The 229574-nt window shown below is 55.8% G+C and carries 221 protein-coding genes, 7 tRNA genes and 2 pseudogenes (2 of these 230 only partly in view); 115 read left to right on the top strand and 115 right to left on the bottom strand.

What is annotated here, in order from left to right; genetic code table 11:
- From O2N63_RS10420 to O2N63_RS10410, 3 genes are all read left to right on the top strand, one after another.
- Window positions 1-1637: the 3' portion of an ASKHA domain-containing protein gene (locus O2N63_RS10420; protein ID WP_271054198.1), read on the top strand. 433 nt of this gene lie to the left of the window's left edge; the window shows 1637 of its 2070 coding nt (coding positions 434-2070); the start codon falls outside the window, past its left edge; it ends in the stop codon at window positions 1635-1637.
- Window positions 1638-1721: 84 nt separating this feature from the next.
- A tRNA-Gly gene (locus tag O2N63_RS10415) sits at window positions 1722-1795 on the top strand.
- Between the two features lie 64 nt (window positions 1796-1859).
- Window positions 1860-2354: an acyl-CoA thioesterase gene (locus O2N63_RS10410; protein WP_271054197.1), complete on the top strand. Its 495-nt coding sequence runs from the start codon at window positions 1860-1862 to the stop codon at window positions 2352-2354.
- Between the two features lie 92 nt (window positions 2355-2446).
- Here O2N63_RS10410 and O2N63_RS10405 read toward each other — a convergent pair whose 3' ends face one another.
- The 3 genes from O2N63_RS10405 to dusA are packed head-to-tail and all read right to left on the bottom strand — an operon-like array spanning window position 2447 to window position 5073.
- Window positions 2447-3181 carry a hypothetical protein gene (locus tag O2N63_RS10405; RefSeq protein WP_271054196.1) on the bottom strand — a complete coding sequence of 245 codons (735 nt, stop codon included), beginning with the start codon at window positions 3179-3181 and terminating at the stop codon, window positions 2447-2449.
- A gap of 50 nt (window positions 3182-3231) precedes the next feature.
- On the bottom strand, window positions 3232-4050 hold the full coding sequence (locus O2N63_RS10400) for a sulfite exporter TauE/SafE family protein (RefSeq protein WP_271054195.1): 819 nt from the start codon (window positions 4048-4050) through the stop codon (window positions 3232-3234).
- 9 nt (window positions 4051-4059) lie between these two features.
- Window positions 4060-5073, bottom strand: a complete 1014-nt coding sequence (gene dusA / locus O2N63_RS10395) for a tRNA dihydrouridine(20/20a) synthase DusA (RefSeq protein WP_271054194.1) — start codon at window positions 5071-5073, stop codon at window positions 4060-4062.
- Between the two features lie 212 nt (window positions 5074-5285).
- Here dusA and O2N63_RS10390 point away from each other — a divergent pair, with 212 nt between their 5' ends.
- Window positions 5286-5432, top strand: a complete 147-nt coding sequence (locus O2N63_RS10390) for a hypothetical protein (protein WP_271054193.1) — start codon at window positions 5286-5288, stop codon at window positions 5430-5432.
- A 36-nt stretch (window positions 5433-5468) separates the two neighbouring features.
- Window positions 5469-5816 carry a TfoX/Sxy family DNA transformation protein gene (locus O2N63_RS10385; protein ID WP_271054192.1) on the top strand — a complete coding sequence of 116 codons (348 nt, stop codon included), beginning with the start codon at window positions 5469-5471 and terminating at the stop codon, window positions 5814-5816.
- 68 nt (window positions 5817-5884) lie between these two features.
- Here O2N63_RS10385 and ndk read toward each other — a convergent pair whose 3' ends face one another.
- Window positions 5885-6307, bottom strand: a complete 423-nt coding sequence (gene ndk / locus O2N63_RS10380) for a nucleoside-diphosphate kinase (RefSeq protein ID WP_271054191.1) — start codon at window positions 6305-6307, stop codon at window positions 5885-5887.
- 188 nt (window positions 6308-6495) lie between these two features.
- Here ndk and O2N63_RS10375 point away from each other — a divergent pair, with 188 nt between their 5' ends.
- The 4 genes from O2N63_RS10375 to O2N63_RS10360 all read left to right on the top strand — a co-directional run bounded on the left by O2N63_RS10375 (window position 6496) and on the right by O2N63_RS10360 (window position 10010).
- Window positions 6496-6789: a hypothetical protein gene (locus tag O2N63_RS10375; RefSeq protein ID WP_271054190.1), complete on the top strand. Its 294-nt coding sequence runs from the start codon at window positions 6496-6498 to the stop codon at window positions 6787-6789.
- Window positions 6790-6855: 66 nt separating this feature from the next.
- On the top strand, window positions 6856-8703 hold the full coding sequence (locus tag O2N63_RS10370) for an ABC-F family ATP-binding cassette domain-containing protein (protein ID WP_271054189.1): 1848 nt from the start codon (window positions 6856-6858) through the stop codon (window positions 8701-8703).
- Window positions 8704-8705: 2 nt separating this feature from the next.
- Window positions 8706-9335: a MarC family protein gene (locus tag O2N63_RS10365; protein WP_271054188.1), complete on the top strand. Its 630-nt coding sequence runs from the start codon at window positions 8706-8708 to the stop codon at window positions 9333-9335.
- A 93-nt stretch (window positions 9336-9428) separates the two neighbouring features.
- Window positions 9429-10010, top strand: a complete 582-nt coding sequence (locus O2N63_RS10360; protein WP_271054187.1) for a retropepsin-like aspartic protease family protein — start codon at window positions 9429-9431, stop codon at window positions 10008-10010.
- Between the two features lie 10 nt (window positions 10011-10020).
- On the opposite strand, the gene O2N63_RS10355 is transcribed toward O2N63_RS10360, so the two are convergent.
- Window positions 10021-10518 carry a DNA polymerase III subunit chi gene (locus tag O2N63_RS10355; protein ID WP_271054186.1) on the bottom strand — a complete coding sequence of 166 codons (498 nt, stop codon included), beginning with the start codon at window positions 10516-10518 and terminating at the stop codon, window positions 10021-10023.
- Window positions 10519-10520: 2 nt separating this feature from the next.
- Entirely contained in the window at window positions 10521-11990 is a 1470-nt protein-coding gene (locus O2N63_RS10350; protein ID WP_271054185.1) for a leucyl aminopeptidase, read from the bottom strand.
- A 142-nt stretch (window positions 11991-12132) separates the two neighbouring features.
- Between O2N63_RS10350 and O2N63_RS10345 the strand changes: the two genes are divergently transcribed.
- The 6 genes from O2N63_RS10345 to rsmA all read left to right on the top strand — a co-directional run bounded on the left by O2N63_RS10345 (window position 12133) and on the right by rsmA (window position 19814).
- Window positions 12133-13293 (top strand): LptF/LptG family permease, encoded by a 1161-nt coding sequence (locus tag O2N63_RS10345; protein WP_271054184.1) that lies wholly within the window; start codon window positions 12133-12135, stop codon window positions 13291-13293.
- A complete protein-coding gene (gene lptG, locus O2N63_RS10340) occupies window positions 13290-14387 on the top strand; it encodes an LPS export ABC transporter permease LptG (RefSeq protein ID WP_271054183.1) in 1098 nt (365 codons plus the stop codon). Before O2N63_RS10345 ends, lptG begins: the two co-directional genes overlap by 4 nt.
- Window positions 14387-16552 carry an LPS-assembly protein LptD gene (locus O2N63_RS10335; RefSeq protein WP_271054182.1) on the top strand — a complete coding sequence of 722 codons (2166 nt, stop codon included), beginning with the start codon at window positions 14387-14389 and terminating at the stop codon, window positions 16550-16552. Before lptG ends, O2N63_RS10335 begins: the two co-directional genes overlap by 1 nt.
- A 102-nt stretch (window positions 16553-16654) precedes the next feature.
- Window positions 16655-17968 (top strand): peptidylprolyl isomerase, encoded by a 1314-nt coding sequence (locus tag O2N63_RS10330; RefSeq protein ID WP_271054181.1) that lies wholly within the window; start codon window positions 16655-16657, stop codon window positions 17966-17968.
- A complete protein-coding gene (gene pdxA / locus O2N63_RS10325) occupies window positions 17968-18978 on the top strand; it encodes a 4-hydroxythreonine-4-phosphate dehydrogenase PdxA (RefSeq protein WP_271054180.1) in 1011 nt (336 codons plus the stop codon). The genes O2N63_RS10330 and pdxA overlap by 1 nt, the downstream gene beginning before the upstream one ends.
- The gene (gene rsmA, locus O2N63_RS10320; protein ID WP_271054179.1) at window positions 18975-19814 is read left to right on the top strand and encodes a 16S rRNA (adenine(1518)-N(6)/adenine(1519)-N(6))-dimethyltransferase RsmA; all 840 of its coding nucleotides are present in this window, start codon (window positions 18975-18977) and stop codon (window positions 19812-19814) included. The genes pdxA and rsmA overlap by 4 nt, the downstream gene beginning before the upstream one ends.
- Before the next feature lie 117 nt (window positions 19815-19931).
- On the opposite strand, the gene O2N63_RS10315 is transcribed toward rsmA, so the two are convergent.
- A complete protein-coding gene (locus O2N63_RS10315; protein WP_271054178.1) occupies window positions 19932-21563 on the bottom strand; it encodes a chloride channel protein in 1632 nt (543 codons plus the stop codon).
- A gap of 135 nt (window positions 21564-21698) precedes the next feature.
- Between O2N63_RS10315 and O2N63_RS10310 the strand changes: the two genes are divergently transcribed.
- The gene (locus O2N63_RS10310) at window positions 21699-23072 is read left to right on the top strand and encodes an FAD-binding oxidoreductase (RefSeq protein WP_271054177.1); all 1374 of its coding nucleotides are present in this window, start codon (window positions 21699-21701) and stop codon (window positions 23070-23072) included.
- 71 nt (window positions 23073-23143) lie between these two features.
- On the opposite strand, the gene recN is transcribed toward O2N63_RS10310, so the two are convergent.
- From recN to O2N63_RS10215, 19 genes are all read right to left on the bottom strand, one after another.
- Complete coding sequence (gene recN, locus O2N63_RS10305; RefSeq protein WP_271054176.1) at window positions 23144-24796, bottom strand: DNA repair protein RecN; 1653 nt, start codon at window positions 24794-24796, stop codon at window positions 23144-23146.
- A 42-nt stretch (window positions 24797-24838) separates the two neighbouring features.
- A complete protein-coding gene (locus O2N63_RS10300; RefSeq protein WP_271054175.1) occupies window positions 24839-25711 on the bottom strand; it encodes an outer membrane protein assembly factor BamD in 873 nt (290 codons plus the stop codon).
- A 159-nt stretch (window positions 25712-25870) separates the two neighbouring features.
- Window positions 25871-26791: a UDP-3-O-acyl-N-acetylglucosamine deacetylase gene (gene lpxC / locus O2N63_RS10295; RefSeq protein WP_271054174.1), complete on the bottom strand. Its 921-nt coding sequence runs from the start codon at window positions 26789-26791 to the stop codon at window positions 25871-25873.
- Window positions 26792-27044: 253 nt separating this feature from the next.
- Window positions 27045-28679, bottom strand: a complete 1635-nt coding sequence (ftsZ, locus tag O2N63_RS10290; protein WP_271054173.1) for a cell division protein FtsZ — start codon at window positions 28677-28679, stop codon at window positions 27045-27047.
- Window positions 28680-29011: 332 nt separating this feature from the next.
- On the bottom strand, window positions 29012-30346 hold the full coding sequence (ftsA, locus tag O2N63_RS10285; protein ID WP_271054172.1) for a cell division protein FtsA: 1335 nt from the start codon (window positions 30344-30346) through the stop codon (window positions 29012-29014).
- Window positions 30339-31256, bottom strand: a complete 918-nt coding sequence (locus tag O2N63_RS10280) for a cell division protein FtsQ/DivIB (RefSeq protein ID WP_271054171.1) — start codon at window positions 31254-31256, stop codon at window positions 30339-30341. Before O2N63_RS10280 ends, ftsA begins: the two co-directional genes overlap by 8 nt.
- On the bottom strand, window positions 31244-32179 hold the full coding sequence (locus O2N63_RS10275; protein WP_271054170.1) for a D-alanine--D-alanine ligase: 936 nt from the start codon (window positions 32177-32179) through the stop codon (window positions 31244-31246). Before O2N63_RS10275 ends, O2N63_RS10280 begins: the two co-directional genes overlap by 13 nt.
- Before the next feature lie 154 nt (window positions 32180-32333).
- Window positions 32334-33266, bottom strand: a complete 933-nt coding sequence (gene murB, locus O2N63_RS10270) for a UDP-N-acetylmuramate dehydrogenase (protein ID WP_271054169.1) — start codon at window positions 33264-33266, stop codon at window positions 32334-32336.
- Window positions 33253-33519 carry a DUF2484 family protein gene (locus O2N63_RS10265; RefSeq protein WP_271054168.1) on the bottom strand — a complete coding sequence of 89 codons (267 nt, stop codon included), beginning with the start codon at window positions 33517-33519 and terminating at the stop codon, window positions 33253-33255. Before O2N63_RS10265 ends, murB begins: the two co-directional genes overlap by 14 nt.
- 4 nt (window positions 33520-33523) lie before the next feature.
- Entirely contained in the window at window positions 33524-33763 is a 240-nt protein-coding gene (locus tag O2N63_RS10260) for a DUF2484 family protein (protein ID WP_271054167.1), read from the bottom strand.
- Window positions 33760-34956: an APC family permease gene (locus tag O2N63_RS10255; RefSeq protein ID WP_271054166.1), complete on the bottom strand. Its 1197-nt coding sequence runs from the start codon at window positions 34954-34956 to the stop codon at window positions 33760-33762. The genes O2N63_RS10260 and O2N63_RS10255 overlap by 4 nt, the downstream gene beginning before the upstream one ends.
- A gap of 81 nt (window positions 34957-35037) precedes the next feature.
- Window positions 35038-36435, bottom strand: coding sequence for a UDP-N-acetylmuramate--L-alanine ligase (murC, locus tag O2N63_RS10250; RefSeq protein WP_271054165.1), 1398 nt, complete (start codon window positions 36433-36435; stop codon window positions 35038-35040).
- Window positions 36432-37532, bottom strand: coding sequence for a UDP-N-acetylglucosamine--N-acetylmuramyl-(pentapeptide) pyrophosphoryl-undecaprenol N-acetylglucosamine transferase (locus tag O2N63_RS10245; protein ID WP_271054164.1), 1101 nt, complete (start codon window positions 37530-37532; stop codon window positions 36432-36434). Before O2N63_RS10245 ends, murC begins: the two co-directional genes overlap by 4 nt.
- Before the next feature lie 48 nt (window positions 37533-37580).
- Window positions 37581-38744 carry a putative lipid II flippase FtsW gene (gene ftsW / locus O2N63_RS10240; protein WP_271054163.1) on the bottom strand — a complete coding sequence of 388 codons (1164 nt, stop codon included), beginning with the start codon at window positions 38742-38744 and terminating at the stop codon, window positions 37581-37583.
- A 199-nt stretch (window positions 38745-38943) separates the two neighbouring features.
- Window positions 38944-39873, bottom strand: a complete 930-nt coding sequence (locus O2N63_RS10235; RefSeq protein WP_271054162.1) for a DMT family transporter — start codon at window positions 39871-39873, stop codon at window positions 38944-38946.
- Window positions 39874-39968: 95 nt separating this feature from the next.
- On the bottom strand, window positions 39969-41402 hold the full coding sequence (locus tag O2N63_RS10230; protein WP_271054161.1) for an NAD(P)(+) transhydrogenase (Re/Si-specific) subunit beta: 1434 nt from the start codon (window positions 41400-41402) through the stop codon (window positions 39969-39971).
- A gap of 13 nt (window positions 41403-41415) precedes the next feature.
- Complete coding sequence (locus O2N63_RS10225) at window positions 41416-42987, bottom strand: Re/Si-specific NAD(P)(+) transhydrogenase subunit alpha (protein WP_271054160.1); 1572 nt, start codon at window positions 42985-42987, stop codon at window positions 41416-41418.
- Between the two features lie 150 nt (window positions 42988-43137).
- The gene (locus tag O2N63_RS10220; RefSeq protein WP_271054159.1) at window positions 43138-43584 is read right to left on the bottom strand and encodes a methyltransferase family protein; all 447 of its coding nucleotides are present in this window, start codon (window positions 43582-43584) and stop codon (window positions 43138-43140) included.
- A gap of 141 nt (window positions 43585-43725) precedes the next feature.
- Window positions 43726-44637, bottom strand: coding sequence for a pirin family protein (locus O2N63_RS10215; protein WP_271054158.1), 912 nt, complete (start codon window positions 44635-44637; stop codon window positions 43726-43728).
- Between the two features lie 473 nt (window positions 44638-45110).
- Here O2N63_RS10215 and O2N63_RS10210 point away from each other — a divergent pair, with 473 nt between their 5' ends.
- A complete protein-coding gene (locus O2N63_RS10210) occupies window positions 45111-46541 on the top strand; it encodes a Glu/Leu/Phe/Val family dehydrogenase (protein ID WP_271054157.1) in 1431 nt (476 codons plus the stop codon).
- 83 nt (window positions 46542-46624) lie between these two features.
- On the opposite strand, the gene O2N63_RS10205 is transcribed toward O2N63_RS10210, so the two are convergent.
- Window positions 46625-47860 (bottom strand): N-acetylmuramoyl-L-alanine amidase, encoded by a 1236-nt coding sequence (locus tag O2N63_RS10205; RefSeq protein WP_271054156.1) that lies wholly within the window; start codon window positions 47858-47860, stop codon window positions 46625-46627.
- 79 nt (window positions 47861-47939) lie between these two features.
- Window positions 47940-48695: a DsbA family protein gene (locus tag O2N63_RS10200; protein ID WP_271054155.1), complete on the bottom strand. Its 756-nt coding sequence runs from the start codon at window positions 48693-48695 to the stop codon at window positions 47940-47942.
- A gap of 229 nt (window positions 48696-48924) precedes the next feature.
- Here O2N63_RS10200 and O2N63_RS10195 point away from each other — a divergent pair, with 229 nt between their 5' ends.
- Entirely contained in the window at window positions 48925-50070 is a 1146-nt protein-coding gene (locus O2N63_RS10195) for a pyridoxal phosphate-dependent aminotransferase (protein ID WP_271054154.1), read from the top strand.
- A gap of 14 nt (window positions 50071-50084) precedes the next feature.
- On the opposite strand, the gene O2N63_RS10190 is transcribed toward O2N63_RS10195, so the two are convergent.
- Window positions 50085-50639, bottom strand: coding sequence for a TetR/AcrR family transcriptional regulator (locus tag O2N63_RS10190; RefSeq protein WP_271054153.1), 555 nt, complete (start codon window positions 50637-50639; stop codon window positions 50085-50087).
- A gap of 176 nt (window positions 50640-50815) precedes the next feature.
- Here O2N63_RS10190 and O2N63_RS10185 point away from each other — a divergent pair, with 176 nt between their 5' ends.
- The 4 genes from O2N63_RS10185 (at window position 50816) to O2N63_RS10170 (ending at window position 54500) form a co-directional block, all read left to right on the top strand.
- Complete coding sequence (locus O2N63_RS10185) at window positions 50816-51280, top strand: (2Fe-2S)-binding protein (protein WP_271054151.1); 465 nt, start codon at window positions 50816-50818, stop codon at window positions 51278-51280.
- The gene (locus tag O2N63_RS10180) at window positions 51280-53514 is read left to right on the top strand and encodes a xanthine dehydrogenase family protein molybdopterin-binding subunit (protein ID WP_271054150.1); all 2235 of its coding nucleotides are present in this window, start codon (window positions 51280-51282) and stop codon (window positions 53512-53514) included. The genes O2N63_RS10185 and O2N63_RS10180 overlap by 1 nt, the downstream gene beginning before the upstream one ends.
- Window positions 53515-53736: 222 nt before the next feature.
- On the top strand, window positions 53737-54210 hold the full coding sequence (locus tag O2N63_RS10175) for a hypothetical protein (RefSeq protein WP_271054149.1): 474 nt from the start codon (window positions 53737-53739) through the stop codon (window positions 54208-54210).
- On the top strand, window positions 54210-54500 hold the full coding sequence (locus O2N63_RS10170; protein ID WP_271054147.1) for a Hint domain-containing protein: 291 nt from the start codon (window positions 54210-54212) through the stop codon (window positions 54498-54500). The genes O2N63_RS10175 and O2N63_RS10170 overlap by 1 nt, the downstream gene beginning before the upstream one ends.
- A gap of 98 nt (window positions 54501-54598) precedes the next feature.
- Here the strand turns inward: O2N63_RS10170 and O2N63_RS10165 are convergent, their stop codons facing one another.
- Both O2N63_RS10165 and O2N63_RS10160 read right to left on the bottom strand, forming a co-directional pair.
- Window positions 54599-55354 carry a gamma-glutamyl-gamma-aminobutyrate hydrolase family protein gene (locus O2N63_RS10165; protein ID WP_271054146.1) on the bottom strand — a complete coding sequence of 252 codons (756 nt, stop codon included), beginning with the start codon at window positions 55352-55354 and terminating at the stop codon, window positions 54599-54601.
- Window positions 55355-55474: 120 nt separating this feature from the next.
- Window positions 55475-56071: a helix-turn-helix domain-containing protein gene (locus tag O2N63_RS10160; RefSeq protein WP_271054145.1), complete on the bottom strand. Its 597-nt coding sequence runs from the start codon at window positions 56069-56071 to the stop codon at window positions 55475-55477.
- Window positions 56072-56233: 162 nt separating this feature from the next.
- Between O2N63_RS10160 and O2N63_RS10155 the strand changes: the two genes are divergently transcribed.
- Together O2N63_RS10155 and O2N63_RS10150 are read left to right on the top strand one after the other, a co-directional pair.
- Complete coding sequence (locus O2N63_RS10155) at window positions 56234-56743, top strand: fasciclin domain-containing protein (protein ID WP_271054144.1); 510 nt, start codon at window positions 56234-56236, stop codon at window positions 56741-56743.
- Window positions 56744-56819: 76 nt separating this feature from the next.
- On the top strand, window positions 56820-57023 hold the full coding sequence (locus O2N63_RS10150) for a DUF378 domain-containing protein (protein ID WP_271054143.1): 204 nt from the start codon (window positions 56820-56822) through the stop codon (window positions 57021-57023).
- Between the two features lie 21 nt (window positions 57024-57044).
- On the opposite strand, the gene O2N63_RS10145 is transcribed toward O2N63_RS10150, so the two are convergent.
- Both O2N63_RS10145 and O2N63_RS10140 read right to left on the bottom strand, forming a co-directional pair.
- Window positions 57045-57470, bottom strand: a complete 426-nt coding sequence (locus O2N63_RS10145) for a GlcG/HbpS family heme-binding protein (protein WP_271054142.1) — start codon at window positions 57468-57470, stop codon at window positions 57045-57047.
- Between the two features lie 13 nt (window positions 57471-57483).
- The gene (locus O2N63_RS10140; protein ID WP_271054141.1) at window positions 57484-59631 is read right to left on the bottom strand and encodes a malate synthase G; all 2148 of its coding nucleotides are present in this window, start codon (window positions 59629-59631) and stop codon (window positions 57484-57486) included.
- Window positions 59632-59908: 277 nt separating this feature from the next.
- On the opposite strand from O2N63_RS10140, the gene pepN reads away from it, so the two are divergent.
- Window positions 59909-62461, top strand: coding sequence for an aminopeptidase N (pepN, locus tag O2N63_RS10135; protein WP_271054140.1), 2553 nt, complete (start codon window positions 59909-59911; stop codon window positions 62459-62461).
- A gap of 178 nt (window positions 62462-62639) precedes the next feature.
- Here pepN and O2N63_RS10130 read toward each other — a convergent pair whose 3' ends face one another.
- On the bottom strand, window positions 62640-63236 hold the full coding sequence (locus tag O2N63_RS10130) for a lytic transglycosylase domain-containing protein (protein WP_271054139.1): 597 nt from the start codon (window positions 63234-63236) through the stop codon (window positions 62640-62642).
- Window positions 63237-63490: 254 nt separating this feature from the next.
- Between O2N63_RS10130 and gatB the strand changes: the two genes are divergently transcribed.
- From gatB to O2N63_RS10115, 3 genes are all read left to right on the top strand, one after another.
- Window positions 63491-65005, top strand: a complete 1515-nt coding sequence (gene gatB / locus O2N63_RS10125) for an Asp-tRNA(Asn)/Glu-tRNA(Gln) amidotransferase subunit GatB (protein ID WP_271054138.1) — start codon at window positions 63491-63493, stop codon at window positions 65003-65005.
- A 101-nt stretch (window positions 65006-65106) separates the two neighbouring features.
- On the top strand, window positions 65107-66822 hold the full coding sequence (locus tag O2N63_RS10120; protein WP_271054137.1) for a U32 family peptidase: 1716 nt from the start codon (window positions 65107-65109) through the stop codon (window positions 66820-66822).
- Window positions 66823-66935: 113 nt separating this feature from the next.
- Window positions 66936-67322 (top strand): DUF4177 domain-containing protein, encoded by a 387-nt coding sequence (locus tag O2N63_RS10115; RefSeq protein WP_271054136.1) that lies wholly within the window; start codon window positions 66936-66938, stop codon window positions 67320-67322.
- On the opposite strand, the gene O2N63_RS10110 is transcribed toward O2N63_RS10115, so the two are convergent.
- The gene (locus O2N63_RS10110) at window positions 67323-67580 is read right to left on the bottom strand and encodes a BolA family protein (RefSeq protein WP_271054135.1); all 258 of its coding nucleotides are present in this window, start codon (window positions 67578-67580) and stop codon (window positions 67323-67325) included.
- Between the two features lie 74 nt (window positions 67581-67654).
- Between O2N63_RS10110 and O2N63_RS10105 the strand changes: the two genes are divergently transcribed.
- The 4 genes from O2N63_RS10105 to cobT all read left to right on the top strand — a co-directional run bounded on the left by O2N63_RS10105 (window position 67655) and on the right by cobT (window position 72053).
- Window positions 67655-68287 carry a J domain-containing protein gene (locus O2N63_RS10105; protein ID WP_271054134.1) on the top strand — a complete coding sequence of 211 codons (633 nt, stop codon included), beginning with the start codon at window positions 67655-67657 and terminating at the stop codon, window positions 68285-68287.
- Between the two features lie 267 nt (window positions 68288-68554).
- On the top strand, window positions 68555-69526 hold the full coding sequence (gene cobS, locus O2N63_RS10100; protein WP_271054133.1) for a cobaltochelatase subunit CobS: 972 nt from the start codon (window positions 68555-68557) through the stop codon (window positions 69524-69526).
- Between the two features lie 112 nt (window positions 69527-69638).
- Entirely contained in the window at window positions 69639-70094 is a 456-nt protein-coding gene (locus O2N63_RS10095) for a thermonuclease family protein (RefSeq protein ID WP_271054132.1), read from the top strand.
- Between the two features lie 87 nt (window positions 70095-70181).
- A complete protein-coding gene (gene cobT / locus O2N63_RS10090; RefSeq protein WP_271054131.1) occupies window positions 70182-72053 on the top strand; it encodes a cobaltochelatase subunit CobT in 1872 nt (623 codons plus the stop codon).
- Here cobT and O2N63_RS10085 read toward each other — a convergent pair.
- Window positions 72050-73213 carry an amidohydrolase gene (locus O2N63_RS10085; RefSeq protein ID WP_271054130.1) on the bottom strand — a complete coding sequence of 388 codons (1164 nt, stop codon included), beginning with the start codon at window positions 73211-73213 and terminating at the stop codon, window positions 72050-72052. The two genes, cobT and O2N63_RS10085, sit on opposite strands and share 4 nt — an antisense overlap.
- 123 nt (window positions 73214-73336) lie before the next feature.
- Here O2N63_RS10085 and O2N63_RS10080 point away from each other — a divergent pair, with 123 nt between their 5' ends.
- Together O2N63_RS10080 and O2N63_RS10075 are read left to right on the top strand one after the other, a co-directional pair.
- Complete coding sequence (locus O2N63_RS10080) at window positions 73337-75130, top strand: aminopeptidase P family protein (protein ID WP_271054129.1); 1794 nt, start codon at window positions 73337-73339, stop codon at window positions 75128-75130.
- A gap of 77 nt (window positions 75131-75207) precedes the next feature.
- Entirely contained in the window at window positions 75208-75549 is a 342-nt protein-coding gene (locus tag O2N63_RS10075; protein ID WP_271054128.1) for a DUF427 domain-containing protein, read from the top strand.
- A 15-nt stretch (window positions 75550-75564) separates the two neighbouring features.
- Here the strand turns inward: O2N63_RS10075 and O2N63_RS10070 are convergent, their stop codons facing one another.
- Window positions 75565-76701: an anhydro-N-acetylmuramic acid kinase gene (locus tag O2N63_RS10070; protein WP_271054127.1), complete on the bottom strand. Its 1137-nt coding sequence runs from the start codon at window positions 76699-76701 to the stop codon at window positions 75565-75567.
- An 81-nt stretch (window positions 76702-76782) separates the two neighbouring features.
- On the opposite strand from O2N63_RS10070, the gene tyrS reads away from it, so the two are divergent.
- From tyrS to trpE, 4 genes are all read left to right on the top strand, one after another.
- Window positions 76783-78039 carry a tyrosine--tRNA ligase gene (tyrS, locus tag O2N63_RS10065; protein ID WP_271054126.1) on the top strand — a complete coding sequence of 419 codons (1257 nt, stop codon included), beginning with the start codon at window positions 76783-76785 and terminating at the stop codon, window positions 78037-78039.
- A 143-nt stretch (window positions 78040-78182) separates the two neighbouring features.
- A complete protein-coding gene (locus O2N63_RS10060; RefSeq protein ID WP_271054217.1) occupies window positions 78183-79367 on the top strand; it encodes an aminotransferase in 1185 nt (394 codons plus the stop codon).
- A gap of 85 nt (window positions 79368-79452) precedes the next feature.
- Entirely contained in the window at window positions 79453-81294 is a 1842-nt protein-coding gene (locus tag O2N63_RS10055; protein ID WP_271054125.1) for a SurA N-terminal domain-containing protein, read from the top strand.
- Between the two features lie 9 nt (window positions 81295-81303).
- Window positions 81304-82815, top strand: a complete 1512-nt coding sequence (trpE, locus tag O2N63_RS10050) for an anthranilate synthase component I (protein WP_271054124.1) — start codon at window positions 81304-81306, stop codon at window positions 82813-82815.
- Between the two features lie 113 nt (window positions 82816-82928).
- Here trpE and O2N63_RS10045 read toward each other — a convergent pair whose 3' ends face one another.
- The 3 genes from O2N63_RS10045 to O2N63_RS10035 form a co-directional block, all read right to left on the bottom strand.
- Entirely contained in the window at window positions 82929-83939 is a 1011-nt protein-coding gene (locus tag O2N63_RS10045) for a DUF3179 domain-containing protein (protein ID WP_271054123.1), read from the bottom strand.
- A 100-nt stretch (window positions 83940-84039) separates the two neighbouring features.
- Window positions 84040-84678, bottom strand: coding sequence for a peptidylprolyl isomerase (locus O2N63_RS10040; protein WP_271054122.1), 639 nt, complete (start codon window positions 84676-84678; stop codon window positions 84040-84042).
- A complete protein-coding gene (locus O2N63_RS10035) occupies window positions 84671-85171 on the bottom strand; it encodes a peptidylprolyl isomerase (protein WP_271054121.1) in 501 nt (166 codons plus the stop codon). Before O2N63_RS10035 ends, O2N63_RS10040 begins: the two co-directional genes overlap by 8 nt.
- A gap of 144 nt (window positions 85172-85315) precedes the next feature.
- On the opposite strand from O2N63_RS10035, the gene O2N63_RS10030 reads away from it, so the two are divergent.
- From O2N63_RS10030 to O2N63_RS10000, 7 genes are all read left to right on the top strand, one after another.
- Window positions 85316-86506, top strand: coding sequence for a phosphoglycerate kinase (locus tag O2N63_RS10030; protein WP_271054120.1), 1191 nt, complete (start codon window positions 85316-85318; stop codon window positions 86504-86506).
- 354 nt (window positions 86507-86860) lie between these two features.
- Window positions 86861-87754: a fructose bisphosphate aldolase gene (locus O2N63_RS10025; RefSeq protein ID WP_271054119.1), complete on the top strand. Its 894-nt coding sequence runs from the start codon at window positions 86861-86863 to the stop codon at window positions 87752-87754.
- A gap of 236 nt (window positions 87755-87990) precedes the next feature.
- Complete coding sequence (locus O2N63_RS10020; RefSeq protein ID WP_271054118.1) at window positions 87991-88293, top strand: FtsB family cell division protein; 303 nt, start codon at window positions 87991-87993, stop codon at window positions 88291-88293.
- A 155-nt stretch (window positions 88294-88448) separates the two neighbouring features.
- The gene (pdhA, locus tag O2N63_RS10015; RefSeq protein ID WP_271054117.1) at window positions 88449-89450 is read left to right on the top strand and encodes a pyruvate dehydrogenase (acetyl-transferring) E1 component subunit alpha; all 1002 of its coding nucleotides are present in this window, start codon (window positions 88449-88451) and stop codon (window positions 89448-89450) included.
- A gap of 23 nt (window positions 89451-89473) precedes the next feature.
- Complete coding sequence (locus O2N63_RS10010; protein WP_271054116.1) at window positions 89474-90841, top strand: pyruvate dehydrogenase complex E1 component subunit beta; 1368 nt, start codon at window positions 89474-89476, stop codon at window positions 90839-90841.
- A 12-nt stretch (window positions 90842-90853) separates the two neighbouring features.
- Window positions 90854-92143 (top strand): pyruvate dehydrogenase complex dihydrolipoamide acetyltransferase, encoded by a 1290-nt coding sequence (locus O2N63_RS10005; protein WP_271054115.1) that lies wholly within the window; start codon window positions 90854-90856, stop codon window positions 92141-92143.
- 105 nt (window positions 92144-92248) lie between these two features.
- Window positions 92249-92602, top strand: coding sequence for a carboxymuconolactone decarboxylase family protein (locus O2N63_RS10000; protein ID WP_271054114.1), 354 nt, complete (start codon window positions 92249-92251; stop codon window positions 92600-92602).
- A gap of 227 nt (window positions 92603-92829) precedes the next feature.
- On the opposite strand, the gene cysE is transcribed toward O2N63_RS10000, so the two are convergent.
- Window positions 92830-93645: a serine O-acetyltransferase gene (cysE, locus tag O2N63_RS09995; protein WP_271054113.1), complete on the bottom strand. Its 816-nt coding sequence runs from the start codon at window positions 93643-93645 to the stop codon at window positions 92830-92832.
- A gap of 85 nt (window positions 93646-93730) precedes the next feature.
- Between cysE and O2N63_RS09990 the strand changes: the two genes are divergently transcribed.
- Window positions 93731-94072, top strand: a complete 342-nt coding sequence (locus O2N63_RS09990) for a TraR/DksA family transcriptional regulator (RefSeq protein ID WP_271054112.1) — start codon at window positions 93731-93733, stop codon at window positions 94070-94072.
- Between the two features lie 45 nt (window positions 94073-94117).
- Here O2N63_RS09990 and O2N63_RS09985 read toward each other — a convergent pair whose 3' ends face one another.
- The 23 genes from O2N63_RS09985 to O2N63_RS09875 all read right to left on the bottom strand — a co-directional run bounded on the left by O2N63_RS09985 (window position 94118) and on the right by O2N63_RS09875 (window position 114101).
- Window positions 94118-94399 (bottom strand): DUF7742 family protein, encoded by a 282-nt coding sequence (locus O2N63_RS09985; protein ID WP_271054111.1) that lies wholly within the window; start codon window positions 94397-94399, stop codon window positions 94118-94120.
- Window positions 94400-94401: 2 nt separating this feature from the next.
- Complete coding sequence (locus tag O2N63_RS09980) at window positions 94402-98313, bottom strand: baseplate multidomain protein megatron (RefSeq protein ID WP_271054110.1); 3912 nt, start codon at window positions 98311-98313, stop codon at window positions 94402-94404.
- Entirely contained in the window at window positions 98313-98765 is a 453-nt protein-coding gene (locus O2N63_RS09975; RefSeq protein WP_271054109.1) for an NlpC/P60 family protein, read from the bottom strand. The genes O2N63_RS09980 and O2N63_RS09975 overlap by 1 nt, the downstream gene beginning before the upstream one ends.
- 45 nt (window positions 98766-98810) lie before the next feature.
- Complete coding sequence (locus O2N63_RS09970; RefSeq protein ID WP_271054108.1) at window positions 98811-99698, bottom strand: DUF2163 domain-containing protein; 888 nt, start codon at window positions 99696-99698, stop codon at window positions 98811-98813.
- Window positions 99698-100330 carry a DUF2460 domain-containing protein gene (locus O2N63_RS09965; RefSeq protein WP_271054107.1) on the bottom strand — a complete coding sequence of 211 codons (633 nt, stop codon included), beginning with the start codon at window positions 100328-100330 and terminating at the stop codon, window positions 99698-99700. Before O2N63_RS09965 ends, O2N63_RS09970 begins: the two co-directional genes overlap by 1 nt.
- 12 nt (window positions 100331-100342) lie before the next feature.
- Complete coding sequence (locus O2N63_RS09960) at window positions 100343-101005, bottom strand: phage tail tape measure protein (protein WP_271054106.1); 663 nt, start codon at window positions 101003-101005, stop codon at window positions 100343-100345.
- Window positions 101005-101220 carry a rcc01693 family protein gene (locus tag O2N63_RS09955; protein WP_271054105.1) on the bottom strand — a complete coding sequence of 72 codons (216 nt, stop codon included), beginning with the start codon at window positions 101218-101220 and terminating at the stop codon, window positions 101005-101007. Before O2N63_RS09955 ends, O2N63_RS09960 begins: the two co-directional genes overlap by 1 nt.
- Window positions 101217-101549, bottom strand: a complete 333-nt coding sequence (locus tag O2N63_RS09950; RefSeq protein ID WP_271054104.1) for a gene transfer agent family protein — start codon at window positions 101547-101549, stop codon at window positions 101217-101219. The genes O2N63_RS09955 and O2N63_RS09950 overlap by 4 nt, the downstream gene beginning before the upstream one ends.
- A 2-nt stretch (window positions 101550-101551) precedes the next feature.
- On the bottom strand, window positions 101552-101965 hold the full coding sequence (locus O2N63_RS09945; RefSeq protein ID WP_271054103.1) for a phage major tail protein, TP901-1 family: 414 nt from the start codon (window positions 101963-101965) through the stop codon (window positions 101552-101554).
- Window positions 101966-101989: 24 nt separating this feature from the next.
- The gene (locus O2N63_RS09940) at window positions 101990-102400 is read right to left on the bottom strand and encodes a DUF3168 domain-containing protein (RefSeq protein ID WP_271054102.1); all 411 of its coding nucleotides are present in this window, start codon (window positions 102398-102400) and stop codon (window positions 101990-101992) included.
- Window positions 102397-102735: a head-tail adaptor protein gene (locus tag O2N63_RS09935; RefSeq protein WP_271054101.1), complete on the bottom strand. Its 339-nt coding sequence runs from the start codon at window positions 102733-102735 to the stop codon at window positions 102397-102399. Before O2N63_RS09935 ends, O2N63_RS09940 begins: the two co-directional genes overlap by 4 nt.
- The gene (locus O2N63_RS09930; protein ID WP_271054100.1) at window positions 102732-103328 is read right to left on the bottom strand and encodes a head-tail connector protein; all 597 of its coding nucleotides are present in this window, start codon (window positions 103326-103328) and stop codon (window positions 102732-102734) included. Before O2N63_RS09930 ends, O2N63_RS09935 begins: the two co-directional genes overlap by 4 nt.
- Before the next feature lie 167 nt (window positions 103329-103495).
- On the bottom strand, window positions 103496-104725 hold the full coding sequence (locus O2N63_RS09925; protein ID WP_408629802.1) for a phage major capsid protein: 1230 nt from the start codon (window positions 104723-104725) through the stop codon (window positions 103496-103498).
- Window positions 104726-104763: 38 nt separating this feature from the next.
- Entirely contained in the window at window positions 104764-105330 is a 567-nt protein-coding gene (locus O2N63_RS09920; protein ID WP_271054099.1) for an HK97 family phage prohead protease, read from the bottom strand.
- Between the two features lie 12 nt (window positions 105331-105342).
- Window positions 105343-106536 carry a phage portal protein gene (locus O2N63_RS09915; protein ID WP_271054098.1) on the bottom strand — a complete coding sequence of 398 codons (1194 nt, stop codon included), beginning with the start codon at window positions 106534-106536 and terminating at the stop codon, window positions 105343-105345.
- Between the two features lie 182 nt (window positions 106537-106718).
- Window positions 106719-108137 (bottom strand): DNA-packaging protein, encoded by a 1419-nt coding sequence (locus tag O2N63_RS09910; protein WP_408629801.1) that lies wholly within the window; start codon window positions 108135-108137, stop codon window positions 106719-106721.
- The gene (locus O2N63_RS09905; protein ID WP_271054097.1) at window positions 108028-108345 is read right to left on the bottom strand and encodes a hypothetical protein; all 318 of its coding nucleotides are present in this window, start codon (window positions 108343-108345) and stop codon (window positions 108028-108030) included. Before O2N63_RS09905 ends, O2N63_RS09910 begins: the two co-directional genes overlap by 110 nt.
- 175 nt (window positions 108346-108520) lie before the next feature.
- Window positions 108521-109681: an endolytic transglycosylase MltG gene (gene mltG / locus O2N63_RS09900; RefSeq protein WP_271054096.1), complete on the bottom strand. Its 1161-nt coding sequence runs from the start codon at window positions 109679-109681 to the stop codon at window positions 108521-108523.
- On the bottom strand, window positions 109681-110943 hold the full coding sequence (gene fabF / locus O2N63_RS09895; protein ID WP_271054095.1) for a beta-ketoacyl-ACP synthase II: 1263 nt from the start codon (window positions 110941-110943) through the stop codon (window positions 109681-109683). Before fabF ends, mltG begins: the two co-directional genes overlap by 1 nt.
- Window positions 110944-111133: 190 nt before the next feature.
- The gene (locus tag O2N63_RS09890) at window positions 111134-111367 is read right to left on the bottom strand and encodes an acyl carrier protein (protein ID WP_108788894.1); all 234 of its coding nucleotides are present in this window, start codon (window positions 111365-111367) and stop codon (window positions 111134-111136) included.
- A 220-nt stretch (window positions 111368-111587) separates the two neighbouring features.
- Entirely contained in the window at window positions 111588-112325 is a 738-nt protein-coding gene (gene fabG, locus O2N63_RS09885) for a 3-oxoacyl-[acyl-carrier-protein] reductase (RefSeq protein ID WP_271054094.1), read from the bottom strand.
- 81 nt (window positions 112326-112406) lie between these two features.
- Window positions 112407-113348 (bottom strand): ACP S-malonyltransferase, encoded by a 942-nt coding sequence (gene fabD, locus O2N63_RS09880; protein ID WP_271054093.1) that lies wholly within the window; start codon window positions 113346-113348, stop codon window positions 112407-112409.
- A 168-nt stretch (window positions 113349-113516) separates the two neighbouring features.
- Window positions 113517-114101, bottom strand: a complete 585-nt coding sequence (locus O2N63_RS09875; RefSeq protein ID WP_271054092.1) for a hypothetical protein — start codon at window positions 114099-114101, stop codon at window positions 113517-113519.
- A gap of 269 nt (window positions 114102-114370) precedes the next feature.
- On the opposite strand from O2N63_RS09875, the gene rpsF reads away from it, so the two are divergent.
- The 4 genes from rpsF (at window position 114371) to O2N63_RS09855 (ending at window position 116245) form a co-directional block, all read left to right on the top strand.
- Window positions 114371-114727, top strand: coding sequence for a 30S ribosomal protein S6 (gene rpsF / locus O2N63_RS09870; protein WP_271054091.1), 357 nt, complete (start codon window positions 114371-114373; stop codon window positions 114725-114727).
- Between the two features lie 19 nt (window positions 114728-114746).
- A complete protein-coding gene (gene rpsR, locus O2N63_RS09865) occupies window positions 114747-114974 on the top strand; it encodes a 30S ribosomal protein S18 (protein WP_173487268.1) in 228 nt (75 codons plus the stop codon).
- Window positions 114975-114984: 10 nt separating this feature from the next.
- On the top strand, window positions 114985-115596 hold the full coding sequence (rplI, locus tag O2N63_RS09860) for a 50S ribosomal protein L9 (RefSeq protein ID WP_271054090.1): 612 nt from the start codon (window positions 114985-114987) through the stop codon (window positions 115594-115596).
- A gap of 157 nt (window positions 115597-115753) precedes the next feature.
- Window positions 115754-116245, top strand: a complete 492-nt coding sequence (locus tag O2N63_RS09855) for a transglycosylase SLT domain-containing protein (RefSeq protein ID WP_271054089.1) — start codon at window positions 115754-115756, stop codon at window positions 116243-116245.
- 170 nt (window positions 116246-116415) lie between these two features.
- Here the strand turns inward: O2N63_RS09855 and tig are convergent, their stop codons facing one another.
- On the bottom strand, window positions 116416-117747 hold the full coding sequence (tig, locus tag O2N63_RS09850; RefSeq protein WP_271054088.1) for a trigger factor: 1332 nt from the start codon (window positions 117745-117747) through the stop codon (window positions 116416-116418).
- 22 nt (window positions 117748-117769) lie between these two features.
- Window positions 117770-117854 (bottom strand) — tRNA-Leu (locus O2N63_RS09845).
- Between the two features lie 232 nt (window positions 117855-118086).
- Between O2N63_RS09845 and O2N63_RS09840 the strand changes: the two genes are divergently transcribed.
- Both O2N63_RS09840 and O2N63_RS09835 read left to right on the top strand, forming a co-directional pair.
- Entirely contained in the window at window positions 118087-118629 is a 543-nt protein-coding gene (locus tag O2N63_RS09840; RefSeq protein WP_271054087.1) for a Hint domain-containing protein, read from the top strand.
- A 96-nt stretch (window positions 118630-118725) separates the two neighbouring features.
- Entirely contained in the window at window positions 118726-119133 is a 408-nt protein-coding gene (locus tag O2N63_RS09835) for a Hint domain-containing protein (RefSeq protein WP_271054086.1), read from the top strand.
- Here the strand turns inward: O2N63_RS09835 and O2N63_RS09830 are convergent.
- Complete coding sequence (locus O2N63_RS09830; RefSeq protein WP_271054085.1) at window positions 119130-120839, bottom strand: NAD(P)H-hydrate dehydratase; 1710 nt, start codon at window positions 120837-120839, stop codon at window positions 119130-119132. The two genes, O2N63_RS09835 and O2N63_RS09830, sit on opposite strands and share 4 nt — an antisense overlap.
- Window positions 120840-121009: 170 nt before the next feature.
- Here O2N63_RS09830 and O2N63_RS09825 point away from each other — a divergent pair, with 170 nt between their 5' ends.
- Both O2N63_RS09825 and glnA read left to right on the top strand, forming a co-directional pair.
- A complete protein-coding gene (locus O2N63_RS09825; protein ID WP_248363468.1) occupies window positions 121010-121348 on the top strand; it encodes a P-II family nitrogen regulator in 339 nt (112 codons plus the stop codon).
- Between the two features lie 48 nt (window positions 121349-121396).
- Complete coding sequence (gene glnA / locus O2N63_RS09820) at window positions 121397-122803, top strand: type I glutamate--ammonia ligase (RefSeq protein ID WP_271054084.1); 1407 nt, start codon at window positions 121397-121399, stop codon at window positions 122801-122803.
- Window positions 122804-122984: 181 nt separating this feature from the next.
- On the opposite strand, the gene O2N63_RS09815 is transcribed toward glnA, so the two are convergent.
- The 3 genes from O2N63_RS09815 to O2N63_RS17515 form a co-directional block, all read right to left on the bottom strand.
- The gene (locus O2N63_RS09815; RefSeq protein WP_271054083.1) at window positions 122985-123260 is read right to left on the bottom strand and encodes a hypothetical protein; all 276 of its coding nucleotides are present in this window, start codon (window positions 123258-123260) and stop codon (window positions 122985-122987) included.
- A 137-nt stretch (window positions 123261-123397) separates the two neighbouring features.
- Window positions 123398-123709 carry a heme-dependent oxidative N-demethylase subunit alpha family protein gene (locus O2N63_RS17520; RefSeq protein ID WP_333780733.1) on the bottom strand — a complete coding sequence of 104 codons (312 nt, stop codon included), beginning with the start codon at window positions 123707-123709 and terminating at the stop codon, window positions 123398-123400.
- Entirely contained in the window at window positions 123669-123866 is a 198-nt protein-coding gene (locus O2N63_RS17515) for a heme-dependent oxidative N-demethylase subunit alpha family protein (RefSeq protein WP_333780732.1), read from the bottom strand. Before O2N63_RS17515 ends, O2N63_RS17520 begins: the two co-directional genes overlap by 41 nt.
- Window positions 123867-124161: 295 nt before the next feature.
- On the opposite strand from O2N63_RS17515, the gene O2N63_RS09805 reads away from it, so the two are divergent.
- The 14 genes from O2N63_RS09805 to O2N63_RS09740 all read left to right on the top strand — a co-directional run bounded on the left by O2N63_RS09805 (window position 124162) and on the right by O2N63_RS09740 (window position 137404).
- Window positions 124162-125379: a bifunctional alpha/beta hydrolase/OsmC family protein gene (locus tag O2N63_RS09805; protein WP_271054082.1), complete on the top strand. Its 1218-nt coding sequence runs from the start codon at window positions 124162-124164 to the stop codon at window positions 125377-125379.
- Between the two features lie 112 nt (window positions 125380-125491).
- Window positions 125492-126541 (top strand): alanine racemase, encoded by a 1050-nt coding sequence (gene alr / locus O2N63_RS09800; protein ID WP_271054081.1) that lies wholly within the window; start codon window positions 125492-125494, stop codon window positions 126539-126541.
- Window positions 126538-127323, top strand: a complete 786-nt coding sequence (locus O2N63_RS09795; RefSeq protein ID WP_271054080.1) for an MlaE family ABC transporter permease — start codon at window positions 126538-126540, stop codon at window positions 127321-127323. Before alr ends, O2N63_RS09795 begins: the two co-directional genes overlap by 4 nt.
- The gene (locus tag O2N63_RS09790) at window positions 127320-128066 is read left to right on the top strand and encodes an ABC transporter ATP-binding protein (RefSeq protein WP_271054079.1); all 747 of its coding nucleotides are present in this window, start codon (window positions 127320-127322) and stop codon (window positions 128064-128066) included. Before O2N63_RS09795 ends, O2N63_RS09790 begins: the two co-directional genes overlap by 4 nt.
- Window positions 128067-128314: 248 nt before the next feature.
- On the top strand, window positions 128315-129163 hold the full coding sequence (locus O2N63_RS09785; RefSeq protein WP_271054078.1) for a DNA repair protein: 849 nt from the start codon (window positions 128315-128317) through the stop codon (window positions 129161-129163).
- A 30-nt stretch (window positions 129164-129193) separates the two neighbouring features.
- A complete protein-coding gene (locus O2N63_RS09780; RefSeq protein ID WP_271054077.1) occupies window positions 129194-129655 on the top strand; it encodes a paraquat-inducible protein A in 462 nt (153 codons plus the stop codon).
- Between the two features lie 51 nt (window positions 129656-129706).
- The gene (gene radA, locus O2N63_RS09775) at window positions 129707-131074 is read left to right on the top strand and encodes a DNA repair protein RadA (protein WP_271054076.1); all 1368 of its coding nucleotides are present in this window, start codon (window positions 129707-129709) and stop codon (window positions 131072-131074) included.
- 37 nt (window positions 131075-131111) lie between these two features.
- Entirely contained in the window at window positions 131112-131678 is a 567-nt protein-coding gene (locus tag O2N63_RS09770; RefSeq protein WP_271054075.1) for a CvpA family protein, read from the top strand.
- A 146-nt stretch (window positions 131679-131824) separates the two neighbouring features.
- Entirely contained in the window at window positions 131825-133321 is a 1497-nt protein-coding gene (purF, locus tag O2N63_RS09765) for an amidophosphoribosyltransferase (protein ID WP_271054074.1), read from the top strand.
- A gap of 45 nt (window positions 133322-133366) precedes the next feature.
- Complete coding sequence (locus O2N63_RS09760; protein ID WP_271054073.1) at window positions 133367-133840, top strand: DUF1284 domain-containing protein; 474 nt, start codon at window positions 133367-133369, stop codon at window positions 133838-133840.
- Between the two features lie 56 nt (window positions 133841-133896).
- A complete protein-coding gene (locus O2N63_RS09755) occupies window positions 133897-134550 on the top strand; it encodes an SDR family NAD(P)-dependent oxidoreductase (protein ID WP_271054214.1) in 654 nt (217 codons plus the stop codon).
- Between the two features lie 113 nt (window positions 134551-134663).
- Window positions 134664-135449: a 5'/3'-nucleotidase SurE gene (gene surE / locus O2N63_RS09750; protein WP_271054072.1), complete on the top strand. Its 786-nt coding sequence runs from the start codon at window positions 134664-134666 to the stop codon at window positions 135447-135449.
- Window positions 135446-136102: a protein-L-isoaspartate(D-aspartate) O-methyltransferase gene (locus O2N63_RS09745; protein ID WP_271054071.1), complete on the top strand. Its 657-nt coding sequence runs from the start codon at window positions 135446-135448 to the stop codon at window positions 136100-136102. The genes surE and O2N63_RS09745 overlap by 4 nt, the downstream gene beginning before the upstream one ends.
- A 144-nt stretch (window positions 136103-136246) precedes the next feature.
- Window positions 136247-137404, top strand: coding sequence for a LysM peptidoglycan-binding domain-containing protein (locus tag O2N63_RS09740; protein WP_271054070.1), 1158 nt, complete (start codon window positions 136247-136249; stop codon window positions 137402-137404).
- Window positions 137405-137550: 146 nt separating this feature from the next.
- Here the strand turns inward: O2N63_RS09740 and der are convergent, their stop codons facing one another.
- The 3 genes from der to O2N63_RS09725 all read right to left on the bottom strand — a co-directional run bounded on the left by der (window position 137551) and on the right by O2N63_RS09725 (window position 141111).
- Entirely contained in the window at window positions 137551-139011 is a 1461-nt protein-coding gene (gene der / locus O2N63_RS09735; protein ID WP_271054069.1) for a ribosome biogenesis GTPase Der, read from the bottom strand.
- Window positions 139012-139058: 47 nt separating this feature from the next.
- Complete coding sequence (locus tag O2N63_RS09730; protein ID WP_271054068.1) at window positions 139059-140405, bottom strand: outer membrane protein assembly factor BamB family protein; 1347 nt, start codon at window positions 140403-140405, stop codon at window positions 139059-139061.
- 73 nt (window positions 140406-140478) lie between these two features.
- Entirely contained in the window at window positions 140479-141111 is a 633-nt protein-coding gene (locus O2N63_RS09725; protein ID WP_271054067.1) for a hypothetical protein, read from the bottom strand.
- 232 nt (window positions 141112-141343) lie between these two features.
- On the opposite strand from O2N63_RS09725, the gene O2N63_RS09720 reads away from it, so the two are divergent.
- Together O2N63_RS09720 and O2N63_RS09715 are read left to right on the top strand one after the other, a co-directional pair.
- Window positions 141344-142576, top strand: coding sequence for an efflux RND transporter periplasmic adaptor subunit (locus O2N63_RS09720; protein WP_271054066.1), 1233 nt, complete (start codon window positions 141344-141346; stop codon window positions 142574-142576).
- Complete coding sequence (locus O2N63_RS09715) at window positions 142573-146466, top strand: efflux RND transporter permease subunit (protein ID WP_271054065.1); 3894 nt, start codon at window positions 142573-142575, stop codon at window positions 146464-146466. Before O2N63_RS09720 ends, O2N63_RS09715 begins: the two co-directional genes overlap by 4 nt.
- A 77-nt stretch (window positions 146467-146543) precedes the next feature.
- On the opposite strand, the gene O2N63_RS09710 is transcribed toward O2N63_RS09715, so the two are convergent.
- From O2N63_RS09710 to O2N63_RS09700, 3 genes are all read right to left on the bottom strand, one after another.
- Window positions 146544-146984 (bottom strand): GNAT family N-acetyltransferase, encoded by a 441-nt coding sequence (locus O2N63_RS09710; RefSeq protein WP_271054064.1) that lies wholly within the window; start codon window positions 146982-146984, stop codon window positions 146544-146546.
- Window positions 146981-148831, bottom strand: a complete 1851-nt coding sequence (locus O2N63_RS09705) for an ABCB family ABC transporter ATP-binding protein/permease (RefSeq protein WP_271054063.1) — start codon at window positions 148829-148831, stop codon at window positions 146981-146983. Before O2N63_RS09705 ends, O2N63_RS09710 begins: the two co-directional genes overlap by 4 nt.
- A gap of 98 nt (window positions 148832-148929) precedes the next feature.
- Complete coding sequence (locus O2N63_RS09700; protein ID WP_271054062.1) at window positions 148930-150396, bottom strand: LysM peptidoglycan-binding domain-containing protein; 1467 nt, start codon at window positions 150394-150396, stop codon at window positions 148930-148932.
- Between the two features lie 210 nt (window positions 150397-150606).
- Between O2N63_RS09700 and O2N63_RS09695 the strand changes: the two genes are divergently transcribed.
- Window positions 150607-151182 (top strand): LOG family protein, encoded by a 576-nt coding sequence (locus O2N63_RS09695; protein ID WP_271054061.1) that lies wholly within the window; start codon window positions 150607-150609, stop codon window positions 151180-151182.
- Here O2N63_RS09695 and rarD read toward each other — a convergent pair.
- The 8 genes and pseudogenes from rarD to O2N63_RS09655 form a co-directional block, all read right to left on the bottom strand.
- A complete protein-coding gene (rarD, locus tag O2N63_RS09690) occupies window positions 151137-152063 on the bottom strand; it encodes an EamA family transporter RarD (protein ID WP_271054060.1) in 927 nt (308 codons plus the stop codon). The two genes, O2N63_RS09695 and rarD, sit on opposite strands and share 46 nt — an antisense overlap.
- Before the next feature lie 128 nt (window positions 152064-152191).
- Window positions 152192-152600 (bottom strand): annotated as a pseudogene (locus O2N63_RS09685) (GFA family protein).
- A gap of 76 nt (window positions 152601-152676) precedes the next feature.
- Window positions 152677-153276: a superoxide dismutase gene (locus O2N63_RS09680; RefSeq protein WP_271054059.1), complete on the bottom strand. Its 600-nt coding sequence runs from the start codon at window positions 153274-153276 to the stop codon at window positions 152677-152679.
- Window positions 153277-153408: 132 nt separating this feature from the next.
- On the bottom strand, window positions 153409-153831 hold the full coding sequence (locus O2N63_RS09675; RefSeq protein ID WP_271054058.1) for a hypothetical protein: 423 nt from the start codon (window positions 153829-153831) through the stop codon (window positions 153409-153411).
- Window positions 153832-153910: 79 nt separating this feature from the next.
- Window positions 153911-154468, bottom strand: coding sequence for a sarcosine oxidase subunit gamma (locus O2N63_RS09670; RefSeq protein ID WP_271054057.1), 558 nt, complete (start codon window positions 154466-154468; stop codon window positions 153911-153913).
- Entirely contained in the window at window positions 154461-157484 is a 3024-nt protein-coding gene (locus O2N63_RS09665) for a sarcosine oxidase subunit alpha family protein (protein ID WP_271054056.1), read from the bottom strand. Before O2N63_RS09665 ends, O2N63_RS09670 begins: the two co-directional genes overlap by 8 nt.
- Entirely contained in the window at window positions 157481-157804 is a 324-nt protein-coding gene (locus O2N63_RS09660) for a sarcosine oxidase subunit delta (RefSeq protein ID WP_271054055.1), read from the bottom strand. The genes O2N63_RS09665 and O2N63_RS09660 overlap by 4 nt, the downstream gene beginning before the upstream one ends.
- Window positions 157805-157815: 11 nt before the next feature.
- On the bottom strand, window positions 157816-159063 hold the full coding sequence (locus O2N63_RS09655) for a sarcosine oxidase subunit beta family protein (RefSeq protein ID WP_271054054.1): 1248 nt from the start codon (window positions 159061-159063) through the stop codon (window positions 157816-157818).
- Between the two features lie 285 nt (window positions 159064-159348).
- Here O2N63_RS09655 and ccmI point away from each other — a divergent pair, with 285 nt between their 5' ends.
- The 4 genes from ccmI to O2N63_RS09635 all read left to right on the top strand — a co-directional run bounded on the left by ccmI (window position 159349) and on the right by O2N63_RS09635 (window position 161765).
- Window positions 159349-160620: a c-type cytochrome biogenesis protein CcmI gene (gene ccmI, locus O2N63_RS09650; protein WP_271054053.1), complete on the top strand. Its 1272-nt coding sequence runs from the start codon at window positions 159349-159351 to the stop codon at window positions 160618-160620.
- A 41-nt stretch (window positions 160621-160661) separates the two neighbouring features.
- Complete coding sequence (ruvX, locus tag O2N63_RS09645; RefSeq protein ID WP_408629810.1) at window positions 160662-161081, top strand: Holliday junction resolvase RuvX; 420 nt, start codon at window positions 160662-160664, stop codon at window positions 161079-161081.
- Window positions 161081-161335: a DUF1289 domain-containing protein gene (locus O2N63_RS09640; protein ID WP_271054051.1), complete on the top strand. Its 255-nt coding sequence runs from the start codon at window positions 161081-161083 to the stop codon at window positions 161333-161335. The genes ruvX and O2N63_RS09640 overlap by 1 nt, the downstream gene beginning before the upstream one ends.
- A gap of 61 nt (window positions 161336-161396) precedes the next feature.
- Complete coding sequence (locus O2N63_RS09635) at window positions 161397-161765, top strand: hypothetical protein (protein ID WP_271054050.1); 369 nt, start codon at window positions 161397-161399, stop codon at window positions 161763-161765.
- A gap of 78 nt (window positions 161766-161843) precedes the next feature.
- On the opposite strand, the gene ispG is transcribed toward O2N63_RS09635, so the two are convergent.
- From ispG to hemA, 4 genes and pseudogenes are all read right to left on the bottom strand, one after another.
- On the bottom strand, window positions 161844-162965 hold the full coding sequence (ispG, locus tag O2N63_RS09630) for a flavodoxin-dependent (E)-4-hydroxy-3-methylbut-2-enyl-diphosphate synthase (RefSeq protein WP_271054049.1): 1122 nt from the start codon (window positions 162963-162965) through the stop codon (window positions 161844-161846).
- Window positions 162966-163084: 119 nt separating this feature from the next.
- Complete coding sequence (locus tag O2N63_RS09625; RefSeq protein WP_408629809.1) at window positions 163085-163948, bottom strand: DUF4115 domain-containing protein; 864 nt, start codon at window positions 163946-163948, stop codon at window positions 163085-163087.
- A gap of 114 nt (window positions 163949-164062) precedes the next feature.
- Window positions 164063-164227: pseudogene (locus O2N63_RS17570) on the bottom strand (helix-turn-helix domain-containing protein); the annotation flags it as partial.
- A gap of 202 nt (window positions 164228-164429) precedes the next feature.
- A complete protein-coding gene (gene hemA, locus O2N63_RS09620) occupies window positions 164430-165653 on the bottom strand; it encodes a 5-aminolevulinate synthase (RefSeq protein WP_271054047.1) in 1224 nt (407 codons plus the stop codon).
- 377 nt (window positions 165654-166030) lie between these two features.
- On the opposite strand from hemA, the gene O2N63_RS09615 reads away from it, so the two are divergent.
- Window positions 166031-167407, top strand: a complete 1377-nt coding sequence (locus O2N63_RS09615) for a M20/M25/M40 family metallo-hydrolase (protein WP_271054046.1) — start codon at window positions 166031-166033, stop codon at window positions 167405-167407.
- 74 nt (window positions 167408-167481) lie between these two features.
- Here O2N63_RS09615 and O2N63_RS09610 read toward each other — a convergent pair whose 3' ends face one another.
- The 8 genes from O2N63_RS09610 to O2N63_RS09580 all read right to left on the bottom strand — a co-directional run bounded on the left by O2N63_RS09610 (window position 167482) and on the right by O2N63_RS09580 (window position 173992).
- Window positions 167482-168357 (bottom strand): glycosyltransferase family 2 protein, encoded by an 876-nt coding sequence (locus O2N63_RS09610; RefSeq protein WP_271054045.1) that lies wholly within the window; start codon window positions 168355-168357, stop codon window positions 167482-167484.
- Window positions 168358-168571: 214 nt separating this feature from the next.
- Window positions 168572-168648, bottom strand: a tRNA-Asp gene (locus O2N63_RS09605).
- Window positions 168649-168819: 171 nt separating this feature from the next.
- Window positions 168820-168896 (bottom strand) — tRNA-Asp (locus tag O2N63_RS09600).
- 455 nt (window positions 168897-169351) lie between these two features.
- Entirely contained in the window at window positions 169352-169567 is a 216-nt protein-coding gene (locus tag O2N63_RS17565; protein WP_408629808.1) for a histidine phosphatase family protein, read from the bottom strand.
- An 85-nt stretch (window positions 169568-169652) separates the two neighbouring features.
- Window positions 169653-169728: transfer RNA gene (locus tag O2N63_RS09595), tRNA-Val, on the bottom strand.
- 419 nt (window positions 169729-170147) lie between these two features.
- Window positions 170148-171464: an HlyD family type I secretion periplasmic adaptor subunit gene (locus O2N63_RS09590; RefSeq protein ID WP_271054044.1), complete on the bottom strand. Its 1317-nt coding sequence runs from the start codon at window positions 171462-171464 to the stop codon at window positions 170148-170150.
- On the bottom strand, window positions 171461-173227 hold the full coding sequence (locus tag O2N63_RS09585) for a type I secretion system permease/ATPase (protein WP_271054043.1): 1767 nt from the start codon (window positions 173225-173227) through the stop codon (window positions 171461-171463). Before O2N63_RS09585 ends, O2N63_RS09590 begins: the two co-directional genes overlap by 4 nt.
- Before the next feature lie 120 nt (window positions 173228-173347).
- Window positions 173348-173992, bottom strand: coding sequence for a TIGR02466 family protein (locus O2N63_RS09580; protein ID WP_271054042.1), 645 nt, complete (start codon window positions 173990-173992; stop codon window positions 173348-173350).
- Between the two features lie 584 nt (window positions 173993-174576).
- Between O2N63_RS09580 and O2N63_RS09575 the strand changes: the two genes are divergently transcribed.
- Together O2N63_RS09575 and O2N63_RS09570 are read left to right on the top strand one after the other, a co-directional pair.
- Complete coding sequence (locus O2N63_RS09575; protein ID WP_271054041.1) at window positions 174577-175320, top strand: hypothetical protein; 744 nt, start codon at window positions 174577-174579, stop codon at window positions 175318-175320.
- A gap of 363 nt (window positions 175321-175683) precedes the next feature.
- Window positions 175684-177897, top strand: a complete 2214-nt coding sequence (locus O2N63_RS09570) for a putative sodium/potassium/calcium exchanger (protein WP_271054040.1) — start codon at window positions 175684-175686, stop codon at window positions 177895-177897.
- Window positions 177898-178534: 637 nt separating this feature from the next.
- Here O2N63_RS09570 and O2N63_RS09565 read toward each other — a convergent pair.
- The 3 genes from O2N63_RS09565 to lon form a co-directional block, all read right to left on the bottom strand.
- Window positions 178535-178609 (bottom strand) — tRNA-Val (locus tag O2N63_RS09565).
- 19 nt (window positions 178610-178628) lie between these two features.
- Window positions 178629-179132, bottom strand: coding sequence for an HU family DNA-binding protein (locus O2N63_RS09560; RefSeq protein ID WP_271054039.1), 504 nt, complete (start codon window positions 179130-179132; stop codon window positions 178629-178631).
- Window positions 179133-179290: 158 nt separating this feature from the next.
- Window positions 179291-181696 (bottom strand): endopeptidase La, encoded by a 2406-nt coding sequence (lon, locus tag O2N63_RS09555; RefSeq protein ID WP_271054038.1) that lies wholly within the window; start codon window positions 181694-181696, stop codon window positions 179291-179293.
- A 357-nt stretch (window positions 181697-182053) separates the two neighbouring features.
- On the opposite strand from lon, the gene O2N63_RS09550 reads away from it, so the two are divergent.
- A complete protein-coding gene (locus tag O2N63_RS09550; RefSeq protein ID WP_271054037.1) occupies window positions 182054-182908 on the top strand; it encodes a hypothetical protein in 855 nt (284 codons plus the stop codon).
- A gap of 9 nt (window positions 182909-182917) precedes the next feature.
- Here the strand turns inward: O2N63_RS09550 and tgt are convergent, their stop codons facing one another.
- Window positions 182918-184057 (bottom strand): tRNA guanosine(34) transglycosylase Tgt, encoded by a 1140-nt coding sequence (gene tgt / locus O2N63_RS09545; protein ID WP_271054036.1) that lies wholly within the window; start codon window positions 184055-184057, stop codon window positions 182918-182920.
- A 182-nt stretch (window positions 184058-184239) separates the two neighbouring features.
- Between tgt and O2N63_RS09540 the strand changes: the two genes are divergently transcribed.
- From O2N63_RS09540 to O2N63_RS09525, 4 genes are all read left to right on the top strand, one after another.
- Window positions 184240-184614, top strand: coding sequence for an SUF system Fe-S cluster assembly protein (locus O2N63_RS09540; RefSeq protein ID WP_271054035.1), 375 nt, complete (start codon window positions 184240-184242; stop codon window positions 184612-184614).
- 147 nt (window positions 184615-184761) lie between these two features.
- Entirely contained in the window at window positions 184762-185409 is a 648-nt protein-coding gene (locus tag O2N63_RS09535) for a MarR family transcriptional regulator (RefSeq protein ID WP_271054034.1), read from the top strand.
- Window positions 185402-186109: a DUF3307 domain-containing protein gene (locus tag O2N63_RS09530; RefSeq protein ID WP_271054033.1), complete on the top strand. Its 708-nt coding sequence runs from the start codon at window positions 185402-185404 to the stop codon at window positions 186107-186109. The genes O2N63_RS09535 and O2N63_RS09530 overlap by 8 nt, the downstream gene beginning before the upstream one ends.
- Before the next feature lie 63 nt (window positions 186110-186172).
- Window positions 186173-186568 (top strand): HesB/IscA family protein, encoded by a 396-nt coding sequence (locus O2N63_RS09525; protein WP_271054032.1) that lies wholly within the window; start codon window positions 186173-186175, stop codon window positions 186566-186568.
- A gap of 36 nt (window positions 186569-186604) precedes the next feature.
- Here O2N63_RS09525 and O2N63_RS09520 read toward each other — a convergent pair whose 3' ends face one another.
- Window positions 186605-187528, bottom strand: a complete 924-nt coding sequence (locus tag O2N63_RS09520) for a ketopantoate reductase family protein (RefSeq protein WP_271054031.1) — start codon at window positions 187526-187528, stop codon at window positions 186605-186607.
- 138 nt (window positions 187529-187666) lie between these two features.
- Between O2N63_RS09520 and tpiA the strand changes: the two genes are divergently transcribed.
- The 3 genes from tpiA to O2N63_RS09505 all read left to right on the top strand — a co-directional run bounded on the left by tpiA (window position 187667) and on the right by O2N63_RS09505 (window position 191447).
- Window positions 187667-188413 carry a triose-phosphate isomerase gene (gene tpiA / locus O2N63_RS09515; RefSeq protein ID WP_271054030.1) on the top strand — a complete coding sequence of 249 codons (747 nt, stop codon included), beginning with the start codon at window positions 187667-187669 and terminating at the stop codon, window positions 188411-188413.
- A gap of 610 nt (window positions 188414-189023) precedes the next feature.
- Complete coding sequence (gene trhA, locus O2N63_RS09510) at window positions 189024-189665, top strand: PAQR family membrane homeostasis protein TrhA (RefSeq protein ID WP_271054029.1); 642 nt, start codon at window positions 189024-189026, stop codon at window positions 189663-189665.
- Window positions 189666-189908: 243 nt separating this feature from the next.
- On the top strand, window positions 189909-191447 hold the full coding sequence (locus O2N63_RS09505; RefSeq protein ID WP_271054028.1) for a trimethylamine methyltransferase family protein: 1539 nt from the start codon (window positions 189909-189911) through the stop codon (window positions 191445-191447).
- Between the two features lie 120 nt (window positions 191448-191567).
- Here O2N63_RS09505 and O2N63_RS09500 read toward each other — a convergent pair whose 3' ends face one another.
- Both O2N63_RS09500 and O2N63_RS09495 read right to left on the bottom strand, forming a co-directional pair.
- Window positions 191568-193403: an ABC-F family ATP-binding cassette domain-containing protein gene (locus O2N63_RS09500; protein WP_271054027.1), complete on the bottom strand. Its 1836-nt coding sequence runs from the start codon at window positions 193401-193403 to the stop codon at window positions 191568-191570.
- A 156-nt stretch (window positions 193404-193559) separates the two neighbouring features.
- Window positions 193560-194294 carry a GNAT family N-acetyltransferase gene (locus tag O2N63_RS09495; RefSeq protein WP_271054026.1) on the bottom strand — a complete coding sequence of 245 codons (735 nt, stop codon included), beginning with the start codon at window positions 194292-194294 and terminating at the stop codon, window positions 193560-193562.
- A 127-nt stretch (window positions 194295-194421) separates the two neighbouring features.
- On the opposite strand from O2N63_RS09495, the gene msrB reads away from it, so the two are divergent.
- Entirely contained in the window at window positions 194422-194820 is a 399-nt protein-coding gene (gene msrB / locus O2N63_RS09490) for a peptide-methionine (R)-S-oxide reductase MsrB (RefSeq protein WP_271054025.1), read from the top strand.
- Window positions 194821-195144: 324 nt separating this feature from the next.
- A complete protein-coding gene (locus tag O2N63_RS09485; protein ID WP_271054024.1) occupies window positions 195145-195897 on the top strand; it encodes a glycosyltransferase in 753 nt (250 codons plus the stop codon).
- Window positions 195898-195965: 68 nt separating this feature from the next.
- Here the strand turns inward: O2N63_RS09485 and O2N63_RS09480 are convergent, their stop codons facing one another.
- A complete protein-coding gene (locus tag O2N63_RS09480) occupies window positions 195966-196415 on the bottom strand; it encodes an outer membrane protein assembly factor BamE (RefSeq protein ID WP_271054023.1) in 450 nt (149 codons plus the stop codon).
- 90 nt (window positions 196416-196505) lie between these two features.
- Between O2N63_RS09480 and O2N63_RS09475 the strand changes: the two genes are divergently transcribed.
- The 8 genes from O2N63_RS09475 (at window position 196506) to O2N63_RS09440 (ending at window position 202902) form a co-directional block, all read left to right on the top strand.
- A complete protein-coding gene (locus O2N63_RS09475) occupies window positions 196506-197087 on the top strand; it encodes a YceD family protein (RefSeq protein WP_271054022.1) in 582 nt (193 codons plus the stop codon).
- A 275-nt stretch (window positions 197088-197362) separates the two neighbouring features.
- Window positions 197363-197572, top strand: a complete 210-nt coding sequence (rpmF, locus tag O2N63_RS09470; protein WP_271054021.1) for a 50S ribosomal protein L32 — start codon at window positions 197363-197365, stop codon at window positions 197570-197572.
- Window positions 197573-197658: 86 nt separating this feature from the next.
- Window positions 197659-198741: a phosphate acyltransferase PlsX gene (gene plsX, locus O2N63_RS09465; protein ID WP_271054020.1), complete on the top strand. Its 1083-nt coding sequence runs from the start codon at window positions 197659-197661 to the stop codon at window positions 198739-198741.
- Window positions 198738-199712, top strand: a complete 975-nt coding sequence (locus tag O2N63_RS09460; protein WP_271054019.1) for a beta-ketoacyl-ACP synthase III — start codon at window positions 198738-198740, stop codon at window positions 199710-199712. Before plsX ends, O2N63_RS09460 begins: the two co-directional genes overlap by 4 nt.
- Window positions 199713-199839: 127 nt before the next feature.
- A complete protein-coding gene (gene ihfA, locus O2N63_RS09455; RefSeq protein WP_271054018.1) occupies window positions 199840-200142 on the top strand; it encodes an integration host factor subunit alpha in 303 nt (100 codons plus the stop codon).
- Between the two features lie 65 nt (window positions 200143-200207).
- Complete coding sequence (locus tag O2N63_RS09450; RefSeq protein WP_271054017.1) at window positions 200208-201536, top strand: MerR family transcriptional regulator; 1329 nt, start codon at window positions 200208-200210, stop codon at window positions 201534-201536.
- A gap of 83 nt (window positions 201537-201619) precedes the next feature.
- A tRNA-Pro gene (locus O2N63_RS09445) sits at window positions 201620-201696 on the top strand.
- A 117-nt stretch (window positions 201697-201813) separates the two neighbouring features.
- Window positions 201814-202902 carry a 2'-deoxycytidine 5'-triphosphate deaminase gene (locus tag O2N63_RS09440; RefSeq protein WP_271054016.1) on the top strand — a complete coding sequence of 363 codons (1089 nt, stop codon included), beginning with the start codon at window positions 201814-201816 and terminating at the stop codon, window positions 202900-202902.
- Window positions 202903-203025: 123 nt separating this feature from the next.
- Here O2N63_RS09440 and O2N63_RS09435 read toward each other — a convergent pair whose 3' ends face one another.
- The 7 genes from O2N63_RS09435 to O2N63_RS09405 all read right to left on the bottom strand — a co-directional run bounded on the left by O2N63_RS09435 (window position 203026) and on the right by O2N63_RS09405 (window position 210212).
- Window positions 203026-203244: a hypothetical protein gene (locus tag O2N63_RS09435; RefSeq protein WP_271054015.1), complete on the bottom strand. Its 219-nt coding sequence runs from the start codon at window positions 203242-203244 to the stop codon at window positions 203026-203028.
- Window positions 203245-203346: 102 nt separating this feature from the next.
- A complete protein-coding gene (gene scpB, locus O2N63_RS09430) occupies window positions 203347-204003 on the bottom strand; it encodes an SMC-Scp complex subunit ScpB (protein ID WP_271054014.1) in 657 nt (218 codons plus the stop codon).
- Window positions 204003-204788: a segregation and condensation protein A gene (locus tag O2N63_RS09425; protein ID WP_271054013.1), complete on the bottom strand. Its 786-nt coding sequence runs from the start codon at window positions 204786-204788 to the stop codon at window positions 204003-204005. The genes scpB and O2N63_RS09425 overlap by 1 nt, the downstream gene beginning before the upstream one ends.
- An 8-nt stretch (window positions 204789-204796) precedes the next feature.
- On the bottom strand, window positions 204797-205810 hold the full coding sequence (locus O2N63_RS09420; protein ID WP_271054012.1) for a glycoside hydrolase family 3 N-terminal domain-containing protein: 1014 nt from the start codon (window positions 205808-205810) through the stop codon (window positions 204797-204799).
- A gap of 31 nt (window positions 205811-205841) precedes the next feature.
- Window positions 205842-207107 (bottom strand): SPOR domain-containing protein, encoded by a 1266-nt coding sequence (locus tag O2N63_RS09415; RefSeq protein WP_271054011.1) that lies wholly within the window; start codon window positions 207105-207107, stop codon window positions 205842-205844.
- A gap of 110 nt (window positions 207108-207217) precedes the next feature.
- On the bottom strand, window positions 207218-208939 hold the full coding sequence (gene argS / locus O2N63_RS09410) for an arginine--tRNA ligase (protein ID WP_271054010.1): 1722 nt from the start codon (window positions 208937-208939) through the stop codon (window positions 207218-207220).
- Between the two features lie 133 nt (window positions 208940-209072).
- A complete protein-coding gene (locus tag O2N63_RS09405) occupies window positions 209073-210212 on the bottom strand; it encodes a deoxyguanosinetriphosphate triphosphohydrolase (protein WP_271054009.1) in 1140 nt (379 codons plus the stop codon).
- Between the two features lie 142 nt (window positions 210213-210354).
- Here O2N63_RS09405 and O2N63_RS09400 point away from each other — a divergent pair, with 142 nt between their 5' ends.
- The 8 genes from O2N63_RS09400 (at window position 210355) to O2N63_RS09365 (ending at window position 216999) form a co-directional block, all read left to right on the top strand.
- The gene (locus tag O2N63_RS09400) at window positions 210355-210696 is read left to right on the top strand and encodes a HesB/IscA family protein (RefSeq protein ID WP_271054008.1); all 342 of its coding nucleotides are present in this window, start codon (window positions 210355-210357) and stop codon (window positions 210694-210696) included.
- Between the two features lie 57 nt (window positions 210697-210753).
- Complete coding sequence (locus O2N63_RS09395) at window positions 210754-211284, top strand: cytochrome b (RefSeq protein WP_271054007.1); 531 nt, start codon at window positions 210754-210756, stop codon at window positions 211282-211284.
- Between the two features lie 36 nt (window positions 211285-211320).
- Window positions 211321-212496 (top strand): BaiN/RdsA family NAD(P)/FAD-dependent oxidoreductase, encoded by a 1176-nt coding sequence (locus O2N63_RS09390; protein ID WP_271054006.1) that lies wholly within the window; start codon window positions 211321-211323, stop codon window positions 212494-212496.
- A gap of 98 nt (window positions 212497-212594) precedes the next feature.
- A complete protein-coding gene (xth, locus tag O2N63_RS09385; RefSeq protein ID WP_271054005.1) occupies window positions 212595-213401 on the top strand; it encodes an exodeoxyribonuclease III in 807 nt (268 codons plus the stop codon).
- A 22-nt stretch (window positions 213402-213423) separates the two neighbouring features.
- A complete protein-coding gene (locus O2N63_RS09380; RefSeq protein ID WP_271054004.1) occupies window positions 213424-214362 on the top strand; it encodes a nucleoside hydrolase in 939 nt (312 codons plus the stop codon).
- Complete coding sequence (locus O2N63_RS09375; RefSeq protein WP_271054003.1) at window positions 214359-214805, top strand: GNAT family N-acetyltransferase; 447 nt, start codon at window positions 214359-214361, stop codon at window positions 214803-214805. Before O2N63_RS09380 ends, O2N63_RS09375 begins: the two co-directional genes overlap by 4 nt.
- Before the next feature lie 9 nt (window positions 214806-214814).
- Complete coding sequence (locus tag O2N63_RS09370; protein WP_271054002.1) at window positions 214815-216218, top strand: protein adenylyltransferase SelO; 1404 nt, start codon at window positions 214815-214817, stop codon at window positions 216216-216218.
- A gap of 100 nt (window positions 216219-216318) precedes the next feature.
- The gene (locus tag O2N63_RS09365; protein WP_271054001.1) at window positions 216319-216999 is read left to right on the top strand and encodes an endonuclease/exonuclease/phosphatase family protein; all 681 of its coding nucleotides are present in this window, start codon (window positions 216319-216321) and stop codon (window positions 216997-216999) included.
- On the opposite strand, the gene O2N63_RS09360 is transcribed toward O2N63_RS09365, so the two are convergent.
- Entirely contained in the window at window positions 216986-217951 is a 966-nt protein-coding gene (locus tag O2N63_RS09360; protein WP_333780731.1) for a DMT family transporter, read from the bottom strand. The genes O2N63_RS09365 and O2N63_RS09360 overlap by 14 nt on opposite strands.
- Window positions 217952-217974: 23 nt before the next feature.
- Here O2N63_RS09360 and O2N63_RS09355 point away from each other — a divergent pair, with 23 nt between their 5' ends.
- The 6 genes from O2N63_RS09355 (at window position 217975) to O2N63_RS09330 (ending at window position 223502) form a co-directional block, all read left to right on the top strand.
- Window positions 217975-219225: a cation:proton antiporter gene (locus tag O2N63_RS09355; protein WP_271054000.1), complete on the top strand. Its 1251-nt coding sequence runs from the start codon at window positions 217975-217977 to the stop codon at window positions 219223-219225.
- Window positions 219225-220055, top strand: a complete 831-nt coding sequence (locus O2N63_RS09350) for a PhzF family phenazine biosynthesis protein (protein WP_271053999.1) — start codon at window positions 219225-219227, stop codon at window positions 220053-220055. The genes O2N63_RS09355 and O2N63_RS09350 overlap by 1 nt, the downstream gene beginning before the upstream one ends.
- 114 nt (window positions 220056-220169) lie before the next feature.
- Window positions 220170-220589: a Fur family transcriptional regulator gene (locus O2N63_RS09345; protein ID WP_271053998.1), complete on the top strand. Its 420-nt coding sequence runs from the start codon at window positions 220170-220172 to the stop codon at window positions 220587-220589.
- 148 nt (window positions 220590-220737) lie between these two features.
- Window positions 220738-221634 (top strand): DMT family transporter, encoded by an 897-nt coding sequence (locus O2N63_RS09340; RefSeq protein ID WP_271053997.1) that lies wholly within the window; start codon window positions 220738-220740, stop codon window positions 221632-221634.
- Window positions 221635-221683: 49 nt separating this feature from the next.
- Window positions 221684-222958 carry a phosphopyruvate hydratase gene (eno, locus tag O2N63_RS09335; RefSeq protein ID WP_271053996.1) on the top strand — a complete coding sequence of 425 codons (1275 nt, stop codon included), beginning with the start codon at window positions 221684-221686 and terminating at the stop codon, window positions 222956-222958.
- 37 nt (window positions 222959-222995) lie between these two features.
- Window positions 222996-223502 carry a GNAT family N-acetyltransferase gene (locus O2N63_RS09330; RefSeq protein ID WP_271053995.1) on the top strand — a complete coding sequence of 169 codons (507 nt, stop codon included), beginning with the start codon at window positions 222996-222998 and terminating at the stop codon, window positions 223500-223502.
- Between the two features lie 60 nt (window positions 223503-223562).
- Here the strand turns inward: O2N63_RS09330 and O2N63_RS09325 are convergent, their stop codons facing one another.
- Together O2N63_RS09325 and O2N63_RS09320 are read right to left on the bottom strand one after the other, a co-directional pair.
- Complete coding sequence (locus tag O2N63_RS09325; RefSeq protein ID WP_271053994.1) at window positions 223563-223850, bottom strand: DUF1330 domain-containing protein; 288 nt, start codon at window positions 223848-223850, stop codon at window positions 223563-223565.
- Between the two features lie 30 nt (window positions 223851-223880).
- Window positions 223881-224213 (bottom strand): GYD domain-containing protein, encoded by a 333-nt coding sequence (locus O2N63_RS09320; protein ID WP_271053993.1) that lies wholly within the window; start codon window positions 224211-224213, stop codon window positions 223881-223883.
- A 186-nt stretch (window positions 224214-224399) separates the two neighbouring features.
- Between O2N63_RS09320 and O2N63_RS09315 the strand changes: the two genes are divergently transcribed.
- Window positions 224400-225179 carry a hypothetical protein gene (locus O2N63_RS09315; RefSeq protein WP_271053992.1) on the top strand — a complete coding sequence of 260 codons (780 nt, stop codon included), beginning with the start codon at window positions 224400-224402 and terminating at the stop codon, window positions 225177-225179.
- Between the two features lie 30 nt (window positions 225180-225209).
- Complete coding sequence (locus O2N63_RS17560; protein WP_408629800.1) at window positions 225210-225527, top strand: cupin domain-containing protein; 318 nt, start codon at window positions 225210-225212, stop codon at window positions 225525-225527.
- On the opposite strand, the gene O2N63_RS09310 is transcribed toward O2N63_RS17560, so the two are convergent.
- Window positions 225487-227091: a divergent polysaccharide deacetylase family protein gene (locus O2N63_RS09310; protein WP_271053991.1), complete on the bottom strand. Its 1605-nt coding sequence runs from the start codon at window positions 227089-227091 to the stop codon at window positions 225487-225489. The genes O2N63_RS17560 and O2N63_RS09310 overlap by 41 nt on opposite strands.
- Before the next feature lie 177 nt (window positions 227092-227268).
- Between O2N63_RS09310 and O2N63_RS09305 the strand changes: the two genes are divergently transcribed.
- The 3 genes from O2N63_RS09305 to O2N63_RS09295 form a co-directional block, all read left to right on the top strand.
- Window positions 227269-227877 carry an anthranilate synthase component II gene (locus O2N63_RS09305; protein WP_271054212.1) on the top strand — a complete coding sequence of 203 codons (609 nt, stop codon included), beginning with the start codon at window positions 227269-227271 and terminating at the stop codon, window positions 227875-227877.
- Complete coding sequence (gene trpD, locus O2N63_RS09300) at window positions 227874-228893, top strand: anthranilate phosphoribosyltransferase (RefSeq protein WP_271053990.1); 1020 nt, start codon at window positions 227874-227876, stop codon at window positions 228891-228893. The genes O2N63_RS09305 and trpD overlap by 4 nt, the downstream gene beginning before the upstream one ends.
- A gap of 155 nt (window positions 228894-229048) precedes the next feature.
- Window positions 229049-229574: the 5' portion of a uracil-DNA glycosylase gene (locus tag O2N63_RS09295; protein ID WP_271053989.1), read on the top strand. Its footprint extends 113 nt past the window's final position; the window shows 526 of its 639 coding nt (coding positions 1-526); its start codon is at window positions 229049-229051; its stop codon lies off the right edge, out of view.

Here is a 229574-nt window from a genome sequence, read left to right as displayed (position 1 = left end):
AGGTCGAAGAACCCGATATGCACAAGCCTTCTGGCGATCTGGAACGGCTGATTGCAGCGCTCAAACTTGCAACTGGTCATGACGCGCTGGAGATTGACACCCATCTTCTGCGTCCGCTGCAACCCCTATTGCGCAAGGGGGAATGGAAAGTCACGGCCGCTATCCACACCGCGCACTCCGGTGGCACGCCGCGGATTGTGGCGCTTTGGCCGGGCTATTTCGAGGGTCCGATCTTTGGCCTCGCCGTGGATCTTGGCTCCACCACCATTGCTGGGCACCTCTGCAACCTGTCGACAGGGGAAGTGGTGGCCTCTTCCGGCCTCATGAACCCGCAAATCCGTTTTGGCGAGGACCTGATGAGCCGGGTCAGCTATGCGATGATGAACGCGGGCGGTGATCTGGAAATGACCGAGGCGGTACGGGCTGGGTTGAACGATCTGGTGGACGACATCGCCAAGGACGCCGAGATCGACAAGAGCCAGATCCTGGATGCGGTCTTTGTGATGAACCCGGTCATGCACCACCTGTTCCTTGGCATTGACCCGTTTGAATTGGGTCAGGCGCCTTTTGCGCTGGCCACCTCGGACGCATTGGAACTCGCTGCCTCGGATCTTGGCCTTGATATCGCGCCGGGTACGCGCGCCTATATCCTGCCCTGCATTGCGGGCCATGTGGGGGCTGACGCGGCGGGCGTAGCCCTTTCCGAGGCACCGAACAAATCCGACGACCTTGCACTGATCGTCGACGTGGGCACCAATGCTGAGATCTTGCTGGGCGACAAGAACGGCGTATTGGCCTGTTCCTCCCCCACCGGACCGGCCTTTGAAGGCGCTCAGATCAGCTCTGGTCAACGCGCCGCCCCCGGAGCGATTGAACGGGTGGAAATTGACCCCATCACCAAGGAACCGCGTTTCCGTGTGATCGGGTCAGAGCTGTGGTCCGATGACGAGGGGTTTGACGCCACAATCGCCACCACCGGTATCACCGGCATTTGTGGCTCGGGCATCATCGAAGTGATTGCCGAGATGCGTATGGCTGGTCTGGTGGACGCAAGCGGGCTGATCGGATCTTCGGAACAGACCGGTACGGATCGTTGCTTTGCCGATGGGCGCACCAACTCTTATCGTCTTTGGGACGGCAATGAAGACCAGAAAGCGATTACCGTGACCAATGGCGACATTCGCGCAATCCAGATGGCCAAGGCGGCGCTTTATTCCGGCGCGCGGCTGTTGATGGACAAGCGCGGGGTGGAAGATGTCGACCGCGTGGTGCTGGCAGGCGCGTTTGGTGCGCATATCTCATCGAAACACGCGATGGTGCTGGGCATGATCCCGGATGCGCCTTTGGACAAGGTGACCAGCGCGGGCAACGCCGCCGGTACCGGTGCACGCATCGCGCTGCTCAATCGTGACGCGCGTGGTGAGATCGAAGCACTTGTGCGTCAGATCGAGAAGATCGAAACCGCCGTCGAACCGCGCTTTCAGGAGCATTTCGTGAACGCCTCTGCCATGCCCAATTCCTCCGACCCCTTCCCCACGCTGCGATCGGTCGTGGACCTGCCGGACCCCAGTTTCAACACTGGTGGCGGAGAAGATGGCACCGAAGGCGGACGTCGTCGTCGCCGTCGTCGCGGATAGGTCGTCGCGGATAAGAAAAACCTTTGGGTGTCAGGGTTTCCACCTTGACGCCCGCCGCCCCTTGGCATACCTCAGAGCGCGAGCGCGGGTATGGTGAAATGGTATCATGCGAGCTTCCCAAGCTTAAGGTGCGGGTTCGATTCCCGCTACCCGCTCCAACCTTCCCGCAAAGTTGAAGAAGACGCCCGGCGACCGGGTAGTTCAATATTTGTTGAGAAAATCATGTCTGAGGCCACCGACCCCTTCGCCCACATCCCACTGGTCACCCCCCTGACGGCAGAGCAGATGCATTCCCTCGGCGTGCCAGAAGGTTGGCATTTCGGCATGGCTGACCGCGTTAGGTTTCATGAACTTGACCCGTTGAACCATGTCAACAACGTCGCCTATTTCCGTTGGTTTGAATCCCTGCGCATTCCGTTTTTCGGCCACTACCATGTCTCGACCTATTCGGAGGGGGATCCTCAGGTGGTGCTGGCGACGAATTACGCCCGCTATTTCAAGCCGATGCATCAGGGTGACAATTATGTGACCGTGACCCGCTGCAACTCCTTCCGCCGGTCCTCATTTATGATGGAATACGGCGTCTATGTTGAGGGTGAGTTGATGTGTGGGTCCGAGAGTTTGATTGTGACCCTGGAACAGGATGGCGTCACGAAACGCGCCCTCCGGGATGAGACGGTCACGGCCTTCCTGCGTGATGGTGCCAAACAGGAATGAGGGCGCTTTAAAAGTTTAAGGTTTGGCTGATTTGACCTTTGGAAGTTTAAAGAATCGCAGTTCAGGTGTTTAAAAACTTACAAGTTTTTCCCTCATGGCAGGCGCAGCCATTCCGCGACGCCGCCGGGCAATTCTGGCCGGAAATAGGCAATCATCCGTCCCTCTTCCAAAGCCTCAGCCCCCTCTGCCCAAGGGGCAACCCCATGCAGGGCAAACCGGTGCAGAAGATAGGCTTCGCCGGGTTGGGCATAGACCTCTACGCGAGGGCAGGTTTCAAAGACCTCACGACGCGCATTGCGATAGGCATCCGTGATGTCATGGCGCTGCAACTCATTGGGCGACACCCCGTCAAATGCGGCGGTCAGAACACGGCGCATGATATGATGTGATTCCTCCCAAACCACCAGAGGGCTTGCCCCTTTCCCACTAGAATTTAACGGTATTCCAATGACATAGGCATGGGCTTCGCCCACACAGCGCTGCCCTCCCGGCAGTTCTGGTTTGATCCCATCCAGATGGGCCGCGTCACGGTTTTTGCGAAAACTGTGGGCGGCATCACTTTCGTTGGGATCCTGTTTTGGATAGCCCGGATAAGTGATTGAAACCTGTCCTTGATCCAGCGGATACCATCCATAATGCGCCTCGATGAACGTACGAATTGCGCCGGTAAGCGGCCCACCTCCTTTAAGCACTCCCTCACCATCATTGGGCAGTGCATTCACCCCGACGAACCACGTGCCACCGCAACGTTTCCACTGACGTGTCTGCACCGGATCTCGCGCTGCATCACGCGCAAAGGGAAGCGCTTTTTGAACCCAATTTTTCACTGATTGCTCAACTGGAAACCGCACCCAGCCTTTTTCAGAAAACAGGCGTTTCACCCGAAAATCGCTTTTCTAAGCATGTTTAATGCTACCAGAATGAGGAATACGGAAAACACACGCTTCAAGGGTTTTGGATCCATTGCATGGGCGAGCTTCACCCCGTAAGGCGTTGTAATCATGGTCATTGCTATGATCAGGAGAAACGCAGGAATATTTACGGCGCCAATCGTTCCGGGCGGTGAAACCGTCACGGGGACAAAGAGAAACCCGATCACCGAGGGCACAGCGATAATCACGCCAAACCCTGCGGCCGTGGCCACAGCCTTGTGGATCGGACGACCATGCAGGGTCATGGTCGGGACACCAAAGCTCCCTCCACCAATGCCCATCAAGACGGACAGAAAACCAAGCAGAGGAGACAGGATCACCCGTTTGATACCTTTGGGCATCTCCTCAGCCAAGCGCCATTCAGAACGGCCAAGCCCCAGATATAACCCGATGATCAACGCCAATATACCAAAGACGGCCTGCAAGATGATCGACCGAAGTTCGGCAGCCACCAACACGCCAATAACGGCTCCGACCACAATGCCGGGCAGCCAGGTTTTCAATATATCCCATTCCACCGCCCCCTTTTTGTGATGCGACAAGACCGACCGAATAGAGGTTACGATGATCGTCGCCAAAGAGGTCGCCAGACAGATCTGCATGAGCTGATCTGACGCGTACCCCAATGAAAAGAAAGCATAATAAAAAGCCGGAACCAGAACGATCCCACCGCCCACACCCAACAATCCGGCCAGCACACCGGCAAATCCACCAATGATCACAAGCATCAGCGCCATGGGGACAAGCAAGGTCAGGTCAGGCATTAAGGGCTCCTATTCGGGCACATAGGACAGGGCCTTTTCAACCACGTCAATCCCCGCACCGGGTTTGTGGCCTTCTTCTGATAGGGTCCGACGCCATAGGCGCGCACCGGGGCGTCCTGCAAACAGGCCCAGCATGTGGCGCGTGATGGCGTTCAAACGCCCGCCCTGCGCAATATGCTGCTCGATATAGGAATACATCTCTTCCACAACCTGATGGCCGGTTTTCGGGTCTGAGGTGGCGCCGTAAATATCACGATCTGCGGTCAACAGGATATCACCCGGATTGTGATAGGCCGCTCGCCCGATCATCACGCCATCCATATGCTCAAGGTGCTCCACCGCTTCTGCAAGCGTCGCAATCCCGCCATTGATGGACAGGTGCAGATCCGGAAATTCCTGTTTCATTCGGTACACAAGCGGATAGTCCAGCGGCGGAATATCCCGGTTCTCTTTGGGGCTGAGACCTTGCAGCCATGCCTTACGAGCGTGAATGGAGATCCTGTTCACGCCGGTTGCAGATATCTTTTCAAGAAAATCCGGAAGAACTTCTTCGGGGATTTGGTCATCCACTCCAATACGACATTTTACTGTAATTTCAATATCCTGTGAGGCTTCCTTCATTGCAGAGACACAGTCCGCGACCAATGCTGCGTCACGCATCAGCACCGCCCCAAACGTACCAGATTGCACCCTGTCTGATGGGCAACCCACGTTGAGGTTCACCTCATCATATCCGCGCTCGACACAAAGCCGTGTTGCCGCAGCAAGCTCTTGCGGGTCCGACCCTCCAAGCTGCAAGGCCACCGGGTGTTCGGCGTCATGATACTCCAACAAATGCAGCGCCCCACCGCGCACAAGCGCCGGAGACGTGACCATTTCCGTATAAAGCAATACCTCACGGCTCATCAGCCGATGGAAATACCGGCAATGGCGATCCGTCCAGTCCATCATCGGGGCCACGGACAAGCGCGCTGCCATTTCAAGGCGCGACTTCAATGGGTTATCCGTTTTCTGAACCAGCATGAAGAGACAGCCTCCAGAGAGCAATTACAGGATATGACGCTATTTGACAGGCGCCGATTCGAGCGTGACACCGTTTAGCACAGTTGCGCCGATGCTACAGCCACATTGATCTCAGCCGGCACTGCCCAAATTGTGCCCTGATTTATCAATAACCTGTTAACTATTGGGATATCTTCCATACCCCTGGGGGGGGAAAGAAGAGGCGACACGATATGACTGACGCAAAAAACAACCCGCAGAGCGCTCCGAAAGAGCGCCGCCTGCACAGATCTGACCCCAAACCCCCAGAGAAACGCGACACCCGCAAGGATAAGCCTGAAGAACAGCCGTTTCTCTTCACAGACTGGGCCAGCATCTGACTTTCATCCCCGATCCGCACGCGATACTGTGATTGCATGGCAGATCCTGTTTCCAGCATACGCAATCTTGGTCCCGCATCGGATGAAGCCTTTGCCCGCGCGGGCATAGACAGCGCAGATGAGTTGCGCAATCTGGGACCGGATGAAGCCTATTTTCGCCTGCTCGATGCAGGCCATTCCCCACATTTCATTGGATATTACGCGATGGTCATGGGGCTGCAGGGGCGCCCTTGGAACGACTGTCAGGGCAAGGAAAAAGCGGCGTTGCGCAAGCGGTTTGACAAGATCAAGACACGCGTGGCCGCCGGAGTGATGAGCGACCTTGCCCATGACGCAGCATTTGAGAAAATCATGGATGAAATTGGCGTTCGACCCACACGTTAATTAGTGTCTGCGCATAAAAAAACCCGACCCAAAAGGGCCGGGTTGGATCTTAGAAATCTGAAAGTGGGTTAGCCCACCAGTTCCAGACCCGAGAAGAAGTAAGCAATCTCTTCAGCGGCGGTTTCCGGAGCGTCCGAACCGTGTACCGAGTTTTCGCCAACCGACTGGGCGAACTCTTTACGGATGGTGCCTTCGTCAGCGTCGGCCGGGTTCGTGGCGCCCATTACGGTGCGGTAGGCAACGATGGCGTCTTCGCCTTCCAGAACCTGAACAACAACCGGCTCGGAAATCATGAACTCAACCAGCTCACCGAAGAAGGGGCGCTCTTTGTGCACACCGTAGAAGGTTTCGGCTTGCTTTTGCGTCATCTGAATACGCTTCTGAGCAACAATACGCAGGCCAGCGGCTTCGATCTTGGCGTTGATCGCACCGGTCAGGTTGCGCTTGGTGGCATCGGGTTTGATGATCGAGAAAGTGCGTTGAATGGCCATGAAAGGCTCCTGTCTAACTGGATTCGATTTGGCAGCCCCACTAACACGCGCATGTCTTTTTGAAAAGCCGTGAATCGTGCCCGGAAGTGCCGCTCAATATAGTTTAGTATTTTAGTAAGGTTAATATTGACTCATTCCTGAGTATTTTACTAAAGATAATCTAAGTCAAACCGGATTGGAGACCTTCGATGAACGAATCTTTCTCACGCACCATCCCAATGGTCTGCGCCCTTTTGTTCGTGCCAATCGCCGCACATGCAGACCCCAAACCCATGCCCTTCACATATGAACAATTCGAAGCCTCGGTCTCTCATCTGGATCTGGAGCAATGCCCCTCTGCCCTGCCGCAGGAAAACACCTTCTGTCGGGCGTCGATCCACCACGAAGAGTTTCACGTCTTCGCATTTTCATATGATGGGGACAGCCCACTGGTTGGCTTCAAGACATATGAAGCGGAAGGGCTTGAAGCGATACTAAACTGAATGTTCAGGCGGCGTCATGCATGATGCGTCTGGCGCCGCACGTTCGGCTCTGCTATCTGCCGACGCATGTTGAAGATTTCCGATATCTCTTACGCCGTCGAAGGCCGTCCACTGATCGAACATGCCTCTGCGGTGATCCCGGATGGGCACAAGGTTGGATTGGTTGGTCGCAATGGGACCGGCAAAACCACGCTGTTTCGTCTAATCCGCAGTGAATTGACGCTTGAGACCGGTGAGATCTCCGTGCCCAGAGGGTCGCGTATTGGCGGGGTTGCCCAAGAAGTACCTGCATCGCAAACGTCGCTTCTGGATACGGTTCTTGCTGCGGATACGGAACGTGCCGCTCTGATGATCGAGGCTGAAACCGCTTCTGATCCCTCGCGAATTGCCGAGATCCAGACCCGACTGGCAGACATCGATGCCTGGAGTGCGGAAGCGCGTGCATCATCCATCCTAAAAGGGCTTGGATTTGACGATAACCAACACGCCCTGCCCTGTGCGGACTTTTCAGGTGGCTGGCGGATGCGCGTGGCCCTGGCGGCGGTACTATTTTCCCAACCCGATCTGTTGTTGCTTGACGAACCCACCAACTATCTCGACCTGGAAGGTGCCCTGTGGTTGGAACAATATCTGGCGAAATACCCCCACACAGTGATCATTGTCAGCCACGATCGTGGGCTTTTGAACCGGGCTGTTGGCGGGATCCTGCATCTCGAAGATCGTAAGCTCACCTATTACTCTGGTCCCTACGACACGTTCGCCGAAACCCGTTCCGCACGGATTGCGGCCGCAGAAAGCGAAAACAAGAAGATCGCGGCGCGCAAGGCGCATTTGCAATCCTATGTGGATCGCTTCCGTTACAAAGCGTCCAAGGCGGTACAGGCCCAGTCCCGCCTGAAGATGATCGAGAAACTGAAGCCGATCACCACCCCGCAAGAGGCTGCGCTAAAGGCGTTCAGCTTCCCTGAGCCTGAAGAGCTTTCGCCGCCAATCATCAACATGGAAGGTGCCGCCACAGGCTATGGTGAAACGACGGTTCTATCCCGGATGAGCCTGCGCATTGATCAGGATGACCGGATCGCGCTTCTTGGCAAGAACGGTCAGGGCAAATCCACACTATCAAAACTTCTGTCAGACCGGTTAGAGCTGCAAACGGGGCGGATGGTGAAATCCTCGAAACTGCGGATCGGATATTTTGCCCAGCACCAGATGGACGAGCTTTATCCGGATGAAACCCCACTGGATCACCTGCGCCGTTTGCGCCCGGATGAGATGCCAGGCAAGCATCGCTCTCGTCTATCAGGCTTTGGCCTCGGGGCAGAGCAGGCAGAAACCGTGGTGGCGCGACTGTCCGGGGGGCAAAAGGCGCGACTGACCTTGCTTCTCGCCACATTGGACGCACCACATCTGCTGATCCTCGACGAACCGACCAACCACCTTGATATCGAAAGCCGCGAGGCGCTGGTCGAGGCGCTGACGGCCTATTCCGGCGCCGTGGTTCTGGTCAGCCACGATATGCACCTTTTGTCTCTGGTGGCAGATCGGTTGTGGCTGGTCAGCAAAGGGCGCGTTACCCCGTTTGACGGCGACCTTGAAAGTTATCGCAAACTTCTGCTCTCCTCTGATACGCCCAAAAAGGACAAACCTAACAAAAAGCCGCAAAAGAAAGCCTCACGCGATGACATCCTGGCCATGCGGTCCGAGGTACGTAGGTGCGAAGCCCGGCTGGAAAAACTGAATGACATGCGTGACAAACTGGCGCAGAAACTTGCCGATCCCGCACTTTATGAAGACGATCGTCTGGATGAAATGGAAGTTTGGCAAAGGAAGTATGCAGAGGTGATGGAGGGGCTTGATCGCGCCGAAACCCTATGGCTAAACGCTCAGGAAAAGCTTGAAATAGCAGAGGCTTGAACATGGAGTTTGAACATTTCATTCCGGCGTTTGTGACGCTGTTTGTGGTGATGGACCCGATCGGCCTGACACCACTTTTTCTGGCGCTAACCCAAGGGATGAATACGCATCAGCGACGTGTGGTTGCTCTGCGTGCCTGTGCAGTCGCAGGGGGGCTGCTGACGCTTTTTGCGTTCCTTGGTGACAATGTGCTCGGTTTTCTCGGGATTTCCATGGCGGCTTTCCGGATCTCCGGTGGTATCCTACTGCTCCTGACCGCACTCGACATGTTGTTTGAGCGGAGAACCAAGCGGCGTAAGGATCAATCGGAAAAAACAATTGCGACTGAAGACGACCCATCTGTATTCCCGCTTGCGATGCCGCTAATGGCTGGACCGGGGGCCATTGCCACGATTATCTTGCTGGCAGGCCAGGACGACGGTTATAGCGGTGCGCTTCTGGCCATGGTTGCAATGAGCATGGTTCTGGTGCTCATGATCATCTTTTTCTTTGCGGCAAATCTTCTGGAACGGGTCTTGCGCGAAACGGGGATCAACGTTTTAACCCGTGTTTTGGGTATGTTGCTTGCAGCTCTTGCCGTGCAATTCATTCTTGATGGTCTCAAGGATTTCGGAATGTTTGGCCTGTCATAGCCACCTGCTATACCCATTTGATATCAATCGCCCAATCTCTCGGTTGATGACATTCAATCTCATCGCACCTATATTCCTTGGACGGAGGGCATGATGAGTGCAGACGATCTTGGGCGGTTAACCTATCTGGTGTTGTTGCTTGCAGCAATTGCCGGTTATTTCATCAGTGAAAACAGATTTAACCTGGGTCAGACCCTGCGCCATGCCCTGATTTGGGTGTTCATTTTCATCGCTGGTCTTGCGGGGGTTGGGCTGTGGAATGACATCAAAAATGACCTTGCCCCCAGACAGTCCTATATCGAAAACTCTGGTCAGGTCGTTCTCCCCCGGGCCTTCGATGGTCATTTTTACCTGCGCCTAAAGATGAATAGGCAACCCGTTGATTTTGTGGTTGATACCGGGGCCAGTAATATTGTTCTCACCAAAGAAGATGCGCAAAAAATCGGGATCGATCTGTCAGCCCTGCGGTTTTTCGGTCGGGCTATGACCGCCAATGGCACAACCCGTACGGCCCCAGCCAATGTCGCCCGTGTCGAGCTTGAGGGGATCACCGATTATGGGGTCGAGGTTTGGGTGAATGAGGGTGAGATGCCAGAGTCGCTTCTGGGCAATGCCTACCTGCAACTCTTTGAAAAAATTGAAATTAGCCGGGATGAACTGGTGCTGACCCGCTGACCGGAAAAAGTCATGAACTGGCTTTCTCTTCCCAGCGACCACTTTCCTGAGACCAGTATTTTGCGGTGCAGCCTGCCGCGACAACCGATTTCCATTGGGTGCGTGCATGAGCCACGGCGTCAGGGTCATTTCCATCAAACAGGATCGAGACACGCTCCATCGTGGTCATTTCTTCAAAAGTCACCTCGGCACCATCAATGGAAATGAGTGTATTTGCGCCGTTCAGGATCTGCATCTCATCCGTCAAAAGCACCGGTTGGTCTGCATCATGGCTACCACCGACGCGCCCATGTGGCAGGAACCCGTCTTCGGGTTCCAACCAAAGCTTTTCATCCAACCAGTTCAGTCGGTTGACATCCGTTCCTCGTACCAGCACCCGCCAACCATTTTGCAACGAGCGCGTGAGCAGAACAGGAAGCGTTGCCTCAAGCGGCGTGAGGGTCATGTGATAGAAGAAGACCTCTCCGGTCTTCTTCTCCTTATCCTCAGTTTTCGCCGCCTCAGACATGATCAGCCCTCAAACAGGTCGGACACCAGACGGTTCAGCGCCAGAACCCCCCAACCGGTCGCCCCTTTCGGCGCATAGGTGGTGTCGCTTGAGGTCTGCGCGGTGCCAGCAATGTCGAGGTGAATCCAAGGCATGTCATCTTTGACAAAACGCTGCAGGAATTGGGCGGCTGTGATAGAACCAGCACCACGACCACCCACGTTTTTCATGTCGGCCTTATTGGATTTGATCAGCTTGTCATAAGCCTCACCCAGCGGCATCCGCCACGCCCCTTCGCCTTCGGTCTGCGCGGCCTTCAACATCGCATTGCAGAGCTGATCATCGTTTGAAAACACACCGGTGTTTTCATTGCCCAACCCGATGATGATCGCGCCGGTCAGGGTGGCGAGGTCAATCATGCCCATTGGTTTGAACTCTTCCTGCGCGTACCACATGATGTCACACAGCACGAGGCGACCTTCGGCATCGGTGTTGATCACCTCAATCGTGTCACCTTTCATTGAGGTCACGATGTCACCGGGGCGTTGTGCCTTACCGTCGGGCATGTTTTCCACCAGACCGACAACGCCCACCACATTGGCCTTGGCCTTGCGCCCGGCAATGGCTTTCATCGCGCCCGCCACGGTGCCGGCACCGCCCATATCCATGGTCATGTCTTCCATGCCACCCGCTGGTTTCAGGCTGATCCCACCGGTGTCAAACACCACACCTTTGCCGATCAGCGCAAGCGGAGCCGCATCTTTCTCGCCGCCATTCCATTTCATGACGACCACTTTGGACGGGCTTTCCGACCCCTGCCCCACGCCCAGCAATGCGCGCATACCAAGCTTTTCCAACTCGGGCTCATCAAGTACGGAAACGTCGACACCCAGCTTTTTCAACGCCACCAGACGATCAGCAAATTCAGTGGTGGTCAGCACATTTGAAGGTTCATTAACCAGATCACGGGAGAAGAACACACCTTCGGTCAGGGCTGCCGTCAGATCTCCTTTGCCTACATACATTTCGGGTTTGGACGCCATGAGGGTCAGCGCTCCACCCTCTTGGGCGTCCTTCGACATGTGGTCAACGAATTCATAGGCGCGAAGTGCAGCGCCCAGTGCCAGCTCATCAGCAAACCTGCGGTTACCTGCCAATACGAGCACATCCTTACCCAGCAGAGCCTTACCAATCGTGGCACCGGCCTTGCGCATCGCATCGCCTTTGGCTTGCTTGCTCAGGCGCAGCACTTGCACCGCTTCTGCAGCCAGTCCGGTCGGATAAGCCAGATCAATGGCCTCGCCCTCTTTCATCTTTTCAAATGCGTCACTGTCGGCAAAGCGAGCAAGCGCTCCGCGCATCAATTTATTGACGCGCCGCGCACCGGGATCAAGTTTTCCCGGCTCAGCCAACAACACAACAATGCGGCCCGTATGGGTGGCAATCGCATCCAGATCTATAGCGATGAAACGAGGGGTAATCGAAGTGGCCATGGGAACTCCTTCCATGCGGCAATGACGGCAATCTTTTGCCATACCTACCGTTCACAAACCACAAAGGCCAGATAGCAGTTTTCCCGCCCGGATCAATCAGGTAGAACCACCACATTGGTGTTGTGGCGTATCCGGGGGGACCTTGGCCAAGATCGATCGCTATATTCTGGCGCAGCTATTGGTGCAGTTCGGCTTTGCCGGGCTGGTTCTGGTGTTGCTTTTCTGGATCAACCGGGCGGTTCGACTGTTCGACCAGATCATCGCGTCTGGGGAAACAGCGTTGGTGTTTCTGGAATTTTCGGCGATGATTCTCCCGGGGGTGATCGTGTTCGTCCTGCCGATTGCTGCCTTTACTGCCTCTGTGACCGTGATCAACCGCCTGAATGTGGAAAGCGAGCTTGTGGTCGCACAGGTGACCGGGTTCGGACCATTTCGTCTTGCCCGTCCCGTCTGGGCATTTGGCGTGCTCGCCGCTCTGTTCATGCTGGTGCTGACCCATGTGCTGGTGCCAATGAGCCAGCTGCGCTTTGCCGAACGTCAGGCCGAGATTTCGGAAAATGTCACGGCGCGGTTCCTGACCGAAGGCAGTTTTGTACATCCTGCTGAAGGGATCACACTTTACATCCGTGAGATCACGACTGAGGGCGAGCTGCTTGATCTGTTCCTGTCAGACGAGCGTGAGATCGAAACAGGTGGTGTGCAAGCCACTTATACTGCGCAGAAGGCCCTGATCCTGAACACCGAAGACGGGCCGCGGCTTTTGATGTTCGAAGGGCTTGCGCAAATCCTCAGCCCAGATGGTCGATTGACCACCACGGGGTTTGACGAATTCACCTATGATGTTTCTGAATTGCTTACTGGTCCGGTGATTGGCAACCGAACTCTGCGCCAACTGTACACGCCCGAGATGTTAACTCCGACCCCGGCCCTATTGAAGGAAACCGGAGAAACCGCGCTGGCTCTGCGGGCAGAAGCACATTTCCGAAATGCACAGGCGTTTTATGTGATTGTGGCGGCCCTAACCGGCTATTCAATGCTGATTGTCAGCGGCTTCAGCCGGTTTGGCATGTGGCGACAGGTGGTGATTTCGATCGGTGTGGTCGCGAGTTTTCAGACCCTCGACAACACCATGCTCGACATGGCCCGCCGGTCTGAATTTGGGGTAATGCTGGTGTATCTCGCCTCTGCCATCGGTTTGCTTTTCAATGTCGTCGTCATGTGGATGGCCACCCGCGCCTCTCCGTTGGCTCTGCGAAAACGCCGGCGCGAAGCACGGCTTTTGGCCCGCGAGGTGGCATCATGAAATTACACCTATATTTCGCACGCCGGTTTCTGTTTTCCTTCTTTGCCATGCTGTTTGTTCTCGGGCTGGTCTTTGTGCTGCTCGACATGGTTGAAGGCATGCGCAAATTCGATGCAAGTGTTGTTGGGTTCTCCGAAATTCTGGGCCTCACCCTGTTGAACATGCCCATGTGGATGTATCGGCTGGTGCCGCTTATCGTGATCCTGGCGACGATCTGGATGTTCCTGTCACTCGCACGCAGTTCGGAAATGGTTGTCACACGGGCATCAGGCCGATCAGCAATGATAACGCTGGTCTCTCCGGTCCTGACCGTATTTCTGCTTGGGGTGCTTATCCTCGTGGTTGGCAATCCAATTGCAGCTGCAACCGCCAAGAAATATCAGCGCCTATCTGCTCAGTATGAGGGGGTTGCCTCTTCGGTCTCATCGATTTCTGATCAGGGCGTGTGGCTGCGACAGGGCAACGAAGCTGGGCAAACAGTGATCCACGCCATGCAATCCGATCTCGAGGGCACACGCCTCAGGGATGTGACCTTCTATTCGTTTTCACCAGAGGGCCACCCGGTCAAACGCGTCAAGGCGGATCTTGCCACATTGCAACCCGGACGCTGGGCGCTGCGCGCTGCCAAAGTCTGGGATTTAGACCGACCGGAAAATCCGGAAGGGGATGCGCTTGTTCTACCTGCCTACTGGATCGGATCAAACCTGACCGAAGAACAGATCCGAGACAGTTTTGGCAAACCCAGCAATATTTCGATCTGGGATCTTCCCACCTTCATTGCTCAGTTGGAAGAAGCCGGGTTCTCCCCGCGTGCGCATAAGGTCTGGCTGCATATTGAGCTTGCGACGCCCCTGTTTCTGGCGGCCATGGTTCTGGTTGGGGCCGGGTTTACCATGCGACACACCCGATTTGGGCGCACGGGTGTCATTATCATGTTTGCCCTGATGCTGGGTTTTGGCGCATATTTCATTCGTAATTTCGCTCAGATTTTGGGCGAAAACGGGCAGATCCCGGTGATCATTGCTGCCTGGACACCCCCCATCGCCGTCATATTGCTGTCGCTCGGGATCTTGTTACATCTGGAGGATGGGTAATGGGTGAGCTCTTGCGTCAAATCAGCAGGCTCGCCCTGGCAGGCGTTCTGGCCGCCGGTCTGGGATCTGTGCCCAATACCCCTGCCCACGCGCAATCCAGCGAGGCGACCAGCGCGGCCACGGCCACCTTGATTGCTGATCGGGTGCAGGTTTTGGGAAATTCAGCAATTCTGGCAGAGGGGAATGTGTTGATCCACTACAAGGGGATCACGCTGACCGCTGCCCAATTGCGCTATGACAAACAGGCAGATCACCTGACCATTTCCGGACCGATTATTCTGAAACAAGGCGAAGACCAGATCATCTTTGCAAATGAGGCAGAGTTGTCGGGAGATCTGCGCAATGGCATCCTGCGCTCTGCCCGCTTGGTTCTGGATCAGCAACTGCAGATCGCAGCGGTTGAGATCAATCGTATTCAAGGCCGTTATACCCAGCTCAACAAAATTGTTGCTTCATCCTGTCAGGTATGTGCCAACAACCCTGTCCCTCTGTGGCAGATCCGCGCTGAAAAACTGGTGCATGACGAGATGGAGAAACAGCTCTACTTCCACAATGCGCAGCTGCGCGTCGCGGGCGTGCCGATCGTCTATCTTCCGCGCTTACGGATACCTGATCCCACATTGAAACGGGCCACCGGATTTCTTGCCCCCAAGATCCGCACACGATCAACCTTTGGCACCGGTATTCTGGCTCCCTACTTCATAAGCCTGGGTGACCACGCAGACCTGACCTTCAGCCCGTTTCTTGCGACAAAAACAAGAACCCTGGAGTGGCGGTATCGTCAGGCTTTCCGCGCTGGGAATTTGCGGTTCACAGGCGCGGTCAGTGATGATGACATCCGACCAGGCACCACACGATACTATGTCTTCGGAGAGGGCGAATTTGATCTGCCCTATGAATTCAAACTGGCTTTCCAATTGCAGGACGTGTCAGACCCCGGTTATCTGCTGGACTACGGCTATTCCGAAGAAGATCGCCTGCGCTCAGCTGTGGCATTGACGCGCGCCAGACGGGATGAGTTGATATTTGCCGGAGTCACTCGGTATGAAACCCTGCGTGCGTCTGAAATTCCAATATCGGACAATCTGCCATTTGCCCAGATAGACGCCCTTTATGAACGGCGTTGGGTGCCAGCTCTGGTTGGTGGACAAGCAAGCTTTCAGCTGTCGGCGCAGGCCTATTTTCGCGAAAGTGGTGAGGACAAAATCGGGCGGGATGTCACCCGATTGGGCGCATCGCTGAACTGGCGCCGTGACTGGCTGCTGTTTGCAGGTCTTCAGGCAAGTGTTGAAACTGGACTGAACGCAAACGTTTACTGGGTCAATCAAGACAGTGACTATGATACCGAGCAAAGCTTTGCGACCCCTTCCGCCGCCGTGACCCTGCGGTGGCCGTGGTCCAGAATTTCGGCAAGTGGAGCGGTGGATGTCATCGAACCAATTGCGCAGATTTCCTGGAGTGATCAGGTTGGCGCGCGTGTCCCCAACGAAGACAGCCAATTCGTCGAATTCGACGAAAACAACCTGTTTGATATGTCACGCTACCCTGGGTTTGACCGACAGGAAGAAGGAGCCCGCGCCAATCTCGGGATGAGATGGTCGCGATTTACGCCAACAGGCTGGTCAATGACATTTGCCGCCGGACGTGTATTCCGTTTCAGTGGCGAAAACAGTTTTTCCAACAGTTCCGGTCTGGATGGAGACAGTTCCGATTGGTTTATTGCTGCACAATTGCAGATGGGCGGCCAGTTTGCCTTTCAGGGGCGCGCGCTTTTGGATGACGCCTTTGATGTCGCCAAGACTGAAAGCCGGCTCGCCTATTTTCAGGATGACTGGAATATCAGCGCCGCGCACCTTTGGGTGGCCTCGGATTTAAGCGAAAACCGTACAGATCCTCTTCATGAAATACGTCTTGATGGGGCCTATCAGATCAACGATTTTTGGCGCATCAGCGCTGAAGGTGACTTCGATATCGCCGCCAGCCAGGTGACCAAGGGACGGCTTGAACTGGAGTACCGGAATGAATGTCTTCTGGTCGGCATATCCCTTTCCCGCCGGTTCACCGCCTCGGATAATATCAACCCGACGACGGATGCCAGCGTGCAAGTGGAACTTTTGGGGTTTGGTGGTGCAAAAGGTGGGCGCGCCCACAGGTGCATGCAATGATTTCCATTTCGTGGAAGCCCCCTGAAATATGGCTGGCATCACAGCGTCCCTTCGGTGCAATATACGCAAAAGTAACGCAATTTGAACGCGACGGATAATCAGATGAGCAGACCCAAGATGACACAGGTATTTGATACAGCCCTGCATCGTGCACCAAAGGCTTTCAAGCACAGCCTGACACGGTTTGCCTTCTCCGCTGGCCTTGCCGTATTGGCAACAGCCCTGCCCGTTCTGACACATGGCGGTTCACCTGCCATGGCGCAGGGTCTGTTTGAACCTGTTGTCAAAGTGAATGATCGGGCCATCACCGCCTACGAGTTGTCTCAGCGGGTCGCCTATCTGACCCTGCTTCGTGCCCCTGGGGATCCAAACAAACTCGCGAAAGAGCAGCTGATAACCGAGGCTCTTCAACGTGATGAAGCCAAGCGCGTCGAGATTGCACTGTCGCCGGAAGAGCTGAAGGAAGGGATGGAGGAATTCACCCAACGCTTCCAGCTGACGCTCGAAAAGTTTGAACAGGCCCTTGCACAGGGCGGCGTGGAGATTGGGACATTCCGCGACTTTGTCGAAGCTGGCTTGCTGTGGCGCAAGATCGTCCGTGAAAAGTTCCGCCGTCAGGTTCGCATCACCGAAGCAGATATCGACCGCCAGCTTGAACTGAGCCAACCCGGAGCCGGGGTTCGCGTGTTGCTATCCGAAATCATCTTGCCTGCCCATACGCCAGAGGCACAGAGAGCTTCCTCTGCCCGCTCGATCGAGCTGGCCGAGATCACAACCTTGCCTGCATTTGCAGCGGCTGCCCGCAGCTATTCGGTGGCCCCCTCCAAGGGGCGGTCAGGACGTCTGGATTGGGTTGAACTTTCTAACCTCCCCCCTGCCCTCGCCGCACAGGTTTTGCCACTGGCACCCGGTGCCGTCACAGATCCCCTTCCCGTTCAAAACGGCATTGCTCTCTTCCAGATGCGCGCAATCGAAGAAACAGATGCGCCCGCCCCGACCGACGTGAATGTGGATTATGCAACTTATCTAATCCCCGGCGGCAACACCGAAACAGCCCATGCCAGTGCTGCTGCCATTCGAAGCCGGGTTGATAGCTGCGACGACCTTTACCCATTTGCAGACGGTCAACCCGAAGAACAGCTGGTGCGCGAAACCAAGCTGGTCACGGATATTTCACAAAGTTACGCCATCGAACTGGCCAAACTTGATCCCGGTGAAAGCTCTATTGCGCTGACGTCAGCCTCAGGTCAGAACCTCGTTTTCCTGATGTTGTGCGGACGCAGCCGTATTCTACCAGAAGAGGTCAACCGCGAAGATGTTCGCCTGCAATTGCAAAACCAGCGCCTTGCTTCGTTCTCAAAGGGTTTTCTGGAAGAATTGCATGCAGAAGCCTTTATTAAGGAACTTGCACAGTAATGACCCAAAGCGCAGCCCGTCTGGCCCCCATCGCCCTGACCACGGGCGAACCTGCGGGTATTGGAGCGGAAATCGCAGCACCCGCCTTTGAGGCATTGCAAGGGGACGTGCCGTTCTTTCTCATAGGTGATCCCGCTCATCTTCCACATGGGACCAGCTTTGTCGAAATCACCTCTCCGAATGATGCGCTGGACGCAGAGCATCTCCCTGTGTTGCGACATGACTTTGGCCCAGCCCGCCAGCCCGGCGTTCCTGTTGCGGATCATGCACGGCATGTGATTGACGTGATTGCGCGCGCCGTGGCGCTTACCAAATCCGGAGAAGCCTCCGCCATCTGCACCAACCCGATCCACAAGAAGGCTTTGAAAGATGGTGCCGGGTTTGCCTTTCCGGGCCATACCGAATTTCTGGCCGATCTGGCTGGGGGGGCGGATGTGGTGATGATGCTCGCCTGCGAAGAGTTGCGTGTTGTGCCTGTCACAATCCATATCCCCCTGTCCGAAGTTCCCGCAGCCCTCAGCCAAAAGAAGCTCGAACAGGTAATCCGGACCACACATGAGGCAATGATCCGTGATTTTGGCATTTCTGTGCCGCGGATCGCCGTTGCTGGTCTTAACCCGCACGCAGGAGAAGGCGGCGCGATGGGGAGCGATGAGATTGAGATGATTTCCCCCCTTCTCGACACGCTGCGCGCCGAGGGGATGGACCTGTCCGGCCCTCGTTCTGCCGACACAATGTTCCACGCAGCGGCCCGGGCGGGCTATGATGCCGCGATCTGCATGTATCACGACCAGGCACTCATCCCGATCAAAACCATCGATTTTGCGGGGGGTGTGAATGTTACTCTTGGCCTTCCATTTGTCCGCACCTCTCCGGATCATGGCACAGCATTTGATATTGCGGGACAGGGCATTGCGAACCCCAGCTCGCTGATTGCCGCATTGCGTTTGGCCTGGACCATGGCGCAGGCGCGCGGGATGACAGCGGACTCGAATGGAACCGAACCATGAGCCAGATCGATGGCCTTCCTCCGCTGCGCGAGGTGATTGCCACCCATGGGATGGTGGCGAAGAAGTCTCTGGGGCAGAACTTCCTGCTGGACCTGAACCTGACCTCAAAAATTGCCCGTCAGGCGGGGGATCTGACCCAATGTGACGTGCTCGAAGTGGGCCCCGGCCCGGGTGGATTGACCCGTGGCCTGCTGGCAGAAGGCGCGCGCAAGGTGCTGGCCGTTGAAAAGGACAGTCGCGCCATGGGGCCGCTTGGAGAAATTCAGGCAGCCTATCCCGGGCGGCTTGACGTGATCAATGCCGACGCGCTTGAACTGGACCCGCTTCAACATCTCACCCCGCCGATCCGGGTCGTGGCCAACCTGCCCTATAATGTGGGAACAGAACTTTTGGTGCGATGGCTGACGCCTAAAATCTGGCCCCCTGCCTGGTCCAGCCTGACCTTGATGTTCCAGAAAGAAGTGGCGCAACGGATTGTTGCCCAGCCCGGGTCCAAAGCCTATGGACGCCTGGCGGTTCTGGCCCAGTGGCGCTGTGACGCGCAGATCGTGATGGAGCTGCCACCGGAAGCCTTCACCCCACCTCCAAAAATCCGCTCAGCGGTGGTCCATCTGGACGCCCTACCCGAACCACGTTTCGAGGCAAACGCAGACAAGTTGCAAAAGGTGGTCGCGACCGCTTTTAATCAGCGCCGGAAAATGCTGCGCGCATCTCTCAAAGGGCTTAGCCCTGAGATCGAGGATATCCTGACCTCTGTTGGGATCAAACCCACATCGAGAGCGGAAGAGATTGGTCTTGAGGAGTTCTGCGCCTTGACCCGGGCCTTGACCAAATAATCACTCAATCATTACCAGTGGCGAAAACTAGAAAACTAGAAAACTAGAAAACTAGAAAACTAGAAAACTAGAATCCAGACCAGTAGTTGACTCAAGCTGATTTCGATTGTTTTGAGGTCAGGAATGCTCTTCCTTCGCAGTTTCCGCCAGTGCTTTATTATACGCCTTAAGCGCGTCCACATGAAAAATAACACCCCACAGGTCAGGCGCATCTGCTTCCCCGCCCAACGTGACAACCGGAATGAACGTGGCCCCTGTGCTTTCAAAGATCGGCATAACCGCTTCAAGCGTGGCATTGCCATCCACATACACACCCTGTTCGATCAGCTCCCAGCAGTCTCCGTCATCCGGCGCTCGATCTTCGATTTGTTCGTGCATCACCGATGCCACGCGAACCGTGGAGAGAAGATAGGCCTGTGGGCCCGCAGCAAGATGGATATTGCGCCGCTCCAACTGGGTCAGGAAGAAAGATCGATCCACCAACCGGCTGGCCAATGCGGTCGAGAGGGAGACGGCGCACATCACCGCAATTCCTGTCTGCCAATCACCGGTTAGCTCAAAAACGATCATTGTCGTGGAAATAGGAGCACCAAGCACCGCCGCCGCCACCGCTCCCATGCCGGCCAATGCATAGAGTGTCTCGGAACCGGATACATCCGGGAAAATCGCGGTGGCGATTATGCCAAACGCAAGACCCGTCAGTGCTCCGGTCATTAATGCGGGCGAGAAAACACCGCCCCCCATACGCCCGGCCATGGTAATTGCCACCGCAAATACTTTGATCACAGTGAAGATGATCGCTTCATGCAATAAAAGTTCGCCAGTTAATGCCAGCGACGTGGTCTCATAACCAACACCGATAATATGAGGATAGGCAATGGCAATGGCACCAAGCATAAGCCCAGCGAGCGCAGGGCGCAGCACTTTGGGCAATCGCAGTTTTTCCTGCACATTATTTCCTACGTCATCGGCAAAAAATATTGCTTTCATAAGAGCGACGGCCACAAAACCAGACAGGATTCCCAGGATCAGAAATGCAGGCAGCTCGACATAGAAGGCAAGCGAGCCTTCCTGGGGCAGGATGAACTCTGTCATACCGCCATATTCCAGCCGATTGATAACCGTGCCCGCAACGGCAGCGATGGCAATCGGCGCGAACGCGTGAACGGCAAAATGGCGCAGAACCACTTCTAAGGCAAACAAAGCCCCTGCAATCGGAGCGTTGAAACTGGCTGATACCGCTGCCGCCACGGCACATCCCAAAAGATCACGCCCAGTGATCCCGTCAGCCTTGATCTTGGTCGCAATCCAGCTTGATACCACCCCCGCCATGTGCACCACAGGGCCTTCACGTCCGGATGATCCCCCGGTTGACAGCGTGATGAACGATGCGATCGCCGAGCCGATGCCCGCCCGCTTTTCTACCCGGCCATCCCAAAGCGCCGCCCCTTCAATCACATCAGCAACTGAGCGAACGCGCCCGTCAGGCGTAAACCAGTTCAAGATAATCCCGACAACCAGACCACCAATCGCGGGAAGGATCAGGATCCAGTACCAGGGCAAGGTCGACGCAAAACTGTGTAGATGGGCAATGTCATCGGTTCCATAAAGGGTGGCTTGCAACCATTCGATGCCTTTGCGAAATCCAAGTGCGGCGGCGCCCGAAATGATCCCGATAATCAAGGCAATCAGCCAGAATTGCACCTGCGAAGGGCCTTTTTCGCGCAACAGTTTCCAACCCAAGGACAAACCCTCGAGTCTTCTATGTAATGTTTTGAGAATTAACCCTTTTAATTGATTAGAAATTGTCAAAACTATACCCGACCCTTTTCCCGATAGCCCATTCGGGCTAGTCTATCTCGGCTGCTGTTTGGGAGATGATGGATGTCCATCGACGCCGTTTTTGCCGAGCTTACTTCGTTTTTAGGCGATCGGGTAAGCCGCTCCAAGTCCGATCTGGAACAACATGGGGGATCAGAGACCCATTTTCCAACAATCCTCCCGGATCTGGTGGTCTGGCCGGAGAGCACGGATGAGGTCTCTCGCATCCTTCGGATTTGCCACAAGAGCCGTATTCCGGTCATTGCATTTGGAGCTGGTACCTCTCTTGAGGGGCACACGACCCCACTTAATGGTGGTGTATCACTGGACTTGAGCCGAATGAACCGTCTGAAAATGGCCGATCCCGGGGATATGCTGGCCGTTGTGGAAGCCGGGCTTACCCGAGAAGACCTCAATAGCGAATTGCGCGCCACGGGTCTGTTTTTCCCGGTTGATCCCGGAGCCAATGCGACGATCGGGGGGATGGCCTCAACCCGGGCGTCCGGAACGACAACCGTTCGATATGGCTCGATGCGCGACAACGTATTGGGCTTGACCGTTGTGCTGGCTGACGGGCGGGTGATCAAAACTGGATCACGCGCTGCAAAATCCGCTTCTGGCTATGATCTGACCGCCTTATTTATCGGAGCAGAAGGCACGCTTGGGATCATCACCGAATTGACGCTGCGCCTTCACGGCACACCCGAAGCGATCAGTGCAGGTGTCTGCGCTTTCCCCGATCTGGCCTCTGCGGTGGCAACCGTTCAACAGGTCATCCAGATGGGTGTTCCGATGGCACGTATTGAGTTTTTGGATGCAGACAGCACGCGTGCGGTGAACGACTATGCGGGGATTTCCCTGCCGCTCTGCCCGCATCTTCTGGTGGAGTTTCATGGCAGTGACAGCGCTGTTGAGGAAGCCGCTGAATGTTTTGGTGAAATCGCGCGCGATTTTGGTGCCTCAGGTTACGAAAGCGCCACCCGAACCGAAGACCGCAATCGATTGTGGAAGATCCGGCACAACGCATTCTACGCAGTCACCGCTTTGCGCCCCGGCGCCAATGCTCTTGTGACCGATATCTGTGTCCCGATATCGAAATTGGCACAAGCGGTCGAGGAAACCCGTGCCGAAATTGCTGAATCGGGGCTGCCCGGTCCCATTCTCGGTCATGTCGGAGATGGAAACTTCCATGCGATCTTGTTGATCGAAAAAGATAATGACGCGGAGATGGCGACAGCCAAAGCCCTTGCGGAGAGGATGAGCCAGCGCGCGCTGGCGCTGGGAGGGACCATAACCGGGGAGCATGGCATTGGCATCGGAAAGCTCGGGCTCATGCAAGAAGAACATGGTGACGGTTGGACCGTGATGGGAGAGATCAAGCGGGCACTGGATCCAACGGGTATCCTCAACCCTGGGAAACTGGTGCGCCAGAACTGAGAATAAAGAAGTGGCTTTGCCCCTCGGCCTAGCGGCCTCACCCCAGGATATTTTCAGCAAGAGGAAAGGAATTACCCGTTCAGAAGTTCCTGTGCCGCAGCGCGCGCCGCTTCGGTAATGGTATCGCCCGAGATCATGCGTGCCAGTTCATCCACGCGATCACCAGAAGACAGGGGAACGACAGTCGAGCGGGTCATCCCATCGTTCACGGATTTCTGCACACGCCAATGGTGCCCACCGAGCGCCGCCACTTGCGGTGAATGCGTGACAACAAGCACTTGTCCGTCCTTGGCCAAAGCCTGCAGCCGTCGACCAACTGCATCTGCGGTTGCACCTCCGACGCCGCGATCGATCTCGTCAAAGATCATGGTCAGCCCCTCCGCATCGCGTGTCAGGCATACTTTGAGGGCCAACAGGAACCGGCTGAGTTCGCCGCCAGAGGCGATTTTGTTCAGGGGACCCGAGGGAGCGCCAGGATTGGTCGCCACAGTGAAGGTCACACGATCAAAGCCATCCGGGCCGGGAGCGCCTTCGTCGATTTGCGTGGTAAAGACAGCGCGATCCATCTTGAGCGGAGCAAGTTCCTTTCCCATTGCCGTGTCCAGCATCTTGGAGGCTTTCATCCGTGCATCATGCAGGCTCTGGGCGGCCTGTTCATACGCAGTTTCGGCCTCACGCAAACCCGCTTCCAACTCAGCAATCTGTTCAGCCCCGGCATCGAGCGCTTGAAGGCGGTTGCGAAGGCTGTCCGCAAAAGCACCCAATTCTTCGGGTTGCACATTATGTTTTCGAGCAAGACCGCGAATGGCGAAGAGCCGCTCTTCGACCAGTTCCAACTCATGTGGGTTATATTGGAGCTGCTCCATCGCCGTTTCAACTCCGGCAATCGCATCACTCAATTCTGCCATGGCGCGCCCAACAAAACTGATCGGATCATCAAGGCTATCCCCGGCCTGATCAACCACCCCTTCAAGCCAGCGTAGCGCATCCCCAAGGCGGGCTTCGGCCCCTTCCCCGGATCCTAGCGCCTGATGGGCCCGCTGAATATCATCGCCAATTTTCTCAGCGGCCTGCATCATGCGGCGGCGCTTATCAAGCTCGGGTTCCTCCCCGGGCTGCGGGTCGAGTTGATCGAGTTCTTCGACGGCATGGCGCAGGAATTCTTCTTCGGCCTGAGCAGCGACCATTTTTTCATGGGCTTCGGAAAGTGATTTTTGAACGGACGACAACGTGCGCCAGGCCGCACGGGTGTTGGCCAGTTTATTCTCCAGACCACCAAATGCATCAAGCAATTGGCGATGTACGCGTGGGTTCAACAGGCCACGATCATCCTGTTGGCCATGCAGTTCGATGAGGGTCTCGGACAAAGCCCGCAAGACATCACCCGACGCACGACGATCATTGATCCAGGCGGTTTTCCGGCCATCTGCGCGATTGACACGACGCAGGATCAACTCATCTTCCGCTGAGATCCCCGCCTCTTCCAGCACCGCACGCGCAGGATGATCATCAGCGAGTTCGAAGACCGCGGTGACTTCGCCCTGCTCTGCCCCGCTGCGCACCAGATCGGCCCGGCCACGCCAGCCCAATACGAACCCAAGACTGTCCAGAAGAATCGACTTTCCCGCGCCGGTTTCCCCGGTAAGTACATTCAGACCGGGCTGAAAATCGAGTTCCAGCCGGTCGATGATCAGCAGATCACGAATGTCCAGATGTCGCAGCATACCGCCCCCAAATCCTGCGCCAGAACGCCCATGATACCGGGCCTACAGCCACTCACCCTTGATCAACTGGCGATAAACACCGGCCAGCCAGCTGTCGCCTTTGGCCTCAGGTTTAAGACCTGCATTTGTCAGCAGCCGATAGCTGTCTTCATACCATTCGGTTGATTGGAAATTGTGCCCGAGAATGGCCCCGGCCGTCTGGGCCTCTTCCGCCAACCCAAGCGAGAGATAACTTTCCACCAAACGATGCAACGCCTCGGCCACATGTGTTGTGGTCTGGAAGTTTTCGACAACCACGCGGAATCGATTGATCGACGCCGCATAATGCTTGCGTTTGAGGTAGTAGCGCCCGATTTCCATTTCCTTGCCAGCAAGGTGATCAAACGCGAGATCGAATTTCAAGATCGCCGACTTGGCATATTCGGTATCGGGGTACCCCTCGATCACCGCCCGAAGGGCCTGAAGTGCCTGGAAGGTCAGCCCCTGATCGCGGCCCACTTCGTCAATCTGGTCATAATAGCTGAGTGCCAGGAGATATTGTGCATAGGCGGCATCTTCATCTGCCGGATAGACATCGATATAGCGCTGTGCGGTGGCGCGGGATTGTTCGTATTCGCGATCTTTGTGATAGGCGAAAGCCTGCATGATCAAAGCGCGTTTGGCCCATGCGGAATAGGGATAGAGACGTTCAACCTCGCCAAACCACTTCGCGGCATCATCTGGTTGACCACGTTCAAGATCATATTCACCACGCTTGTAGATCTCTTCAGCAGTCCACTGTTCGATCGGCTTGGATTCGACGGCATCTCCTCCACCGAAAAGTCCGCCAATAATCCCGCCACCAGAACAGGCGGAAAGCAAGAAAGCGGATACAAGCGCCGTCGATATGGCCTTTGTCAGATTGGCTCTGATCATAGTGGATGCCTACCCTGTAACTCAAATCATAGAGGGGAAAAATCAGCCCTTCCGTTGGCAAGTCCTAACACAGATTCTTACGGTACAAAATGGTCTTGCGGGGGTTTTTCACGACTTGTCGCTGGTCAGACAACCCAACCTTAACAATCACATCGACAATCAGGCCGTCAGCGGAAGATCCGAACGGTTCACCCCAACGCCAGGAAGGCGGCGTGCCAGGTCGTCGCTGCAAGTGGTCAAACGCCAGCATTCAGGTTGATCAAACAAGGCACGCAGCAACTTGTTGGTCATTGCATGGCCCGATTTGTGCCCCACATAGCGCGCCTTAAGCGGGGCGCCTGCCAGAAAGAGGTCGCCAAGGGCATCTAGCATCTTGTGACGCACGGCTTCATCTGCCCGGCGCAATCCACCGGGAGACAGGACTTTGTCCCCATCCACCACAACGGCGTTTTCATAGGTCCCACCAAGAGCAAGACCCGCTTTGCGCATTGCGTCCACATCTGCCTGACGGCAGAAAGTCCGGCAATCCGACAGCTCACGCACAAAATTTCCGTTGGAAAGATCCAGTTTTTTATCCTGCGTGCCAATGGCACCGTCTGGAAATGAAATGTGGAAATCCATTTCGAACCCATCCGCGGGTTCAAGACGTGCCCAGGCATCTCCTTCGGAATATTCCACCGGCGCCAGCAATTCGATCACGCATACGGGATCACAAAGTTCGCGCACGCCAGCACGGATCAGACCATCGACGAACCGGGATGAACTGCCATCAAGAATAGGAACTTCGGGTCCATCAATCTCGACAAGAGCATTGTGCACACCACAACCAGCAAGTGCCGCCATGATGTGTTCGATTGTCGACACCTCGCAACCCGCATCATTTCGGATCAAGGTGCACAAGCGAGATGGCACAACGGACGCCCAATGCGCCGGTATCATATTGTCCCGATCAGCAACATCCGTGCGTTTGAACCAGATCCCATATTCTGCCGAAGCCGGATGGACTGTCATGCGCACGGGGCGTCCCGAATGCAGACCGGTTCCGGAGAAGGTGACAGAGGATGTGAGAGTGGTTTGCACGAAGGCCCTCATAGGTGGCTTCCGGACGTATCGCCGGTGCCTACTAGCTACCCCCAATGGCCCACCACAACAATTCAATCATTTGTAACGGATTGAAACATGGTGACTTAAACGTAAATCAGAGAAAATTCTCGCCTCAACTCTACCACTTATCATTCTGAAAACTAAAGAAAAACGGCCACCCAAAAAGAGTGGCCGCTTGGAAGTTGACTTGGCAAGAACAGGCGGGCTCTTGCCAATATTTCATATGAAATCAGTTGGCCTGTCGACGCAGGAAAGCCGGAATTTCAACCTTTTCCTGGTCCGCATCCATCTGTGGTTGCTCATTCGGTGTCTCGACCGGAGGCTGAGGACGCGCGACTGCGCCTTCCGCAGCACCTGCCCCCGTCATACGGTTGATCAACGAGTTGATTCCGAAGCGAGGTTTCTCAGCAGCATGAGACTGCTGGGTGGGATGTTGAGCCGCTTGCTGTGGCTGAGCCGGTTGTGCCTGCTGCGCACGCGGTTGGTTATGAACCGCGGCCTGCAGACGCGCCAGAGCTTCGGGCGAAGGCGTTCCGGGAGCCGGTTTCTGAGGGGCTACAAACTGAGCAACCTCCGGCTCTTGTTCAAACCGCTCTGCAAACTGCTCGTGCTGCGGTTCAGGTTGAGCCTCGTACACCGGAGCTTCGGTAGCCTGTGGTTGGTAAGCGGGCGGCGGCAGATCGCCACCAGCGCTCTCAGCCGGGAACACATTCTCAACCTGCTCTTCAGCGGCGGCTTCGGTCGGGTTCAATTCCTCATCGAACAGAGAAGGTTCGGTCGGAGTGTCTGCCGTAACTGTAGCGTCCTGTGGGTGTTCAAATTTTTCTTCGACCGCCAGCGGGGTCTGAAGAGGTTCAGCCAGACGACGACGTGGAACGGGGATTTCCTGCGAAGCTTCAGTTGCGTCAATGCCAGTGGCCACGACAGAAACGCGCATGCCGCCTTCCATATCGTTATCGAGGGTCGACCCCACGATGATATTGGCATCCTGATCCACTTCCTCACGAATGCGGTTTGCCGCCTCGTCCAGTTCAAACAGGGTCAGATCGTATCCGCCAGTGATGTTGATCAGAACACCTTTGGCGCCACGCAACGAAATCTCGTCCAGAAGCGGGTTGGCAATGGCCTTTTCAGCCGCCTGAACCGCGCGATCTTCGCCATCGGCCTCGCCGGTGCCCATCATCGCTTTGCCCATTTCGTCCATCACGGCGCGCACGTCGGCAAAGTCGAGGTTGATCAGGCCTGGGCGAACCATCAGGTCCGTCACACCCTTAACACCTTGATACAGAACGTCATCTGCCATCGAAAAGGCTTCGGTAAAGGTGGTTTTCTCATTGGCCAGACGGAACAGGTTCTGGTTCGGGATAATGATCAGCGTATCGACCATTTTCTGGAGCGCATCCACGCCGTCCTCGGCCTGTTTCATCCGCTTGGCACCTTCGAACTGGAAGGGCTTGGTCACAACGCCAACGGTCAGAACGCCAAGTTCACGCGCAGCCTGTGCGATGATCGGGGCCGCCCCTGTGCCGGTTCCGCCACCCATACCAGCGGTGATAAAGCACATATGAGCGCCCGCCAGGTGATCCACGATTTGTTCAATGCTTTCTTCTGCCGCAGCCGAACCCACAGAGGGGCGCGCACCGGCACCCAGACCTTCGGTGACTTTCACCCCCATCTGGATTCGGTCATTTGCACGCGAATGTTGCAATGCCTGTGCATCTGTGTTGGCGACGACAAATTCAACGCCTTCAAGTTCTTTCTCGATCATGTTGTTGACAGCGTTGCACCCGGCACCGCCCACGCCAAACACCGTGATACGAGGTTTCAATTCTTCCTGACCAGGCATGGTAAGGTTCAATGTCATGATCTGTCCGCCTGTTTATATGGTGCTGCGCGGCGTCTTTGGCCTGCGTCAGCGTGGTGTGTTCTTGTCGGCGTGAATCGCCGGTGACTGCCTCTTTTCAGCCATAATACCTTAAAAACCCCCTGCTCGTCACGCCCGAATTCAAGTAAAACACGCAAAATATGGGGAAACTCGCTGTAAAATCAGCAGGATTTCGCCCATCACACCTTATTTGGGGGTTGGCACAAACAAACCCTCTAGGTTTGAGCCAAGTGACTTATCGCTCAAAACTATTTGATGTGTAAGGCATTTCGAAACGTACCGCCTGGCGGCTTGATTTCGAAACACGTCTGTTACCAGTTGTCCTTGAACCACTTCATTGCCCGCTTGAGGCTGCGGGCCGGATAGCTTTCGGCGGGGATCTCAAAATCCCACCATTCGTCCTGTGGGTGCGCCGCAAAAAGACACAGCCCGACGGAGGAGGCGAACCCTGCCCCAGTTGCGGCCTGAGGCAGCCCCTGAACACGCAGCGGGCGTCCGATACGGACTTGTTGACCAAGGATCTTGGGGGCAAGCCCATCAAGCCCGGGGATTTGGCTCGCACCACCAGTCAACACAATCTGTTGGCTTGGAAGGTGATCAAACCCAGCAGCATCCAGACTGGTACGAACATCTTCCAAAATCTCTTCTACACGCGGACGCATGATGCCAATCAGTTCCGCTCGGCTTACCGTGCGGCGATCATGCTCCCAGTCGCCCGTGTCCCCTCCAATTTCAATCATTTCCCGGTCATCCATACCGGTTGCAACCACGCCTCCATAAAAAGTCTTTATTCTTTCGGCGGTTGCGAGCGGAACTTGAAGTCCTTTAGAGATGTCGGACGTCACATGATCGCCGCCCAGACGCACGCTGTCGGCAAAAATCATATGTTTCTTCATAAAGATCGACAGGCCGGTAGAACCGCCCCCCAGATCGATACAGGCCGCCCCCAATTCGCGTTCATCTTCAACAAGCGCGGAAATGCCGGACACATAGGCAGAGCTTGCCAATCCGGCCACCTCAAGATCGCAGCGTTTGATGCAATAAAGAAGTGTCTGGATCACGGTGCTGTCGACCGTCAACAAGTGCATATCTACGGCCAGCCGGTTGCCGATCTGTCCGCGCGGATCTGACAGGCCAGAACGGTGATCCAGCGCAAAATTCACCGGTTGCGCGTGCAGCACTTCGCGCCCCGCCCCGAAATCTGGAACGTCGCAAGAGGCGAGAACACGGGCCACATCATCTTCGGTCACAGCTCGGTTCTCAATATCCACCGCGCCTGCCAGACCGTAAGACCGCGGATTGGCGCCCGAGAAACAGGCGATCACATGATCGACGCGGACATTGGCCATTTTCTGCGCCGCCTGAACAGCAGTGCGAATTGCGCGCTCAGTTTCCTGCATTGCGTCAATTTCACCAAATCGCACGCCGCGTGAGCGCGTGGTTGCGGCGCCGATGACACGAAAGGCGCTTTGCCCTGCGAGACTGCCAACCCCATCCCCTTCACGGATATGGTCAGCCCCATCAAACCGCAGGACAAGGCAACCGATTTTTGAGGTGCCCACATCCAGAATGGCGATCACCCCGCGTTGCATCGCGGCTTCTCTCATCGACCGCATGGCGCGTTGTTGGGTATATAGATCACTCATCAGCTGTGTCTCCCATTTCCATCCCCTTGATTCTGCGCAATTCTTCCGTTGCTGGCTCTGCCAGACGCAAGGTCGGTCGCAGGGGGCTTCTCATGTCAATTGCGGTCAAGTCTCGGGCCAGAAGATCCTGAGCCTGATCGAGGGCTAAAACCTGTTCAAGTGCTTGAACTGGTTGATCTTCGGGCAGCATGATGCGTTGCTCACGGTCCAGGACCAGATCCCAGCGGCGTTCTCCCACGCGGACCAAGCCTCGCAGTTTTCCAGCCAGCGGACGCGCGGTCTTGATCAATGCAAGTGCTTCGTTCACCGCTTGGTCGGCCCCTTGTCCAACCACCATCGGCAGGTCGGCACGCGCGGACCGGGCAGTCAGGCTTGCCACGCGATGACCGGTGCCATCCAAAAGCTCCAATTGACCATCCGTACGCCAGATCACCACTGGATCGCGTTCGGTGATTGCTACTTCAAGCACACCTCCGGGGCGAACGCGAAGTTCGGCATTCTCAATCACATCAAGCTTCATGATTTCACCCCGCATCACCTCAAGATCGAGGTCAAAGGACGAAATTGGGAAACTGATCGGCAGGATCGCCCGCACGGCGTCGTCGACAATTGGGGTTGCCCCTTCGACGGCCATCAGCTTGACCATGAACTCGGGGCGTTCTTGTACGGACCGTTTGATTTCAGTGAATTTTTCGCCAATGGCATATCGATTGGTCGGGTTGGAAAAGAACCAGCCTATCGCAAACAGCACCAGAAAAACCGGCACCCCAACGCGCAGAAAGGCACGAAAGAGTGGCGTCAGCCAGAGCCTGTTGATCTTATAAGCAATGCGTGACGGGGCTGGGTCGCGGCGATGGGTATCCTGTTTCAGACCAGAAGCCGCGCGACGGGATGGAGTCAGCGATTGCATGACGCATCCTCCACCAGCCAAGCGCAGAACTGACCAAATGTCATTCCGCAATGGGCCGCTTGTTCAGGCACAAGTGAGGTTGGGGTCATGCCGGGTTGGGTGTTGGTTTCCAAGAGGATCAACCCGTCAAGGCCACGCGCCTCATCCCAGCGGAAATCGGTACGGCTTACCCCTTTGCAACCAAGCGCCTCGTGGGCGCGCAAAGCGTAATCCAAACAGGCAGCCTCGATTTCGGCAGGGATCTTGGCGGGGATTTCATGGCGAGATCCCCCTTCGGCATATTTTGCGTCGTAGTCATACCAGCCATCAGTGATGATGTCGGTTACCCCCAAGGCACGTGTCCCGGTTTCGGTGCTCATCACTGACGTGGTCAATTCGCGCCCGGGCACATAGGTTTCCACCATCACGGTGTCGGGCATGGTGTCGGCCAGTTGTGGCGGGGTATTGGCCCCATCGCTGACGATGTAAATCCCGACAGAGCTGCCTTCATTATAAGGCTTCACCACATAGGGCGGTTCCATCACATGACGGGATTTTACGTCTTCCCGCTCCGCCAGAACCGAGTTCACCACTGGCAGTCCGGCCGCACGAAACACCTCTTTGGCGCGCTCTTTGTCCATCGCCAGAGCCGACGCCAGCACGCCGGAATGCGTATAGGGAATGTTCAGCCATTCCAGGATGCCTTGCACACAGCCATCTTCACCCCAGCGACCATGCAGGGCATTGAAGACAACATCCGGTGCATTTTCTTTCAGACGTTCGACAAGGTCGGGTCCAGCATCCAGCTCGACCACTTCAAATCCTTCTGCCCGCAAAGCCTTGGCGCATTCGCGCCCGCTGGTCAGTGACACCTCGCGCTCGGCAGAGGGTCCACCCATCAGCATCACGACTTTCGGGGTTGCCTGCTCGGACTTGCCCGCCATATGCCTCGTATCCCGGACCGATTTGGTCCTTCTTATCAGACACATACCCCCTGCCCGGAAGCTGCGCCCAAATGAATTTTAAAGGAGGCTGCTCTGCCTCTTGAAACAAGGTCGAACCGAAAATCTTCCTGTTCAACCCAAGCTCGCGGTCCACTTATTTAGGTGCGGTTTCACCCACGCGCTTAATTTCCCATTCTAGCTGTATCCCGCTGTGGTCGTAAACCTTTTTTCGCACCTCTTCGCCCAATCCTTCCAGGTCAGCAGCGGTTGCGCCGCCTGTGTTGGTCAGGAAGTTGGAGTGCATTGGGTTCATCTGCGCACCACCCAAAGTGGCCCCCCGCATCCCCGCGTCTTCGATCACCTTCCATGCCTTGAGCTCATGGCTATCATCCGCTTTGCCGGTGGAACTGAAACCGGCGGGATTGCGAAACGTGGATCCCGCAGTGCGATCTTTGGTGGGTTGGGTCTCATCCCGCTTGGCAATCTGCGCTTCCATATGCGCGTGAAGGGCCTTTGCTTCGCCATACGGGGCTTCAAACACCGCTTTGGTGATCACCCAACCTTCGGGCAGTTCCGTCTGACGATACTGAAACCGGAGGTCCTCTGCCGAGAGCGTGACCCGCCCCCCTGCCCGTGTAATGGCCTGTGCTTCGATAAACACATCTGCGACGTAGGCCCCATAACAGCCCGCATTCATCCGCACGGCTCCACCAATGGCGCCGGGAATGGTGCGCAGGAAGGTCAGGTCAAGCCCGACATCGGCTGATTTCCGCGCCACATGGGCATCAAGTGCCGCCACACCGGCCGTCACTCGGTTCCCATCAAATTCGATCCCGTTGAAGCCACGCCCCATACGGATCACTACGCCACGAATACCGCCATCGCGCACGATCAGGTTGGAGCCCACGCCCATGGGAAAAACCGGTATGTCCGCATCAAGCTGTGACAGGAACTGCGCCAGATCGTCTTCATCTGCGGGCATGAACAGCCACTCGGCCGGCCCCCCCACACGAAGCCATGTCAGCCCGGCCAGCTCTTTATCTGCCAACAGCTGACCACGAATGTCGATTTGATCAGGCCGTGCCATCGCCTGCCCCTTTTACCAGTCTAAGAATCCGTCGACCCAGATAGATTACAGGCCAGCGCAGCACAACCATTCCAATCGCCAATACGAAAAATGCGACTCCGGCACCGTGCTCCCACCATGCCAAGAGCACGATCGGCACGCCTAGTGGCATCAGCGCATAGGCCAGTGGCCAATGCTTATGTTCAGACGGTCGCATGGACGCAATTTTTGCACCTATGATCCAGAGACAGGATAGAAGAAGTGTCCAGCTCATAACATCAAACCTTTCCTAAAAGACGGCGCAGGAGATACCACAGCGGTCGCCGGAAAAGTGAGATCACCGCAAGAGACGCGGCGACCATCCACATCCATCCATGCTCTATGCCGATCCACAGCACCAGCAATGGCGCCACAATCAGCAAAATAAGACCGGGAGCAAATTGCCGCCGCATGGGAAGAAACGCCACCGCCGAGGCAGCAAACACCCAAAAGCAGGCCAAAATCAGAGGGTAACTCACCAAAGTGCTCCTGTTATGAATGACGACGTTAGGGCCAGCACAGAGGCGATCAACCCAGCCCATGGGATCCATGTTGCGGTCCGGAAGGGCGCATTCGGCTCGCGACGTTTCAACGCAATCAATGCAAGATTTACCACCGCAAACACCATCAGGAGTACAATTGCGGTGAGCGTTGCCAGATCGGACACAGGCAAAAGCAACGCCGCAAGGATAACCGCAGCGCCCAACAGAAAGGTCGCAAGCGCTGGCGTACCAAATTTCGGATGTGCGCGGTAAAACACTCGAAGACGCTTTTCTCGTCGTCCGAGACCGTAGAGCACACGTGCCGCCATCACGATCTGTGCAAGCACGCCATTGAGCGCCGCAGCCACTGCAATAGCGCCCAAGATCACAGGAGAAGCAGTGAATTTTGCTTCCCACACCAAGACAAGCGGACGTTCTGAATTTGCCAACGCCTCAACAGGAACCGCGCGCACAGCGGCCAGTGAGACGAGAATATACAGCAAGGTTGTAATGGCGAGTGCAATCAAGATGGCCCGGGGGACGACACGCGTTGGATCGCGTGCTTCCTCCGCCATATTCACCAAATCTTCAAAACCAATGAACGCAAAAAAGGCCAATACCGCTGCCCCGGCCACACCGGGCCAATGGGGCATGGTCAATGTTGCGGCTTCGGGAACGGGTGCTGCGGTAAATCCGGCATAGATCACAATGGCCAGTCCCAAAACCTCGGTCACCGTGAATACGGCTGCCAGCGACAAGCTTTCCAGAACACCAATGATGGCCACCAGCGTCAAAGCTGCTCCAACCCCGATAATTGCCCACTCTGCGCGCACGTCGATGATCGCCGTGAGATATCCGACACCGCCCTTTAGCACCGCCGCGGCCGACACTGTACCTGCCAGCACGATGGCCAAACCGATCAGCACGGCCAGGAAATGACTGTTTAACCCTTTTTCGACATAGGCAGCTTCGCCAGATGCTTCAGGAATACGCGAAGACAGTTCAGCGTAGGAAAGTGCAGAAGGCGCCGCGATGAGCCCCGCCACGAGAAACGCCAACGGCGCCCATATCCCGGCCTGGGCGGCAACGCTTCCAACCAGAACGTAAATCCCTGCGCCCACCATCACGCCAACCCCGTACAGGGTCAAAAGCGTAAGGCCGAGATTGCGTTTTAGTGGTGCAGATTGCATGGCTTACCTTTGCATCAGGCAGCAATTAAATCATAGTCAAAACACATGGAAACTGGCGTAAAACAAGCGCCAGGGCAGCAATTAAGCCAGGCGCGATGGCAGGTTGTTGGCCCAGGTGCTGATCGTGCCCGCCCCGAGGCAGACCACCATGTCACCCGGTTTGGTCTCATCCTGAACCAGCTTCACCAGATCATCCTCAGAGGAAACGGCGCCTGCATGACGGTGACCATGGCGCACCAGACCGGCGACCAGATCATCGCGGCTTGCACCTTCAATCGGATCTTCGCCCGCAGCGAATACATCTGCAATTCCAACAACATCTGCTTCGTTGAAACAGGCACAGAACTCTTCGAACAGATCATGTAGGCGTGTGTAGCGGTGCGGTTGATGCACGGCGATCACCCGCCCTTCGCAGGCTTGACGCGCCGCTCTGAGCACGGCGGCAATCTCAACCGGATGGTGCCCGTAATCATCGATGATGGTCACACCGTTCACTTCGCCAACCTTGGTAAAGCGGCGATTGACCCCTCCGAAGCTCGCGAGAGCCGCGCGGATTTCATCGCGCTTCATGCCCAGATGGCGGGCGACGGCCACGGCAGAAAGCGCGTTGGAGACGTTGTGGTCCCCCGGCATCGGCAGGGTGCAGCCTTCGATTGTGCTGCCTTCATGGTGCAGCTCAATATCGAAATGTGCCACTCCGCCTTTGTAGTGCAGATTTACAGCCCGTACGTCAGCCTGAGCGTTGAAACCATAGGTGACAACACGCCGATCGGTAACTTTCCCGACAAGAGCTTGAACCTCAGGATGATCGGTGCAGCAGACTGCCAGCCCGTAGAATGGGATGTTGGACACGAAATCGAGGAAGCCCTGACGCAGCGTGTCAAAGTCGCCCCAGTGTTCCATATGCTCGGGGTCGATATTGGTGACGATGGCGACGGTGGCAGGCAGGCGGTTGAACGTGCCGTCCGACTCGTCGGCCTCAACCACCATCCATTCCCCCTGCCCCATCCGTGCGTTGGAGCCATAGGCATGGATGATCCCACCATTGATGACAGTCGGGTCGATCCCGCCATGCACCAAAAGCTCTGCCACCATCGTCGTGGTGGTCGTTTTGCCATGGGTTCCGGCTACTGCGATGTTCGACTTGAGACGCATCAGCTCCGCCAGCATCTCTGCACGACGCACGACCGGCAGGCCACTTGCCCGCGCGGCGTCCAGTTCGGGATTGCCGGGTTTGATGGCGGATGAGATCACCACCACTTCGGCATTTTCGAGGTTCTCTGCCTTCTGGCCAACGAAGATCTCGGCCCCCAGTTCCCCGAGGCGATTGGTGATCTTTGAGGCTTTCAGGTCAGATCCCTGAATGGTGTAACCGTGATTGAGGAGCACTTCGGCGATGCCCGACATGCCGATGCCGCCAATGCCGACAAAGTGGATGGCGCCCATTTCGGTGGGCAGTTTGGTGGCGGCTGCATTCATGAATTCTGTCCTGTCAGTTCTTCAACAAGCGCCACAAGGCGCTCGGTCGCGTCGGGGATACCTTGGGAAGTTGCCGCTTGCGACATCAGCAAGGCACCTTCTGGATGCTCCAATACATTGGCAATTTGCTCGGAAAGCATGGCGGGATCCAGTTGGCTTTCGGGTATCAGAATGGCGGCTTGCGCTTCAACCAAACCGCGGGCATTGGCCGTTTGATGATCTTCGGTCGCATGCGGATAGGGGATCAGGATCGACGGGCGTCCAATCACCGAAATATCAGCGACCGATGACGCGCCTGCCCGGCTGATCACAAGCTGAGCTTCCGACATGCGGCGAGGAATGTCGGTGAAGAAGGGCTGCACATCGGCGCGGATACCGTGTTCGTCGTAAAAGGCGACAACGCGGTCATGGTCTTCATCCCGCGCCTGATGGCTGACGGAAATATGCTGGAGCAAATGCCCGGGAAGTGCTGCAATCGCGGCAGGTACATTGTCGGACAAGGCACGTGCGCCCTGGCTGCCTCCCATTACAAGGATCGACATTGGGTAATCGCCGGGAGCAATATAGGCCGCACCAGCACGTTTCCGAACCTCTCCTCTGACCGGATTTCCGGTATGAATTGCATTTGAGTCCTGTGGGACTTCGGTAGGCCAGGTTCCGCAGGCAACAAAGTTCACCTTGGTGGCAAACCGTTTATTCACACGCCCCAGAACGCCATTTTGCTCATGGATCATACGCGGCAGTCCCAGCATCCAGGCTGCTCCCAATGCCGGGATCGAAGGATACCCCCCAAAACCGACAATTGCAGCAGGTCGATCACGTCTGAGCCGCCAAGCCATCGACAAGATGCCGCCAAGGATCTTGAAGGGCACCAGCATCTTGGCCAAGGGGCCACCACGAGAGAAGGTTGCAGAGCTCACCTCTTCCACGTCCACCACATGTGGGAAACCACCGGTGTAGCGCGCGCCACGCGCATCCGTTGAAAGCTTTACCCGCCAGCCTTTGCGCAGCATGGCTTCGGCCAAGGCCTGAGCGGGAAACATGTGACCGCCAGTGCCCCCGGCGGCGATCACGAGAAGAGGTTGGGTGTCAGCCATGGTCCGGCGTTGTCCGTATATTGAGGCCCGTCAGAGGACCGGATGAGATCAGTGTCGTTGGTTGAACACGTCCTGCATCCGGCCTTGCGGGCGGGTGCGGGTGAACGCCAGCAACATACCCAATGCGATGCCGCCTGCAATAAGCGAAGATCCGCCATAGCTGACAAACGGCAAAGTCATGCCTTTTGCAGGCAAAAGACGCACTGCGACCCCCATGTTGATCAGGGCCTGCACGCCAAAAATCGACGCGAGCCCCGCTCCGGCCAAGCGAATGAAGGTGTCGCGCTCCTGAATGAGTCGCATGAAACTGCGAATAACGATGGTTGCATAAAGGGCGATGATGAGCAGCACGAGCACCAGACCGTATTCTTCGGCAGCCACTGCAATGATGAAGTCGGTATGCGCATCCGGCAGTGACCACTTCACTTGCCCCTCGCCTACACCAACCCCAAAGAACCCACCTTCGCGGATCGCGTTTGTGGCATAGCCAAGCTGGGTGGTCGGGTCGACCTCGGGATTGAGGAACCCGTCAATGCGCCGGGCAACGTGTTCAGAGTTGTTATAGGCAAATGTCATTCCCAGCACGACCAACCCCACCAGCGACACAAGAATGGTGATCGGCGCGCCCGCGAGAAAATACATCACGCCCCATGCGAAAGCGATCAAAGCTGTCTGGCCGTAATCCGGTTGCATCACCAGAAAAGCCACGATGATGATCAGAAGGGCAAGCGAAATGGAACGGCCCGGAGGTCCGTTCAGCTCATGACTTGCGGCCATCAGCCAAGCCGCGACAATCACAAAACCGGGCTTGAGAAATTCCGACGGTTGTAATGAGGCAAAGCCCAGCGAATACCAGCGTACGGCCCCTTTACCGAAATCGGTGCCCAAAACCGGCAGCATGATCACAGCGACAAAGGCAAAGGCAAATCCGATCACCCCGAGACGGCGCACCATCGTGGGGCTCATCATTGTGGTGGCGAACAGGGTAACAAGGCCAACAGCCCCAAACAGCAATTGGCGCTCGACATAGTGGAAATGCTCCAACCCGTTGCGTTCGGCCAGTGGTGGCGACGCAGCGAGCCCGAGAAGAATGCCCAACCCAAACAGCGCAAGCACACATGAAATCGACCAACGATCCACCGTGCGCCACCACCGTGGAAGAATAGGATCGCCATCCCGTTGCGGGATTACGCCATACACCATTTCAGTCATGTTTGCCGCCTGTCACTGCTTTAAGTACCGCTCATTCTCATTTGTTTTCCCCGGTTTTTTTGTATTTTTTGGGATCTGCGCCCCAACCGGAGAACCCCGTCTAATTGCGGGGTATTGGAAATACGATAGCCCATATTTCCCTTTCCAGCCAGCACTTTATCGGTGACACAGCAGGGAATTGCACAGCTAGGCACTACAGTTAGCTCCCGGTAGGAGAGGCCCGCCGCGCTTTTGCCGTCTCCACCCCAAGTCGGGTTTCGCGCCACAGGATCACACCCCCTGCGGAGATCACGATAGCTGCCCCGATGAGCGTCTGGACTGTCGGCCATTCGGCAAAAAACACATATCCGAACAGGATGGCAAAAATCATCGAGGAATAGTCGAAGGGCGCAATGGTCGAGGCATCTGCGTATTTGTATGCGGTAGTCAGAAGCGCCTGACCGATCGCACCAAACATCCCTGCCCCGAGCAGCAGCACCCATTGCTCCGCCGTCGGCCATACCCAACCAAAAGGCGCTGAGACAAGCGTGACCACACTCGCGCAGATCGCAGCGTAAAGCACCACCGTCGAAGGGTGATCCTTCCCCACCAAACGACGCACGAGGATTTTTGCCACCGCCATGAAAATGGCGGCGCCCAAGGCCAGCATCGCACCGAAGGCCAAGATGGTATCTTCGGTCGCGCCGCTTTCAAACACACTCCCCAAGCGCGGCCACAAGATCACAAGCACGCCCAAAAGCCCCACCCCAACGGCTGCCAATCGGATCAGCCTTACTGGTTCTCTCAGGAAGATCGCGGCGAAGATCGTGGTCAGGATCGGTGCCACGTAAAAGATCGCGGTTGCCTCGGGCAGTGGAAGATATGAGATCGCGGCAAAGGTCAGCCCCATGGCACAAGCTCCCAAGACGCCACGCAGAATATTTCCCGGAAGGTTTTCGGTTTTCAGCACAACAAAAAGCCGCCCCTGCCACCCAATCCAAATCAGAAGAAACGGGATCGACAAAAGCGCCCGGAAAAATACCACCTCTCCCGGCGGCACCTCACCTTGCAGCGCCTTGATCAAGCTTTGCATCGACAAGATGAAGGCCACGGAGGCGAGTTTGATCAGGATACCGTAGCTTTGGGACATCTGCCCTGACTACCCATATGGTCCGCCCCGAGCAAGGCGCGTACAAAAGAAAAGGGCGCCCAAATGGACGCCCTTCCCTGAATTATTTGAGAAGATCAGTCGATCAGGCCCAGGAGCTTATCGAGGCTGTCACGGGCATCACCGTAGAACATGCGCGTATTCTCTTTGTAGAAGAGCGGGTTTTCGATGCCGGAATAACCGGTACCTTGGCCACGTTTCGACACGAACACCTGTTTGGCTTTCCAGCATTCCAGAACTGGCATGCCAGCGATCGGGCTGTTCGGATCTTCCTGGGCGGCCGGATTCACGATGTCGTTGGAGCCGATGACGATGGCCACATCCGTCGACGGGAAGTCATCATTGATCTCATCCATCTCCATCACAATATCATAAGGAACCTTGGCTTCCGCCAGCAGCACGTTCATGTGACCGGGCAGACGCCCCGCCACCGGGTGGATCGCAAAACGCACCTCTTTACCCGCGATCTTGAGCTTGCGCACCAGATCCGACACAGCGTTCTGAGCCTGTGCAACAGCCATGCCGTAACCCGGAATGATGATGACCGAGTCAGCATCTTCCAGTGCGGCAGCCACGCCTTCGGCGTCGATGGCGATCTGCTCACCTTCAACTTCCATCTGCGGGCCAGCAGTGCCACCGAAGCCACCAAGAATAACGCTGATGAACGAGCGGTTCATCGCCTTACACATGATGTAGGACAGGATCGCACCCGAGGAACCAACCAGCGCGCCGACGACGATCAAGAGGTCATTGCCAAGCGAGAAGCCGATCGCAGCTGCGGCCCAGCCCGAGTAGCTGTTCAGCATCGATACAACCACCGGCATGTCGGCTCCACCGATGCCCATGATCAGATGATAGCCGATAAAGAAGGCCGCCAGCGTCATGATGATCAGCGGCAGGATGCCACCGGAGTTGAAGTACCAGATCAGGCAGACCAGCGAAATAATGGCAGCACTGGCGTTCAGCGCATGACCGCCGGGCAGTTTTTCCGCCGCCGAGGTCACTTTTCCAGCCAGCTTGCCATAGGCAATCACCGAGCCGGTAAAGGTCACGGCACCGATGAAGACACCGAGGAACAGTTCAACCCGCAGGATGTTCTGCTCAACCACGTCTTTCTTGGCGATCAGCGCGCCAAAACCTTCCAGCGCTTTCTTCGCCGCTTCATCCATGCCCAGAACATTGACGAGTTCAAAATGCGCATTGAAGCCCACAAACACGGCGGCCAGACCAACAAGCGAGTGCATCGCAGCCACAAGCTGCGGCATCTCGGTCATCTGCACGCGTTGTGCGACCACGGTGCCGATCACACCACCAATGGCGATCAGGATGATCGACAGCCACCAGAAGCCCGCACCGGGACCGATCAGCGTTGCAAACACCGCCAGACCCATGCCGACAATGCCGTACCATACCGCGCGTTTCGCGCTTTCCTGCCCGCTCAGACCACCGAGGGAGAGGATGAAGAGAACTGCCGCAACAACGTAAGCGGCGGTTGTGAAACCGAATTCCATTGATCCCTACTCCTTACGATTTCTGGAACATGGCGAGCATGCGCCGGGTGACAAGGAAGCCACCGAAGATGTTGATCCCGGCCATGAAGACCGACAGAGCCGCCAGAATGACAACAATTGCGGAACTGGTTCCGATCTGCATCAGCGCACCAAGAATGATGATCGACGAGATTGCGTTGGTCACCGCCATCAGTGGCGTGTGGAGCGAATGCGCCACTCCCCAGATCACTTGGAAACCGACAAACACCGCCAGCACAAACACGATAAAGTGCTGCATGAAGCTGGCGGGCGCCACCAGACCAACACCAAGCAAGAGCGCAGCCCCAACGGCAAGCAGAGTGACTTGGTTCTTGGTTTGCTGTTTGAATTCAGCGGCTTCCAGGGCTTTCTTCTCTTCCAGCGTCAGTTCCGGCACCACCTCTTTCGGCTTGGCGGCAATCGCCTGCACTTTGGGCGGCGGCGGCGGGAAGGTGATCTCGCCTTCGAAGGTCACGGTCGCGCCGCGGATCACGTCATCTTCCATGTCATGATTGACCTGACCGTCTTTCTCGGGCGTCAGGTCCGACATCATGTGGCGGATGTTGTTGGAATAAAGCGATGAGGCTTGTGAGGCCATGCGCGAGGGGAAGTCAGTATAGCCGACGATGGTCACGCCATTATCGGTCACGATCTTCTCGTCCATCACAGTGCCTTCGGCGTTGCCACCTTTTTCGGCTGCCAGGTCGACAATAACCGATCCCGGCTTCATCGCCTTGATCATGTCCTCAAGCCACAGCTTGGGCGCCTCACGGTTCGGGATAAGCGCGGTGGTGATGACGATGTCCACCTCCGGCGCCAGTTCGCGGAACTTGGCCAGCTGCGCTTCGCGGAACTCAGGAGATGAGACCGAAGCATAACCGCCGGCGGCCGCGCCATCCTGCTGTTCTTCCTCGAAATCGAGATAGACAAACTCGGCGCCCATCGATTCCACCTGTTCAGCCACTTCCGGGCGCACGTCAAACGCATAGGTGATGGCACCCAGCGAGGCCGAGGTACCGATCGCGGCAAGACCGGCCACACCAGCGCCGACCACCAGAACCTTGGCAGGTGGCACTTTACCAGCAGCGGTCACCTGACCGGTGAAGAAACGGCCAAAGTTGTTGCCCGCTTCGATCACAGCGCGATAACCGGCGATATTGGCCATGGACGACAGGGCGTCCATCTTCTGGGCACGCGAAATACGTGGAACCATTTCCATCGCAATCACATTGGCGCCAGAGGCTTTGGCCTTTTCCATTCCTGCTTCGTTCCCACCGGGATTGAAGAAGGAAATCAAGGTCTTGTCCTTGTTCAGACGCTTCAGCTCTGTGTCATTCGGCTGACGCACCTTCGCAATGATGTCTGCCTCTTTCCACAGGCTGGCAGCTGTCTTGGCAATCTCAACACCTGCTTCTTTATAGAGCGCATCCGAAAATCCAGCCGCCAAACCGGCCTTGGTCTCGATTATACAGTCATATCCGAGTTTCTGCAGCAGCTTGGCGCTATCGGGTGTCATCGCGACCCGGTTCTCGCCCTCAAATATTTCCTTGGGAACACCAATCTTCACGTGTCTTTTCCTCTTCTCCCGACTTAGAACTGATCAAGTTAACCATCTCAGTTCCGTTGTTTCTTATCGCTGTCCCGGCAAACATAGTCAGGCGCAGCGCAATATCCTATCTCTTTTTGCCGCATTGCGACAATTTTATTTCAAAACCACTTAAAGCCAGCGTCGAACTTTCTTCGCCCAATCCTCATAATCCTCGCCATAAAGCTCTCGCAGCATCGCCTCTTCACCCAAGATAAATCGGTTATTTATCAACAAGATAAAGAGAGGGATCAGGATTAGCCCAGGCAAAACATCCAACCAGAGAATTGCTCCGGCAAGGACCAGAACATCACCCAGATAGATTGGATTTCGAGTATAGCGATAGATGCCGCGACGCAGAAATGTTGTCGGTTTCTGACGTGGAATAATGCTTGTGCGCGCTCGTATGAACTCCCAAATCGCAGCCAGCATGATCGCAAGGCCAACCCCCGCGAGCAGAACCCCAAGCCCCCGCATCCAGATCACTCCGAAGCCGAGACCGGGCACGACACTATGCAACACATAGGCCACAGCCAGCAATCCGAGCAACCAGATCGGAGGGAGGTCCAGTTTTTGCATTGGTGAGTTCACGACCTTTAGGGCAACATTTCCGACATTCGGCACACTTGTAACATTTGCGCAAGTATTGGCAATCGGTTCCGCGCATTTTTGCACGGTATAAGGCGATTATGTTGCCCCAGGTCGTGGTTCAGTCGTGGTTCAGTGGGCGGGTTGGATGAATGTCCCGTTGCGCAAGTCCTTCATCGCCTGATGCAACTCTTCCCGGGTGTTCATCACAATCGGCCCGTGCCAGGCCACGGGTTCGCGGATCGGGGCACCTGCCACGAGCAGAAACCGGATCCCATCCTGTCCCGCCTGCACATGTACCTCATCACCTGCACCGAACCTGACAACAGTCCGATTACCGGAGAGATCGCGAATATTTACCTCTTGCCCCATCACCTCTTTCTCAAGCAGCACACCCTGCGGAGCCGCTGCGTCGCTAAAGACGCCTGCCCCTTCAAAAACATAGGCGAACGCTTGACGCCGTGTATCAATCGGGAAGCTTTTGACGACACCCGCGGGCACATAAATATCGAGATAGAGTGGGTCTGCCGCAATGCCATCCACGGGGCCCGTACGGCCCCAAAAATTACCCGTGATCACACGAACCACCGTGCCGTCATCTTCTTCGATAACCGGAATTTCAACAGAAGGAACATCCTGATAATTCGGAGAGGTCATTTTCAGATCACGCGGCAGGTTGGCCCACAGCTGGAACCCGTGCATTTGGCCTCGCGTATTTGAGATGGGCATTTCCTGATGCATGATCCCTGACCCAGCAGTCATCCACTGGATATCTCCTGCCCCTAACCGACCTTTGTTTCCAAGACTGTCTTCGTGCTCCACCTCTCCGGCCAGCACATATGTAATGGTTTCAATGCCACGATGAGGATGCCATGGAAATCCCTTCGCCGACAGGGCGGGATCATCTGTGCGAAAGTCATCGAACAGGAGAAAGGGGTCATACGCTTCAGGGTCTTGGAAACCGAAGGCACGATGAAGATGCACACCAGCCCCTTCGATTGTCGGGTTGGCAAGAGATTGGTTAAGGATCGGTCGAATGGACATGGCATTTCTCCGCTAATGGGGTCTTGTACCATAGTTGAGCGATCATCTGCTCAATCCAATTCCGCATTGCCGAGCAAGAGCTTTGCAGAAATGCACAATCCCGGAATGATCACGCGAATGAACTTCCGGGTTCGAGCGCCAAACGGAAATCAATTAGCCTCCGCTCCCTTTCAAACACATAGTTGCGCACGGTCTGGAGCCCCTAAATCCATACTTCCCCGCCGAATAAATCAGATAAATTAACGCGTTTCTTTGGGCTGTGCTCAGGCGCTTTCATGATTAAAGTTGTCCATAAGTCGATACTTTAATTCGGTTTTTACATGCCTCTCCGGTCGCAAAACGATCATGCCTTCGCATCTAAAATCACCAATTTCTGGATGTCTTGTTAACCAATCGCGCCTAGTCTGTGTGTAAAAGTGTCGCAGTTGCTGATTCGTCTGTAGCGTAACCGGCCCGCAATCGGGAGCCCCACAATGAACCGTACCCAAGAACCTTCATTCCGTGAATCCGTGGACATCATGTTCGACCGCGCTGTCGAAATCATGGATCTGCCCCCCGGATTGAAAGAAAAGATCCGCGTCTGCAACGCCACATATACAGTTCGCTTTGGGGTGCGCCTGCGGGGCGAAATCAAGACATTCACCGGATATCGCTCAGTTCATTCAGAACATATGGAACCGGTAAAAGGTGGCATACGTTATGCAAGCGCTGTGAACCAGGATGAGGTCGAAGCACTTGCGGCCCTTATGACCTACAAATGCGCTCTGGTCGAAACACCATTTGGCGGATCAAAGGGCGGTCTTTGCATCGACCCTCGTGATTATGATGAATATGAAATGGAGCTGATCACGCGCCGCTTTGCTTATGAGCTCGCCAAACGTGATCTGATCCACCCTTCGCAAAATGTCCCTGCTCCTGATATGGGCACCGGAGAACGCGAGATGGCATGGATTGCCGACCAATACGCCCGCATGAACACCACCGACATCAATGCCAAGGCCTGTGTGACCGGTAAACCACCCCATGCAGGAGGTATCTCAGGTCGTGTCGAGGCCACGGGGCGTGGTGTGCAATATGCGCTCCGCGAGTTTTTCCGTCACCCCGAAGATATTGTCAAAGCTGGCCTTGAAGGCAGCTTGAAAGGTAAGCGCATCATTGTTCAGGGGCTTGGGAATGTGGGCTATCACGCATCCAAATTCCTCTCAGAAGAAGATCACGCCCTGATTACAACGATCATTGAGCGAGATGGTGCCATCTTTGATGATCACGGGCTGGACGTCGAAGCCGTGCGCAACTGGATTGCTGCAAATGATGGTGTCAAAGGCTTCCCGGATGCCACCTATCTGGAAAATGGTGCGGAAGGGCTGGAGCGGGAATGTGACATCCTGATCCCCGCCGCACTGGAAGGTGTCATTCATCTGGACAATGTAGATCGTATCAAGGCGCCTCTTATCATCGAGGCCGCCAACGGCCCTGTAACAGCTGGCGCCGATGATATCCTAAGGTCTAAAGGATGTGTCATCATTCCAGACATGTATGCCAATGCAGGCGGTGTCACCGTGTCCTATTTTGAATGGGTCAAGAACCTCAGCCACATTCGCTTTGGTCGGATGCAGCGCCGTCAGGAAGAGGCGCGGCACCAATTGGTGATTGACGAGCTGGACCGGCTGGATCGTCACTTGGGTGACGCATGGTCGATGACACCCGAGTTCAAAGATAAATACCTGCGCGGCGCAGATGAGTTGGAGCTGGTGCGGTCAGGTCTCGATGACACTATGCGCACGGCCTATCAGGCGATGCGCGAGGTTTGGCACTCCCGAGACGATGTACCTGACCTACGCATGGCGGCTTATCTCGTTGCCATTGATCGAATTGCAAAAAGTTACCGCGCTAAGGGTCTGTAAAGATAACGAGCCCCCTAAAAGACCGCGCGAATACGCGGTCTTTTATTTGTTGCGCCCACTACACGAAACTCGATTCACACTTCTTATTTGCGCAGCCGATCAACCATAGTTGCATCTTCAAGCGCCCAGTATTGCAGCGCATCCCGAATGCCTTCTGCCGCCTGGGCGCGCCACTTCGGAGAGGTCATTCGCTTCAGATCCTTGGGCGAAGACATGAAACCAAGTTCGATCAGAACCGATGGGATATCCGGCGCCTTCAACACGGAAAACCCGGCCTGCATGCGAGGTGATTTGTAGATCGAGCCGGTCGCGGAATGGATCCCCTCGACCAGCGCATCCGCCAAGGCATCGGATCGCGGCGCTGTTTCAGTGCGCGCCAAACCCATCAGGACCAGCGCAACCTCGTCATCCTGTTCGCTCAGGTCCACTCCTGCCAGAAGATCAGCTCGATCATGACGTTCTGCCAGTTTTTCAGATGCCAGATCAGACGCCTCTTTTGACAGTGTATAAACCGTTGCTCCGGTGGCTCGTCCATGTGCCAGCGCGTCTGCATGGAGAGACAGCAGCACATCTGCCCCGGCTTCACGCGCGATCGTCACGCGTTCTTCCAGAGAAACAAATCTGTTGTCATCGCGTGTCAGCACGACCTCAAAACCACCGGCACGCCTGAGAACATCCCGCAACTCGCGCGCGAAGGTGAGAATGAGCTCTGCCTCAACCACCCCATCACGTTCCGCCCCGGGGTCAATTCCGCCGTGCCCGGGATCCAGTACAACACGCAATGGTCCCTCTCCGCGCTGCCGGTGTTTCCCCGGATCCAAAAGCGAAGAGGGTTCTTTAAAGTGCGTTTCCGGCACCCCCGCCTTGGAGCTGAAAACCTCGTCAGATACGGGTGAGAGACGCAGTTTCAGTGCGGCACCCTCATCCGATGTCTTCATCTCGGAGGATGTCACCGCCATTGGTTCAGCAAGATCGAGAACCAGACGAGACCATCCGGGCCGATACAGACCTGCCCTTAAATCCGACAGCTTGGTGCTGTCATAAAGCACCGTCTCGCGGTCCAGCCCGGTCCAGTCAAGCTCGGAGAAATCGATCACCAGACGGCGGGGGGCATCCAGTGTGAATATCCTCCATGGCACCGGTCGGGTCATCGAGATCTGAAGATCCAGATCACGCCAACCTGCATTGACCGTCACCCCCGGATCTTTCAAATGCGCAAGTGCTGATAACCCGTTTGCGCCCTGTGCCATTGCCAGGCCAGAGGTCATCACAGACCCGGCACATAGTAGGGTTGCGAGGAATTGGCGGATCATCCGCATCGTGCTGCTCCGAAACTGCTCGGTTGATTTGAGGCGAACATAACAGACCGCCCCAAACTGAACAGCCACTCCGTTGCCTTTAGTTGGTCGAGCGCCCTTCCGCAACGAAACGTTCCATCTGCGCCAGCGGCATATAGCCCCGCGCCATGGTGTCCCCCATCACAAAGGCTGGTGTTCCGGTGACTTTAAGCCGGCGCGCGAGCGCGTGGTTTTCACCAAGGATCTCGTCAATCCGAGGATCAGTCATGCCTTTGGCAATTGCCTTGCCATCCAGCCCCAGATCGTCAGCGGCATCTATCAGGTTTTCGATGCTGGCTGCGCCCCGCAACGAGATCAGCGCATGGTGCAGCTTGCCATAAGCCTCGCCACCAAACAGCTGTTGGGCGGAAACCGCGAAACGGGCAGAGTTGAGGCTATCCTCGCCCAAAATCGGATATTCCTTCAAAATCAGGCGGATATTCTCATCTTTCTCAAGAAGCACTGTCAGTTCTTCATAGGACTTCCGGCAATAGCCACAACGATAATCGACAAACTCGACAATTGTGTAATCCCCATCCGGGTTGCCCATGACATGGGAATACCCGTCGTTGAAGATGTCATCGACGTTCGCCTTGACCAATTCGACGTCGTCCATCGCAGCCATTTCAGCCTGACGCTGCTCAAGAATATCCACCGCTTCCATGATCACTTCCGGATTGTCCAGAAGATAGGCCCGCACTTCGTCCCGAAAGGCCTGACGTTCATCTTCGCTCATATCTGAGAGGTCAAAAGCGGCTGCGGGCATCGCAGCCCCGATCATCGCGGCGGCACACAAGGCAAGGGAAAGGCGTTTCATTGATCTCTCTTCATGTTGAATCGAATGTTACTTCGACATAGGCCATTGCAGCGATTGGGCCAAGTCTTGTAAAGGATTTCCCCGATCAAACTCGCGCGAGCAAGCCGGGTCGCGAGTTGTTTTGCCTATGGAGTGTCTTTTGCTTCAATGCAGAAACGAAGGTTGACAGTTTCACCTCCTCGCGGCACCAACCGCTTGATTAGAAATTTTCCCGCGATTGGATGACATAATGCGCAAATCGACCCGTGGACAGGTGGACCCGTTCATCGTGATGGATGTGATGGAAGCGGCCCGTGCGGCAGAGGAAAGCGGTCGTCACATCATCCATATGGAAGTGGGGCAACCATCTACACCTGCACCGCGCGCGGCGCGAGAGGCGCTTGTGCAAGAGATGGGAAAAGACGCGCTGGGTTATACCGTGGCGCTGGGTCTCCCAGAACTTCGAAAAGGCATCGCAAGCCTTTATAAGGATTGGTATAATGTTGACCTAGATCCCGCTCGAGTGGTGGTAACACCGGGCAGTTCCGGGGCCTTCATTCTGGCCTTTTCGGCCCTGTTTGATGCGGGCGACAAGGTCGGTTTGGGTGAACCCGGTTATCCATCCTACCGACAGATCCTAAAGGCCATGAGCATCGAAGCCGTTGGTCTTCAGACCGCAGCGGAAAACCGCTATCAGCCTGTCCCTTCCGATATCCCGCCCGGTCTTGCCGGTATGATCACCGCCTCTCCTGCCAACCCATCAGGCACCATGCTGGGGCATGGCGAACTGGAGGCTCTCATAAGAAAATGCCACGCTCAGGGCACTGCTTTCATCGCGGACGAAATCTATCACGGACTGCAATATGATGGCCGGGCGGTGTCGGCCCTTGAGGTGTCTGATGACATTTATGTGATCAACAGCTTCTCAAAATATTTCTCAATGACTGGTTGGCGGGTCGGTTGGATGATTGTCCCTGACGATCACATCCGGCATGTGGAGCGGATTGCTCAGAACATGTTCATCTGTGCCCCTCATGCCAGTCAAGTTGCAGCAATTGCGGCGCTGAACTCACGTGAAGAGCTTGATGCAAACCTTCAAACTTACAGAGAAAACAGGCGCATTCTAACCGAGGAACTTCCGAAGATCGGATTTGAGAAATTCGCCCCGGCTGATGGTGCGTTTTACATCTATTGCGATGTGAGTGACTACACCACAGACAGCCGAGCCTTTGCCGCTGAAATCCTTGAAAAAGCGGGAGTTGCCGTCACGCCCGGTCTTGATTTTGACCCTCGACGTGGCGCCCAGACCCTGCGGTTTTCCTACGCCCGGTCAACCGATGACATTCGTGAAGGGGTTAAGCGGCTGGCCGGATTTATGGCAGATCGAGGTCACTGACCTAGCGGGACTGGTCAAACGGAAATGGATTTGCCGAAAACACGGCTCATGCGTGTGATCCCATCCCTGTAGCCCTGATAGGTCGTGGCGTTGATTTTTACGCCATCAAGACCGTGCAGAAGCGTCTTGGCCAAATCTGATGCGGATAATTCCAGCGTGACCCGCCCCGCATTCGCCTGCGCTTCAAACCAATTCGCCAGGACCTCGGAAACAAGCGCCATACCATCAGCCACTTCTGCTTGGGCGGCTGAATCCTTCACTTCCATAAGTTCGTGCCCATGAGGCGAGTTGAACAAAGCCTCCATCCCCGCCCCACCTTTGGCCAGCAAAGCAGCGGTCAATGTCTCTGCAACCGGTCGTTCGGGGTCACGGGTGAGTTCGGCGCTTAGATCCAGAACAGCCTGAGCAAAGAACATGGTGACCAGTCGACGGAACAGGTCCTGTTTGTTCTTGAAATGCAGATAAAGCGCCGCGCGCGACATGCCAGCGGCAGTTGCGATGTCCTCCATTGAAGATCTGCGAAACCCATAAAGCTGAAACACCTCAATCGCTGCCATGAAAATGGACATTTGTTTGTCATCGATGTTCATTCGTTGAATCTCGTCTTCTTGTGCTCGTGGTGTGTGCCGGACCTAGTGGATAAATTGACATATTTAGCAAATTTCGTCAATTGACTTGCTGACATAACAAGTCCATTTTGTCAGATTGTAAGTGGCCCCATTACCAGCCCGATTGGAAGAATGTGATGACCTATGAACTCACCATCAACGGCACCAAGCACAAGGTGGATCTGCCCGGCGACATGCCCCTTCTATGGGTGTTGCGTGACGCTCTTGAATTGACAGGAACCAAATTTGGTTGCGGCGTCGCGGCCTGTGGGGCCTGCACGGTCCACGTGAACGGAGAGGCCGTGCGGTCGTGTCAGGTCGCGCTGGAAGATGTCGAAGGTTCGGTCACCACCGTCGAAGGATTGGGATCTCCGGATGCATCAAATGCGTTGCAACAAGCATGGGTCAAACATCAGGTGGCTCAATGCGGATACTGCCAGTCGGGCCAGATCATGCAGGCTGCAAGCCTTCTGGCAGAAAATCCAGCCCCCTCTGACGCAGAAATCGACGAAGCCATGTCCGGCAACCTGTGTCGATGCGGCACCTATCCTCGAATTCGGGCTGCAATACATGACGCCTCAAAACAAATGGAGGTGTCGTGATGGGCAAGCTTCGTACGTTCAGCCGCCGCGCCTTTCTTGTCACCAGCGCCACCGTGGCTGGTGGCGTTGCGTTCGGCGCTTACAAGTTGCTGGAAACCCCGGACAACCCGATCCCAAATGAAGACGGCACACTGAACCCCTGGGTCATGATCAACGAGGATGGTGTGACGATCATCGCTCCGCGCGCAGAGATGGGTCAGGGTGTCATGACAACATTGGCAGCCCTTGTGGCCGAAGAACTGGATGTGGATCTGGACCAGGTAAACGTGATCCATGGACCTGCGGCGCAGGCCTACTTTAACAGCGCATTTACAGCAGACCGTCATTATGATGTCAGTCAAGAACAGCCATCCAATGGTTGGGGGGCAACTCTTGCTCAGGCATTTCCCAAATTGATATCGCTGCAAATGACCGGGGGGTCGACCAGCACACTTGATGCGTTTGACAGGATGCGGTTTGCAGGAGCTTCTGCTCGCACCACATTGCTGCAAGCCGCCGCAAACCAACTTGGTGTCGGGCTTGATCAGCTGCACACTGAGAACGGTGCAGTTGTGGCAAATGACGGAACAAAACTTCCGTACGCTCTTCTTGCAACTGCGGCTGCCAAACTAGAACCAGAGCAATCCCCTCGGCTGAAATCACCGTCCGAGTGGCGTTACCTCGGCAAGAGCCAGCCCCGCAAGGACCAGCCCGGCAAAGCCACGGGCACCGCCGACTTTGGGATCGATATTCGACTGCCAGGAATGAAATACGCCTCGGTGCGCATGTCACCCCGGTTGGGTGCGGCTATGTTGTCCTATGACGCAGGCCCCGCCGAAAACATGCCAGGTGTCGAAAAAATCGTGGATCTGGGGCAGGGTATCGCGGTTATTGCGTCCAACACCTGGCTGGCGATTCAAGCGGTGAACGCGATTGACGTGGAATGGGGAGAAGCTCCCTACCCCGCTGAAACAAAAGATGTTTTTGCAAAGATCGAACAGGCGTTCGACGTTGATCCGAACAGCACTGCGCGAGACGATGGCAACGTCGATGCTACTCTCACAGGTGACGTGTTTTCCGCTGAGTATCACGTGCCCTATCTGGCCCATGCGACGATGGAGCCGATGAACAGCACGGTTCTGATTGAGGATGGCAAAGTTCAGGTCTGGTCCCCGAACCAGGCGCCTGTGATGGTCCGGGATGCCTGTGCCAAAGTGGCAAATGTGGACAGCGAAAACGTGACGGTTCATACGCCCTATCTTGGCGGTGGATATGGCCGCCGCGCGATGGTCGACTATGCTGAAATCGCAACCAAAGTAGCGATGGCTTTACCCGGCGTACCCGTCCAGACCACATGGTCTCGTGAAGAAGACATGCGCCATGATTTCTACCGACCCGGTGCCATTGCCCGCATGCGTGCTGTGCTGGATGATGACAAGATCACCGCTCTGGACGGCCAGCTGGCCGCCCCGTCAATCATGAAGCAATTTCTCACCAACTATCTCGGGTTTGAATTAAACCCGGCAGATCCGACGATCACCGAGGGGGCTCATGATCAGCCGTATCAGATCGCCAATCAGCGAATTCGGGGCTATGCGGCTGATGTGGCCATACCGGTTGGGTTCTGGCGCTCTGTCGGAAACAGCCAAAACGCCTTTTTCCATGAAAGCTTTATTGACGAGCTTGCACACAAAGCTGGTACTGACCCGCTTGAGTTCCGGCTGCACCATATCCGCCCCGAACACGCGCCCTCTGCAACGGTCCTTGAAACCGTGCGCGATATGAGTGGTTGGACTGGCAAGACACCAGACGGCGTTGGCCGCGGTGTTGCCTTCACCTTCTCATTCGGCACGGCTGTCGCTGAGGTGATAGAGGTGCGGCGCAACGATGACGGGCTAATCCAGATCAGCGATATGTGGATTGCGGCTGATTTGGGGTTGGTTCTGGATCCGCTGAATGTCGAAGCTCAGCTGACCGGGGGGGCCGTCTTTGGTTTGTCTGCCGCATTACATGGCCAAATCACGTTCTCGGACGGCATGGTAGAACAAGAGAATTTCCCTGATTACGACGTGATGCGCATGCTGAATGTGCCGCGCTTTCATGTGAAGCTTTTGCAAAACATGGAACGTATCGGAGGCGTTGGCGAACCCGGCACACCTCCGGCAGCACCTGCTCTGGCAAATGCACTGTTTGACCTCACGGGAGACAGAGCACGTCACCTTCCGCTGATTGAGAAATTTAACTTCTTGATCTGACCGTGCAATAGAGGTTCTTTTCCATCAGGTTAGATCAACTCCATCAGGGCACTTCAGCGTAGCAGACTGTTTAATCTGACACGTTGAAGTGATTTTCCCGTGCCCAAACCATTTCAATCTTGGTTTGGGCAAAATTCTTTATGAAATAAGAAACATGTAACTGGTTCGGGTGTCGCAAACTCTTTTCGTCTGCACCCAAAGATAATTTGTAATGAGTGGTCCATGGCAACGTATGCGGTACAATTTTATGATCTCGATCCATGGGGAGTCATCCCAACATCTACTGGGAACTCATTCACCTGGTCCGGGCCGGCCACCGCGGATGGTTCTGCAGTCATTACCGACAACGAAGCCGGTGTCGAAGGACTGACCCTTGATGACGACAGTCTTGGCGGAGTAACTGCAACCGCAGACGTCACAATTGGCTCTGACACATCAACTGGATCAACTGTAGACGCAGCACGTGTTTGGACCCTGCGAGACACCGTCACAGGTGAAGAGTTTCAGGTCGTTGAATTCGATGTCGAACAGTGGGACGCATCTGGCGACTATACGCTATCTGAATCGGCATTAATCCCCGGCCGCACCTATGAAGTCGTTGACTACGACAGCAACCCAGACGCGTCTGCCGGTGATATTGCCTTTTCCTATTCTGATCATTTTCTCGGGGATGACCTATTGATCAGAACGAAGTGATGATACCTGCACGGCATCTCATCAACGGACACACCATCACACAGGAAGAGTGCGGCAGCGTGACGTATTATCACCTGCTGTTCGACAGGCATGAAGTCATCTATGGCGAAGGCGCGCCGAGCAAGAGCTTTCATCCGGGGCATCAGGGGCTTGCCGCAGTCAACGACGCATCACGCGAAGAGCTTTTCAATATGTTTCCTGAATTGCGGACCGCCCCGAATTCATATGGTACCACTGCACGGATGGTGTTGCGGGGCTTTGAAGCCCGTGCCTTGGGCGTGGCTATGTAAATGACCTGAAATAACCCCGCCCCAAACAAACACCCCGCGGGGACGACCCGTTGCGCATCCCATATCTTTGTCGGCAGCACACCAACAATATCCGGTTATCAGACGCGGCTGGTTTTCCAGTCGCGTGCTGCGTCCCCAAAGGCCGTGAACAAAACGCGCGAAACCGGGTCTTCTACCGCCTTGTATTCGGGATGCCACTGCACTGACAGGGTAAAACCGGGAGCATCCTGAATATGGATTGCTTCGGGTGTCCCGTCGTCAGCCTGCCCTTCTATCACCACACGCGATCCAGCTGTTTTGATCCCCTGCCCGTGCAGCGTATTTGTGCGCACGCAGGTGGAGCCAAGCAAGTGATGGAACACACCGCCCTCGTCAAAGTGAACATTGTGGCGGATTTCAAATTTTTCCTCGAGCGTGCCGTCCGGTGGCATTCTGTGGTTCATACGCCCCGGCAGCTCACGGATCTCAGGATAGAGCGTGCCCCCCATGGCCACATTCACCTCTTGAAACCCACGGCAGATGCCAAAAAACGGCTGACCCCGCTCAACACATGCCCGGATCAGGGGCAGAGTGATGGCATCACGGCACCGGTCAAATTCGCCATGAGCGTCTGTGGCGTCTTCGCCATATTCCTCAGGATGCACATTCGGGCGCCCACCTGTGAACAAGAAGCCATCACAGACTTCAAGCAACTCGTTCACGCAGACAAGATCCGGATGGCTCGGTACAATTAACGGCAGGCAATTTGAAACCTGACTGATCGCTTCGGAATTCATCGTCCCGCCTGCATGTGTTGGGTATTGATCATTCAGCAAGTAGGAATTGCCTATGATACCAATGACAGGACGTGACATGTGTTCTCCGAAAACTGTCTTTCTGTTTTAATGTGATAGCAGATAGCATTGGCGGGTTGGAACCCCAATGACTATACAAAACAGCAAATGGTTTGGCACAGAGATTTTACTGCTCAGGCGTCATCGTATATTCGGGACGACAGCGACAATTGCACGCGCCAATTGGTCCGGTGCTCCGGCGTTCTCATAGCTGTGCTCATAATCCGCATCGAAATAAAATGAATCCCCTGCGTCAAGCTGGTTCCGTTTGCCATGGATGGTGACAATGACCGTTCCTTCCAACACATAAACCAGCTCGGTCCCTGCATGAGCATGGGGCGAGGATGGTTTTGCCTTGGCCGGGAAATTCGCCAGATATGCCTCAAGCACGCGATCTGGGACGGGGAAGTCGAGGCTCTCAAACAGATAAGTGACCCCATTTACCCCCTCTATCGGAAGTTGGATACGATCTTTAGCCCGAATATGCACAGCTGTGGGCCGAGCATCTTCCGGGGTGAAAAAGTGATCCAGCCCCACTCCGAAGACAAGTGCGATACGCACCAACGTGGGTAGGGTCGGCACCACAACACCGCGTTCAATCTTTGACAACATACCTGCTGACAGGCCCGTGTGTTCCCCCAATTGGGCCAATCCCAGCCGTTTGTCACTGCGCAACTGGTGGATCTTTGGACCGATTCGATAGGCGTCGATTTGCTCGACCAATGTTTCAGACAACATGTAACTGTTCCATTTCTTGCATCACGGGAAAACTCACCGCTCTATTTTTCATCATATTACATTTTTATTCACATCACGAAAACGTGCTTTGTTTCCGCGCTACATTTCCTATCATTCAATTATTGTTCACATAATGCAAATCCTCTTGAAAGGAGATCCAAAATGGCCCTACCTATCCCCGGAATAAAAAGCTTGTCCGTCATTATTGCTCTTGGAGTGGCGCCGCTAGCTGCCTGTACGTCATATGCAGGAGGTGGTGGTGCGGACATTGTTGACACCGCCGTATCCGCAGGCAGTTTCAACACGCTTGCCGCCGCCCTGACAGAGGCCGACTTGGTTGGAACATTGAAGGGTGAAGGACCATTCACCGTCTTTGCTCCAACCGACGAAGCCTTTGCAGCCCTGCCTGATGGGACAGTCGAAAACCTCCTGAAACCCGAAAACAGAGATCAGCTGATTGCTATTCTCACCTATCATGTGGTGCCCGGAAAAGTGATGTCGGCCGACGTCGTAACGCTTTCATCTGCAACAACTGTGAATGGCAGCGACGTCGACATCAAAGTGATGAATGGCAGCGTCATGATTGATAATGCCACCGTCACCGCCGTTGATGTCGGAGCAAGCAATGGCGTGATCCACGTCATCGACAGCGTTCTCATTCCATCAGGTTGATGCTGGTCCGCAAACAGGTCGGACGCACCACGTTGGTGCGTCCGAGCACTCACATCAAATAAAAAAGGAACATCCCATGACACCCACACATATCATCACCCTGATCCTTCTGGCCGTAGGCGGATTGAACTGGGGGCTCGTCGGTCTTGCAAATTTCGATCTGGTTGCTGCGATCCTTGGTGACATGTCGCTTTTGTCGCGCATGGTCTATTTGCTGGTTGGCGCTTCAGCGATCTACCAACTGGTTGGGATCAGCCGATGCATTCGCACCACCGCCTGACCTATTGATAGCTTCGGGGGCTTATCCTTCAGCGATAAGCCCTACCGCCTGAATGCCCGCTTCGCCGGCTGCCAGATCATTTTCAGATGTGTCGCCGGTCACGCCCACTGCACCTATTACGGCACCTTTGGTGTCCCGCACCAAAATCCCGCCGGGGACCGGCACGAGGCGGCCTTGATACGCCCCATTGGCGGCCAGAACAAAATAGGCCTGAGCTTCGGCGCGATCCCGTTGCGCGGTGCCTCCGATCCCGAGCATGATAGAACCGTAGGCCTTGCCTTGTGCGATATCGAACCGGCCCGGTGGGGCACCTTCACCGCGTTCAAATGCAATCACATGCCCGCCCGCATCCACCACGACAACGGACAAAGGCTTCATGTTTTCAGCCGCACCCGCTTCCTTGGTTACGCGAATGATCTCGCGTGCATTCTCTACAGTAAGTGTCATAACCGCCCCCTCCTCAGCTCGCCAATTCCGCTTTCAATGCCAGACGTCGCGCGTGCAGCACAGGTTCTGTATACCCCGAAGGCTGCACCCGCCCTTTGAACACAAGATCACAGGCAGCCTGGAACTCTTGCCCATCGAACCCTGGCGCCATCGGACGATAGGCAGGATCATCTGCATTTTGCTCATCCACAATGGCCGCCATCTTTTTCATGGCGGTCATCACCTCACCTTCACTGACCACGCCATGATGTAACCAGTTGGCAAGCGCCTGCGAGCTGATCCGGCAGGTGGCGCGATCTTCCATCAGGCCAATGTCGTGAATGTCCGGCACTTTCGAGCATCCGACGCCCTGGCCAACCCAACGCACCACATAACCAAGAATGCCCTGCGCGTTGTTCTCAACCTCTTCGCGGATCTCGACTTCTGACCAGTTCTCGCCTTCGGCAACAGGGATCGTCAGAAGGTCTTCCAAAGTGCCACGCGGTCCACCCTGCAAAATCTCGTCCTGACGGGCCATCACATCCACCTGATGATAGTGGGTAGCGTGCAGCGTCGCGGCGGTGGGGCTGGGCACCCAGGCACAGGTGGCCCCGGATTTCGGATGACCGATTTTTTCGGAAAGCATCTGTTCCATACGGTCGGGAATGGCCCACATCCCCTTACCAATCTGCGCTTTTCCTTTCAAACCGCATGCCAGTCCAATATCCACATTGCGATCCTCGTAAGAGGCAATCCATTTCGCACCTTTCATGGCGCCTTTGCGGATCATCGGACCTGCTTCCATTGAGGAGTGGATCTCGTCCCCAGTACGATCAAGGAACCCGGTGTTGATGAAAGCCACCCGGTGCTTGGCGGCGCGAATGCATTCCTTGAGGTTCACCGACGTGCGCCGCTCCTCGTCCATAATGCCCAGTTTGACTGTAAATTGCGGCAGGCCCAGCACCTTTTCGACACGCGTGAAAATCTCATCTGAGAAAGCCACTTCTTCCGGCCCGTGCATCTTCGGTTTCACCACGTATACCGACCCTGTGAGCGAGTTACCGTCTTCGCGTTGCAGGTCATGCATGGAAATCAGCGTGGTGATCATCGCATCCATCAGACCTTCGCCGATTTCCTGTCCATCTTGTGTCAGGATCGCCGGGTTGGTCATCAGGTGCCCCACGTTGCGCACCAGCATCAAAGAGCGCCCTTTCAGGGAGAGCGGCTGTCCGTCCGCGCCCAAATATTCGCGATCCGGGTTCATCCGTCGGGTGATCGTCTTGCCAGCTTTCTCAAAGCTCTCTTCCAGATCACGACGCATCAATCCCAGCCAGTTGGAATAGGCCAGAACTTTGTCCTCAGCATCCACCGCGGCAACACTGTCTTCGCAATCCATAATGGTCGACATGGCGCTTTCAAGGACCACATCCGAGATGTTCGCCGGGTCGTCCTTGCCAATTGCATGAGCGGAATTCACGCAAACAATCACATGCAATCCATTGTGTTTGAAGATAAATTCAGATCCATCTGGTTTGGATCCGACAAAGTTGGAAGGATCAGCCAGAGCCACCTCACCAGCCGCGGTCGAGATAGACAGTTCCGCCATCGCCTGCAGACCGATCACGTCAGACCAGCTTGCACCCTCCAGCGGCAGGGCTTGATCAAGGAACGCCTTGGCCCAGGCGATGACCCGAGCACCACGCGCAGGGTCATAGGCCTTTCTTTCCGGCAGATCCCCCATTGCATCCGTGCCGTAAAGCGCATCGTAAAGGCTGCCCCAACGGGCATTGGCGGCATTCAGAGCAAACCGAGCATTCATGATGGGCACAACCAATTGCGCACCGGGCGTGGTCGCGATTTCGGCATCCACATTGGCCGTTTCAATCTGGAATTCAGGACCTTCCGGAACCAGATACCCAATCTCTTTCAGAAATTCTTGATAGGCACTTGCATCGTGGGGTTGACCCGCGCGGGCTGTGTGCCAGCCATCAAGCTGGCGCTGCATCTCTTCTCGCTTGGCAAGAAGCGCACGGTTCTTCGGGGCCAAATCGGCAACAAGAGAGGCAAAACCAGACCAGAAACCTTCCGCCTCAACTCCTGACCCCGGCAGCGCCTTCTGTTCGATGAACTCCGCCAACTCCTGCGCCACAGACAAGCCCGCACGATCAAGATATTCCGCCATGGGATCCACTTTCTCTCTATCGAATTTTACATCAAGTTTTTGGCAGGAAACTATAGTACGCCTCAGTATACAATCGAATTCCTCCACGGATTAGTTAAGCAAAACTAAACCGACACATCAAAATCGTCACCACTCACCGTCAAATTGCAGCAATAGCATCCGCCTGACCGACGTTATTACAGCAGGGTCATCTTAGCGTCTGTCGACCAATGCGTCGCCTTGAAGGTTGTTCACCCCCGGACTACGTTAGCGCAAAATATCGTCAAAGGTTGCCCACATGACCGAACAATCCCCACAAAAGATCTTTCTGGCGGACTACACGCCTCCTGCATATCTGATTGAAAGTGTCGAACTGACCTTCAAGCTCGCCCCGACAACAACGCGGGTGATGTCAAAGATCCGTTTCACACCGAATCCAAATGCCGCTTCCAAGGAATTTTTCCTGCATGGAGAGCAACTTAATCTGATTTCTGCCAGCATTGATGGCTCGACCGTCACCCCCGAACCGGTCGAAGGCGGATTGAAATGCGATGTGCCAAACGCCCCCTTCACATGGGAAGCTGAGGTCGAAATCAATCCCGAAGCCAACACCGCACTTGAAGGGCTTTACATGTCCGGCGGTATGTATTGCACCCAATGCGAGGCCGAAGGATTTCGGCGCATCACCTATTATCCCGACCGCCCTGACGTGATGGCACCTTTCAAGGTGCGCATCGAAGGCAACGACCCGGTGCTTCTGTCCAACGGCAACCCCGTGGCATCCGGTGAAGGCTGGGCTGAATGGCATGATCCCTGGCCCAAACCCGCTTACCTGTTCGCCCTTGTCGCCGGTGATCTGATCGCCCGTGACGACAGCTTTACCACAATGTCCGGCAAAGAGGTCGCGCTGAAACTCTGGGTACGCCCCGGCGATGAGGGCAAAACCGCCTTCGGGATGCAGGCGCTCAAGGACAGCATGAAATGGGATGAAGAGGTTTATGGCCGGGAATACGACCTCGATATTTTCCAGATTGTCGCGGTCAGCGATTTCAACATGGGTGCGATGGAGAACAAGGGGCTGAATATCTTCAATACCTCTGCTGTCCTGGCCAGCCCCGAAACCTCGACGGACGCGAATTTCGAACGGATCGAAGCGATTATCGCGCATGAGTATTTCCACAATTGGACCGGCAACCGGATCACCTGTCGCGACTGGTTCCAACTCAGTCTGAAAGAGGGGCTGACCGTGTTCCGTGATCAGCAATTCTCAGGCGACATACGGTCCGAAGCCGTCTGCCGGATCAACGACGTGATTGCACTGCGTGGCCGCCAATTCCGCGAAGACAATGGCCCGCTTGCGCATCAGGTCCAGCCCGACAGTTTTGTTGAGATCAACAATTTCTACACGGCGACCATTTACGAAAAGGGCGCCGAACTCATCCGTATGATGAAGACGCTGGTCGGGCATGACGCGTATTACAAAGCGCTCGACCTCTACTTCTCGCGCCACGATGGAGACGCGGCCACCATTGAAGACTGGGTGCGTGTTTTCGAAGAGAGCACCGGTCGGGACCTGACCCAGTTCCGCCGTTGGTACAAACAAGCTGGCACACCGCGACTAAAGGTGGATGACGACTTTAAGGACGGCACCTATACACTTCGTTTCAAACAAGAAACACCGCCAACACCTGAGCAGGATGAGAAGCTTCCTCAGCATATTCCGATTGCTGTTGGCCTGCTGAACCCAAATGGGGACGAAGTGCTGCCAACTCAGATCCTGGAAATGACTGATGCAGAGCAGAGCTTCGCGTTCGAGGGGCACTCTGCCAAACCGACCCCATCCATCCTGCGCCATTTCTCCGCACCAGTAATCCTCGAACGCGAAAGCAGCGCCGAAGAACGTGCCTTCCTTCTGGCGCATGACACCGACCCGTTCAACAAGTGGGAAGCGGGTCGCGCTTTGGCCAAAGATGTGCTGATTGCCATGATCACTGGCGAGGACGCGCCCACTGCGGCTTATCTTGACGCTGTCGCTGCCATGCTGCGCGATGACAACCTGGATCCCGCCTTCCGGGCGCTGGCGCTACACCTGCCTGCACAGGATGATATCGCCCAGACACTGGCCGATGGCAGCGTCACGCCAGATCCTTTGGCGATCTATAATGCCCATCAAACCCTTCGCCAGCAAATGGCGGAGCATCTGCAGGATTTGCTGCCTCGTCTGTCAGCCGAGATGGATGTGTCCGAACCATTTGAACCCAATGCAGAACAGGCTGGAAAACGGGCGCTGGGGCTGGAACTTCTCAAGGTCACCACCCGGCTGGATAGCGGTGCAGCGGCTCAAGCCCTTTATGATCGCGCCGACAATATGACCCTGCGCATGGGGGCTCTCGGCTGCCTGCTTGAAGCCCGGAAAGGAGATGCGGCCCTTGCGGATTTCCGTACGCGATTTGAGGGCGACGCGCTGGTGATGGACAAATGGTTCGCCATGCAAGTGGCCCATGCCGCCCCCGAACAGGCGGCCGATATGGCAGAGCGCCTCACCAATGACAGCGACTTTAACTGGAAAAACCCCAACCGCTTCCGTGCCGTATTCGGTGCGCTGATGATGAATCAGGCGGGGTTTCATGAGGCAACAGGTAAGGGCTATGCGCTCTTTGCTGACTGGCTGATCAAGCTCGATCCGGTCAACGCTCAGATCACCGCCCGCATGTCGACCGGGTTTGAAACTTGGAAACGTTGGGACGCAGATCGTCAGGCCATGATGAAAACCCAGCTCGAGCGGATCGCGGCGACCCGGGACCTCTCAAGCGACACGCAGGAAATGGTGGGCCGGATCCTGAACGGGTAATGCTGAATAGGGCGTGGCGAACCAACCTCTCCACGCCCTTTTTTCTTGCTATAAATACCTCGGGGTGAGCGAGCTTGCCTCGCGAGGGGCAGCGCCCCTTGCCGAGCAAAGCGAGGCCACCGACAGCGGCCCGAGGTAAAAGCCGGGGCCCCCTTGCCAACACTCCTCCTAAGCAAAATCAGGATGGCGCGCGGCAGTAAGGCTGCGCCTGCACCCAGGCGCGCATGTCTTCGCGTTTGCGTGCAGAATGAAACGGTCCCCAATCCGCCGCTATTCCGCGCATCCCGCGAGACACCACACCGTCACGAGGAACTGTCTGCGCGATGATCCGGACGGCACAGTTCAAATTGGCGACCCCGTTCTTCAGTGCCCCTCCTGACCGGGCTTCACAGCCGTATCCACGGGCGGTGCCCGGAAGGATCTGTACCAACCCATACCATTTTCCACCCCCTCCAACCGCATCAGGGCGCCAGGTGCTTTCATGTTTCGCCAGAGCCGACAGCATACCTGTCCAAAACGCATTGCGACCGGTTCTGGATTGATTGGGGTAATCTGGACACCATTCCTCGATGTCTGCGGGCACGAGATCAGCCAAAACAGTCCCGTGACTGTCCAGTGCCGACATGGTTGCGGTGGTCCAGGAGGGACCTTCGCTCAAATGATCCCAGCGCATCGTCAGCTCAGGCGCAGAACGTGTTGTCACAACTTCCTGTTCTTGCGCGACGCAGCCAGATAGAAAAACAACACCACAGATCAGCAACGATTTAGTATTCATTGCACAACCTCCCCCAAAGAACACGACGAAACGAGATTGTTGGTAACTATGGGCTTGGAAGGTGTCAAACAAGCAAAATACATGGAATTGGCTGAATAGGCAGCGCCTCGCCAAAATTGTTACATGTGCGTGGCTGGCGCTAAGTCGGTATTTTCGTTTTGGGGATCCTCCGAAGATCATATGCAGCATGGCTCTTGCCCCTTTGCGCCCCCTGCCCTAGAACGCGGGAGAAACGAATACACGGGAAAGCACACATGTTGGATCATCTCGCCTATGAAACCCCGAAACCCAAGGTTATCGCGGGCGCAAAGGAAGATTGGGAACTGGTTATCGGGATGGAAATCCACGCTCAGGTCAGTTCCAACGCCAAGCTGTTTTCCGGGGCATCCACCAAGTTCGGCGCTGAACCCAATTCAAACGTGTCCTTTGTGGATGCCGCCATGCCGGGCATGTTGCCAGTGATCAACGAATACTGTGTTGAACAGGCGGTGCGCACAGGGCTTGGACTGAAGGCCGACATCAATCTTTTCTCGGCATTTGATCGCAAGAACTATTTCTATCCGGATCTGCCGCAGGGCTATCAGATTTCGCAGCTTTACCACCCCATTGTGGGCGAAGGTGAAGTGATCGTCGACATGGCCCCGGGCGTCGCCCGCAAGGTGCGCATCGAGCGTATCCATCTGGAACAAGACGCGGGTAAATCTGTGCACGACATGGACCCGAACATGTCATTCGTCGACCTTAACCGCACTGGTGTGGCGTTGATGGAAATCGTCTCACGCCCGGACATTCGCGGGCCCGAAGAGGCCGCCGCCTATGTGACCAAGATGCGCCAGATCCTGCGCTATCTCGGCACTTGTGACGGCAACATGCAAAATGGCAACCTGCGTGCCGACGTAAACGTGTCGGTTTGCCGTCCTGGCCAATATGAGAAATACATGGAAACGCAGGATTTCTCACATCTCGGCACACGCTGTGAGATCAAGAACATGAACTCGATGCGCTTCATCCAGGCCGCCATTGATTATGAAGCCCGTCGCCAAATCGCCATTGTGGAAGACGGTGGTGAAGTGGTTCAGGAAACTCGCCTTTACGATCCGGACAAGAACGAAACCCGTTCGATGCGCTCGAAAGAGGAAGCACACGACTACCGCTATTTCCCCTGCCCCGACCTGCTGCCGCTCGAGATCGAACAAGACTGGGTAGATGACATCGCCAAAACCCTGCCGGAACTGCCCGATGAAAAGAAAGCACGTTTTGTCACGGACTTTGGTTTGTCGGAATATGACGCGGGAGTGCTGACTGCTGAGGCGGAAAACGCCAGCTTCTTCGAAAAGGTTGCCGAGGGTCGTGATGGCAAACTTGCTGCCAACTGGGTGATCAACGAGCTGTTTGGGCGCCTCAAGAAAGAAGATCACTCGATCAAGGAAAGCCCAGTCACGCCTGAGCAACTGGGAGGCATCATTGCGCTGATCACCAAAGGCGATATTTCAGGCAAGATCGCCAAAGATCTGTTTGAAATCGTCTACACCGAAGGCGGCGACCCTGCTGAGATCGTCGAAGCCCGTGGCATGAAACAGGTCACCGACACTGGCGCCATCGAAGCCGCCGTGGATGAGGTGATTGCAGCCAACCCGGCGCAGGTCGAGAAGGCGAAACAAAACCCGAAACTGGTTGGTTTCTTTGTTGGTCAGGTGATGAAATCCACCGGCGGCAAGGCCAACCCGAAAGCGGTGAATGAGATTGTGACGGCCAAGCTTGGCCTCTGATTTCTGACCAAAAAACTGGATAAAGGCCCCGCCCACTTTCCCGTGCGGGGCCTTTGCTATTTAATCAAGCACGCCGAATGCGCGAACAAAACGGTGAAGCCATGAATGAACAACCCCCTGCCCGCCTCCCGGTGCGACGCTCTGAACTTCTGATGCCTGCGGGCAACCTGCGAAAGCTAAAAATGGCGGTGCTTTACGGTGCCGATGCTGTCTATCTGGGCACGCCGGACATGTCCCTGCGCACCAAATCGCAGTTCTCATTGGAAGAGGTGATTGAGGGGGTAGAGTTCTGCCACGCCCATGGTCGTCGCGCTTATCTGACGCTCAACCTGTTCAGTCATAACAGCGATATTCCGAAGCTCGATGAATATATCGACACAGTGCGCAAGGTGAAACCGGATGGGTTGATCATCGCAGATCCCGGCGTATTCCAATATGTGCGCACCCGTGCACCGGAACTTCCCCTGCATATCTCGACCCAGGCCAATGTCTGTTCGTGGCTGTCGGTGAAATTCTGGGAAGAACAAGGCGCGGAACTGGTGGTTCTGGCCCGCGAAGTTTCTTACCCGGAGCTTGTAGAAATCCGCGAAGAATGCCCTGATGTGAAACTGGAAGCCTTTGTGCATGGCGCCATGTGCATGACCTATTCGGGGCGCTGCCTTCTGTCGAACTTCATGGCCGAGCGTGGGGCAAACCAAGGGAATTGCGCCAATTCCTGTCGCTGGAATTACGGCGTGCGAATGCGCCTGAAAGACGGCACGGTGCAAGAGCTCGACATCAATGACGATAATATCGACATGTTTGAGTTCCTTCTGGAAGAGGGCTGCCGCCCCGGGGAATTCATGCCGATCGAGGAAGATGGGCGTGGATCCTATATCCTTAACTCACGCGACCTCTGCATCATGCCGAAGCTGGATGAATACCTGAAAATCGGTGTCGATAGCCTCAAGGTTGAGGGGCGCGGCAAGTCGGAATATTACTGCGCCATCGTCGCGCGCGCCTATCGCATGGCGATTGATGACTATTATGCCGATCCGGAGAACTGGGATCCGAAACCCTATATGCGTGAATTGGAAGCCGTCGGAAACCGTGGCTATACGCTGGCCTTCCACAATGGCCGCCTGACCAACTACGCCCATGACTATGAACACACCGCCGCACTTGCGCAGTGGGAATATGCGGGTGTTGTGCGTGACGTGACCGAGGATGCGTTTCTGATTGAGGTGAAGAACAAGCTCGAGGCCGGTGAGGTGCTCGAATTTATTTCACCGATCGCGCGCGAAACCGTTCTTCTGCGCATGTATGATTTTGAGGTGGCGGACACCGGAGAACGCAAAGAAGTAATCCATGGCAGCACCAAAACCATCATTCGTGTGCCCTTCGCGCTGTTTGATCACGAGAACCTGGACGAGCTAAAGGCCCGTTTCCCGGCCTATACCGTGATGCGCAAGGAAAAGGCGCTGACCGATGAGCAGTGGAAGCGGATCCGGTTTGACAAGCTCACCCAGGGGCTTGAGATGACCGGCAAAGAGAACACAAAAGCCTATGAAAAGCGCCGCGATGCATTATCCGAGGCGATTTCGGAAGATGGGCGGGAAACACGTTTCAAGACCAACCGCGTCGGGACTGACGGTTGCTGTGGCAAAGGGTGTAACGGGTGCCTGATCTTCTGGCAGGATGATCAATATGCGAAAGCACGCGAGGTGCTGTTGAAGCGCAAGCAGGGCGAACAGCTGACCCGTGCCGAAGCCAACGAGCTAAAGCTGGTGGCGGCAACCGCCCTTACCGAAGCCCCACCTGTGCCCAACCTGCGCTGATGCGCTACCCGGAAAAATTGAGGCGTCTCATTGCCCAGCGTATTTTTGCTGACTGGTCAGCAGGCGACCAAGATGTTACTTCCTCTGAACCGAAACATAGCGAGACAGGTTCCATGTACGAATACCGCGTCATCCCCGCCCCCACCAAGGGCCAGAAGGCCAAAGGGGTGAAATCCGCCGAGGATCGCTTTGCCTATGCGATGTCGGAAATCCTGAACCAAATGGCTGCAGATGGCTGGGATTATCAACGTGCCGAAACCCTGCCCTCAGAAGAGCGCAAAGGGCTAACCGGCAAGACCACCACATTCCGGAACCTTTTGGTGTTTCGTCGCGAACGGGAATGGGATGAGGTTGAGGACATGCAACCGGTGAAGGTCGGTGCGGATGAACCGGACAGCACGGCTCCGGCCCTCCCATCGGCAAATGACGCGAATGAAGTACCGGAAGGCGTTAAGGAAGCGCCGCACGTGGGCGACGAAGACGGATCAAAACAGGCTTGATCAGGCGCGGATATCCAGCGCCAAAGCGTGAATCTTCTTCAACAGATTCTCTCCGATGGCCTGATGAACGGCACGGTGACGTGCAATTCGGGACATTTCGGCAAGCTTTTGCGCATGGATGACCACTCTGAAATGACTTTCACCACCCTCCTGATAACCGGCATGACCGCGATGTTTCTCGCTTTCATCAATGACCTCAAGATGTTGTGGGGCAAATGTGGCTTCCAATCTGGAAAAAATATCGTCTCTGCGTGTCATTTTCGGTCGGTTTCCTCTTCAAACATCTGCAAAAAGCACTAAACTCTCGGGTCCGAGTCGGGAAGAGTGAAGATATGGCAAACAACGATCCTTTTGATTTCGATATTTCGGTTTCAACCGCCAAGAAAAAGAACCCGCGCGGTAAGCGGGGGATGTCTGGTGCGTTCGAAACCTCTACGCGCGAATGCGAACACCCGACCTGCAAGGAATCGGGCAAATACCGTGCACCCCGCTCGCCCGATCATCTGGACGAGTTCAAGTGGTTCTGCAAAGACCATGTGCGTGAATATAACCTGAAATGGAATTTCTTCGACGGGGCAACCGAAGAGGAAATCGACGCACAGGCGGATAAGGACCGCGTTTGGGAACGCGAGACCAAGCCGTTTGGTAAGCAGACCGACGAACAGCGGGCTTGGGCCCGGCTTGGCGTTGATGATGCGCATCAGGTTCTGGGCGAAAATGCCACGCAGAACCCGGGCAAATCCGTCACAGGCACAACCCGCCGCCTACCCCCGACCGAACGTCGCGCCATCGAGATCCTTGAAGCCAAGGACCACTGGACCAAGGCTGAAGTGCGCAAGGCCTACAAGAAACTCATCAAGGTGCTGCACCCGGACATGAACGGCGGGGATCGCAGCCAGGAAGATCAGCTTCAGGAAGTGGTCTGGGCCTGGGATCAAATCAAGGACAGCCGCAGTTTCAAGTAATGCGTTTGGACAAATTCCGAAACGCCTCTTGGTTCTGTCCAAGGGGCGTTTTCCTTAGATACCTAGGCGCAAATTACGAAATTCTTAACCTTGGAAGCGTCAACAGACCGGTGGACCAACCATTGATCTGGATCTGGCCTTACCAGGGCAAGAAAAAACCGTCATGCTCCCCTTGCACGAGATCAAATAATCGGGCACCACGGCGGGATTAAAGACGGGATCGGCCCAATCTGCCGGGGTTTGGTCTGTTCAGGAAGGAATGCGCAAATGGACGTGAATGCAAAACCCACTGAAGATATCTCGGTCCGCGAGGTCTTTGGCATCGACACCGATATGACGGTGAAGGGATTTGCCGAACGCACCGAGCGCGTGCCGGAGGTGGACACGACCTATAAGTTTGACCCGGACACCACGCTGGCCATTCTCGCAGGCTTTGCCTTCAACCGTCGTGTGATGGTTCAGGGCTATCACGGCACCGGCAAATCGACCCATATCGAACAGGTCGCCGCGCGCCTGAACTGGCCCTGTGTGCGCGTCAACCTCGACAGCCACATCTCTCGGATCGACCTGATCGGAAAGGACGCGATCAAGCTGAAAGACGGGATGCAGGTGACAGAATTCCAAGAAGGCATCCTGCCCTGGGCGCTGCGCAATTCGACCGCCATTGTGTTTGATGAATACGACGCGGGTCGTGCTGACGTGATGTTCGTGATCCAGCGTGTTCTGGAGCATGACGGCAAGCTGACGCTTCTGGACCAGAATGAAGTGATCACACCGAACCCGAATTTCCGTCTGTTTGCCACCGCCAACACCGTTGGTCTTGGGGACACGACCGGGCTTTATCACGGGGTGCAGCAGATCAACCAGGCCCAGATGGACCGCTGGTCGCTTGTGGCCACATTGAACTACCTGTCGCACGACGCGGAAACCAATATCGTGCTGGCGAAAAACCCGATGCTGAACACTGAAACCGGTCGCAAGACCGTCGGACATATGGTGACAGTTGCGGACCTTACCCGGACCGCCTTCATGAATGGGGACCTGTCTACTGTCATGTCACCGCGTACGGTAATCAACTGGGCCGAAAACGCTCGGATCTTCCGCGACGTGGGATACGCCTTCCGACTGTCATTCCTGAACAAATGTGACGAACTGGAACGTCAGACCGTAGCCGAGTTCTATCAGCGCTGCTTTGACGAAGAGCTGCCTGAATCGGCGGCGAGCATGAGCCTCGGCTAACTCACTTTAACCATGAAAGCCCTGTTTTCTCAGGGCTTTTTCACATCCAGACATTGGCAACCACCCTCATCCGGGATAATCTTAACCTGGGTTAAATTTGGGTGAAGGTGTTATGCGTTATCTCATCGCATTGGCAATGCTGTCGCTTGCGGCATGTCTGGACGAACCGAATAAGGTGACGGCGGCGTCTGCTTCGCCCACATCCTGCGACATCATTCGCGTGGTGGATGGTGACACGGTCAAGGCAATCTGCCACGGGCAGGAACAGAACCTACGCCTCATGGGGTTTGACACGCCAGAGACCTTCCGATCGCGCTGTGCTGATGAAAAGGCGTTGGGAACCGTCGCCACCAACCATTTGCGCAAGCTGATCCGCGAGGCGAAGGACGTGCGCCCTGTGACGGGACGCCCAGATAAATACCGTCGTTTGCTCACGCATCTCTATATCGACGGGCGCGATGTGGCCGAGATTATGATCGAAGCGGGGCTTGCCGTGCCTTATCATGGCGAGCGTCGGATCAATTGGTGCGACCGGTTGGGGGTGCCGACCACGGCTTCTCTGGGCTGATCTTTGCCACGAAACTGGCGTCAAATTTCACTTGAGAATTGTCGGAAACCGCTTTCCAAAATCCCGGCAAAGCCGTAATTTGCCTTCATGAACAAGCCAACTGACAACCCCGCAGATCCGTTCAAGAAGGCGCTGGCCGAAGCGACCAAGACGCTGGCTGATGATGCCGAACTGTCTGTCACCTATTCCGTGGACCCTCCGGGAGCCACCGATGATGCTGTGCGCTTGCCGCAGGTGACGCGACGGATGACGCGTGACGAGGTGTTGTTGGCGCGTGGGACGGCGGACGCTTTTGCGATGAAGCACCGCTATCACGATCCGGCCATGCATCTGCGCTATGCACCTGCTGGACAGATGGCGCGTGATCTTTACGAGGCAATGGAAACCGCCCGTTGCGAAGCAATGGGTGCGCGGGACATGCCGGGGACCGCTGGCAATATTGACGTAAAAATTCAAACCGATGCCGCACGACGCGGATATGACCAGATCACAGCCGCCGCAGACGCGCCCTTGGCTGACGCCGCTGGATATCTGGTGCGTCACCTTGCGACTGGGCGCGATCTGCCTCCGGCGGCCGACAACGTGATGAACCTGTGGCGGGACTTTATCGAAGGTCAGGCGGGCGACCATTTGGACGATCTTCAGGACACCCTGTCGGACCAGCAAAACTTTGCACGATTTGCCCGTCAGGTGATCGAAGATCTCGGCTATGGCGACCAACTTGGTGAGGATCCGGATCAGGACGATCAATCTGATGATGACGCGGAGCAGGACGACCAGCAGCCAGAGGATGATCAACAGGAACAAGGTGACGATAGCGCGGACGAGCAGGACGCCCAGCCCGAACAGTCTCAGGATGAGACTATGGATCAGACCGAAGCTCAGGTCACCATCGACGATCTGGCCGAGGATGAGTTGGGCGATGAGGCCGAAATGCCCGAAGGCGAAGCCCCGTTGGAACCGCCTGCCCCCAATCCCGCCTCAGATGCTGACCCGAACTACGAGGTCTATCTGAACGAGCATGATGAAGAGATCCTGGCCGAGGAGCTGGCCGAACCGGCCGAGCTTGAACGTCTGCGGGCCTATCTCGATCAGCAACTTGAACCTCTCAAAGGGGCTGTGAGTCGTCTGGCAAACAAGTTGCAACGCCGCCTGCAGGCACAGCAAAACCGGTCGTGGCTGTTTGATCTGGAAGAGGGCATTCTGGATGCTGGCCGACTGGCGCGCGTTGTTGCCAACCCCACGACGCCACTCAGCTTCAAACAGGAAAAAGACACCGAGTTCCGCGACACTGTCGTGACCTTGCTTCTCGATAACTCGGGTTCGATGCGCGGTCGCCCGATTTCGATTGCCGCCATCTGTGCAGATGTCCTTTCAAAAACACTTGAGCGCTGCGGCGTGAAAGTTGAGGTGCTTGGGTTCACCACTCGAGCGTGGAAAGGTGGGCAGGCCCGCGAGAAATGGCTCGCTGATGGTCGTCCGCAACAGCCGGGGCGCCTGAATGACCTCCGCCACATCATCTATAAACAGGCCGACGCCCCGATGCGCCGCACGCGGGACAATCTGGGCCTGATGATGAAAGAAGGGCTGCTCAAGGAAAACATCGATGGTGAGGCGTTGGAATGGGCGCACCGGAGGATCACCGCCCGCCCCGAGGCGCGCAAGATCCTTATGGTGATCTCTGACGGGGCGCCAGTGGATGATTCAACCCTTTCGGTCAATCCCGCGAATTACCTGGAAAAACACCTGCGCGATGTGATTGCGATGGTTGAAAAACGGGCGCAGGTGGAACTCCTTGCCATTGGGATCGGCCATGACGTAACGCGCTATTATGATCGTGCTGTGACCATTACGGATGCGGAACAGCTGGCAGGTGCGATGACCGAACAGCTTGCCGCGCTATTTGACAGCGATCCGCGCGCGCGCGCCAGAGTCATGGGGATCAAGAAGGCGGGTTAACCCTCGCCTTCATTCAATCTGTTCAAGATTGCCATAAAAGCTTTTGCACCAATGCGGATCAGATCGTCCGGGAAATCGTAATCTGGATTGTGCAGCGCGGGTGTCTCCACACCACTTCCGGGAAACAACATCACGGATTGTGCAATCTCGCCATATCGACCAAAGTCCTCGGACCAGCGCATTGGCAAAATCCCTTTGGTCACAGTAAATCCTGCGTCCCGCAATGCGGTATCTGCCTGAGCCGTCAAGTCTGGATGGTTCACGCAGCCCGCAAATACGTCGTGATAGCTCCAATCAACGGTAAGATGGTGGGCAGCGGCGCGATCGGTCATAAGAGCCTCTGCTTCCGCAGCAAGCCCTTCCATCCCCTCATCCGTCAAGCTACGCAGTGTGACCCAAACCTCACCTGATCCGGGTGCGATACCAAAAGTTTTCTCCCCCAAATCCACATGTGTCACGGTCGCCATGCCGAAGTCAGGCGCATCAGGGGCACCTCTAGTCATGGAAGCCAATCGCGCAATCACTTCTGAAAGGGCGAGACCCGGAGAATATCCAGTTTCGGGTTGCGACGCATGAGCCGTGCGGCCGGTGAAAGTCACCTTCATTCCACGTGAGGCACAATTGACCGGCCCCGATGCAAGACCGATTTCCCCCAGTGGCTGCCCCGGCACATTGTGCAACGACAGGGCAATATCCGGTTCCATTGCCCGAAGGCGCCCGTCCTCCAGCACCGCTTGCGCCCCTGCCCCTGTTTCCTCAGCCGGTTGGAAAAGAAGGATAACATCCAGCCATTCCAGTCTCTGCCGCGACAGATTGCGCGCGATCCCCATGAGGATCGCCATATGCCCGTCATGCCCGCAAAGATGCCCTTTGCCCGGGGTTTGCGAATGGTGAGACACGCGGGACAGATCCTCAATTGGCAGAGCATCCAATTCGCACCGCAACAAGACCCGTTGGCGAGACGCATGTTGCGATCCAAACAGCGCCAGAACACCGTGCCCCCCAACACCTGTTTCAATCAGGTCAGGAACAAGCGGAGCAAGCGCTTCGACCACACGGCGCGCGGTTTGTTCTTCTTCACCCGACAGTTCAGGCCACCGATGCATTTCACGTCGCCAATCGGTCAGTTCAGAAAGGTCAGAATTATTCATCCTATACATATCGGCCCCCGGCTATTGGGTTTTGGTGGGACGGAAGCCGGTTGGAAGTCAACCAAATATTCCGCTTTCCCTCCCAAGGCGCGGACGCCAGAATGCGCGCATATTTGGCCCGGAGATTCTAAAATGTACCAGAGCTTTGACACCATCGCAGATCCCACCCGCGGCCCCGTTCGGCTTGAGCGGTTGCGGCGCGCGATGAAGATGAAGGGGCTCGACGGGTTCATCATCCCCCGGGCAGACGCGCATCAAGGGGAATATGTCGCGGAATGTGATCGACGTTTGGCCTGGCTTACCGGGTTCACCGGATCCGCGGGTTTTTGCATCGCCCTTGCCGATGCCGCAGGTGTGTTCATTGACGGGCGCTATCGCAATCAGGTGAACAGTCAGGTCGATCTGGATCATTTCTCTCCGGTGCACTGGCCGGAAATTCAACCGGGGAAATGGCTATTGGAAACCGCAGCGAAGGGACAAAAAATCGGATTTGATCCGTGGCTGCACAGCCGCGGGGAAATCGAACGGATCAGCAAAGATGTAGGGTCAGCCGGGATTACCTTGGTGCCAACGGACAATCTGGTGGATCAGATCTGGGCCGACCGCCCGGCCCCTCCAGCCAAACCGATCACCACTCAGCCCCTTGAATATGCGGGGCAAAGCCGGAAAGACAAAGCTGCGGAGATCGCCGATGAGTTGCTGACCCGTGGATTGAAAGCCCAGGTCCTGACACTGGCGGACAGCATTGCCTGGCTCATGAACATTCGCGGTACCGATGTTGAGCACACACCCATTGTTCAGGGTTTTGCAATCTTGCATGATGATGCGGAGATACAGTTCTTTACCCAGGAAGGTCGCGAAGGGCTTGAGGCTTTGACCGGTGTTTCAATCCATCCAACCCGTGCGTTTGGCGCCGCTCTTGAAGCGCTGAAAGGTTCGGTTGGCGTGGACAAAGGCTCCGCGCCTTATGCGGTCACGCAACATCTGGAATCCGGGAAAGTCGCGTTCGAATGGAATGATGACCCGGTTGTTCTGCCCAAAGCCCGAAAAAACCCGACCGAGCTGTCCGGCGCACGCGCCGCCCACCTGCGTGACGCCGCCGCTGTGGTCGAGTTCCTCGCCTGGTTCAACGGAGCGGACAAAACCGCACTGACCGAGATTGATCTGGTGGAAGCACTGGAAGCAAAACGGCGGGCAACAGGCAAGCTGGAAGACATCTCGTTTGAAACCATCTCCGGAACCGGCCCCAATGGGGCCATCATGCACTATCGCGTAACCCATGATACCAACCGACAACTGGCTGAAGGGGATCTTGTGGTGCTTGATAGCGGTGGACAATACCGCGATGGCACCACTGACATAACCCGTGTTCTCGCTGTGGGTGTCGTTGGACAGGAAGAGAAACGCTGTTTCACTCGTGTGCTGCAGGGGATGATCGCTCTAAGCCGCACCTATTTCCCCAAAGGGCGCAGCGGGCGCGATCTGGATCCGATTGCACGATATCCGCTTTGGGCGGCCCATCAGGATTTCAATCACGGAACCGGCCACGGGGTTGGCGCGTTCTTGTCGGTGCATGAAGGCCCACAACGGTTCTCATATGTATCCGAGGTGCCGCTGGAACCCGGGATGATCCTTTCCAACGAGCCGGGCTATTACCGTGATGGTGCTTTTGGCATTCGGATTGAAAACCTTGTGGTGGTTGAACAAGCGCGCAGCCCAGATGGGGGGGACGCAGACCGGCAGATGCTCGGGTTTGAAACACTGACATTTGTGCCAATTGATACCGGGCTGGTGATTGCCGACATGCTGTCAGGCGAGGAACGCGGCTGGCTGAATGACTATCACGCAGCTTGTCTTGAAAAACTCGGACCTGTGGTCAGTGACGTCGCGTATCAGTGGTTGAAAGGCGCATGCGCGCGGATTTGACACGCGACATGATCATATAATCTGGTATTGTCACGCTAAATCGAGAGTGGGCCCGCCGGGCCGGGAGTTGGGACGTCATGACCGAAAATATCAAAATTCGCAAAGCTGAAGGAAAATGGACTGTCCGCGCCGGAGGTGCTGTGCTGGGTGAAAGCCTGCAAGCTCTTGAGGTTCTGGAAGGAAAAAACTCTCCGGTGATCTATTTCCCTCAGGGTGACATTGCGATGGCGTTTCTGGATGAAAGCGAAACCGTCACCACCTGCCCTTACCGGGGTGAAGCAAAGCACTATTCGATCAACACCAAATCCACGGTGATCGAAGATGCAGGTTGGAGCTATGGTTCACCTGTCGAGGAACTGGATGCCCTGAAAGGCCATTTGGCGTTTTACGGCGATAAGGTCACCGTCGCCAGGACCTGAGCGGAATCACTCATTTTACAAAACGGGCCCATCGCGGCCCGTTTTGTATTTCGAGGTTGGTACGGACACCACCCCACCCCCAACAGCCGCCGCCACACCTGTGGTTCCGGGGCATGAGGTCGGCAGGCCCCGTGCCACGCGCACCGCAAGATAGGCAAACGCCTGCGCTTCAAGCATGTCACCATCCAGCCCAACTGCTTCAACAGGCAGCACTTCGACACCACAGCGCGATTGCAGCTCGAGCATCATCGCGGCGTTGTGTCGGCCTCCCCCTGTGACGAGGATTCGATCCGGTTGACTGGGGAAATGCTCCATCCCTCTTGCAACAGCCGCCGCGCTGCACGCCACCAAAGTGGCTGCGGCATCTGCGTCTGATAGATTGGTGACAGCTGCCGAGAGATCATCAAAAGCATCTCGATCCAGGGATTTCGGCGGAATTCGCAGGAAATACGGGTGTTCCAGAAATTCTTCTACGACCTTCAGGTCCACCTGTCCGGATCCAGCCAGATCACCGTTGTCATCATAGCTGCGCCCCAACCGCGCCTGCATCAAATCGTTAACGGGCGCATTCGCGGGTCCGGTGTCAAACGCCAGACACGCACCTTCCGAACTTGGATCTCCAATCGCCGGATCCACCCAAGTCACATTTCCAACGCCTCCCAGGTTCAAAAAGACCACAGGATTTACTGCCTCGATATGACGCGCACAGGCGTGGTGATAAAACGGTGCAAGAGGGGCGCCCTCGCCCCCCAATTCCACATCTGCCGAGCGAAAATCCCAGACCACCGGCCTGCCCGAAATTTCAGCCAAAACCTGCCCGTCTCCGGCTTGATGTGTGCCACGACCATGGGGATCATGAGCAAGAGTTTGCCCATGAAACCCTATAATATCAACACCTTGCCCAGAAAACATTGACAGCAACACTGCATGAGACGTCTCAATTTGCTCTGCTATTTGAGATACGCCCTCATCGTCCTGCCAAAGACCTAGCCCACGTCTAAGGAGCGCCTGCTCTTCGCTTGAATAAGGTAAGAACTCGGATGCCCCAAACGCTTCGATGGCCTGACCATCCGTGCAAAGCAATGCTCCGTCCACCCCATCAAGCGACGTACCTGACATACATCCCAGCGCCCAAACTGGTCGTCCTTCCATGAGGTTTTTCAACATGCTCTTCCCCTTTTGCGCCCCCCCGTCTATACGGAAAGCTCAAACAGAAACATGGACTGAAAAACGATGACCTACCACCCAAAATCCGACTTCATGCGTGTGATGATGGAGCGCGGCTTTGTTGCCGACTGCACCGATTATCAAGCGTTGGACGAAGCTTTGGTCAAAGGTGTCGTTCCGGCCTATATCGGCTTTGACGCCACGGCCAAATCGCTTCATGTGGGGTCGCTCATTCAAATCATGATGCTGCGCTGGCTGCAAAAAACCGGGCACAAGCCAATCACCCTGATGGGGGGCGGCACCACCAAAGTGGGTGATCCGTCTTTCCGAGCAGACGAACGACCGCTGCTGGGGCCAGAACAGATTGATGCAAACATCGCTGGTATCCGCAAGGTTTTTGCCAATTACATCGATTACGAGACCGAAAGCGACACTCAGGCTCTGATGCTGAACAATGCCGAATGGCTGGATGATCTGAATTACCTCGATTTCCTGCGCGATATTGGGCGCCATTTCTCGGTCAACCGGATGCTGGCCTTTGAAAGCGTAAAATCGCGGATTGACCGGGAACAATCGCTCAGCTTCCTCGAGTTCAACTACATGATTTTGCAGGCTTATGACTTCCTTGAGCTTAATCGTCGCTACGGTTGTGCGCTGCAAATGGGTGGCTCGGATCAATGGGGTAATATTGTAAACGGGATCGACCTGACGCGCCGCATTCTCGACAATCAGATCTTCGGCCTGACGTCCCCCCTGTTGACCACATCAGATGGCAAGAAAATGGGTAAATCGCAGTCCGGCGCGATCTGGCTGAATGCCGACATGCTGTCTCCCTATGAATTTTGGCAGTTCTGGCGCAACACGACTGATGCAGATGTGGGCCGGTTCCTGAAGCTCTATACCGAACTGCCGCTGGAAGAATGCGAACGTTTGGGCGCGCTGGAAGGCTCGGCCATCAATGACGCCAAGATCGTGCTGGCCAACGAAGTGACAACGCTGGCCCATGGGGCCGAAGCCGCCAAAGCCGCCGAAGCGACTGCTCGCGAAGTCTTCGAAAAAGGTGGTGTTGGTGACGATCTGCCCACCGTATCTCTGTCTGCTGATGACATTGGAGACGGGATCTCGATCGTGCAACTGATCGTGAAATCGGGTCTGGTGAAATCCGGCAAGGAAGCCAAACGCCTGATTGCCGAAAACGGCGCCAAGGTAAACGATGCACCACTGGGAAATCCCGGGTTGATGGTCAAAGCTGACGACCTGTCTGAGCCGATGAAACTTTCGGCTGGTAAGAAACGTCACGCACTGGTCACGCTGGAAGGCTGACCCACTCGGTTTTCATTTCAAAATATTCTGGGGGGCCAGTTCCCCCCAGCCCTCTTAATGTGCTGACTCGACTGAAGCACAATCTGGCGATTGCTCTCAAATCTGCCTCTTGATACCGTCCACCTGAGCATCAGCAGGAGGACATTATGCCCCCAATCAATCCAAACCTTTCCGCAGCTTTTCCACCCCCGGTGATGGAAGCGCGACGCTGGGTTGAAGGCAAGGTGTTTCCGTCCAACGCGCCATTGATCAATGTCAGTCAAGCCGCCCCGATTGATCCACCCCCCGAGGGTTTGAGACAGGCAATCGCCGATGCCGCGCTGACCCTGCCAGAAGCACATCTCTACGGTCCCGTTCTGGGCCTGCCCGCATTGCGTGACGAGGTGGCACTTCAGTTCTCCAACGCTTATGGCGGTAATATTTCGTCTGAGAATGTCGCCATCACTTCAGGGTGCAATCAGGCCTTCTGCGCGGCGATTGCGACTCTTGCAGCAACCGGGGATGAGGTCATCCTGCCAACCCCATGGTATTTCAATCATAAAATGTGGTTGGACATGAATGGGATCACGGCTGTTCCGCTGCGACCTGCATCTGGCCTACTTCCAGACCCCGAAAAAGCCGCCACATTGATCACTCCACGCACACGCGCCATTGTGCTGGTGACGCCAAACAATCCGGCGGGGGTGGAATATCCCGCAGAGCTGATCGCCCGTTTCCGGGATCTCGCTCGCAAACACGGGATTGCGCTCATCATAGATGAGACCTATCGCGATTTTCACAGTCAGGATGGCGCCCCGCATGGTCTGCTCACTGATCCCAGTTGGGATGATACGGTGATCCAGCTTTACTCATTCTCCAAAGCTTACCGCCTGACGGGTCATCGGGTTGGGGCATTGGTCACCTCCCCCGAACGCTTGGCGCAGATCGAAAAATTCCTCGATACTGTCACAATTTGTCCAGCCCAACTGGGGCAACATGCTGCCCTTTGGGGGATGCGCAACCTGGGCAATTGGCTGGCCGGTGAACGACGGGAAATCCTGAAGCGGGCGCAGGCCGTACGCGATGGATTTGAGCCACCTGCAAATCAAGGCTGGCGCCTGTTGGGGTGCGGAGCTTATTTCGCATATCTTGAACACCCGTTTTCGATCCCATCAAACCAATTGGCACAACGGCTTGTAGACGATGTCGCGATACTCGCGCTCCCCGGTACAATGTTCACGCCCGAAGGGGACCCCGACGGCAAGCAGCAGTTTCGTGTGGCATTCGCCAATATTGACTGCGATCAGATTGCGAGTTTTCTCCAACGTCTTGCAAAATTTCAGCTCTGACGGCTGACAAATGGGATCACTGCTTGGCAATCCCGACCCCGTGACCTAAAACCCCTTAACGCTGTACGTAATAAGGATGCAAAGCATGGCAACCGGAAAGATCTCGCGCACCTTCGGATGGGGCCTTATGGGCCTTGTTATGATTGGTCTTGTTGGTTTTGGCGCGACGAATTTCGGCGGCGGTGGTGGATCCATTGGTGCAGTTGGCGACACCGAGATTGACGCCCGACGCTATGCCCGCGAATTGGAAAGCGAGCTGCGTGCTTTTCAGGCTCAGACCGGTCAGCGCATGACATTGGCGCAGGCGCAGGCCTTTGGTCTTGATCAACAGGTGCTCGGACGTCTTCTGGCATTGACCGCATTGGAAAACGAAACAGCTCGTCTGGGAATATCCATTGGCGATGAACAGCTGCGCGATCGCATCGTTGAAATCTCATCCTTTCAGGGTGTCGATGGCAAATTTGATCGCGAAGCCTACACTTTTGCACTTGAACAGTCCGGCCTGACTGCCGCCCAATTCGAAGCTTCTCTGCGCGCTGAAGTGGCTCGTCAGGTTCTTCAAGCGGCGGTGGCCGGTGGCACCAAAGCCTCGGATCTCTATATCAACACGCTTTTCGGCTACGCCTATGAAACCCGCGATTTCACCTGGGCCAGCCTGCCCATGTCGGCGCTGACCTCTGCCCTACCCCCGGCCAGCGCGGAAGACTTGACTGCCTATTACGAAGCCAACGCGGTGACATTCACCTTGCCTGAGATCAAAAACGTGACCTACGCATGGCTCAATCCCGAAGATCTGATCCCGGGAATTGACGTCAGCGAAGATGACCTGAAAGCACTGTATCAGGAACGGATCGCCGAATTTGTCATGCCCGAACGCCGCATGGTCGAGCGTCTGGTGTTTGGTTCTGAAACCGATGCTCAGGCAGCGTCCGATGCCATTGCCGCTGGTGAAAAGAGCTTTGAAGATCTGGTGGCCGAACGTGACCTGTCGCTCGCCGACATTGATCTTGGCGACCTGTCGCTGGCCGAACTTGGCACCGCAGGAGAAGCCGTCTTTGCCCTGAACGCGTCCGGTGTAACCGGCCCGGTTGAAAGCGACCTCGGCCCCGCGTTGTATCGTATGAACGCCATCCTTGCCGCACAGGAAACCACGTTCGAGGCAGCGCGTGAGCAGATTCAGGGCGAACTTGCCGCTGACACCGCCCGCCGTCAGGTTGGCGACCTGATCACCGAACTGGACGACCTCCTGGCAGGAGGAGCAACGCTCGAAGAGATCGCAGAGAGCCACAAGATGCGCCTGGAAACGATCGATTGGGCTGATGGCGATAGCGATGGGATTGCCGCATATGATGCCTTCCGCGAAGCCGTGAGCGCAGCAAATGTGGGCGATTTCCCAGAAATCACACTAATGGCTGACGGCGGAGCCTTTGGACTGCGCGTAAACAAGGTCGATGAACCGCGCCTGCAAACACAGGATGAGGTCAAGGACCAGGTGCTCGTTGGCTGGGGGCTGCAAAAACGTCTCGAACTTCTTGAAGAGCAAGCAAACGGCCTGATCCCGCAACTGAAAGACAGCGAGAGCCTGTCTTCGCTTGGCCTGACCGAAATCGTTGAAAGCGAACAGGGCCGCAGTGCGTTCATAAACGGGGCACCCGCTGGTTTTGTTCCACAAGTCTTTGAGATGGAGACCGGGGAATGGCGGGTGATCAAGGGGGACGAGGATGTTGTTCTGGTTCGTCTGGACGCCGTCAATGCCGCCGACCAATCGGGCGATGAAGCCAAAGCGATCAAAGAGCAATTTGCAGAACGCAGCGCACAAGAAGTTGGCATCGACATCGAAGCCGCCTTTTCCCGTGTGTTGGAAACTCAGGCAGGCGTGACGCTTGATCGTGCAGTGATCAACGCCATCCACTCGCAATTCCCGTAAGGATATCCCATGGCGCTGACCCCGTCTTTTGACGCCTTCGAGGCTGGCTGGAACGCAGGCAAAAACCAGGTGGTTTATACGCGGCTGGCCGCTGATCTCGACACGCCTGTCAGTCTGATGCTGAAGCTGACAGAGGCACGGCGCGACTCGTTCATGTTGGAAAGTGTGACCGGAGGCGAAGTGCGCGGACGGTATTCGATGGTCGGCATGAAACCGGATCTGATCTGGCGCGCGCGCGGTGAGCAGTCCGAAATCAACCGTCAGGCACGTTTTGACGGGGACAACTTTGAGCCGATGGAGGGCAATCCGCTGGATGCCTTCCGTAAAGTGCTTGCTGAAAGCCAGATTGACCTTCCTGACGACCTGCCTGCGGCCTCAGCCGGGCTTTTCGGATATCTCGGTTACGACATGATCCGTTTGGTAGAGCATCTGCCGGATCAGAACCCAGACCCGTTGGGCCTGCCGGATGCGGTGATGATGCGCCCGTCTGTGGTGGCGGTTCTGGACGGTGTGAAAGGTGAAGTTACGCTGGTGGCCCCTGCTTTTGTCTCATCCGGCCTGTCGGCAAAAGCCGCCTACGCACAGGCCGCCGAACGCGTAATGGATGCGTTGCGCGATCTCGAACGCGCTGCCATTGGTGAAAGCCGCGATCTGGGAGACGCGGCAGAGCTTGGACCGCTTACGTCAAACTTTGCCAAGGGCGATTATCTGGCTGCGGTTGATCGCGCCAGGGAATACATCAAGGCAGGTGACATCTTTCAGGTGGTGCCTAGCCAGCGCTGGGTGCAGGATTTCCCCCTGCCCCCGTTTGCGCTTTATCGCTCGCTCAGACGTACCAACCCGTCGCCCTTCATGTTCTATTTCAATTTCGGCGGTTTTCAGGTGGTTGGTGCCAGCCCGGAAATTTTGGTGCGGGTCTTTGACAATGAAGTGACCATTCGTCCAATTGCAGGAACACGTCCACGGGGCAAAACACCTGATGAGGACAAAGCACTGGAGCTGGATCTGCTGGCAGATCAGAAAGAGCTGGCCGAGCATCTGATGCTTCTGGATCTGGGCCGCAACGATGTGGGCCGCGTGGCCAAAATCGGAACGGTGCGCCCAACCGAAGAGTTCATCATCGAGCGCTACAGCCATGTGATGCATATCGTATCAAACGTGGTGGGGGAGCTGCACGAAGACAAAGACGCGCTGGATGCCTATTTTGCTGGAATGCCGGCGGGTACCGTCTCTGGTGCGCCGAAAGTGCGTGCGATGGAAATCATCGACGAGCTGGAGCCCGAGAAACGCGGCATCTATGGCGGTGGACTGGGCTATTTCAGCGCGGGCGGCGACATGGACATGTGCATCGCGCTGCGCACCGCGATCGTGAAAGATGAGAAGCTCTATATTCAGGCTGGCGGTGGTGTGGTCTATGACAGCGACCCGGAAGCGGAATATCAGGAAACCGTGAACAAATCGAAAGCCATCCGTGCGGCCGCCGAAAGTGCGGGCATGTTCGGCGGTCGGCGCAGCAATTGAGCAATGAATGAGGGGCGCTGCCCCTCGCCGCTTTGCGGCTCACCCCGGGATATTTTGGGTCAGAAGAAAAGGGGCACGGATTTCCGGGCCTCTTTTCTTTTAGTTTTTGATGGTCAAGACCCGAGCATCCATTTGCCATCTGGCCAGAAGGCGTGGAATGCGAAGGCGAACAGAACATCATGGGGTAAATCTCTGCCCTGTGTATCCCGTACCCGGATGGTGCCCACATCACGGCCATTTGCGATGCGCCCATTGTCCAGTGCAGATGCCTGTCCAGCGGCCCAGCTCAGTGTGACTCCGTCTTCAGTCAGTTCGCCATGCTCCGCAAGCCGAGAAACCGGCCAGGCCCGATCCCCGACCCGCACGACGCGTGCCAGTGCCGGCACACCATGGGGCGGCATTTCACCATCAAAGAACCCATAAGGGCGCGACCGGCTGTCATATCCCACATAAGGATTTCGGCCATAGGCACGGCGGGCACGCGGTTCATCCATCACAAGCCCATTGGGGTTTCGGCGGGTAAACTCTGCCCAGCTTTCCATCCATGCGGGGATCTGGGTGAGTTCGGAGCCCGTATGTTCGCCCACGATCCCTGTACCAAGGGCCTGTTGCCACCAGCTTTCGGTTTCGCGGTCATACATCACCATATCGGAGTTTCTGAGTTTTCCAGAGACGCCAAAGGTCAGAAGTTGCCCCTTCACACGCCGATCAAACACAATACCGGAATTGCAGAGCGGACAGAATGTCACCGCAATGGGTACTTTTGCCACATTATCGTTAACGATCTCATGCCAGGTGAGATAGCGAATTGGATAGGCACGGGGTAGCGCGCCATTGAATTCTACTGTGATCACCGGCTCACGCGGACCCAGACGCGTTTCATCAACGGCAGGTATGAAACTGGGATCGCTGAGAGCGGGAATGCCATCCCGGCCCGGTCCACCTGAGAGGATTTCAGTCCAGTTTTCCACACTCGTGCGCGAAAAGTCGGTTTTCGGGAACTCATAGCTCCAGAAACTTGGATCAGCTTTCGCCGATTGCGCCCAAAACCCCAGGACGAGTGACAGAAGGGTCAGGAACAATTGTGCCGGAACCTGACCGGGAATTTGTATTGGCAAACGCATTGGGGCCTCCTCTCATGTGCCACAAACGTGACAGAGAGAGGAGGCCCCGCATAGCCCCGCTCACGCGGGTTTGAGTGGGTGTGTTTTCAGCGGATGCTGATTACTCGACCGCTTTTACCGTTTTCATCACATCAGGATCACCGATGATCTGACCGTTCGGACCCGCACCTTTCTTAATCTCTTGCACCACTTCAAATCCTTTGGTGACTTCGCCCACAATGGTGTATTGGCGATCAAGGAACGTACCGGGTGCAAACATGATGAAGAACTGGCTGTTGCCTGAATTGGGGTTCTGAGAACGCGCCATGCCGACGATGCCGGTGGCAAAGGTTTCGTCCGAGAACTCAGCCGGAAGATCGGGGTAATCGGAACCACCCATACCAGCGTAATCCATCTTACCGCCACCCATCTTGCCGTATTGCACGTCGCCGGTCTGGGCCATGAACCCATCGATCACACGATGAAATACCACGCCGTCATAGGCCCCTTCGCGCGACAGGGTCAGGATCCGCTCGACATGGAGCGGCGCCAAATCCGGGCGCAAGGTGATTTCAACCTGACCATTGGCCTCACCTTCCACGGTTATTTCGATCTTGGGGAAGTCGCCTTCGGCAATCGCGGCGTTGGGTTCGAAAGTCTGCGGCCAGAGCGTGTATACCGCATAACCAACCATCACCATCACACCAGCCGCAAAGGCCATCCAGAAGCCACGGGCCTCTTTTTTGGTGTAATCAGACATCGGCTGCCACCTTGACCGAAATCATCGTATCCGGCTCTGCAGGCGGCTCGCCGCGGGTGATCGCATCTACATGTTCCATGCCCGAAGCGACACGGCCATAAACGGTGTACTGACCGTTCAGGAAGTGGTTGTCGCTGAAGTTGATGAAGAATTGCGAGTTAGCGGAGTTCGGGTTTTGCGAACGCGCGGCCCCAAGAGTGCCGCGATCATGGGGCAGTTTCGAAAACTCAGCTGGCAGATCGGGAAGGTCGGAGCCGCCGGTGCCAGCATAGCGCAGGCTCATGGCGTCCTTACCATTTTTCACGTCGCCGGTTTGCGCCATGAAACCGTCGATCACACGGTGGAAGACCACGCCGTCATACTCGCCACGACGCGCCAGCTCTTTCATGCGCTCGGCATGTTTCGGCGCCACGTCAGGCAGAAGCTCAATTACAACGGTGCCGCCCTTCAATTCCATCAGGATCGTGTTTTCAGGATCTTTATATTCGGCCATCTGGGCCTCCTTTTCATTCAGATTTGCCGCCAACCTATGCCGCCCGGCAACGGTTGAAAAGACCCTGCCCTGAAATCGGCATTGCCCGTTGACGATAAGATGCAAATGGTGTGCATAGGCTGCAACCAGTTACGGAGAGATGTCATGGCCTGGAAAACACTTGATGAGATGGAACTTGCCGGCAAGGTGGTTCTGACACGTGTGGATATCAACGTGCCTGTGAAAGACGGTCAGGTCACTGACGACACGCGCATCCAACGCATCCTCCCAACAATCAACGATATTCTGGCTGTTGGTGGCAAACCGGTGCTTTTGGCGCATTTCGGCCGCCCCAAAGGCGAACGAGTACCAGAGATGAGCCTTTCGGTGGTGCGCCCAGCCTTGGAGGCCGCACTTGGTCGCTCGGTTAAATTCGCGGAGGATTGCATCGGAGGCCCGGCCAAGCAGGCGGTCGCCGCTTTGGGAGATGGCGAAGTTCTGCTTTTGGAAAACACACGCTACCACGCTGCTGAAACAAAAAACGATCCAGCTTTTGCCGCTGCGTTGGCGGCACTGGGAGAGGTCTATTGCAATGATGCATTCTCCGCGGCACACCGCGCGCACGGCTCGACTGAAGGTGTTGCCCGTCTGTTACCGTCTTGTGCAGGCCGGTTGATGCAGGCCGAGTTGAGCGCGTTGGAGGCCGCTCTGGGTCAACCAGAACGCCCGGTTGTCGCGGTGGTTGGCGGTGCCAAAGTATCGACCAAGCTTGATCTTCTCGGCAATCTTGTCGGCAAGGTTGACCATCTGGTGATCGGTGGCGGCATGGCCAATACTTTTCTTGCGGCGCAAGGTATCGATGTGGGTAAATCACTTGCAGAACATGACATGGCAGGCACCGCGCGTGAAATTCTTGTCAAAGCAAAAGAGGCTGGTTGCGAGGTAATCCTGCCTACAGATGTCGTGGTGGCGCGCGAGTTTGCAGCGGGTGCCGAGAATGAAACCGTTGCTGCGGATGCGTGCCCAACTGATGCGATGATCCTTGATGCGGGCCCTGATAGTGTGGCGAAAATCGCTGACACTCTTGCCAACGCCAAAACTTTGATCTGGAACGGCCCCCTGGGTGCTTTTGAGATTGAACCCTTTGACGCGGCCACCAATGCAGCAGCTGCAATGGCAGCGGAATTGTCAGCCGACGGGAAACTTGTGTCTGTCGCCGGTGGCGGTGACACAGTCGCTGCATTGAACAAGGCAAATGCTGCGGATCGGTTCACCTATATCTCTACGGCTGGCGGCGCGTTCCTGGAATGGATGGAAGGCAAGACGCTGCCCGGAGTTGCTGCGCTTGAAGGATAAGTGAACTCACACACTGCCTCAAAAACCCGCCCAATCGGCGGGTTTTTTATTTTCAAGCATTTGTTTGCGGCTTTTGCCCAACAGTTTTCCAAACTCATCCCCGCGCAAGCAATCACATCCTGCCCTGATCACATATAGATTCGTACGATCACAGTGACCTCGGCTTCTGTGAATGGTTCTGTACGCTGGGGCACAGGTTTCTATTCCGCTTTGCCCTTCCTGCTCTGCCTGCATTGCCCATACATGCAGGTCCGGGTGCCCACAGGCCCGCATTGTTAGCGCCAGCAGAATTGCAACTCTTTTCCCTCTGCCCTAAACAAGAGCAAATTCACCCTGATGTCAGACGGGACAGATATGCCAGATCAAAAACAACTTGATAAAATCAAAGCCGGCCAAGGCTTTATTGCCGCACTCGACCAATCGGGCGGCTCAACTCCCAAGGCCCTTCGCCTTTATGGTGTGGAAGAAAACGCCTACTCGGGTGACGACGAGATGTTTGACCTGATCCACGGCATGCGCTCGCGCATTGCACAGGCCCCTGCATTCACCGGTGACAAGGTGGTCGGTGCGATCCTGTTCGAGTTGACCATGGATCGCGAAATCGCAGGTAAACCCACCGCAACCTATATGTGGGAAGAGCGCGGCGTGGTGCCTTTCCTGAAGGTCGACAAGGGACTGGCGGATGAGGAAAATGGCGTTCAGGTGATGAAGCCGATGCCCGAACTTGACGCACTCTGTGGCCGCGCTGTGAAGGCTGGTGTCTTCGGGACCAAGATGCGCTCTGTCATCAACGCTGCCAACCCTGAGGGGATCAAGGCCATCGTTGAGCAGCAGTTCGAAGTGGGCAAACAGATTATCGCCCATGGGCTGGTACCGATCATCGAACCCGAAGTGAACATCTCGATTGCTGATAAAGCCGAAGCGGAAGACATCCTTCTGGGTGAGCTTAAGGCGCAGCTTGATGCCCTGACCGATGATCAGACCGTCATGCTGAAACTGACCCTGCCTGAAACGGCAAACCACTACAAACCGCTGGTAAATCACCCTCGTGTGGCGAGCGTTGTCGCCCTGTCCGGCGGATATTCGCGCGAAGAGGCGAATGCACGTCTGTCCCAAAACAGCGGCATGATCGCCAGCTTCTCTCGGGCATTGACCGAGGGTCTCTCGGCACAACAATCGGATGACGCGTTCAATGACATGATCGCGGATACTATCGATTCAATCTACGAAGCGTCGATTTCCGGTTAAACATCTGACATAAGACAATGAAACGCCCGCGGTTAGCCCCGCGGGCTTTTTTAGTTCAACGAGGCAGTGCATCCAACTCCGCTGTTGCCCACGCGACTCACTTTTCTGACCCCGGTCTATTTTTTTTGCCGCCGATTCGTTTTTGGGATTCACAGGGCGAATCACCTGTGGCATAACATACCTGCACCACCCAAAAAGAGGTGGGCAAAGAGGCAGTACATACAGGCGGGAAACCTATGGGCGCACCTCGTACACAATCTGGATTGGGTGGCGTAGTCTACTTTGCCGTGATCTTTGGTCTCGGCACATACTTCACCTTTGCCAGCGTGCAGGGCGACTTTGGAATTTTCCGACGCGTGCAAATTGAGGCCGAGGCGCAAGCGCTCACTGAAGAACGCGCAACGCTCTCGGCCCAAATTGCCAACCTCACCAACAAGACCCATCGCCTGTCAGACAGCTATCTGGATCTTGATCTTCTTGACGAACAAGCCCGCTCGGTGCTCGGTCTAGCCCGTGCGAACGAGGTTGTTCTGCACTAAACCACCCCAATTCCACAAGGTGATCGCATCGCAATTTTGCGATGGCTTTCCTGTTTTACAAGTTTTTGTCGACCTGACGTGAAAAACTCTGTAAATGATAGTTTAACACTAAACTATTACCACAGTGACAGCTGACGCCAAAAGGAGAACGCCGCATGGCAGCCCGGAAAAGCGCCCAGAAAAAACCCGCTAAATCAAACACATCAAAGGAAGAGTTGCTCGCGCACTATCGCGAGATGCTGTTGATCCGCCGATTCGAAGAAAAATCGGGCCAACTGTATGGCATGGGCCTGATTGGCGGTTTCTGTCACCTTTATATTGGCCAAGAGGCCGTGGTGGTTGGACTGGAAGCCGCCGCAAAAGAAGGGGACAAGCGGGTCACGTCGTATCGCGACCACGGACATATGCTCGCTTGTGGCATGGACCCGAAGGGGGTGATGGCCGAGTTGACCGGTCGTGAGGGTGGCTACTCTCGCGGTAAAGGCGGCTCGATGCACATGTTCTCGAAAGAGAAGCATTTCTACGGCGGCCACGGCATTGTGGGTGCGCAGGTGCCAATCGGAACCGGCCTCGCATTCGCTGACAAATATCTTGAAAATGGTGGTGTAACCTTTGCCTATTTCGGTGATGGTGCGGCCAACCAGGGTCAGGTGTATGAAAGCTTCAACATGGCGTCGCTCTGGGAGTTGCCGGTCATCTACGTGATCGAGAACAACCAATACGCCATGGGCACCTCGCTGCAACGCGCCAGCTCTACCCCTGAAATCTACACCCGCGGTGAAGCCTTTGGCATTCCCGGAGAAGCCGTAGACGGGATGGATGTGATGGCCGTGAAAGAAGCGGGCCTGCGCGCCACTGAGCACTGTCGCTCGGGCAATGGACCATACATTCTGGAGATGAAAACATACCGCTATCGCGGTCACTCCATGTCCGACCCCGCCAAATACCGCACCCGTGAAGAGGTGCAGAAAGTGCGCGAGGAACGCGATGCAATTGAACATGTTCGCGAGTTGCTTCTGCAAGGCAAGCACGCCTCAGAGGATGACCTCAAGGCGATCGATAAGGACATCAAAGCGGTCGTGAACGAAGCCGCTGAGTTCTCAAAAACCAGCCCGGAACCCGCGCTCGATGAGCTGTGGACCGATATTTACGCCTAAGACCCGGACGAGGAGAGAAAAACATGGCTACTGAAATTCTGATGCCCGCCCTGTCCCCGACCATGGAGGAAGGCACGCTGGCAAAATGGCTGGTCAAAGAGGGCGATACTGTATCGTCTGGCGACATTCTGGCCGAAATTGAAACTGACAAGGCGACTATGGAATTCGAAGCCGTTGATGAAGGCATCATCGGCAAGATCCTGATCGCGGAAGGCACCGAAGGGGTGAAGGTCAACTCGCCCATCGCAGTGCTGGTGGAAGAGGGCGAAAGCGCCGACGACATTGCCGCTCCAGCTCCAGCTGTTGAAGCTGCGCCTGCTGCAGAGGCCCCTACTCCGGCCGCCCCGGTCGCCGCCCAACCGATCACCCCGGTTGTTCCAGAGGACACTGAAATCCCTGCTGGCACGGAAATGCGCTCGACCACTGTGCGTGAAGCATTGCGTGATGCGATGGCGGAAGAGATGCGGTCCGATGACACCGTGTTCCTGATGGGTGAAGAAGTCGCCGAATATCAGGGCGCATATAAAGTGTCGCAAGGCCTGCTGGATGAGTTCGGTGCGAAACGCGTGATTGATACGCCAATCACCGAGCATGGCTTTACTGGCCTTGCCGCTGGTGCAGCGATGGCAGGTCTTCGTCCGGTTGTCGAATTCATGACCTTCAACTTCGCAATGCAGGCGATTGACCACATCATCAACACCGCCGCAAAAACGCGTTACATGTCAGGTGGTCAGATGTCCTGCCCGATCGTGTTCCGCGGAGCCAACGGTGCCGCTGCTCGCGTGGGTGCCCAGCACTCCCAAGATTATGCTGCCTGGTATGCACAGATCCCGGGTATGCATGTGGCGATGCCGTATTCGGCTGCTGACGCCAAAGGCCTGTTGAAATCCGCCATTCGTGACGACAACCCGGTTGTCTTCCTGGAAAACGAGCTGCTCTACGGCGCAAGTTTCGATGTTCCGGTCATGGATGACTACACCGTGCCATTCGGCAAGGCCCGCATTTGGCGCGAAGGCAATGACGTGACCATCGTCAGCTTTGGTATTGGCATGAAATACGCGCTGGAAGCGGCCGACGAGCTTGCCAAGGAAGGTATTTCGGCCGAAGTCATCGACCTGCGCACCCTACGCCCGATTGACTATGACACCGTCATCAATTCGGTGATGAAAACCAATCGCTGCGTGACCGTCGAAGAAGGCTGGCCCGTTGCCTCGATCGGCAACCACCTGTCGGCCACGATCATGGAGCGTGCGTTTGATTACCTCGACGCCCCGGTGATTAACATGACCGGCAAGGACGTGCCCATGCCTTACGCCGCCAACCTTGAAAAACTGGCCCTTGTGACCACCGCCGAGGTGATCCAGGCCGTCAAAGCCGTAACATACCGTTAAGGAGACAGACACATGGCTATCGAAATTCTCATGCCCGCCCTGTCGCCAACGATGGAAGAGGGCACTTTGGCAAAATGGCTGGTGAAAGAAGGCGACACGGTACAATCCGGTGACCTTCTGGCTGAAATCGAAACCGACAAGGCAACAATGGAATTTGAAGCGGTGGACGAAGGTGTCATCGGCAAAATTCTGGTTGCTGACGGGACTGAGGCCGTGAAGGTGAACTCCCCCATCGCCATCCTCGTTGAAGAAGGCGAAGAGGTTGGTGAAGTGGCGGCCAGCGCGCCCGCAGCCCCTGCCGCGGAAGCAGAGGCTGCTCCAGCGGCGGCGCCTGCCGCGGCTGCGCCTGCGGCCCCTGCCCCGCAAGCTGCTGATGGATCACGCATTTTCGCCTCTCCTCTGGCACGTCGTATTGCGGCCGACAAAGGTCTGGATCTTTCGCAAATCGCCGGTTCGGGTCCGAAAGGTCGGATCGTGAAGGCGGATGTGGAAGGCGCCACTGCAACTGCTCCGGCTGCGGTACCAGCCGCCGCAGCGCCTGCTGCTGCCCCGGTGGCCGCTCCAGCCCCATCAGTGTCAGCGGATGCGGTTGCTGCAATGTATCAGGATCGCGAATACGAAGAGGTCAAGCTCGACGGGATGCGCAAAACCATTGCCGCACGCCTGTCGGAAGCCAAACAGACCATCCCGCACTTCTATCTGCGCCGCGACATCAAGCTCGATGCACTGCTCGCGTTCCGCAGCCAGTTGAACAAGCAGCTGGAAGCACGTGGAGTGAAGCTCTCGGTCAATGACTTCATCATCAAAGCCGTTGCCATTGCATTGCAACAGGTCCCGGAAGCCAATGGGGTTTGGGCCGGTGATCGTGTTCTGCAAATGAAAGCATCAGATGTGGCGGTTGCCGTGGCCATCGAAGGCGGGCTGTTTACGCCGGTTCTTCAGGACGCGGATCAGAAATCGCTGTCGAGCCTATCGACCCAGATGAAAGATCTGGCCTCGCGTGCCCGTGACCGCAAGTTGGCTCCGCACGAATATCAAGGCGGTAGCTTTGCCATCTCGAACCTCGGTATGTTCGGCATCGACAATTTCGACGCCATCGTGAACCCACCACATGCAGGAATTCTTGCCGTTGGTACCGGCGTGAAGAAACCGGTAGTGGGAGATGATGGAGAGCTAACGGTCGCGACAGTCATGAGTGTAACGATGTCAGTTGATCACCGTGTGATCGACGGTGCGGTTGGCGCGAACCTGTTGAAGGCGATTGTTGACAACCTGGAAAATCCGATGACGATGCTGGCGTAACGCCGCGTCACATTCAAAAAATAAAATCCATTGATCTGGCTCAAGGTGACACCCTGTCCCTTGGGCCATTTCTTTTGCGAACAATGAATCCCGCAGGAGACAGATATGGATTTCCCCGCCCTTCTGGCCGACACCACCGCCAACACAGACGAGTTTCGTAAGCTGAACCCAGAGGGGGGCAGAGGCTTTGCCACCATGCACCGGGCAGCAATGGGTGAAGGGGTATTGTCGGTTATGCAAAAAGAACTGCAATGCATCGCCATTGGCATCGCCAAACAATGCAATGATTGCATCGGATTTCACGTACGGGCTGCAATCAAGGCCGGTGCCACGCGCGAGGAAATATCCGAAACCGTTTCCGTATCAATCATGATGGGGGGTGGCCCCGCGTATATGTACGGTGCCCGCGCTTTGCAGGCATTTGACCAACTGTCAGAACAGTTAATGGCGACAGCTTGAACAAGCTGATGAAATAAAAGGGCGTCCCAAGGGGCGCCCTTCGTTTCATTGTGGGGCCGCTGCCATTGCCTTATGCCGCAACAACGACGAGAAACAGCGCAGAGAACCCCATAACGGCGGCAAGCCAAAGCTTTTTCATGGAACCAGATCCTTAGAAAATCTCAACAGGGTCTGTGTACCAACAGATCAGGATTAATCCTTGATTTAGAACAACTTCCGGGCAGAAGTTATTTACCCTGTTCAGTACTCAAGGTCTGATCCATTTGTATGGACGGCTGATCGCACCCGGCCTCACCGACAATGCGTGCGGGCACTCCGGCCACGGTCACATTTTCAGGGATCTCTTCGAGAACCACGGACCCCGCAGCGATGCGTGAACAACAACCGACTTTGATATTGCCCAGTACTTTTGCGCCAGCCCCAATCAGAACGCCGTCGCCGATCTTGGGATGACGATCTTCATCTTCCTTGCCGGTCCCACCGAGGGTGACCGAGTGCAGCATGGACACATTATCCCCCACCACGGCGGTCTCACCGATCACGATGGAATGGGCGTGGTCGATCATGATCCCCTTGCCGATACGGGCACCTGGATGGATGTCGATCCCATAAACTTCTGAACAGCGCATCTGGATGAAATAGGACAGATCCTTGCGCCCTTCGTCCCAAAGATAATGAGCCAGACGATAGGCCTGCATCGCCTGAAAGCCTTTGAAATAGAGCACAGGCTGCAACATCCGATGACACGCAGGATCACGTTCGACAATAGCCGCAATATCCGCGCGTGCAGCGTCAGCCAGCTCGGAACAGCTGTCATAAGCCTCATCTGCAATTTCGCGCAGCAAAACCATGCTCATTTCGTTTGAACTGAGCTTGGCGGCAAACCGATAAGACAGGGCCTTTTCCAAGCTCTTGTGATGCAGCACACAGGCACCAATCAGCCCCCCCAGCAAAGGTTCATCGTTGATCACTTCGCGTGCTTCATCAGTGATCCTGTTCCAGACCGGATCAATTTTGGTCAAGATCGCGCGTTTCTCTGCCATGGCATATCCTCACATTGCCGCCCCGTTTTACACCAGCTAGGTTGGGTTTGCCACACGCAAAGCCGTGATAGCCAGGGGGAAATATATGAATGGGGATCGCGTACATAAATTCAAGATACAGCTGCAAAATGCACTGCTGGAATTGGATCAGGACGATGTGCTCGGCACCGAAGGGCAAAAAACCGTAGTGTTGGATCAACAAGCGGTCGGACGTCTCTCGCGTATGGACGCGTTGCAAAATCAGGCTATGGCTCAAGCGCAGGCAGCACGGCGCAATCTAGAGCGCACACGAATACACGCCGCCCTCGAAAGGATCGAGGACGGCGAATTTGGTTATTGTGACGATTGTGGAGAGCCCATTGCAGAGAAGCGCTTGGAACTTGACCCCTGTGCAATAAAATGTGTGTCCTGCGCCTCCGGCCTTTAACCTTAGGTCCGCTGACACCCAATGGTTTCAGGCGAATACATGTCGTCAGCTTCGGTTTGTTTTTAAGGCCGCGTAAACGGTGAGCATACAGTCACAATAGTCCGGGTCATCCTGATAGGGTTCCTGAGCCCGCGGCAAGTTCCGGGCAACAGCAGCCAGACTGCCATTGCCCCATTTCGGATGCGCCCGGCCCGTGACGTAGCGATAGCGATCCGCACGATGTGCATGGGCAATCATTCTGACGATGGCGTCAGGGCGCTCGGGCGGCTTCACCATCAAAAGTACGCAAGCCGCAGCCGCCACATCCCCTAGCAATACTGGACGCATGGTCAGGCTCCCATATCCAATCCCGCGTAAAGGCCGGGGCCGAAACGATCTGAGATCTGCGCCACCTCCACTCGATAGGCTCCCGTGATCCCATCCTCTGCAATCTGCGCTGCCGTATAGACCCATTCAGGAGATGAAACCTGTTCTTCTCTCACAATCACTCCTCCATTTAAGACGCGCAATTGATACTGCTCGTTGGTCTCACCCAGAGGCACATCGCCCATGCCCCATTGGTCGCCATCAAGTCGGGTGCGACGCACCCAATTGAACCGCTGGCCACCTGCTCCGTTGGATTGAGCTACCAAATGAACGGGCGCATACGGGCGCAAGCCATTCCCCTGAAAGGCCAAAACCTTGTGTTGGAAACTTGGATCACTCACCGGCAGCCGAGCCGCACCGATACGATAGTTCCGATCAACGCCGCGCGCCGTTGATGCCAAGTTGATCTGTTCAGCCCGCCCATCCAACAGGACGAAGTAACTACCCACAGGCCAACTGTCCGGCATCAAAGCATCAGAGCCCAGCTGCCCACGCAATCGACCTGAAATCTCGTATGTCCGATCTGCAACCAGCGTTGCGGTGGTGAACTGGAAAACCTCCCAATTGTCTGGAGAACCATCACCGATGGCAGCCACATTGGCTCCGTTCAGCATATCTGCAAGCTCCACGCTCGAAAGTGTCCCGTCGATCAGTTTGACCTGAAGCGGCGCACCATGATCCACAACCGCGGGAGTTGCTTTTGGCAATGCTGTTTGTGTCACACCAATGACGGCTCGGCGGTCAAGCAGGGTGTTCAAGGCATAGCCGTTGTCAGAGGCCGAGGAATATGCCGCAACCTTTCTCACCCAAGGCCGGGACGAGGCCGCCAGATGCGGCGCATGAGGCACTTCATCTCCTCGGATCAGAGGCAGATCTAGGAACAAAGGGAACGGGATCGGAGGGGGGGTGAAAGCCTGCGCCAAAATTGGGGCATCTTTGTTGGCGGTGGGCCCATACACCCCCGCCTCTACCCGTGTGGCTTTGACCAACTGAACACCGGCTTGCTCTATATGATCCAAACGGAAATGTTCGGTCCCTGCATCCGTGGCAATTTCCACAATATCCCCGGCGACTTTGTCCAACTCAGATGGCGGTAGCGCAAAGCTGGCGCGATCTCGCGCGACACGAGCTTCCGACAACCATCGTTCAGCAATGTCCTGCGCCTCGGCTTGGGTCAGGATCAGCGGAAACTCTGTTTGCGAAACCGTCTGAATGTCCTCATCTGCCAAGGCTGCTTCTGTCGAACGCAGTTCGTAGTCGCCTTCGCTTTCCACATATGACAGGCGCACACGGCCAACTTGCTCGGCTTCAGCCTCACGCACACGCTCAAGCGTGCTGTCGCGTTCAGGGCTGAGCGCCAGTTTGTCGGGATCAAGCTGATGATCGGTAAATCCGGTCCGTGTGCGGAAATGAAGCACACCTTCATGTTCGGAGACCTCGACACCATACGCCAACATCAGTGATTGCAATGCGGCCCGGCCCGAGGTCACATCCCTAACCAGATAGCCACGCACAAGACCGAACAGCTTGGAGACGTCATAGCGCTGCACTCCTGACCGTTCACAAATCTCACCAACCACTGACGCCAGAGATCGTGAAGAGCTGCGCCCGTTCAGCCAATGGCCCAGAAGATAGTTGTTCCCGTCACTCCACAGGCCCAGGTTTCGTGGGAACTCAGGATACGGGCGACCGTCCCACGCCCAGACATGAGCGCGATCCATATCAATCATGCGTACGCCCGTGGCCGAGTGCGTGGGATTGTTGGCGCTCTCGCCCCAATACTCATACATAGCCTGCAGATATTGCATCTGGATGAGGTCATCCCGTCGCCCGGAAGAGTAATGGGGCAACGTTGATTCCGAGCTTTTCGGATCGATAAATTTATTAGGCTGGTTTGTCGCCTTATCGACGGCCGCACAACCAAGCTCGGTAAACCAGAAAGGTTTGGAACCCGGCAACCAGTCGGTGGGCAATTTATGTCGCACACCATCAATCCGGTTGTGATGGGATCGGTACCACCAGTTGCGCAGATCTTTGTATCGATAAACCCATGGCTCACCATGCGCACCATCGGAAATCAGGCTGCGGATCTGCCCATCTCGATCAGCATCACTGGCATAGTACCAGTCATACCCTTCCCCACCTTCGATATTGGCCTTCAGGTAGTCGAGATCGTAGATCGACCTGTAGGAGGCATCCAACTGATCTGCCCCTTCACGCCAATCGGAAAGCGGCATGTAATTGTCAATTCCGATGAAGTCGCACTCTTCATGCGCCCAGATCGGATCCAGGTGATAATACACATTTCCAGTGCCATCCGACGGATGATAGCCAAAATACTCCGACCAGTCGGCAGCGTAAGAGAGTTTGACGTCGCCCCCCAGAATACTGCGCACATCCTCAAGGAGTTCAACCAGTTTCTCCACGGCTGGGAAACTGTGCCCCGCCCCGCGGATCTGGGTCAGACCCCGCATCTCCGAACCGATAAGGAACGCATCCACGCCCCCTGCGGATGCGCAAAGATGCGCATTGTGCAGGATGAACCGACGGTAGGAAAACTCGGCGGGGCCATTGTAGTCCACCCCATCCGCTGTCACGGTAAAGTCACTGACTTGCGCATTGCCAAAAAACGCATTCACCTCTGTCTCGGCTGCGCTTGTGCCATCGGGCGTGCCACTAACTCCCGGAGCAAGTGAAGTTGTGATCCGTCCGCGCCAAGGCAGTTTGGGCTGACCGACAGTGCCGGTCCAAGGGTCCGGCAACGTGTTGCCCCCCATCTGTTCCATCAAGATGAAGGGATAGAATGTCACTTTCTGTCCCTTGGCCGCCATGGCAGAAATCGCTTCTTTCACAGATTGATCGGTTGGCGTTCCCCCATAGACTGCACGACCATCCTCATATGGAACAATACCAGCGCTAGAGCGTCCGATACCAGAAACGGTCCAGGGCATTTCAATCCCGTCATCCGTGGTTTGTTCGACCTTCGGCTGGATATCGCAGCTCCCACATCTGAGATCCGACCCGAACCAGGACACGATAAGAGAGCTCGCGCCGCAATTGGGCAATTCCCGGTCAAGCATATCCAGTGAAGTCTGGAAATCCGTAAGCCCCGAAGGGCTGTTGATGTTGCTGCGCCCGGCTTCACCCGGTGCGGCTGCGAAACTCACTTTGGTGGTGGCAAGGGCATATTCTCCGGTACCGGGAATGACCGCCACGGCCTTTGTGCCAAGAGCAAGCTCAGGTTTTTGATCTTCTTGTTCCGGTCGCGAAACTTCAAAACTGAATTGCGGTATCCGATTGCCAAACTGGCTAAGATTGAGATCTTCGATCACCACATAGGCTGTTCCACGATAGGCCGGCGCGTTTCCGGCCCCCATATCGGCTTCGATCTTGGGATCCGGCAGTTGGGTTTCATCACCCGGATAAACTCTCATGTTCAAATCATTTGAAGGCACTTCCTGCCCATCGGCCCAGACCCGACCGACACGGGTTATCTCTCCTTCGCACAATGCAAGAGCCAGGCTGACACTATAGCTGTATGACGTCATCTCGGGCTGACTGGGGGCTCCCTTGCCACCCCCTGTCGTTTCAGAATGTTCCTTGAACTTGGTGGCCCAAATGACATGTCCTGCTAATCTTGCACGGCCATAAAGCTGGGCGATCGGTGCCCCCTCAGAAGCCCCGGTCAGTCGAAAACGGTCCACACGACCTGTCTCTACAGGGTCTGAACCTCCGCCAAGGATCTTGCTGTCAATTGCGCGTCCAACAGTAGCGCCGATGGCCTTTCCAATCGCCACCGAAGAGAGACCAAGAACGCCTCCACCAATAGAGGCACCGATGGCGCTCCCGACACCTGCAAGCAATATTGTCGCCATCACTCGATCCTTTCTGGAAATGCAAATACCGCAACGATACGGCGCGCCCATGGGGCTGACAGAGAGCTCTCGACCACCCCATGCCCGCTATAGGCGTGAATGAATGTTTGATGGGGCGAACTGTCCCCCAAGATACCCAGATGTTTGGCAACGGCCCCTTGGCACATGCGAAACAGGAGCACGTCACCGGGTGCCATTTGGTCGACCGGTTTCTCGATCAAATGCCGTTTGGCATCATTCCATAAGGTTTCCTCGCCCGACGGTTCTGACCAATCCTGAGTATATGCAGGTACCGCAATCGGCTCATGTCCAATCACTTCGCGCCACACGCCCCGGATCAGCCCAAGGCAATCGGCCCCGACAGCTCGGCATGACGTTTGATGTTGATAGGGCGTACCTATCCACCGGCGTGCTTCATCCAGCACCCTAAGGCGTTGTATATTTGTGGACATTTTATCCCCTTCAGGCCCCGAAAGATGACCGGATTTCAATCGTCGTCAGGCAAGACTGCGGCCATCATTTCGGCCCGATGATACCGGATAGGACATCAGCCAATCTTCTCCAGGAATGGTTGGAAAACCTCTGTGGTTCAGCAGGTTGGCAAACTTGGTTCTGCAGGTCTCAACGCGCTTGTCGCATCCTGCTTCCAAACGGATCTGATCTCCCGGCGCCACGTCGGCTCGAAGGGCCTCCCACAGAACAATCTTGCGCGTCCCATCGACCAGTTTTTCATCCTTTCGGATCAATCCTGATAAGCCCTGACCTTCTCCGGATTTCAACAAAAGGCGGCCTCGTTCGAACCAACCATCTTCAAACCCTGTAAGGCCTGAAAACACGAATTTAATTTCTTGGTCGTTTGATTGAACTGGCGCTTCAACGGACAGGCTAAGATCGTTCAAATCCACTTTACATGACCGATCTCCGAGAACCGCCGTGCATGGTTTCTGAAATGCCCGCCCCTGCGGGCGGTTGAGTGCTTCGGACAAGCCCACCAGTTCAGCCCGAAACGCGCCGTTTTCTCGAGAAATCTCACCGATTGAGCCACGAAACTGCAGGTAGTTTTGCGATGGTGTCTGCCAGTTCACCAGCCAGGCTTCGACCTCCGCCCCGTCAAACCGCCCCGCTCGGATATCTTTTTCGGATATAGCTGCATCGCGAAGCGCTCCAAGGGCCTCGGTGTTGTCCACAGCAAGCCCCGTGGTCTGTTCAAGAGCATGAGCGGTCAGTCCAGTGTCTGCTTTGCACGCCACAGGTCCAACCATTAAATCACGGTCGTGATCTGTGAACCCATAGGTTTCACCATCTTTGCGCCGGACTACCCAACATCTTGCCACAGACGTGACACCGGTTCCCAGATGGGTTGCGAATTGTGTTGATATCGGCATCAGACCCGCACCTCCACAACTGGAACATTCGGTGCATCACCAGCTTGGAAAGAGGACACCGAAGTATGGATGCGATCCGCGTCAAAACGCACCGGAACGTCGAATTCATATCCCGCAGTGATTTCCGCTCCAACCTCAGGCGCTGTCACGAATGTGACCAGACCCGTCGTGTGATCATAACTGTAATGCGTGTTTTCAACCAAAGGATCCCCTTTGAGGCCAATCGTCACCGTGCCCTCAACAGGCTTTCGGATCGGGCGATCATAAGTTTGGTCGCCGCTGCGGTAAGTTTTGATCAACTGCCATTCGGTGCGCGCACCGTCCCCCCAACCGATCACTTGATCAGTGTAGGCGGGGTCTTCGGACGGGGGCGCACTTTTGTAATCCGCCCAGTCCTTCCAGCGGAAGGCATGCAGCTGCCCGCGACGGGCTTCGAAAAACGCGATTAAGGTCTCCAGATCATCCAGACTGCGCATGGCGATCCCCGCATCATACCGCCTACGGGAATGTTCCCAAGGCGTGTTTCGTTCTTCGAACCCGTTGGCCAGCGTCACAACTTCGGTACGCCGTTCAGGTCCACCAACCGAACCAAAACTCAGATTGGCTGGAAAACGAATTTCGTGAAAGCTCATGATTAAAACTCCTTAGCGGTGCCGTTGCGCGCGTGAGAGCGCGCGTGACATCTGTGCCGCAATCTGGCTTTGGGAACGACGGAACCCCTCAACGTCAGGCGTGGAGATGTTCATGTTGATGTTGACTGGTTGACCACCGCCCTGCGCACGCACGCCTAAGCTGCCATCGGCCCCACGGGTGAGCGGCATGATCGCTTCAGGCCCAGCTTCGCCCATCAGACCGGTGCCGCCTCGCATCGGAAATGTCGTGGCACCGGACACCACACCACCTTTGGCAAATGGCATAACCTTGCCTTGGGCAAATGCGCCGCCCTTTTCGAAGGCCAGAAACCCGTTCATCACATTTCCCACGCCCTGTGCCATGATGCCGCCGAAATGGTCCGTGACCGGTTTCATCGCCGCATTATAGGCGGTCTTGGACATGCTTTCTGCCAGGCCGGTAAGCGCGTCAGACAGCTTCGTCCCATCAAAAACCAATCCGTCAAATGCCTTTTTCAATCCCGAGCTGAACCCAGAGGAGAGTTTATTCACATCCACATTGAGATCCGAGATCGTGGAGCGTACTCCCTTGAGTTCGCTCGAAAAAGCCGAGGTTAGCGATACGGCCTGCCCCAAGGATGATCCAAGAGCGTCAACTTGATCGTCGAAACTGTCCAACATTTCCAATCCAGGCATTACAAATCTCCTTCTTTTGCAGGGCGCTCGTCGGGGAATTGCTCCAAAAGCTCATCCAGACGGGCCCGCATCGAGGGTGCGCTCTGGCCATTCAGCCCCAGCATCACCATCAACTCGTTTGGGGTCAGCGCCCAGAACTGGTCCGGACGCAATCCAAGCTTGGTGAATCCCAGCCGCATCAGCTGGGGCCAGTCGAAGCCGGGGGCCACACTCACGCAGCACCTCCGGGGACGTTGGGCATGGCAAAGGCTCTGGCCAAAAGTTGACCAGCGACCTTTGCAGCCTCTACGGGGCCACCGGCGATTTCTGCCGACAAGAGGTCAGATGCCTGACCCTGCCACCCCCCCCCACGCAGCCCCGCGACAATCAGTGCCAGTACGTCACGGGTGGAGAAGGCACCGCCTTCAAACCGTTCAACAAGCGACACGATTGTGTCCTCATCCAAACTGTCTTCAAGCTCGGCCAACGCCCCCAACGTCAGTTTCAGCACATGGGGTTGGCCATCAATGGTCAGCACCACCTCTCCGGTCCAGGGATTGGTCATGATCAAAGCGCCGTGAATGTCAGCTCACCAGCCGATGCCATCGACATCTCGTAAGTGGCTTCACCATTATGCGACCCTGCATATTCGACTGCTGTGATCATGAACGCCCCTTCAACTGTGCCAAAATCCGGAATAATCACCTGGAAATTTGGCACCTCATTGTCGAAAAAAATCTGGCGCGCACGTTCATCGGTCGAGGCATCGCGAAAGACGCCTGAACCCGAAATACTGGCAGATTTCACACCCGCCCCCCCCAGAAGTTCGCGCCACCCGCCCTGACTTTCGAGGCTGGTCACATCGACGCTTTCCGCGTTGAAGCTGATCCGCGTGGCACGCAGCCCCGCGATGGTTTCAAAAACACCCGCACCAGTCATGTCGAGCTTGATCAGAAGGTCTTTGCCTTTTTGGGCTACCATTGGGTCACTCCATTTGAGAAAGCGTTAATCGTCTTCGACGCGAGCGTGGAAAGTCAGATCGATCCTGCGCACATCCGCATCCTGAACACGGCGGGCCTTGGCCCGGTTGAAATTAAGATAGACAAGTTTGCCGCGGGTCAGGATCAGGGTTGCATCAACAAGCGCATCCGAAATGGCAGCAGCGACCTCTTTGGCCTGCTGAAATCCAGCCGCATCGGTCACCACCGACACGGTGAACTCATGCAAGGCCCCCTGCCCGGTCATGTCTGATTTCTCGACCACATCCTCCGGGCCGATCGAGACATAGGTCCCCGTGATGACGCCAGAGGGAACCGCGTCATAGATTGCGCCTCCAACCAGACCATCCAGCGCGCTATCGCCTTGCAAACGTTGGTATATCGCCTGCTGCAGGGCTGCGGAAACGCCATAGCTCATGCTGCCACCTCCTCTTTCGCGAAACAGGTCAGGTATTGGGCCCCACGATCTGCTTCGGCCACGGCGAGGATCAGAAAGATCCGGGTGCCAGCACGAAAGCGTTGTTCCGGTTTGGGCCGTGACGGTGCCCCATGGGGAGCTGCGCGCAGGGTGATGCGGAAGCTGATTGATGAAAGCGTCACATGATTGGCTGCCTTTTCGCTGCCGGTACCGGCTTTGATCTCGGCCCACAGGTCGCCAAGTGCCACCCAGGTTTCATTGAAGCCACCAGCCCCATCTGGCACCCGTTGCGGTTCTTCCAGTGTCAATTTTCGATTTAGAACAGGAGGTTTCACTTGCCACCCCCACCGCCAAACAGGCGCACCACCCGGTAGCTTTGGATTAGGGCGGTTACGCCCAAGGGCAAATCGCCCGAACCCACAGCGGAACGGTTTTCGTAAAAATGGGCGGCAAGCATCAAGACCGCCTGGCCCAGATCAGCAGGAACATCATTCCAGCTCACTCCAAATCCAGCGTCAAAACCAATCTCGACCTCACCCGCCACTGGTATCGCTGGCAGGCAAATGCCGTTGGAGACAAGTTTGGGGCGGTGCAAATCCTTTTCCAGATAGTACCGATCAGAGGAAATCACCTCATCCGAGCCCAGTCGGTCGGTAATGGTCAGGCTGGTAATGGCGCTGACAGGTCCAACCGGCAGAGCTTGCGTTGCAAGGTCGCGCCATGCGGTCAGGGACCAGATAAATGACCGGGTGATCAGGATTTTACCGGTGCGAGCCTCGATTGCGGCAGTCGCCGCACGCAAATAGCTCTCCAACACAGCATCCTGCACCCCGTCATCGGCAAACCCGGTTCCCAGCCGCAGGTGGTCCTTGAATTGGGCGACCGGAAGGGCCGCAACCGGCACTGTGGTCTGCTCGACTAACATCATGGATCATCTCCGAAATTCGGGCCCCTCACGTCAGTGGAATGGGTTGGATGGGCACGCACTGTCCGCATTGCTCGGACGGAGGGGGAGCAGCTAGACAACACGGGATTGGCCAGCGCGTGCCCAGCCTGAAGGGTGCAATGCACCACTCAGACCTTGGGTCTTGGTGCTTACGACACCGAGAATTTCAAAAGCTTGATCGCAGCAAAGTCGCTCACATCACCGCCCACACGTTTGGTGGCGTAGAACAGCACATGCGGTTTGGCCGAGAATGGGTCACGCAGGATGCGGGTATCCGGGCGTTCAGCCACGGTATAGCCATTGGCAAAGTCACCAAAGGCAATCGACGCGCTGCCTGACGCAATATCCGGCATGTCTTCTGCGATCAGAACCGGATATCCAATCAGACGGGCGGGTTCGCCAGCCACGGTTGCGTCTGACCACAGGAAGCGGCCATCCGCATCCTTCAGCTTGCGAACGGCTCCGACCGTTTTCGAGTTCATCACGAAGACACCATTGGCACGATAATCAGCCCCCAATGCGTAGATCAGATCAAAGATCGCATCCGCCGGGTTGGTGCCATCGAAGTCGCCATCCGCGCCAGTGGCCACATAGCCGAGGTTGCCCCAAGTCCAGGTGCTGTTCTCGACAGCGGTATGGTTCAGGAAACCATTTGGTTTGTCGACACCATCACCACTGATGAAGGCGGCCGATTCCGCACGGGCAAACTTTTCGGCCACGCGACCAGCCAGCCAGGCTTCGATATCAAATGCACTGTCATCCAGCAGACGTTGCGAGACTTTTGGCAGGGCCGACAGCTCGTGCAGAGGGATCGAGATACGGTCGATCTTGGGCGTTCCGGTCTCTGCCGCCGACCCGGTTTCCGACGCCCAGCCGGTGACCAGATCATCCTGGTCAATCAGAACGTCGTAGGCCGTGCCTTCGACATTGACCACATTGGCCACCGATCGCAGGGACGCAGCATTGGAAAGAACACCTTTGATCGTGTCAGCGGTCACCGGATCAACCAGATAGCCACCATCTGCGGCCACAGCGGTGGACATGGCTTTGCCTTCCAGCTCGAGACCGCGCAGGCCATCATCATCGCCCGAGCGAACATAGGCTTCAAAGGCTTTCTGGTGCGGCGCGCCGAGATCGGTTTCTGCGGCCAGGTGCGGACGAGCCGCGTTCAGTTGAGATTTGCGATCCAGCATGGTCAGTCGCTCTTCCTGTTGTTGAAGTTTGGTGGAAAATTCAGATTGAAACTCTTTGATATCGCTCACAAAACCGGCCAGTGCGGTCTTCACCTCGGTGACTGGTGCGGCCATTGGAGCGCTCGCCTGACCGGGACCAGAAGGCACACCCGTCCGGCCCTGAGCTTTGATTTCTTTATCGCTCATGTATGGGTCCTTAATGGAAGGTTCAGATCACTGGCGGGTCAGTCACCTGCCAGTATTTGGCGCGCCTCCTTCAGGGCGGCGGCCAGTTCACACAGGAGGGCATCGTCGCCGGGGATCTCTCCCTTGGCGCCCACCCGTGCGCTGGGCAACATCGGGAAAGTGACAAGTGACACCTCCCAGAGTTCCAGCTCGCTCAAGAGCCGTTGGCCCTTGTCGTTCTTTGTGGCTTTTACAGTGCGATAGCCGATCGACAGACCATCTATCGCGCCCGCCTCGATGAGCGCGGCGGCTTCACGGCCACGTTCTACATCGGTGAGAATACGACCGTTTACATAGAGGCCCTTCTTGTCCTCGCGCACCTCGTCCCAAATACCGATTGGCTGACTGGGGTCATGCTGCCACAGCATCTTGACGCTACGCCCTGTCTGGGAGAGTTCGTCCAAGCTCTTGGCATAGGCCCCTTCCACGACAACATCATTTCCGTTGTCGGCTTCTCCAAAAAAGCTTGCATAGCCTTCAATGGCGATGCCGTCTTCAGTCTGGGCCGTTTGCCCTAGACGGACAAATTTGTGCTCAAGCCCCATGTGGGTGTGAAAATCACTCATGCTCAAAAGTCCTTATTGCTCGTCATCCGACAATTTCGGCAGGCCCAGCAGGGCGCGTTTTTCCGCGTCAGAAAGGAAACTCGCCTCGGCCACGCGTTTCCACTGCTGGTCCCGCTCTGCGGCCAACGCTGGCACCTGATCCAGATCGGGTTTCAGCGTCAGGGTCTCTCCGGTAAACTCGCTCAGCCAATGCCCCACGCTGGCCGCCACACGTGCCACCATTGGCACCACGGTCAGGCGATAGAAGGCACGATTGGCTTCTTGGTAATTGGCGTAGGTCGCGTCGCCGGGGATGCCGATCAACATGGGTGGCACACCAAATGCCTGAGCAATCTCACGCGCGGCAGCTTCTTTGGTTTTCTGGAATTCCATGTCAGAGGGCGAAAACCCCATTGGTTTCCAGTCAAGCCCGCCTTCTAAGAGCATCGGCCGCCCGGCATTGCGCGCACCAACATGATGCGCCTCCATCTCCCCCAGCAGGCGGTCATATTGTTCGGCTGACATCTGTGCCTGCCCCTCTGCCCCTTTGTAGACAATGGCGCCAGAAGGTCGTGCCGCATTATCCAGGAGAGCCTTGGACCAGCGCGATGCAGAGTTATGAACGTCAATCGCGGTGGCAGCGGCCTGAAGCGGCGACAGGCCATAGTGATCATCCTGCGGGTGGAAGTTTTTGATATGGCAAATCGGGGTTGGTCCCTCACCAATTTGAAAGCGATGCTTCTTGGCCCCCACCGCATAATCATAGGCCACGGGCCAGCCATCGGTACCAGGCACCAGGTTCATCCGATCCGAGCGCAATACATGCAACTCAAGTGGCGCACCGGCCTCACCACCAACCGCCTCAAGATATCCATTGCCCGTCAATGTGAGTTGGCCAAACAGGGCCTCGAACAGTTCCGCCCGGCTTTGCGCCGCGTTGGGGCGGGACAGAAGCTCTAGGATCGGGTGTTCGTCGTAGCGTCGCTCACGATCTTGCAGCACCAGAGGAAGCGCGGCAGCAGCTTCAGCAATCAGTTTGACCGAGCGAAAACCCACTGGGTTGGAAGCAAAACCCGTTTTGGTCAGGCTGACAACGTCACGCGGGCTCCAGGCCACACGACCGGTGCCATGATAGGCAATGACGGGACCGGTGGCAGAGGCCTTGGTCTCGGGCACAGCACTCTCTGACACGTTTTCCTTGCCGCGCTTCAGGAAATTAAAAACCATATGCTGGTTCTCCTCGTTTCAAGCTGCCCTAAGGCAAGCCGGTTCCGGTCCGGCGCGAACGCGTGTCGCGCCAGCCGGTTCAAATCTGATTTTTTGTGGATCGGTCAGGGAACCGGTTCGATCTGCCGCAGCACCCTGCCTTTCGATGGTTTGCACTTTGCCATCGAGGGTTAAAAAAGAGTTTAATAGAGCGTGCGCACCGACGGTCTGGACCAGTTTGCAACAGGTGCGATCATGAGTTCATGCAGTGCCCACACCAGCGCATCCAGTCGGTCAGGGCTGCCTTTTCCTTCATAGCCGACGGGGGTCATCTGGCACATCTGATCTTCGAGCTGAGTAAACCGCCCGGCGTGATACACTTTCCCCTGCTCATAAAGCGCTGCCACCGGTTCAGCGCGTTTTGCCTTACCCCGGCTTGCATGGACGGCTCGGTAGGGAACAGAGGGATCGATCTGCCGGACGACCTGCTCAACCAGCCCTCCCCCCTGATTGACCTCAGCCACCAACCGATCCGCCCTGTGACGCTGCATGGCATCCAGTGCCACTTCTGCCCATTCTGTTGGTGTTGCCCCAGTGGTGGTGGCATCTTCCAGCACATAGGCACGCCAGTCCTGTGGATGCCCCTCGGTGATCGCCCCGACGACCACGATGCCGCATTCATCGGAACCTTTGTGAGAGGTCACACATGGATCAACCGCCACGATAACGCGGTTGAAGTCAGGCAATTCCCCATCGTGGCGCTTTTGGTCGATCTCTTTCATCTCCCACATGGCACCCTCGACGCCTTCCATCAGCACACCATCCAGTTCTTGTCGCCCTAGATGGGTTCCCGCATAACGATGACGCACTTCTTCAAGAAAGCTTTTCGCCAAATAGGCCCGGTTGGCTTCTGTAGGTGCATGTGTGGAAACAGTGGATGGATTGGCCAGAATTTCTTTCAGCACACCTACATTGCGTGGTGTGGTGGTGATAACCTGCCGGGGATGCTCCCCCAGTCTCAGGCCGAATTGGAGCATGTCCCATGTTTCTTCGGCCTTTTTCCATTTTGCAAGCTCATCCACCCAGCCCGCGTCAAATTGCGGACCCCGCAGCCCTTCCGGGTCACTTGCAGAAAAGACCTGTGCCACAGCACCATTCGGCCAAACCAGTTGACGTCGGCTGGCGATCCATTCGGGGCGGCGGTCAGGTGGGGAACAAGCGATGATCCCACTTTCACCAAACACCATCACGTCACGCGTCTGATTAAAAGTTTCGCCGATAAGCGCCACCCGGCGCGAGCGGCCCGGATCAAACGGTCCAGCCCCCTCAACTTCAGATCGCACCCATTCGGAACCGGCACGGGTTTTCCCTGCGCCACGCCCCCCCATGATCACCCAGCTGCGCCAATCTCCTTCGGGCGCCACCTGATGCGGCAACGCCCAGAACTCAAAAATATAGGGAAGCGCGGCCAATGCACCATCTGTCAGATCACTGAGAAACGCCTCCTGCTCCTCAGGCGTTGCGCAGGAGAGCCAGTCGGCGCCCGATCTCTTCTCTGGCCTGAGAAAGGTCGAGGCAGGCTGCACCTGCACCTTGCTTGGCAGTTTTACCGGATTGTTCAATTCGCTTCCTTTCATCAAATACTGTTTGCAGGGCCTTGCGCAGCTCGGTTGAGGTCTTGGACATGCCACATTCCCCAATGCTGTCTCCTGCTTCCGACGCCTCCAATTGGCGCTCCAACTCCTTCACAACACGACAAAACAATCCGTCTGCAATTTTCAAATACTCAACTTCAGACGCATCTGTTTCCAAAGGCTTATTATTGCTCATCTTTTCGTGTCTGCCTCTCATGCTCTTGTCCGCACAAGAGACATGAAAAAACGGCCCTAAGCACGAGGCTTGGACCGTTGGTTCACGTCTTCTAGCGTGGTTAAAAACTTATCCGAGACCGTACGCTCGGTCAAACCGCGCGGCTCAAACGCCGCACGGTCTGGTAGGGATCCGTTTACTGATTGGCGCGCTGTGCTTCTATCTCACGCCACTTCGCAACATTTGCATTATGCTCCTTAAGCGTGGTGGCGAAAGCGTGCCCACCAGTACCATCCGCAACAAAGAACAGATACTCGGTGCTGTCCGGATTTAATGCAGCCTCGATCGCTGCCCGACCGGGGTTGGCAATCGGCGTCGGTGGTAGCGCGTCAATCACATAGGTGTTGTAGGGTGTCTCGCGGCGCAACTCTGACTGGCGTAGTCCGCGCCCCAAAGCGCCCTGCCCCTTGGTGATTCCGTAGATCACGGTTGGGTCGGTTTGCAGACGCATTCCCTTATTCAGCCGGTTCACGAAAACGCTGGCCACCTGACGACGTTCCTCCGCCAGACCGGTCTCTTTCTCGACAATGGAAGCCATTACGAGCGCTTCTTCGGCATTGGCATAGGGCAACCCGTCAATGCGATTTTCCCATGCATCTGCAAGGATCCTTGCTTGCGCGTTGCTCATCGCTGCAATCAATTCTGACCGGTCAGAGCCAGCCTTCAGCTCATAACTGTCGGGCGCGAGACTGCCTTCTTGAGGGAGTTCAGCAATGTCACCTGTCAGGAAGTCCGCCCCCTTCAGGCTTTCAACCACTTGCCAGCTCGTTACACCTTCAGCGACAGCTATGCGAAAGCGTGTATCGCTTTCATCTCGCATCGTCTGATATCTGTCAGGAGCATTCCCCTCCAGTTCAGACGGTTTGAATTCCGCGGTCACCTTGTATTTCTGTGTAGCCGGGTCAAGTTCGCGCACTTGCATGACTGCATTCAATACGCCAACGCGATAGAGAATTTCGGTGCCGCAGGTAGACGCTCCACCGCGCGTGACAATATCGGTGATCTCTTCCATCGACGCACCCTCGGGCACCAGAAAAGACCCTGCCTTGAGTAGACTGGATTTCTCGGAATACTCGACACCGATGCGGAATATCTGAGGATAAGAGATTGCTCCCAACTCGTCGAGTTTGCTGGACAATCGCGAAAAGCTTGATCCGCGATCAACCTTCAGACAAATTGCCTGTTCAAGGGGACCCGCTTGTGTAAACTCACGTTTACCCCAAGCAATCATCCCCACCCCCACGATGAGAATGAGGATGAACAATGTCAGTGCGTTGGACGCGATGTTGCGCCACATCAGTCAGTGACCTTACCCATAACGAGACATGCATTGGTGCCGCCAAAACCAAAGCTGTTTGACAGTGTCACGTTGATTTCACGCGGCTCTGCCTTGTTTGCTGCCAGGCTCAAACGCGGCTCAACCGCAGGGTTGTCGAGGTTGAGTGTGGGCGGCGCAATCTGATCACGGAGTGCCAGCACACAGAAAATCGCCTCAACCGAACCAGCAGCCCCAAGCAGGTGACCAATAGAAGACTTGGTTGAGGACATGGTTACCTTGTCAGCCGCATCACCCAAAAGACGCTCTACCGCGCCAAGCTCAATCGTGTCCGCCATGGTCGATGTGCCATGAGCGTTGATATAATCCACCGCAGAAGGCTCCAACTCTGCACGGGCAAGGGCCGCCTGCATGGCACGGAACCCACCATCGCCGTCTTCGGCAGGAGCGGTGATATGATAGGCATCACCCGACAGACCATAGCCGAGAACTTCAGCGTAGATTTTGGCGCCACGCGCCTTGGCGTGTTCATATTCTTCCAGAACCACAATCCCGGCCCCTTCCCCCATCACAAAACCGTCGCGATCGTTGTCATAGGGACGGCTCGCGCCTTTGGGGTCATCTTCCCGCTTGGTCGACAGGGCTTTACAGGCGTTAAACCCGGCAATGCCAACTTCACAGATAGCTGCTTCAGCACCACCTGCAACCATCACGTCAGCATCCCCCAGCTGGATCAGTCGGGTCGCGTCACCGATCGCATGAGCGCCAGTTGAACAGGCGGTCACTACCGAGTGGTTCGGACCTTTGAAACCGTATTTGATCGACACTTGGCCGGAAATCAGGTTGATCAGAGAGCCTGGAATGAAAAACGGAGAAACACGGCGTGGGCCGCGCTCTTTTACCAGAACCGCCGTATCCGCAATTGACGACAGACCACCAATACCCGAACCGATCATCACACCGGTACGAAGACGATCTTCTTCAGCTTCCGGAGTCCAGCCCGCATCAGCAAGCGCCATATCTGAGGCGGCAACGCCAAACAGGATGAAATCATCCACCTTGCGGCGCTCTTTAGGGGCCATCCAGTCATCCGGATTGAACGTGCCTTCTGTGCCATCACCAAATGGAACCTCACAGGCGTATTTGGTGGTCACGTTTGAAGCATCAAATTTGGTAATCGGACCAGCACCTGACTGTCCGTCCAGAATACGCTTCCAAGTTTCTTCGACTCCGCTGGCCAACGGAGACACCATGCCCAGTCCTGTCACTACCACTCGACGCATATTTGCAGTCCTTTCAAAGGAATTACTTTCTCTCGCGTTAAATAACGCGGCGGGGGTATGAGGGGCAAGGCGTTTTCCATCTACGAGCAGATGCTCGCATGTCTATAGATAGGCTGGAAAGAGATATTCCCCCAAACAAACGAAAACGACGCCCCGAGGGGCGCCGTTTCCTAAATTCAATCCGAAAGGCTTAGGAAGCTTCGGTGATGAACTTCACGGCGTCGCCGAAAGTTTGGATGGTTTCGGCAGCGTCATCCGGGATTTCAATGCCGAACTCTTCTTCGAAAGCCATAACCAGCTCAACGGTGTCCAGGCTGTCTGCGCCCAAGTCGTCGATGAACGAGGCCGATTCCGTAACCTTGTCCTCTTCAACACCGAGGTGCTCAACAACGATTTTCTTCACGCGATCTGCGACGTCGCTCATGATAAATCCTCACATAGTTCAGGGCTTAAGCCCTTTGGGTCGGGCCGGAGCCCTTTCTAATTTGGCCCCAAGGGACCGCTCAGTTTCCCGCGCGTTGTGCCGAGAACCCTGGATGTGCAATTGCAGCCAGGGCAAAACATGCGCCGCCTATAACACATCGGATAAGATAGGCAAACGTTTTCGGGGTTCAAGGGGAGGTTGTCCTCCCCCTGAAGTTTGTTTACAGCATGGCCATCCCGCCATTCACATGAAGCGTCGCCCCTGTCGTATATCCCGCCTCAGGCGACGCGAGATACAGCACTGCGGCAGCGATTTCATTCGCTTCTCCCATACGGGCAGCAGGGATCTGCACATTGATCTTGTCTTTTTGATCATCCGTCAACTTGTCGGTCATCGCAGTGGCGATGAAACCCGGGGCGACACAGTTCGCCGTGATCCCGCGGCTGGCCACCTCATAGGCGATCGATTTGGTCATACCGACCATACCGGCCTTGGATGCCGCATAGTTCACCTGTCCGGGATTACCGGTGGCGCCTACGATTGAACTGATATTGATGATTCGACCCCAGCGCGATTTCATCATCGGGCGCATCACCCCACGGCAAAGCCGCATCGTGGAGGTCAGGTTTACGTTGATTACGCTGTCCCATTCCTCATCCGACATGCGCATGAAGATCTGGTCACGGGTGATGCCGGCGTTGTTTACGAGAATGTCCACCGACCCCATCGCCTCAATGGCTTGTTTCGGCAGCGCATCCACAGCTTCGCCATCAGAGAGGTTGCAGGGCAGCACATGCGCACGTTCGCCCAGTTCAGCCGCCAATGCTTCGAGCGGATCAACGCGTGTACCAGACAGAGCCACGGTCGCCCCCGCCCCGTGCAGAGCCTTGGCAATCGCACCGCCAATGCCACCTGACGCACCAGTGATCAGCGCATTTTTTCCAGTCAGATCAAACATCTGAAGTCCTTTCTATCTCTAAGGAGATATCTTCTTCTCGGGGATATTGGCGTAAAGATCTGGCGATCTCTACACCCTTCCTCAACCGTTCAGCGCCTCGATGGCAGCTTTTACATCATCCGGTGTGCCAACTGCACGGCAGGTCACCTGCTTCGCAATCCGGCGGATCATACCCGACAGGGCTTTCCCGGCACCGATTTCCCAGATTTCGGTCACACCTTCATCGGCCATCCAGGCCACACTCTCACGCCAGCGCACCGATCCCGTCACCTGCTCAACCAACAAAGAGCGAATGGTCGCTGGATCAGAAATCGCGGTGGCGCGTACATTTGCGACCAACGGCACACTTGGGCGTTCCATATCCACCTCAGCCAGAGCCTGCGCCATGGCCTCGGCAGCAGGCTGCATCAATTCGCAATGGAAAGGTGCACTGACCGGGAGCAGGACCGCGCGGCGTGCCCCTTTTTCCTTGGCGATCTCAATCGCGCGTTCTACCGCCTCTTTGTGGCCTGACACCACAACTTGCGCCGGATCATTATCGTTAGCGGCCTGGCAAACCTGCCCCTGCGCGGCCTCCGCAGCCACTTCGGCAGCGGTTTCGAAATCAAGACCCAGCAATGCGGCCATCGCGCCAACACCAACGGGTACCGCGTCTTGCATTGCTTTTCCACGGGTACGCAAAAGGCGCGCGGTGTCCGCGATCGACAGGGTGCCAACGGCGGCCAGAGCGGAATATTCGCCAAGCGAATGACCTGCTACAAATGAAGCCGCATCAACACCCACGCCTTCCGCTTCCAGAGCCTTAACAGCAGCAAGCGAAGTGGCCATCAGGGCTGGCTGAGCATTCTGCGTCAACGTGAGTTCGTCCTGCTCGCCTTCCCAGATCAACGTGGAGAGTTTTTCGCCAAGCGCCTCATCCACCTCGTCAAACACGGCTTTTGCAGCGGGATAGGCGTCGGCCAATGCCTTGCCCATGCCAATCGATTGGGCGCCTTGCCCCGGGAATACGAATGCGCGGCTCATGAACCCTCCTGCGCCCTTGTTGTCTTTCCCCAACGGCATAGCGCGACGAACCAGCAGGTGCAATGGATTTAGCCCCAAGACGCAACAAAGGGGCCACAAGGGCCCCTCGGATCATCTGGTATTTGGTCGAGAATTGTTCCGTCTGTGCAATTTCTACCTGCGCAGTTTCTATGCGGCAATTCTCTTTGCACACAGGCCCAGATCTTTGGAAATCCGTTTTTGCAAAGGAAACAAGAGGTCTTCAGGACCAATCGCAACCTCAAGTGCCTGCGTGGTATTCTTGCGCCGCACATAAAGTACCACGTGTTTTTCCTGAGGCTTCGCGTGTGCCATGAATATTTCTCCTGCATCGCGCAATGGCAGATCGACCAAAGTCACAAATTGCCCATTATTCCGGCGGAACCCTCTTCGAAGTTCCCGACGCTCCAAATCAACCTGGATTTCTTCCCGATAGCCGGTCAAGCTCGACCAGATTGCGTAACATCCCAAAATGGAAAAAAAGGCACTTACGATCAGCTTGAATGAGAAAACATCAGAGGAAACTGACGCTCCTGGCACAACCAAGAGACCCATTGCGACCAGCAAAAGCACCGCCCCCAGAACGCGCATTCCGAAAAGGGTAACATACGAGAGTAAATCTTCTTGGTCTTGGGAGGTGATAATGTAACCCCAAGATGCGTGTGTCAGCTCGGGGCCTTCATCTTGGACCAATTCGGATTTGGCAGCTTGAAGTGTTTCAATCAGAACGCTCATCTTTACATCCCCAGTTGGCCCCCACCGGGTAATTTAATCTTTTCCGTAAAAATGGCGGCATTGCGGCAGTGGGGTGAAGTTGTCTTGACGATGGTAAACACGGTAAACAGGGAACGCTCTAAACGTCCCTCCTCCCCCTTGCATCAAGCACCAATCCGTGTATAAGGCCCTGTCCTTTCCGCATGTCTTGAACTGCGTTGCCTCTCGTGAATGGGTCGCGGAAAGGTTGGACCCATACTTTGAAGCACGTCTAAATAACAGGAGCTCACATGCCGCTTTATGAGCATGTCTTCATCTCGCGCCAGGACCTGTCCAATGCGCAAGCTGAAAACCTAGTCGAACATTTTGGCACCGTGCTGGCCGACAACGGCGGTAAAGTCGTTGACAGCGAGTACTGGGGCGTCAAAACGATGGCCTACAAGATCAACAAGAACCGCAAAGGGCACTATGCCTTCCTGAAAACCGACGCCCCCTCTGGCGCCGTTCAGGAAATGGAACGCCTGATGCGCCTGCATGACGACGTGATGCGGATCCTGACCATCAAGGTCGACGATCACGCAGAAGGCCCGTCGGTGCAGATGCAGAAACGTGACGAACGCGGCGACCGCCGTGGCCGTGACCGCTAAGTTCGGAAGGATCTAAACAATGGCTAGCAAACCGTTTTTCCGCCGCCGCAAGGTCTGCCCGTTCTCGGGTGAAAACGCACCGAAGATCGATTACAAAGACACCCGTCTGCTGCAGCGCTACATCTCTGAGCGTGGCAAAATCGTTCCTTCGCGCATCACTGCCGTTTCGGCCAAGAAGCAACGCGAATTGGCCCGTGCCATCAAACGCGCCCGCTTCCTCGCCCTGCTGCCCTACACCGTGAAGTAAGGAGAACATCATGCAAGTTATCCTTCTGGAACGTGTGGCCAAACTGGGTCAAATGGGTGACGTGGTTGACGTCAAGCCGGGCTTCGCCCGCAACTTCCTGCTGCCGCAAGGCAAAGCTTTGACTGCCTCGAAAGCCAACATTGCTGGTTTTGAAGCTCAGAAAGCTCAGCTGGAAGCTAACAACCTCGAAACCAAAAAAGAAGCTGAGGCTCTGGCTGAAAAGCTGGACGGTCAGCAGTTCATCGTGATTCGTTCAGCATCAGATGCTGGCGCCCTCTACGGTTCGGTCACCCCGCGTGATGCCGCAGATGTGGCCACCGAAGGTGGTTTCACCGTGGACAAGAAACAGGTTATCCTGAACGCTCCGATCAAATATCTGGGACTGCACACGGTTTCCGTGAAACTGCACCCGGAAGTGGAAGCGTCCATCGACCTGAACGTGGCCCGTTCGGAAGAAGAAGCCGAACTGCAAGCCTCGGGCAAGTCGATTCAGGAACTGGCTGCTGAAGCGGAAGCCGAAGCCGAATTCGAAATCGCCGAACTGTTCGACGATATTGGATCCGCTGCTTCGGACGACGATGACGAAGCACCGGTTGCCGAAGTGGCTTCGGAAGAAGAGTAAACCTCTTTCTTATCGCATCATGAAAGCCGCCCTTCGGGGCGGCTTTTTTTTGGGGTCATACTTGTACGCCAGCCACAGCCATAAATAAGGTGGCAAAGTGGCGCCGATATTTGCTTTGCTACTTTGCGATGATTAAGCAACGGGATAGCGTTTAGTTATGACCCAAACATATCACAATTCCCGTCGCTGTTTTCTAACGCTTACTGCTTCTTTTCTACTGGTGGGATGTGGACGCCGGTCCGCAAAGCGGACCGTGAACAACGGCTACAATCCTCCCCTTTATCCGAATGAAACACTGGAACTGCGTGCGCTCATCAACCAGTGGGCCGATCACTATCAGATCCCACGCGAACTGATCCATCGTCAGGCCGTCCGGGAAAGCACCCACCGGCCCTGGGCTCGTGACGGTCCATACTGGGGACTTTTGCAAATCCTCCCACAGACCGCTCGCACGATGGGACACCGGGGTCCGGCAAATGAGTTGCTCGATCCAGACATCAATCTGAAATATGCGGGCAAATACCTGAAAGGCGCCTATCTAGTGTCTGGTGGCAGCATTGAAGGCGCGATGAAATGGTATGCGCGGGGTTATTACTACGAAGCCAAAAGACTTGGGATGTTGGTAGAAACGGGATTGAAGCCCGGTTGAGCGGGAAATGGATCATTTGGTCCCAGCGGATCAAGTTCAACAGTTCAGAAAACTATCAACCAAATAAAGGTCGCGGATTATGGTAGTGACCGATGCATTTTCTATTTGATTCCCCCCAAAAAAAAGGCCGCTCAAACGAGCGGCCTTTCTGGTTCAACGGATGATCCGTCTCATTCGTCTTCGAGAGATTCCACAGCTTTCTGCAGATCGTCTTTCGACACTTCTTTTTCAGCCACTTCAGCCAGTTCAAAGATGTAGTCAATGACTTTGTCTTCGAACAGTGGCGCCTGAATTTGCTGACGCATCTGCGGATTTTGCTGAACGAATTCAAAGAATTGACGTTCCTGTCCCGGGTACTGACGTGCTTGGTTCATGATGGCCTGAGTGAACTCAGCATCGGAAACTTCGATCTCGTTCTTCTGGCCCAGTTCAGCCAGCAGAAGGCCAAGACGTACGCGACGGCCAGCCAGAGAGTTGTGCTCATCGGTTGGCTCGATTTCCGGGTGGTCGTGACCTTCCACTTCCGGGTTTTCTTCGTGCCACAGCTGGTGTGCGATTTGCTTGGCTTCGGCGTCAAGCAGCGACGGCGGCAGGTCGAAATCCACCACTTTGTCCAGCTCGTCGAGCAGGCCACGCTTCATGACAGCGCGAGCAGCACCACCGAATTCGGATTCCAGTCGCTCAGAGATCTGACCTTTCAGGCCATCCAGATCTTCGGCACCGAATTTCTTGGCCAGCTCGTCGTTGATCTCAGCAGCCACTGGCTCTTTGACGTCCTTCACGGAGCATTCAAAGACAGCGTCTTTGCCAGCCAGATGCTCAGCACCATATTCGGCAGGGAAAGTCACGTTGACTTCAACCTCTTCGCCGGCTTTGGCGCCAACCAGCTGCTCTTCAAAACCGGGGATGAAAGAGTTCGAACCAAGGGTCAGCGGGTAATCTTCACCAGCGCCACCTTCAAAAGCTTCACCGTCAACCTTGCCGAGGAAGTCGATCACAACCTGATCGCCATCTTTGGCTTTCGATCCTTTGCGGCGTGCTTTGAAATCCTGTGCGGTTTCAGCCAGGTTGTTCAGGGCTTCTTCCACATCGGCGTCACCGGCTTTCACAACCAGTTTCTCGAGCTTGATCGCCTTCAGATCGACCTCAGGAATTTCCGGCAGGGCTTCGTAGGTCATTTCGACCTCGACGTCATCGCCTTCTTTCCAGTCTTCATTGGTCATCTTCACGTCAGGCTGCAGCGCCGGGCGGTCACCCGATTCTTCGAAGTGCTTGTTCATCGCACCATCGATCGATTCCTGCATGGCTTCGCCCATCAGGCGTTGACCAAATTGCTTTTTCAAAAGCGCCATCGGCACCTTGCCCTTGCGGAAACCTTTCATTTCAACTTCCGGCTGCGCCTCGGCCAGCTTTTCATTGACCTTCGCGTCCAGATCGGCTGCGGGAACCACGATTTTGTAACCGCGCTTCAGGCCTTCATTCAGGGTCTCGGTGACCTGCATGTCGTCGTCCTTCTTTCAACTTTGGTGCGGGTGGAGGGACTTGAACCCCCACGCCTCGCGGCGCCAGAACCTAAATCTGGTGCGTCTACCAATTTCGCCACACCCGCAAAACCTATGCGGCAGCCCAACTGGGCCGCCGATTTCGCGCCCTTCTAGCAAAGGACGAAGAGGGATGCGAGAGGAAAAACGCATCAGTGAGTCTGTATTGCAACGTCAGGTCCGCAAATTCGTTGTCTTGAAGACAATTCCGTCGCGCTTAACTCCTTGTTGCCCTATCGTTGCTAACAAAGAGCAGTGCCCCGGAAGAGGGCCAAAAACAAACAAATTGCAGGTGTCCCTATGTCGCTTCAATCGCAAGGGCTTGCTTTGCCGTATGGCCAGCAAGTTCGTCATATTTATTCGACTGGTATCGGCGCGGACGCGCGCGTTTTGACGCTTTCTGGAAAAAAACTGGTCTCAGATCTCAAAGTAGGAGAGAGGCTTGTTGCCGCCGATGTTGGCGTTGTGCGACTGCGCGCGATATCCAAAAAGACAATGTTTCTTCCAGACATGATCCGTATTTCGCCATCGGCATTATTCGGCGACCCCTCGGAGAAGCAGGTTCATGTCGCCCCCAATCAACCAATCGTCCTGAAAGGGTGGATGGCGAAAGCCATGTTCGGCAAGACTCAGGTGCTTGTTGCAGCCAACCGCCTGATCGATGGAGACATCTATTGCCGCCCTGAGAAATCAGGAATGATGTGCCTGTATCAATTGCATTTCGACGCGCGCCATCTGGTACGTGTAAACGGGCTAGATATGGCCTCTGCACCTATGGCAGAGGCGACAGCCACAGAAAGCAGATGCAATCAACCAAACCCCAACACATTGGCCCCATCTTAGAAACAATCGCACCGTAACTCCCCACCGCCGCCGCATTTCCGCCCCAATTGCGATTGAACCGTAGCACTAGGGATGTTTTTAGCCGTGGGTTCAATGATGACTGTTCACGAAATTAACTCAGAATTCGAAGCCTTTACTTCGGCCAAGGCGGGGCTTGCAAAAGGCACCATCATTCTGACCTTACGTGGTGAGGTCGCGGTCGAGGACCTTTGCGAAGGTGATCGCATCATCACTCGAGGCATAGGAGCGCAACCGCTTCGTGCCATTCATCAACACAACGGCAATGCCGCTGTCGTGAGGAAGAACAGTCTGGGCGAAAATCGACCCGAACGCGATATGCGTGTTGCTCCCGATCAGGCATTATTTCTGCGCGGTGACACGCCCACTTTGACCAAAGCCAGCAAGATGGCTAAGGAAATTGTTAAGAAAACAACGCTTTATCGTCTCGTGTTTGATCGCCCCCATGTGATCTACGCCGATGGTGCGGAACTCGCGGTCGCTTAAAGCTCCAGTTTTCTAAAAACCTTTGGCAGCATATCGGGAAGATCCTCTGCGATCAGGCCGGGGCCGAATTCCAATGCACATTCCACATGCAACCAGGCTGCGGTTTCCGCGGCCTGCATCGCGTTGAAACCACGCGCCAGCAATCCGGTGATGAAACCAGCCAACACATCTCCTGACCCAGCGGTCGCCAACCATGGGGCTGACCGTTCATAATGCGCTGAGTTGATGGAACATTGCCCATCAGGCGCGGCAATCACCGTATCCGGCCCTTTGAAGAGCACCACACACCCCGCTCGCGCCGCTGCCTCGCGTGTCGCGTCCACTTTGGAATAAGCCGGTCCTTTGGTGGCAGGGGCATTCAGCTTCTCAGCGATATCCGGAAAGAGCCGTGCAAACTCGCCACCATGCGGGGTGAGCACACAGTTTTCGTGGAGCTGATCAAACAAGACCTGCGGATCATCAGAAAAAGCGGTCAGAGCATCCGCATCGAGCACCGTCGCCCGCTGAGACAAAAGCGCCACCGGCACCAATTCCCGCGCCCGCTCGACGCCCAAACCCGGCCCAAGACAAAGCGCATTCAATCGCTCATCCTGCAACCGGGTCGCAAGCTCTTGCCCCTCTGACACGCGGATCTGCATGATCGCGGTGATCGTTGAGGCCACCTCCATCCGCGCCGAGGGCGGCACGCCCAAAGTCACCAATCCCGCCCCAATCCGCAGCGCCCCCCGCCCTGCAAGACGAGCCGCGCCGGTTTTGCCAAAACCCCCGGTGAGGATCAGGGCATGGCCGTGGGTATATTTGTGTTCGTTGTGCTTTGCTAAATCGAAAACTCGCGCCTTAACCAAATAAGTCGGCGCGCTTTTATAACTAATTGAGCTACTTACTCCCCCCAACGCCCAAACCCTCTGCTCAGAACTCGAACTGCTTTCCACAATGTGTCGTCGAAACCATTGAGACCATTGCAAACTATTCCAGCTATCGAGACCGATATCCACAACTCGAACTTTGCCGCAATACTCCTCGCAGTTGGACAACACGTGGCTTAATTTTTTGCTATGGAATGAAACTGTCAAATCTGCCCAGAGAACATTGTCTCCAATAATCTTACCGGAATCACTACAGACTCCGGAGGGAATATCAATCGCAACCACCTTTCCTGCAATTTCGTTTGGGTGCAATTGATCCAATTCTGACAACATTGCGCTCGCAGGCAATTCGACGGGCCTAGATAATCCAGTCCCAAAAAGCGCATCAACAATTATAGTGGTTAATCGTGCATCAGGCAGCGTGCTGAATGAGGCGACTGCAACCTCCCCCACTTCACACCACCGCTCATAATTCACCCGCGCATCCGGCGGCAGTTTTTCCGCGTCTCCATACAGAAACACCTCCGCCTCCCAACCGCGCTCATGCAACAACCGCGCCACGACAAACCCGTCGCCGCCATTATTGCCCGGCCCACACAGCACCACTGCCCGTCTTTTCTTCTGACCAGAAATATCCCGGGGGGGATCCGAAGGATCGGGGGCAGCGCCCCCCTGCCCGCTCTCTATTGGCTCCGATGCCAGCTCCGGCCACTCCTCGAAAATCGCCTCAACAACACCCCGCCCGGCCCGCTCCATCAGCTCAAGCCCCGTCACCTCGCCTGAGTCGATGGCGGCCTGTTCAATGGCGCGCATTTGGGCGGCGGTCAGAAGTTCTGTCATGTCGATCCTTTCAGCAAGTGCACACAAATACACCACTCTGCCTATTTTTTGTGCAATCGCCCGGAAATTTGGCAATCACGCCCCCCTGCGACCGCTACCAGCAATTGTCGGGCCACAGGGAAAATGGTCTGTCTTCTTCTAACGCGCAAACTGCCATTGGGGGAAGCCAGATGAAGAAGATTGAAGCGATCATCAAACCGTTCAAACTGGACGAGGTGAAAGAAGCGCTTCAGGACATCGGCGTTCAGGGTCTGTCCGTGATTGAGGTGAAAGGTTTTGGCCGTCAGAAGGGCCACACTGAACTTTATCGCGGCGCTGAATATGTCGTCGATTTCCTGCCGAAGGTGAAGATCGAGGTGGTGCTGCCCGCCGATCAGGTGGACGAAGCTATCGAGGCTATCGTTGAAGCCGCCAAGACCGACAAGATCGGCGACGGTAAGATCTTTGTCACCCCCGTTGAACAAGCCATTCGTATCCGCACCGGGGAAACCGGTCTGGACGCCGTCTAATCCGCCCCAACCAAAGGGCACTAAGTTTCTGGAACAAAGGAAAAAGCAATGAGCACACAAGACGTACTCAAGCAAATCAAGGAAGAAGACATTGCTTATGTCGACATCCGCTTCACCGACGTACGCGGCAAGCTGCAGCACGTGACTGTCGACTGCGATCTGGTGGACGAAGACTTCCTTGAAGAAGGGTTCATGTTCGATGGCTCGTCCATTGCGGGTTGGAAGTCGATCGAAAATTCCGACATGAAACTGATGCCGGACACAAACAGCGCATATGTTGATCCGTTCTATGCGGAGAAAACCCTTTGCGTGCATTGCTCGATTGTTGAGCCGGACACCGGTGAGAAATACGGCCGTGACCCGCGCGGCACCGCTGAAAAAGCAGAAGCCTACCTGAAATCTTCGGGCATTGGCGACAATGCCTACATGGGTCCGGAAGCTGAATTCTTCCTGTTTGACGACGTGCGCTACCAGGTTGGCATCAACAAAGTATCCTACGAAGTGGACGCGGTGGACGCCTCTTGGAACACCGACACCGAATATGAAATGGGCAACTCGGGCCACCGTCCGGGCGTCAAAGGTGGTTACTTCCCGGTGAACCCGATTGACGATGCACAGGACATCCGCGGCGAAATGCTGTCGACCATGAAGTCGATCGGCATGAAAACCGACAAGCACCACCACGAAGTGGCATCCTGTCAGCACGAGCTGGGTCTGATCTTTGACAGCCTGACCAAACAGGCTGATGAGCTTCAGAAGTACAAATACATCATCCACAACGTGGCCCACGCCTACGGCAAATCGGCAACCTTCATGCCGAAACCGATCGCTGGCGACAATGGCACCGGCATGCACGTGAACATGTCGATCTGGAAAGACGGCAAGCCGCTCTTTGCTGGCGACAAATACGCTGATCTTAGCCAGGAAGCCCTGTGGTTCATCGGTGGTATCCTGAAACACGCCAAAACCCTGAACGCTTTCACCAACCCGTCGACCAACAGCTACAAGCGTCTGATCCCGGGCTTTGAAGCCCCCGTTCTGCGCGCCTACTCGGCCTCGAACCGCTCGGGTTGTGTGCGTATTCCGTGGACTGAAAGCCCGAAAGCCAAGCGCGTTGAGGCCCGTTTCCCAGATCCGGCTGCCAACCCCTACCTGTGCTTTGCTGCTCTGCTGATGGCCGGCCTTGACGGGATCAAGAACAAGATCGATCCGGGCCCCGCTCAGGACAAGAACCTGTACGATCTGCCGCCGGAAGAACTGGAAGGCATCCCGACCGTATGTTCCAGCTTGCGTGAAGCGCTGGACGCTCTGGCCGAAGATCACGACTTCCTTCTCGCTGGTGACGTGTTCACCAAAGACCAGATCGACGGTTATCTCGACCTGAAATGGGAAGAAGTTTACGCTTACGAGCACACCCCGCACCCGATCGAATTCCAGCTGTATTACAGCTGCTAATCAAATCGAGTTTCCGGAAAGGGCATCGCTTGCGATGCCCTTTTTCATTGGTGGGATATCTAGGACATCATTCCACCCATTCTTGACACTGCATTATTACTGCGGGGCGCGTACAAAAAAAGGCGCCTAAACAAGCGCCTCTTTTCAATAACTTACTATGGATGTCGGGGAAGGTGAGTTTTCAGCTTCCGTTGTAAGTCCGCACTTTGTCGTGCGCTTCACTGTACTGACGGTAACCTTCCTGAACGCAGTAGGCGTCACCTTCGGCTTTCGTCATACCAGACGGTACTGCAATTGCTTCATCCCACTGGACGCGATCACGAGTGTAAAGCTGACAAACCACGACGCCATTCGGTGTCTCAATCTGAACCGGATTGCTCTCAAAGGACGCCTTGCCGGCACAGCCGGTCAATACCCCGGCAGCCATGGCTGCGAACACCAACGATGATATTTTCATAATAACTCCTGCTCTACTTTTCACTTGTGCTTCCCGCCTGACGGATCAGACTGTACATCGCTGTTTTTATGCCCAACCATAATGCGTTTCAAGCACGCAAGCCTCGGTTAACACTGCTTGAACATCATGTTAAACCTTCAGGCAGTTCGATACCCAAGCTTTCTAATCTTTGCTTTTGCCAAAACAAAAGTATGGATTGAGAATAGGACCGCGCGGGACTGTTCAAGCCGCCGATTCCCCTGACGTTCAACCCGCAACCATTTCTGGCCTCCGGTGACAGGGGGCCTGCGTTCCTCTTCTCTGCGCGGTTGATGCAGTTCTGGATCGTTGTAGACCAAGGCATTAGCTCTCCAGATCGGCCTCCCGACCTGAATTCCGTCAAACAAGCGCTGGACCCGCCGTGCCGTCTCATCGGCGTATTCCTCGACGGGTACATGAACGCGGGTCATCCAAGGTCACTGACAGCAACTCGCGAGCGGCAGGAAAGGCGCCGTCCGAAATTCTGTGAACCAGATCTCCCTTGCTGGCGATCAGCGCACGACGATGCGCCATCTGATCAGCATAGGCATCATCCATCAACAACCATTCACCCGGTTTGATTGGCACCAACCCCGGCAATCGTTTGGCTCGCTTATCTTCCCATGGCTGAACAGGCAGATATTGTTGACAAATTTCCACTTCTTAACCCAATGGGTGCATGTAGGTTTACACTTGCAACAGGCGTAATATTTCGCAAGTCCTAAGATTAATTACAGCGATGTCACATGGCCTCACGATCCCGTGCGTTTCCCCCAAGCACCCTTGTGAGGAAGGACGCAACGACCCACTCTTTGTGCAACACTGAAATTTGCGTGGATGCCGCGTGCTATTTCATAGAACACGTTGAACAAAGGACATGTGAATGCCAATCGAGCGTTTCACTTTCAAAGGGCATGGCGGGCATGATCTTGCTGCGCGCCTTGACCGCCCATCAGGTCCACACCTCGCGACTGCCCTGTTTGCCCATTGTTTTACTTGCGGCAAAGACATCATAGCAGCGCGTCGCATCGCAGATCGCCTGACGGGCGCAGGTATTGCGGTGTTACGCTTTGACTTTACGGGGCTGGGCCACTCGGACGGCGAGTTTGAAAACACTGATTTCACTTCCAATGTCGAAGACCTGCTTCTTGCTGCCGCCGCATTGGAAGCGCGTGGCCTTCGCCCCTCTCTTCTGATTGGGCACTCATTGGGAGGAGCCGCCGTTCTGAAAGCTGCATCCTCCCTTCCATCGGCCTTGGCGGTCGTGACCATAGGCACCCCATCAACCCCGGCCAATGTGGTGCATCAGTTTTCAGGGTCTCTTGATGACATTTCCGATCAGGGGCAGGCAGAGGTGCAACTTGGCGGTCGTCCCTTCACAATCCGCCAGAGCTTTGTGGACGATGTGCAGGATCAAAAGCTCGAAGATGCAATCCGCAACCTCAATGCAGCGTTGTTGGTCTTACATGCCCCCAGAGATCAGGTTGTTAGCATTGAGCATGCAGCAAAGATCTTTCTCGCAGCTAAACACCCCAAAAGTTTTGTCACGCTCGACAACGCTGACCATTTGATCACGCGTCCAGACGACGCGGAATATGTCGCTGACGTTATTGCAACCTGGGCCGCGCGCTATCTTGACCTTGCCCCTCCAGCCCCTCCAATCGGGGCACCCGAAGGAATTGTGCGCGTGACTGAAGCGGATCCGAATGGGTTTCTTCAGGATGTGCAGTCCGGCCCGTTTCACCATACGCAGGCGGATGAACCGATGGCGTATGGAGGGACAAACAAAGGCATGTCGCCCTATGGATATCTTTCGGCAGGACTTGGGGCTTGCACCTCAATGACCATACGCATGTATGCACGCCGCAAAGGTTGGCCACTGCAACACGTACGTGTCGATGTCAGCCATAACAAAGTGCATGCCCAAGACGCAGAAACAGGTACACGCGCCAAGATTGATACGTTTCGACGAGAGATTTTCCTTGAGGGACCACTTAGCGAAGAGCAACGAACCCGCCTTCTGGAAGTCGCAGACAAATGCCCGGTGCATCGCACGCTTGAGGGAACAAGCGAAGTGAAAACGATCCTCGTAGATTGTTAATCTGCATTGAGATCGGGAAATCGGGCCACAAACGCGGGGAAAAACACCGGCATTTGGGTATCTCTCGCATTTTGGCTTGACCTCACCCTGCTGCCTTACGAAAACGCTCATCATGAGCACTGGAAATTTGACAATTGATCTGGACGCGGTGGTCGCCAACTGGCGGGTGCTTGACGCAAAATCTGCTTCGGAAGTTCAAACTGCCGCAGTGGTCAAAGCCGATGCCTATGGGCTTGGTGTGGAGAAAGTTTCCCGCGCCCTGGCAGCAGCGGGTGCACGACGCTTTTTTGTCGCCGTGGCCGAAGAAGGTGCCGCATTGCGCGAAGCCTTGGGTCCGGGACCGGAAATCAGTGTTTTTTCGGGTCATATGTCTGGTGATACCGACATGATCCATGACCTCGGCCTCGTGCCCATGCTCAATTCGGTCGAACAGATGACCCGCCATTTTGAAGCGCTTCCGGGTCACCCATTTGGTGTTCAACTCGATACTGGTATGAACCGATTGGGGATGGAGCCCGGTGAATGGTCTGCGCTCAGAGACATATGCCTGGCACAACAACCTCGCCTGATCATGAGCCATCTGGCCTGCGCCGATGAGCCAGATCACGACATGAACCGCCGGCAGTTGTTGGCGTTTCACGATATGACCGACGGGATTGACGCACCGCGCAGCCTTGCCGCAACCGGAGGCATCCTATTGGGGAGCGAATATCATTTCGATCTGACCCGCCCCGGTATCGGCCTGTATGGCGGCTTTCCGTATGAAGACGCGGATCCTGTTGTAGAACTGGACCTGCCCGTGGTGCAGATACGTGATTTGGCCGCAGGCGAAAGCGTCGGCTATTCAAACACATGGATAGCGGAACACCCAACACGCGTGGCCACGGTGTCAGGCGGCTATGCCGATGGGATCAACCGCGCGATCTCGAACAAGGCAGTGTTGTTTCACGAGGATACACCCTGCCCTATTCTCGGGCGTGTTTCGATGGATCTGATTGGCGTCGACATCACGCATCTGAGGGAAAATCCAAAAATGCTGACTCTTTTGGGAGCGCATCAAACAGTTGACGATCTTGCGGGGGTTGCCGGGACAATCGGTTATGAAATCCTGACCCAACTCGGGTCTCGATACTCCCGCCGTTATGCGCGAGGCCGGACATGACCCTGATCACGTCACCTTTCGCAGCACTTGGTCGCACCGTTCTTGGTTTCCTGGCCATGATTGGGCGCGTCGCAATTTTTGCGGGCCAGGCGATTGGACATATTGTGCGCCCCCCGTTTTACCCGCGCGAGTTCCTTTCGGCCTTGATCAACGTCGGTTATTTCAGCTTGCCGGTTGTCGGATTGACGGCGATCTTCACCGGCGGAGCACTTGCACTTCAGATCTACTCCGGCGGACAACGGTTTTCGGCTGAAGCGGTGGTGCCGCAGATCGTCGCAATCGGAATGGTGCGTGAACTTGGTCCGGTGCTTGTTGGGTTGATGATTGCAGCCCGTGTGACGTCGTCCATTGCAGCAGAGATCGCGACGATGAAAGTGACCGAGCAGATCGACGCTTTGGTCACACTTTCCACCCACCCGATGAAATATCTCACAGCCCCCCGCGTTCTTGCCGCAATTCTGGTGGTGCCTGCACTGGTTGGGATCGGTGATGTTATCGGCATCATGGGCGGATATATTGTCGGCACCAACCAACTGGGATTTGCCCCCGGTGCTTATATCACCAACACATGGAACTTTCTGGAAGCCTCCGACCTCATCTCGTCCCTGATCAAAGGGGCCGCATTTGGCTTCATTGCCGCGGTGATGGGCTGCTATCACGGCATGAATTCCGGTCGCGGCGCTCAGGGTGTGGGCCGAGCCACAAAAACTTCGGTTGAGGCCGCCGCCGTGCTGATCCTTGCCGCCAACTTCCTTCTCACCAACTTCTTCTTTGCCACATGATCGAACTTAACAACGTCCACAAAGCATTTGGTTCCAAACGAGTTTTGGATGGAATTGATCTGACGATCAATCGTGGTGAAAGCATGGTGATCATCGGGGGCTCCGGCACCGGGAAATCCGTGTTGCTGAAATGCGTTCTCGGCCTCATGACCCAAGACAGCGGGACCATCACACTTGACGGAGAGGACACCTCCAAGGTTGATCGCGATGCGTTTCTGGCACGGTTCGGTATGCTCTTCCAAGGTGGGGCTCTATTCGACAGCCTGCCCGTCTGGCAGAACGTTGCATTTCGCTTGCTGCGTGGCTCTCTGAAACGTCCGCGTGATGAAGCAAGAGAGATTGCAGTCGAGAAACTGCGTCGCGTGGGGCTGACGCCAGATGTAGCTGATCTGTTTCCGTCGGAATTGTCAGGCGGTATGCAAAAGCGCGTTGGTCTGGCCCGCGCCATTGCCGCCGAACCTGAAATTATCTTTTTCGACGAACCCACCACAGGTCTTGATCCCATTATGTCCGGCGTGATCAATGACTTGATCCGCGAAATCGTTGTGGAAATGGGGGCAACCGCCATGACCATCACGCATGACATGTCGTCAGTTCGCGTAATCGCCGATAAAATTGCCATGCTGCATGATGGACGCATTCAGTGGACAGGTCCGGTGTCAGAAATGGATGCGTCTGGCGACCCCTATGTTACCCAGTTTATTTCCGGAAGTGCCGAAGGACCGATTGAGGCGGTCCGCTAAGACCCTGTCAATCTTCGTCAATTAGTCACACAACCGTGAGCGTAGCCCCTTAGCCTTACCATTTCCCCAAATTTCTGCTATGCTAACACACTGATTACCTACTCTATTTTTTGCGTTTTGGCTTGAAGCCAAACGAACAATAAGAATTGCTCCGACCTGAATTTTACAAAGGCTCTCAGCAATAAGAACCATGGCTCAAGTCCATCCCGAACGCGATTTGGTAATCGTTCCTTGAAGGGGGAGTTGAGATGAAGAGTATAAATATTCCACTTTTGGTAATGGCTGGCATTGCCCAACGAATTTCCGTTCTGCTCATGGCGACCTTGGCACTTGCGCTAACCGGCGTGACTATCGCATCAGCTTTGGGGTTTGCGCCTTGGCTCGAATTGCCCGCACGATTTGGAGCCGTCAACATCGAAAACATGGGGATGTATGCGCAGATTTTCTTTACTGCGGTCTGCGTATCCCTGCTGTTTTTCCTGCCCAGCCATGGGAGAGTGATGCAGTTGGAAAACAGCCATCGCAAGTTTCATTTGACCATGGAGGATGTTGCGCGCGCCTATCGTATGGCCCACGAAGCGGATCGTGCAAAACTGTTCAAGACCGGTGCAGAGTTTGATGAGGTGCGCGAACGCATTGCGCATCTTCGCAATCATCCAGATCTAGCGGGGTTAGAGCCGGACATCCTTGAGGCAGCAGCACAAATGAGCTTTGTGAGCCGCGATCTGGCTCAGACCTATAGCGACGATAAAGTTGAAAGAGCCCGGGTATTTCTCCGCCAAAGGCACGAGGAAATGGAAGACTTTCGCGCCAACCTGTCTCTCGCCCAGCAGACGACTGACGAATTGAAACACTGGTTGACGCAGGTCGAAGCAGATGAGCTGGTGGTCACAAAGCAGGTCGATGCGCTTAAATCAGATTTGAAGGCGTTACTGCCCAAGCTCGGGGTTGATCTGCACGAAACAGTTTCCAGAGATCGCAATGTGGTTCCGATGTCAACGAACCCGCGCCGCGAACGCGGGCGTGGACCTCGCAACGGCCCTAATGACAACACCGCACGCAACGAACAAGATTGTGACGGAGATTTAGAGTTGTAAGCGTCGCGTCACGCCATATATCTCAGTGTCATGAGATATATGCGTTATTTGAACTTGGCGTTGTTGATTGCCTTTCCACTGTCGTGGTTTGCCCCGTTGATGCGCGCCGGGTTGAATCTCCCCTTTTTCGGAACAGATGAAATCAGCGTGATTTCCGGTCTGCAAACCCTGTGGCAAAAAGATGTGTTTATTGCCCTCCTCGTCACATTTTTTGCCCTGATCGCCCCTTTGGTGAAATCTCTCGGACTGGCATTGATCCAGTTCGGTCAAATGCGCCGCAAGATGCTCCCGGTTTTCAATGTGATGGGAAAGCTGGCCATGGCCGATATTTTTCTGGTGGCGCTCTATATCGTCATCGTGAAGGGCGTAACTTTGGCAAAGATCGAAGTTGCTTGGGGGCTTTACCTCTTCAGTGCCTGCATCCTGATTTCTCTGGGTATATCGCTTCTGATGTCACGCAAGGCCAAGCCCGTTTCGATCATCGGCAAATAGACGCATACTCCCCCTTGCGTGGACGCCCCCCCTCAGGCAAAAACCATCCCTATGGCAAAGAACAACAATTCCTATTCCTGCAACGCCTGTGGGGCAGTGTTCACAAAGTGGTCCGGACGTTGCGACGGCTGCGGCGAATGGAACACAATTGTCGAAGACACACCGTTGTCCGCCGGACCTGCAAAAAAATCGCTCGGATCCGTGCGCGGGCAAGGCATTATTCTCACGGATTTATCCACGGAAGAAACCCCACCTCCCCGTACCCACTGCGGATTAGGGGAACTTGATCGCGTGCTTGGTGGCGGATTGGTTCCGGGATCTGCCATTCTCGTTGGTGGAGATCCTGGCATTGGTAAATCCACGCTGCTCTTACAGGCAGCTGCCCGATTTGCTGAGGCGGGTCTGGATACGGTTTACGTCTCTGGTGAAGAGGCTTCGGCACAGGTTCGAATGCGCGCGCAGCGTTTGGGTCTGACCAAGGCTCCGGTTCGGTTGGCCGCAGAAACCAACCTGCGAAACATCCTGACAACACTCGACGCGGAACGCCCTCAGCTAGCCATCATCGACTCCATCCAGACCATGTGGGCGGACAATGTGGACAGTGCTCCGGGATCTGTTAGTCAGGTCCGCGCCGCCGCTCATGAACTGACCACATTTGCCAAGACCCGCGGGATATCCGTTATCCTGGTGGGGCACGTCACCAAAGAAGGTCAGATTGCTGGCCCCCGGGTCGTGGAACACATGGTGGATACGGTTCTTTATTTTGAGGGTGAACGCGGTCATCAGTTCCGCATCCTGCGTGCGGTTAAAAACCGTTTTGGTCCGGCTGATGAAATCGGTGTCTTTGAAATGACGGGTGGCGGCCTGTCTGAGGTCGGCAACCCCTCTGCACTTTTCCTTTCAGACCGTGAAGAGCCAGCTCCCGGAAGCGTGGTTTTCGCCGGCATCGAAGGCACCCGTCCTGTGCTCGTCGAATTTCAGGCCCTTGTTGCCCCATCACCTCATTCCCAGCCCCGCCGCTCTGTTCTCGGTTGGGATGGAGGACGCTTGGCGATGATCCTTGCTGTGCTTGAGGCCCGCTGTGGCATCCCGTTTGCCGGGCTTGATGTCTACCTGAACGTGGCCGGTGGCATGAAAATCTCGGAACCTGCCGCAGATCTGGCTGTGGCGGCAGCGCTACTCTCTGCGCGAGAGGACGCCGCTTTGCCTAAAGACACTGTGGTTTTTGGTGAAATCAGTCTATCAGGGGCTTTACGCCCGGTGGGACAAACCGAAAACCGGTTGAAAGAAGCTATGAAACTTGGTTTCAACGCAGCCATCGCACCCAGTCGTAGCAAGACAGGGACCGCTGATGGAATGCGTGTTCAGAAAATGACGGACCTTCCGGGGTTTGTTGGGGAGATCTTTGGGGCAGGCTAGCCTCGGTCAGAATTGGCGAAAAACATCGGAGAAACAGATGGAAGCCTTTACACTTGTAGACGGGATCGTGGCAGCGGTCATTTTGGTATCGGCCATCCTGGCCTATTCACGCGGGTTTATCCGTGAAAGCATGTCGATCATCGGCTGGATTGCGGCGGCTATTCTTGCCTATATGTTCGCACCCAAAGCAGAGCCGCTGATCAAGGAAATTCCTGTGCTGCGCGACTTCATCGCGGAAAGTTGCGAGCTGAGCATCATCGCCGCATTTGCCGGAGTATTCGCCATTGCGCTTGTGGTGGTGTCGCTCTTCACACCGCTTTTCTCGTCCGCCGTGCAACGCTCTGCCCTTGGCGGGATCGATCAGGCATTGGGGTTCATCTTTGGGGTCGCGCGTGGGCTTATCCTCGTGGCCATTGCTCTTGTTGTATATGACCGCGTTGTGACCACCGATACGATTGCCATGGTGGACGACAGCCGCACCGCCAAGATCTTTGCCCGGACACAGGACAAGATTAACGAACAGATCCCCGAGGATGCGCCGAGCTGGATCGTCGAACGCTACGAAGTCCTTGTTGGGGGCTGCTCCGGCGACACCGGACAGTAATTTGTTAACAAAAGCGCGCTTTCGGGCGCGTTTTTCTTTTTCAAAACAACCAGTGGTAAGAAAACGCATCCAGATCGTGATAGTTTGGTGACAGAGCGATATTCACCCACTATGAGGATGCCAACGCCACGGAATCGGAGACTGAGATGTCCAAACCGCCCGCCGCCTGCCCTTCCAAGGATCAAATGAAGCCATTCATGGCGCATCCATTTGATGATGAGAAATTAAAGGAGGAATGCGGCGTTTTCGGCGTAATTGGCCTCAAGGATGCATCAAATTTCGTAGCCCTCGGCCTGCATGCCCTTCAACACCGCGGGCAAGAAGCCGGTGGCATTGTCTGCCATGATCCAAACGAAGGGTTCAACTCAGCCCGCCGCTTTGGCTATGTGCGCGACAACTTTACCAAGGAAAGCGTGATGAAGACCCTGCCCGGTCCCATCGCCATTGGCCATGTGCGCTATTCGACGGCCGGATCCAAAGGTGCAGTGATCCGCGACGTGCAGCCCTTCTTTGGTGAGTTCTCGATGGGTGGGGCGGCGATTGCTCATAATGGCAACATCACAAATGCGAACGCTCTGCGCCGCGAACTGATCGAACGTGGTTCGATCTTTCAAAGCTCCTCAGACAGTGAATGTATCATTCACCTGATGGCTCGCTCACTGCAACGCACCATCCCTGAAAGGATGGAAGACGCGTTGCGCCGTGTCGAAGGCGCGTTTTCGGTGGTCGCTATGACCCGCACCAAGTTGATGGGTGTGCGCGACCCGCATGGGGTGCGCCCGCTGGTCTTGGGGCGCCTCGGCGAAGGCTGGGTGCTGTCATCGGAAAGCTGTGCGCTGGACATCATCGGTGCTGAACTGGTGCGCGAGATTGAGCCCGGTGAAATGGTGGTGATTTCCGACGGACACGTAGAAAGCAGCTTTCCGTTCCGACCGCAGCCGTCGAAGTTCTGCATCTTTGAGCATGTCTATTTTTCACGTCCGGATTCGATCCTTGGAGGTCAGTCGGTTTATGAAACCCGTCGCCAGATCGGTGTGGAACTAGCCCGCGAAAACCCGGTGGACGCGGATCTGGTCTGTCCGGTGCCGGACAGTGGCACGCCTGCCGCAATTGGCTATAGCCAAGAAAGCGGCATCCCCTACGCGATGGGCATCATCCGCAACCAGTACATGGGCCGGACCTTTATTGAACCCACGGAATCGATCCGCAATATGGGTGTTCGCCTGAAACTCAACGTGAACCGGGCCCTGATCAAAGGCAAACGCGTCATACTGGTGGATGACAGCGTGGTACGCGGCACAACAACCCGCAAGATCAAGGACATGTTCCTGGATGCGGGCGCCGCCGAAGTGCATTTCCGCATCGCCTCCCCGCCCACCGCATGGCCTTGTTTCTACGGCGTCGACACGCCCGAACGTGAAAAGCTTCTGGCCGCGACGATGAGCGAAGAAGAAATGTGCGAACATCTCAAGGTCGACAGCCTCAAGTTTATCTCGCTTGATGGCCTCTATCGCGCTGTAGGCGAAGCAGAAGGGCGCAAGAAAGAGTGCCCGCAATATTGCGATGCCTGCTTCTCGGGTGAATATCCGGTGGAACCTTCCGACAAGATCGAACAGGGTTTCAAGATGGCCGCGGCGGAGTGATCCGCCGCAGTTGCACCCAAATCAAAGATGCGTCAGGCTCGTTACATGGCCAAACTGCGTTTTCGTCCACATCATTTCCTTTGCTCCCTCGGTTTTCAGGGCAAGGGGTATTCCGACGGTTTCACTGCCAATATGGATGGGATCGTCAATGGACGTTTGCGCGCTGATGGTGGCGCGGAAGTTGAGATCGAGGTCATACGCCACACGGATGACATCTGTGGCCCATGCCCTAAACGCGTAGACACAAAATGCCAGAACCAGGAAGGGATCGAGGCGCTTGATCGTCAGCACCTTGCTGCTCTGGATCTGCGGTACGGGCAGGTATTAACCTGGGGTGAGGCTGAACAAACAATTCGGCGCAAATTACGCCCACGTGACCTTTCCTCGGTCTGTTCAGGATGCCAGTGGCTTGAGTATGGGATGTGTGAAGCCGCACTACGTGACCTGCATGACAGGCTGGATCTGGAAGATGACGGGGTGCGTCCACTCGCCCCGGCGGGTCAGGGTCGCACGAAATGACATTGGAAGAAACCGGCCCTCTCGACATTCCCGAACCTGAACGCTACACCGCAGCCATGAGTGAGACAAAGAAAATCGCGCTGGTCACCGGCGCCTCCCGTGGGCTTGGTGCCGCCTTGGCGCTAGAGCTGTCAAAAACCCACCATGTGATGGCCGTGGGGCGCACTACCGGCGCTTTGGAAGAGCTTGATGACAAGGTCCAGGCTTCTGGCGGGACAGCCACGCTCGCACCGATGGATGTGACCGACAAGAACGCCATGGCACATCTCTGCCGCTCGATCCATGATCGCTGGGGCAGCATCGACATCTGGGCGCACACAGCGATTTACGGCCCGGCCCTGATGCCAACACCGGAACTGGATGACAAAGGCTGGAAGCGCGCGATTGACACCAATGTGGAAGCCACGCGCGTGCTGATCCATATGATCAATCCGCTTCTGACTGATGACAGCACCGCACTCTTTTTCCACGATGACCATGCCGGCGAAAGTTTCTTTGCCGGTTACGGAGCAACCAAGGCCGCTCAGATGGCTCTTGTAAACAGCTGGGCATCTGAGAACACCCGCCTTGGCCCAAATGTTGTAGTGGCAGAACCAAAACCGCTCGCAACATCCATGCGCACGCGGTTTTATCCGGGTGAAGATCGCGACGCGTTGGCTTCGGTCGAGGATGAAGCAAAGCGGATCTTGTCGGAAACCGGATTGGTCTGACCTGAGTCTTCCGGGGCACAGTTCCCAACCCGCCCTTTGAAAACAATTGCCGCTTTTCACCGCCTGCCCTATTCAGGGGGCAGGCATAGATTTCATGGCAAAACGGGGACGGTATGCGCATTCTCATCACCAATGACGACGGGATCAACGCACCCGGCCTGAAAGTGGCCGAAGCCATCGCTGCAGAGATTGCAGGCCCGGGTGGCGAAGTTTGGACCGTTGCCCCTGCTTTTGAACAATCCGGCGTCGGACACTGCATTTCCTACACGCATCCCTTCATGGTCGCCCAGCAGGACGAGCGTCGGTTTGCGGCGGAAGGCAGCCCGGCAGACTGTGTTCTTACGGCATTGCACCACGTGTTGCCCGAACGCCCGGATCTGGTGATCTCGGGCGTAAACCGGGGGAATAACTCAGCAGAAAACGCGCTTTATTCTGGGACCTTGGGTGCCGCGATGGAAGCTGCGCTTCAGGGCCTGCCAGCGATTGCACTCAGCCAGTATATGGGTATGGGCACAAAGAATTTGGACAGTGTATTTGAGGCCGCCGCCGCGCATGGCACCGGGATCGTACGCAAGCTTCTGGATAAAGGGCCATGGGACGAAGGCAAAAATTACAAAGTCTTCTACAATGTGAATTTTCCACCTGTAGGGGCAGATAAAGTGCGTGGAGTGAAAGCCACACCCCAAGGTTGGCGGCATGATGCCATTTTCTCAGCTGAACCGCATCAAAGTCCTTCCGGCAGGCAATTCCTCTGGATCAAAGGTGGGCCGCAGGCCACCCCCTCTGAGCCCGGAATGGATGTGACCGAAAATCTTGCTGGCTATGTGTCGGTCACGCCGATGCGCGCTGACCTGACGGCCCATGATCACCTTGCTCAGACCACGGAGATTTTTTCATGACGCCTGCGGGGAACGGCATGGATGCAGAACGCAAGATGCAGTTCCTGTTCACCCTGCGATCGCGCGGGGTCACGGACCCGCGTGTACTGACTGCCATGGAAGAAATCGACCGTGGCATGTTTGTACGTGGCGTTTTCTCTGAGCGCGCCTATGAAGATATGCCGCTGCCGATTGCCTGTGGGCAGACCATTTCGCAGCCATCTGTTGTTGGATTGATGACCCAGGCGGCACAGATCAGTCCCCGGGATAAAGTGCTCGAGCTTGGCACCGGCTCCGGATATCAGGCAGCGATCCTGTCGCGACTTGCCCGGCGTGTCTATACCATTGATCGCCATCGTCGCCTTGTGCATGAGGCACGCCAGATTTTTGAGGCACTGGATCTGCACAATATCACTGCCATTGTCGGAGATGGATCACGTGGACTTCCGGATCAGGCCCCGTTCGACCGCATCATCGTCACCGCCGCAGCCGAAGACCCGCCCAGCCCCCTCTTGGCGCAACTCGCAATCGGCGGTATCATGATTGTACCGGTAGGTCAGTCCGATGCTGTTCAAAGCCTGATCAAGGTGACGCGCAGCCAGGAAGGATTTGAATACGATGAGCTATTGCCGGTGCGTTTCGTGCCCCTGTTGGAAGGGTTGGGGCAGGAATAACAAAGCCACCCCTCTAAGGGGTACCAAGGGTTCGGAACAGCCGAACCGGGGCGGAAAGGTCCGACAGAGACTTCGCCAATGGCCCATAACGGGCGCCAAATAACAACCGGTCTGAGGACAGGCCGTGGATTGAGGACACGAGCAATGACAAGAGCTATGACGCGGCGCCACAAGACGCTCATGCGTGGCATTCCCCTTCTTGTAACCGCAGCCGCGCTGTCGGCCTGCACGGACGGATTTGATTTCGACATGCGCCCACAGCATGGTGGGTTATCCACCACACAAGCTGTGCAAAATGTGCAAACGGCAAACCGACCCTCGCCAGACGCACGCGGGGTCATATCCTATCCGACCTATCAGGTGGCATTGGCGCGGCGAGGAGATTCCGTTGCAGATGTCGCCAACCGCTTAGGCATCCCTGCTGCCGAACTGGCGCGTTACAATGGAATTGCCGCTGACACTCCCCTGCGTCGGGATGAACTTCTGGCATTGCCACGCCGAGTCCAGGAACCTTCCAGCGGACCAATTACACCCGGCGGGGAAATTGACATCCAAACCCTCGCGGGAGACGCGATTGACCGCGCTCCGGCCACCCGTCCAACAGATAGCACACGGAAATCCGTGACCTCGGGTGAGGAGCCATTGCGCCACCGGGTCGAGCGCGGAGAAACTGCATATTCCATTGCACGTCTTTACGGTGTCTCGGTCCGATCTCTTGCCGATTGGAATGGGCTCGGAGCCGAACTGGCGGTTCGTGAGGGGCAACATCTTCTGATCCCCGTCAAAGTCGCGAAGGCCGCGACAACATCAGTCAGCCGCCCCGGAGAAGGGAGCACCACGCCCACGCCACCATCTGCCGCACAACCTCTGCCCGATGAAAAACCCTCGGCTGTAAAACCTGCAACCGCGCCTGCTTCTCCTGAATTGAATGGTGAGCGCACGACCGCGTCCAGCGCCCGAATGTCCCTGCCTGTCTCAGGAAAGATCACCAGCCTATTTGACGCCGACAAGGCGGGATATATCCTGATTGCAGCCAAACCCGGCGCGGCGGTCAAAGCGGCGGCTGCTGGAACTGTTCGCCTTGTGTCCAAAGATGTTGAGGGCGAAGAAATTGTTGTGATCGACCATGGCAACAACACTCAGACGGCATATAGCTTCATCGAAGGGATATCTGTTTCCAAAGGACAGAAAGTGAAGCGCGGGCAGCCGATCGCGAAGGCGACAAAAAACCAATATAACGCCATTCAGTTCCTCGTCTTTAATGGCACTGATCCTGTCGACCCGATGCCCTATCTGAACTGACGTTTTGATATTCGGCCAGAATGAGAGGGGTGCTGCCCCTCGGCCTTCAGCCTCACCCCGAGGTATTTTGAGTAAGAAAAAAGAGGCGGGCTGGTGAGCGCGCCTCTTTTTCTTATGTCATCTTCTTAAGTCATCCGCAGGTGCGATTACTCGTCTGCGCGGCCCTTGCCCAGGTGTTTTCGCAAACGGCTGGGAGTGGATTTCTTGCGGTTCTTATAAGGGTTCTTGTCCCCTTGCCCGCGCATGGTCAATCGGATTGGCGTGCCGGGCATGTCAAAATCTTCGCGCAGACCGTTGACCAGATAGCGGGTGTAGCTTTCCGGTAGTTTGTCTGGATGCGAGCACATCACGACAAACGCAGGTGGGCGGGCCTTTACTTGAGTCATGTAACGCAGTTTGATCCGGCGACCACCCGGTGCGGGAGGCGGGTGGGCCTCGATCATTTCACTGAGCCAGCCATTGAGGTGTGACGTCTTGATCCGGCGGTTCCAGACTTCATGGGCACGCATAACCGCAGCCTGCAATCTGTCCATCCCCTTGCCGGTTTTGGCCGAGATCGTCACCAAAGGTGCTCCGCGCAGCTGTGGCAGTAACCGCGTAAATGCCTCTTTCAGCTCCTTGAGCTTGGCCTGTTTTTCACCTTCGGCATCCCATTTATTCACCGCGACGACAACTGCACGCCCTTCACGTTCGGCGAGGTCGGCAATGCGCAGATCCTGTTGCTCAAACGGGATTGCCGCATCCAGAAGAACAACGACAACTTCGGCAAATTTCACAGCCCGCAGCCCGTCTGATACCGAAAGCTTTTCGACCTTTTCCTGAACTTTAGCGCGCTTGCGCATGCCCGCGGTGTCGAAAATCCGAGTGGGCACACCGCCCCAGTCGAACCGGAGAGAGATGGAGTCTCTTGTGATCCCGGCCTCTGGACCGGTGAGCAGTCGTTCCTCGCCTATCAACTGGTTGATCAGAGTGGATTTACCTGCGTTCGGTCGACCAATCACAGCCACCTGCAGAGGCTTGTCTGCGGTGGGCGTACGCGGTCCTTCGTCCTCTTCGCCCTCGACGATGTCCACATCGGTCTCAGGTGCGGTTTCAGAAGCGCGAGTTTCGAATTCTTTGGCGATAGGATCAAGTGCAAGCATGAGATCCCCCATGCCTTCGCCGTGCTCTCCCGACATTCGGATCGGCTCGCCTAAACCCAGCGCGAACGCTTCGAAGTATCCAGCGTCCGCAGCTTTGCCTTCGGCCTTGTTGGCGGCAAGGATTACATGAGCGTTCTTGCGGCGCAGGATGTCAGCAAAGACCTCATCTGCGGGCAGAAGCCCAGATCGCGCATCCACAATAAAGAGACAGGCATCGGCCATTTCCACGGCACGTTCCGTCAGGCGGCGCATCCGACCTTGAAGGCTTTCATCAGTCGCTTCTTCAAGCCCTGCCGTGTCAATCACGGTAAAGCGCAGATCACCCAGCCGCGCTTCGCCTTCGCGCAGGTCACGCGTCACGCCTGGCTGGTCATCAACCAGCGCGAGGCGCTTGCCAACCAGGCGGTTGAACAGGGTGGATTTGCCCACATTCGGGCGGCCCACAATGGCGAGGGTAAAGCTCATATCGGACTCCGGGTCACATCAAGCGCCCCGCATACACGGTTTTTCTGTCAGCGCAAAGCCAGAAGTTTGCCATCGCGAGACACCACATAGGCGACGCCGTTCACAATTGCAGGACGTGTGGCGGCTCCGCCCGGCAATTCGGTATTTGCGACAAGGCTACCGTCTTTCGGATCAAAGCCACGCATGACCCCGTCAGATGAAGTCACCCATAGATTTCCACCCGCCAGAACCGGTCCATAATTTGCGTAAATCGCTTTGCGACGCTTTGCTTTTTCCTTGGTGAAATATGGCAGCTCAACGGACCAAATCCGGTCCCCGGTCTTTTCATCGAGCCGTACCAGCCTGGCTTCGTCCGAGATCAAGAACACCGAACCGCCGCTGACCCAAACCGGAGACGTTGCGCCTTCATCTGCGGTCCAGATCCGTTCACCCGACATAGAGAGCGCAACGGTACGCCCCACAGGATTGCCAGTGTAGATGACGTCATCTTTCACCACAGGTTCACCGGTGATATCCGTCACGATCGAATAGGCACGACCGGGGCGTTCACCGGTTACAAGAGCCGTCCAGGTCCGCACCCCACCTTTACGCAACGCGCCGACCAACTCTCCGGAGGTAAAGGGGACAATCGCGAGCCGTTCGGTAATGGCTGGGCTGGACACCCCAACAACGCCATCCGGACTTGGGGTACCAGTCAGCTGCCAGCGCACCTTGCCGTCGGACGCGTCCACGCCCCAGGCGATATTGTCTTTGCTGCTGACATAAACAATCCCATCACGCACGGAGGGGGCACCGGTCGCTGGCGCTTCCAGTTTCTGCTGCCACTGCACAGCGCCGCTAGATGCATCCAGCGCGGTCAGCGTGCCGAATGCCGATGTGACAAAAAGCTGCCCACCAGAAATTGCCAAACCTCCGCCCGACGCATCATCTGAATTGTCGCTTGCAGGGGTCAGATTACGAGACCAGAGCGTCTGTCCGCTGGTTGACGTCGCCACAACCTGCGCGCGGCTATCAAGCGTGTATATGCGCCCGTCTGCCACAACCGGTTCGGCGGTAATCCGGTGTTTCCGGTCATTGCCTTGGCCGATGTCTGCTGTCCAGATCAGGCTGGGAGTGTGGCCAAATGCCGGATGTTGCACCTGATGGGTCACATTGCCGCCGATATGGGTCCAGGAGGAATGGTTGACCTGTTGGGGCAGAGTGATTGGAATCGTTTGGTTTACGACCTCTGCAGCAGCCGCATCGGCGGCGGCTGCAATCTCGGTTTCATCAGCCGTTTGTGGGTTCAGGCTGCGCAATTCCTCGCGCTTGCCGGGCAGAATATACTCTGGTTGTGAACATGCGGCCAATACCCCCAAGGCAACCACTATCCCGGTGCTCGTTCTCAACTTCACCCTATATCCCCCACACCAACGGTTTTGTTCTCAATGATTACCCCGCCCGAAATATTCAGCAAGGTCAACTGGATCAGGCCGTTTCCGGCTCTGCGCCCAAAGCTACAATCAACTGTGTTGCTCGTTGGCGCAAGGCCCGTGAAGCTTCTTCGTCATTTAGCAGGGCCTGAAGGCGGGAAATTGCTGCGGCTGTTTCGCCCTGCCCCAGTTCAACAAGGGCCATTTGTTCTTCAGCGAGTACCCGGAATGGGGCACCAGCGACCAGCAACGGGGCAAGCCTGTCGGCCGCCTCTTCTGCACTCAGATCACGACCTGCCGACATGACCAGCTTCAACGCGGCAAGATCTCGATACACTTTGGGAAGCGCCTCATTATCTGCAATCGCAGCCAGAGCATCAGTGTCCGTGCCTTTCTCTGCGACCAAAAGCCCAAGAACCGCCTGAACATCGCCTTCGGCTTGAATGTTTTGCAGCGCCGCAGCGCTTGCCGCGGTATCGTCCAACTCTTCAGCCGCAAGAATGGCATCACCAAGAGCCTTGGCTTCGGCCTGAGCCTTTGCTTTTGACCATTCATTATAGGTTGCACCGCCAACCAACAGGATCACAAGTGCGACGGCAATCCAGCCGTATTTGCGCATCATCGCATAAAGCTTGTCGCGACGGACCTCTTCGGTCACTTCATCGATGAAAGTTTCTGGATTGCTCACTGTGTTGGTCCTCTGCGCATATATTGTGCTTGGTCTTGCCTTCTTTTGCCTCAAAGCGAGAGAATTGCCAAGGGCGTGCAACAAATCTCTGCACTGTCGGATTGCGAATTGATCGGTCCGTTCTCCTATTGAAATATCAACAAAAAAATCTATCCCGCTTGTCCCGGTTCCTCGCCATGCCTATCTTCTGGCTAAAACCAGTTTTATTCAGAACATACCGACAGGATCGCAAATGCGCCTATTCCCGATTTTAGCAGCCGTCACCGTTATTTGTTTGCTTTACTTGGTGATCTTCCAGCGCGAAGCGCTGCTAGAGGGGCTGGGAACAAGCCCCGCTGAGCAAAATGAAGCTGTGGAACGACCAGCAGCAAATTCGGATGTTGGAAATGACGCTGGCGTTTCAGTTGTCGCCATACACTCTCAGGCGCGCCAAATTGAAGGCGCAGTTCTGGTTCGGGGCCGCACCGAAGCATCGCGCAGGGTGGTCATCCGATCAGAGACATCAGGTCAAGTGACTTCAAACCGATTGAACAAAGGGGGACTGGTCAAGACCGGAGACATTCTGTGCCATCTTGATCAGGGTACGCGCGAAGCTGGTCTTGCAGAAGCTTCGGCGCGATTGGCTGAAGCACGCGCCCGCGAACCCGAAGCCGAAGCCCGTGTCATCGAAGCGAAGGCCCGGCTGGATGAAGCTCTGATCAATCTGAATGCGGCTGAAAAGCTGTCCGAAGGCGGATTTGCGTCGGATTCCCGTGTCGCCAATGCCCGTGCTTCGGTTGAAGCAGCCCGGGCTGGTGTGATTGCTGCGCAATCTGGTGCCTCGACCTCTTCCGCGGCCATTCAATCTGCCGAATCGGCGGTCGCCACTGCACAACGAGAGTTAGAGCGGATCGAGATCACCGCCCCGCTTGATGGCATTCTGGAAAGCGATAGTGCGGAATTGGGCTCTCTGCTCCAGCCTGGTGCGGAATGCGCCACGCTCATTCAGCTCAACCCGATACGTTTGGTAGGATTTGTGCCGGAACTGATGGTTGACTTTGTTGCTGTAGGTGCAACGGTGCAGGCACGTCTTGCAAACGGAGAGGAAATCACCGGGCTGGTGACCTATATTGCTGACAGCTCTGATCCGAACACCCGCACGTTCCGTGTGGAAGTGGAAGCGGATAACAGCGACCGTGGATTGCGCGAAGGCCGCACGGTTGAAATTGCAATCGCCTCTGCCGGTCGCCAAGCCCATCTATTGCCGCAAAGCGCCCTGACACTTGATGATGAAGGTCGTCTGGGCGTGCGCATCGTGACTGAAAACGGGCGCGCAGGATTTGCCCCGGTAGAGATGGTTCGTGATAGCCGCGAGGGCGTTTGGGTTACGGGCCTGGCAGACGAGGCCAAAGTGATCGTGATCGGACATCACTATGTAACAGATGATGTGCTCGTGGATGTGACAATGCAGGAACCGGACGCATGATTGGCATAGTCGACTGGGCCGCCACACGCGCCCGTATGGTGATCGCCTTTGTGATCCTGTCCATTACGGCAGGGGTGCTGGCCTATGTTGGCCTTCCCAAGGAGGGTGAACCCGATATCGAGATCCCGGCCCTCTTTGTTTCCGTCCCCTTCCCCGGCATTTCAGCTGCGGACAGCGAGCGACTTCTTGTGCGCACGATGGAGACCGAGTTTGCCGATATTGATGGGCTTAAGACCATGTCGGGCACCGCCGCCGAAAACTATGCCGGCGTGGCGCTGGAATTTGAGTTCGGGTGGGACAAGACCAAGGTCATGGCTGACGTCCGCGACGCCATGAATACTGCGGAAGGCAAGTTCCCATCCGGGTTTGATAAATACTCAATCAACGAGATTAACTTTTCAGAGTTCCCGATCATCATCGTGAGCCTCACGGGGTCCGTACCGGAACGTACCCTGATCCGGGTGGCAAAGGATCTTCAGGATCAGTTGGAAGCTGTAGATGCAGTGTTAGAAGCACCACTCGCTGGCTTCCGTGACGAAATGGTCGAAGTGGAAATCGACCCACTTCGGCTTGAAGCTTATAACGTGACGGCGGACGAGCTTATTCAGGTGGTGAAATCCAACAACCAGCTGATTGCCGCAGGAAATGTGAACACCGCCACCGGTTCAACGGCCATCAAAATCCCCTCCTCCTTTGATGAGATTGAGGATATTTATGCGTTGCCCGTGAAGGTCAACGGCGACAGCGTTGTAACGCTCGGGGATCTGGCCACAATTCGCCTGACCTTTGAAGACCGGGCGGGGACCGCACGGTTCAACGGGCAGACAACAGTTGCGTTACAGGTGGTCAAACGCAAGGGTTATAACCTGATCGACACCGCCGCCACAGTGCGTGAAGTTGTGGCAGAAGCCAGCAAACAATGGCCTAAGGAACTCCAACAAGCGGTGCATGTCGGCACCTCGAACGACCAGAGTTTTGTCGTCAACAGCATGGTCAAACAGCTTGAGGGATCAGTGATTACCGCCATTGCGCTGGTAATGATTGTGGTCCTCGCCGCCCTTGGCATCCGATCCGCATTGCTGGTGGGATTTGCGATCCCGACATCTTTCCTGCTGACCTTTGCCCTGTTCGGCGTGCTGGACGTGACCATTTCCAACATCGTGATGTTTGGTCTGATCCTTGCGGTCGGGATGCTGGTGGATGGTGCCATTGTGGTGGTGGAATATGCGGATAAAAAGATCCGCGAAGGTATCGGGCCAATGCAGGCTTATACAATGGCAGCAAAACGGATGTTCTGGCCCATTGTCAGCTCAACCGCGACGACGCTTTGCGCCTTCCTGCCGATGCTGTTCTGGCCCGGCATTCCCGGCCAGTTCATGGGGTGGCTGCCAAAAACCCTGATCTTCGTGCTGTCCGCCTCGCTCTTGGTGGCTTTGGTCTATCTGCCGGTTGTTGGCGGGGTCACGGGCCGATTTGAACGCTGGTTCCAAGAGCGCAGCGAAGCAATCGCGGAGATGCACTGGCTCACTCATCTGATGCTCTTCCCGATTGGAATCGCCGGATTGGTCCTTGGTGCGTTCGGAGCGCAATTCGGCTTTTCCACCGCTGGCACGATGATTGAAGCGATGGACCAGACTCAGATCCTGAGATCTGTCATTCCCAACCTGATTGGCGCATTTGGATTTGGGGGACTTGGACTTGCAATTGTGGGTATTGCACTTGTCTCGCTGTTTGCCCTGATATTCGCGACATCCGCTCTGTTCGCTCGACTACGGCACGGATTTGCTACGCTGAAATCTCGTGCCTTTCCCAGGAAGGAATCACATGTCGCGGCTGGGCGCCATCGCACTCCTTTGGGTCATCTGATACACGCCATCGCAGCCAATCCGATCATGCCATTGGTGGTGATTGGATTTGTATTTACGCTTGTAGGCACTGTCTTTGTGTATTTCTCGAACAATAACAAAGGCGTCGAGTTCTTCACCGATAGCGAACCAGAACAGGCCATCGTTTTCATCCGCGCCCGTGGCAACCTGTCCATCGAAGAGAAGGACGCCATGGTCGCCAAGGCCGAACGTGTGGCACTTGGCACAAAAGGCGTTGAAAGCGTCTTTGCTTTCGCTGGCGATGGCGGATTGAACCAGAACACCGGCGGTGCCTCTGGCCCTCGTGACACGATTGGTCAACTTCAGTTGGAGCTTGTGGCCTGGGCTGATCGTCCTTCGATCGAGAAGGACATCAAGCTTTTGGGTTTCCTCCCCTTCACCTCCACCGAGATTGATCCGGAATATGATGGCGATTTCGTCATGACCAAGCTCGAAGAACGATTGGGAGTGCTACCGGGAATTCGATTTGAAGTGTTGAATTTGAACCGCGGGCCGGCCTCGGCAAAACCGGTGCACCTCCGCTTGAAAGGTGACGATTGGACAACATTGCGAGCAGCGGCGCAAACCGCTGTTGCAAAGTTCAACGAGACGCTGGGATTGACGCTGATTGAAGACACCCTTCCCCTGCCCGGTATCGATTGGCGCCTGAATGTGGATGTGGAAAATGCCGGGCGCTATGGCACAAATGTCGCCACCGTTGGTGGGATGGTTCAGTTGATCACCAATGGAATCCTTCTGGATACGATGCGGGTCAACAGTTCGGATGAGGAAATCGAGATCCGTGTGCGCCTGCCCGAAGACCAACGCCTTCTCTCAACGCTTGATACGTTAAAACTGCGAACGCCCACCGGTCTCGTGCCCCTTTCAAATTTTGTCACGCGCGAACCGGTGCCAAGCCTTGCGCAGATCGATCGGGTGGACCAAAGCCGCTATTACGATGTGAAAGCAGGTGTTGAAAGCGATCTGGTAAAGTTGGTATCAGACGACGGCAGCGAAAAAATTGTGACGTCGTCCGAGGCCGACACTGCCGCCGCAAATAACCCTTCCCTCACCCGTATCGTCGTCACCCCGGCAGAACGGATTGCCGCCATTGATGCGTGGATCCAAGAGGTCGGCCTGCCTGCAGGTGTCACATATGAATGGACAGGTGATCAGGAAGACGAGGCCGAAAGCCAGGCTTTCCTTGGCCAGGCCTTTACCGGTGCGCTGTTTTTAATGTTCATCATCCTGCTGGCACAGTTCAATAGCTTCTACAATTCGGTGCTGGTGCTTTTGGCCGTGGTCCTGTCGACCACCGGGGTGCTGATTGGCATGATGGTGATGGGGCAGCCCTTCTCGATCATCATGACCGGGACAGGTATCGTGGCGCTCGCCGGGATTGTGGTGAACAATAACATCGTGCTGATCGACACCTATCAGGATTATTCACGCTACATGCCCGCGGTTGAGGCGATCACCCGTACGGCAGAAGCCCGGATCCGTCCCGTTCTTCTAACCACGATTACTACGATGGCCGGTCTGGCCCCGATGATGTTTGGATTATCTCTGAACTTCGCTGAGGGTGGTTACTCGATCGACAGCCCGACCGCACTTTGGTGGAAACAGCTCGCCACAGCGGTTGTGTTTGGCCTGGGCATCGCCACCGTGCTGACATTGGTCTTCACCCCTTCCATGCTGGCGCTCCGTGTCTGGCTGTCAGCCGGTGCCTACCGGTCGTTTTCAGGATTGCGTGCCCTGACGCATCGGGACGGCAAGGCGTCGCGTGACGCTGCCTTGCACAAGGCGGCGCGCAAAACCAATCTGGACGACCTGATTTGGGAAGAAATGGAGGACGAAAGCACAGCGCTGCCGGAAACAGGAGATACATCAACGAGTGTCGATGACATCAAGCCTGTGCTGGAACCAGCGCCGGAGCCAACGACCTCTCCAGACAACCAGGCATCAGGAAAACCAGAGGCCAAAGTGTCAAAACCCAAGGGAAAACCCCGCGACGCCGCAGAGTGATAAAAGGCGGTTGAAACTAGGGGCGGTTAAACCGCCCCTTTTTCCATTTCAGGAATTCGCTTCAGCAAGAAAATCTATTACATCACGTATTGGATGAACGGTGTTTTCGCAGCCACCCGGTCATAAAGTTCCCGCGCCGTTTTATTGTCTTCCGCCGTCAGCCAATAAAGTTTGGCAACCCCAAGCTCATCAGTATGGGCTTTTACAAACTCCAGCATTTTCCGGCCTGCGCCCTTTCCTCGGCAGATCGGAGACACATAGAGGTCATTCAAATAGCAGCGAGGTTCAATATCCCAGAAACTTCGATGCAGAAGGTAATTCACAAGACCAACGGCAGTGCCGTTCTCATCAATGGCAAGGGCTGAAAACATTTCTTGTTCAGGGTTCATGATCCTTGCCCAAGTATCATCATGCACTTCTGTTCCGCGCGTGGTGTCATAGAACGCAAGATAATCATCCCAAAGGCGTGACCAGTTATCTCGGTCATCCGCAGCGACAGGGCGAATGGTCAAAGTCATGCGCGTATCTCCGTTATGGTATCTTCGACCCCGCCTTGGTCCATGTCTTCACTGGCCTGACGCGACCACATGGCTGCATAACGCCCGTTTTGTGCCAGAAGATCATCATGTCGACCCTGCTCGACAACTTCACCCTGTTCAAGGACGATGATCTGGTCTGCATCTGCAATGGTGGACAGGCGGTGGGCGATGGTGATCACGGTGCGCCCCTCACCCATCTCGCGCAGGCTGTCCTGAATATCGCGCTCGGTTTGGGTGTCCAGCGCCGAGGTCGCTTCATCCAGCAGCAATACCGGTGGATTTTTCAAAAGGGTGCGTGCAATGCCCACACGCTGCTTCTCACCGCCAGAAAGCTTGAGCCCACGTTCTCCCACCGCAGTTTCATACCCTTCAGGAAGGCTCTTAACAAAATCGTGAATCTTGGCGGCTTTGGCTGCCGCCTCAACCTCTTCGCGTGAGGCATCCGGGTTCCCGTACGCGATGTTATAATAGATTGTATCGTTGAAGAGCACGGTATCCTGCGGCACGACACCAATGGCCTTATGCAAGCTGTCCTGTGTCACATCACGAACGTCTTGTCCGTCGATCTTCAGGGCACCACCACTTACGTCATAGAACCGAAACAGGAGCCGCCCGATGGTCGACTTACCGGACCCAGAGGGGCCAACGATCGCTACCGTCTGCCCGGCTTCCGCCTTTAAGGATACGCCTTTGAGGATCGGCCGTTCTGCGTCATAGCCAAATTGCAGATCATCAAATTCCAACGCCCCGCCAGTAACTTTCAGATCGGGTGCTTCTGGTTTGTCCACCACCTCAGCCGGCTGTTCCAGAAGATCAAACATTTCCCCCATATCCACCAGAGATTGGCGGATTTCGCGGTAAACCGTGCCGAGAAAGTTCAGCGGCATGGTGATCTGGATCATATAGGCGTTAACCATGACAAAATCGCCTACGGTCAGCGCACCGTTCTGAACACCAATAGCCGCCATCACCATGACCGCAACCAAACCGCCGGTGATCAGAAAAGCCTGACCGAAATTGAGGAAGGCCAGTGAATAGGACGTTTTCAACGCCGCTTTTTCATAACCCGCCATCGCCACATCATAGCGCGCGGCTTCTCGTGCCTCCGCACCGAAATACTTGACAGTTTCAAAATTGAGCAAACTGTCGATGGCTTTCTGGTTGGCGTCCGTGTCTTGTTCGTTCATCTCCTTGCGGATCTTCACCCGCCATTCGGTCACTTTGAAGGTGAAGGTCACATAGGCCCAAATCGTGCCAACAACGACCGCCAAATACCAGACATCAAAGACAAAAAACAAAATTGCCGAGATCATCACCAGTTCAAGGATCAATGGCCCCATCGAAAAGAGCAAGAAGCGCAGAAGGAACTCGACCCCTTTCACGCCGCGTTCGATTATCCGCGACAATCCACCTGTTTTGCGGGTGATGTGATAGCGCATCGACAGACGGTGAATATGGGTGAACGTCTCTAACGCCAGTTGGCGCAGCGCGCGCTGTCCCACTTTGGCAAAGATCGCATCGCGCAACTGCTGAAACCCGTTTGCCATAAGCCGGGCGATACCATAGGCCAACGTCAATCCGACTGCACCAAGGCCCAGCCACAGGGCGGGATCTGCCCCATCGCCCGCCAACGCATCTACCGCTTCCTTGTAGAGAAACGGGGTCACGACAGTCACGACCTTGGACAAAAGCAGCATCGCCATTGCCCATACCACTCGACGTTTGACCCAACCCTGCCCCTCTGGCCAAAGATAGGGCATAACGCGTTGAATGATCCGCATACTATTGTCAGGAGCTTTGGTCGCTGTGATGTGGTTATGTCTCATGCTCGGCTCTTTTCTGTCGGCCCGTAAAACAACAGGCGGACCCTAGAGATAGGGGTCCGCCTGCTAAAGGTCGAGAGCTGTGGGTATTTTTTCGCGGATCAGTTGGCCTCAGGCACTGTAAATACCTGCCCGGGATAAATCAGATCTGGGTTCCTGATCTTATTCCGATTGGCGTCAAACACCTGCACGTAAAGGACCCCTTCTCCCAGGTTGTCCCGCGCAATGGCCCACAATGTTGACCCAGGTTGAACGGTCACGAGAGACGGGCGCACCGAGTCTGCCATCGGTGCTGTTTCTGAATTCACAGTGGCCTGATCCATAGCCGGAGTTTCATCAGTCGGCAAAGCCGCCACTTCTGAAACTGTGGGTTCGGTGCTCGCCGTGTCTCCACTGGAAAGTGGTTCCTCCGCTGAAGTCTCTCCTGATGAGGCAGCGATTTCAGTCTGGGCTTCAGGTGCCTCCGCTTCTGTTGGTAACGAAGGCTCGGGGACAACTTCGGCTGTGGCCGTATCACTGGATGGTTCAGCGGTGCTGGTATCCTGCGACCCTTCAGAGAGTTTTGCCAGTTGAACCGGATCTTCGCGTTTGAAAGGTGTCTCAACCCGTGCGGCCAGCTTCCCTTCTGGGTCCATTTCATCAACACGCAATGTATAGACCCCCGGCACAACGCCTGGCAAAGCAAGACGCCACTGGCCATCGGCGTCCACCTTGGCATCGCTCACTACTGTATTGTCGAGATAAATCTGAAGATTTGCGTCCGCAGTGCCCCGCCCCCCCAAAATGACATTGCCATCTGCGTCGTAGGAAATGCTGTCGAGCACAAGTGTTGCGCTGCCTGATCCGTCCTCGGCATCTTGCAACACCTTAATCCCCTCTTGATCCGCCAACAGGACCTGAGGCGCCTTGGGCTCGGTGGAGGCAGCAGCCATGCCCGGCTCTTCCGAGGCTGGGGTCTGTTTGGCCGGTTCAGTCTCGGTCGCCTCTGCATCAGAGACAGCGACCGCTGTGTCATCCGTATGCTCTACGGTCTGTTCTTCCACCGACCTGACAGGAGCGTCTATAGGCCCAACAATAACGGATTGTGTGGAGGAAGTCTGAACCTCATCACCGTCCATCTGCAGGCTCATGACCCGTGAATCATCGGATGGCTCCAGTGACAGAAGCGCGACGAAGTTTCCGCTTGCATCAGCTTCCGCCCGACCTGCTTCAATCCCGTCCAACATCACGGCAACATTTGCCCCCGGCGTGGCCTGTCCGGCGATCACGGCGCTTCCGTCCGGTTCGACGCGAACGATGTCAAACTGCGGTTCGGGTGCCACTGCATCCTGAGAGGCTTGGGGAGTATCTTCCGAATTTTCCGCAGATGACGTGCTGCCCTGCGCAGCGGTGGGCGCTTCTTCTGTCTCCACTTCAGCAATAGGAAGCGGCGCATCAGCTGTCGCGGGTGTTTCGCCTGATCCCCCTTGTGAGAGCCACCACCCCATGGCCGCCAAAACAAGGGCCAGCGCAGTTCCACCGGCAACCAGTATCCCCGCACCCGACTTGGGTGTGTTTTTTGAAGTCATATTCATCCCCTTCGGTCGGTGCTGCGACCTTCCCCGCCATCAGCCCAACCTATTTCCAGCCTGTCGCCTTTTCTGCCTCGGTTTATCCCCTGGCCCCTTCCAATGCTTGTTCATCGCAATATCGTTGGGGCCGACAATCCCGCCGTGACGTCTTGAGCAACCATATCAACCCAGCTATCACCGGTCAAAAGATCTGTGAAAGGAAACCCCATGCCGACACCTATCTCTCACGTTGCTTCGCTTTGTGTTTTCTGTGGTGCCCGGATGGGCAATGATCCGGCATATATGGAGGCAGCCGAGGCCTTGGGACAGGCCATGGCCGATGAAAACTGGCGGCTGGTCTATGGTGCGGGTGACGTGGGTATCATGGGTGCCGTTGCCAAATCCGCGCAAGCTGCGGGGGCTGATACATTTGGGGTCATTCCGGTACATTTGATGGCGCGCGAGGTGGGCAAACGCGACCTGACATCTTTTGTCGTCACTGAAAACATGCATGAGCGTAAGAAAGTCATGTATATGAACTCGGATGCGATTGCCGTCCTCCCTGGGGGCGCAGGTTCCTTGGACGAGTTTTTTGAGGTGCTGACGTGGCGCCAGTTGGGGCTGCATGACAAGCCGATCATCCTGCTCAATATCAACGGTTATTGGGATCCGCTAATTGCGCTGATGGACAATGTGATTTCGCAGGGGTTTGCCGACAATGATATCCGCGAGAACACATTGGTCGCAGATAGTGTCGATCAACTCGTCGCCATGCTGCGCGAGCGTCTTGTCGTTCGGTCCTGACGAAACGCCACCAAGGAGTAGATCACCAAAGCGGCCCAGATCAGTGGCAAGGCGATCGCGTGCCAACGTGTTATCGGCTCGGCAAATATCAGAGAGGCACATAGGAATTGCAGGCTGGGGTTGAGATATTGGACCACGCCCACAGTAGACAACGTAAGATGCTTTGAAGCAAAGCTGAACAGCACCAATGGCCCCGCCGTCAGCAACCCCGACCCAATCAGCATAAGGCTATCGGAAAGGTCATGCCCAAAGGTGGCCAGATGCCGATCAAACAATCCGGTCCAACCTTCTGCATGCACCCCCCAGAGCCAGATCATGGCAAGTGGTGCAAGCAAAAACACCTCCCCTGCCACCGACACAACTGGACCTGCGGTCAGGCTTTTCTTGATCACGCCGTAGCAGGCAAATGTTGATGCAAGAAAAAGCGAGATCCATGGGGGGACGCCAAGCCCATAGGTGAGCACCCCAACTGCCAATGTGGCAAGTGCGATGGCAATGGATTTGCCTCGGTCCAGAACCTCGCCATAGACGAACCGGCCCAAAAGCACTGTCACCAACGGAAAGACGTAATAGCCAAGACTGGCCTCAACGGCCTTGCCAATCTGGATTGAGATGATGAACCCACCCCAATTGGCCGAAATCAACAGACTGGCAAGCAGCACCAGAAGAAACCCTCGCGGCGTTCGCAACAAGCGCGGCAATTCAGGCAAGCGCCGTTGAAACGTCAACAATGCGCTGAACAGGACCAGAGACCAGATTGTGCGATGGCTTAAAAGCTCAAGCGGAGGCACATGGGCCAGTGCCTTATAATATAGCGGTGACAGGCCCCAGACCGTGCAGGCCAAAAGAATAGCGGCGGTGGCTTTGGTGCTGTCACGCATTTGAAGGCTTTCAGGGCTGAGGTTGTCCGGTGAGTTTCACATATGAAATCTCCGCGACGATGGCACAGATTGGATCCAATCCCAAGGGGATTCGCAGCTTCTTGCGGCCCTGACTGTCAGGTGCGACGCTATGCCTTCGCAAACCTCAGCATACCCGAAATGCCGCTTGCCCCGTCTGACGGATGGTTCACCCCATCATGCACGACAATCTCGGGAAAATCGAACGGACTAACACCTTCCAGACAGGCCGCATTCACTCCGTATTCATTGGGGTTCGAGCGACGTTGGTGATGGGTGTGGATGCCGCAGGTCCTGCAAAAGAAATGTTTCGCCGTGCCCGTGCCAAATTGATAGAGGGTCAGATTGTCAGCGCCCTGAGCGATGCGGAAGCCCTCAAGTGGCGCCGACACCGCCACCGCACCGGCGCATCCGGCAAAAACTGCAATCACAGCGGCGTGCGCTTTCCAGCCCCTCTGACAGGGCCACTTCGAACTGCACAGCACCGCAATGACAGGCTGCTTTCAACGTGTCACTCATATCAAATTCCTTTCACTCATACGAAAAAGGGGCACCAACGCGGCGCCCCTTTGAAATTCTATTGTAATCTATCTGATTACAGGCGCGACGCCACGTTTTCCCAGTTCACCAGGTTTTCCAGGAAGTTGTCCAGGTAGGCCGGGCGCTTGTTGCGGAAGTCAATGTAGTAAGAGTGCTCCCACACATCGCAGCCCAGAAGCGCGGTCTGACCGAAGCAAAGCGGGTTCACACCGTTTTCGGTCTTGGTCACGGCCAGCGAACCGTCAGCGTTTTTCACAAGCCACGCCCAACCCGAACCGAACTGACCAGCACCCGCTGCAGCGAACTGCGACTTGAAGTCGTCAACCGAACCAAAGTTTTCCACGATGGCCTTTTCCAGATCACCCGGCATTGCGGTCTTGCCCGGCCCCATCATCTCCCAAAACTGGTTGTGGTTCCACAGCTGCGAGATGTTGTTGAAGATGCCGTTCTGAGCCACGGCCTTGTCGTCATAGGTGCCGACAATGATCTCTTCGAGGGTCTTGCCCTCCCACTCGGTGCCAGAAATCAGCTTGTTGCCATTGGTCACATAGGCGTTGTGGTGCAGGTCATGGTGGAATTCCATGGTTTCCGCCGACATGCCAAATTCGGCCAGAGCGTCGTGTGCATAAGGAAGATCGGGAAGTTCAAAAGCCATTTGGGGCCCCCTAAAAAGTCGCGTGTTTCTGTTCTAGTTCTAAATGGGGCACAGTGAGTATCGCGGTCAAGAGAAGAACAGTAAAAACCAATGCTTCGCCCTGCAGATATTCTATGTATATCCGGCCAAACATCACTTTTTGATACAAGCCCCTTCGTCGCGCCAAGAATTGCTGTACCCAATAGGTTTCATCGTGATAATCGCCTTCATCGACGGTTTCAGGATCGTCAGGCTGTATTTTTGGTTGGCGTAAGCAACCCCCACGATTGTTGTCGAACTTCCTCCTACCAGTTTAAGCAAATAGCGGAAGGTGACTCGCTTGTCGTTGTCCGTGATTGATGTCGTGGTCAGGCGCTTACCATCGTTGTAATGATTGATCACTTCATCAATCACTGTGGCTTCACCTTTTGCCTCGTCATAGTCTATGTAAATTTCAGGCCCCATCCAGTTTCCACCGGATTTCTTCATCTTTAGCGTACATTCATACTCAGCAGCAGAAACCGCTGCGGGTGCCAAAAATGTCGCAACAAAGAACGCTAAACCTGTAAGTTTCATGCAAAACCCTTTCCTTTAAACTTCTGGTTGAGCTATCCAGAAAAGGAAAGGGTTGCAAGAACTTATCCGAGACGTTTTATCAGACCCACACCTCACCACCCGGCAAAGCAGCGTCTTTCAGCAGGTCATACGCGTACTGACCCACCGAACGGAAGCAAACCAGCTCGGCGGTCTCTTCGTCTACCATGTGGAAGGCAGCAGGCACCTGCGCAATGCGGGTGCGGCGCAGCATGCCAGGGGCCATGACTGACACGTCCGCGGGGCTGAGCTTGGCTACAACTTCGCGGGCAGCTTTGCCTTTGACATGGAACACGGCACGGGCGTCAGACACGTTGACAACCAGCGCATGTTCATCAGCCAGCGCGGCAGCCATCGCGTCAATAATACCGGGCGCTTCTGCGTGATCCACGATCAACAACAGCTCATCTGGCGACATCCATGCGGCGCGACCTTTGTCGCTGGACAGGATCTCGCCCTGCCCCGGCATTTTTGCGCCTGTGGCATCCTTGACCGCTTTGGCCAGTTTCTTCGACGCCAGATCACCGCGTACGGTGATCATGCCCACGAGGCTCTGTTCTTCGACGCGGCAATAGCCGTCAAACGATACGCCATTCCATGCGGATTGAGCTTTAGACATTCTGCTTCTCCCCATCCTTGTCATAGAAGACCGGATCACAGATCCGCGCCTTGATCACGGTGTTGGTGCCATCCACGGTCGGGAAGGAAATCACCTCGCCCATCCGGTCGGGGCCGTGTTTGATCAGCCCCATGGCAATGCCTTTCTTCAGCGTCGGCGAATAATAGGTCGAGGTCACGCGCCCGATCACAACCTTCTGGCCGTTTTCGTTCACGCCTTCACCTTGCGCATAGGCACCATCCGGCAGAACGGACCCATCAAGGGTTTCAAGCCCAACCAATTTCCAACGCTCCGGATCGGTCATGTGGCTGCGCAGTTGGGCGCGTTTGCCAAGGAAGTCTTCCTTCTTCTTCGAAATCGCCCAATTCAGCCCCAGATCCTGCGGGATCACCGTACCGTCGGTTTCGTCGCCGATCATGATAAAGCCCTTTTCGGCCCGCATGATGTGCAGACATTCGGTGCCGTATGGCATCACGCCGAACTCTTCACCGGCCTCGATCAGCGCATCCCAGAACGCGCGACCTTGTGAAGCCGGAACCGCGATCTCGTAAGACAGCTCACCCGAGAACGAGATCCGATAGGCGCGCGCATCGAACTCACCGATCTTGCCATCACGCCACTGCATGAAGGGCAGTGCTTCGGCGGACAGATCCATGCCACCTTCGACACCGGCGTTCAGCTTCTCCAGCACCTTGCGGGCGTTCGGGCCAACAACGGCGACCTGAGCCAGCTGCTCAGTCACATTGGCGACATAGACTTTCCAGTCCCACCATTCGGTCTGCAGCCATTCTTCCATCCAGCCATGAATGCGATCAGCACCGCCCGAGGTGGTGTGACACAGCCATGTGTCTTCGTCGATCCGGGCAACCACACCGTCATCCGACAGGAAGCCGTTTTCCGAACACATCAGACCATAGCGACATTTCCCGACAGCCAGGTTCGACATCATGTTGGTGTACATCATGTCCATGAACTTGCCAGCATCCGGCCCTCTGACAATCAGCTTACCGAGGGTCGAAGCATCGAGTAGGCCGAGGTTTTCGCGGGTGTTCAGCACCTCGCGGTAAACTGCGTCCTCATGGCTTTCGCCCTGCTTCGGATAGCAATAGGGACGACGCCAGTGACCAACCGGTTCCATGTACGCACCGGCTTCTTCGTGCCATTCATGCATCGGAGTGCGGCGAATGGGCTGGAAGATCTCGGCGCGCGCTTCACCCGCAATCGACCCCATTGAAATGGGCGTATATGGCGGGCGGAACGTGGTGGTGCCGGTGGATGGGATCGGTTGACCCAATGCATCAGAAAGAACTGCCAAACCGTTGATGTTTGAGATCTTTCCCTGATCAGTTGCCATGCCAAGCGTGGTGTAACGCTTGGTGTGTTCGACGCTTTCATAGCCTTCACGGGCCGCAAGCTGCACGTCGGAAACCTTCACGTCGTTCTGATAGTCGAGCCACATTTTCATGCGCTTTTTCGGGCCAGCACCCTGCGGCATGATCCAGACCGGAGTCATGGGTGCTTCGGCTTCGGCCTCGCCTTTCGGTGCGGCCATTTTGCCTTCACCGGCTGCGGCCAAACCTGCCTTCACGGCGTTCTCCAGAACCGCACCCAGATCAAACTCGCCATCGGCCGAGCCTGCCGGGATCACGAAGCCTTCACCTTTTGCACCAAGCGGCGGGCGGGAGGCATCAGGGCGGAACATGGCGTTTGCTTCGTCCCAATTAAGCTTGCCACCGCAATGCGACCAGAGGTGCACAACCGGGGACCAGCCGCCGGACATCGCAACTGCGTCACATTTGATTTCTTCGAGAGTACCGCCTTCGCCCTGCTGGGCGCAGAGGGTCACGCCGGTGACGGACTTGCCGCCTTTGACCATGCCAATGGCTTTACCGTTTTCGACACGGATGCCTGCTTCACGGGCGGCGTCAGCCAGCGCTCCACCGCCGTTCGGACGGGCATCGATGATCGCAGGTACATCCAGACCCGCAGCTTTCACGGCGAGCGCGGTGCGATAAGCATCGTCGTTGTTGGTCACAACCACAACACGGTCACCAGCGCTGACGCCCCAGTTCACGATGTAGTCACGCACGGCACCGGCCAGCATCACGCCAGGGATGTCGTTGCCTGCGAAGGACAGAGGACGTTCGATGGCACCGGTTGCGGTGACAATCTTGCCAGCGCGGATCCGCCACAGGCGGTGACGCGGGCGTCCATCCCCCGGCGTATGGTCAGCCACACGCTCGTATCCGGTCACGTAACCGTGGTCATAGACCCCTGCCCCCATGGTGCGGGTGCGGAGCGTGACATTGTCCATGGCGTCAAGCTCGGCCACAGCGGCGTCGACCCACTCGGTGGGTGATTTGCCATCAATCGTGCCGCCATCCACAGGCGCGCGACCGCCCCAATGGTTGGTTTGCTCGATCAGCATGACCTTCTTGCCCGACTTGGCAGCAGCAAGGGCAGCCGCCAGACCAGCTACACCGCCGCCGATCACCAGAATATCGGTGTGGTGGTAGTAATGCTCGTAGCGGTCCGCGTCGAAAGTTTCCGCATCTGGAGCTTTGCCCAAACCCGCGGACTGACGCACGATCGGTTCAAAGACATGCTTCCAGCCAGCGCGTGGGAACATGAAGGTTTTGTAGTAGAACCCGGCGGGCAACCAGCGCGCGACATAGTTGTTCACCACACCCACGTCGAATTCGAGGCTCGGCCAGTGGTTTTGCGATCCGGCAGTCAGACCGTCGAAAAGCTCGGTTGTGGTGACACGTTGGTTGGGTTCAAAACGACCGCCCTCGCCCATGTTCACCAGCGCGTTCGGCTCTTCTGCGCCAGAGGCGATGATGCCGCGGGGACGGTGGTATTTGAAAGAACGGCCTACAAGGGTCTGCCCTTCGCCCAACAGAGCGGAGGCGAGGGTATCCCCTTCGAAACCCTTCATTTTCTTGCCGTTGAAGGTGAAGTTCTTCACCTTCGAGCGGTCGATCAGGCGACCGCCATTTGCGAGACGGGTGCTCATTTGTAACCCTCCCATTCAGGGTGTTTCGCCTTGACCGCATCAATAATGTCTTGCGGCGGCTCATAGGTTTGCGCGGAATAGGTGCCGTACACCTCAAGCGTCATCGTGTTACGGGCAGCGTGGAACCACTTGCCGCAACCCGACACATGGCGCCAGCGTTCAAAGTGAACCCCTTTCGGGTTCTTGCGCATAAAGAGATAGGTCTCGAAATCATCATCCGACGAACCGGGGCCAAAACGCTTCAGATGCGCTTCGCCGCCACCGTGCAAATCGGATTCATCGGCCATTACGCCGCAATAGGGGCATTCCAGAACAAGCATCTTCTATCCTCCTAGTGGGCCACGCCGGCCGCGACGCTTTCGTCGATGAAGCGGCCTTCGGTGAAGCGGTTCATGCCAAATTCGGCAGCGAGCGGTCCGGGTTCCCCCTTGGCAACCAGTTCTGCCATCGCCCAGCCCGAGCCGGGGATCGATTTGAACCCGCCGGTGCCCCAGCCTGCGTTGATGAAGGTGTTGCCCAGCGGCGTTTTCGAGATGATCGGCGAGCGGTCGCCAGTCACATCCACAATCCCGCCCCATTGGCGCAACATCTTGAGGCGTGACACCATCGGGAAAGTTTCAACCAGTGCACGCACGGTTTCCTCGATATGGTGGAACGACCCGCGCTGGGTGTAGTTATTGAAGGCATCCGTGCCGCCGCCAATAACCATCTCGCCCTTATCGGATTGCGACATGTATCCGTGTACGGTGTTGGCCATCACAACTACATCCATACAGGGTTTGATCGGCTCGGAGACGAGCGCCTGAAGCGCCACCGATTCCATCGGCAAGCGGAAACCCGACATCTCGGCCAGATGACCCGAGTTACCAGCAACAACGATCGCCATCTTGTCACACGCAATGTCACCGAGGGTGGTTTGCACGCCAGTCACTTTACCGTCGGCTTGATCCACACCCGTTACTTCGCATTTCTGGATGATGTCCATGCCCATGTCGGAACAGGCACGGGCATAGCCCCAAGCCACGGCATCGTGACGTGCGGTGCCCGCACGTTCTTGCCACAGCGCCCCCAGAACAGGATAACGGGGACCGTTGATGTTCATGATCGGCACCAGTTCTTTCACCTTCTGAGGTGAAATGAACTCAGTCTTCACACCCTGCAGGGCGTTGGCATGCGCCGTGCGCTGATAGCCGCGCACCTCGTGGTGGGTCTGGGCCAGCATCATCACGCCACGGGGGCTGAACATCACGTTATAGTTCAGGTCCTGCGACATGGTCTCGTAAAGGCTCCGCGCCTTTTCGTAGATCGCCGCTGACGGATCCTGAAGGTAGTTCGAGCGGATGATGGTGGTGTTGCGGCCCGTGTTGCCGCCGCCCAGCCAGCCCTTTTCGATGATCGCCACATTGGTGATCCCGAAGTTCTTGCCCAGATAAAAGGCAGTGGCGAGCCCGTGGCCGCCTGCGCCCACGATCACCACATCATATTTTTTTTTGGGAGTTGGCGATTTCCAGGCGCGTTCCCACCCCTGGTGATAGCGCACACCCTCCCGCGCGATGGCAAATGCTGAATAACGTCTCATGCGATTCCCCTGTCTGGGCTTTCGGTTTCCCCACGGTATTACGCCTTTGCGTGTCGCTTCCACGGCAATCCAGCGCCGTTTATGGGCAAAAAGCGACATCGACCAAAGAAGCCGGGTGCAGACATTTCGCCTGAAAGGCTCACAGCTTGGTGAACGGTTGAAAGAATGCCTATTTGCTTGACCCAAATCATGTCAGCATCACCCGAATTGTCACATCTACGCTTTGGGGGTTTTTTACCCGGCGATCCCCCATTACATGATACGGGACTTAAAAGCGGAGACATCATGGTTTTCTGGGCAATCACCGGTGCGGCCACCCTGGCTGTTGTTCTTATCCTGGCGCGACAAATGTTGCGTCGGATGCCTGATGCAGGCGGAGATGAGATCACGTCGGACATGCAGATCTATCGCGACCAGCTCAAAGAGCTGGATCGGGATGTCGAGCGAGGAACTGTTGGCAAAGACGAGGCTGAACGCACTCGGCTGGAAATCTCGCGCCGCTTGCTGGAAGCCGACCGCAAGGCACAGGCCCGTGTTCGGTCAACCAACGCTCCAGAAGGGGCAACCCGCATCGCTATGGGCATTGTTGCCATGGCATTGATTCTGGGAGCCTTTGGATTTTATTGGACATTGGGTGAACCGGGGGCAGAAGACCTGGGGCTGAAAAAACGTATCGCGCAAGCCGATGAACTGCGTGATGCACGCCCATCCCAAGCTGAGATCGAAGCGGAACGCCCGGAATGGACGGGGGCGCCCGAAGGCACCCCTGCCGACTACATCAAACTGGTAGACACACTTCGGGAAAAGATGAAAGAGACCCCGGATGATCCGCAGGGGCTTAATCTGCTGGTGCAGCATGAAACTGCCGTGGGTAATCATATTGCAGCACGTGAGGCGATGGATCGTCTTGTCGAGATTAAGGGTGACGAGGTCACTTCGGATGACTTGGCCCGTCAGGCTGACGTCATGATCATGACCGCAGGTGGCTTTGTCTCACCCGAGGCCGAAGAGGCGTTGCGCGTGTCGCTGATCAAGGATCCGCGCAACCCGGTGGCGCGTTATTATACTGGTCTGATGTTTGCACAGAACTCGCGCCCTGATCTTGCCTTCCGCCTGTGGCGCGCCCTTCTTGAAGAAGGCCCCGACGGCGCCCCGTGGATCACCCCCATTCGGTCGCAAATCGAAGGTCTGGCCCAGATGGCCGGGGAAAACTTCACCCTGCCGCCACGCGCCCCCAAAGCAACCGCCCCGCTGCCTTCAACCGAGCCTGATGGGCTTGCCGGCCCCACCGCCGAAGACATGGCCGCCGCCGAAGAAATGAGCGCCGAAGATCGGCAGGACATGATCAAGGGCATGGTCGAACAGCTCTCTGAGCGGCTCGCGACCGAAGGTGGTACCCCTGCTGAATGGGCGCGCCTGATCACAGTGTTGGGTGTTTTGGGCGACACAGAGCGTGCTGCTGCGATCTGGAAAGAGGCACAACAGACCTTTGCTGGCCTTGGCGAACCCTTCGAGATTGTTAAACAAGCCGCTATTCAGGCTGGGGTGGCAGAGTGATCCACGAAGAGATTTCCGACTTTGCAACGGCACTTTCGCCGATGACGGCTCTTGCCGGGCTGGACCTTGGCACCAAAACAATTGGTGTCGCCGTTTCCGACAGTTTTCGACAAGTTGCTACGCCGCTTGAGACGATTAAGCGTAAGAAATTCACGCTTGATGCAGGACGAATTCTCGAGATCACGAAAGAGCGTCAACTGGGCGGTATCGTGCTGGGCCTGCCCCGCAATATGGATGGAACCGAGGGCCCGCGCTGTCAGTCCACCCGCGCCTTTGCCCGCAATCTGGCCAAGCTCACCGAACTGCCCATCAGCTTTTGGGACGAGCGCCTGTCAACAGTGGCAGCCGAAAAGGCGCTTTTGGAGGCGGATACGTCGCGAAAGCGTCGTTCCGAGGTCATTGACCACGTCGCCGCCGGGTATATCCTGCAAGGGGTACTGGACCGAATGAGGCATCTTTAGTGGCAGAAGACGGGCAAATCTGGATACGCGACGAGGTCGACAGCCCTTGCGTTAAGATCTGTGTGGTCCACCGCGAAGCTGGGCTTTGTACGGGATGTTTGCGCACTCTGGACGAAATTGCCGCGTGGTCCACGCTTCCCGCCGAAACACGCCGCGAAATTATGGACCAACTGCCCGAACGCCGCTCGGAGCTGACCAAACGGCGTGGTGGACGCAAAGCACGGCAACGGCGTGCAGCCAACCAATCTGAATAATCCTGATCCACGTGACGCGAACGTGACTGGCCTTACCAGTAAGTCCCGCTAGCATGGTGGCATGAGATATCATGCTCTTCTCACTCTTCTGTTGATGCTGCCGGGTCTGGCACTGGCGCAAAATTGGACGACACGCCCAACAGATCAGCTCATCGAACAGGTTGCGCTGGACAACTGGGTGCGCGGCAAAGTTTTGAACTACTATGATGGCGGCACCTCGGATTTTCGCGAGAATGGCCAGTATTTTTATACATATGGCGGCGGTGGCACCTGGGAAGGTGAGTTTGAAGTCGGGACAGACAGCACAATTTGCGTGACCTATGTCACGGGTCAGACCAGATGTGACCTTTATGTGCAGAGCGGTGATCGCCTGACCGTAATCACAGAAGAGGGGTTACGGTTTCCGATCAAGGAAATCTCGCTTCGCTGAAAGATTTTCCCCGAAGCAGCTTTATTCGCTCCACCTTGCAAGATCCCATCGCAGAGGAATCCAAAGCGGCAATCTCACCTACTCTGCCGCTTCAGCTTCCGCATCGATTTCTGCGGCGCGTTTTTCAACTAGCTCAACGATGTGATCCACCATTTTCTCGTTATCGAGCTTGTGATCCTGCTTTCCGGCAACATAGACCATGCCAGACCCGGCCCCACCACCAGTGAACCCAACGTCCGTCATCAAAGCCTCACCCGGGCCATTTACAACACAGCCGATGATCGAAAGGCTCATTGGTGTATGAACATGGGCCAGTCTTTCTTCCAGCGCCGCCACAGTTTTAATCACGTCAAACCCCTGCCGCGCGCAGGACGGGCATGAGATGATGTTCACCCCACGGTGGCGCAAGCCAAGCGACTTGAGGATTTCATAGCCCACCTTGACCTCTTCCACCGGATCCGCTGAAAGGCTGACCCGGATCGTGTCACCAATCCCCGCCCAAAGCAGGTTGCCCAGGCCAACGGCTGACTTGATGGTCCCGGAGACAAAGCCCCCCGCCTCGGTGATGCCCAAATGGATCGGAGCATCAGTGGCGTCGGCAATTCCATGATAGGCGGCAGCCGATAGGAATACATCAGAGGCTTTGACCGAGATTTTGTATTCACGAAAGTCATTGTCTTCGAGAATGCGGATATGTTCGAGACCCGATTCCACCATCGCTTCGGGGCAAGGTTCGCCATATTTTTCAAGCAGATGCTTTTCAAGAGACCCCGCGTTGACCCCAATGCGGATCGAACAACCGTGGTCTTTGGCAGCCTTGATCACTTCGCGTACACGACCGGCATCCCCAATGTTCCCCGGATTGATCCGCAAGCAGGCCGCGCCCGCCTCAGCGGCCTCGATTGCGCGTTTGTAGTGAAAATGGATATCCGCCACGATCGGTACCGGGCTTTCCTTGGCGATCTCTTTCAAGGCCTGTGTAGATCCCACATCCGGACATGAAATGCGCACAATATCGGCACCGGCTTCGGCAGCTGCCAGCACCTGCCCCAAGGTTGCCTTTACATCCGAACTGTCCGTATTGGTCATGGTCTGCACGGCAATCGGAGCTCCGCCGCCAACAGGCACATTGCCCACCATGATCTGACGTGATGTGCGGCGCTCAATATCGCGCCAGGGGCGAATGGGATTATGGCTCATGACCGGACCTTTCAGGTTGGCTTTCTGAGCAAAGGGATACCCTGCCTAAATCTGATCGACAAGCATGTGAATGTAGGGGGCGCTCAGTACGGCAATGTTATTGAAGGTTCAAGACCCGCTTACTGAGCCGGGTTAAGTTCCGCGACATATGTTGCGAGCGCCTGATCCTTGGACAGATCAGCAACGGAATAGTTTTCGCTTAAGGTATCAGGTGACAGGGCGATATTCTTAACAACAGAACCACTCGCACCGGCGGGGCCAAAAGCAGACCCGTTCACTGCAAAATAAATCCCACCTGCATTCCCCGTGCGCAGCACCGGGGCTGTTTCCGTTTTGGGAAGGATATAATGTTCGCCCGCGTCCATGACCTTTTCGAAGATCACCGAGCCGCTGGCCGTTTGTACGCGAACCCAACTGGCGCGCACCGCAACAAGAGCAACTTCTGGTGCGTCAGCGCCAAACACTTTGACACCACCCGTTTCCACGTCATCATCAGCCACCGCCGCAAGTCCGGCAACCAAGCCAGCGTCGATTTCATGCGATGAAAATGCGGAAGATGGAAGCATGGGAGGTTCGCTCAGATCACGCTGCAATCCGGCCAACGCGCCCACATTTCGAGGGTCCAGGGTTGAAATCGGGGCGTCTCTCTGTGTCATCACCGGGACATCGAGCGCCTGAGGACGATAAAGTCTGTCCAGCGCTTCGGCAGAGGGGGCAGGCATGACCGTGCCCGCATCAGCCATTTCCGCTTCGGTTTCAAATACAGGAAGTTCAGCCAACACTCCGGGAGATTGCTCAACCGGCGCAAAATCGACGCGTTGAATTTCTTTCAGCACCGACCAGCCTGCGAACCCAAGCACACCCACCAGTGCCATGAGAACCGCCACGGATCCGACGGCTCCGGGTTCAATTCTGGCCAGAACACTTTCAGATTGTGGGATCCAGGTTGCATTGGGATTGGCCAACGGGTCATCCGTCTGCATCGGGGTCCGTGCCACCCGCGTATTCTGCTTGCTAGAGGCGGCTTCGGACAAGCCATGCGCGGTCTCAAATCCGGATTCTTCACAGAACTGATCAAACGCCCATTCCGGATCCAACCCAAGGTAGCGAGCATAAGAGCGCACATACCCCGCGACAAACCCCTGCGTATCAAATGCAGAAGCATCGGCGTTTTCAATGGCTGCGATATAGGTGGCTTTGATCTTCAGTTCGCGCTGCACATCCAAAAGCGATTTGCCCATGGTGGCACGCTCACCACGCATGACATCCCCCAGTCTGAGGTCAAAGGAGTCGAAACCCATCGGCTTCGCCTCTTCTTCAACGTGGGAAGATGCCCAACGCCCAATCATGCGGTCTGCTCCTGCTTGCCTCGCCTGTCCCTAGCAAGGGGGGGCGATTCGAAACATCGCCTCCTCTCACAAACAAGTTACCACATTTTCGAGTTTATTACAGCAGGATGCTGACCTACGCGGAAAGCTCGGCGCGATTCAGCTCACATTGGGACCACAGATCGTCCAGAGCTTTTACCAGCCCATCCATTTCTCCCGGACCATGCACTGGCGACGGTGTGAAACGCAGACGTTCAGTGCCACGCGGTACAGTCGGGAAGTTGATCGGCTGCACATAAATCCCGAATTGTTCGAGCAACATATCCGAGAGCTGTTTGGTGTGCACCGGGTTGCCCACAATCACCGGCACGATATGCGATCCGTGATCAATGATTGGCATTCCCAACCCTTTCAGGCGGGTTTTCAGGATCTTGGCCTGTGTCTGGTGCTGATCGCGCAGAGATTGATCTTCCTTGAGATGAGCAACCGACGCTGCCGCGGCAGCGGCAACCGCCGGCGGGATCGATGTGGTGAAGATGAAGCCCGGCGCGTAAGAGCGTATGGCGTCAACCATTTTGGCAGATGCAGCGATATAGCCGCCCATCACACCATAAGCTTTGGCCAGTGTGCCGTTGATGATATCAAGGCGCCCCATCAGGCCATCGCGTTCGGCAACCCCTGCCCCGCGTGGGCCATACATACCCACTGCGTGCACTTCGTCGATATAGGTCAGGGCACCAAACTCATCTGCCAGATCGCAGATCTCTTCGATGGGACCAAAATCGCCATCCATTGAATAGATCGATTCGAATGCAATCACCTTTGGAACATTGGGATCGTCCGCTTCCAGAAGTTCGCGCAGATGGGCCACGTCATTATGGCGGAAAATGCGTTTGGCACCCCCATTGCGGCGCACCCCTTCGATCATCGACGCGTGGTTCAGGGCGTCGGAGTAGATAATCAGACCGGGAAAGAGTTTCGGCAGGGTCGAGAGGGTCGCGTCATTCGCGATATAAGCCGACGTGAAAACCAGTGCGGCCTCTTTGCGGTGCAGATCCGCGATCTCGGCTTCTAGCCGTTTGTGATAGACGGTTGTGCCGGAAATATTGCGGGTTCCGCCCGAGCCAGAACCGGTTGCATCGATGGCTTCATGCATCGCTGCCAACACTTTAGGGTGCTGGCCCATGCCCAGATAGTCGTTGCCGCACCAAACAGTGACCGGTTGCTCACTACCATCCGGCTTTTTCCAAGTGGCGTGCGGGAAATGGCCCTTGTGACGCTCGATCTCGATAAAGGTACGATAGCGCCCTTCGTCATGCAGACGGCCGATGGCTTCGTCGAGCTTTGCATTATAGTCCATTTTCCCCTCCATCCCCCAAGTCTGGGGGCATCATCCGGTTACCTGTCGCGTTCATATCACCTGTTTTACCGGAATAACATATTCATCATCTTGATTTATGTTAGCCCTGAAAGGGGTCTTTTGCTCACGTTTCGGTGACAAGTACCCCAGCCATATGTTCGCGCTTTAGGTCTTTTAAAAACCTTCACATGCTATTTACATTGATCTGGCGCAAATAAAAGCAGCTGAAACGCCGCAGCGCGCGGCATTCGCGGCAAGGCCGTGTATCTTATCGGAAACTTTTCTCGGTTGGACTGCCGGAGCGTGGCTGCTAGGCTTTCATATAGAAACATATAAGGGCCACCTGCGCCCGACTTCCAGACATCAAGGAGCACATCATGACGCTTGACCGCGTTCTTGAGCGTATCGACCAGGATCTTCCAGCCTCTGTTGACCGGCTTATGGACCTTCTGCGCATTCAATCCATTTCCACCGACCCGGCCTTCAAGGAATATTGTGATTCTGCCGCTGATTGGCTGGTGAATGACCTGAAAACAATCGGGTTCGACGCCGAAAAGCGTGTCACACCAGGCCATCCTATGGTGGTGGGCCATGGGGGAGAGGGCGACCGCCACCTGCTCTTTTATGGTCATTACGATGTGCAACCCGTCGATCCGCTCGACAAATGGGACCATGACCCCTTTGCGCCATTTGTCGAAGACACACCAAACGGCAAGATCATTCGCGCCCGTGGCGCCTCTGATGACAAAGGCCAACTGATGACGTTTGTCGAAGCCTGCAGGGCATGGAAAGCCGTGCATGGCACCCTGCCAGCCAAACTGACCATTTTCTTTGAGGGCGAAGAGGAATCAGGCTCCCCGAGCCTTGTGCCCTTCATGGAAGAGAATCGCGATGAACTCACCGCTGACGTGGCGCTGATCTGTGACACATCAATGGTCAGCCCGGGCGTTCCATCGATTGCCAGCCAATTGCGCGGCATGTTGAAGGATGAGTTTACGCTGGTTGGTCCAAAGCTGGATCTGCATTCAGGGCACTACGGTGGCCCCGGCCTGAACCCGCTTCGCGAGATGTCTCGCATCATCGCGAGCTTCTACGACGAAGAGACCGGCGCCGTGGCTGTGGAAGGCTTTTATGAAGGGGTCAGCGACACCCCAACAGAACAGCTTAATGCTTGGGAAACATGTGGGTTTGGCGAGAAAGAATATCTCGACAATGCCGGCTATACGATGAGCCACGGCGAAAAAGACCGCTCTTGCCTTGAGCAGCAATGGGCGCGTCCGACGCTTGAGATCAATGGTCTGTGGGGAGGCTATAACGGAGCCGGGTCTAAAACCGTAATCCCGTCCGAGGCGCATTGCAAACTGACCTGCCGACTGGTGGGCGACATGGACCCGGACAAGCTACGCGACCGCGTCCGTGCCCATGTGCAAGCGCAACTGAAACCCGACATGAAAGTGATTTGGGACAATGATCTTGAAGGATCAGGCGCCCCCGTAATGGACATCACGCGCCCCGAGTTTTCTGCGGCCCAAAAAGCGCTGTCAGACGAATGGAATCGCGAGGCTGTGTTTACCGGCATGGGGGGGTCGATCCCGATCACTGGGTTCTTCAAGTCGATCCTCGGCATGGAATCGATGCTTGTGGGCTTTGCCAATGACGATGACAAGATCCACTCGCCCAACGAGAAATACGACATGAAGAGCTTTCACAAAGGCATTCGCTCTTGGGCGCGGATCCTGGCGGAACTGTCTTGATCCCGGCGCCTTTTCGGCGTGACAAAGGGGCATCCTTCGGTGCCCCTTTGTCTTTTTCAATCCCAACCTTCGGATCAACAGATCCCTGAAAACCGTTCGGGCAACTTAAATATGTTAGGTGAAGTTTCCCGAACACTTTCGTAAAATTTTGTATCTTTCCGCGGGCGGAAGCTCTTTTTTAAACGCCTGCGAACGCCCGAAAAATCCCAGCTTTCATCCACTTCACGCGCCTCATATCCCGCAAATTCAGCCTCGTCTTTTCTGTTTTCGACAAACCATTGTTTGTTTGTAGTGGTGTCAGACACATCCGATACGCCCATGCTTTCTACCATGTCGTTGCGCCTGTTCATCGTGTCACTGAACAGGCCAAAATCGCAACGCTTCATGTGAAAGAGATACAGAAACTTGGGGGCCCTGAACCCGTCAAATGTGGAATAATGCCCACCGCGCGACAGTTGCGCCGGCCGGCTGACAATACAAGGTTTGTTGTACCATGGGTTAATCACAGCGTGGCGTCGCGGCCCAAGAATCGAATTTTCTATACCCTCAGGTTCCCGATCTCGGACATGGGTAATATCGAGGCCCAAAGGTGTATACACGGCCCCGCTTTTTGCCACATCCAGCCAGGTTTTCAGATCTTTGCCGCTTTTTGGATCGACCACAATGAATTCGTCCACATCACACACAATCACATGGCGGTACCATTGCCGTAGTGCCGTAAGCAGAGCGTTTTGGGTCCGCCAGCGCAGCGGATTGAAACTGCGGCGCTGATTGTCGGGGATCGGAAAAAGGTTACATCCCTCCGCAACGCGCCGTACCAATTCTTGGTTGCCATGATTGATGACATAAAGCGCCTCTTTTCCGAACAGGTCGCCGTAATACTTCACCCAACGCTCTAAGAAAAACTCATCGTCCCGGCACGTGGTCACAACCGCTACATTGGATTGCATCTTACCCGATCCTCAATTCTACATTCATTACAAACCTTTGATCACGCTAGTCAAATCCGATGACAAACTCTACAGAAAATTCTCTTAAGTTCGAAAGTCACTGCTGCCTGCACCAACGGAATGGTTACAGGGTCGATCACTGGCAGCCCCTAAACAATAAACCGGTTAGAAAAGGCTCAAAGAGAGAGACGATCAGTACATATTTGGGAGAAAGTGGCGCGGTTGACGGGGCTCGAACCCGCGACCCCCGGCGTGACAGGCCGGTACTCTAACCAACTGAGCTACAACCGCGCGTGAGGGGGTATTTAGGCTTAGGCGGGTTGGGCGTCAATGAGAAAATGGACGTATTCAGAAAAGAATTATGATTGGGCAGTTTGCCGTTCATTCGAGTGAGCGGGTCCTTAAAATCGAAAAGCCCCACCTTTCGGCGGGGCTTTCATCGATCACAAATCTGGGCAGCAGTGGCGCGGTTGACGGGGCTCGAACCCGCGACCCCCGGCGTGACAGGCCGGTACTCTAACCATCTGAGCTACAACCGCTCGCTGCCAGTCTTGCGACTGTTTGGGCGTTCTAATTCGAGGGCGCGAAAGGGTCAAGCGGCAAAATGCCATTTTCGTCATTTTTCCAAAGTGATATGGCCAAACTATTGAGAAAGATAAAAAATTACTTCTTGCCCGCCGGGAAAGGCGTGCATTTCCTTTGTATCCCCCCACAACCAACGCCCACGCAAAACACGCGACAGCACACCATGTATTAAAAATAACCGTCGGGCTGGTCAGACCTTGAAGGAATGCGTCCACCCGCCGCTCATAATCCAACAAGGTATCACCACCGGAGGTCATGAAGTGCCAGGTGATCGGGTCCTCTTCTGCCAGCTGTGCGAGCGTTGGCCACGTCCTACGAATTTCGCCCAGCGTCCTGCCCTCCCACTCCCCAAAACCACTTCGCACAGGTGTTCATTTTGCAGATACTCCTACCGCAAATGGCCCCAGCGCTATTGAAGCGGTTTGGCGGAAGCGGCCCTGCGGGCTCGATACGAACTCATAGCGGCTGACATCCCCAATTCTCGCGCCAGGATGAGCCCTATTTGGGCTGCCTGCGCCCTGCCCTTTTCTGTCATTGGACTATTCAACCGCCCCTGATGTCGCCCTTGGCGATTCCAGACGGTTTCACCGTGGCGAACAACATAGATTTCCGTGTAATTATACATAATCCCACGTGATTTCTCCGACAGCATGCAACAGCACGCGCGGTGGGTGCTAGGACTAACAGCGTCATTTTCGGAGGGACGGGAATGGTGGGTCGTGAGAGGCTCGAACTCCCGACATCTTCGGTGTAAACGAAGCGCTCTACCAACTGAGCTAACGACCCGTTCCGTGGGACGTGATTTAACGCCCAGTTCATGTCAGCGCAAGGGCTTTTCACGTGTTGAACAAGAAAAAATTCAATCTGATACGAATTGCCAATTTCGCCGAATTTGCAGTGAAAGATTGGGGCACACGCGCGGGATTTGTACCTTCCAAAGCTATAAGCTCACTGGGTGCCGTGCTTTCAACCCATTAATTTTACTCGATATATTTATCAACAGCATTGTTATATACAGAAACTCGGCATCTTCAGCCTTCTGACTTACATTCATGTCAGAATCGATTTATCCCCGCCTCGTGCCAAGACCTATGTGGATTAAAGATCTATGCCACGCGCAATCGGGTGGATCAAAAGCCAATAATTTCTTTTCCTGATCATATTCGAGTCAAAGCACTCCAGACATTGCTGAATGCGCCAACTCTTCACGCGTCACGAAATGCCCGGTCCAAGTAGGTCATCAGTGGTTTTAGGACATATTCCAGCGGTGTGCGGCTATCTGTGGACAGGAATGCCTCAACCGGCATCCCTTGCAGCAACTCACGACCACCAAGCTTTTTGACCTCAGCTTTCAGCAGGGCCACAGATACGTTGTAGTAACTTTTTCGAGTTCTCGGGTCGGTAAATACATCCGCCGATATTGCTGAAACATGGCCCAACACAATTGGGACATGTCGCAGGTTGAACGCCTTGAACTTTAGCGAGGCCTCCTGCCCCACATAAACCTGATCAATATCCGTTGCGCTTATCTTTACCAACACCAATGCGGGCTCGGAATCCGGAACGATCATCATCAGGGGCTTTGCGGCGACAACCACAGAACGCAAACCCAAGACTTTGATATCATGAATATTGCCGGATATCGGGGCGCGAATGTCCAGTCGCGTCAGCCCGTCCAGTATGGTTGCACGGCGTTCAATGTATTTTGTGCGTTCCGGGCGCAGCTTGCTTAATTCAGTGACGGCCAGTTTGCGTGCTTTAGGAGCGACAGTGTGCCTCTTCAGTTCAATCTCTGAGATTTTACCACGGAGCTCTGCGATGCGAGCGATCAATCGCCCGATCTCACCACTGACCGTTGCAAGGGATTTCTCGACACGGAACATGTCGGACATCTTAAGCAACCCTTTCTGGGCCAATACCTGCAACTGAGCTATCTCATTGTCGATATAGGATTTTTCAGTTTCTTTTGCTTCAATCTGAGAATCCAGACCGACAATCTGAGCTTTCACCTGGACCACCTGCTCATCCAATAATTGCACCTCGGTGGTCAGTGCCTCAAAATGGGCGGCCAATCGCCGTTCCTGCCGTTGAACCAGCGCCTGAATTTCCGGCCTCTGAGCGGCTGCCTGAACCAGAACCGGATGCAGTTCCATCTCTTCGCGATCATCGATCTCGGCTTCCAAACGAGCAATATTTGCAAGTATTTCGAAAAGGTTATCCTCGACCACATTGAGATCTGAACGCAGTTTTACATCTTCCAGCCGCACCACCACATCTCCGGCGCTGACCTGATCTCCATTGGTTACCAAGAGCTCTTCGACCACCCCACCCACAGGATGCTGAAGCGCCGTCATCGTCTGCGAGACCTCAACGGTCCCTGCACCGATGACCGCACCACCGATATTTGCCCTTGCCGCCCAAACTCCAAGCAATCCGACCAACAGGGCAATGGACATCACACTGAGCACCATCGGTGCGCGCGAATTCCATGTTCGTCTTTTCTTTTCAGCTGGGTTCTTCATCCCTTCGAACCTGTTGCCTTTTTCGTCTCTTTCAAGACAGTAACTTTGCTGCTGCCGCTCGCAACGCGTTGGGTTTTTCCGGTATCTTCATCGCTTGTGGCGGAAATGGATTTGACCTCTTTCAAAGCGCCATTCTCAAGAACCAACCGCTCTCGGGCCTGTTGAATCTTGTGTGGTTTTCGGGACAGCACAATGACCACTCCACCGCGCTTGAGGAAGGCATCAAGTGTCTTCTTCATTGTGTCGGGCAAACGTTCGAACAGCACGGCGTCGGGTTCATCCATGATCAGGATCTTGGGCTCGTGATAGAGTGCCCGCGCAAGCGAAAGTTGTTGCCGTTGACCTTTGGAAAACTCACTGCCTGTGGGATCAATCTGGGTTTGATAGCCTTTAGGCAAAGCACTAATCCATGCATGTAAACACGCCTGTCGGGCAGCGGCAGAAATTTTTTCAGGCGTGGCTTCGGGATCCAAGTGCGAAATATTGTCTGCAAGCGTGCCAGCAATAAATTCTGTAGTTTCCGGCATATATCCAACCGTCTGCGCCAATTCTCGGTCATTCAAGCTGGCAACATTCTTGCCATCACTCAGAATAGATCCGGCGCTGCGTTTTCGGGCTCCCGCAATAATATCGGCCAGCACGGTCTTGCCGCTTCCTGATCCGCCCAAAATTTCAATCATTTTCCCTGGCGCCACCTGCAATGACACCGAACGCAAGATCAAATTCCCTGTCGTGGCTGCACGGAAAGAAATATTTGCGAGTGACACACGAACTCGATTGCTGCCGGCATCCGCAGTATAAGGTTCCTCTTCAACCTCCCAGCTTGCAAGAATACTCTTCAGCCGCTTCCAGGTCGTCATTGCTTTTGCAATTGATGGAATAACGCCGACGAATCTGTTGACGGGGATCAATGCCCGCGTGACCAGAAACATGCTGGCCACCATTGCACCAACGGTCAGTTGGCTTTGCAATGCAAAATACGCTCCGGTTGCCAAAACGCCGTAACGCACCAACAAAAGTGTCGTCTGTGAAAGATGGTCAAACCACGCTGTCCAATCCCGCAGAGAGATTGCGTTGTCTCGACCACTTTCCCGGGCAGCCATCCAGCGTGACTTAAATCCCTCACTCATGTCTTGCGAGCGAACCACACTGCGTGACGCCACAACCATGTTTTTGAGGTCAGAAATCTGCTTGGTGGACTCGTTGGCACGTTCCTCACGTCCGCCCAAAAAAGTGATGCGGATAAGGATCAGCAATAGCATAACCCCCATCCCAGCAAGGCAGACATACCCCAACACAGGATGCAGGAAAAACACCACAACAACAAACATTGGTGCCCAGATGAAGTCCATAATGGCAAGCAGTCCACCGGAATGGAAAAACCCACGTAAGCTGTCTGCTTCATCAATACCGATCGCTGGTTTGGACTTTCCAACCGGAAACATCGCACTCAGTGAAGCCGCGCTTAGGATGGTTTGCTCCAATCGTTCCTGAAACTGGGCAGCAAACCGGGCAATGATGCGTTTGCGGGAATAGTCCAGCAGCCCCAGCACAATCATCAGCACTGCCACCATAAAGAGCAAAGCGAACAGTGTTTCTTCAGACCGCGAGGATAGAACGCGGTCATAAATCAGGATCATGAAAAGTGGTCCCGAAAGTCGCAGAACATTTACAAGGAAACTCAAAACAAAAGCGATGGACAGCAGCATTCCGCCTTGGCGGACAGCCAATCGAGCAGAGTTCTCCAATGCCCTATTCGTCATCTCTCGCTCCTCCAAAATGGCGGAAATCAAATGCTAAAAAAAGTGGTGCAGAAACAAATGCGAACTCAAAATGGTAGCGAGATGAAACCATCTCGCTACTGTAGTTACCGTATCATCCAGCTATACTTTCACCTGATTAAGGTTGAAGCTGATGATCACCCGATTGCCATCGTCTCCTTTGGCTTCGGTCATGTTTGGATCAACCCCATGATAAAGCCAGGCTGGAAAAATTATCATGCGCCCGGGCTCTGGCATGAACCGTACCTTGGTCCAATACTCTCGCTTGCGTTTGGCATTTGGCTTGTATCTCGGCTGGTTCATCAAATGGGCCGTACGTGGTTCGGTGAACTCAATCCGGCCACAATTTTCCGGAGCTTGAACATAATAGACGCCACTCCATAGACATCCGGGATGCACATGGGCCCGGTTCGATGCGCCCGGCGGGTTGATGATCGACCACATTGTTCCCACTCGCAATTTGCGCGTGGAATCATATCCCATCTCTTCACCCATTTGATCTGTGGCACTGTTAAGCAATCCTACAAGCTCTTCATATTCCGGTTCGCGGTGCAGAAAATTTTTGCTGTGCCAACCGCCCAATTCAGTGAAATTGGAGCGTGCAATCCCCTTTTTATCCTGGTCTCGCTGGTCGTAGATTGCTGTTAGCAATCGCTTGTTAATCTCTTCATGATCAGGCAGATCAACTTGGAAAATCGTGGTTGGAAAGTATGTGCGCTTGATTAATTTAATATTTTCAGAATTCATGGCGACTCCTTAGGACACGGTCTGAAAAACAAGTCAGACGAGTAAAAAAGCTCAATTTTTTCTTAATGCTTGGTGGGACTATTCTTCCCCTAGCGTCAGAAATTGTCAAATTCATTTAAAACTGAAAGGTTAAGGATGGGGTGAGACACCTAATCCATTCTGTTGAGCCACAATCGGGTCAATCGACATAACTCCTTGGCAACTTGCAGCAAAAGTTACATCTTGGGATCATTCTCGAACGATTAAGATGCGCCAAAACCTTTGTAATTAGGAACTCAGATTGTGCCGACTCTGCAATTCATAGGGATAAGAATCACCTGTGCTTTTCAAGGCATTGGGTGCAAATCTCAGAATGTCCCAGGGGGCATGGTCAATGCATCAGCTGCGCGCGCGAACACTTTACCACCCTTCCACGCCGCGGCTGGAATGATGCGCCATATCTTACACCCACAAGAGACGTGGAATGCAGCTCCCCATCGCATTGCTGATAAGCGTGAACGGACCCGGTCCCGAGACACCATTGGTTTATCTTGTTACGGAGCCCGTAAATTGTCGAGGGTAACATCAAGCTGGCCAGATTCCACATGACCTCGGATATGGAACACTGCGCACCGGCAATACTGTCTGATTGGTTGAAATATCACGACCTTACCCCCGACCTTTGCACACAGATATTGGAGAATGCCCCGGCACCGGGAAATCCGACGCTCCCCCGGCCGCATAACAAGCCGGTCAACTTAAATCCTGTCGACGTCTGGAACACTTGTGGCGAAGCCGTTATCGCTTCTATGCCTGAATCCGCGGCAAAAGTTCATCATGTTCTGGAAAATGCAACGGTCGAGTTTTCACCCGACACTGCGCGTTATCCACGTGCCTTTACTCTGCACGACAATGGCCGCGGATTGCCTTATGCTTCGTGCCCCTGGACGGGCCGCGGTTCAGACATACTGATGTTGGCTCATGAATTTGGTCACGCGCTTCAGATCGTGGCATGCGAAGGGCGTGACATGCCTCCTGTTACACGCGAAATTTGTGCGCATCTGTCGGAGGACTGGATGCTCCAACATATGCAAAAACAGAATCGCGCACTTATAGAGAACCTAGAAAAATGGGCTGTGTACTCCGCAGCGAAGACACTGGCCCGTGATCGAAAAACACTCTTAGCGGCATTAGATCATCCCCAGGCTACATATAACTATCAATGGAATTATCCACTCGCCCGCTGCCTCGCGTGGTCGTTGATCAAACACCAAGATCCACTGGATTTTTGGAAGCTTTTCAGGGGCAAAACAAATTTGTCATCTCTCACTTCTGCGCTCTATTCCTAATTAGATCAGCTTTTCGGCCAGTCTAAACGAGCTAGTGCAATCTGCCACTTTAGATTGATACACATTAATCTGATCAACTGATGAGATGCCAAAAGTTGACAGGGCAGGAATTGAGGATCATCATGATAATTAAGAATTTATCTATGAAGACCGCAAAACTTTGGGTCGCACGGCGTAATTAGCGCCCAGTTATTCGACCCAATGAGCTGCCAAGTTTCTCAATCTCGGGCTCGGCCTGACGATCTGTTTTTTTTAAAATTGTTCTGTTTTTCGTGACGACAGCATGATCGCTCCGATGATCCCACCCCCCTGACAACTGGTCCGTGCGCCTGTGCGCCCAATCATATTTATGGAGCTATTCTCATGACCCGCATCATCACCGCAGACTTCACCAACGAAACCATCGATTTTGCTGAAGAAACCACTCTGGACATCCTGATCGCAGAAGCCATGGAAAACGAGGGTCTTTTTGCGCCTATCAGCTTCAACAATGAAGGTGATGAAGGCGACGAAGGTGATGAAGGCGACGAAGGCGACGAAAAAGACGAAGGCGACGAGGGCAACGAAGGCAACGAACACAACGAAGATAACGAAGGCAACGAAGGCGACGAATTCAACGAAGGCTTTGAAGGCAACGAAGGTAACGAAGGCGACGAATTCAACGAAGGCGACGAAGGCAACGAAGGCGACGAAGGCGACGAAGGCGACGAAGGCGACGAGGACAACGAGGGCAACGAAGGGAACGAAGGCAACGAAGGCGACGAAGACGACGAAGGTAACGAAAACAACGAGGGCGACGAAGGCGACGAAGGGAACGAGAACAACGAAGGCAATGAGACCGACATCCTCTTCCAGGAAGGTAACGAAGGCGACGAGGGCGACGAAGACAACGAGGGCAACGAGGGCAACGAGGGCGACGAGGGCAACGAAAACAACGAAGGTTTAGAAGGCGACGAACACAACGAAGGAGACGAAGGGAACGAAAACAACGAAGGCGACGAAACCGACATCTTCTACCAGGAAGGTAACGAAGGTGACGAGGGCAACGAAGACAACGAGGGCAACGAAGGAAACGAAGGTAACGAGAACAACGAAGGCAACGAAGGAAACGAAGACAACGAAGGAAACGAAGAAAATATCTTCGACCCGAACCAGTTCACCGATGAAGGAAACGAGGGCAACGAAGACGACGAAGGCAACGAAGGCGACGAAGGCAACGAGTCCATCGGCGACGAAGGCGACGAAGACAACGAGTTCAACGAAGGCGACGAAGGCAACGAAGGCGAAGAAGGCAACGAAGGAAACGAAGGAGACGAAGGCGACGAGAACAACGAAGGCAACGAAGGAGACGAAGGCGAAGAAGGTGACGAGTCTATAGGTGACGAAGGCGACGAGGATAACGAAGGCAACGAAGGCGACGAATTCAACGAAGGGTTCGAAGGCAACGAAGGCAACGAAAACAACGAAGGCGACGAAGGCGACGAAGGTAACGAAAACAACGAAGGCGACGAGGGCAACGAAGGTACCGAGGGCGACGAAGGAGACGAAGGAGACGAAGGAGACGAGGGAGACGAAGACAACGAAGGTGATGAGGGCAACGAGGGCAACGAAGGAGACGAAGGAGACGAAAACAACGAAGGGAACGAAACCGACGCTCTGAACCAAGAAGGCAACGAGGGCGACGAAGGTAACGAGGATAACGAAGGCAACGAAGCCGACGAACACAACGAAGGCGACGAAGGCAACGAAGGCAACGAAGACGACGAAGGTAATGAAGGCGACGAAGACGACGAAGCGAATGAAGGGAATGAAGGGAACGAGGACAACGAAGGGAACGAAGGCGACGAACACAACGAAGGCGACGAAGGTAACGAAAACAACGAAGGCGATGAAACTGACCTAACCTTCCAGGAAGGTAATGAAGGTGACGAAGGTAACGAGGACAACGAAGGTAACGAGGGTAACGAAGGCAACGAAGGCAACGAATTTAACGAAGGGAACGAAGACAACGAGGGCAACGAAGGCAACGAAGGCGATGAGTCCGACGGTAACGAAGGGAACGAAAACAACGAGGACAACGAAGGAAACGAAGGCGACGAACACAACGAAGGTAATGAAGGGAACGAAGGCAACGAGGACAACGAAGGCAATGAGAGCGCATTGATCTTCGGAGATGAGTTCAACGAGGGTAACGAGGACAACGAAGGGAACGAGGGCAACGAAGGCGATGAGTCCGACGGCAACGAAGGAAACGAAAACAACGAGGACAACGAAGGGAACGAAAACGACGAGGGTAACGAAGGTGATGAGTTCAACGAAGGCAACGAGGACAACGAAGGAAACGAAGGAGACGAAGGAGACGAGTCCATAGGCGACGAGGGCGACGAAGATAACGAAAACAACGAAGGCGACGAAGGAAACGAAGGCGACGAAGGAAACGAGGGTGACGAGAATGACGAAGGGAACGAAAACAACGAAGGTGACGAAGGCGACGAAGACAACGAAAACAACGAAGGCGATGAAGACAATGAAGGCAATGAAGGCGACGAAGGAAACGAAGCTGACGTTGTAACCTGATCCCTACACCACCATTCTCAAAAGACCTGGCCGCGCCCCTTGGGGGCGCGGCTTTCCTATATCCGACAGCTAGACAAACGCACCGACAGGCCAGAATTCACATACAGTCCTGAATTGAGGATTTGGCGGAGATGTCGTTTTCCATAAAATCGATCCTCGCATTTCGCAGCTGAAAATCTCTAAAGAACCATATGGCAGTCAAAGTGAAGAGCTTTTGAATGAGGATCTGCGCATCAACCTTGAAGTCGCACGAGACGAAGGCTCTACCCCCCAGCAAAGCCACGGATCCGCCTATGGGAGAATTCTTCTAAATTTGGATGGGGTTCAATCTATTTCCATTACGAGCGCACAACACGCATTAGGAAACAGAGGTTTGCAATACATTGGTTGGAGGTCCGAGAGGATATTTGCCCGGCAAGCTGGCTGCCCTATCGCTTATTTTTCCCATTCTCCAGGAATGCATGCGCCCTTCGATGCACTTCATTGCGATTTTCTTAAGGTCGGCATTCAGAGATAATGGCAGCGACTGCTCCTAGTCTAATTTGAGATTGAAAATGTAGCGATCCGCATGCTGCGCCCAAAACTGAGGAAGCATAACCTTTTCAGGTTAATTACTTAGCAAAATCAAAAGGAAGAATGGTGGGTGATAAGAGATTTGAACTCCTGACATCTTCGATGTGAACGAAGCGCTCTACCACTGAGCTAATCACCCAACGACGGCGTATCTAGCGTCACTCGGCAGCGGGTGCAAGAGGAGTATTGTCGACATTCCCCGCCTTTTTACGACGGACCTTGCAGATCATGACCTCAGCCGCGCCTTGATCATTTTTACGTTTGACCTGCACTTTCCCCAAGCCAGGCAGCTTCAACTCTTCACCATTCGCCAGTGCCAATCCCAACTCTTCCAGAACGGCCAGCGTCACCGCACGCACCTGATTTGGGCGAAGGGATTCGCGTTTGGCCACACGCCCAACAAATTCCTTTTTGTTCACGGGAACAGATTCATCTTTATTGGGATCGAGAAGCTTATCCGATGAGTTATCCGATTTGAGGCCAGTCGAGACGGCCGCTTTCTTTACGGCTGCATCAACCGCAGCAGAAACCGCTACCTTGGCAGGTGCCTTTGCGACTGTTTTGCTCTTGCTAGAGGTGGTCGATTGGGGTTTGGCCGACGAGGTCTTCACCCGGCCCCGCGTGCTTGTTCCGGCGGTTCTTTTTTTCGTCTTCGTGGCCATTGTGCTGCTCGGCTCATGATTGTTTCTGATTGAGAACAGATTAGCGTAGAAAGGTTAATTAATCCAGTGCGCTGCCTTGCGGCGCAGAATTACTACTCAAAATGCAAACGGCGCGCCTGATTGGGACGCGCCGTTTTTAACTCTAAAACAGAGAGCACTTAATGTGCGGTCTGACCTGTTTCCCCGGTCTTCTTAGCAAGGGAAGTGGCCGCAGCCTCTTCAGCTGCTTCGTCCCACTCAATGGGCTCGGGGGTCCCAACCAACGCCAGTTTCAGAACGTCAGAGACATGTGAAACAGGGATGATTTCAAGCCCATCCTTTACGCTGTCCGGCAGTTCGGGAAGATCCTTTTCGTTCTCTTCCGGAATAAGCACGGTCTTGATCCCACCGCGCAAGGCAGCCAGCAGTTTTTCCTTGAGACCACCAATCGCCAGTGCATTGCCGCGCAGGCTGACCTCGCCGGTCATGGCGATGTCTTTGCGTACCGGAATACCGGTTAGCACGGACACGATGGAAGTCACCATCGCCAGACCCGCAGACGGGCCATCCTTGGGCGTGGCCCCATCGGGGACGTGAACGTGGATGTCCCACTTTTCGAACTGGGGCGGTTTCACACCAATTTCGGGCGCGATAGACCGGACATAGCTCGATGCCGCATCAATCGATTCCTTCATCACATCGCCCAGCTTACCGGTGGTCTTCATGCGACCTTTGCCCGGCAGGCGCAGTGCTTCGATCGACAAAAGATCACCGCCGACCGAGGTATAGGCAAGACCGGTCACAACGCCGACCTGATCCGTTTTCTCGGCCAGTCCATAGCGATGGCGACGCACGCCCAGCAGATCGGACAAAGCATCAGGTGTTACATCAACGGCTTCAACTTCCCGCTTCACGATCTTGGTCACGGCCTTTCGGGCCAGCTTGCCAATTTCGCGCTTCAGATTCCGCACCCCAGCCTCACGGGTGTAGTAGCGGATCACATCGGTGAGTGCGCCATCCGAGAGAGAAAACTCTTTTGCTTTCAGCCCATGATCCTTGATCTGCTGCGGAACAAGGTGCTGGCGCGCAATCTCAAGCTTCTCTTCCTCGGTGTAGCCGGCCAGAGGAATGATCTCCATCCGGTCCAGAAGCGGGCTGGGCATATTGTAGCTGTTGGCCGTGGTCAGGAACATCACATCCGAGAGGTCATATTCCACCTCAAGATAGTGATCGACAAAGGTCGAGTTCTGTTCCGGATCCAGCACTTCGAGCATCGCGGAAGCCGGATCACCACGGAAATCCTGCCCCATCTTGTCAATTTCATCCAGCAAGATCAGCGGGTTGGTGGTTTTCGCCTTTTTCAGCGCCTGAATGATCTTGCCGGGCATCGAACCGATATAAGTCCGGCGGTGACCGCGAATTTCGCTTTCGTCGCGCACGCCACCAAGCGAGATGCGAATGAACTCGCGCCCCGTGGCCTTGGCAACTGATTGACCCAAAGAGGTTTTACCCACACCCGGCGGGCCAACCAGACACATGATCGGGCCTTTGAGTTTCTTCGAGCGTTGTTGAACGGCAAGATATTCAACGATGCGTTCCTTGACCTTCTCAAGCCCGTAATGGTCCTTATCCAGAACCTTCTGAGCATTGTTCAGATCTTTCTTCACGCGGGATTTCTTGCCCCACGGAAGGCCGAGCATCCAATCGAGATAGTTGCGCACCACGGTGGCCTCGGCCGACATGGGTGACATGTTCTTGAGCTTTTTCAGCTCGGCATCTGCCTTTTCCTTGGCCTCTTTCGAAAGTTTGGTTTCGGCGATTTTCTCTTCCAGCTCAGTCAGTTCGTTCTGACCTTCATCGCCATCACCCAACTCTTTCTGAATGGCTTTCATCTGCTCATTCAGGTAGTACTCACGCTGGGTACGCTCCATCTGGGATTTGACGCGGGTCTTGATCTTTTTCTCAACCTGCAGGACTGACATTTCGCCCTGCATCAGCCCCATGACCTTTTCCAGACGCTCGGACACGGTGAAGGTTTCCAGAAGATCCTGCTTCTGATCCACCTCGACACCCAGATGCCCGGCCACGAGGTCCGCCAGCTTATCCGGCGCGCTGGTCTCGGCAACTGCGGCGAGCGCTTCTTCGGGGATGTTTTTCTTGATCTTGGCGTAGCGTTCAAAATCCTCACCAACAGAACGCAGCAGCGCCTCAAGTTCTTCCGAGTTTCCGGCCCGTTCTTCGATCAACTCGGCCTGAGCTTCGAAGAAGTTGGGGTTTTCCAGAAATTCGGTGATCTGCACGCGCGCCTGCCCCTCGACAAGCACTTTCACGGTGCCGTCAGGCAGTTTCAACAGCTGCAGCACATTGGCCAAAACACCAACGGAATAAATCCCATCGACATCCGGCTCATCCATGGCAGGATCGATCTGGCTGGACAGCAGGATCTGCTTGTCATCCGCCATTACCTCTTCCAGTGCCCGCACTGATTTTTCGCGCCCTACGAAAAGCGGCACGATCATATGCGGGAACACGACGATGTCGCGCAACGGCAGCACTGGGTAGGATTGGTTCAGTTGCTCGGTCATGAATTGTCCTTGTCTTTGGCAAGGAGATCAGGCCCCAAATAGTGGCAGCCGCGATCTCCTCCTGTTCGCGTATATCAATTGGGCATTCTGCGACCCTGTTTCAAGCGCCCTGACGTCAAACGCCATGCCTCCGACGCGCCTTGTTTCAAAGCATGCCTGTGCTCGAGGGCAGGCGCAAGGCGCTAAGATCCCTCATTCGGGAAAAAAACCGATTGCATTCGCTCAAAAATGACATTTTTCACAGAAAATTCTCAGCTCGGCCCATTTATTGCCACAGCCGGAGGGGCAACTGATCATATTGTATTAAACCATAGGACGATTATGCTTAAATTTGTTTATCGACAAAGGCGCCGTTTGTTGTTTGGAGGATTTTTTGTCTTCCTGACGGTGGGCGTTTTTCTGAACCAGAACAACGCCTACTTTGATGTGGGCATCCCTCAGATCACCTATCTCACCATATTTCTGACGTCGCTCATCGTTGGGATCATCTACATGCTTCTGGGCGCTGTTTACATCACCGCATTTCGCCGTTGGCGGCAATTGGTCGAAATGATTCCCCTGATCTTTTTCACCAACAGCATGCTTGGGATCGTATTTCCAACCTTTGTTGGCTTTGAGGCGGAAGGCATCACTAGCTCGATTATATATTTCGCGACCTGTATGTTCCTCTATTCCCTGATCTATGGCACCCTTTTGGATCGGTTTCCGATGTTTCTATCGTGGGAGACCAAAGCTCGGTTCAGCTCAGCACGCGATGCCAAAAACATCTTTAAAGAACTGGTGCCGGGGGTCGCCCCGGTTGAGCAACATTGGGATAAGCTGTTGCATGAGGTCACGCCTGACCCCGACGACCAAGACAGTCTGGAACTAACCTATACGCATGGACACAGTCTCTATCAGCACCAGACCATCACATTTCTGGAATTTGAACCAAACCGACATGCCAAGTATTACTTTGTTGGAGACGTCGACCCGAAAAACCGAAGCCTGACAGAGGGAACGTATACTGTTGATATCACCCCACGAGAGGCTGGAGGTTGCGACGTGTACATCAAAGAAATGCACACCGCGCTTTTGCCACGTGTTGGCATTATTATGTGGTTTGATGATCTTGTCGGGGATAGTGCCGACCACATCGTTTCGATCCATAAAGGCAAACGAGACTGGTCAATCTCGGGCCTGTATCGGCAAACAGTTCTGCCTCTCAGCTGAATTCGAGCCTTATAGCGGCTCGATGTCCCCCTGTGCCCGCTGTGCGTGGAAGTCGGCTTCCCATGCATCAAAGCGCCCTTCGCTGATCGCGTCACGCATTCCCTGCATAATTTCCTGAAAATAGTGCAGGTTATGCCACGTCAGCAACATGCCCGAGATCATCTCGTTCGAGCGGAACACATGATGCAGGTAAGCACGTGAATAATTTTGGCAGGCGGGGCAAGTACAGTTTTCGTCAACCGGGCGAGGATCGTCAGCGTGGCGGGCATTCTTGATGTTGAGAACGCCGAAGCGTGTCCAGACCTGACCGGTGCGGCCAGAGCGCGACGGCAACACGCAATCCATCATGTCCACACCACGTTTCACCGCCCCTACGATGTCATCCGGCTTGCCAACTCCCATCAGGTAACGCGGCTTATCCTCGGGAAGAAATCCGGGTGCAAATTCCAGGCAGTCGAACATTGCCTCCTGCCCCTCACCCACAGCCAGGCCGCCGATGGCGTAACCCTCAAAGCCGATATTTTTCAGGGCCTCAGCGCTTTCCTCGCGGAAATCCTTTTCAAGCCCCCCCTGCATGATACCGAACAGCGCATATCCCGGACGATCGCCAAAGGCATCACGTGAGCGTTGGGCCCAGCGCATCGACAGGCGCATGCTTTCGGCAATCCGTTTACGGTCGGCCGGCAGCGCGGGGCATTCGTCAAAACACATCACGATGTCCGATCCCAGCAGCCGCTGGATCTCCATCGAGCGTTCCGGGGTCAGCTCGTGTTTGGACCCGTCGATATGCGAGCGGAAGGTCACGCCCTTTTCGGTCAGTTTGCGCAGAGCCGAAAGGCTCATCACCTGAAACCCGCCGCTGTCGGTCAGGATCGGCTTTTGCCAGTTCATGAACTTGTGCAACCCGCCCAGCGCATGGATGCGTTCCGCAGTCGGGCGCAGCATCAGGTGATAGGTGTTGCCCAACAGAATATCCGCCCCGGTCGCGGCCACGCTTTCCGGCATCATCGCTTTTACAGTCGCCGCAGTCCCGACCGGCATGAAGGCCGGCGTTCGGATTTCGCCACGCGGGGTTGAGATCACACCAGTGCGGGCGCGTCCGTCGGTGGCCTTGAGGGTGTAGCTGAACTTGGGTGCGGAAGGGGTCATGTCTTGTGTCATAGCCCCGAAATGTCGCAAAATGAGCTGCTGGACAAGAGGGAAATGGCCCAAAGGACACAAGGTTGATCTGCGTCATTTGCAATTCAGCCATGCTGCGACATTGCTCCTCTGGACCTTAGGAGATGTAATCCTTATATGTTCGCTCAGGAATAACACGGGAACCGATACGCATGGACACGCACACTCAGACCAACGGGGGCCAGATTGAAGGCGAACCGCTGATCAAGCCTTCCTCCACCGCCCACCCGCTTTATGAAGCGGTGGTTGAAGCCTGTCGCACGGTCTATGACCCAGAAATCCCGGTGAACATTTATGACCTTGGCCTGATCTATACGATTGAGATCAATGATCAGAACGAGGTGGACATCATCATGACCCTCACCGCACCGGGTTGCCCTGTTGCGGGCGACATGCCGGGCTGGATCATCGAGGCAATTGAACCGGTGGCCGGCGTGAAACAGGTGAATGTAGACCTGACCTGGGAGCCGCCCTGGGGCATGGAGATGATGTCAGACGAAGCTCGGCTGGAGCTTGGCTTCATGTAAGCCCCTCCCCGATAGATCACAAAGGCAGGCCCAGCGCCTGCCTTTTTTATTTTTACCCCGCGAACTGATGCAAGCATTTTTAATTGCAACTCAGAAATGCAAGCCAAAACACTTGCATTAAAGAAAAGCAAGTGATATAACTTGCATATGTCGCAAATCGCTGTCCTCACCGGAGATATCGTGAACTCCACCCAACTCTCTCCCGAGCAGTTGGATCAGGCTTTAGAGGCACTCAAACAAGCGACAGATGAAATCTCGGCTTGGCACGCGAACAGCACCCAAACGACAACGATATTTGGGCGTCGAGGTGGCGATGGGTGGCAAGCAATGTTGCAAGCCTCGGAACTTTCACTGAGAGCGGCCTTGTTCCTGCGCGCCTCCCTGATGTCAGCAGGACCATTTCAGACCCGCATCGCCGCAGCGTCAGGGTCTGGAACTCTAAACAAAAAAGCCCAGAGTGATCCAAACTATGCGCACGGCTCAGCTTTTACACAGTCGGGGCGTTTGCTGGACCAACTCCCTCGCAACAGGCTGATGCAACATGCACAGGGCGGTACGCTTTCTGCGTCATTCCTGCTTGCCGACCATATTTCGCGGGAATGGACGCAAGCTCAGGCCATGGCCATGTCATTGGCCCTTGCTCCATCCCGGGGCACACAGCAGGATATGGCAGACAAATTACAGATCTCTCGACAAGCGGTAGCACAGGCCCTGCGCGCTGCGGGTTATACGGCCATTCACGGGGCCATTGAATTAATCGAAACAGAATTACGCGAAACATCCCAAGATGCTTGAAACCTTCCTGGCCCTTCTCGTCGCCCATCTTCTGGCTGATTTCGTATTTCAAACCAACACGATGGTGAGGGAAAAACGGCGGCTGGATGTGTTTGCCTCGCATGTTGCGGTCGTGGGGGCAGCAAGCCTGTTTGCACTCGGTGGTGCATGGGAAGCAGCTTTGATCGTGACCATCATCCATGCGATCATCGACGCGCTCAAAACCTACCTTCTCTCTTCCCATCACAGTCGCGCTCTCTGGGCTTTCACCGTGGATCAGGTTGCCCATCTAGGCAGCATCGCTTGGGTGACACTCCTCTGGCCCTGGAGTTTTGGTCACGGGATCTGGGGATTTACCACACCTTACATGGCTGGCCCCGCTGTTCTGGTCGCCGGTTTCCTGATTGCCACCGCCATGGGAGGCCCCATCGTCGGGGGCCTCATGCGCCGGTTCCCGCAAAGCTTTGCCATTCAAGGATTAAAGAACGCGGGCCGCGTGATTGGCTTTCTCGAACGCGCCTTTGTCTTCTTCCTGATCCTCTTCAACAGCCCCATTGGCATCGGCTTTCTCCTCACTGCCAAGTCGGTCCTGCGCTTTGACACCACACGCAAGGGGCAACATGCATCGGAGTATGTGATCATCGGCACGCTCGCCTCGTTTGGCTGGGCCATGGGGGTGGCGTTTCTCACAAAAGAGGCATTTGCGCTAATCACCCCTTGAGAGATGCGCTTTAACCCCCTAAATTTGTCAGGCTCACAAGATTGGGCATGAAGGAGCACACTAATGTTCGGCATCCCCGGCAAACAGGCCCTGACCATGACGGAACGGGCCGCCAGACAGATCTCCAGACTAATGGAGAAAAAAGGCCACACCGGCCTGCGCATCGGCCTCAAGAAGGGGGGCTGTGCGGGGATGGAATATACCATGGACTATGTGGATCAGGCCGACCCCCATGATGAAGTGGTCGAACAGGACGGTGCCCGCATTCTGATCGCCCCCACCGCGCAGATGTTCTTGTTTGGCACCGAGATCGACTATGAAATCGGCCTTTTGGAAAGCGGCTTCAAGTTCAACAATCCCAATGTGGACGAGGCTTGCGGTTGCGGGGAGTCGGTGACATTCAAAAGCATCGATGAACTGTCTGAGGCGTTCCCGGATGGTGTGCCGAAGCTGAGTTAGATCCTGCTTACGGCACCACCGCAATTCCAAGAAAGTCTAGTTCATCTGCCCGGCCTTATGCGGCATAAGCACCGCGTATAGCGTTTCGTTTGCAGGAGCCGGAATTCCGTATTCCTTGGCAAGACGACAAGCAGCCCCCGACAACCAGTCAATCTCTAACGGAAGCCCCTTTTCAAGATCAATCGCGGTTGAAGCCCGAATTGATGGAGGCAGGGCTGATACCAATGCCCATGTATCTTCCTCTACACTGTCAGCCAATGCTACACCTTTAGCCCGGCCAATTGCGGCAGTTTCCGCTGCCACTGCTTTGAACAAGGCAGTCAGCTCAGGATAGGCCCGTATGTCGCCGATGGTGCAACGCCCGGCCGCTGTCACCCCAGACATCGCCGAAAACAGAATGAACTTGTTCCACAACTCCCGTTCCACATCATCTGTAACCGGAGCGGAAACCCCCGCCTCTTCCATCGCACACTGGAGAGTTTCAACCCGTGCGGTCGGCCGGCTGTCACGTTCTGCGAATATGAAGGTGGCAAACTCGCCCGTCTGAGTGATCTCACCGGGGGCCGAGATGGTGGTCGACACTTTCGCAACCCCGTTGGCCACATTGTGTTCTGGCAAATGCGCCAACAACCGATCCGATGCTTCTACCCCGTTCAGAAACGGCACAACTACAGTGTTTTCACCCAGCATCGGTTTACAGGCCATTGCCGCCTGATCAAGTGCATCCCCTTTCACACCAAAGATAATCGCGTCTACCGGACCAACTTCAACAGGGTTATCTGTCGCCAACCAAGGCGTTACCTGGGAATTCCCGGTGGGACCGATCAGTCGCAGACCTCCTTCCTGAATGGCCCGCAAGTGCTCACCCCGTGCGATGGTCGCAACTTCGTGTCCGGCTTCTGTCAGTTTCACCGCAAGAAATCCACCAATCCCGCCCGTGGCCATCATCGCAATCCGCATTGTGCACCCCTCCTTCTTATATTGCCACCAGCATATCACGGGTTTGTACCTCCACAAACTCACCTCGGCCCACCCTGCCCCCTTGACGCCCCCTGCCCTAGACCCGAAAACAGTGCAAACAAAGTTGGAGGATCCGCGATGCGGCGCAAACTGGCAGCAGGCAACTGGAAAATGAATGGGCTGGGGGCAAACCTGGCCGAGCTTGAAAAGCTCTCAGGCCTGCATGGAGCACCAGATTGCGAAATCCTGATCTGTCCACCCGCCACTCTGATCTCAACCGCACGTGTTCAGGCAGGGGAGCAAATTGCCATTGGCGGGCAGGATTGCCATGAAAACACATCTGGCGCGCATACGGGTGACATTTCAGCTGAGATGCTGAAGGACGCCGGTGCGTCCCATGTGATCCTCGGCCACTCAGAGCGTCGTGAAGATCACGATGAAAGCGACAGTGATGTGCGCCAAAAGGCCTGCGCTGCGATTGAAGCCGGCCTCAAAGTGGTGATCTGCGTTGGGGAAAGTCTGGAAGAGCGTGAAACCAATAACACACTGGATATCATCGGCGGTCAGTTGGCTGGATCTATCCCGGATCAGGTAACCGGTGAAAACCTGGTGGTTGCCTATGAACCGATCTGGGCCATTGGCACTGGAAAGGTGCCCACCTTGGATCAAATCGGCGAAGTGCATGATTTCATCCGCACCCGCCTAGAGCGACGCTTTGGCGAAGGTGTGGGGCGCTCGGCTCGTATTCTCTATGGTGGCTCGGTCAAACCCGGCAATGCTTCCGAGATCTTTGCGGTGTCGAACGTGGACGGAGCACTGGTGGGAGGTGCAAGCCTCAAGGCCGATGATTTTTCTGCCATTATCACAGCCCTGGAAAAAGCATAGGCCCTTTTCCCCCCGACCATGCCAAGAGTGCCTGTTTCGGTTTCGGCCGCACCGATAATACACGGGTACTCAGGCCCGAAGTTGATTTGGCGTCGGCGTGCCTGCTGGCTTATCGACTGTGCGAGTCGTGACCAGCGGTGATATCGGAGGCGTACCAAAACTGACAAAAACTTTGTCATTCGTGTGCAATGCGGGCAATTTGCCCGAACACATGGCAACCTGATCTTGACCCAAACCAAATTAAGGTCACCATCCTGCGCCCTTTAAGGCAAGGAAATCTTTACCAATTCATGAAAACCTGATTTCCAGAACCGGCCCCGTCAACTGAACAAAAATTGTTGCAATTTCTGACGGTGAATTTACCGCACCGAACACAAATCCGCCGCGTTTTTGCGCTAACATCAAAGGACCGGTCCAGAAGCGTTTCGCTTTCCTGCCCGTGTTGAGCAGAGCGTTTTATCCCAACGGGATACGCGCGTTAAACCTCCACGGACGACCATCGCGACGACGCTTTGCACGACCAGTTTTGCGGGCTTTTCGTCGGGGTTATAATCCTCGATTTTCAGAGACGCGCCCGAAACGAATAAGTTACAGGCAAGAGGTGATTGAGATGGAGTTTGGAGAAGAATTCACTATCAAGGAATATATCGCAGACGGAGTCATTCACGGGTTGGGCGTGCTGGCGGCCTTTGCAGGGGCCACCGCTTTGGTGGTCTGGGCGGCACACTCCGGACCCATGGGACATCTTCCCCTTGTCGCGATCTATGCCGTAGGACTAATCGCCTCATTCCTCTTGTCTGCCGCGTACAATATGACACTCCATCGCGAAGCCCGTTCGGTATTGCGCCGCTTTGACCACGCAGCCATCTTTTTCCTGATTGCCAGCACCTATACTCCTCTGGCCCTCGTTGGGATCGGTGGCACAAATGGGTTGGCGTTGAACCTTGCGGCCTGGACGATCGCGCTTGTTGGCATCACGCTGAAATTGTTTTTCTTCGGGCGTTTTGAACGGTTCACATTTCAGTTGATGTTGATGCAAGGGTGGCTGGCAGTGCTCGCCATCGGTCCGCTGATTGCAAATTTCAGCCTCGCCATTCTGATCCTTCTTGTCGGGGGTGGGGTTCTCTTCACCCTTGGCACCCTGTTTCATGTGCGTGACCATCTGCCCTTCAACCGGGCCATCTGGCACAGCCATGTTCTTGCCGGGGCTGCCATGCATTACACCGCAGTATTCATGATACTGCGGGGGTAAGGGACTGGGCCAAATATCCCTTTATTGTCGATTTGCGACACGGAATTTTGACGCAAACAAGCGAGATTGTCCGCTTCCTTCCGGCGCTAAATGGGTCAGGGAGGATGAGATGGACAGCTTAAACTGGCTCATTTCCATTGTTATAAGGACCATTGGCGCTGAACGGGGCCGAGCTGCGCGCGGGCGACCGTAAGCGGAATTTTTCCACCCAAGCGACCCCTTCACAACAAATTGGACCTTGATATGAGTTCACCATCTGCCCGCCGTTCCGGCGGTCGCGCCGCCCGCAAAGCGCTTCGCGCTGGCCCCCTGTCAGATGACATTCGCCCGATACGCCCCGGTATGGAAGGCGGCACTTTCCGCCCCCTGTCGGATGCCGAGATCCTGCGCATTCACAACGCAGCCCTTGAGGCACTTGAAACCATCGGCCTCGCTGACGCCCCACCAAGTGGCGTAGAGATCTTAACCAAAGCCGGAGCAATCCTTGGAGATGACGGCCGATTGCGGTTTCCGCGATCCGTGGTGGAAGACACTTTGGCGATTGCGGCAAAATCCATTTCGCTGCATGGCCGCGATCCACGAAATGACATGAAGCTTTCCGGTAACTGCGTGCATTACGGTACCGCAGGGGCCGCCGTTAGCATGGTGGATGTGGACGGGCGAAACTATCGTGACAGCACCGTGCAGGATTTGCACGATGCCGCCCGGATTGCCGACCAGCTCGAGAACATCCATTTTCTGCAACGCCCAATGGTCTGCCGAGACATCGCTGACAATTGTGAAATGGATCTGAATTCGATTTACGCCTGCTGCTCTGGCACGACCAAACATGTGGGCGTGTCATTTACAGAACCGGGATTTGTAAAACCAGCGATCGAAATGCTTCACATGATTGCCGGTGGTGAAGACAAATGGCGCGAACGACCCTTTGTGTCCAATAGCAACTGCTTTGTCGTTCCTCCCATGAAGTTCGCCACCGAAAGCTGCGAGGTGATGGAGGAATGCGTCCGGGCAGGAATGCCGGTGCTGCTCCTGTCCGCCGGCATGGCCGGGGCAACCGCTCCCTCAACAGTGGCCGGCGCGATTGTGCAGGCGACAGCGGAATGCCTTGCAGGGCTTGTGTATGTCAACGCCATCAAGCCGGGCCACCCTGCGATCATGGGCACCTGGCCCTTAGGGCTTGATCTGCGCACCGGCGCCATGTCGGTGGGATCAGGGGAACAGGCCCTGCTCACCTCAGGCTGCGCACAGATGCACCATTTTTATGGGCTTCCCGGCGGAGCCGCAGCCGGTGCGTCAGATGCAAAACTGCCTGACATGCAAGCCGGTTGGGAGCAGATGTGCTCAAACGTCACCGCAGGTCTTGCAGGGGTAAATATGGTCTATGAGGCCGCCGGCATGCACGCGTCACTGCTGGGATTCTGCTTTGAAAGCCTGATCCTGGGGGACGATCTGATCGGACAGGCGCAACGCGTCGTACGTGGCATTGAAGTGACGGATGAGACCCTTGCCCTGGATCAGATTGCATCTGTCTGTCTTGGTGGGCCTGGCCATTATCTTGGTACAGCTCAGACCCTGAGCCGGATGCAGGCAGATTATGTGTACCCAAAATTGGGCGACAGGACGTCACCTAAGGAATGGGCAGAAAATGGCAAACCAGACCTGATTGCCAACGCAACGGCACGGAAAATCGAGATGCTGGCAAAGCCGTCGCAAGCCGCATTTGATCCGCAGCTGGATGCCCAGATCCGTACGGCATTCAACATCCACCTGAAGCGATAATCTGCGGCGGTGCGGGGACCTTCCGCGCCGCCACTCTTTGCTGGTCAGGCATTAGCCTAGGGGCTCAGCCCCTCGGCCTGCGGCCTCACCCCGAGGTATTTCCGGCAAGAAAAAAGAGCATCAGCCCTTGGCCAGCTCGGATTTTTCTTCGAGTAAAAGCCATTCTTCTTCGGCGGCCGCGAGTTTTTGTTGCCGCTCCGCAAGCCCTTCGGATGCTTTTTTAAATTTGACCGGGGCTTCTGAAAAGAGATTGGGGTCCATCAGGAACTCTTCGAGCTTGGCGATTTCCGCCATAAGACGGTCAATCTCTCCGGGCAGCGCTTCCAGCCGGTGTTGCTCGGTGAACGACAGCCCCTGAGACGCCCCCTGTGTCGGCGAAGCTGGTGTGTCTGCCTTGGGTTTACCGGCCGATTTGACTTTCTTCTTCGTAGGTGCAGACGGTGCTTCTTCGTCTTTCTGCGCCTGATAATCCGACCAACCACCAGGGTAGATTGTCGCGCGACCGTTCCCTTCCATCGCAATGGTGCGGTGTGCCACACGATCAAGGAAATCCCTGTCGTGGCTGACCAACAGGACCGTCCCTTCGTAAGACCCCAAAATGTCCTGCAGAAGATCCAGCGTCTCCACGTCCAAATCATTGGTCGGTTCATCCAGGACGAGAAGGTTTGACTGTCGCGCCATGATCTTGGCAAGGATCAGCCGCGCCTTTTCCCCCCCGGACAAGGACCGCACGGGCGCACGCGCCTGCGCCTCGTCAAACAGGAATTCCTTGAGGTAACCCACCACATGTTTGGGATTGCCGCGTACCATGACCTGATCGGCCTTGCCAGAGACACGCATTTCCGGGTCCCCGGTCAGGTTCTCCCACAGGCTGTCATCCTCGACCAGTGTCGAGCGGTTCTGATCAAATACCGCCATTTCGATGCCGGTTCCAAGTGTCACGGTTCCCTCGTCGGGGGTTTCCTGACCGATCAGCATTTTCAAAAGCGTTGTCTTACCCGCTCCATTGGGACCAACAAAAGCCACACATTCGCCGCGCATTACCCGAAGATCGAAGGGGCGTAAGATCAGCTTGTCTCCGTAGGACTTTGATATTCCTTGCGCTTCCATCACGCGGCGACCAGATTTCGGCCCCGCATCGAGCACCATTTCAGCTGCCCCTTTGCGCTTGATTTGACTGGCGCGCTCATCGCGCAACTTGGCCAGTTCGCGCAGGCGCCCCTGATTGCGCTTGCGGCGTGCACTGATCCCTTCCACCGCCCAACGGGCTTCGGATTTGATCTTGCGATTAAGCTTGTGGCGGTTCTGGTCTTCCTCTTCCCACACTTTGTCACGCCAGATCTCGAAATGTGCAAACCCTTTTTCCTGACGACGCACCTGACCGCGGTCCACCCAAAGTGTAGCGCGCGTGAGATTGCGCAGGAAAGCCCGGTCGTGGCTGATCAGAACGTAGCCGGCGCGGGTGGAATTGAGTTCATCCTCCAGCCATTGAATGGCCTGAATATCCAGATGGTTGGTGGGTTCGTCCAGCAACATCAGATCTGGGGCTTCTGCGAGCAGTTTCGCCAATGCTGCTCGCCGCCGTTCCCCACCGGACGCCGTTCCGACCGGAGCCTCAAGGTTCATCTTCAACCCCTCGGCCACGCGCTCCACCAGATAATCCTGACCCGGCTCCAGCCCGGACACCGCAAAATCGCCAAGCGTGGTAAATGCGGACAGGTCGGGGTGTTGTTCCATATATCCAACGGACACGCCCGGAGAGAGGACGCGTTCGCCCCGGTCCGGTTCGATCATTCCCGCCATCACCTTCATCAAGGTCGATTTGCCAGAGCCATTTCGCCCAACCAGCGCCACCCGATCCTGTGGTTGCACCACTAGGTCAAGCTCATCAAAAACCGGATCACCGCCAAAGGTCAGCGAAATGTCAGTCATCTGCAAAAGAGGTATACGTGCCATGGGGCTGAACTAGGGGGAGTGACCCTGCAGGTCAACGAGAAAGCCCCTTCGTAACAACCGCCTTCCCTTTTTTCTTGCCGGAAATACCTCGGGGTGAGGCTTAAAGCCGAGGGGCAGCGCCCCTCAGGTGAGAGCAACACCCGGATGCTCATATCCCTATTCCTGTGCTGCCCGAAGCATCTGCGCACGCTTTTGAGGCACAGAAGAGATTTCCACCCCGGTAAACACATGCAATGTTCCCAGATCTTCATCCACAACAGCATGATCGCTCACCCATCCGCCCATGGCCAGATAGGTGCGCAGAAGGGGGGGCATCATGCGAAGACCTCGCTTCCGATCCGTATCCTTTCGATCGCGGTCAGAAAACCGGAAGACATCTTGGGATTTTATCAGGGGTCGCCAGCGGCGGGGGGCAATACGCCCGTCACGCAACAGATCAAATGTATCAAGATAGTCCTCGACATCCGTCCCTTGAAAAGACACGCAGCCAAACAACATACCAATCCCTTGTTCATCCACATAGCGGGTCAGTTCCCCCCACAGGAGGCGCAGAACATCCGCGCCATCCTTTAGACTTGGAGAGATACAGAACCGGCCAATCTCAGCCAGCGGCGCGCCATATTCACTCAGCGGCTTCAAATCATAGAATAGTGCGGAATAACTTTTGCCGATCTCCTCCCCATGAGACAGCGGCAAAATGCGCAGACAGGCTACCAGCTCTTTCCTTAGGCGATGCTCGATCAGGATATGGCGACAAACCTCATCATGCGCATCACGATCAAACCCCTCTCCGCCGCGAAAGCACCGGTGCCGCAGGGCTTGTGCCGACAACAGATCAGCTTTGGTTTCTGCAAACCGCACCCGGTAACGCGGAGCACACATTTTCGCCATCGGTCTTTCTCCACACTTGGCGCGCCGCCTCGCGCCGCTTAGATAGATACAATTCTGAACCCATCCTGCCGTGGATTTGTGACATGGGTTTATCACAAACACACGGGAAAACCTGAAAGGGGGCAATATGGCCAAAGTCACGAAGACAGATGACGAGTGGCGCGAAGCACTCGGAGACGAGCTGACCTTTCAAGTCACGCGCAATGCCGCAACCGAACGAGCGTTTTCCCATCCCGGATTCCCGGAAGGGGATGGAACCTTTCGTTGTGTCTGTTGTGGGGCGGCCCTGTTTGATAAAGAGGAAAAGTTTGAAAGCGGATGTGGCTGGCCAGCTTTTTCCGCGCCGCGTTCAGATGCTCCCGTCGGAGAGGAATCCGACCGCAGTTTCGGCATGGTTCGCACCGAAGTCCATTGCGAGGACTGCGGAGCGCATCTGGGCCATGTTTTTCCGGATGGGCCCGGCCCAACCGGATTGCGGTATTGCATCAACGGGGTTTGCCTGAGGTTTGAGCCGAAAGAAGGCTGACGGGGTCAATTACTGGCATCTAGACCACCCATCACGTTGAATGTCGTGAGCAGATCGAAATGTTGGGAACAGCTTGGCTGGATCGACATTGCGGTCTGGCTCGTTTTTCCTGTGGCCCCTCGCCTTTCGCACAATGCCGCAGCGGCTGACTTCGTAGCTGGTTTCGTGGCGAGCACGCCCGCACAGCAACTTATTGGTGTGCCTCTGCAAATTTTCACTTTATGAGTGCGCACACCCCTCCTATGGTTTCCTGGCAGTCACAACCCTTTGGACACTGTAAATCGTAACCTTTCCCTCAACGCCAAGAAACTCATCCCTCGACGAATGCTCGCCCCCACCCTTTCGATCATCATCATCACCCTGAACGAGCAAAACCAGTTGCCACGACTGCTTGGTGACCTGGCGAACCAGAGCACTCAGGATTTCGAGATCATCCACGTCGACAGCAACAGCAGCGACAATACGCTGGCTGTGTCATGGGCATGGGCGCATAGATTCGCGCGATATCAGGTTATCCCGATGACCCGTCGCGGCGTCAGTCTGGGGCGAAATACAGGTGCTAACAAAGCCCGAGGTGAACGGTTGCTGTTTCTGGATGCGGACACACGGCTTTCATCAGATTTTCTTGCCTGTGCCTTGTCTGATTTGAAGATCCGCCGACTGGACCTCGGTATTGTTCCGATGTCTGCAAAGGGGCTGTCGTGGCGCCACAAGACCGGCTACGCAGCCTTTAATGTTGGGATCCGGATAACAGCATGGTTCTTTCCCACAGCAATTGGCGCCTGTCTGTTCTCAACACCTGAACTGCACCGCAAGATAGATGGGTTTGACGAAGCGTTGACCCTTTGTGAAGATTGCAACTATGCGCTGAAAGCGACCCAAATGGATCAAACCCGTCTCGGAGTGCTGACCAGCCGGTTCGCATTCAATCCACGCCGCCTTGATCGCGATGGTCTCTTGCATATGGGGCTGTTGTATCTGCGCGCCAACCTGAGGCGTTTCTTTTACGGCGAGCTATACACCAACGAAATTCCATACAGATTTGGATACGCCAATAAAACTACACTGATCAAATAATATCTGGCCCAATAAAAAAGGCGCCCGAACAGGCACCTTTTCAGAAGTTTCACGACGATATTATCTGATCAGCCGCCAAGCGCGTCTCCAATATCGATACGCCCAAGCGCGCCGAACAACTGGCGAAGGAATCCTACACCACTGATGTTGCTCTCGATCACGCGGCGCTCGAGCACCACAACCCGGCCCTGTTCCAGACCAAATCGTTCAACATTTGCAACCTGCCCTTTGCCATCAAAGCTGACAGCCAGAACCTGACGGTCAATCTCTTCAGGGGCATTATAGGTGTAATGCTTGAAACGGCTTTGCACGTAGTACCAACCACTATCGGTCAACAGGCCTGCCGTGCCCGGCTGACCGATTTTTTCGGCAACCGTTTCACGAGTGTCCGCGCCCACGGCAACGGATTCAATATCCGCATCCGTCGGCATATAGCCATGATTTCGGTAGGTTGCCGAACAGGCCGCAACAGCACCTGCCAGCATGAATGCCAGCCCAACGCGCAACAATTTCGACATAAGCCCCCCTAATATGGCATCTTGCTTTTATCTACCTGTCTCGCGTATCGGCTTACCTCAGGATTGCTCAACGTTCAAGAAACATACAACATGACCCATCAAGAAGACGCCCTGCCCTATAGCCACCCAATGCGCGTGGCGGACCTTGCCTCAAACGAAACCACGTCGTTTGAACTTATCCCCACTGCGGATCAGTGCCGCGCCATTGCCGCAGATATCGATCTGCCTGGCCTGCGTAAACTGCGGTTTACCGGCACCCTGTCACCACTTGGCAAACAGGATTGGAAGCTGGACGGTCATTTGGGGGCGACTGTCACGCAGACGTGCGTTGTGACGTTGGAACCCGTGACCACCCGCATCGAGGAAGATATCAAACGGCACTGGATCGCCGGGCTGGTGGTCAATCCCGAAGGTGATGAGATCGAAATGCCCGAAGACGTCACGCAGGAGCCCCTGGGGGACGTGATCGATCTGGGCGACGTCGCGGTAGAAGCCCTTGCCCTGTCCCTGCCGCTTTATCCACGAGCTGAAGGAGCAGAATTGGCCGAACAGAACTTTGCCAAGCGAGGGGTGACGCCGATGACGGATGAGGCTGCCCGCCCCTTCGCAGGGCTCGCAGGTTTGCGCGACAAGCTGTCTGGCGGGGGCGAGTCGGACGATTCTGGCACCTGATCCTGACCCCTCTTGAATCGGGGGATTTTGAACCAAATCCCCTTTTTCGCACCAAACATCGCTCAGAACCTGCGTTTTCCTCCGTTTTTTGAGCCAAGCCCCCTTGCATGAAATCAGAAAAACAGTATTTTCCCGGCTTTCCTGCAAGATGAGTTGGACAGCGCCCGCGAAACCGCGTATGACGCGCCGAGACTCAGGAAACTGAACATGAACATGGGCGTGATTGCCCCCGATTAAACCCGGGCCCCGCGCCCCCGAACTCAAAGGTTGAGACGATGGCTGTCCAACAGAACAAAGTTTCGAAATCGCGCCGCAACAACCGTCGTGCCCACGACGCACTGGTTGCCGCCAACCCGAACGAATGCACAAACTGCGGCGAGCTGAAGCGCCCGCACCACGTCTGCCCCTCCTGCGGTCACTATGACGATCGTGAAGTGGTGGCCGTGGCCAGCGAAGCTGACTTCGACGACGAAGACGCAGCGTAAGGCTCTTGCCCTGACGGGGCGGGCATGTCAGGAAAGTCACCAAAGCAGGGACCCACAGGCAGGGTCTTAAGGCCAAGGGACAAAGAATGACAAATAGCGCCCCTAATCGCATTATTATTTCGGTCGACGCCATGGGCGGCGATCGTGGACCGGCAGCCGTGGTTGCCGGTCTTGCGTTGTCTGCAGACAAGAACCCGGATATCGGGTTCATTCTGCATGGCGACCAATCTACCCTCGAACCACTGGTGACACGCGAACCGAACCTAGAAGGCCGGGTCGAAATCCGTCACACCGAAGAAGTGGTCACGATGGATGCCAAACCCTCGTTTGTGATGCGAAATGGTAAAGACACATCGATGTGGTCTGCCGTTGATGCCGTACGCGACCACGAGGCCGATGTGGCCGTGAGCTGTGGCAACACCGGTGCGTTGATGCTTCTGTCGATGGTTCGGCTGCGCAAACTGCCTGGCGTCAACCGCCCAGCAATTGCCTGCCTGTGGCCATCGCGCAATCCGGGTGGCTTCAACATCATGCTGGATGTCGGGGCGGACATCCGCGCCGAAGACACCGACCTTCTGCAATATGCGATGATGGGGGCGTCTTATGCTCGTAATGGGCTTGGGATTGCCCGTCCACGTATCGGATTGCTGAATGTTGGCACCGAAGAGCACAAAGGCCATCCGGTCCTGAAATCGGCCCATGAGCTGATCACCGGTGCTGCGGAAAATGCGAACATTGAATTTGTTGGTTTTGTCGAAGGCGTCGACATTCCGTCAGACCGCGTGGACGTGATTGTCACCGACGGGTTTACCGGAAATGTCGCGTTGAAAACTGCCGAGGGCACGGCTGATTTGATGGCCGGCTTCATCCGACAATCCTTTACCGAGACGTTCATGGCCAAATTGACTGCCCTTGTTGCCAAGGCCTCGTTGGGCCGGCTCAAAGTGCGTATGGACCCTCGCCGTGCCAATGGCGGTGTATTTCTGGGCCTGAACGGTACGGTGGTAAAAAGCCATGGTGGGGCAGATGCAGTGGCGATCTCATCTGCAGTGAAACTGGCCTTTACCCTGTCACAATCAGGCTTCAACCAGAAACTCGCTGCACGGGTTGCATCCTCTGGGACGCCACGTCAAGATGGGACGTCAACGAAGGGTGAGCAGCAAGAATGACAATTCGCGCGGTTGTGAAAGGCGTCGGGCATTACCTGCCCGAACGCGTAGTAGAAAACTCGTATTTTGAAAGCATTGTCGACACGACCGATGAATGGATTCAGGCGCGGTCGGGCATTGAGCGGCGCCGGTTTGCCGCTGAGGGGGAAACCACCTCTCAGATGGCAGCAGCCGCTGCCCGCGAAGCCCTTGCGAATGCGGGGCTTGAGGCAGACGATATCGACACGATCGTGCTAGCCACATCGACCCCTGACCTGACCTTCCCCTCTGTAGCCACCATGGTCCAGAACGAATTGGGCATGACGCGCGGGTATGGGTTTGACGTACAGGCGGTCTGTGCAGGATTTGTCTTTGCCCTGACCAATGCAAATGCGCTGATCCTTTCGGGTCAGGCCAAGCGGGTTCTGGTGATCGGAGCCGAAACCTTTTCGCGCATCCTTGATATGACCGACCGCTCGACCTGCGTGCTGTTTGGTGACGGCGCCGGTGCCTTGATTCTTGAGGCCCAAGAAGGGTCTGGCACCAATGATGATCGCGGCATCCTGTCCGCAGACCTGAATTCTGACGGTCGCTTGCGCGAGATGCTCTATGTGGATGGCGGTGTGTCGACCACTCAAAATTCCGGTCATCTGCGCATGCAGGGAAATCTCCTGTTCCGTCAAGCGGTCGGCAAACTGACAGAGACCGCAGAAACCGCGCTGGAAAAGGCCGGGCTGACGGATGATGACGTCGATTGGATCGTTCCGCATCAGGCCAATATCCGGATTATCCAGGGCACCGCCAAGAAGATGGGTGTGCCAATGGATCGTGTTATTGTCACCCTGCAAGATCACGGCAATACATCAGCGGCCTCGATCCCATTGGCTCTTTATGAAGGGCGCAAATCCGGAAAAATCAAAGACGGACAGCTGGTGGTGACCGAAGCTATCGGTGGTGGCCTTGCTTGGGGCGCGGTTGTACTGCGCTGGTAAAAGCCCCTACCCATTGGCAACCATAGGTGCATTTCCCGCCACAAGCCCTTGATTTTGGACGTGGTTATTGACAGCCAAACCCAAAGCACTCATTCTCGACCCCAACAACATTTCAGGGGGACAATCAATGAGTGAAAAGACTTTGACGCGCATGGATCTGAGCGAGGCAGTGTTTCGTGAAGTAGGCCTGTCACGCAATGAAAGCGCACAACTGGTTGAAAGCGTCCTGGGACATATGTCCGATGCGCTTGTCAAAGGTGAAAGCGTCAAGATCTCTTCCTTTGGAACCTTCTCGGTGCGAGACAAGGCCGCGCGTGTTGGCCGCAACCCGAAGACCGGCGAAGAAGTGCCAATCAGCCCCCGCCGCGTGTTGACCTTCCGCCCGTCCCACCTCATGAAAGACCGCGTAACTGTCGGCAATAAAAGCTGATTTTTCAAAGACCTGAACAGGTTCTTTTGTTTTGTTTCTGACACTGTAATTCCGGGTAGATCACCATGGACAAAAAGTCACCTGACGCCTTCCGGACCATCAGCGAGGTGGCCGACTGGCTTGGTGTGCCCACCCATGTATTACGCTTCTGGGAAAGCCGCTTTACGCAGGTCAAACCCGTAAAACGCGCAGGCGGTCGCCGATATTATCGCCCCACGGATATGGAACTTTTGGGGGGCATTCGTAAGCTTTTGCACGACGATGGCATGACCATTCGAGGTGTTCAAAAGCTTTTGCGGGAACATGGGGTCAAACATGTGGCTGCCATGTCGCCACCGCTTGATTCGGAAATCGGAGAAACGACCGCGACGAATGTGGTTCCGTTTGACGCAGCTCACGAAGAACCGGACACGAATGTTGTGGAAGCGACCGCCTTGCCCACAGCCACCGCTGAACATCAGGGCGAAGACGCCACACCTGCCGAGGACGTTCCCCAGCCAGAGCTTACTGGACAGGGTGAAACTGTGCAGGCTGAAACCGAGGAACTTCAGCAAGATACGGCACAAAGCACCTCGGATCCTGTCGGTGCGTCATCGCCTGTTGCAGAGGATGTGCCGGCTGAAACAGAGCCAGAGCAAGCGCCAGAACACGCCTCAGTTTCTACTGGGGAAGAGGTTGGCGATGATCTGACCGATGCACCTTCCGATCCACTGGAGCCGATCCCGCACGACGGCCCGACCATTGCCGATACATTGGCATCGCACCCTGCCCCAAGTGATGCGGACGCCAAATCAGAGACAACTGCAGAGCCTTCCGATGAGACACCGGATGAGTACCATGTTTCGTCACAGAACGCTGAGGCCCTAGCCGATGATGCGCTAACGGCTGAGGAACCAGATCAACCACCAATGGCAGACGCCCCATCCTCAGAGGGTGATGCCTCGAGTTCGATGGATCTGTTTTCCTTTGCTGACGCACCCACCCCTGCTGATACCACCACCCCGGTGGATCAAATGGATACCTCCGAGCCTGATCCAATCGACCAGCATGCAGAGGAACCTGAGATCGAGAGCAGAGACGATTCGGATGCGGAGGACGTCCCCGAAGAGCCGCCGGCAGCTGACCCGGTCCCCGAAGAGCCCCTTCCTGAGGATGTCGAGCCTTTGGTTGCGGAGGAACTTGATACAGAGCCGGTCTCTGCTCCCCTGATAGGAGATATTTCTCAGATCCCCAGTGATGCAGAAGAAGGCGAGATTGACGTGCCCGCTCCGCTGACACTTGCGCTACGCGAAGCGCAGCTACATGGGACCAATGCTCACCTGCCGGTCTTGCAAGCATTGGCCGACCGTCTGGATGCGCTTGCCACCCAGATGAACCGTGGCAGTCGGGGCTGACGAAAAGAAGTGAGGCTCAAGGTGGTTTTCCTGCGTTTTCCGGCTTGCCCCGCCCGTGAAAATCACTATGTAAGAGCCTCAGTCGGGCTATGGCGCAGCCTGGTAGCGCGTCCGTCTGGGGGACGGAAGGTCGCAGGTTCGAGTCCTGCTAGCCCGACCAAAACACCCCGCCCTATTCGCCCCGCACGGGATCGGATATGGGGCATAAAACTGCCCGCCCCTCTTTGGGGTGGGCGTTTTTGTATCCGGGGATCAAGAAAGAGATGGGAGGAACGCAATGACAGCCGAGATCACAGCCGGTGTACTTGCAGATGTTCAGATCAGACAGCTGATCACCGATGGCGCAATTTCCGCAGCCTCGCCGATCCTGAATGACCAGATCCAGCCTGCCAGCCTCGACCTGCGCCTGGGAGCGCGCGCCTATCGCGTCCGCGCGTCTTTCCTGCCGGGACTGGGTCGTACTGTGGCAGAGCGCCTTGACGACCTGACCATGCACGAAATCGCGCTGACCGGTGGCGCAGTCCTGGAAAAAGGCTGTGTCTATGTCGTACCGCTGATGGAACGCCTTAAGCTGCCCAAAGGCATGACAGGCGCGGCCAGTGCAAAATCCTCGATCGGACGGCTCGATATGATGACCCGGGTGATCACCGATCAGGGGATCGAGTTTGACCGGGTGCCCGACGGCTATGAAGGGCCGCTTTATGCCGAAATCTGTCCGCAGAGCTTTTCTGTTGTGGCGCAGCCCGGGCAATTACTTACCCAGATCATTTTCCGTCAGGGACGCACCTTTCTATCCGACGTCGAACTGCGTGCGGTCCATGCGGAAACCCCGATTGTGTCGGGCGATCCGGTGATTTCAGATGGATTGGGGTTCTCTGTGGACCTAAAGCCAGCTTCTGGAGATCTGGTGGGGTATCGCGCCAAACGTCATTCCGGCGTCGTGGATCTGTCAAAGCTGAACCACTACGACCCTGCCGAGTATTGGGAAGAAGTCCGCACAACAGAAGGGCGGATCATTCTTGATCCCGGTGCATTCTACATTCTGGTTAGCCGCGAAGCGATTGCCATCCCGCCCCATTGCGCCGCAGAAATGGCGCCATACCTTGCCATGGTTGGTGAGTTCCGCGTGCATTATGCCGGGTTCTTTGACCCCGGTTTCGGCTTTGATGCGGCAGGAGGGTCCGGGTCGCGTGGCGTGCTCGAAGTACGTTGCCACGAGGCGCCGTTTGTTCTTGAGCATGGTCAGGTGGTGGGTCGTCTGGTCTATGAACGCATGTCCCAAACACCAGAGGCGCTTTACGGGATCGACATCAAATCGAACTATCAGGGACAGGGGCTGAAACTGTCCAAACACTTCAAGTCCTGATAAACCAGATGCGGCCCACCACCTACAAGTGCTGAGCCCATCTGTTCTTTAAGAAAAGCAGGCTCTTGGCCTGTTTTCTGAGGTCTCCAAAACCGGAGACATTCGATTAGAATATGGGCCTGTTTAGAAAAGCCTGCGGCCCGCGCGTGCGCCTTTCCGGGCCTTTCGCACCATACCCTTTGCCTGCTGGGCACGTTTGCGATCTTCAGGTGACATCTCGCCTTGCGCATCAGAGCGACCGCTCCGTTTCGCCGCATAATCAATGCCGGCGTCAACGCCTCGATTGATCACCTTGCCAATCACACGGCGAATGACCATGCTGATTATTCTGTCCATATTCATGTTTGTTCCTCATCACTGCTCGCCGGGCAGTATAGCGCAGAAAAGTGGTAATATCACGGCCCATTTGCCCCGTGTTATCTATCCAGTGTCATTTGCCCAAGGTCAGTCTTCAAAAAGCTCGGACTGTCCGGCGGTGGCCTCTTCTTCTTCGTCGCTGTCGGGGCCTGGCATCATACCGGGTGGTGGGCGGCTTTCCAGCAGACCAGCCGCGCGCAGCTCTTTGAGGCCCGGTAGGTCGCGCGCACTTTCCAACCCGAAATGATCCAAGAAATGCGGCGTCACGACAAAGGTTACAGGACGACCCGGTGTCATCCGTCGCCGGCCAAACCGGATCCATTCCATTTCAATGAGCTGGTCGATGGTGCCGCGAGAGACCGACACACCCCGGATTTCTTCAATCTCAGCGCGCGTGACCGGCTGGTGATAGGCAATAATGGCAAGAGTTTCGATGGCGGCACGACTGAGTTTACGTGTCTCGACCGTTTCCTTCTGCATCAGATGACCAAGATCATGGGCGGTGCGGATGGCCCATGCGTCCCCAACTTTCACCACCTGCACCCCACGCCCTTCGTAACGCTTAACAAGATGTATCAGGGCCTCTCTGGCGTCACAGCCATGTGGCATCCGGCTTTCCAGTTCTGCCACGCTGACCGGCTCTGACGAAGCAAACAGGATTGCTTCGACCATTCGTTCCTGTTCCCCCATGGGCGGGGCTTCGAACAGGCTTTCTTCCTGAAGATCTGTCACTTGTTCATTCATCACGATTTCCTGCGAATTTCGATCGGCGCAAATGTATCAGGTTGCCGAATGTCGATCAGCCCACTTTTGGCAAGTTCCAGAGTGGCCGCAAAATTGGCCGCAGTGGCCGAGCGGCGGCGTTTACCGTCCAGCACCCATCCCTCGGGCAGATAGGACGAAAGATCGGTCCAATCGCCCGCATAGCCCACCAGTTCGCGCATACGATCCAGCGCCTGCTCCATCGTCATCAGGCTTTCACGATCCATTACGAAAGGACGGAATTCGTCCTTGGTGCGAATACGGGCATAGCCCTGCATAAGATCAAGGAGCGTGGCGGTGTAGGTTACGGTGCGAATGCGCGTGACATCCTCGGGCACGCCGCGGGCGAAGAAATCACGCCCCAACTGGTCGCGCGCCATCAGCTTTGCGGCGGCATCGCGCATCCCTTGCAAACGCTCAAGCTGAAAGGCCAGATGAGCGGCAAGTTCCTCACCCGATGGTCCTTCTTCGGTGGGATCCGGGGGCAGCAACAGGCGCGATTTCAGGAAGGCAAGCCAGGCGGCCATGACCAAGTAATCCGCAGCCAGTTCAATACGCAGGTGACGCGCTTTTTCCACGAACCCAAGATATTGTTCTGCCAGTTCGAGGATCGAGATCTGCCGCAGGTCCACTTTCTGCGTGCGCGACAAGGTCAAAAGAAGATCAAGCGGGCCTTCATACCCCTCGACGTCAATGATCAGTGCTTCCGCCGCCAAACGGTCGGTCACCGATATCACGTCTTCTGCAAATTCTTCCTGCTCCGCCATATATGCGTTCAGTTCTCTTCTGTTTCACCTGTCATCAGGCTTCGAAACTCGGCTTCCAAAGCGTCAATGTCAACCGGAACAGGAGATTTGCGCCATGTCAGCGCATTTTCGGCACGCAGACGGGCCTCTTCAGACATGGCACCGGTGGCATCAGCAACCTCACGCATTTCTTCAAGATCGCCATTGCAGTGCAGGATCATGTCGCAGCCCGCTTCTAGGGCCCGACGCGCGCGCAGGGTCAGCGGCCCCTCCAGCGCTTGCATTGAAAGGTCATCCGTCATCAGCAAACCGCCAAACCCAATTTCTTCCCGAATGAGGTTGATCATGGTGGGCGATTGCGTGGCGGGAGCATCAGGGTCGATGTCCTCAAAAACAATATGCGCCGTCATACCCAGTGGTAGGTTCGATACGCCCTCAAAGGCAAGGAAATCAGTGTGGTGCAATTCGCGCGCCTTGGTTGCGACATGCGGCAGCTCCTGGTGGCTGTCCATCGTGGCACGCCCGTGACCGGGAAGATGTTTCACAACCGGAAGCACCCCGCCTTCGATCAGCCCCTGAGCCACCGCCTGCGCGCGTTCAACCACATGGACCACATCCTCGCCAAGGCAGCGATTTCGCAAAATCGGGTGTGTATCGGCAAACGCCAGATCCACAACCGGTGCGCAATTGCCATCAATGCCAACTGAGAGAAGCTCATCCGCGATCAGGCGATATCGCAGGAACATGCCCCGCGTTGCATCCCGTTTGTTGAATTGCGCCTGATCCAATGCGGGCAACCACTCGCGCCAATGCGGGGCGATCATGCGGGCAACACGCCCCCCCTCCTGATCAATGAAGATCGGAACATTCCGCCCAACCGCCCCACGCAGGTCAGCAGTCAGAGCACGCAGTTGATCCGGGTTATCAACATTCCGGGCAAATAGAATGAACCCCCAAGGCTGGCTGCGTTCGAAAAAATCACGCTCCGCCCGCGACAGGGATTGCCCCGCACACCCAAAAATATAGGCACCTTGCGTCGACATGGTTGTTCCTTTGCTTTGAAGTTGCCCCGCCTTAGCGGGTGACAACCGGAATGCAGGCAGCTCTGCCTGCCATCAAAGCTGAACAGAAACGGCGCGCATCGGCAAGGTCTTTGAACCCCATGGCGCGAAGGCGATAGAAGGTCTTGCCGCCTGATTGCGCCTTTTGGATCACGCGCGTCTTGCTGGGCAAATAGTCATCAAAGCGTGACGACAGCTTTTCCCACTCGGCACGCGCAACCTCTGCGCTGTCGTAGGCCCCCAGTTGCACCAGCCGGGTTCCTGCCGGTATGGCGTCGGGCGTGATATCCTTCACGGTTTCTGTCACAGGGGTTGTCAGAGACGCTTTGACAGGCACGATCATTTTCAGATCAGCCGGGCGGATCACAGGTCGCAAAGAAGAGGACACCCCGGGGATCGAAGCAGAGATGACCATTGGACCGGCCGGTGCAGGCACAGGAGTGCTGGCTGTATTTTGCGCAGCGGATTGGATCACTTCAGCGTCCGTATTACCCGTAAGCGGCTGGGCATTGCGGCTGATTTCTGCCGCAATCGCAAGGGCGGCGGCCACTGGATCTGTCGGCAGGTTCTCGATATTGAGATCTGCTTCCGCAGGTGTTTTGACGGCCACCTCAATGGGTTGAAGAACGGGATCTTCAACCTGCGATCTGGCGCTGAGGGTTGAAGCATCCGCCGGCAGGTCCTCTTCATCCAGCGTTTCAGGTGCCGGGGCAAGTGCCACACGATCAGACGGGGTGCTGGCTTCGCCTTCAGCCTGCACTGAATTCACTGCAAGCCCCTGATGAGCAGCCGCAAAGCCACCCGGCTCTTCGGGTTGTATTCTCATTGGACCTTCCAGTGCGCGCACAACCGGAATACCGGTCACATCACGCATGGCAAGCTGATACCCCCAAACCCCAAGACCAACGACAAGCGCAAGCGACAGGGCTGCACCCGCATAGTTCACGAGCGGGGCCAAACGCGATTGATCCGAGGCTGCGACCGGGATCGCCTCGCCAGCCTGCTCGTCTTGAAACGGTACATAGCCATGCTGCGCCTGATGCGCATAGGCAGGCGGCGCGCCATATTCAGGTGCCATCGTTTGGTGGACCTGCTGGCCCGCTGGAGAAGCGTGCTGAGAGTGTTGCGCAGAGGCATAATGCGAGGGATGCATTGCCGTTTGCTGCGCTGATCCCTGATGACCCTGTCCTCGCTGCGCGTGGACCTGATGACCATGGCCAGCGGCCGATTGCGTCGGGTGCATGGGGGCACGTGTATTGCCCCAGTTGATATCTGCCATACCTGCCTCACATCCGGCGGGATGCGTTAAGCGCATCCTCTCTCCGGTCTCTGCTTCGTTGCCTCAAAGGGGCGTTTGCGCCCCCTCCCCGACACGAGCTGAGCTTGTGATCAGCGCATTTCCTCGGCCGGAGTTACGCCCAAAATACCAAGCCCCGAGGAAATGACAAGTTTCACGGCACGCGGAAGCGCAATTTTCGTGGCAGATGAGTCATTCTTGCCATCTTGTACAAAACGCAACTCTGGCTTTTCATTGCCGCGATTGTAGAGCGATTGAAATTCTGCTGCGAGTTCATATAGGTAGAAGGCAACGCGGTGCGGTTCATGGGTGCGAGCGGCGATCTCGACCAGACGGGGCCACTCGGCCAACTTCTTGGCAACAGACAGCTCGGCTTCATCCTCGATGAGCGGAATTCCGTCCAGCGACACACCCGCCTCAGCAGCCTTTTTCAACACCGAACAAATCCGGGCGTGCGCATATTGCACATACCAGACCGGGTTGTCGCGGCTGGCCTCTTTCACCTTGTCGAAGTCAAAGTCGAGCGGCGCGTCGTTCTTGCGGGTGAGCATCACGAAACGGGTCACATCGGGGCCTACTTCGTTCACCACATCACGCAAGGTGACAAAGTTACCCGCCCGTTTCGACATCTTGAACGGCTCGCCGTTTTTATAAAGCTTAACAAGTTGGGTCAGCTTTACATCCAGCGGCACTTCACCGTTTGACAGCGCCGAAACCGCCGCTTTCATCCGCTTCACGTATCCGCCGTGATCGGCACCAAACACGTCGATCAACTGATCAAAGCCGCGTTCGATCTTGTCAAAGTGATAAGCGATGTCGGGAGCAAAATAAGTCCAGGCGCCATCGGATTTTTTCACCGGACGGTCCACGTCATCGCCATGTTCGGTCGATTTAAACAGGGTCTGCTCGCGCGGCTCCCAATCCTCGGGCTTTTTGCCTTTCGGCGGCTCCAGAACGCCTTCATAAATCAGGCCTTTGGCTTCAAGGCTCTCCAGTGCGCCTTCGATACGGCCCGATCCATAAAGCGATTTTTCCGAGAAGAACTTATCCATTTTCACGCCAAGCTGAGCCAGATCCTCGCGGATCAGATCGAGCATCGCAGCCGTGGCAAATTCGCGAATTTCCACCAGCCAGACGTCCTCGGGCTGGCCCACATAAGCGTCGCCCACTTTGGCTTTCAACTCTTCGCCCACCGGCACAAGGTAGTCGCCCGGATAGGTGCCGTCCTCAAACGCCACTTCCTGACCATGCGCTTCGAGGTAACGCAGGTAGACCGAACGCGCGAGCACATCGACCTGCGCGCCGCCATCATTGATGTAATACTCGCGGGTCACGTCGTAGCCAGCATATTCCAGAAGGCTCGCCAATGCGTCGCCAAAGACGGCCCCGCGGGTGTGGCCCACGTGCAAAGGCCCGGTTGGGTTGGCAGACACATATTCCACGTTGATTTTCTGATCCGCCCCCATGGTTGACCGACCATAGCCGTCACCGGCAAGAATACCCGAGACCAACCCGCCCCAAATCGAACCCGAAAGACGCAGGTTCAAAAAGCCCGGACCGGCCACTTCTGCAACATCAATCCGTGTGTCGCCCGACAATTTGCCCGCCAGCACTTCGGCAATATCACGCGGCTTCATTTTGGCCGGTTTCGCCAGCACCATCGCGGCGTTGGTTGCCATATCCCCATGGGCCGGATCGCGCGGGGGTTCCACCGCCACATTGTCAAAGCTCAGACCCTCAGGCAGCGCGCCTTCGGCCACCATCTCTTCAAGGCTCTTGATCACAAGCGCGCGAATTTCGGCAAACAGGTTCATGTCACGGGTCCTTTTCTCGTCCCGCGCACTCCTAGCAGCATAAGGACAAAGGTCAAGGCCACTCCACGGGCCGCCTTCTTCTGACCCCAAATATCCCGGGGTGAGCGAGCTTGCCTCGCGAGGGGCAGCGCCCCTACCCCTTGAGGCCCAACCGTTTGTGTTCTTGGAGGGCAAAGCGGTCCGTCATCCCGGCGATGTAATCCGCAACGTGCCTTGCGATCGCTGTCTCATCGGCCCCTTTCAACGCTTGCTGCCACCCATCGGGCAGGTCGGACGGATTGGCAAGCATATGGGCAAAGAGCTCTTCCAGCACTTTCGTCACACGCTTGCGCATCTCCACAACCGAAGGCGCACGATACATGCGAGAAAACAGGAATTTTCGGATCACTTTCAGATCTGTCCAGAGGTGATCGGAAAAGCGAATGACCGCATGGTCCAGCGCCCGCACCTCTTCCACACTCGCCGGATTGGCCTCCTGGATCAGCCGCTTCGAGGTCACCAGCACATCTTCGACCATCACGCCAAACACGCGCCGCAGTGCCTCGTGCCGCCTGCGCCCGGCATCAAGGCCCGGGTATTTTCCATCCACCTTACGGATCATCTCCCCGACGATGGGCAATTCCGCGATCTCTTCCATGGTGAACAGACCCGCCCGCAGCCCGTCATGCAGATCGTGATTGTTATAGGCAATGTCATCCGCCAGCGCGGCCACTTGCGCCTCGGCCCCGGCATGGGTGGATAATTCCAAATCATGGCGCGCATTATACTCCGCCAGAGCAAAGGGCAGCTCACCCACCACCGGACCATTATGCTTGGCAATCCCCTCCAGCGCTTCCCATGTCAGGTTCAGCCCATCCCATTTGGCATAGTGATGCTCCAGCGAAGTCACGATCTTCAGCGCCTGCGCATTGTGATCAAAGCCCCCATGCGGCTTCATCAGCTCGTCCAGCCGGTCCTCCCCGGTGTGGCCAAACGGCGTGTGCCCCAGATCATGAGCCAGTGCCACCGCCTCGGTCAGATGTTGGTTCAACCCAAGCGCGCCAGCAATGGTCCGCGCCACCTGCGCCACTTCAATCGAATGGGTCAGGCGGGTTCGGAAATAGTCGCCCTCATGTTCAACAAACACCTGCGTCTTGTGCTTGAGACGCCGAAAGGCGGAGGAATGGATGATCCGATCCCGATCCCGCTGAAACGGTTCGCGAAAAGCGCTTTCGCTCTCGTCAAAAAGCCGCCCGCGCGTGTGTTCGGGGTGGGTCGCATATGTAGCGAGCATTCATCTGCTCCTTTTCACCTGTCCCGACAGACCTGTCGGCCTGTCAAAATCCACTCAATTGCAATTAGTTACGCGGGTCAATACCGGCACGTCTTGCCGCGCCGCCACTGCCCACCTATATTCGGATGGCGCTGAACAAATAATGGTTATTCCAATGGAACTCACCCTGCCCCCAAAAGTGACCCAACGAGCCTTTGACCGGCTCGCCGAAATCGGTGCCTCCGATCAGGGCAAGGCCCTGCGTGTGGCTGTGGAAGGCGGCGGCTGTTCCGGGTTTCAATATGACATTTCGCTCGATGATCCGACCGAAGGGGATCTGGTCCTCGAAGGCGCTGGCGAAAAAGTGGTGGTAGATGAAATGTCCCTGCCGTTTCTCTCCAATGCCGAGATCGATTTCACCGAAGAACTGATCGGCGCGCGTTTCGTGATCAACAACCCCAACGCCACGGCGTCCTGCGGCTGCGGCACTTCTTTCTCGATCTGACCCCTTCCCCTTGACCGGTGCGGCTCCCTTGCTTTGTATGAGGCAAAGGAGACATCCATGACACAACGCTATGCCCTGCTTTTTCGTCTGATCCACTGGGCCATGGCGCTCATTGTGCTGACCATGCTTGCCTTTGGTCAAAAATTTGCAGGCGAGATGCCCGTCGCGGAACGTCAGTTTTCCTTGATGGGGCATTCCTCTCTCGGGGTCTTGCTGGTCGGGCTGCTTTCGCTTCGCCTTATCATGCGGTTAACCGGTATGGCCAAACGCCCCGAACACTCTATTGCGCCTTGGCAAAAATTGGCCTCTCGCACTGTGCAGACAGGCCTTTACGCCCTCATGGTTCTTCTCCCTATCACCGGTTTTCTCACCGCACGCGTGCATGAATTGCCGGTCACGCCCTTTGGGCTTTTTTCCATCTCAACCTCTGATCCGGCCACTTTCGAGGCGATCCGCGACTGGCACATGCTGGGCACTAAACTCCTGATGGTGCTTTTGGTGCTGCATATCGGCGCAGCTCTAATGCATCGCTTTGTCCTACGCGATGGCGTCATGGGTTCCATGAGCCTCTTTCGCCCCAAATCCTGACTTAACAGTCCCGCCCGAACCCTGTATGGGGCGGGGATGCAATACGACACGATCATCATCGGCGCCGGGGCTGCGGGTCTCTTTTGTGCCGCCCATACGGGCGGGCGCACCCTGCTGATCGACCATGCCAAACGTCCGGGCGAAAAGATCCGCATCTCTGGCGGCGGGCGGTGCAACTTTACCAATATGTATTGCGAACCCAATAATTTCCTCGGTGAAAACAGACACTTCCACAAATCTGCCCTATCGCGTTACACGCAGTGGGATTGGGTCGCCAAGATGGATCAGGCCGGAATTGCCTGGCATGAAAAGATGCTCGGGCAGCTTTTTTGCGATGAAAAAGCTACGCAGATTGTGGATTTGCTGGTGAAGGATGCCAAATCCGCTGGGACCGAGATCTGGCTCGGCTGTGGTGTACAATCGGTAGATCACGGGCCGGATGGTTTTTCGGTCGACACAGATCAGGGCAAGGTACAGGCCCGCAACCTTGTGATTGCAACGGGTGGCAAATCGATCCCCAAAATGGGCGCCACCGGCTTTGCCTATGACATTGCCCGCCAGTTTGGTCACGAGGTCACGGAAACCCGCCCCGCCCTTGTCCCCTTCACCTTCCCAGACGGCCGATTTGCTGCGCTTTCAGGCCTGTCACTTCCCGTACGTATCTGGAATGCGCAGGCGAGTTTCGAAGAGGCGCTGCTCTTCACCCATCGCGGCCTCTCTGGTCCCGCGATCCTGCAAATCTCGTCTTACTGGCGCGAAGGCGAAAGCGTCACAATCGACCTGACCGGCGGGCAAGATCTTTTTTCTGCATTGCGCGATCAGCGCCAAAAAGAGGGCCGGCGCAACCTAACCACAGAACTTGGGCGGCTATTGCCTGCCAAGCTGATCGATTTCCTTGCCCCGGAACTGGGGCTTTCCGGTAATCTTGCAGACCAATCCGACGCCCGCTTGCGCGAGATCTGTGATGCGCTGGCGAACTGGTCCGTCACCCCCTCGGGATCGGAAGGCTATCGCACGGCCGAAGTCACCCTGGGCGGCATCGCCACCTCGGGTCTCGACAGCAAAACGATGATGTCGAAGCACCAGACAGGGCTTTATTTCATCGGTGAATGTGTGGATGTAACCGGTTGGCTGGGCGGGTTCAATTTCCAATGGGCCTGGGCCTCGGCCCATGCAGCGGGCAAAGCAATCGCTGCCGGGGCTGCACGCTGATCAGCCATTTCCGGCCACCTGTCCCGCGCGCCCGTTAAACCCTTGTGCCTGCCCGTGTTTCCCCCCACATTGGGCGCGCACGAACAGGGGAACACAGAATGAAGATTGCAAGTTTCAACATCGCCGGGATCAAGGCCCGCATGCCTGCGCTGACCGCATGGCTGGAAGAGGCCAAACCCGACGTGGCGATCCTGCAAGAAGTGAAGTCGGTGGACGAGAACTTCCCGCGCGAACACTTTGAGAACATGGGGTACAACGTTGAAACTCATGGACAAAAGAGCTTCAACGGCGTGGCGATCTTGTCGAAATATCCGCTGGAAGACGTGATGTGTGGCCTGCCGGGCGACGACAGCGACGAACAGGCGCGCTATATCGAAGCGAATGTGGTTAACGAGCGTGCCGTGCGCGTCTGCGGGCTTTACCTCCCCAATGGAAACCCGGTCGAATTCGATGCGGAGGGCGCCCCGATCCACGATGGAAAATATGGCTATAAGCTCGGCTGGATGGCCCGCCTGCATGCACGCGCCGAAGAATTGATGGCCGCCGAAGAACCGTTTCTCATGGCAGGCGATTACAATGTCATTCCGCAGGCTGAAGATGCCGCACGCCCCGAAGCCTGGACCAAGGATGCGCTGGCGCTGCCCGACAGCCGCAACGCTTATCGCAAACTCATGAACCTCGGACTGACCGAAGCCTTCCGCAACCGCAACCCGGCGCCGGAGCAATACACATTTTGGGATTTTCAACGTGGGGCCTGGAACCGCAATGACGGGATCCGTATTGACCACTTCCTGTTGTCGCCGGAATGTGCTGACCTGCTGAAAGATTGCCAGATCGACAAAGAGATACGCGGTCGGGAAAAACCGTCGGACCACGTACCAATCTGGATTGAGCTGGCAGCTTAATGTCGCGGGGCAAATATCAGATATGAAACGCAAAATTATCATCGATACCGACCCCGGGCAAGATGACGCGGTTGCAATCCTTCTGGCTCTGTCCAGCCCCGAAGATGTGGACGTTTTGGGCATCACCGCCGTGGCTGGAAATGTGCCGCTGTCTCTGACGCAGAAAAACGCGCGGATCATCTGTGAAGCCGCGGGAAAATCCGACACCAAAGTCTTTGCTGGCTGCGACCGCCCAATGGCACGCGATCTGGTCACGGCGGAATATGTGCATGGCAAAACCGGGCTGGATGGGCCGGAATTGTGGGAGCCGCAGATGCCCCTTCAGGACGGGCATGCGGTGGATTTCATCATTGAAACCCTGCGCACAGAGCCCCCCGGCACGGTCACTCTCTGCCCACTGGGGCCGCTCACCAACATTGCCACCGCCTTCACTCGCGCCCCGGATATCGTGGAGCGCGTGCAGGAGATTGTGCTGATGGGCGGGGCGTATTTCGAAGTGGGCAATGTCACCCCTTCGGCAGAGTTTAACATCTACGTCGATCCGCAAGCTGCTGACATTGTGTTCAAATCAGGCGTTCCAATTGTCGTGATGCCGCTGGATGTCACACACAAGGTGCTGGTCACCAAACCGCGCAATGATGCGTTCCGCGCTTTCGATTCCAAAGTCGGGTTATTTGTGGCTGAGATGACGGATTTCTTTGAACGCTTCGACCGCGAGAAATACGGCTCCGAGGGTGCCCCCCTGCATGATCCAACTGTGATCGCCTACCTGATCAAACCAGAACTCTTCTCTGGTCGTCATGTGAATGTCGAAATTGAAACCGAGTCCGAGCTGACCCTTGGAATGACCGTTGCGGATTGGTGGGGCGTGACCAAACGCGCCCCAAATGCGATGTTCATGGGGGATGTGGATGCAGACGGATTTTTCACCTTGCTTACGGAAAGGCTGGCCCGGTTATGAGCGCTTTGCGACTTGCCACGATGGACGATCTCGAACGGCTGACCAAATTGGTCGCCGGATTTCACGAGGGCCAAGGCATCCAACAGGATGACGAAACACGGCGCGGGGCCCTGGTGCCGTTGCTCGAAGGCTCACCACATGGCGCGATCTGGATGATTGGCCCGCGTTCTGCTCCGGTGGGCTATATCGCGGTCAGCTTCGGCTGGTCGATTGAGTTTGGCGGGCTAGATGCGTTTCTGGACGAATTTTACGTGCGCGAGCGTGTGCGTGGTCGGGGCATGGGGTCCGAGGCGATGCTTGCGCTGACTCGTGCCCTGTCAGGACAGGGAATCAAAGCGATGCATCTGGAAGTCGACACGGAAAACGCACGTGCGCGCACGCTTTATGGGCGGATCGGCTTTTCGTCGCGTGATCGTTACCACCTGATGTCGCGGATCCTGTAAACTCATCCCATGAGCACCGTATTCGACAATTCCTACGCCCGCCTCCCGAAACGGTTCTACAGCCGATTAAATCCGATGCCGGTCAAGGCCCCGGCGCCGTTGGTCATGAATGAAGAGTTGGCCCACGAGCTGGGCTTTGATCCGACAGAGCTGACACCAGACGTGCTGACCGGAAACAACTTGCTGCCCGGCACTGAGCCCCTCTCACAAGCCTATGCAGGTCATCAGTTCGGTGGCTGGGTCCCTCAGCTGGGGGATGGACGGGCTTCGCTTCTGGGAGAGGTGACCGGAGATTTTGGGCGCCGTGACATCCAGCTCAAGGGGTCCGGTATCACCCCCTATTCGCGCAATGGCGACGGGCGGGCGTGGTTGGGACCGGTAATGCGAGAGTATCTTGTGTCCGAGGCCATGCACGCCATGGGCATCCCAACCACACGCGCATTGGGGGCCGCCCTGACCGGTGAAATCGTGCAGCGTGAGCGCGCCTATCCCGGTGCGGTTCTGATGCGTGTCGCGGCAAGCCATATCCGGGTTGGAACCTTCCAGTTTTTTGCCGCGCGGCAGGACAAAGAGGCGCTGGAGCTGCTGCTTGAACACGCCATTTCCCGCCATTACCCCGGCACCGAAGGCCCGGTGGCGTTTCTCTCTGCCGTGATGGAGCGGCAGGCGGAACTGGTCGCAGCATGGATGTCGGTGGGGTTCATTCACGGCGTGATGAATACGGACAATATGGCCGTGTCCGGCGAGACCATCGACTATGGCCCCTGTGCCTTCATGGACGCCTATCACCCGCGCACGGTGTTTTCCTCGATCGATCAGATGGGGCGTTACGCCTATGCCGCGCAACCGGACATGGCGCTTTGGAACCTCGCGCAGCTGGGCACAGCGCTTCTGCCCCTGATGACAGATCAGGATGCCGCCATAGAAGAGATGAATGAGGTGCTGACATCTTTCCCGGAACTCTTCCAGACCGCATGGATTAGGCGTTTCCGGGCCAAGATCGGGCTTATTCGCGAAGAAGAAGGGGATATGGATCTGATCACCGGGCTTCTGAGCCGTATGGCCACCAGCCAGTCAGATTTCACCTGGACTTTCTCGGGGCTGCTTTCAGGGGCGGCGAAGGCCGAGTTCAACGAAGATGAAGCGTGGGACAGCTGGGCGACGGACTGGCGCGCGCGGTTGGCGCGCGAGGACAACCCAAAAGCGGTCATGGCCGCAGCCAACCCGGTGGTAATCCCGCGCAATCATCAAATCGAAGCGGCCATTCAGGCCGGTGTCGATGGCGATCTTGGACCGTTTCAACGGCTTGCGAGTGCATTCATACGGCCCTACGCTCCGAAAGAGGCAGATATGGATCTGACCCTGCCGCCCAAACCAGAGGAGCGGGTGATGCGGACATTCTGCGGGACATGAAGGACGGACCGGGAAAGGGGCTCTGCCCCTCGCGGCTTTGCCGCTCACCCCGGGATATTTCAGGCAAGAGGAAGGGGGCGGCCCTGTGGAGCTGTCGCTTTTGACATATAATATACGCAAGGCGATTGGATTGGATCGGCGGCGCGACCCTCATCGGGTCATGGAAGCCATCTGCCAGGCAGACGCCGATGTGGTAGTGCTGCAGGAAGCCGACCGCAGGCTTGGGCAGCGCAAAGCTGCCCTGCCCTTTCAACTGATCGAAGATGAGAGCGATTATGAGGTGGCCCCATTGGCTGCCAATGGCGTTTCGCTTGGCAGCCATGGCAATGCCATTCTGGTACGACGCGGAGTGAAGATGGCGCGCCCTGAGAGAATTTCACTTCCCGGACTAGAACCGCGCGGAGCGGTTTCAATTGAGATTGCCGGTGGTTTGCGTGTGGTTGGCTGTCATTTGGGGTTGATGCGTCGCTATCGCCATCAACAGATGCGCAGATTGGCGGAGGCGCTTGAGCAGGGCACCTTGCCCACTGTCATCCTAGGCGATTTCAACGAATGGTCCCACCATCGCGGCTTTGAACCAATGGACCGGGAATTCGATATTCACGACTTTGGCAAAAGCTATCACGCCTCGCGCCCCGTGGCGGCGCTGGATCGGCTTATAATCAGTCCGGGTGTCGAGATCTTGGAAGGGCATGTGGTGATGACGCCCCTGACCCGGATCGCTTCGGATCACTTGCCGGTCTGGGCACGGATCTCTGTGAACGTGGTTAGCGGCGATTGATCAGAATGATCCCCAATGCAACCAAGACCAGCGCCCCTATCGCGGAGGCCGTCACCTGCTCGCCCAGCCAGGCCCATCCCATCGCCACCCCAAAGATCGGCGACAGAAAGGCGAAAGAGGCGACCGAAGACGCTTTGTACTGTTTCAGAAGCCAGAACCAGAACAGGAAAACGCCCGACGCGATGAACACGGATTGGAAGGCAATGCCCCAGTAGTGGGCCGGTTGCAGGTCGCGGATCAATGGACCGAAGAGTGGGGCTGCGATCAACAATACCGGCGCCGAGACAAGCACTTGCCAGAATATCTGCATGTCAGGTGAGAGGGTTCTAAGCGGTGTGAGCCGCGCGCAGAGCGACACCCCCATCCAGCCCAGCGCAGCGCCCAACGCGGCCAGATCCCCCCACAGGCTTACCTCACCTCCGAGAGAGCCGCGATCAAGGATCGCCCAGATCACGCCACAGAAGGCCAGCAAAAGCCCCCCGGATTTCACCGGGTTGAGCTGTTCTCCTGGCAAGGTGAAATGCGCCGCCAATGCCATCCAGACCGGCATGGAGTAGAAAATGATCGAAACGCGGGTCACGGTGGTGAGATCCAGTGCCACAAACAGGCAGATGAACTCGACCGAAAAAACAAGGCCGATCAGAATGCCTGCCCCAAGAGTGGCCCGGGTGAACTCAAACGGCACGCGGCGCAGCCCCATCCACAGCGCCAGAACCGCAATTGCGCCAAAGCTGCGCAAAGACGCGCCAAAGACGGGTTGAAAACCTTCGTTGGTGAGTTTGATCACAACTTGATTGACCGCCAGCAGCACAAAGACCCCAACCAGAGAGGCCGCGCCCACCCCATCCATATGCTGCTTGTCATCCATCTGGTGAAGGGACAGGGTTCCTGCGGTCACGTCAAGCCATTTATGTTGCAAACCCATCATGTTATGAGGGAGCCATTCGCTCATATTGATCAGGCCCGGAGCCCAAAATGACATTTCTGCAAATTGCGTCCCTTCTTATCGTGCTGGCCGGTGTATTTGGGGCCATCAACTATCTCTTTCTGAAACTGCCTTCCGCAATCGGCATTCTGGTGGTGTCGCTGCTGGCATCGATTGCGATCATGTTGCTGGACGTGATTGCCCCGGGTTTGGGGGTTGCGGATCAAGTACGAACGACCGTCACCGGTATTGATTTCTCGGACGCGCTTTTGGAAGGGATGTTGGGACTGTTGCTGTTTGCGGGCGCGCTGCATGTAAAAATTTCGGATCTGCGGGCGCAATGGCGTGTGGTGCTTTTGATGGCGACCATTGGGGTGGCCTTATCCACCACCATTATCGGGGTTGGGTTTAGTTGGCTCACTGGAATGCCGTTCCTGATCGCTTTGGTGTTCGGGTCGCTGGTCTCGCCGACCGATCCGGTGGCGGTTCTGGGGGTCTTGCGCGAAGCGAACTTGCAGAAATCACTGGAAACCAAGATCGCAGGGGAAAGCCTGTTCAATGACGGGGTGGGCTATGTTGTGTTTCTCGTGCTGGTCGGGCTGGCATTTCCTTCGGGTGATGCACATCACGAACCGGGCTTGCAATCCGCGGCGATCCTGTTTGTGCAAGAGGCTGTGGGCGGGGCCCTGTTGGGGATTGCTCTTGGATGGCTCACATTTCGGATCATGCGCCAAATTGATGATTATTCACTGGAGGTGCTGCTGACGCTGGGCCTTGCGTTTGGTGGCTATGAACTTGCGGTTGCCTTGCATTTCTCAGCCCCGATCATGGCGGTCTGTGCGGGGCTTCTGATCGGCGATGTTGGGGCAAAACACGGGATGAGCGAGGAAACCCGCCTTTACGTGGATGCGTTCTGGAAGCTGATCGACGAGATCCTGAATGCGGTCCTGTTCCTGATGATTGGCTTTGAGGTCTTTGCTGTGGCCTTTACCGGGGATGCGGTTATGGCTGGGATCTTTGCCATCGCCTTGGCGCTTGTTGCCCGCCTGGCGGCCGTGGCGGTGCCGGTCCTGATCCTCAAACCTTTCCGCAGCTTTTCAAGGGGCGTGATCCCGATCATGACCTGGGGTGGTCTCAAAGGCGGGATTTCGGTGGCGCTGGCCCTGTCCCTGCCCGACAACGCATGGAAACCACTGATCCTCACCGCCACCTATATCATTGTGGTGTTCTCGATTATCATTCAGGGTCTGACCGTGGCGCCACTTGCCACACGTCTTGGCCGCGAACCGGAGCTGATGTAATGCGCTATTTTGTTTATGACGTTTTCACCGACACGCCATTTGGTGGAAACCAACTGGCGATCATTCCGGATGCGGGCGACCTGACCGATGCGCAGATGCAAACCATCGCGCGAGAGTTCAACTTTTCGGAAACGAGCTTTGTCCTGCCACCGAAGGATCCCGGCCACACTGCCCGCGTGCGCTATTTCACCCCTGCTCGGGAACTGCCTTTCGCCGGTCACCCGACCATTGGCACTGCGGTGATGATGGCAGACGAAAATGGTATCGAGGATATGGTACTGGAACTGGGTGTCGGGCCGCTGTCCTGCCGCGCGGCTGAAGGATGCGCTTCGTTTTTCACCGAACATCCGCTTGAAGTGAAAGGGCACCCGGCGGCAGAACTGGTGGCCCATGCCATGGGCTGCGAGATCGGCAATCTGCGCAGTGTTCCGGTGTTGGCGTCTCTTGGTGGGGATTTTGTCTATGCGCAATTGGACAATCGGGAAACCCTGTCCAAGCTCTGCCCTGACATTGAAGCAATGCGCGAAGGGGCGGCGCTGTATCCGGGCAACCATGACTTTGCCGTCTACCCCTATGTGCTCGAGGGAAACACTGTCCACGCCCGCATGTTTGCACCGTTGGATGGCATTCCCGAAGACCCTGCAACCGGTTCTGCGGCAGCCCCGCTCGCAGCTTTGCTTTGCAAAACGCTTGGACGCCGGGTTGAAATCACGGTTCATCAGGGGGACGACATGGGGCGCCCCTCTCGCATCGCGCTCACCGCAGATCAGGATCGGGTCACTGTCACCGGCAAAGCCGTAAAAGTAATGGAGGGGACGCTCTTCCTGTAACGGGAAATTGGGAAGTGCTCCTCCTCTACGCCAAATCCCCCGGTTCCCCCGCCCCACAATTCACGGCATAAATGTCCAAAGGAATCGTAAGGCTCACCGATCATGTCAAATACCATGTCAGACAAAACCATTCTTGCCCGATGCGAGGGAAAAGGCCTGCGCATGACAGAGCAACGCCGGGTGATTGCCCGCGTGTTGCAGACGGCCCATCGCGATCACCCTGATGTGGAAGAGCTTTATGCACGTGCCTCGGAAATCGACTCCGGCATTTCGCTGGCCACCGTCTATCGCACGGTCAAGCTGTTTGAAGAGGCTGGCATTCTGGTCAAGAACGAGTTTGGCGACGGGCGCGCTCGCTATGAAAGTGCTGATCGCGATCACCATGACCACCTGATCGACCTGACAACCGGCAAGGTGATCGAATTTGTCGACCCCGAGATCGAAGCATTGCAAGAAAAGATCGCCAAGAAATTGGGCTATAAGCTCAAGGATCACCGGCTTGAGCTTTACGGCGTGCCGCTTGATAAGACCTGAGCCCTAAGGGCATCGCCCATCTCCCAGGCAACTGGCACAGCGGCCAATCAGATCCATCACCAAACGGAATGAGATCCATCACACTTCCCGGCTTGTTCTGGGACACAAATTCCGGTTCTGTCGCGCGGCACATCATCGGGTTCTGAACATGCAAAATATCCGCGGAATCATCCTCGTCACCTTCTCCATGGCGGCTTTTGCGCTCGAGGACGCCTTTATCAAATCAAGCTCATCCGGTCTGCCGGTCTCAGAAGTATTGGTGTTTTTGGGATCAGGAGGGGCCATAGCCTTTGCAGTGATCACCTATTTGACCCGAGGTAGTCTTGCGCCATTGGTGCATCACGACATGCGGTCCCCAATGATGGTTTGGCGCGCAATCGCCGAAGGCGTTTCGGCGATGTTCTTCATCACCGCTTTGTCGCTGGTCCCCATCTCAACCGTGGCTGCCGTGTTTCAGGCGACCCCCCTTGCCATCACCGCAGGCGCTGCGCTCTTTCTTGGCGAAACAGTTGGCTGGCGACGCTGGACAGCCATTGGTGTCGGTTTCATCGGCGTTCTTCTGATCATCCGCCCTGGGGCAGACAATTTTGACATGGCGGCGCTTTTCCCGATTGCGGCGGTCTTCGGGATTGCCTTACGGGATCTGATCACACGACAGATAGATCCGTCGATCCCGTCAACATCGGTCAGCTTCTACGGCTTCTTTTCCCTGATCCCCGCAGGTCTTTTGATGATCCCTGTCACCGATCCTTTTGTGATACCGCAAGGCACGCAATGGGGGATCCTTTTGGGTGCGATGGTGTTTGGTGTCGCAGGGTATTACGCCATCGTTCTGGCCATGCGTATCGCCGAAACCTCGATCATCATGCCCTTTCGCTATTCGCGGCTGATCTTCTCGATCATCCTCGGCATGATCATATTCGGAGAACGCCCGGATGCGCTCACCTATCTAGGTGCTTTCATCATCATCAGTAGCGGAATTTACATGTTTCTGAGAGAAGCTCGCGCTAACAATCGAAGCGCCCGGTTGCCCGACGCGGCCTGACGGGTTAAAGAGCCTCAACTGAAGTTTTCTTCTTATTGGGAGCGCTAACATGAGCACCATCGTCGATATTTTCGCCCGCGAGATCCTGGACAGCCGCGGCAACCCGACCGTAGAGGTCGATGTCCTTCTGGAAGACGGCACACTGGGCCGTGCCGCTGTCCCGTCGGGTGCCTCGACCGGTGCGCATGAGGCCGTCGAAAAACGTGACGGCGACAAGTCGCGCTATCTGGGCAAAGGGGTTCTGGCGGCTGTTGAATCCGTAAATGGCGAGATTGCCGAAACCCTGATCGGTTTCGATGCCACCGAGCAGGAAGCCATTGACGCTGCCATGATCGAACTGGATGGCACCGAGAACAAAGGCCGTCTGGGTGCCAACGCCATCCTCGGCGTGTCGCTCGCTGTCGCCAAAGCCGCTGCCGACGCCTCGGCCCTGCCGCTCTACCGCTACGTAGGTGGTGCTTCTGCCCGCGTTCTGCCGGTGCCGATGATGAACATCATCAATGGCGGTGAACATGCCGACAACCCAATCGACATTCAGGAATTCATGATCATGCCGGTCTCGGCGGAAAACATCCGTGAGGCTGTGCGCATGGGCGCCGAAGTGTTCCACACCCTGAAGAAAGAGCTGCAGGCGGCGGGTCTTTCGACCGGTATCGGTGACGAGGGTGGCTTTGCTCCGAATATCGCCTCGACCCGCGACGCGCTCGATTTCATCATGAAGTCGATTGAAAAGGCTGGCTACAAGCCGGGCGAAGAGATCTACCTCGCGCTCGATTGCGCCGCGACCGAATATTACAAGGGTGGCAAATATGTCCTGTCGGGCGAAGGCAAGGAACTGACCTCGGAAGAGAACGCTGACTACCTCGCCGCCCTCTGCGACGATTACCCAATCATCTCGATCGAAGATGGCATGTCGGAAGATGACTGGGACGGTTGGGTAGCGCTCACCAAGGCGATTGGCGACAAGGTGCAGCTGGTCGGCGACGACCTCTTTGTGACCAACCCGACCCGTCTGGCAGATGGGATCAGCAAGGGTGCGGCCAATTCGATGCTGGTGAAAGTGAACCAGATCGGCTCGCTGTCCGAAACGCTGAAGGCCGTCGATATGGCCCACCGCGCGCGTTACACCAACGTGATGTCGCACCGTTCGGGCGAAACCGAAGACGCGACCATTGCTGACCTCGCCGTGGCCACCAATTGCGGCCAGATCAAAACCGGCTCGCTGGCACGTTCAGACCGGCTCGCCAAATACAACCAGTTGATCCGCATCGAGGAACAGCTGGGCGCCACTGCCGAATACGCAGGTCGCAGCATTCTGAAATAAATCCAGATGTGGTAAGCTCTACTTAAAGGAGCTTTTCATGTTGAAAATTACAGACCCGAAAACGCCGGACCAGCTTGATGCGGTCCGGCGTCTTTGTTGGGAGTATCACGCCTTTCTGCGCGCCCTCAGCCCCTTTGACGCCAAGATTGTAGACGCGGTCTACCCCGCTGAGAAATATCAGCAGTTGATCGAAAACCTTGAACAGGAACATGCTCCTCCCACAGGTGCCATACGCTTGGCCCTGAATGGCGATGAGGTTGTAGGCTGCGGCATGTATTACCCCTTTGCCCCGGACACTGCTGAGATCAAACGGGTCTACGTTACCGATGCCGCGCGGGGCACGGGCGCGGGTTATGCGATCATGAAATCCCTGATCGATACGGCCCGCACATCAGGGTACAAACGCATCCTGATGGACACGTCAAAGCCACTGGAATCTGCCCAGAAACTATATTTTTCCATGGGATTTAAAGCGCGTGGTCCTTATCAGGACGTGCCAGAAATCGCCGCCGGGCATCTCCTGTTTTTCGAGATGAAATTGTAACCCCTTCCTCTTGCCATGAAATATCCCGGGGTGAGCGCAAAGCGCGAGGGGCAGCGCCCCTTACAATCCCGTCACCAGCACAAGATCGGTTTGCGAAATCTTTTCACGCACGCGCCGTGCCGCTGAATAGGCCGTGCTGTCGTAAAACGCCTGAGCCACTTCGGGGCTTTCAAACTCGATCAACGTGACCAACCCACGCGCGCCCCCCTCGCGATAATCCGCATCTGGATCGCGCGCCAAAATCTTGCCGCCATAATCCGCAATCGCTGCACCGGAGAGGCGTTTGAATTCCTCAAACGCCTCGGCGTCATGCACACGGATATTGGCAATCAGATAGCCCTTTGCCATCGCCCCCTCCTTTTCCTGATGTGGCTTTGATTACCCCCCAACCGGACGATAGGCCGCCCGTGCAGCTCCAGCTGCTTTCATTGCCGCCATAGCCTCATCCTGTGTCATCAGTTTGGTGGTCGAGCCTGCCGACATGGTGCCCGATGCCCCGACGACAAGCGCACAGGTCGCCATGACCTCGTCACTTGGCGCCTCGATCAGGGCGATCACGTCGTCTTCACCAAAGGCGAAAAACAAATGATGCAGCTTGCCCCCAAGCGCGGCAATCATCTCGCCTGCGGCTTTTTCCCGGTCCTCGGGATTATCAACAAGAGATTTCAATGCAGCATTGCTGTATTTGCCGCGGAACAAATAATAAGACATGAGAAGCTCCTTTTTTTTGAAGAAAGGATAGATCTCCGCCAGCACCCTGCCCCTTCGGTCCTGCCCCACTATCATACCACAGCCCCCCGTCAGGGTCAGCCTGACCAGTTGATCAGCCTAGATCACAATCCCTCACACCTCGCGGAACCCTGTTGTGCAACCACCGATCCCTCGTAAACTCCGCGCATGAGTTTTGTGACCACCTATCAGCTGCATCTGCTTCTGTCCCTGTTCCTGCTGGGCTGCATTGGCACCCTTTTTCTGTTTCGCAAACCTCCGGGTCACAGAGCGTGGTTGCTCGCAGATCTGGTCTGGGTTGTGCTTGGCGGCATGGGAGCACTGGTTGCGATCATCGCCGGACTATACACCGCGGACAGTTCGCGACTCGACCGGCAGATCGACCTCGCATATGCGGCAACTTCTGATTTTGATCAGGATGCGGCGCGGTTTCGTCTGCGCTATTGCGATCAGGGAATTTCCCCGAAGGTGGCCGTCCTTTGTGAAAAGATTGAATACCTTTCCGCGTCCACCGCCACCAATGCCGAATTGCCGCTTTTCATCGAAGTAACCCAAGAGGTGGCGCCGCTGACCGGCCTCAGCCTATTGGTGAGCGACCACACACAAAGGGCGCGACAGGATATGAAGGATATGGTCGCCAAGGCGGATGCGTTCGACATTGAACGATTTCTGGTGTTCGCCTCTCGGGACATGGAGACCGATGCAGCGGTCACCGCGTTGCGCCCTGACGAACCAGCCATTGCTGGCGATTTCCAAGTCCTTGCGCAAAGTTATGACACTCTGATTGATCAAGTTGGGAAGTTACAGGAGGAATGGAAATACCTGCAGGAGAATGCCCATATTCTGGTGCTGCAAATCCTTGCCCTTTGCCTCGTTAGCTTTGCCGCCCCCTTCCGTCTTGGAAAATCGATGGTAGAGCTTCGGTCAAATCTGACCAGCCGCTCGTGACCGCATATCTTACCTGTTGAAAACCGACACATGATTGCCGGGGACCAGAGCCATTTGCACAGGATCAGTGCCACCGAGACCTGGCTTTACCATTCCAGGGCACCGTTGGTCCTGTCTCTGCCTGAAACGTATAGGGGTCCTGCTCGCGGCTACATTCTCAGGCCCGACATCGTCAAAGGGCACATGGCGCAAATCATCGCATCAAAAGCTCGCAGGCACTCAGCGCGGGTGACGCAGGAGATTTTTCGTGCAGGGACGTTCTCAGGTAAGCGCGTTCACTCGGCGAGTGGGCAACGTGCCTTTCTCCTCAATCACCAAGCAAAACCGCACTCGCAGGCGCCAGTGTAACCGTCGCCGCACGGTTGCCCAAACTCCAGGCGATTAGCGCCTGTAGGGTTTCCGGACGAGCCCGGGCATAAACGATCACCCCTCCGCCGCTCTGACGGGATTTGAAGGCCGCATTGTCCATAAAGCGGCCAATGGCACGGGCATTCTGGCCAGCCCCATCCACATCACGGAAGATCACACCAGCAGGCACCCCCGCCTTTAGGGCCAACCGGTGTCCGGTGCTCAACCCTTTCGGATGGCTGATCAGCCCATGGCCTGAAGCGACAAGGATCGCAGCGATCTGTTTGGCCAGATCAGAGTTTTCCTGAAACCCGCTGTCAATTGCCATCAACACGGCGCTGCCCATATTCATAATGTCTGACTGGACTTGAAAATTCACTTCCGCATCGACCGGAGTGGAATTGGCAGGAAGCCCAGCTTCCACAACGACTTCGGCCCCAGCAGCACGGTAGCGGGCGATGGCCTCTGCGGCATCTGGCGCATTGGCCTCAACCACAAAAGTGACTGGAAATGGCAATGCCGACAGGTCACCAAGTGCAGTCTGAGCTCCACCTTCATCCTTCAGGAGAATGGCAAGGGTGGGCAGATCTTCTACCGGTGTGAAGGGCACAGAATTCCGGATAATAGCCAATGGAGATTGCGATGTAACCTCGGTGGATATCTCAGCAGTTTGGGTGTCGCCTTGCTCTTCCCCCTCGTCACTTCCGATGCTGGGCAACCGGTCTGTGGTCACATTGGGGGCCAGATCCCCAATCGGAGCGACGGGATCACTTTTGATGCCAGAACGCTCTGTGGGGTTCGGATCTGCTTCGACCTCTGATGCACCCTTGCTTCCCTCATCAACTGAAACATCTGGACTGGGAGGGGACACCTCATCCTGCTCCACCTCGGGAAGCGGATCAGGGGCGTCCAGCGACGCGATTGGAACCTCTGGCATAGCTGCCCCATTGGCAGGCTGGTCGGTAGGTGTCGGCAGATCAGGTATTGATTCGATCTGTGGGAGCTGCGCCAATTGATCCGAAACGGGCGGCATGGTCTCTGGGCTGCTTTCTTCCACGGATGCAGCGGGCCCGGCAGGAAGCTCAATTGGCGCCGGATCCAGCACCGTCATTTCCGGTGCGACGGGCGCAGCTTCAGAAGATCCCGCGTCATTCTGGATTTCGGCGGCTGGCAAGGAAGGTGCGGTGTCTGCGGTGTCCGGTGCAACCAGCGGCGCGGGATCGGCGTTTGGATCTACCATGCTCGGGGCGGGATCAGGTTCGACACCTGTCTCCGCTTCGGCTGTTTCCGCGTCGGTTGCCTCCCCGTCGGGAGCCTCCACTGTTGCGATATCCTCCACAGGATCAGGATCTGTTTCAGCGTCAGCTGGCGCAACGATGCTATCTTCCGGAGACGCCGTTTCAGGCGGGGTGGGCAAAGGTTGGGTTTCAGTTGCCGATGCCGGCATCACTTCAAGCTGCCCCGAAATATTCTCCGGTGGCTCGGTCGTGATCGACAGAATCGCAAGCCCCAAACCGGAGACAACGGCCCCTACGGCCGCTCCTGACAGAAACCCTCGTGACATACGTGCTCTCCTCGAACATCACCAGACGATCTGCACAGCTTCTGTGCAATTTTCACCGTCTTGCCTCATCCAGTCCAGATGCCCCCCTTGACCAGAGAGGCAGGTCTGGAACATGTATAGCCGGATGGGATGCGAGCGTAACCCCCGTTGCGCCGCCAAATGTGGAAAGGCCAGCTGATGATCCTGCTGATCGACAATTATGACAGCTTTACCTACAACCTTGTCCATTATCTGGGCGAAATGGGGGCCGAGGTCGAGGTTTGGCGCAATGACGCCCTGAGCGTGGACGAAGTGCTGGCGAAAAAGCCGCAGGGGATCCTGTTGTCACCCGGCCCGTGTGATCCGGATCAGGCAGGGATCTGCCTTGAGCTGACCGCTGCTGCAGCCAAGGCCAAGCTGCCGCTATTGGGGGTGTGTCTTGGCCATCAGACCATCGGTCAGGCCTTTGGCGGCAAGGTGGTGCGCGCGGGCGAGATTGTTCACGGCAAGATGGGCACGATGCATCACGCAGGCAAAGGCGTGTTCGAGGGACTGCCCAGCCCGCTGGAAGCCACCCGCTACCACTCGCTAATCGTGGATCGTGAAAGCCTCCCGGAATGTCTCGAGATCACCGCGTGGTTGGAAGACGGCATGATCATGGGTCTGCGCCATAAAGAGCTGCCGATCGAAGGGGTGCAGTTTCACCCGGAAAGCATCCGCTCAGAGCATGGCCATGCCATGCTCGCCAATTTTCTGAAAACCGCGGGGGTAAATGTGAAACCTCTTGCCAAAGGGGACGCCGCATGAGTGACCGCATCAAACCGCTGATTGCTGCCGCTGCTGACCGATCGCTGACGCGTTCGGAAGCGGAAGAGGCGTTTGACATCCTGTTCGAGGGCGAAGCCACGCCAAGCCAGATCGGTGGGTTTCTTATGGCACTGCGCACCCGTGGCGAAACGGTCGAGGAATATGCCGCAGCCGCTGCTGTGATGCGCGCCAAATGCCGTCCGGTGAAGGCGCCAGATGGGGCGATGGACATCGTCGGCACCGGGGGCGATGGCAAAGGCACCCTGAACATCTCTACCGCCACCGCCTTTGTGGTGGCCGGTGCGGGTGTGACTGTGGCCAAACATGGCAATCGCAACCTCTCGTCCAAATCGGGCGCTGCTGATGCGCTGACCGAAATGGGCGTGAATGTGATGGTCGGGGCCGATGTAGTGGAAGAGGCCCTGCGCGAGGCAGGTATTGCATTCATGATGGCCCCCATGCACCACCCAGCGATTGCCCATGTGATGCCGACGCGGGCCGAACTGGGCACACGTACCATTTTCAATATTCTCGGGCCGCTCACAAACCCGGCGGGTGTCAAACGGCAACTGACTGGCGCGTTTTCCCGTGAGCTCATCCGCCCCATGGCCGAAACACTCGGATTGCTCGGGTCGGAGAAGGCCTGGTTGGTGCATGGCTCTGATGGCACCGACGAATTGTCAATTGCCGGGGTGAGCTGGGTCGCAGCATTGGATAATGGTGCGGTGAGTGAATTTGAGGTCCACCCCGAAGAAGCAGGCCTGCCGGAACATCCCTTTGAAGCAATCATGGGGGGGGAGCCTGCGGAAAACGCCAAGGCGTTCCGCGCTCTTTTGCAAGGTGAGACATCCGCCTATCGCGACGCGGTTTTGCTGAATGCGGCGGCGGCTTTGGTTGTGGCGGACAAGGCATCCAACCTTAAAGATGGGGCAGCGCAGGCTGCTGAAAGCATCGACAGTGGACAGGCTCTGAAGCGGATCGAAATGCTGGCGCAGATCACGTCCAAAGAAAGATAAAGGCACAGGCTTCTTGGCGACCCAACTGTCAGGAGGCCCAAAAAAACCAGAAAACTAGTTTTCTAGTTTTCTAGTTTTCTAGTTTTCTAGTTTTCTAGTTTTCTAGTTTTCTTCGAAATGCGCCCTACACCGGCCCTGTCAAGACAAAGCGCCCCATGCCTCACATCCCTTCAAATTGGTCCGATCTGCCATTCTTTACGGAGGATTGGCCCGCCATTAACAAAGCGCTCAACGCCGACCCGCGCGAAATCCTTCCTCCAAAAGATCGTCGCTTCGCTGCCCTGAACGCTGCTCGTCCAAATGATGTGCGGGTGGTGATCCTCGGCCAGGATCCTTACCCCACTCGCGGACATGCCAACGGATTGGCCTTTTCGGTTGAACCTGATGTGCAGCCCTTGCCCCGTTCCCTGAAAAACATCTACAGCGAGTTGGAAACCGATCTCGGCATCCTGCGCCCGAATGGCGACCTGTCGGATTGGGCACAACAGGGCGTTTTGCTCCTCAACACTGCCCTGTCTGTTCCGGCGGGTGAGGCGAACGCCCATCAGAAACTGGGGTGGGACAGGTTGGTGTATCAGGTTCTGGATCGAGTCTCTGGACGCCCGACTGCCTTCATCCTCTGGGGCAACAATGCTCAGAAGCTAGAGCGACACATCCGGCCCGGCCCGCATCTGATCCTGA

The sequence above is a fragment of the Aliiroseovarius salicola genome (genome assembly GCF_027891095.1).
Lineage (GTDB): Bacteria > Pseudomonadota > Alphaproteobacteria > Rhodobacterales > Rhodobacteraceae > Aliiroseovarius > Aliiroseovarius salicola.
Note: the sequence above shows the minus strand (reverse complement) of the source record. Positions and strands in the feature narration are given on the sequence as shown.

What these genes read in the sequence shown, in the direction of transcription:
- O2N63_RS09700 (WP_271054062.1), bottom strand. Translation starts at nt 150,396, where the DNA reads ATGACTTCAAAAAACACACCCAAGTCGGGTGCGGGGATACTGGTTGCC.
- O2N63_RS09905 (WP_271054097.1), bottom strand. Translation starts at nt 108,345, where the DNA reads ATGAGCAATAATAAGCCTTTGGAAACAGATGCGTCTGAAGTTGAGTAT.
- trpD (WP_271053990.1), top strand. Translation starts at nt 227,874, where the DNA reads ATGAGTGACCGCATCAAACCGCTGATTGCTGCCGCTGCTGACCGATCG.
- O2N63_RS09975 (WP_271054109.1), bottom strand. Translation starts at nt 98,765, where the DNA reads ATGTCCACAAATATACAACGCCTTAGGGTGCTGGATGAAGCACGCCGG.
- O2N63_RS09615 (WP_271054046.1), top strand. Translation starts at nt 166,031, where the DNA reads ATGACGCTTGACCGCGTTCTTGAGCGTATCGACCAGGATCTTCCAGCC.
- murC (WP_271054165.1), bottom strand. Translation starts at nt 36,435, where the DNA reads ATGAATGCAGCCGCCACCAAACTGCCCACCGAAATGGGCGCCATCCAC.
- O2N63_RS10035 (WP_271054121.1), bottom strand. Translation starts at nt 85,171, where the DNA reads ATGGCCGAATATAAAGATCCTGAAAACACGATCCTGATGGAATTGAAG.
- pdhA (WP_271054117.1), top strand. Translation starts at nt 88,449, where the DNA reads ATGGCAGCCCGGAAAAGCGCCCAGAAAAAACCCGCTAAATCAAACACA.
- O2N63_RS09825 (WP_248363468.1), top strand. Translation starts at nt 121,010, where the DNA reads ATGAAGAAGATTGAAGCGATCATCAAACCGTTCAAACTGGACGAGGTG.
- O2N63_RS10030 (WP_271054120.1), top strand. Translation starts at nt 85,316, where the DNA reads ATGGCCTGGAAAACACTTGATGAGATGGAACTTGCCGGCAAGGTGGTT.
- O2N63_RS10355 (WP_271054186.1), bottom strand. Translation starts at nt 10,518, where the DNA reads ATGTCTGAGGCGGCGAAAACTGAGGATAAGGAGAAGAAGACCGGAGAG.
- plsX (WP_271054020.1), top strand. Translation starts at nt 197,659, where the DNA reads ATGACAAATAGCGCCCCTAATCGCATTATTATTTCGGTCGACGCCATG.
- O2N63_RS10145 (WP_271054142.1), bottom strand. Translation starts at nt 57,470, where the DNA reads ATGACACTTACTGTAGAGAATGCACGCGAGATCATTCGCGTAACCAAG.
- O2N63_RS09740 (WP_271054070.1), top strand. Translation starts at nt 136,247, where the DNA reads ATGACAAGAGCTATGACGCGGCGCCACAAGACGCTCATGCGTGGCATT.
- O2N63_RS09940 (WP_271054102.1), bottom strand. Translation starts at nt 102,400, where the DNA reads ATGAGCTATGGCGTTTCCGCAGCCCTGCAGCAGGCGATATACCAACGT.
- trpE (WP_271054124.1), top strand. Translation starts at nt 81,304, where the DNA reads ATGGCGCTGACCCCGTCTTTTGACGCCTTCGAGGCTGGCTGGAACGCA.
- O2N63_RS09305 (WP_271054212.1), top strand. Translation starts at nt 227,269, where the DNA reads ATGATCCTGCTGATCGACAATTATGACAGCTTTACCTACAACCTTGTC.
- O2N63_RS17520 (WP_333780733.1), bottom strand. Translation starts at nt 123,709, where the DNA reads ATGACCCGCGTTCATGTACCCGTCGAGGAATACGCCGATGAGACGGCA.
- O2N63_RS10025 (WP_271054119.1), top strand. Translation starts at nt 86,861, where the DNA reads ATGCCAGATCAAAAACAACTTGATAAAATCAAAGCCGGCCAAGGCTTT.
- O2N63_RS10190 (WP_271054153.1), bottom strand. Translation starts at nt 50,639, where the DNA reads ATGTCCATTTTCATGGCAGCGATTGAGGTGTTTCAGCTTTATGGGTTT.
- fabF (WP_271054095.1), bottom strand. Translation starts at nt 110,943, where the DNA reads ATGCGTCGAGTGGTAGTGACAGGACTGGGCATGGTGTCTCCGTTGGCC.
- O2N63_RS10330 (WP_271054181.1), top strand. Translation starts at nt 16,655, where the DNA reads ATGAGCAGACCCAAGATGACACAGGTATTTGATACAGCCCTGCATCGT.
- O2N63_RS10390 (WP_271054193.1), top strand. Translation starts at nt 5,286, where the DNA reads ATGACTGACGCAAAAAACAACCCGCAGAGCGCTCCGAAAGAGCGCCGC.
- cysE (WP_271054113.1), bottom strand. Translation starts at nt 93,645, where the DNA reads ATGGCAGAGAAACGCGCGATCTTGACCAAAATTGATCCGGTCTGGAAC.
- O2N63_RS09715 (WP_271054065.1), top strand. Translation starts at nt 142,573, where the DNA reads ATGATTGGCATAGTCGACTGGGCCGCCACACGCGCCCGTATGGTGATC.
- O2N63_RS09495 (WP_271054026.1), bottom strand. Translation starts at nt 194,294, where the DNA reads ATGGCGAAAATGTGTGCTCCGCGTTACCGGGTGCGGTTTGCAGAAACC.
- O2N63_RS09315 (WP_271053992.1), top strand. Translation starts at nt 224,400, where the DNA reads ATGAGTTTTGTGACCACCTATCAGCTGCATCTGCTTCTGTCCCTGTTC.
- trhA (WP_271054029.1), top strand. Translation starts at nt 189,024, where the DNA reads ATGGAGTTTGGAGAAGAATTCACTATCAAGGAATATATCGCAGACGGA.
- argS (WP_271054010.1), bottom strand. Translation starts at nt 208,939, where the DNA reads ATGAACCTGTTTGCCGAAATTCGCGCGCTTGTGATCAAGAGCCTTGAA.
- O2N63_RS09625 (WP_408629809.1), bottom strand. Translation starts at nt 163,948, where the DNA reads ATGCAGACGGATGACCCGTTGGCCAATCCCAATGCAACCTGGATCCCA.
- O2N63_RS09355 (WP_271054000.1), top strand. Translation starts at nt 217,975, where the DNA reads ATGACATTTCTGCAAATTGCGTCCCTTCTTATCGTGCTGGCCGGTGTA.
- mltG (WP_271054096.1), bottom strand. Translation starts at nt 109,681, where the DNA reads ATGTGGCGCAACATCGCGTCCAACGCACTGACATTGTTCATCCTCATT.
- O2N63_RS09590 (WP_271054044.1), bottom strand. Translation starts at nt 171,464, where the DNA reads ATGAAGAACCCAGCTGAAAAGAAAAGACGAACATGGAATTCGCGCGCA.
- O2N63_RS09680 (WP_271054059.1), bottom strand. Translation starts at nt 153,276, where the DNA reads ATGGCTTTTGAACTTCCCGATCTTCCTTATGCACACGACGCTCTGGCC.
- O2N63_RS09855 (WP_271054089.1), top strand. Translation starts at nt 115,754, where the DNA reads ATGACCCAAACATATCACAATTCCCGTCGCTGTTTTCTAACGCTTACT.
- O2N63_RS09460 (WP_271054019.1), top strand. Translation starts at nt 198,738, where the DNA reads ATGACAATTCGCGCGGTTGTGAAAGGCGTCGGGCATTACCTGCCCGAA.
- O2N63_RS09540 (WP_271054035.1), top strand. Translation starts at nt 184,240, where the DNA reads ATGGACACGCACACTCAGACCAACGGGGGCCAGATTGAAGGCGAACCG.
- fabG (WP_271054094.1), bottom strand. Translation starts at nt 112,325, where the DNA reads ATGTTTGATCTGACTGGAAAAAATGCGCTGATCACTGGTGCGTCAGGT.
- O2N63_RS10210 (WP_271054157.1), top strand. Translation starts at nt 45,111, where the DNA reads ATGAACCGTACCCAAGAACCTTCATTCCGTGAATCCGTGGACATCATG.
- O2N63_RS09770 (WP_271054075.1), top strand. Translation starts at nt 131,112, where the DNA reads ATGGAAGCCTTTACACTTGTAGACGGGATCGTGGCAGCGGTCATTTTG.
- O2N63_RS10375 (WP_271054190.1), top strand. Translation starts at nt 6,496, where the DNA reads ATGAACGAATCTTTCTCACGCACCATCCCAATGGTCTGCGCCCTTTTG.
- eno (WP_271053996.1), top strand. Translation starts at nt 221,684, where the DNA reads ATGAGCACCATCGTCGATATTTTCGCCCGCGAGATCCTGGACAGCCGC.
- cobT (WP_271054131.1), top strand. Translation starts at nt 70,182, where the DNA reads ATGAACAAGCCAACTGACAACCCCGCAGATCCGTTCAAGAAGGCGCTG.
- O2N63_RS10080 (WP_271054129.1), top strand. Translation starts at nt 73,337, where the DNA reads ATGTACCAGAGCTTTGACACCATCGCAGATCCCACCCGCGGCCCCGTT.
- O2N63_RS09500 (WP_271054027.1), bottom strand. Translation starts at nt 193,403, where the DNA reads ATGGCACGTATACCTCTTTTGCAGATGACTGACATTTCGCTGACCTTT.
- tgt (WP_271054036.1), bottom strand. Translation starts at nt 184,057, where the DNA reads ATGACCCCTTCCGCACCCAAGTTCAGCTACACCCTCAAGGCCACCGAC.
- O2N63_RS10335 (WP_271054182.1), top strand. Translation starts at nt 14,387, where the DNA reads ATGGGTGAGCTCTTGCGTCAAATCAGCAGGCTCGCCCTGGCAGGCGTT.
- O2N63_RS09815 (WP_271054083.1), bottom strand. Translation starts at nt 123,260, where the DNA reads ATGAAAATATCATCGTTGGTGTTCGCAGCCATGGCTGCCGGGGTATTG.
- O2N63_RS10400 (WP_271054195.1), bottom strand. Translation starts at nt 4,050, where the DNA reads ATGCCTGACCTGACCTTGCTTGTCCCCATGGCGCTGATGCTTGTGATC.
- ruvX (WP_408629810.1), top strand. Translation starts at nt 160,662, where the DNA reads ATGACGGCTCTTGCCGGGCTGGACCTTGGCACCAAAACAATTGGTGTC.
- O2N63_RS09400 (WP_271054008.1), top strand. Translation starts at nt 210,355, where the DNA reads ATGGTTATTCCAATGGAACTCACCCTGCCCCCAAAAGTGACCCAACGA.
- O2N63_RS10410 (WP_271054197.1), top strand. Translation starts at nt 1,860, where the DNA reads ATGTCTGAGGCCACCGACCCCTTCGCCCACATCCCACTGGTCACCCCC.
- O2N63_RS09505 (WP_271054028.1), top strand. Translation starts at nt 189,909, where the DNA reads ATGAGTTCACCATCTGCCCGCCGTTCCGGCGGTCGCGCCGCCCGCAAA.
- alr (WP_271054081.1), top strand. Translation starts at nt 125,492, where the DNA reads ATGAGCACTGGAAATTTGACAATTGATCTGGACGCGGTGGTCGCCAAC.
- O2N63_RS10110 (WP_271054135.1), bottom strand. Translation starts at nt 67,580, where the DNA reads ATGACACGCAGAGACGATATTTTTTCCAGATTGGAAGCCACATTTGCC.
- O2N63_RS10160 (WP_271054145.1), bottom strand. Translation starts at nt 56,071, where the DNA reads ATGTTGTCTGAAACATTGGTCGAGCAAATCGACGCCTATCGAATCGGT.
- O2N63_RS09960 (WP_271054106.1), bottom strand. Translation starts at nt 101,005, where the DNA reads ATGCCTGGATTGGAAATGTTGGACAGTTTCGACGATCAAGTTGACGCT.
- O2N63_RS09675 (WP_271054058.1), bottom strand. Translation starts at nt 153,831, where the DNA reads ATGAAACTTACAGGTTTAGCGTTCTTTGTTGCGACATTTTTGGCACCC.
- rarD (WP_271054060.1), bottom strand. Translation starts at nt 152,063, where the DNA reads ATGCGTGACAGCACCAAAGCCACCGCCGCTATTCTTTTGGCCTGCACG.
- O2N63_RS09480 (WP_271054023.1), bottom strand. Translation starts at nt 196,415, where the DNA reads ATGTCGAAATTGTTGCGCGTTGGGCTGGCATTCATGCTGGCAGGTGCT.
- O2N63_RS09745 (WP_271054071.1), top strand. Translation starts at nt 135,446, where the DNA reads ATGACGCCTGCGGGGAACGGCATGGATGCAGAACGCAAGATGCAGTTC.
- O2N63_RS09370 (WP_271054002.1), top strand. Translation starts at nt 214,815, where the DNA reads ATGAGCACCGTATTCGACAATTCCTACGCCCGCCTCCCGAAACGGTTC.
- glnA (WP_271054084.1), top strand. Translation starts at nt 121,397, where the DNA reads ATGAGCACACAAGACGTACTCAAGCAAATCAAGGAAGAAGACATTGCT.
- O2N63_RS09790 (WP_271054079.1), top strand. Translation starts at nt 127,320, where the DNA reads ATGATCGAACTTAACAACGTCCACAAAGCATTTGGTTCCAAACGAGTT.
- O2N63_RS10385 (WP_271054192.1), top strand. Translation starts at nt 5,469, where the DNA reads ATGGCAGATCCTGTTTCCAGCATACGCAATCTTGGTCCCGCATCGGAT.
- rplI (WP_271054090.1), top strand. Translation starts at nt 114,985, where the DNA reads ATGCAAGTTATCCTTCTGGAACGTGTGGCCAAACTGGGTCAAATGGGT.
- O2N63_RS09610 (WP_271054045.1), bottom strand. Translation starts at nt 168,357, where the DNA reads ATGCAATCCAATGTAGCGGTTGTGACCACGTGCCGGGACGATGAGTTT.
- O2N63_RS10105 (WP_271054134.1), top strand. Translation starts at nt 67,655, where the DNA reads ATGGCAAACAACGATCCTTTTGATTTCGATATTTCGGTTTCAACCGCC.
- O2N63_RS09450 (WP_271054017.1), top strand. Translation starts at nt 200,208, where the DNA reads ATGGACAAAAAGTCACCTGACGCCTTCCGGACCATCAGCGAGGTGGCC.
- O2N63_RS10180 (WP_271054150.1), top strand. Translation starts at nt 51,280, where the DNA reads ATGGGCAAGCTTCGTACGTTCAGCCGCCGCGCCTTTCTTGTCACCAGC.
- O2N63_RS10310 (WP_271054177.1), top strand. Translation starts at nt 21,699, where the DNA reads ATGTCCATCGACGCCGTTTTTGCCGAGCTTACTTCGTTTTTAGGCGAT.
- rsmA (WP_271054179.1), top strand. Translation starts at nt 18,975, where the DNA reads ATGAGCCAGATCGATGGCCTTCCTCCGCTGCGCGAGGTGATTGCCACC.
- O2N63_RS09920 (WP_271054099.1), bottom strand. Translation starts at nt 105,330, where the DNA reads ATGAGTGATTTTCACACCCACATGGGGCTTGAGCACAAATTTGTCCGT.
- ihfA (WP_271054018.1), top strand. Translation starts at nt 199,840, where the DNA reads ATGAGTGAAAAGACTTTGACGCGCATGGATCTGAGCGAGGCAGTGTTT.
- O2N63_RS09435 (WP_271054015.1), bottom strand. Translation starts at nt 203,244, where the DNA reads ATGAATATGGACAGAATAATCAGCATGGTCATTCGCCGTGTGATTGGC.
- O2N63_RS09965 (WP_271054107.1), bottom strand. Translation starts at nt 100,330, where the DNA reads ATGAGCTTTCACGAAATTCGTTTTCCAGCCAATCTGAGTTTTGGTTCG.
- rpsR (WP_173487268.1), top strand. Translation starts at nt 114,747, where the DNA reads ATGGCTAGCAAACCGTTTTTCCGCCGCCGCAAGGTCTGCCCGTTCTCG.
- O2N63_RS10095 (WP_271054132.1), top strand. Translation starts at nt 69,639, where the DNA reads ATGCGTTATCTCATCGCATTGGCAATGCTGTCGCTTGCGGCATGTCTG.
- O2N63_RS09415 (WP_271054011.1), bottom strand. Translation starts at nt 207,107, where the DNA reads ATGGCAGATATCAACTGGGGCAATACACGTGCCCCCATGCACCCGACG.
- O2N63_RS09485 (WP_271054024.1), top strand. Translation starts at nt 195,145, where the DNA reads ATGCTCGCCCCCACCCTTTCGATCATCATCATCACCCTGAACGAGCAA.
- O2N63_RS10175 (WP_271054149.1), top strand. Translation starts at nt 53,737, where the DNA reads ATGGCAACGTATGCGGTACAATTTTATGATCTCGATCCATGGGGAGTC.
- ispG (WP_271054049.1), bottom strand. Translation starts at nt 162,965, where the DNA reads ATGAGCCATAATCCCATTCGCCCCTGGCGCGATATTGAGCGCCGCACA.
- O2N63_RS09330 (WP_271053995.1), top strand. Translation starts at nt 222,996, where the DNA reads ATGTTGAAAATTACAGACCCGAAAACGCCGGACCAGCTTGATGCGGTC.
- O2N63_RS10020 (WP_271054118.1), top strand. Translation starts at nt 87,991, where the DNA reads ATGGGCGCACCTCGTACACAATCTGGATTGGGTGGCGTAGTCTACTTT.
- O2N63_RS09780 (WP_271054077.1), top strand. Translation starts at nt 129,194, where the DNA reads ATGAGATATATGCGTTATTTGAACTTGGCGTTGTTGATTGCCTTTCCA.
- gatB (WP_271054138.1), top strand. Translation starts at nt 63,491, where the DNA reads ATGTTGGATCATCTCGCCTATGAAACCCCGAAACCCAAGGTTATCGCG.
- O2N63_RS09580 (WP_271054042.1), bottom strand. Translation starts at nt 173,992, where the DNA reads ATGAATTCTGAAAATATTAAATTAATCAAGCGCACATACTTTCCAACC.
- O2N63_RS10265 (WP_271054168.1), bottom strand. Translation starts at nt 33,519, where the DNA reads ATGAGCTGGACACTTCTTCTATCCTGTCTCTGGATCATAGGTGCAAAA.
- radA (WP_271054076.1), top strand. Translation starts at nt 129,707, where the DNA reads ATGGCAAAGAACAACAATTCCTATTCCTGCAACGCCTGTGGGGCAGTG.
- O2N63_RS10005 (WP_271054115.1), top strand. Translation starts at nt 90,854, where the DNA reads ATGGCTATCGAAATTCTCATGCCCGCCCTGTCGCCAACGATGGAAGAG.
- O2N63_RS10350 (WP_271054185.1), bottom strand. Translation starts at nt 11,990, where the DNA reads ATGGCCACTTCGATTACCCCTCGTTTCATCGCTATAGATCTGGATGCG.
- O2N63_RS09805 (WP_271054082.1), top strand. Translation starts at nt 124,162, where the DNA reads ATGCCAATCGAGCGTTTCACTTTCAAAGGGCATGGCGGGCATGATCTT.
- O2N63_RS10045 (WP_271054123.1), bottom strand. Translation starts at nt 83,939, where the DNA reads ATGCGTTTGCCAATACAAATTCCCGGTCAGGTTCCGGCACAATTGTTC.
- O2N63_RS09795 (WP_271054080.1), top strand. Translation starts at nt 126,538, where the DNA reads ATGACCCTGATCACGTCACCTTTCGCAGCACTTGGTCGCACCGTTCTT.
- O2N63_RS10195 (WP_271054154.1), top strand. Translation starts at nt 48,925, where the DNA reads ATGCGCAAATCGACCCGTGGACAGGTGGACCCGTTCATCGTGATGGAT.
- O2N63_RS09395 (WP_271054007.1), top strand. Translation starts at nt 210,754, where the DNA reads ATGACACAACGCTATGCCCTGCTTTTTCGTCTGATCCACTGGGCCATG.
- O2N63_RS10085 (WP_271054130.1), bottom strand. Translation starts at nt 73,213, where the DNA reads ATGTATAGGATGAATAATTCTGACCTTTCTGAACTGACCGATTGGCGA.
- O2N63_RS09635 (WP_271054050.1), top strand. Translation starts at nt 161,397, where the DNA reads ATGAGATATCATGCTCTTCTCACTCTTCTGTTGATGCTGCCGGGTCTG.
- O2N63_RS09350 (WP_271053999.1), top strand. Translation starts at nt 219,225, where the DNA reads ATGCGCTATTTTGTTTATGACGTTTTCACCGACACGCCATTTGGTGGA.
- lon (WP_271054038.1), bottom strand. Translation starts at nt 181,696, where the DNA reads ATGACCGAGCAACTGAACCAATCCTACCCAGTGCTGCCGTTGCGCGAC.
- O2N63_RS10185 (WP_271054151.1), top strand. Translation starts at nt 50,816, where the DNA reads ATGACCTATGAACTCACCATCAACGGCACCAAGCACAAGGTGGATCTG.
- purF (WP_271054074.1), top strand. Translation starts at nt 131,825, where the DNA reads ATGTCCAAACCGCCCGCCGCCTGCCCTTCCAAGGATCAAATGAAGCCA.
- ccmI (WP_271054053.1), top strand. Translation starts at nt 159,349, where the DNA reads ATGGTTTTCTGGGCAATCACCGGTGCGGCCACCCTGGCTGTTGTTCTT.
- O2N63_RS09320 (WP_271053993.1), bottom strand. Translation starts at nt 224,213, where the DNA reads ATGTCTTATTATTTGTTCCGCGGCAAATACAGCAATGCTGCATTGAAA.
- rpsF (WP_271054091.1), top strand. Translation starts at nt 114,371, where the DNA reads ATGCCGCTTTATGAGCATGTCTTCATCTCGCGCCAGGACCTGTCCAAT.
- O2N63_RS09990 (WP_271054112.1), top strand. Translation starts at nt 93,731, where the DNA reads ATGAATGGGGATCGCGTACATAAATTCAAGATACAGCTGCAAAATGCA.
- O2N63_RS09785 (WP_271054078.1), top strand. Translation starts at nt 128,315, where the DNA reads ATGAAGAGTATAAATATTCCACTTTTGGTAATGGCTGGCATTGCCCAA.
- O2N63_RS10360 (WP_271054187.1), top strand. Translation starts at nt 9,429, where the DNA reads ATGAGTGCAGACGATCTTGGGCGGTTAACCTATCTGGTGTTGTTGCTT.
- O2N63_RS17560 (WP_408629800.1), top strand. Translation starts at nt 225,210, where the DNA reads ATGATTGCCGGGGACCAGAGCCATTTGCACAGGATCAGTGCCACCGAG.
- O2N63_RS10365 (WP_271054188.1), top strand. Translation starts at nt 8,706, where the DNA reads ATGGAGTTTGAACATTTCATTCCGGCGTTTGTGACGCTGTTTGTGGTG.
- O2N63_RS09375 (WP_271054003.1), top strand. Translation starts at nt 214,359, where the DNA reads ATGAGCGCTTTGCGACTTGCCACGATGGACGATCTCGAACGGCTGACC.
- O2N63_RS09980 (WP_271054110.1), bottom strand. Translation starts at nt 98,313, where the DNA reads ATGGCGACAATATTGCTTGCAGGTGTCGGGAGCGCCATCGGTGCCTCT.
- O2N63_RS09655 (WP_271054054.1), bottom strand. Translation starts at nt 159,063, where the DNA reads ATGAGACGTTATTCAGCATTTGCCATCGCGCGGGAGGGTGTGCGCTAT.
- O2N63_RS09695 (WP_271054061.1), top strand. Translation starts at nt 150,607, where the DNA reads ATGCCGACACCTATCTCTCACGTTGCTTCGCTTTGTGTTTTCTGTGGT.
- rpmF (WP_271054021.1), top strand. Translation starts at nt 197,363, where the DNA reads ATGGCTGTCCAACAGAACAAAGTTTCGAAATCGCGCCGCAACAACCGT.
- O2N63_RS10040 (WP_271054122.1), bottom strand. Translation starts at nt 84,678, where the DNA reads ATGTCTGATTACACCAAAAAAGAGGCCCGTGGCTTCTGGATGGCCTTT.
- lptG (WP_271054183.1), top strand. Translation starts at nt 13,290, where the DNA reads ATGAAATTACACCTATATTTCGCACGCCGGTTTCTGTTTTCCTTCTTT.
- O2N63_RS09755 (WP_271054214.1), top strand. Translation starts at nt 133,897, where the DNA reads ATGAGTGAGACAAAGAAAATCGCGCTGGTCACCGGCGCCTCCCGTGGG.
- O2N63_RS10370 (WP_271054189.1), top strand. Translation starts at nt 6,856, where the DNA reads ATGTTGAAGATTTCCGATATCTCTTACGCCGTCGAAGGCCGTCCACTG.
- O2N63_RS09310 (WP_271053991.1), bottom strand. Translation starts at nt 227,091, where the DNA reads ATGTCACGAGGGTTTCTGTCAGGAGCGGCCGTAGGGGCCGTTGTCTCC.
- O2N63_RS09950 (WP_271054104.1), bottom strand. Translation starts at nt 101,549, where the DNA reads ATGACCAATCCCTGGACCGGAGAGGTGGTGCTGACCATTGATGGCCAA.
- O2N63_RS10200 (WP_271054155.1), bottom strand. Translation starts at nt 48,695, where the DNA reads ATGAAACGCCTTTCCCTTGCCTTGTGTGCCGCCGCGATGATCGGGGCT.
- O2N63_RS10070 (WP_271054127.1), bottom strand. Translation starts at nt 76,701, where the DNA reads ATGGAAGGACGACCAGTTTGGGCGCTGGGATGTATGTCAGGTACGTCG.
- O2N63_RS09705 (WP_271054063.1), bottom strand. Translation starts at nt 148,831, where the DNA reads ATGAGACATAACCACATCACAGCGACCAAAGCTCCTGACAATAGTATG.
- tyrS (WP_271054126.1), top strand. Translation starts at nt 76,783, where the DNA reads ATGACCTACCACCCAAAATCCGACTTCATGCGTGTGATGATGGAGCGC.
- surE (WP_271054072.1), top strand. Translation starts at nt 134,664, where the DNA reads ATGCGCATTCTCATCACCAATGACGACGGGATCAACGCACCCGGCCTG.
- O2N63_RS10215 (WP_271054158.1), bottom strand. Translation starts at nt 44,637, where the DNA reads ATGTCCATTCGACCGATCCTTAACCAATCTCTTGCCAACCCGACAATC.
- O2N63_RS10275 (WP_271054170.1), bottom strand. Translation starts at nt 32,179, where the DNA reads ATGGCGGGCAAGTCCGAGCAGGCAACCCCGAAAGTCGTGATGCTGATG.
- scpB (WP_271054014.1), bottom strand. Translation starts at nt 204,003, where the DNA reads ATGAATGAACAAGTGACAGATCTTCAGGAAGAAAGCCTGTTCGAAGCC.
- tpiA (WP_271054030.1), top strand. Translation starts at nt 187,667, where the DNA reads ATGCGGCGCAAACTGGCAGCAGGCAACTGGAAAATGAATGGGCTGGGG.
- O2N63_RS09720 (WP_271054066.1), top strand. Translation starts at nt 141,344, where the DNA reads ATGCGCCTATTCCCGATTTTAGCAGCCGTCACCGTTATTTGTTTGCTT.
- O2N63_RS09985 (WP_271054111.1), bottom strand. Translation starts at nt 94,399, where the DNA reads ATGCGTCCAGTATTGCTAGGGGATGTGGCGGCTGCGGCTTGCGTACTT.
- ftsZ (WP_271054173.1), bottom strand. Translation starts at nt 28,679, where the DNA reads ATGACATTGAACCTTACCATGCCTGGTCAGGAAGAATTGAAACCTCGT.
- O2N63_RS10300 (WP_271054175.1), bottom strand. Translation starts at nt 25,711, where the DNA reads ATGATCAGAGCCAATCTGACAAAGGCCATATCGACGGCGCTTGTATCC.
- msrB (WP_271054025.1), top strand. Translation starts at nt 194,422, where the DNA reads ATGGCCAAAGTCACGAAGACAGATGACGAGTGGCGCGAAGCACTCGGA.
- xth (WP_271054005.1), top strand. Translation starts at nt 212,595, where the DNA reads ATGAAGATTGCAAGTTTCAACATCGCCGGGATCAAGGCCCGCATGCCT.
- O2N63_RS09945 (WP_271054103.1), bottom strand. Translation starts at nt 101,965, where the DNA reads ATGGTAGCCCAAAAAGGCAAAGACCTTCTGATCAAGCTCGACATGACT.
- O2N63_RS10120 (WP_271054137.1), top strand. Translation starts at nt 65,107, where the DNA reads ATGAATGAACAACCCCCTGCCCGCCTCCCGGTGCGACGCTCTGAACTT.
- O2N63_RS09925 (WP_408629802.1), bottom strand. Translation starts at nt 104,725, where the DNA reads ATGAGCGATAAAGAAATCAAAGCTCAGGGCCGGACGGGTGTGCCTTCT.
- O2N63_RS09340 (WP_271053997.1), top strand. Translation starts at nt 220,738, where the DNA reads ATGCAAAATATCCGCGGAATCATCCTCGTCACCTTCTCCATGGCGGCT.
- O2N63_RS09475 (WP_271054022.1), top strand. Translation starts at nt 196,506, where the DNA reads ATGACCCATCAAGAAGACGCCCTGCCCTATAGCCACCCAATGCGCGTG.
- O2N63_RS09420 (WP_271054012.1), bottom strand. Translation starts at nt 205,810, where the DNA reads ATGTCGACGCAAGGTGCCTATATTTTTGGGTGTGCGGGGCAATCCCTG.
- recN (WP_271054176.1), bottom strand. Translation starts at nt 24,796, where the DNA reads ATGCTGCGACATCTGGACATTCGTGATCTGCTGATCATCGACCGGCTG.
- hemA (WP_271054047.1), bottom strand. Translation starts at nt 165,653, where the DNA reads ATGGACTATAATGCAAAGCTCGACGAAGCCATCGGCCGTCTGCATGAC.
- O2N63_RS09930 (WP_271054100.1), bottom strand. Translation starts at nt 103,328, where the DNA reads ATGATGTTAGTCGAGCAGACCACAGTGCCGGTTGCGGCCCTTCCGGTC.
- dusA (WP_271054194.1), bottom strand. Translation starts at nt 5,073, where the DNA reads ATGCTGGTTCAGAAAACGGATAACCCATTGAAGTCGCGCCTTGAAATG.
- O2N63_RS10230 (WP_271054161.1), bottom strand. Translation starts at nt 41,402, where the DNA reads ATGGAATTCGGTTTCACAACCGCCGCTTACGTTGTTGCGGCAGTTCTC.
- O2N63_RS09915 (WP_271054098.1), bottom strand. Translation starts at nt 106,536, where the DNA reads ATGGTTTTTAATTTCCTGAAGCGCGGCAAGGAAAACGTGTCAGAGAGT.
- der (WP_271054069.1), bottom strand. Translation starts at nt 139,011, where the DNA reads ATGAGCTTTACCCTCGCCATTGTGGGCCGCCCGAATGTGGGCAAATCC.
- O2N63_RS10140 (WP_271054141.1), bottom strand. Translation starts at nt 59,631, where the DNA reads ATGGCGGAATATCTTGATCGTGCGGGCTTGTCTGTGGCGCAGGAGTTG.
- O2N63_RS09660 (WP_271054055.1), bottom strand. Translation starts at nt 157,804, where the DNA reads ATGCTTGTTCTGGAATGCCCCTATTGCGGCGTAATGGCCGATGAATCC.
- O2N63_RS09530 (WP_271054033.1), top strand. Translation starts at nt 185,402, where the DNA reads ATGCTTGAAACCTTCCTGGCCCTTCTCGTCGCCCATCTTCTGGCTGAT.
- O2N63_RS09380 (WP_271054004.1), top strand. Translation starts at nt 213,424, where the DNA reads ATGAAACGCAAAATTATCATCGATACCGACCCCGGGCAAGATGACGCG.
- fabD (WP_271054093.1), bottom strand. Translation starts at nt 113,348, where the DNA reads ATGAGCCGCGCATTCGTATTCCCGGGGCAAGGCGCCCAATCGATTGGC.
- O2N63_RS10150 (WP_271054143.1), top strand. Translation starts at nt 56,820, where the DNA reads ATGACACCCACACATATCATCACCCTGATCCTTCTGGCCGTAGGCGGA.
- murB (WP_271054169.1), bottom strand. Translation starts at nt 33,266, where the DNA reads ATGGCACGGCCTGATCAAATCGACATTCGTGGTCAGCTGTTGGCAGAT.
- O2N63_RS10055 (WP_271054125.1), top strand. Translation starts at nt 79,453, where the DNA reads ATGGCAACCGGAAAGATCTCGCGCACCTTCGGATGGGGCCTTATGGGC.
- O2N63_RS09520 (WP_271054031.1), bottom strand. Translation starts at nt 187,528, where the DNA reads ATGCGGATTGCGATGATGGCCACGGGCGGGATTGGTGGATTTCTTGCG.
- O2N63_RS10010 (WP_271054116.1), top strand. Translation starts at nt 89,474, where the DNA reads ATGGCTACTGAAATTCTGATGCCCGCCCTGTCCCCGACCATGGAGGAA.
- O2N63_RS09585 (WP_271054043.1), bottom strand. Translation starts at nt 173,227, where the DNA reads ATGACGAATAGGGCATTGGAGAACTCTGCTCGATTGGCTGTCCGCCAA.
- ftsW (WP_271054163.1), bottom strand. Translation starts at nt 38,744, where the DNA reads ATGACTGAAATGGTGTATGGCGTAATCCCGCAACGGGATGGCGATCCT.
- O2N63_RS09325 (WP_271053994.1), bottom strand. Translation starts at nt 223,850, where the DNA reads ATGGCAAAGGGCTATCTGATTGCCAATATCCGTGTGCATGACGCCGAG.
- O2N63_RS09575 (WP_271054041.1), top strand. Translation starts at nt 174,577, where the DNA reads ATGACCTCGGATATGGAACACTGCGCACCGGCAATACTGTCTGATTGG.
- O2N63_RS10245 (WP_271054164.1), bottom strand. Translation starts at nt 37,532, where the DNA reads ATGGCTGACACCCAACCTCTTCTCGTGATCGCCGCCGGGGGCACTGGC.
- O2N63_RS09525 (WP_271054032.1), top strand. Translation starts at nt 186,173, where the DNA reads ATGTTCGGCATCCCCGGCAAACAGGCCCTGACCATGACGGAACGGGCC.
- O2N63_RS10235 (WP_271054162.1), bottom strand. Translation starts at nt 39,873, where the DNA reads ATGTCCCAAAGCTACGGTATCCTGATCAAACTCGCCTCCGTGGCCTTC.
- O2N63_RS10155 (WP_271054144.1), top strand. Translation starts at nt 56,234, where the DNA reads ATGGCCCTACCTATCCCCGGAATAAAAAGCTTGTCCGTCATTATTGCT.
- ndk (WP_271054191.1), bottom strand. Translation starts at nt 6,307, where the DNA reads ATGGCCATTCAACGCACTTTCTCGATCATCAAACCCGATGCCACCAAG.
- O2N63_RS09665 (WP_271054056.1), bottom strand. Translation starts at nt 157,484, where the DNA reads ATGAGCACCCGTCTCGCAAATGGCGGTCGCCTGATCGACCGCTCGAAG.
- O2N63_RS09360 (WP_333780731.1), bottom strand. Translation starts at nt 217,951, where the DNA reads ATGAGCGAATGGCTCCCTCATAACATGATGGGTTTGCAACATAAATGG.
- O2N63_RS09345 (WP_271053998.1), top strand. Translation starts at nt 220,170, where the DNA reads ATGTCAGACAAAACCATTCTTGCCCGATGCGAGGGAAAAGGCCTGCGC.
- O2N63_RS09760 (WP_271054073.1), top strand. Translation starts at nt 133,367, where the DNA reads ATGGCCAAACTGCGTTTTCGTCCACATCATTTCCTTTGCTCCCTCGGT.
- ftsA (WP_271054172.1), bottom strand. Translation starts at nt 30,346, where the DNA reads ATGAGTGATCTATATACCCAACAACGCGCCATGCGGTCGATGAGAGAA.
- O2N63_RS09390 (WP_271054006.1), top strand. Translation starts at nt 211,321, where the DNA reads ATGCAATACGACACGATCATCATCGGCGCCGGGGCTGCGGGTCTCTTT.
- O2N63_RS09405 (WP_271054009.1), bottom strand. Translation starts at nt 210,212, where the DNA reads ATGCTCGCTACATATGCGACCCACCCCGAACACACGCGCGGGCGGCTT.
- O2N63_RS09835 (WP_271054086.1), top strand. Translation starts at nt 118,726, where the DNA reads ATGACTGTTCACGAAATTAACTCAGAATTCGAAGCCTTTACTTCGGCC.
- O2N63_RS10205 (WP_271054156.1), bottom strand. Translation starts at nt 47,860, where the DNA reads ATGCGGATGATCCGCCAATTCCTCGCAACCCTACTATGTGCCGGGTCT.
- O2N63_RS10165 (WP_271054146.1), bottom strand. Translation starts at nt 55,354, where the DNA reads ATGTCACGTCCTGTCATTGGTATCATAGGCAATTCCTACTTGCTGAAT.
- O2N63_RS09840 (WP_271054087.1), top strand. Translation starts at nt 118,087, where the DNA reads ATGTCGCTTCAATCGCAAGGGCTTGCTTTGCCGTATGGCCAGCAAGTT.
- O2N63_RS09560 (WP_271054039.1), bottom strand. Translation starts at nt 179,132, where the DNA reads ATGGCCACGAAGACGAAAAAAAGAACCGCCGGAACAAGCACGCGGGGC.
- O2N63_RS09440 (WP_271054016.1), top strand. Translation starts at nt 201,814, where the DNA reads ATGACAGCCGAGATCACAGCCGGTGTACTTGCAGATGTTCAGATCAGA.
- O2N63_RS10255 (WP_271054166.1), bottom strand. Translation starts at nt 34,956, where the DNA reads ATGCAATCTGCACCACTAAAACGCAATCTCGGCCTTACGCTTTTGACC.
- pepN (WP_271054140.1), top strand. Translation starts at nt 59,909, where the DNA reads ATGACCGAACAATCCCCACAAAAGATCTTTCTGGCGGACTACACGCCT.
- O2N63_RS09710 (WP_271054064.1), bottom strand. Translation starts at nt 146,984, where the DNA reads ATGACTTTGACCATTCGCCCTGTCGCTGCGGATGACCGAGATAACTGG.
- O2N63_RS09535 (WP_271054034.1), top strand. Translation starts at nt 184,762, where the DNA reads ATGTCGCAAATCGCTGTCCTCACCGGAGATATCGTGAACTCCACCCAA.
- O2N63_RS10075 (WP_271054128.1), top strand. Translation starts at nt 75,208, where the DNA reads ATGACCGAAAATATCAAAATTCGCAAAGCTGAAGGAAAATGGACTGTC.
- O2N63_RS09890 (WP_108788894.1), bottom strand. Translation starts at nt 111,367, where the DNA reads ATGAGCGACGTCGCAGATCGCGTGAAGAAAATCGTTGTTGAGCACCTC.
- cobS (WP_271054133.1), top strand. Translation starts at nt 68,555, where the DNA reads ATGGACGTGAATGCAAAACCCACTGAAGATATCTCGGTCCGCGAGGTC.
- O2N63_RS09830 (WP_271054085.1), bottom strand. Translation starts at nt 120,839, where the DNA reads ATGACAGAACTTCTGACCGCCGCCCAAATGCGCGCCATTGAACAGGCC.
- O2N63_RS17565 (WP_408629808.1), bottom strand. Translation starts at nt 169,567, where the DNA reads ATGTATAATTACACGGAAATCTATGTTGTTCGCCACGGTGAAACCGTC.
- O2N63_RS10130 (WP_271054139.1), bottom strand. Translation starts at nt 63,236, where the DNA reads ATGAATACTAAATCGTTGCTGATCTGTGGTGTTGTTTTTCTATCTGGC.
- O2N63_RS10000 (WP_271054114.1), top strand. Translation starts at nt 92,249, where the DNA reads ATGGATTTCCCCGCCCTTCTGGCCGACACCACCGCCAACACAGACGAG.
- O2N63_RS09875 (WP_271054092.1), bottom strand. Translation starts at nt 114,101, where the DNA reads ATGAGCGTTCTGATTGAAACACTTCAAGCTGCCAAATCCGAATTGGTC.
- O2N63_RS10170 (WP_271054147.1), top strand. Translation starts at nt 54,210, where the DNA reads ATGATACCTGCACGGCATCTCATCAACGGACACACCATCACACAGGAA.
- O2N63_RS09570 (WP_271054040.1), top strand. Translation starts at nt 175,684, where the DNA reads ATGACCCGCATCATCACCGCAGACTTCACCAACGAAACCATCGATTTT.
- O2N63_RS10280 (WP_271054171.1), bottom strand. Translation starts at nt 31,256, where the DNA reads ATGCAATCGCTGACTCCATCCCGTCGCGCGGCTTCTGGTCTGAAACAG.
- O2N63_RS10220 (WP_271054159.1), bottom strand. Translation starts at nt 43,584, where the DNA reads ATGCAAAAACTGGACCTCCCTCCGATCTGGTTGCTCGGATTGCTGGCT.
- tig (WP_271054088.1), bottom strand. Translation starts at nt 117,747, where the DNA reads ATGCAGGTCACCGAGACCCTGAATGAAGGCCTGAAGCGCGGTTACAAA.
- pdxA (WP_271054180.1), top strand. Translation starts at nt 17,968, where the DNA reads ATGACCCAAAGCGCAGCCCGTCTGGCCCCCATCGCCCTGACCACGGGC.
- O2N63_RS09970 (WP_271054108.1), bottom strand. Translation starts at nt 99,698, where the DNA reads ATGCCGATATCAACACAATTCGCAACCCATCTGGGAACCGGTGTCACG.
- O2N63_RS09670 (WP_271054057.1), bottom strand. Translation starts at nt 154,468, where the DNA reads ATGTCTAAAGCTCAATCCGCATGGAATGGCGTATCGTTTGACGGCTAT.
- O2N63_RS10115 (WP_271054136.1), top strand. Translation starts at nt 66,936, where the DNA reads ATGTACGAATACCGCGTCATCCCCGCCCCCACCAAGGGCCAGAAGGCC.
- O2N63_RS09425 (WP_271054013.1), bottom strand. Translation starts at nt 204,788, where the DNA reads ATGGCGGAGCAGGAAGAATTTGCAGAAGACGTGATATCGGTGACCGAC.